The 230,686-nt window shown below is 37.8% G+C and carries 228 protein-coding genes, 2 tRNA genes and 1 pseudogene (1 of these 231 cut by a window edge); 167 read left to right on the forward strand and 64 right to left on the reverse strand.

Annotated features, from left to right (window positions below):
• Positions 1-140: 140 nt before the first annotated feature.
• From ND811_RS10255 to ND811_RS10280, 6 genes are all read right to left on the reverse strand, one after another.
• Positions 141-875, reverse strand: coding sequence for a hypothetical protein (locus ND811_RS10255; protein ID WP_265352206.1), 735 nt, complete (start codon positions 873-875; stop codon positions 141-143).
• Between the two features lie 202 nt (positions 876-1,077).
• Positions 1,078-2,046, reverse strand: coding sequence for a PDDEXK family nuclease (locus ND811_RS10260; RefSeq protein WP_135781556.1), 969 nt, complete (start codon positions 2,044-2,046; stop codon positions 1,078-1,080).
• A 510-nt stretch (positions 2,047-2,556) separates the two neighbouring features.
• Positions 2,557-4,851 carry a DNA polymerase domain-containing protein gene (locus ND811_RS10265; protein ID WP_265352205.1) on the reverse strand — a complete coding sequence of 765 codons (2,295 nt, stop codon included), beginning with the start codon at positions 4,849-4,851 and terminating at the stop codon, positions 2,557-2,559.
• A gap of 23 nt (positions 4,852-4,874) precedes the next feature.
• Positions 4,875-5,132, reverse strand: coding sequence for a DUF8156 family protein (locus ND811_RS10270; protein ID WP_265352204.1), 258 nt, complete (start codon positions 5,130-5,132; stop codon positions 4,875-4,877).
• 1 nt (position 5,133) lies between these two features.
• Positions 5,134-5,739, reverse strand: a complete 606-nt coding sequence (locus ND811_RS10275) for a P-loop NTPase family protein (protein ID WP_265352214.1) — start codon at positions 5,737-5,739, stop codon at positions 5,134-5,136.
• 270 nt (positions 5,740-6,009) lie between these two features.
• Entirely contained in the window at positions 6,010-6,387 is a 378-nt protein-coding gene (locus ND811_RS10280) for a hypothetical protein (protein ID WP_265352203.1), read from the reverse strand.
• A 419-nt stretch (positions 6,388-6,806) separates the two neighbouring features.
• Between ND811_RS10280 and ND811_RS10285 the strand changes: the two genes are divergently transcribed.
• Positions 6,807-7,370 carry a penicillin-binding protein activator LpoB gene (locus ND811_RS10285; protein ID WP_265352202.1) on the forward strand — a complete coding sequence of 188 codons (564 nt, stop codon included), beginning with the start codon at positions 6,807-6,809 and terminating at the stop codon, positions 7,368-7,370.
• On the opposite strand, the gene ND811_RS10290 is transcribed toward ND811_RS10285, so the two are convergent.
• From ND811_RS10290 to ND811_RS10300, 3 genes are read right to left on the reverse strand one after another with little or no spacing between them, the layout of a single operon-like run.
• The gene (locus ND811_RS10290) at positions 7,358-8,644 is read right to left on the reverse strand and encodes a hypothetical protein (protein WP_265352201.1); all 1,287 of its coding nucleotides are present in this window, start codon (positions 8,642-8,644) and stop codon (positions 7,358-7,360) included. The two genes, ND811_RS10285 and ND811_RS10290, sit on opposite strands and share 13 nt — an antisense overlap.
• 32 nt (positions 8,645-8,676) lie before the next feature.
• Positions 8,677-10,923, reverse strand: coding sequence for a phosphoribosylformylglycinamidine synthase subunit PurL (gene purL, locus ND811_RS10295; protein ID WP_265352200.1), 2,247 nt, complete (start codon positions 10,921-10,923; stop codon positions 8,677-8,679).
• Positions 10,924-10,932: 9 nt separating this feature from the next.
• Positions 10,933-11,412 carry a flavin reductase family protein gene (locus ND811_RS10300; RefSeq protein ID WP_265352199.1) on the reverse strand — a complete coding sequence of 160 codons (480 nt, stop codon included), beginning with the start codon at positions 11,410-11,412 and terminating at the stop codon, positions 10,933-10,935.
• A 104-nt stretch (positions 11,413-11,516) separates the two neighbouring features.
• Between ND811_RS10300 and ND811_RS10305 the strand changes: the two genes are divergently transcribed.
• The 4 genes from ND811_RS10305 (at position 11,517) to ND811_RS10320 (ending at position 14,976) form a co-directional block, all read left to right on the forward strand.
• Positions 11,517-11,891 carry a Fur family transcriptional regulator gene (locus ND811_RS10305; protein ID WP_265352198.1) on the forward strand — a complete coding sequence of 125 codons (375 nt, stop codon included), beginning with the start codon at positions 11,517-11,519 and terminating at the stop codon, positions 11,889-11,891.
• A gap of 41 nt (positions 11,892-11,932) precedes the next feature.
• Positions 11,933-13,750 (forward strand): DNA mismatch repair endonuclease MutL, encoded by a 1,818-nt coding sequence (gene mutL / locus ND811_RS10310; RefSeq protein ID WP_265352197.1) that lies wholly within the window; start codon positions 11,933-11,935, stop codon positions 13,748-13,750.
• 61 nt (positions 13,751-13,811) lie between these two features.
• Positions 13,812-14,417 (forward strand): RNA polymerase sigma factor, encoded by a 606-nt coding sequence (locus ND811_RS10315; protein ID WP_004784002.1) that lies wholly within the window; start codon positions 13,812-13,814, stop codon positions 14,415-14,417.
• A gap of 4 nt (positions 14,418-14,421) precedes the next feature.
• The gene (locus tag ND811_RS10320; protein WP_265352213.1) at positions 14,422-14,976 is read left to right on the forward strand and encodes an LIMLP_12425 family protein; all 555 of its coding nucleotides are present in this window, start codon (positions 14,422-14,424) and stop codon (positions 14,974-14,976) included.
• 3 nt (positions 14,977-14,979) lie between these two features.
• On the opposite strand, the gene ND811_RS10325 is transcribed toward ND811_RS10320, so the two are convergent.
• Positions 14,980-15,852: a hypothetical protein gene (locus ND811_RS10325; RefSeq protein WP_265352196.1), complete on the reverse strand. Its 873-nt coding sequence runs from the start codon at positions 15,850-15,852 to the stop codon at positions 14,980-14,982.
• A gap of 7 nt (positions 15,853-15,859) precedes the next feature.
• Positions 15,860-16,147, reverse strand: coding sequence for a ribosome hibernation-promoting factor, HPF/YfiA family (hpf, locus tag ND811_RS10330; RefSeq protein ID WP_135568664.1), 288 nt, complete (start codon positions 16,145-16,147; stop codon positions 15,860-15,862).
• Positions 16,148-16,250: 103 nt separating this feature from the next.
• Between hpf and ND811_RS10335 the strand changes: the two genes are divergently transcribed.
• From ND811_RS10335 to ND811_RS10345, 3 genes are all read left to right on the forward strand, one after another.
• Complete coding sequence (locus ND811_RS10335) at positions 16,251-17,006, forward strand: hypothetical protein (RefSeq protein ID WP_265352195.1); 756 nt, start codon at positions 16,251-16,253, stop codon at positions 17,004-17,006.
• Complete coding sequence (locus tag ND811_RS10340; protein WP_265352194.1) at positions 17,006-18,592, forward strand: glycoside hydrolase family 57 protein; 1,587 nt, start codon at positions 17,006-17,008, stop codon at positions 18,590-18,592. Before ND811_RS10335 ends, ND811_RS10340 begins: the two co-directional genes overlap by 1 nt.
• Before the next feature lie 68 nt (positions 18,593-18,660).
• On the forward strand, positions 18,661-18,867 hold the full coding sequence (locus ND811_RS10345; protein WP_265352193.1) for a hypothetical protein: 207 nt from the start codon (positions 18,661-18,663) through the stop codon (positions 18,865-18,867).
• A 64-nt stretch (positions 18,868-18,931) separates the two neighbouring features.
• Here the strand turns inward: ND811_RS10345 and ND811_RS10350 are convergent, their stop codons facing one another.
• Entirely contained in the window at positions 18,932-19,369 is a 438-nt protein-coding gene (locus ND811_RS10350) for an SET domain-containing protein (RefSeq protein ID WP_265352192.1), read from the reverse strand.
• A 106-nt stretch (positions 19,370-19,475) separates the two neighbouring features.
• Here ND811_RS10350 and ND811_RS10355 point away from each other — a divergent pair, with 106 nt between their 5' ends.
• From ND811_RS10355 to ND811_RS10405, 11 genes are all read left to right on the forward strand, one after another.
• Positions 19,476-19,628 (forward strand): hypothetical protein, encoded by a 153-nt coding sequence (locus tag ND811_RS10355; protein WP_265352191.1) that lies wholly within the window; start codon positions 19,476-19,478, stop codon positions 19,626-19,628.
• A gap of 23 nt (positions 19,629-19,651) precedes the next feature.
• Positions 19,652-20,119: a 6,7-dimethyl-8-ribityllumazine synthase gene (gene ribH / locus ND811_RS10360; protein ID WP_004783584.1), complete on the forward strand. Its 468-nt coding sequence runs from the start codon at positions 19,652-19,654 to the stop codon at positions 20,117-20,119.
• Positions 20,116-20,538 carry a transcription antitermination factor NusB gene (gene nusB, locus ND811_RS10365; protein WP_265352190.1) on the forward strand — a complete coding sequence of 141 codons (423 nt, stop codon included), beginning with the start codon at positions 20,116-20,118 and terminating at the stop codon, positions 20,536-20,538. The genes ribH and nusB overlap by 4 nt, the downstream gene beginning before the upstream one ends.
• Before the next feature lie 7 nt (positions 20,539-20,545).
• Positions 20,546-22,648, forward strand: coding sequence for a tetratricopeptide repeat protein (locus ND811_RS10370; protein ID WP_265352189.1), 2,103 nt, complete (start codon positions 20,546-20,548; stop codon positions 22,646-22,648).
• Positions 22,645-23,448, forward strand: coding sequence for a class I SAM-dependent methyltransferase (locus ND811_RS10375; protein WP_265352188.1), 804 nt, complete (start codon positions 22,645-22,647; stop codon positions 23,446-23,448). Before ND811_RS10370 ends, ND811_RS10375 begins: the two co-directional genes overlap by 4 nt.
• 8 nt (positions 23,449-23,456) lie before the next feature.
• Positions 23,457-25,067, forward strand: coding sequence for a DEAD/DEAH box helicase (locus ND811_RS10380; RefSeq protein WP_265352187.1), 1,611 nt, complete (start codon positions 23,457-23,459; stop codon positions 25,065-25,067).
• Between the two features lie 80 nt (positions 25,068-25,147).
• Positions 25,148-26,143 (forward strand): N-acetylmuramoyl-L-alanine amidase family protein, encoded by a 996-nt coding sequence (locus ND811_RS10385; protein WP_265352186.1) that lies wholly within the window; start codon positions 25,148-25,150, stop codon positions 26,141-26,143.
• Entirely contained in the window at positions 26,118-26,945 is an 828-nt protein-coding gene (locus ND811_RS10390; protein WP_265352185.1) for an LIC_10740 family protein, read from the forward strand. Before ND811_RS10385 ends, ND811_RS10390 begins: the two co-directional genes overlap by 26 nt.
• A gap of 382 nt (positions 26,946-27,327) precedes the next feature.
• Complete coding sequence (locus tag ND811_RS10395; protein ID WP_265352184.1) at positions 27,328-28,173, forward strand: flagellin N-terminal helical domain-containing protein; 846 nt, start codon at positions 27,328-27,330, stop codon at positions 28,171-28,173.
• A gap of 175 nt (positions 28,174-28,348) precedes the next feature.
• Positions 28,349-29,197: a flagellin N-terminal helical domain-containing protein gene (locus ND811_RS10400; RefSeq protein ID WP_015678044.1), complete on the forward strand. Its 849-nt coding sequence runs from the start codon at positions 28,349-28,351 to the stop codon at positions 29,195-29,197.
• A 200-nt stretch (positions 29,198-29,397) separates the two neighbouring features.
• On the forward strand, positions 29,398-30,252 hold the full coding sequence (locus ND811_RS10405; protein ID WP_265352183.1) for a small lipoprotein: 855 nt from the start codon (positions 29,398-29,400) through the stop codon (positions 30,250-30,252).
• 108 nt (positions 30,253-30,360) lie between these two features.
• On the opposite strand, the gene ND811_RS10410 is transcribed toward ND811_RS10405, so the two are convergent.
• From ND811_RS10410 to ND811_RS10430, 5 genes are all read right to left on the reverse strand, one after another.
• The gene (locus tag ND811_RS10410) at positions 30,361-31,371 is read right to left on the reverse strand and encodes a hypothetical protein (protein WP_265352182.1); all 1,011 of its coding nucleotides are present in this window, start codon (positions 31,369-31,371) and stop codon (positions 30,361-30,363) included.
• A 2-nt stretch (positions 31,372-31,373) separates the two neighbouring features.
• Positions 31,374-32,231 carry an LA_0442/LA_0875 N-terminal domain-containing protein gene (locus tag ND811_RS10415; RefSeq protein WP_265352181.1) on the reverse strand — a complete coding sequence of 286 codons (858 nt, stop codon included), beginning with the start codon at positions 32,229-32,231 and terminating at the stop codon, positions 31,374-31,376.
• Positions 32,232-32,444: 213 nt separating this feature from the next.
• On the reverse strand, positions 32,445-33,458 hold the full coding sequence (locus ND811_RS10420) for a hypothetical protein (protein WP_265352180.1): 1,014 nt from the start codon (positions 33,456-33,458) through the stop codon (positions 32,445-32,447).
• 1 nt (position 33,459) lies between these two features.
• Positions 33,460-34,398 (reverse strand): LA_0442/LA_0875 N-terminal domain-containing protein, encoded by a 939-nt coding sequence (locus ND811_RS10425; RefSeq protein ID WP_238753026.1) that lies wholly within the window; start codon positions 34,396-34,398, stop codon positions 33,460-33,462.
• Positions 34,395-35,090 carry a hypothetical protein gene (locus ND811_RS10430; protein WP_265352179.1) on the reverse strand — a complete coding sequence of 232 codons (696 nt, stop codon included), beginning with the start codon at positions 35,088-35,090 and terminating at the stop codon, positions 34,395-34,397. Before ND811_RS10430 ends, ND811_RS10425 begins: the two co-directional genes overlap by 4 nt.
• 473 nt (positions 35,091-35,563) lie before the next feature.
• On the opposite strand from ND811_RS10430, the gene ND811_RS10435 reads away from it, so the two are divergent.
• Both ND811_RS10435 and ND811_RS10440 read left to right on the forward strand, forming a co-directional pair.
• On the forward strand, positions 35,564-36,130 hold the full coding sequence (locus ND811_RS10435) for an NAD(P)H-dependent oxidoreductase (RefSeq protein WP_265352178.1): 567 nt from the start codon (positions 35,564-35,566) through the stop codon (positions 36,128-36,130).
• Entirely contained in the window at positions 36,123-37,976 is a 1,854-nt protein-coding gene (locus ND811_RS10440) for a monovalent cation:proton antiporter-2 (CPA2) family protein (protein ID WP_265352177.1), read from the forward strand. Before ND811_RS10435 ends, ND811_RS10440 begins: the two co-directional genes overlap by 8 nt.
• A 216-nt stretch (positions 37,977-38,192) precedes the next feature.
• Here the strand turns inward: ND811_RS10440 and ND811_RS10445 are convergent, their stop codons facing one another.
• Positions 38,193-38,705 carry a peptidylprolyl isomerase gene (locus ND811_RS10445; protein WP_265352176.1) on the reverse strand — a complete coding sequence of 171 codons (513 nt, stop codon included), beginning with the start codon at positions 38,703-38,705 and terminating at the stop codon, positions 38,193-38,195.
• Between the two features lie 103 nt (positions 38,706-38,808).
• Here ND811_RS10445 and ND811_RS10450 point away from each other — a divergent pair, with 103 nt between their 5' ends.
• The 3 genes from ND811_RS10450 to ND811_RS10460 are packed head-to-tail and all read left to right on the forward strand — an operon-like array spanning position 38,809 to position 41,037.
• Positions 38,809-39,342: a rhodanese-like domain-containing protein gene (locus tag ND811_RS10450; protein WP_265352175.1), complete on the forward strand. Its 534-nt coding sequence runs from the start codon at positions 38,809-38,811 to the stop codon at positions 39,340-39,342.
• Between the two features lie 46 nt (positions 39,343-39,388).
• The gene (locus ND811_RS10455) at positions 39,389-40,657 is read left to right on the forward strand and encodes a sensor histidine kinase (protein ID WP_265352174.1); all 1,269 of its coding nucleotides are present in this window, start codon (positions 39,389-39,391) and stop codon (positions 40,655-40,657) included.
• Positions 40,609-41,037 (forward strand): response regulator, encoded by a 429-nt coding sequence (locus ND811_RS10460; protein ID WP_265361171.1) that lies wholly within the window; start codon positions 40,609-40,611, stop codon positions 41,035-41,037. The genes ND811_RS10455 and ND811_RS10460 overlap by 49 nt, the downstream gene beginning before the upstream one ends.
• An 8-nt stretch (positions 41,038-41,045) precedes the next feature.
• On the opposite strand, the gene ND811_RS10465 is transcribed toward ND811_RS10460, so the two are convergent.
• Entirely contained in the window at positions 41,046-42,272 is a 1,227-nt protein-coding gene (locus tag ND811_RS10465; protein ID WP_265361173.1) for a lipoprotein LipL46, read from the reverse strand.
• Positions 42,273-42,323: 51 nt separating this feature from the next.
• Between ND811_RS10465 and ND811_RS10470 the strand changes: the two genes are divergently transcribed.
• From ND811_RS10470 to ychF, 6 genes are read left to right on the forward strand one after another with little or no spacing between them, the layout of a single operon-like run.
• On the forward strand, positions 42,324-43,568 hold the full coding sequence (locus ND811_RS10470) for an exo-beta-N-acetylmuramidase NamZ family protein (protein WP_322113468.1): 1,245 nt from the start codon (positions 42,324-42,326) through the stop codon (positions 43,566-43,568).
• A 7-nt stretch (positions 43,569-43,575) separates the two neighbouring features.
• On the forward strand, positions 43,576-44,169 hold the full coding sequence (locus tag ND811_RS10475) for an LIC_11883 family protein (protein WP_265368930.1): 594 nt from the start codon (positions 43,576-43,578) through the stop codon (positions 44,167-44,169).
• A gap of 3 nt (positions 44,170-44,172) precedes the next feature.
• On the forward strand, positions 44,173-45,048 hold the full coding sequence (locus ND811_RS10480) for a DUF2797 domain-containing protein (protein WP_265352169.1): 876 nt from the start codon (positions 44,173-44,175) through the stop codon (positions 45,046-45,048).
• Positions 45,032-45,721: an RluA family pseudouridine synthase gene (locus ND811_RS10485; RefSeq protein WP_265352168.1), complete on the forward strand. Its 690-nt coding sequence runs from the start codon at positions 45,032-45,034 to the stop codon at positions 45,719-45,721. Before ND811_RS10480 ends, ND811_RS10485 begins: the two co-directional genes overlap by 17 nt.
• 11 nt (positions 45,722-45,732) lie before the next feature.
• A complete protein-coding gene (locus ND811_RS10490) occupies positions 45,733-46,224 on the forward strand; it encodes a hypothetical protein (RefSeq protein WP_265352167.1) in 492 nt (163 codons plus the stop codon).
• A gap of 48 nt (positions 46,225-46,272) precedes the next feature.
• Positions 46,273-47,370, forward strand: coding sequence for a redox-regulated ATPase YchF (ychF, locus tag ND811_RS10495; protein WP_265352166.1), 1,098 nt, complete (start codon positions 46,273-46,275; stop codon positions 47,368-47,370).
• Positions 47,371-47,505: 135 nt separating this feature from the next.
• On the opposite strand, the gene ND811_RS10500 is transcribed toward ychF, so the two are convergent.
• The 6 genes from ND811_RS10500 to ND811_RS10525 are packed head-to-tail and all read right to left on the reverse strand — an operon-like array spanning position 47,506 to position 53,370.
• Positions 47,506-48,042 (reverse strand): hypothetical protein, encoded by a 537-nt coding sequence (locus ND811_RS10500; protein ID WP_265352165.1) that lies wholly within the window; start codon positions 48,040-48,042, stop codon positions 47,506-47,508.
• A gap of 18 nt (positions 48,043-48,060) precedes the next feature.
• Entirely contained in the window at positions 48,061-48,630 is a 570-nt protein-coding gene (locus tag ND811_RS10505) for an RNA polymerase sigma factor (RefSeq protein ID WP_265352164.1), read from the reverse strand.
• On the reverse strand, positions 48,627-49,655 hold the full coding sequence (locus tag ND811_RS10510; protein WP_265352163.1) for a hypothetical protein: 1,029 nt from the start codon (positions 49,653-49,655) through the stop codon (positions 48,627-48,629). The genes ND811_RS10505 and ND811_RS10510 overlap by 4 nt, the downstream gene beginning before the upstream one ends.
• Entirely contained in the window at positions 49,652-50,995 is a 1,344-nt protein-coding gene (locus ND811_RS10515; protein WP_265352162.1) for a CHAT domain-containing protein, read from the reverse strand. The genes ND811_RS10510 and ND811_RS10515 overlap by 4 nt, the downstream gene beginning before the upstream one ends.
• A gap of 10 nt (positions 50,996-51,005) precedes the next feature.
• Positions 51,006-52,136 carry a cysteine desulfurase family protein gene (locus tag ND811_RS10520; protein WP_265352161.1) on the reverse strand — a complete coding sequence of 377 codons (1,131 nt, stop codon included), beginning with the start codon at positions 52,134-52,136 and terminating at the stop codon, positions 51,006-51,008.
• Entirely contained in the window at positions 52,114-53,370 is a 1,257-nt protein-coding gene (locus ND811_RS10525; RefSeq protein ID WP_265352160.1) for a hypothetical protein, read from the reverse strand. Before ND811_RS10525 ends, ND811_RS10520 begins: the two co-directional genes overlap by 23 nt.
• A gap of 38 nt (positions 53,371-53,408) precedes the next feature.
• On the opposite strand from ND811_RS10525, the gene ND811_RS10530 reads away from it, so the two are divergent.
• From ND811_RS10530 to ND811_RS10540, 3 genes are read left to right on the forward strand one after another with little or no spacing between them, the layout of a single operon-like run.
• Positions 53,409-55,409: a tetratricopeptide repeat protein gene (locus tag ND811_RS10530; protein ID WP_265352159.1), complete on the forward strand. Its 2,001-nt coding sequence runs from the start codon at positions 53,409-53,411 to the stop codon at positions 55,407-55,409.
• Complete coding sequence (locus tag ND811_RS10535) at positions 55,406-56,194, forward strand: hypothetical protein (protein ID WP_265352158.1); 789 nt, start codon at positions 55,406-55,408, stop codon at positions 56,192-56,194. The genes ND811_RS10530 and ND811_RS10535 overlap by 4 nt, the downstream gene beginning before the upstream one ends.
• 21 nt (positions 56,195-56,215) lie before the next feature.
• The gene (locus ND811_RS10540; protein WP_265352157.1) at positions 56,216-57,358 is read left to right on the forward strand and encodes a CapA family protein; all 1,143 of its coding nucleotides are present in this window, start codon (positions 56,216-56,218) and stop codon (positions 57,356-57,358) included.
• Here the strand turns inward: ND811_RS10540 and ND811_RS10545 are convergent.
• Entirely contained in the window at positions 57,313-58,095 is a 783-nt protein-coding gene (locus tag ND811_RS10545; RefSeq protein ID WP_265352156.1) for a hypothetical protein, read from the reverse strand. The genes ND811_RS10540 and ND811_RS10545 overlap by 46 nt on opposite strands.
• A gap of 92 nt (positions 58,096-58,187) precedes the next feature.
• Between ND811_RS10545 and rpsF the strand changes: the two genes are divergently transcribed.
• The 14 genes from rpsF to ND811_RS10615 all read left to right on the forward strand — a co-directional run bounded on the left by rpsF (position 58,188) and on the right by ND811_RS10615 (position 71,840).
• A complete protein-coding gene (gene rpsF / locus ND811_RS10550; RefSeq protein WP_265352155.1) occupies positions 58,188-58,463 on the forward strand; it encodes a 30S ribosomal protein S6 in 276 nt (91 codons plus the stop codon).
• The gene (locus ND811_RS10555; protein WP_265352154.1) at positions 58,456-58,893 is read left to right on the forward strand and encodes a single-stranded DNA-binding protein; all 438 of its coding nucleotides are present in this window, start codon (positions 58,456-58,458) and stop codon (positions 58,891-58,893) included. The genes rpsF and ND811_RS10555 overlap by 8 nt, the downstream gene beginning before the upstream one ends.
• Positions 58,894-58,965: 72 nt before the next feature.
• Positions 58,966-59,250 (forward strand): 30S ribosomal protein S18, encoded by a 285-nt coding sequence (gene rpsR, locus ND811_RS10560; protein ID WP_012389070.1) that lies wholly within the window; start codon positions 58,966-58,968, stop codon positions 59,248-59,250.
• Positions 59,251-59,259: 9 nt separating this feature from the next.
• Entirely contained in the window at positions 59,260-59,706 is a 447-nt protein-coding gene (gene rplI, locus ND811_RS10565) for a 50S ribosomal protein L9 (RefSeq protein ID WP_265352153.1), read from the forward strand.
• 21 nt (positions 59,707-59,727) lie between these two features.
• Positions 59,728-61,071 (forward strand): replicative DNA helicase, encoded by a 1,344-nt coding sequence (gene dnaB / locus ND811_RS10570; protein WP_265352152.1) that lies wholly within the window; start codon positions 59,728-59,730, stop codon positions 61,069-61,071.
• Between the two features lie 12 nt (positions 61,072-61,083).
• The gene (gene aspS, locus ND811_RS10575; RefSeq protein WP_265352151.1) at positions 61,084-62,889 is read left to right on the forward strand and encodes an aspartate--tRNA ligase; all 1,806 of its coding nucleotides are present in this window, start codon (positions 61,084-61,086) and stop codon (positions 62,887-62,889) included.
• 1 nt (position 62,890) lies between these two features.
• Positions 62,891-63,898 carry a PhoH family protein gene (locus ND811_RS10580; protein ID WP_265352150.1) on the forward strand — a complete coding sequence of 336 codons (1,008 nt, stop codon included), beginning with the start codon at positions 62,891-62,893 and terminating at the stop codon, positions 63,896-63,898.
• On the forward strand, positions 63,895-66,261 hold the full coding sequence (locus ND811_RS10585; RefSeq protein WP_265352149.1) for an HD family phosphohydrolase: 2,367 nt from the start codon (positions 63,895-63,897) through the stop codon (positions 66,259-66,261). The genes ND811_RS10580 and ND811_RS10585 overlap by 4 nt, the downstream gene beginning before the upstream one ends.
• Positions 66,258-66,725 (forward strand): rRNA maturation RNase YbeY, encoded by a 468-nt coding sequence (gene ybeY / locus ND811_RS10590; protein WP_265352148.1) that lies wholly within the window; start codon positions 66,258-66,260, stop codon positions 66,723-66,725. The genes ND811_RS10585 and ybeY overlap by 4 nt, the downstream gene beginning before the upstream one ends.
• Complete coding sequence (gene recO / locus ND811_RS10595; protein WP_265352147.1) at positions 66,726-67,475, forward strand: DNA repair protein RecO; 750 nt, start codon at positions 66,726-66,728, stop codon at positions 67,473-67,475. It abuts the gene before it with no gap.
• A complete protein-coding gene (locus tag ND811_RS10600; RefSeq protein ID WP_265352146.1) occupies positions 67,472-67,726 on the forward strand; it encodes a hypothetical protein in 255 nt (84 codons plus the stop codon). The genes recO and ND811_RS10600 overlap by 4 nt, the downstream gene beginning before the upstream one ends.
• A gap of 2 nt (positions 67,727-67,728) precedes the next feature.
• On the forward strand, positions 67,729-69,507 hold the full coding sequence (gene argS / locus ND811_RS10605; RefSeq protein WP_265352145.1) for an arginine--tRNA ligase: 1,779 nt from the start codon (positions 67,729-67,731) through the stop codon (positions 69,505-69,507).
• A gap of 7 nt (positions 69,508-69,514) precedes the next feature.
• Positions 69,515-70,771, forward strand: a complete 1,257-nt coding sequence (locus ND811_RS10610) for a nicotinamide-nucleotide amidohydrolase family protein (RefSeq protein ID WP_265352144.1) — start codon at positions 69,515-69,517, stop codon at positions 70,769-70,771.
• 1 nt (position 70,772) lies between these two features.
• The gene (locus ND811_RS10615; protein ID WP_265352143.1) at positions 70,773-71,840 is read left to right on the forward strand and encodes a hypothetical protein; all 1,068 of its coding nucleotides are present in this window, start codon (positions 70,773-70,775) and stop codon (positions 71,838-71,840) included.
• Positions 71,841-71,920: 80 nt separating this feature from the next.
• Here the strand turns inward: ND811_RS10615 and ND811_RS10620 are convergent, their stop codons facing one another.
• From ND811_RS10620 to ND811_RS10670, 11 genes are all read right to left on the reverse strand, one after another.
• The gene (locus ND811_RS10620; RefSeq protein ID WP_265352142.1) at positions 71,921-72,943 is read right to left on the reverse strand and encodes a response regulator transcription factor; all 1,023 of its coding nucleotides are present in this window, start codon (positions 72,941-72,943) and stop codon (positions 71,921-71,923) included.
• Positions 72,940-74,091: an LIC_12097 family sensor histidine kinase gene (locus ND811_RS10625; protein ID WP_265352141.1), complete on the reverse strand. Its 1,152-nt coding sequence runs from the start codon at positions 74,089-74,091 to the stop codon at positions 72,940-72,942. Before ND811_RS10625 ends, ND811_RS10620 begins: the two co-directional genes overlap by 4 nt.
• Before the next feature lie 7 nt (positions 74,092-74,098).
• Complete coding sequence (locus ND811_RS10630; RefSeq protein ID WP_407658893.1) at positions 74,099-74,767, reverse strand: LIC_12096 family protein; 669 nt, start codon at positions 74,765-74,767, stop codon at positions 74,099-74,101.
• Positions 74,727-75,059, reverse strand: a complete 333-nt coding sequence (gene secG / locus ND811_RS10635) for a preprotein translocase subunit SecG (RefSeq protein WP_265352139.1) — start codon at positions 75,057-75,059, stop codon at positions 74,727-74,729. Before secG ends, ND811_RS10630 begins: the two co-directional genes overlap by 41 nt.
• 9 nt (positions 75,060-75,068) lie before the next feature.
• Positions 75,069-75,818 (reverse strand): triose-phosphate isomerase, encoded by a 750-nt coding sequence (tpiA, locus tag ND811_RS10640; protein WP_265352138.1) that lies wholly within the window; start codon positions 75,816-75,818, stop codon positions 75,069-75,071.
• Between the two features lies 1 nt (position 75,819).
• Complete coding sequence (locus ND811_RS10645) at positions 75,820-77,010, reverse strand: phosphoglycerate kinase (RefSeq protein WP_265352137.1); 1,191 nt, start codon at positions 77,008-77,010, stop codon at positions 75,820-75,822.
• 1 nt (position 77,011) lies between these two features.
• Positions 77,012-78,019, reverse strand: a complete 1,008-nt coding sequence (gene gap, locus ND811_RS10650) for a type I glyceraldehyde-3-phosphate dehydrogenase (protein ID WP_265352136.1) — start codon at positions 78,017-78,019, stop codon at positions 77,012-77,014.
• A 222-nt stretch (positions 78,020-78,241) separates the two neighbouring features.
• A complete protein-coding gene (locus tag ND811_RS10655) occupies positions 78,242-79,177 on the reverse strand; it encodes a DUF4401 domain-containing protein (protein WP_265352135.1) in 936 nt (311 codons plus the stop codon).
• Positions 79,174-80,100: a DUF2157 domain-containing protein gene (locus ND811_RS10660; protein ID WP_265352134.1), complete on the reverse strand. Its 927-nt coding sequence runs from the start codon at positions 80,098-80,100 to the stop codon at positions 79,174-79,176. The genes ND811_RS10655 and ND811_RS10660 overlap by 4 nt, the downstream gene beginning before the upstream one ends.
• Complete coding sequence (gene lepB, locus ND811_RS10665) at positions 80,078-80,608, reverse strand: signal peptidase I (RefSeq protein WP_265352133.1); 531 nt, start codon at positions 80,606-80,608, stop codon at positions 80,078-80,080. The genes ND811_RS10660 and lepB overlap by 23 nt, the downstream gene beginning before the upstream one ends.
• Positions 80,601-83,105, reverse strand: a complete 2,505-nt coding sequence (locus ND811_RS10670) for a methyl-accepting chemotaxis protein (RefSeq protein ID WP_265352132.1) — start codon at positions 83,103-83,105, stop codon at positions 80,601-80,603. The genes lepB and ND811_RS10670 overlap by 8 nt, the downstream gene beginning before the upstream one ends.
• Before the next feature lie 65 nt (positions 83,106-83,170).
• Between ND811_RS10670 and uvrC the strand changes: the two genes are divergently transcribed.
• The 4 genes from uvrC to ND811_RS10690 are packed head-to-tail and all read left to right on the forward strand — an operon-like array spanning position 83,171 to position 90,920.
• Positions 83,171-85,012 (forward strand): excinuclease ABC subunit UvrC, encoded by a 1,842-nt coding sequence (gene uvrC, locus ND811_RS10675; RefSeq protein ID WP_265352131.1) that lies wholly within the window; start codon positions 83,171-83,173, stop codon positions 85,010-85,012.
• A gap of 36 nt (positions 85,013-85,048) precedes the next feature.
• Positions 85,049-87,880 (forward strand): LIC11755 family lipoprotein, encoded by a 2,832-nt coding sequence (locus ND811_RS10680; RefSeq protein WP_265352130.1) that lies wholly within the window; start codon positions 85,049-85,051, stop codon positions 87,878-87,880.
• On the forward strand, positions 87,877-89,304 hold the full coding sequence (locus ND811_RS10685; protein WP_407658894.1) for an LA_2168 family protein: 1,428 nt from the start codon (positions 87,877-87,879) through the stop codon (positions 89,302-89,304). Before ND811_RS10680 ends, ND811_RS10685 begins: the two co-directional genes overlap by 4 nt.
• Entirely contained in the window at positions 89,301-90,920 is a 1,620-nt protein-coding gene (locus tag ND811_RS10690; protein ID WP_265352128.1) for a phospholipase D-like domain-containing protein, read from the forward strand. The genes ND811_RS10685 and ND811_RS10690 overlap by 4 nt, the downstream gene beginning before the upstream one ends.
• Before the next feature lie 4 nt (positions 90,921-90,924).
• Here ND811_RS10690 and ND811_RS10695 read toward each other — a convergent pair whose 3' ends face one another.
• The 5 genes from ND811_RS10695 to ND811_RS10715 form a co-directional block, all read right to left on the reverse strand.
• Positions 90,925-91,110 carry a hypothetical protein gene (locus tag ND811_RS10695; RefSeq protein ID WP_004783670.1) on the reverse strand — a complete coding sequence of 62 codons (186 nt, stop codon included), beginning with the start codon at positions 91,108-91,110 and terminating at the stop codon, positions 90,925-90,927.
• A 43-nt stretch (positions 91,111-91,153) separates the two neighbouring features.
• Positions 91,154-92,395: an MFS transporter gene (locus ND811_RS10700; RefSeq protein ID WP_265352127.1), complete on the reverse strand. Its 1,242-nt coding sequence runs from the start codon at positions 92,393-92,395 to the stop codon at positions 91,154-91,156.
• Positions 92,396-92,453: 58 nt separating this feature from the next.
• Positions 92,454-93,437: an LBF_2017 N-terminal domain-containing protein gene (locus ND811_RS10705; protein ID WP_265352126.1), complete on the reverse strand. Its 984-nt coding sequence runs from the start codon at positions 93,435-93,437 to the stop codon at positions 92,454-92,456.
• A gap of 7 nt (positions 93,438-93,444) precedes the next feature.
• The gene (locus ND811_RS10710) at positions 93,445-94,233 is read right to left on the reverse strand and encodes a FecR family protein (protein WP_265352125.1); all 789 of its coding nucleotides are present in this window, start codon (positions 94,231-94,233) and stop codon (positions 93,445-93,447) included.
• A gap of 158 nt (positions 94,234-94,391) precedes the next feature.
• Positions 94,392-94,934, reverse strand: a complete 543-nt coding sequence (locus ND811_RS10715) for an NUDIX hydrolase (protein ID WP_265352124.1) — start codon at positions 94,932-94,934, stop codon at positions 94,392-94,394.
• Between the two features lie 121 nt (positions 94,935-95,055).
• Here ND811_RS10715 and ND811_RS10720 point away from each other — a divergent pair, with 121 nt between their 5' ends.
• The 5 genes from ND811_RS10720 (at position 95,056) to ND811_RS10740 (ending at position 100,971) form a co-directional block, all read left to right on the forward strand.
• A complete protein-coding gene (locus ND811_RS10720; protein ID WP_265352123.1) occupies positions 95,056-95,652 on the forward strand; it encodes a glutathione S-transferase family protein in 597 nt (198 codons plus the stop codon).
• 68 nt (positions 95,653-95,720) lie between these two features.
• Positions 95,721-97,736 carry an ATP-dependent helicase gene (locus tag ND811_RS10725; RefSeq protein ID WP_265352212.1) on the forward strand — a complete coding sequence of 672 codons (2,016 nt, stop codon included), beginning with the start codon at positions 95,721-95,723 and terminating at the stop codon, positions 97,734-97,736.
• On the forward strand, positions 97,736-98,428 hold the full coding sequence (locus ND811_RS10730) for an LIC12587 family lipoprotein (RefSeq protein WP_265352122.1): 693 nt from the start codon (positions 97,736-97,738) through the stop codon (positions 98,426-98,428). The genes ND811_RS10725 and ND811_RS10730 overlap by 1 nt, the downstream gene beginning before the upstream one ends.
• A gap of 66 nt (positions 98,429-98,494) precedes the next feature.
• Positions 98,495-100,618, forward strand: coding sequence for an LIC_12586 family protein (locus tag ND811_RS10735; protein WP_322113470.1), 2,124 nt, complete (start codon positions 98,495-98,497; stop codon positions 100,616-100,618).
• Positions 100,603-100,971 carry a hypothetical protein gene (locus ND811_RS10740; protein ID WP_265352120.1) on the forward strand — a complete coding sequence of 123 codons (369 nt, stop codon included), beginning with the start codon at positions 100,603-100,605 and terminating at the stop codon, positions 100,969-100,971. Before ND811_RS10735 ends, ND811_RS10740 begins: the two co-directional genes overlap by 16 nt.
• Here ND811_RS10740 and lpxB read toward each other — a convergent pair.
• The 11 genes and pseudogenes from lpxB to ND811_RS10795 form a co-directional block, all read right to left on the reverse strand.
• Entirely contained in the window at positions 100,945-102,156 is a 1,212-nt protein-coding gene (lpxB, locus tag ND811_RS10745) for a lipid-A-disaccharide synthase (RefSeq protein WP_265352119.1), read from the reverse strand. The genes ND811_RS10740 and lpxB overlap by 27 nt on opposite strands.
• Positions 102,125-102,991, reverse strand: a complete 867-nt coding sequence (locus ND811_RS10750; RefSeq protein ID WP_265352118.1) for an LpxI family protein — start codon at positions 102,989-102,991, stop codon at positions 102,125-102,127. Before ND811_RS10750 ends, lpxB begins: the two co-directional genes overlap by 32 nt.
• Positions 102,992-103,000: 9 nt before the next feature.
• Entirely contained in the window at positions 103,001-103,231 is a 231-nt protein-coding gene (locus ND811_RS10755) for an FmdB family zinc ribbon protein (RefSeq protein WP_265352117.1), read from the reverse strand.
• Positions 103,232-103,242: 11 nt separating this feature from the next.
• Positions 103,243-104,697: an SH3 domain-containing protein gene (locus ND811_RS10760; protein WP_265352116.1), complete on the reverse strand. Its 1,455-nt coding sequence runs from the start codon at positions 104,695-104,697 to the stop codon at positions 103,243-103,245.
• Between the two features lie 21 nt (positions 104,698-104,718).
• Positions 104,719-106,260, reverse strand: coding sequence for a TolC family protein (locus tag ND811_RS10765; RefSeq protein ID WP_265352115.1), 1,542 nt, complete (start codon positions 106,258-106,260; stop codon positions 104,719-104,721).
• A gap of 56 nt (positions 106,261-106,316) precedes the next feature.
• Entirely contained in the window at positions 106,317-107,207 is an 891-nt protein-coding gene (sucD, locus tag ND811_RS10770; protein ID WP_265352114.1) for a succinate--CoA ligase subunit alpha, read from the reverse strand.
• Positions 107,208-107,219: 12 nt separating this feature from the next.
• Positions 107,220-108,389 carry an ADP-forming succinate--CoA ligase subunit beta gene (gene sucC / locus ND811_RS10775; RefSeq protein ID WP_265352113.1) on the reverse strand — a complete coding sequence of 390 codons (1,170 nt, stop codon included), beginning with the start codon at positions 108,387-108,389 and terminating at the stop codon, positions 107,220-107,222.
• Positions 108,390-108,555: 166 nt separating this feature from the next.
• Positions 108,556-110,469 (reverse strand): PAS domain-containing sensor histidine kinase, encoded by a 1,914-nt coding sequence (locus tag ND811_RS10780; RefSeq protein ID WP_265352112.1) that lies wholly within the window; start codon positions 110,467-110,469, stop codon positions 108,556-108,558.
• A gap of 77 nt (positions 110,470-110,546) precedes the next feature.
• Positions 110,547-111,812, reverse strand: a complete 1,266-nt coding sequence (locus ND811_RS10785) for a hypothetical protein (RefSeq protein ID WP_265352111.1) — start codon at positions 111,810-111,812, stop codon at positions 110,547-110,549.
• A gap of 146 nt (positions 111,813-111,958) precedes the next feature.
• Positions 111,959-112,660 carry a hypothetical protein gene (locus ND811_RS10790; RefSeq protein ID WP_265352110.1) on the reverse strand — a complete coding sequence of 234 codons (702 nt, stop codon included), beginning with the start codon at positions 112,658-112,660 and terminating at the stop codon, positions 111,959-111,961.
• A gap of 191 nt (positions 112,661-112,851) precedes the next feature.
• A pseudogene (locus ND811_RS10795) lies at positions 112,852-115,152 on the reverse strand (SpoIIE family protein phosphatase).
• Positions 115,153-115,287: 135 nt separating this feature from the next.
• On the opposite strand from ND811_RS10795, the gene ND811_RS10805 reads away from it, so the two are divergent.
• Entirely contained in the window at positions 115,288-116,046 is a 759-nt protein-coding gene (locus tag ND811_RS10805; protein WP_265352107.1) for an SDR family NAD(P)-dependent oxidoreductase, read from the forward strand.
• 123 nt (positions 116,047-116,169) lie between these two features.
• Positions 116,170-118,749 (forward strand): PAS domain S-box protein, encoded by a 2,580-nt coding sequence (locus ND811_RS10810; RefSeq protein ID WP_407658897.1) that lies wholly within the window; start codon positions 116,170-116,172, stop codon positions 118,747-118,749.
• On the opposite strand, the gene ND811_RS10815 is transcribed toward ND811_RS10810, so the two are convergent.
• On the reverse strand, positions 118,746-119,162 hold the full coding sequence (locus ND811_RS10815; protein ID WP_265352211.1) for a response regulator: 417 nt from the start codon (positions 119,160-119,162) through the stop codon (positions 118,746-118,748). The genes ND811_RS10810 and ND811_RS10815 overlap by 4 nt on opposite strands.
• 78 nt (positions 119,163-119,240) lie before the next feature.
• Between ND811_RS10815 and ND811_RS10820 the strand changes: the two genes are divergently transcribed.
• Both ND811_RS10820 and ND811_RS10825 read left to right on the forward strand, forming a co-directional pair.
• Positions 119,241-121,256 (forward strand): oxidoreductase, encoded by a 2,016-nt coding sequence (locus ND811_RS10820; RefSeq protein ID WP_265352105.1) that lies wholly within the window; start codon positions 119,241-119,243, stop codon positions 121,254-121,256.
• Between the two features lie 8 nt (positions 121,257-121,264).
• The gene (locus tag ND811_RS10825) at positions 121,265-122,098 is read left to right on the forward strand and encodes a TrmH family RNA methyltransferase (RefSeq protein ID WP_265352104.1); all 834 of its coding nucleotides are present in this window, start codon (positions 121,265-121,267) and stop codon (positions 122,096-122,098) included.
• 24 nt (positions 122,099-122,122) lie between these two features.
• Here ND811_RS10825 and ND811_RS10830 read toward each other — a convergent pair whose 3' ends face one another.
• Together ND811_RS10830 and ND811_RS10835 are read right to left on the reverse strand one after the other, a co-directional pair.
• Positions 122,123-122,317 carry a hypothetical protein gene (locus ND811_RS10830; RefSeq protein WP_265352103.1) on the reverse strand — a complete coding sequence of 65 codons (195 nt, stop codon included), beginning with the start codon at positions 122,315-122,317 and terminating at the stop codon, positions 122,123-122,125.
• A 10-nt stretch (positions 122,318-122,327) separates the two neighbouring features.
• Positions 122,328-123,428 carry a lysophospholipid acyltransferase family protein gene (locus ND811_RS10835; RefSeq protein ID WP_265352102.1) on the reverse strand — a complete coding sequence of 367 codons (1,101 nt, stop codon included), beginning with the start codon at positions 123,426-123,428 and terminating at the stop codon, positions 122,328-122,330.
• Positions 123,429-123,961: 533 nt separating this feature from the next.
• Between ND811_RS10835 and ND811_RS10840 the strand changes: the two genes are divergently transcribed.
• From ND811_RS10840 to ND811_RS11120, 57 genes are all read left to right on the forward strand, one after another.
• On the forward strand, positions 123,962-124,303 hold the full coding sequence (locus tag ND811_RS10840; protein WP_265352101.1) for a MarR family EPS-associated transcriptional regulator: 342 nt from the start codon (positions 123,962-123,964) through the stop codon (positions 124,301-124,303).
• 40 nt (positions 124,304-124,343) lie between these two features.
• Positions 124,344-125,291, forward strand: coding sequence for a GDP-L-fucose synthase (gene fcl, locus ND811_RS10845; RefSeq protein ID WP_265352100.1), 948 nt, complete (start codon positions 124,344-124,346; stop codon positions 125,289-125,291).
• Positions 125,292-125,295: 4 nt separating this feature from the next.
• Positions 125,296-126,303 (forward strand): phosphoglycerate dehydrogenase, encoded by a 1,008-nt coding sequence (locus tag ND811_RS10850; RefSeq protein WP_265352099.1) that lies wholly within the window; start codon positions 125,296-125,298, stop codon positions 126,301-126,303.
• A gap of 34 nt (positions 126,304-126,337) precedes the next feature.
• Positions 126,338-128,062 carry an ABC transporter ATP-binding protein gene (locus ND811_RS10855; RefSeq protein ID WP_265352098.1) on the forward strand — a complete coding sequence of 575 codons (1,725 nt, stop codon included), beginning with the start codon at positions 126,338-126,340 and terminating at the stop codon, positions 128,060-128,062.
• A complete protein-coding gene (locus tag ND811_RS10860) occupies positions 128,062-128,961 on the forward strand; it encodes a hypothetical protein (RefSeq protein ID WP_265352097.1) in 900 nt (299 codons plus the stop codon). Before ND811_RS10855 ends, ND811_RS10860 begins: the two co-directional genes overlap by 1 nt.
• A 90-nt stretch (positions 128,962-129,051) precedes the next feature.
• Positions 129,052-130,233: a UDP-4-amino-4,6-dideoxy-N-acetyl-beta-L-altrosamine transaminase gene (pseC, locus tag ND811_RS10865; RefSeq protein ID WP_265352096.1), complete on the forward strand. Its 1,182-nt coding sequence runs from the start codon at positions 129,052-129,054 to the stop codon at positions 130,231-130,233.
• On the forward strand, positions 130,230-130,925 hold the full coding sequence (gene pseF / locus ND811_RS10870) for a pseudaminic acid cytidylyltransferase (RefSeq protein WP_265352095.1): 696 nt from the start codon (positions 130,230-130,232) through the stop codon (positions 130,923-130,925). The genes pseC and pseF overlap by 4 nt, the downstream gene beginning before the upstream one ends.
• 12 nt (positions 130,926-130,937) lie before the next feature.
• Positions 130,938-131,960, forward strand: a complete 1,023-nt coding sequence (locus tag ND811_RS10875) for an MDR/zinc-dependent alcohol dehydrogenase-like family protein (RefSeq protein ID WP_265352094.1) — start codon at positions 130,938-130,940, stop codon at positions 131,958-131,960.
• On the forward strand, positions 131,957-133,009 hold the full coding sequence (locus ND811_RS10880) for a Gfo/Idh/MocA family protein (RefSeq protein ID WP_265352093.1): 1,053 nt from the start codon (positions 131,957-131,959) through the stop codon (positions 133,007-133,009). The genes ND811_RS10875 and ND811_RS10880 overlap by 4 nt, the downstream gene beginning before the upstream one ends.
• A 365-nt stretch (positions 133,010-133,374) precedes the next feature.
• Positions 133,375-134,388, forward strand: coding sequence for a methyltransferase domain-containing protein (locus ND811_RS10885; RefSeq protein WP_265352092.1), 1,014 nt, complete (start codon positions 133,375-133,377; stop codon positions 134,386-134,388).
• A 14-nt stretch (positions 134,389-134,402) separates the two neighbouring features.
• Positions 134,403-135,533: an N-acetyl sugar amidotransferase gene (locus ND811_RS10890; RefSeq protein WP_265352091.1), complete on the forward strand. Its 1,131-nt coding sequence runs from the start codon at positions 134,403-134,405 to the stop codon at positions 135,531-135,533.
• A 20-nt stretch (positions 135,534-135,553) separates the two neighbouring features.
• Positions 135,554-136,156, forward strand: coding sequence for an imidazole glycerol phosphate synthase subunit HisH (hisH, locus tag ND811_RS10895; RefSeq protein ID WP_265352210.1), 603 nt, complete (start codon positions 135,554-135,556; stop codon positions 136,154-136,156).
• Between the two features lie 3 nt (positions 136,157-136,159).
• Positions 136,160-137,026: an imidazole glycerol phosphate synthase subunit HisF gene (gene hisF, locus ND811_RS10900; protein WP_265352090.1), complete on the forward strand. Its 867-nt coding sequence runs from the start codon at positions 136,160-136,162 to the stop codon at positions 137,024-137,026.
• Entirely contained in the window at positions 137,023-138,288 is a 1,266-nt protein-coding gene (locus ND811_RS10905) for an N-acetyl sugar amidotransferase (protein WP_265352089.1), read from the forward strand. Before hisF (ND811_RS10900) ends, ND811_RS10905 begins: the two co-directional genes overlap by 4 nt.
• 64 nt (positions 138,289-138,352) lie before the next feature.
• On the forward strand, positions 138,353-139,501 hold the full coding sequence (locus ND811_RS10910) for an N-acetyl sugar amidotransferase (protein ID WP_015679918.1): 1,149 nt from the start codon (positions 138,353-138,355) through the stop codon (positions 139,499-139,501).
• Entirely contained in the window at positions 139,498-140,127 is a 630-nt protein-coding gene (gene hisH / locus ND811_RS10915; protein WP_015679984.1) for an imidazole glycerol phosphate synthase subunit HisH, read from the forward strand. Before ND811_RS10910 ends, hisH (ND811_RS10915) begins: the two co-directional genes overlap by 4 nt.
• The gene (gene hisF, locus ND811_RS10920) at positions 140,115-140,891 is read left to right on the forward strand and encodes an imidazole glycerol phosphate synthase subunit HisF (RefSeq protein WP_265352088.1); all 777 of its coding nucleotides are present in this window, start codon (positions 140,115-140,117) and stop codon (positions 140,889-140,891) included. The genes hisH (ND811_RS10915) and hisF (ND811_RS10920) overlap by 13 nt, the downstream gene beginning before the upstream one ends.
• Before the next feature lie 2 nt (positions 140,892-140,893).
• Positions 140,894-141,772 carry a glycosyl transferase gene (locus ND811_RS10925; RefSeq protein WP_265352087.1) on the forward strand — a complete coding sequence of 293 codons (879 nt, stop codon included), beginning with the start codon at positions 140,894-140,896 and terminating at the stop codon, positions 141,770-141,772.
• Entirely contained in the window at positions 141,769-142,230 is a 462-nt protein-coding gene (locus tag ND811_RS10930) for a GNAT family N-acetyltransferase (RefSeq protein WP_265352086.1), read from the forward strand. Before ND811_RS10925 ends, ND811_RS10930 begins: the two co-directional genes overlap by 4 nt.
• Positions 142,231-142,269: 39 nt before the next feature.
• Positions 142,270-143,319 carry a pseudaminic acid synthase gene (pseI, locus tag ND811_RS10935; RefSeq protein WP_265352085.1) on the forward strand — a complete coding sequence of 350 codons (1,050 nt, stop codon included), beginning with the start codon at positions 142,270-142,272 and terminating at the stop codon, positions 143,317-143,319.
• Between the two features lie 16 nt (positions 143,320-143,335).
• A complete protein-coding gene (locus ND811_RS10940; protein WP_265352084.1) occupies positions 143,336-145,090 on the forward strand; it encodes an LIC12162 family transferase in 1,755 nt (584 codons plus the stop codon).
• 8 nt (positions 145,091-145,098) lie between these two features.
• Positions 145,099-145,758 carry a 6-phosphogluconolactonase gene (gene pgl / locus ND811_RS10945; RefSeq protein ID WP_265352083.1) on the forward strand — a complete coding sequence of 220 codons (660 nt, stop codon included), beginning with the start codon at positions 145,099-145,101 and terminating at the stop codon, positions 145,756-145,758.
• Positions 145,755-146,633 (forward strand): NAD-dependent epimerase/dehydratase family protein, encoded by an 879-nt coding sequence (locus ND811_RS10950; protein WP_265352082.1) that lies wholly within the window; start codon positions 145,755-145,757, stop codon positions 146,631-146,633. The genes pgl and ND811_RS10950 overlap by 4 nt, the downstream gene beginning before the upstream one ends.
• Before the next feature lie 47 nt (positions 146,634-146,680).
• Positions 146,681-147,322 (forward strand): HAD family hydrolase, encoded by a 642-nt coding sequence (locus ND811_RS10955; RefSeq protein WP_265352081.1) that lies wholly within the window; start codon positions 146,681-146,683, stop codon positions 147,320-147,322.
• Entirely contained in the window at positions 147,319-148,053 is a 735-nt protein-coding gene (locus ND811_RS10960) for an acylneuraminate cytidylyltransferase family protein (protein ID WP_265352080.1), read from the forward strand. Before ND811_RS10955 ends, ND811_RS10960 begins: the two co-directional genes overlap by 4 nt.
• 5 nt (positions 148,054-148,058) lie before the next feature.
• Positions 148,059-149,234, forward strand: a complete 1,176-nt coding sequence (locus tag ND811_RS10965) for a radical SAM/SPASM domain-containing protein (RefSeq protein ID WP_265352079.1) — start codon at positions 148,059-148,061, stop codon at positions 149,232-149,234.
• Positions 149,235-149,290: 56 nt separating this feature from the next.
• Positions 149,291-150,301 carry a pyridoxal phosphate-dependent aminotransferase gene (locus ND811_RS10970; RefSeq protein ID WP_265352078.1) on the forward strand — a complete coding sequence of 337 codons (1,011 nt, stop codon included), beginning with the start codon at positions 149,291-149,293 and terminating at the stop codon, positions 150,299-150,301.
• A 3-nt stretch (positions 150,302-150,304) separates the two neighbouring features.
• A complete protein-coding gene (locus tag ND811_RS10975) occupies positions 150,305-151,054 on the forward strand; it encodes a class I SAM-dependent methyltransferase (RefSeq protein WP_265352077.1) in 750 nt (249 codons plus the stop codon).
• A gap of 9 nt (positions 151,055-151,063) precedes the next feature.
• Positions 151,064-152,887: a hypothetical protein gene (locus ND811_RS10980; protein WP_265352076.1), complete on the forward strand. Its 1,824-nt coding sequence runs from the start codon at positions 151,064-151,066 to the stop codon at positions 152,885-152,887.
• 23 nt (positions 152,888-152,910) lie between these two features.
• On the forward strand, positions 152,911-154,011 hold the full coding sequence (gene rfbG, locus ND811_RS10985; protein WP_265352209.1) for a CDP-glucose 4,6-dehydratase: 1,101 nt from the start codon (positions 152,911-152,913) through the stop codon (positions 154,009-154,011).
• A complete protein-coding gene (locus ND811_RS10990) occupies positions 154,008-154,469 on the forward strand; it encodes a dTDP-4-dehydrorhamnose 3,5-epimerase family protein (RefSeq protein WP_265352075.1) in 462 nt (153 codons plus the stop codon). The genes rfbG and ND811_RS10990 overlap by 4 nt, the downstream gene beginning before the upstream one ends.
• Complete coding sequence (rfbF, locus tag ND811_RS10995) at positions 154,466-155,233, forward strand: glucose-1-phosphate cytidylyltransferase (RefSeq protein ID WP_265352074.1); 768 nt, start codon at positions 154,466-154,468, stop codon at positions 155,231-155,233. Before ND811_RS10990 ends, rfbF begins: the two co-directional genes overlap by 4 nt.
• The gene (locus tag ND811_RS11000) at positions 155,218-156,111 is read left to right on the forward strand and encodes a glycosyltransferase family 2 protein (RefSeq protein WP_265352073.1); all 894 of its coding nucleotides are present in this window, start codon (positions 155,218-155,220) and stop codon (positions 156,109-156,111) included. The genes rfbF and ND811_RS11000 overlap by 16 nt, the downstream gene beginning before the upstream one ends.
• A 27-nt stretch (positions 156,112-156,138) precedes the next feature.
• Positions 156,139-157,275: a glycosyltransferase gene (locus tag ND811_RS11005; RefSeq protein WP_265352072.1), complete on the forward strand. Its 1,137-nt coding sequence runs from the start codon at positions 156,139-156,141 to the stop codon at positions 157,273-157,275.
• A gap of 16 nt (positions 157,276-157,291) precedes the next feature.
• Entirely contained in the window at positions 157,292-158,326 is a 1,035-nt protein-coding gene (locus ND811_RS11010) for a polysaccharide biosynthesis protein (RefSeq protein ID WP_265352071.1), read from the forward strand.
• 63 nt (positions 158,327-158,389) lie between these two features.
• On the forward strand, positions 158,390-159,499 hold the full coding sequence (wbjC, locus tag ND811_RS11015; RefSeq protein WP_265352070.1) for a UDP-2-acetamido-2,6-beta-L-arabino-hexul-4-ose reductase: 1,110 nt from the start codon (positions 158,390-158,392) through the stop codon (positions 159,497-159,499).
• Entirely contained in the window at positions 159,496-160,626 is a 1,131-nt protein-coding gene (wecB, locus tag ND811_RS11020; protein ID WP_265352069.1) for a non-hydrolyzing UDP-N-acetylglucosamine 2-epimerase, read from the forward strand. The genes wbjC and wecB overlap by 4 nt, the downstream gene beginning before the upstream one ends.
• Before the next feature lie 20 nt (positions 160,627-160,646).
• Positions 160,647-161,867, forward strand: coding sequence for a glycosyltransferase family 4 protein (locus tag ND811_RS11025; RefSeq protein WP_265352068.1), 1,221 nt, complete (start codon positions 160,647-160,649; stop codon positions 161,865-161,867).
• Entirely contained in the window at positions 161,864-163,135 is a 1,272-nt protein-coding gene (locus tag ND811_RS11030; protein WP_265352067.1) for a sugar transferase, read from the forward strand. The genes ND811_RS11025 and ND811_RS11030 overlap by 4 nt, the downstream gene beginning before the upstream one ends.
• 331 nt (positions 163,136-163,466) lie before the next feature.
• On the forward strand, positions 163,467-164,333 hold the full coding sequence (locus ND811_RS11035; RefSeq protein WP_265352066.1) for a DUF1229 domain-containing protein: 867 nt from the start codon (positions 163,467-163,469) through the stop codon (positions 164,331-164,333).
• 29 nt (positions 164,334-164,362) lie between these two features.
• Entirely contained in the window at positions 164,363-165,676 is a 1,314-nt protein-coding gene (locus tag ND811_RS11040; protein WP_265352065.1) for a flippase, read from the forward strand.
• A 2-nt stretch (positions 165,677-165,678) separates the two neighbouring features.
• Complete coding sequence (locus ND811_RS11045; RefSeq protein ID WP_265352064.1) at positions 165,679-166,839, forward strand: glycosyltransferase family 4 protein; 1,161 nt, start codon at positions 165,679-165,681, stop codon at positions 166,837-166,839.
• Positions 166,839-167,762 carry a glycosyltransferase family protein gene (locus tag ND811_RS11050; protein ID WP_265352063.1) on the forward strand — a complete coding sequence of 308 codons (924 nt, stop codon included), beginning with the start codon at positions 166,839-166,841 and terminating at the stop codon, positions 167,760-167,762. The genes ND811_RS11045 and ND811_RS11050 overlap by 1 nt, the downstream gene beginning before the upstream one ends.
• A 2-nt stretch (positions 167,763-167,764) precedes the next feature.
• Complete coding sequence (locus ND811_RS11055; protein ID WP_265352062.1) at positions 167,765-168,691, forward strand: glycosyltransferase family 2 protein; 927 nt, start codon at positions 167,765-167,767, stop codon at positions 168,689-168,691.
• Positions 168,692-168,948: 257 nt separating this feature from the next.
• On the forward strand, positions 168,949-170,328 hold the full coding sequence (locus tag ND811_RS11060) for a hypothetical protein (protein WP_265361174.1): 1,380 nt from the start codon (positions 168,949-168,951) through the stop codon (positions 170,326-170,328).
• A gap of 158 nt (positions 170,329-170,486) precedes the next feature.
• Positions 170,487-171,398, forward strand: coding sequence for a glycosyltransferase family 2 protein (locus ND811_RS11065; protein ID WP_265352060.1), 912 nt, complete (start codon positions 170,487-170,489; stop codon positions 171,396-171,398).
• Positions 171,398-171,631, forward strand: coding sequence for a hypothetical protein (locus ND811_RS11070; protein WP_265352059.1), 234 nt, complete (start codon positions 171,398-171,400; stop codon positions 171,629-171,631). Before ND811_RS11065 ends, ND811_RS11070 begins: the two co-directional genes overlap by 1 nt.
• Positions 171,615-172,910, forward strand: a complete 1,296-nt coding sequence (locus ND811_RS11075; protein ID WP_265352058.1) for a glycosyltransferase family 4 protein — start codon at positions 171,615-171,617, stop codon at positions 172,908-172,910. The genes ND811_RS11070 and ND811_RS11075 overlap by 17 nt, the downstream gene beginning before the upstream one ends.
• Positions 172,907-174,112 carry a glycosyltransferase family 4 protein gene (locus ND811_RS11080; protein ID WP_265352057.1) on the forward strand — a complete coding sequence of 402 codons (1,206 nt, stop codon included), beginning with the start codon at positions 172,907-172,909 and terminating at the stop codon, positions 174,110-174,112. Before ND811_RS11075 ends, ND811_RS11080 begins: the two co-directional genes overlap by 4 nt.
• Positions 174,113-175,039 carry a glycosyltransferase family 2 protein gene (locus ND811_RS11085; RefSeq protein WP_265352056.1) on the forward strand — a complete coding sequence of 309 codons (927 nt, stop codon included), beginning with the start codon at positions 174,113-174,115 and terminating at the stop codon, positions 175,037-175,039.
• Entirely contained in the window at positions 175,036-176,160 is a 1,125-nt protein-coding gene (gene glf / locus ND811_RS11090; protein WP_265352055.1) for a UDP-galactopyranose mutase, read from the forward strand. The genes ND811_RS11085 and glf overlap by 4 nt, the downstream gene beginning before the upstream one ends.
• An 80-nt stretch (positions 176,161-176,240) precedes the next feature.
• Positions 176,241-177,002 (forward strand): glycosyltransferase family 2 protein, encoded by a 762-nt coding sequence (locus tag ND811_RS11095; RefSeq protein ID WP_265352054.1) that lies wholly within the window; start codon positions 176,241-176,243, stop codon positions 177,000-177,002.
• A gap of 72 nt (positions 177,003-177,074) precedes the next feature.
• The gene (locus tag ND811_RS11100; RefSeq protein WP_265352053.1) at positions 177,075-177,869 is read left to right on the forward strand and encodes a glycosyltransferase family 2 protein; all 795 of its coding nucleotides are present in this window, start codon (positions 177,075-177,077) and stop codon (positions 177,867-177,869) included.
• 36 nt (positions 177,870-177,905) lie between these two features.
• Entirely contained in the window at positions 177,906-179,810 is a 1,905-nt protein-coding gene (locus tag ND811_RS11105; RefSeq protein WP_265352052.1) for an O-antigen ligase family protein, read from the forward strand.
• A complete protein-coding gene (locus ND811_RS11110) occupies positions 179,807-180,946 on the forward strand; it encodes a glycosyltransferase family 2 protein (RefSeq protein WP_265352051.1) in 1,140 nt (379 codons plus the stop codon). The genes ND811_RS11105 and ND811_RS11110 overlap by 4 nt, the downstream gene beginning before the upstream one ends.
• A gap of 2 nt (positions 180,947-180,948) precedes the next feature.
• Positions 180,949-182,481: an LA_3751/LA_3752 family putative glycosyltransferase gene (locus ND811_RS11115; protein ID WP_265352050.1), complete on the forward strand. Its 1,533-nt coding sequence runs from the start codon at positions 180,949-180,951 to the stop codon at positions 182,479-182,481.
• A complete protein-coding gene (locus ND811_RS11120; RefSeq protein ID WP_265352049.1) occupies positions 182,478-184,091 on the forward strand; it encodes an LA_3751/LA_3752 family putative glycosyltransferase in 1,614 nt (537 codons plus the stop codon). The genes ND811_RS11115 and ND811_RS11120 overlap by 4 nt, the downstream gene beginning before the upstream one ends.
• Before the next feature lie 22 nt (positions 184,092-184,113).
• On the opposite strand, the gene ND811_RS11125 is transcribed toward ND811_RS11120, so the two are convergent.
• The gene (locus tag ND811_RS11125) at positions 184,114-185,406 is read right to left on the reverse strand and encodes a hypothetical protein (protein WP_265352048.1); all 1,293 of its coding nucleotides are present in this window, start codon (positions 185,404-185,406) and stop codon (positions 184,114-184,116) included.
• Positions 185,403-185,852: a hypothetical protein gene (locus ND811_RS11130; RefSeq protein WP_265352047.1), complete on the reverse strand. Its 450-nt coding sequence runs from the start codon at positions 185,850-185,852 to the stop codon at positions 185,403-185,405. Before ND811_RS11130 ends, ND811_RS11125 begins: the two co-directional genes overlap by 4 nt.
• 197 nt (positions 185,853-186,049) lie before the next feature.
• Here ND811_RS11130 and ND811_RS11135 point away from each other — a divergent pair, with 197 nt between their 5' ends.
• The gene (locus ND811_RS11135; RefSeq protein WP_265352046.1) at positions 186,050-187,564 is read left to right on the forward strand and encodes an ArnT family glycosyltransferase; all 1,515 of its coding nucleotides are present in this window, start codon (positions 186,050-186,052) and stop codon (positions 187,562-187,564) included.
• On the opposite strand, the gene ND811_RS11140 is transcribed toward ND811_RS11135, so the two are convergent.
• On the reverse strand, positions 187,506-188,498 hold the full coding sequence (locus tag ND811_RS11140; RefSeq protein WP_265352045.1) for a glycosyltransferase family 2 protein: 993 nt from the start codon (positions 188,496-188,498) through the stop codon (positions 187,506-187,508). The genes ND811_RS11135 and ND811_RS11140 overlap by 59 nt on opposite strands.
• Before the next feature lie 120 nt (positions 188,499-188,618).
• Here ND811_RS11140 and ND811_RS11145 point away from each other — a divergent pair, with 120 nt between their 5' ends.
• The gene (locus ND811_RS11145) at positions 188,619-189,623 is read left to right on the forward strand and encodes a glycosyltransferase family 2 protein (RefSeq protein WP_265352044.1); all 1,005 of its coding nucleotides are present in this window, start codon (positions 188,619-188,621) and stop codon (positions 189,621-189,623) included.
• Positions 189,623-191,119, forward strand: a complete 1,497-nt coding sequence (locus tag ND811_RS11150) for an LA_3751/LA_3752 family putative glycosyltransferase (protein ID WP_265352043.1) — start codon at positions 189,623-189,625, stop codon at positions 191,117-191,119. Before ND811_RS11145 ends, ND811_RS11150 begins: the two co-directional genes overlap by 1 nt.
• A gap of 8 nt (positions 191,120-191,127) precedes the next feature.
• Here ND811_RS11150 and ND811_RS11155 read toward each other — a convergent pair whose 3' ends face one another.
• Positions 191,128-192,669, reverse strand: coding sequence for a phosphatase domain-containing protein (locus ND811_RS11155; RefSeq protein WP_265352042.1), 1,542 nt, complete (start codon positions 192,667-192,669; stop codon positions 191,128-191,130).
• Between the two features lie 53 nt (positions 192,670-192,722).
• On the opposite strand from ND811_RS11155, the gene ND811_RS11160 reads away from it, so the two are divergent.
• Both ND811_RS11160 and rfaD read left to right on the forward strand, forming a co-directional pair.
• Entirely contained in the window at positions 192,723-194,501 is a 1,779-nt protein-coding gene (locus tag ND811_RS11160; protein ID WP_265352041.1) for a UbiD family decarboxylase, read from the forward strand.
• A gap of 75 nt (positions 194,502-194,576) precedes the next feature.
• Positions 194,577-195,548, forward strand: coding sequence for an ADP-glyceromanno-heptose 6-epimerase (gene rfaD / locus ND811_RS11165; RefSeq protein WP_265352040.1), 972 nt, complete (start codon positions 194,577-194,579; stop codon positions 195,546-195,548).
• 3 nt (positions 195,549-195,551) lie between these two features.
• Here rfaD and ND811_RS11170 read toward each other — a convergent pair whose 3' ends face one another.
• From ND811_RS11170 to ND811_RS11180, 3 genes are all read right to left on the reverse strand, one after another.
• Entirely contained in the window at positions 195,552-195,851 is a 300-nt protein-coding gene (locus ND811_RS11170) for an ArsR/SmtB family transcription factor (protein WP_135569095.1), read from the reverse strand.
• A gap of 152 nt (positions 195,852-196,003) precedes the next feature.
• Positions 196,004-196,771: an SDR family NAD(P)-dependent oxidoreductase gene (locus ND811_RS11175; protein ID WP_265352039.1), complete on the reverse strand. Its 768-nt coding sequence runs from the start codon at positions 196,769-196,771 to the stop codon at positions 196,004-196,006.
• A gap of 60 nt (positions 196,772-196,831) precedes the next feature.
• On the reverse strand, positions 196,832-197,524 hold the full coding sequence (locus ND811_RS11180) for a histidine kinase (RefSeq protein ID WP_135746408.1): 693 nt from the start codon (positions 197,522-197,524) through the stop codon (positions 196,832-196,834).
• A 214-nt stretch (positions 197,525-197,738) separates the two neighbouring features.
• Between ND811_RS11180 and ND811_RS11185 the strand changes: the two genes are divergently transcribed.
• The 45 genes from ND811_RS11185 to ND811_RS11405 all read left to right on the forward strand — a co-directional run bounded on the left by ND811_RS11185 (position 197,739) and on the right by ND811_RS11405 (position 229,611).
• Positions 197,739-197,810 (forward strand) — tRNA-Thr (locus ND811_RS11185).
• Between the two features lie 5 nt (positions 197,811-197,815).
• Positions 197,816-197,889: transfer RNA gene (locus ND811_RS11190), tRNA-Trp, on the forward strand.
• A 41-nt stretch (positions 197,890-197,930) separates the two neighbouring features.
• The gene (secE, locus tag ND811_RS11195; protein WP_265352038.1) at positions 197,931-198,119 is read left to right on the forward strand and encodes a preprotein translocase subunit SecE; all 189 of its coding nucleotides are present in this window, start codon (positions 197,931-197,933) and stop codon (positions 198,117-198,119) included.
• Positions 198,120-198,128: 9 nt separating this feature from the next.
• Entirely contained in the window at positions 198,129-198,683 is a 555-nt protein-coding gene (gene nusG / locus ND811_RS11200) for a transcription termination/antitermination protein NusG (protein WP_135746407.1), read from the forward strand.
• Between the two features lie 39 nt (positions 198,684-198,722).
• On the forward strand, positions 198,723-199,148 hold the full coding sequence (gene rplK, locus ND811_RS11205; protein ID WP_238838957.1) for a 50S ribosomal protein L11: 426 nt from the start codon (positions 198,723-198,725) through the stop codon (positions 199,146-199,148).
• A gap of 25 nt (positions 199,149-199,173) precedes the next feature.
• Entirely contained in the window at positions 199,174-199,866 is a 693-nt protein-coding gene (rplA, locus tag ND811_RS11210) for a 50S ribosomal protein L1 (RefSeq protein ID WP_004783789.1), read from the forward strand.
• Between the two features lie 12 nt (positions 199,867-199,878).
• Entirely contained in the window at positions 199,879-200,412 is a 534-nt protein-coding gene (gene rplJ / locus ND811_RS11215; protein WP_265352037.1) for a 50S ribosomal protein L10, read from the forward strand.
• A 36-nt stretch (positions 200,413-200,448) separates the two neighbouring features.
• The gene (rplL, locus tag ND811_RS11220) at positions 200,449-200,832 is read left to right on the forward strand and encodes a 50S ribosomal protein L7/L12 (RefSeq protein ID WP_004783509.1); all 384 of its coding nucleotides are present in this window, start codon (positions 200,449-200,451) and stop codon (positions 200,830-200,832) included.
• 125 nt (positions 200,833-200,957) lie between these two features.
• Positions 200,958-204,644, forward strand: coding sequence for a DNA-directed RNA polymerase subunit beta (gene rpoB / locus ND811_RS11225; RefSeq protein ID WP_265352036.1), 3,687 nt, complete (start codon positions 200,958-200,960; stop codon positions 204,642-204,644).
• Positions 204,645-204,658: 14 nt separating this feature from the next.
• A complete protein-coding gene (rpoC, locus tag ND811_RS11230; RefSeq protein ID WP_265352035.1) occupies positions 204,659-208,960 on the forward strand; it encodes a DNA-directed RNA polymerase subunit beta' in 4,302 nt (1,433 codons plus the stop codon).
• A 140-nt stretch (positions 208,961-209,100) separates the two neighbouring features.
• On the forward strand, positions 209,101-209,475 hold the full coding sequence (gene rpsL / locus ND811_RS11235) for a 30S ribosomal protein S12 (RefSeq protein ID WP_265352034.1): 375 nt from the start codon (positions 209,101-209,103) through the stop codon (positions 209,473-209,475).
• Between the two features lie 14 nt (positions 209,476-209,489).
• Entirely contained in the window at positions 209,490-209,963 is a 474-nt protein-coding gene (gene rpsG / locus ND811_RS11240) for a 30S ribosomal protein S7 (protein WP_015678186.1), read from the forward strand.
• 73 nt (positions 209,964-210,036) lie between these two features.
• Positions 210,037-211,983: an elongation factor G-like protein gene (locus ND811_RS11245; protein WP_265352033.1), complete on the forward strand. Its 1,947-nt coding sequence runs from the start codon at positions 210,037-210,039 to the stop codon at positions 211,981-211,983.
• 49 nt (positions 211,984-212,032) lie between these two features.
• Positions 212,033-213,238 carry an elongation factor Tu gene (gene tuf / locus ND811_RS11250; RefSeq protein ID WP_265352032.1) on the forward strand — a complete coding sequence of 402 codons (1,206 nt, stop codon included), beginning with the start codon at positions 212,033-212,035 and terminating at the stop codon, positions 213,236-213,238.
• 5 nt (positions 213,239-213,243) lie between these two features.
• The gene (gene rpsJ, locus ND811_RS11255) at positions 213,244-213,552 is read left to right on the forward strand and encodes a 30S ribosomal protein S10 (RefSeq protein WP_002974412.1); all 309 of its coding nucleotides are present in this window, start codon (positions 213,244-213,246) and stop codon (positions 213,550-213,552) included.
• 11 nt (positions 213,553-213,563) lie between these two features.
• On the forward strand, positions 213,564-214,187 hold the full coding sequence (rplC, locus tag ND811_RS11260; protein WP_265352031.1) for a 50S ribosomal protein L3: 624 nt from the start codon (positions 213,564-213,566) through the stop codon (positions 214,185-214,187).
• Between the two features lie 15 nt (positions 214,188-214,202).
• Positions 214,203-214,838: a 50S ribosomal protein L4 gene (rplD, locus tag ND811_RS11265; RefSeq protein ID WP_002973655.1), complete on the forward strand. Its 636-nt coding sequence runs from the start codon at positions 214,203-214,205 to the stop codon at positions 214,836-214,838.
• Positions 214,839-214,842: 4 nt separating this feature from the next.
• Positions 214,843-215,148, forward strand: coding sequence for a 50S ribosomal protein L23 (locus ND811_RS11270; protein WP_100790764.1), 306 nt, complete (start codon positions 214,843-214,845; stop codon positions 215,146-215,148).
• A gap of 2 nt (positions 215,149-215,150) precedes the next feature.
• Positions 215,151-215,987 carry a 50S ribosomal protein L2 gene (rplB, locus tag ND811_RS11275; RefSeq protein WP_265352030.1) on the forward strand — a complete coding sequence of 279 codons (837 nt, stop codon included), beginning with the start codon at positions 215,151-215,153 and terminating at the stop codon, positions 215,985-215,987.
• A gap of 13 nt (positions 215,988-216,000) precedes the next feature.
• On the forward strand, positions 216,001-216,279 hold the full coding sequence (gene rpsS / locus ND811_RS11280) for a 30S ribosomal protein S19 (protein ID WP_002974021.1): 279 nt from the start codon (positions 216,001-216,003) through the stop codon (positions 216,277-216,279).
• Between the two features lie 8 nt (positions 216,280-216,287).
• Positions 216,288-216,638 (forward strand): 50S ribosomal protein L22, encoded by a 351-nt coding sequence (gene rplV / locus ND811_RS11285; RefSeq protein ID WP_004783773.1) that lies wholly within the window; start codon positions 216,288-216,290, stop codon positions 216,636-216,638.
• Between the two features lie 3 nt (positions 216,639-216,641).
• Positions 216,642-217,322 carry a 30S ribosomal protein S3 gene (gene rpsC, locus ND811_RS11290; protein WP_100729138.1) on the forward strand — a complete coding sequence of 227 codons (681 nt, stop codon included), beginning with the start codon at positions 216,642-216,644 and terminating at the stop codon, positions 217,320-217,322.
• 22 nt (positions 217,323-217,344) lie between these two features.
• On the forward strand, positions 217,345-217,758 hold the full coding sequence (rplP, locus tag ND811_RS11295) for a 50S ribosomal protein L16 (protein ID WP_002974545.1): 414 nt from the start codon (positions 217,345-217,347) through the stop codon (positions 217,756-217,758).
• The gene (gene rpmC, locus ND811_RS11300) at positions 217,755-218,027 is read left to right on the forward strand and encodes a 50S ribosomal protein L29 (protein ID WP_265352029.1); all 273 of its coding nucleotides are present in this window, start codon (positions 217,755-217,757) and stop codon (positions 218,025-218,027) included. Before rplP ends, rpmC begins: the two co-directional genes overlap by 4 nt.
• A gap of 3 nt (positions 218,028-218,030) precedes the next feature.
• On the forward strand, positions 218,031-218,300 hold the full coding sequence (gene rpsQ, locus ND811_RS11305; protein ID WP_004783792.1) for a 30S ribosomal protein S17: 270 nt from the start codon (positions 218,031-218,033) through the stop codon (positions 218,298-218,300).
• Positions 218,297-218,689, forward strand: a complete 393-nt coding sequence (gene rplN, locus ND811_RS11310) for a 50S ribosomal protein L14 (protein ID WP_002974152.1) — start codon at positions 218,297-218,299, stop codon at positions 218,687-218,689. The genes rpsQ and rplN overlap by 4 nt, the downstream gene beginning before the upstream one ends.
• Before the next feature lies 1 nt (position 218,690).
• Positions 218,691-219,074: a 50S ribosomal protein L24 gene (gene rplX / locus ND811_RS11315; RefSeq protein WP_265352028.1), complete on the forward strand. Its 384-nt coding sequence runs from the start codon at positions 218,691-218,693 to the stop codon at positions 219,072-219,074.
• Between the two features lie 2 nt (positions 219,075-219,076).
• Positions 219,077-219,628 carry a 50S ribosomal protein L5 gene (rplE, locus tag ND811_RS11320; RefSeq protein WP_135693648.1) on the forward strand — a complete coding sequence of 184 codons (552 nt, stop codon included), beginning with the start codon at positions 219,077-219,079 and terminating at the stop codon, positions 219,626-219,628.
• 10 nt (positions 219,629-219,638) lie between these two features.
• Entirely contained in the window at positions 219,639-219,824 is a 186-nt protein-coding gene (locus tag ND811_RS11325; protein ID WP_012476296.1) for a type Z 30S ribosomal protein S14, read from the forward strand.
• Between the two features lie 16 nt (positions 219,825-219,840).
• Complete coding sequence (rpsH, locus tag ND811_RS11330) at positions 219,841-220,239, forward strand: 30S ribosomal protein S8 (protein ID WP_002973604.1); 399 nt, start codon at positions 219,841-219,843, stop codon at positions 220,237-220,239.
• A gap of 14 nt (positions 220,240-220,253) precedes the next feature.
• Entirely contained in the window at positions 220,254-220,793 is a 540-nt protein-coding gene (gene rplF, locus ND811_RS11335) for a 50S ribosomal protein L6 (RefSeq protein ID WP_265352027.1), read from the forward strand.
• A gap of 6 nt (positions 220,794-220,799) precedes the next feature.
• Positions 220,800-221,168 carry a 50S ribosomal protein L18 gene (rplR, locus tag ND811_RS11340; RefSeq protein WP_135655886.1) on the forward strand — a complete coding sequence of 123 codons (369 nt, stop codon included), beginning with the start codon at positions 220,800-220,802 and terminating at the stop codon, positions 221,166-221,168.
• Between the two features lie 3 nt (positions 221,169-221,171).
• Positions 221,172-221,675: a 30S ribosomal protein S5 gene (gene rpsE / locus ND811_RS11345; RefSeq protein WP_002973816.1), complete on the forward strand. Its 504-nt coding sequence runs from the start codon at positions 221,172-221,174 to the stop codon at positions 221,673-221,675.
• A gap of 14 nt (positions 221,676-221,689) precedes the next feature.
• On the forward strand, positions 221,690-221,869 hold the full coding sequence (rpmD, locus tag ND811_RS11350; protein WP_100743117.1) for a 50S ribosomal protein L30: 180 nt from the start codon (positions 221,690-221,692) through the stop codon (positions 221,867-221,869).
• Between the two features lie 4 nt (positions 221,870-221,873).
• Positions 221,874-222,407, forward strand: coding sequence for a 50S ribosomal protein L15 (gene rplO / locus ND811_RS11355; protein WP_265352026.1), 534 nt, complete (start codon positions 221,874-221,876; stop codon positions 222,405-222,407).
• Between the two features lie 7 nt (positions 222,408-222,414).
• Positions 222,415-223,794 (forward strand): preprotein translocase subunit SecY, encoded by a 1,380-nt coding sequence (secY, locus tag ND811_RS11360; RefSeq protein ID WP_135746397.1) that lies wholly within the window; start codon positions 222,415-222,417, stop codon positions 223,792-223,794.
• 3 nt (positions 223,795-223,797) lie between these two features.
• Positions 223,798-224,358 carry an adenylate kinase gene (locus ND811_RS11365; protein ID WP_265352025.1) on the forward strand — a complete coding sequence of 187 codons (561 nt, stop codon included), beginning with the start codon at positions 223,798-223,800 and terminating at the stop codon, positions 224,356-224,358.
• Between the two features lie 13 nt (positions 224,359-224,371).
• Positions 224,372-224,590 (forward strand): translation initiation factor IF-1, encoded by a 219-nt coding sequence (gene infA / locus ND811_RS11370; RefSeq protein WP_012476295.1) that lies wholly within the window; start codon positions 224,372-224,374, stop codon positions 224,588-224,590.
• Between the two features lie 9 nt (positions 224,591-224,599).
• Complete coding sequence (rpmJ, locus tag ND811_RS11375) at positions 224,600-224,713, forward strand: 50S ribosomal protein L36 (protein WP_002974084.1); 114 nt, start codon at positions 224,600-224,602, stop codon at positions 224,711-224,713.
• Between the two features lie 6 nt (positions 224,714-224,719).
• Complete coding sequence (gene rpsM, locus ND811_RS11380) at positions 224,720-225,097, forward strand: 30S ribosomal protein S13 (RefSeq protein ID WP_035983662.1); 378 nt, start codon at positions 224,720-224,722, stop codon at positions 225,095-225,097.
• 11 nt (positions 225,098-225,108) lie between these two features.
• Positions 225,109-225,522, forward strand: coding sequence for a 30S ribosomal protein S11 (gene rpsK / locus ND811_RS11385; RefSeq protein ID WP_004783964.1), 414 nt, complete (start codon positions 225,109-225,111; stop codon positions 225,520-225,522).
• A 9-nt stretch (positions 225,523-225,531) separates the two neighbouring features.
• Positions 225,532-226,164, forward strand: a complete 633-nt coding sequence (rpsD, locus tag ND811_RS11390; RefSeq protein ID WP_004783893.1) for a 30S ribosomal protein S4 — start codon at positions 225,532-225,534, stop codon at positions 226,162-226,164.
• A 25-nt stretch (positions 226,165-226,189) separates the two neighbouring features.
• Positions 226,190-227,167, forward strand: coding sequence for a DNA-directed RNA polymerase subunit alpha (locus ND811_RS11395; RefSeq protein ID WP_002974165.1), 978 nt, complete (start codon positions 226,190-226,192; stop codon positions 227,165-227,167).
• Position 227,168: 1 nt separating this feature from the next.
• Positions 227,169-227,684 (forward strand): 50S ribosomal protein L17, encoded by a 516-nt coding sequence (gene rplQ / locus ND811_RS11400; protein WP_265352024.1) that lies wholly within the window; start codon positions 227,169-227,171, stop codon positions 227,682-227,684.
• Positions 227,685-227,790: 106 nt separating this feature from the next.
• A complete protein-coding gene (locus tag ND811_RS11405) occupies positions 227,791-229,611 on the forward strand; it encodes a PAS domain-containing sensor histidine kinase (RefSeq protein ID WP_265352023.1) in 1,821 nt (606 codons plus the stop codon).
• Here ND811_RS11405 and ND811_RS11410 read toward each other — a convergent pair.
• Positions 229,601-230,686: the 3' portion of a 1-acyl-sn-glycerol-3-phosphate acyltransferase gene (locus ND811_RS11410; RefSeq protein ID WP_265352022.1), read on the reverse strand. 933 nt of this gene lie beyond the right edge of the window; only the last 1,086 of its 2,019 coding nucleotides appear in the window; its start codon lies off the right edge, out of view — the gene reads right to left on this strand; the stop codon is at positions 229,601-229,603. The two genes, ND811_RS11405 and ND811_RS11410, sit on opposite strands and share 11 nt — an antisense overlap.

Raw genomic sequence — 230,686 nt, forward strand, 5'->3', positions numbered from 1 at the left:
AATGGGACGTTAGGGATTGGCACGACGCTTGCGCAAGCAAGAGGAGTGACAAAAGCCTATGTGTCGTAGACCGAACGAGGGCGTAAGTCCCGAAGTGAAGCGGTTAGTCGCTGTTATACGACGTTTTTGGTTGACTGTTTTTATTTTAAAAGATCTATTATGTCATTATTTCCTTTTTCGAATTTTACACCTTTTTGCGTTACCCTATAAGAATAAATATTGAGAATACTTAATAGTTCAATAAAACAAAGAAAGAATCCCATTCCTGTAGTAAGTTTATGGTCTTCGGTTAACTCATTATCTTCGACAAGATTTACCATTTGTTCTTGTAGTTTTTCGAAAGTTGTTTCTGTCGTAGTTGATAAAATTTCTATTTCCATGAGCATCTTTTTTACATTGAATTTACTGTTAAATTGTATAAACCTTTCAATAATATTTTTGTAATCTTTTGAGTTGATGCTTATATCTTCATTGTTATATTTTATTATATCTTTGAATGAATCGCTAATAGCTTTTCTCGTTACGTCATCGATGTCTTTTTTGACACCTGAAAATTTATTTTCTAATTCAGTGTTTAAATTTTCTGACGCATTTTGAACGAATTTCATTGTTTCGTTGATTTTAATGGATATATCTGCTAAATTTTTTGATGAGTTATTTATCTCCTCAATTGCTGAGCTTGAATGAAAATTTTGGAAGAATGTGTATATGATAGCGAGAATTGATAAAACTATCGATATGACTGAAGATAGAAATCCAATTGCTTCGAATATTTTTGGATTCTGATAAAAGTCTTTTGTGAATAGTATAAGGTTTAATAGTAGCATTAGTAAGGTTACATATACTAGGTCTTTTCTTTCGATTATTTGTTTCATTAGTTTATATTATCCTGCAAAAATGTCGTATAACGAACTAGACTAACCGACGTAGGCTGGCCCTGAGTCCCGGACGGGACGTTAGGGACTGGAACGACGCTTGCGTAAGCAAGAGGAGTGCCAGAAGCCTATGTGTCGGAGACCGAACGAGGGCGCAAGTCCCGAAGTGAAGCGGTTAGTCGCTGTTATACGCCGTTTCTTTCTATTCTAATTTCAACCATTCAACAAGTTTATTGAAATCATTTTTTTCTGAAATAGAAAAGCTTATTCCATCTCTCCATTCGGAAATGAGTATATGTGATCCAAAAATTTCATTAATTTTATCTGAAGAAATTTGCTTATCGTCACAGCCTGTGTAAATGTTTATATACTTCTCCCTGAAGTTCAAGCTAATCCAATTAAATCCTTCATAATTTTTCCTAATATCTCCAAATCTTCTTCTTTTCGGATCTCCTTGTTTTATCTTCTTACATAACTCTATACCTTTTTTTGCAAATTCGTAATTTAATTTAGGAATAATTTCCTCCCAGGTTATTTCTGAGGTTCCATCTTCTATTTTTTTCTTTCTACGAGTTTCATATGCTTCGGATAATTCAGGTAGAGGATATTTTTGATCCACTTCTAGTAATAATTCAGTTCCAATTTTGTGTAATCCGACTGAGAAAGCTGTTATATTTAGGCCATATTGAGTTGATAGCCAATTTGACGTTATAATGACTTCGGGGTCGTAATTTTCTGCAATTAGAATGACTCGAATGTCACCACTTAATTCATTTTCTTTTATTAATTCTAATGCCTCTGCTGATAATATTGTTTTATTTTTTTCTAGAATATTAACAAGTTTTTCAGAATCCCAAGAAGCTACCATCGCAGCATAATTGAGAGATTGTAGTAGCTGATATTTATTTTTATCTCTTTTTAATTCGATAACTATGAGTGATGAGTCATTTTGATCGATTGCAAGTAAGTCAATTGAATCTTGTATTGTATCATGTGGTTTTATTTCTTGTCCTATAAGAATACATGTTGGTAATCCGATATCATTTTTGAAAGTTTCCCAAGAATTAAAAATAAATTGTTGCAAATCGTTTCTCTCTAAAAGGTTTTCATCTCTTAAAATTGTAGATTCTATTTTGTTCAATTCTTTCTTTTTTAAATCTATTTTATACATATTTACTCCAAATTTTAAGAAATGGCGTATAACGAAAAATAATTGTTTTTCTGATATTTGCTAACATTGCTTGGTTATGGTTTTTCGGTTTATAACCTTTGGTGACTGATCTTTGTATAGCATTTAATTTCTTTATTCTGAATTTTATCGCAGTGTATTTATTTCGCTTCTTGGTTTGCTATATGTTATTCGTTTATTTTCACATGTTGTCAGTATCCGGTATTTGGGCATTATTGGCTTTTTATGTGACATAATCTTGCTGCCTTCTAGCTATGATTTGGGCGGAAATTTCACCTAATATCGCGGGTTAGGGCATAGCTTCGCCCCCTGAGTCCCATGTTTGGAAAAACGAATCTGAGTCTTTTTTGTAACAGGGTTAGTGCAAACGTTTTTTAAATAGGCCTTGGAAATTCTCATCTAACAGGTATTTTTTTGTTTGCAATTTATGTTTTTTTTTACGAATTATGCAATAAAAGTAAATTTGCATATTGTAATGAATTTTATTTTTTTCTAAAATTTGAATGGTAATAGCTGTTCGTCGCTAATCAATTCGTCAAAATCTTTGAAACTGGAAATCCCTGTCCAGATTTCTTTGAATGAGGCGAGTAGTCGTTTTCTGTAATAGGTTTTGTCGTAGATGAATGGATTTTGCGGGTTTTTAGTTTCGATCCTTTCTTCTGTTTTGTACCTTTCTCCCTTTCTTTCGGATTTTTTGTTTACTACTAAATAACGAATTTTTTCTCCTGCTTGGACGTGGATTCCCATTTCTAATAAGTCTTTGACTGCCACGGCGCTAGGTGCGTCTACACTGTAATCTTCTGGATCGTGAGAAGTGGATCTTTGTATGAGGAGGTCTTTCCAGAAAACATCGCCTTTGGAGAGTGGGTTATCATATTTTTTGAATATTTCTAAAATTTCGGCTTCTCTTGATTCCATATCAGCTATCGTTTCAAACTGACACATCCAGCGAATCATTTCTTGTTGTGCCGTTTTTATGTAATGAGGATAGTCTTTTCTTCTTAAGGCGATCCCTCTTCCTTTGAAATGCCCGTCGGTAAATCTTCCCATATAACGGTTAGCAACTGGCATTTTTTCATCTTGAGTGGAAGGTGGAAAGGATAACCAGGAGAAGATACCTTCCACATCCATTGTGATTTTAGTTTTTGCTTTTATCGTTTCACATATTTCTAAAAGATGGCTTTCTGAGATTGGTGACTTATCTTTTTTTTGAATGAAGATACAATCCGTAATGGCATGCACAAGATTGTATCCATAGTCTTCTGCAATTTCTTTTGCCAGAAGTAATTTTTCTCTTCCAAAAGCTGTGACTGCTTCATGGCTTTCGAGTTTTCCAAATTTTGCATTTCGATAACCTAAATAGCCGAAAGAGGTAACCAACATCCATTTTAAACTGGATTGTTTTTGTTCTATGTTATGTTTGTTGGTTTGGCCGGGTTCTTTACATTGTTTTTTGTAATGAGCCCTGCGTTCTATGACATGTGCAAGAGCCTCGGAAACAATACCTCTTCTTTTGTTACAGATTCGATAGCCTAAAGATGGAACTATTTCTGTTTTGGATTCATTTTTACAACACAAACAATTGATTGTTTCGGGAGATATATTGTGTGTAACCATCACTTTGGGATACATTTGCGAAAAATCTAATTGAGCTACATTTTCTAGTACAAATCCATTTTGAATGTCAGCCTGAAAAACCAGTCCTCCTTTGTCTGCGTTTAAAAGATCCAACGCTGTTTTTGGTGCCTCTAATGCACTTTTTTGCCAAGGAACAAGATAGTTCATGCGTAGTGCTACATCTACCTCAATATAGGTGAGTGCTTTTCCTGTTGATGCTCTTGCCATCTTTTGGATTGGTAAACGAGAGATACGAGCAAGTTCAATAATTCCCATAAGATCTGCTTCTTTATAAACAAATCCGTTTTTTGAGTCTATATGCCATCGACCAAACAAAGGGTAGGATGGTGCTCTAAACACGATTGTCCCGTAAGTATTAAAGCTAGTTCCTTGTGTTTGTATCGAACGTTTGATTGTGCTTGTTTTGTCTCTATCAAATTCTGTTGGTATATGATTTTCTTGTGAAGCTTTAAAGAGATAAGGAAAAAGGATTTGGTCACCGTAGGAGGTGAGAACTATATCGGGATCATGTTTTTTGAATATTTCATTTAGTTTATGTATCAAATTCGTAGAATTATTTGTTGGTATTTTATACTGATTGGAATTGATTTCAACAATGAGTGTGTTGTGTTGTAAAGAGATCCTTTGGCTTTTTTCTAAGTAGAGAGAGACTGTCCTAAAGTTTGGGATTTCATAATCCAAATCATGGATATCTGATAAACACTGAATATTTCTAATTTGGTTCTGGTTGTGTTTTGTTTCGTAACTTACTTCCAAATAAGCCAGAGGGTAGATGTCTTTTTCGACCATATAACCCGTGGTGATTTCGATATCAGAATGATAGATGTCGTATTTTCCATAGAGGTTAAAAAGTTTGTTTGTGATTTTGGGTAAGAGTTGTGGTTTAGAAATCACCAATTTGAGAACGGAGATGGTTCTATTTTCATAAAAAAGGCGTTTTTCTGTGAAGGTGGGAACTTCTGCTAAGGCGTTTAACTCATAAAAACGTTTTACTAATTTTTGAAGAATGTTTTTGGGTGCGTCAATGTAGATTGTAGGTAAAAATTCATCAGAAAATAATCGAAGTTCTCCCTCGAGAGACCTTAACCAAAGGTAGATTTTTTGTTCGGAGTGGTAGATATCAAACAAGTAACCCTTGAATGTTTCCATAGTCTTTTTGCTTTAATGTGTAATCACTTATCGGGGATTTTTTGTAGGCCTTTTTTAATTTCATTCACTTCTTTTTTTAGATCAATGAGCATGGATAAGATCATGGAGTCAATGGGATAGGGTAAAGATGCCATAACACCAGCTTGTACCTGTAATTTGGCAGTTCTCATTAGCTCATCGAAAATCTCTTGGTCTTGTCTTCGGAGAGACCTTCGGAAGTCAGATAAGTTCTCTTCTATTTGTAACATCTGCCGAGAATAAGGAACAATGGTTCTTCCCATGTTAAAGTCCTGTGATTGAAGTTTTTCTTGTACGAATGCGAGAGAGACCTTTTTCGGTTTTTAATTCCCATAAGTTTTGTGTGGTCTGTAGTAGTTTTGGAAAAAAGATTTGGAAATTTTTGTGGGAATAGGTCCAGGATTCGATAATGAGGAGTGGGACATTTTCACTTGGAAATTTTTCTATAAATGCTAACATCCTGTTTAATAAAAATAGGCCTTCGTCTTCTTTGACATCTCCATCCAGAAATTGTTTACAAGGAGCTAACAGAAAGTAAATGGTATTTTCTTCCTTTGTTTTTAGTATAGTTTGGATTGCATCTAAGATTTGGTAGGGGGTAAAGGCCCTTTGAACTCTGATCTGTTCTAAAAATGGTTCTGGTTGTAAATTTTGTTTTCTGGTTTCTTCGGCAATGGTGAAAGGATTGAATCTGATGGCACAGTCTAGATTGAAAACTTGAAACCCAGAACAAACTAGCGCATATTGCCAAAAATGTGCCAGCCGGTACATCCCTCTTTCTCCGGTCAGTACTCCGAGATCTTTTTGGTTCCAGTTTTTGATGGGTTCATAGACATCGTTTGAAACTTGGGAGTGTTCCGTTAGATTCATGTAGACTATATATGTGTATAGTAAAAATATGTAAAGTGAAATTTGTCTATCATTTTCTTTTTGGATCGGTGGGAAAAACTCAATCATTTCTCTTTTTCATCTAAACTTTCTTTTGTTTGGGTATAAAATAGGGAAACAATTTTAGGATCGAGTGGTCTTCCGGAAAATACAGGAGGAGAGAGGTGTAAAAACGGTAATAAAGTGACAGGCGAAAGGGATTGTTTCTCTAGAGATTTTTTTTACCTCTAGAGAAAACCAAAATACAGGGACTTAAAGAGGTGGAACTTCTTGGACCGTTTTGATTCCAGTTACAAAATAACTGGTTTCGGCAAAACAACTAAAGGGAACTCCAACATGTTCTTCGTATTCTAAAACTACCCGTTTGCCAATGGATCGATTTAATTCTTCCGCAATGACTTCATCCCGGACGCTGAAAAAAAACTTTTCTGTCATGGTTCCGGGCATTGTGACAAGGGCCATTTCCCCTTCCCAAGTTTTGCAAATCCAACCTTTTTTGGAAAGTTTTTGGATGTATCCCGCACGGTCTCCTTCCGAATAACTCCATTGGAGGGTGAGCCAAGTGTAACCTGCAAACAGAATGGCAAGCAGGATTAAAAAGAAGCTAAGACGAATTAAAAATTTACTCATAGGTTCATCCAGAAGTTTGGACAGAGTAACGAAAGTTTCAAGACAATATTTGAGCTGAGGGATGAGAATTTTGCAAATACGATTGGGTTTTTTGCGCCAGGGACCGGAGGGCTTGGTCTGCCTTTGGCAGACGGGAGCGAATGCGGACCCCGGAGTGGCCCGGTCCGTCTTTAAAGGGAATTCGGATCTACTAACAGAGTGGAGGCGCCCCAAAACATAAAATGATTAGTGAGACAAAGTATGAACTTTTTTAGAAAATAATTTTTTAAGTGTCGATTACGGTGGAAAGTTTTGGCCTATCGTGGTAGAGGAGAACCATTGGGTGGCGGGTCTAGTTCCCCACCCAGAGATCGGGCGGGGATACTATATTCGCACATTCTTTCTTGCCAAACTACCGAATCCCTACCAAACTCTCCCCAATGCGTATTTTATTTCTTTCGATCTTAGTTCCATTTTTATTTGTTAGTTGCTCTTCTGTTTCTTACCAAAAAATAGATAAAGCCAGGGCCACCAAACAGTGGGGAGTTTTGGAGGTCAAAGAAACGGCTCGCAGTATGAGCCATTCTTTATCGACATACTACAAATCAGATTTGAAGACCGGTTACTTAGAGTGGAAGGCAATTCAGAATTCTACCTCAGAACATATTGATACCAAACTCATTAGTAATGAAATTTTAAACCAACTCACAAAGGATAAGATTCCTTTTGTGGACACTTCTATCCGTGAGGAGGCAAGTGTGGAGATGGCTTTTGGGAAAACAGGAATGGTTTCGCCTGATTCTCGTTTGGCTGTGGGAAAATTTAAATCCCCTTCACATAAAATCAAAGGTGAAATCAATGAAGTGGTTAATTTCGAATCAGGATCTCGCATCCAATACATCACAGTGACACTTTTTCTTGTCAGTTTGGAAACCAACCAAATTGTTTGGTCGGAACAAACAAACTTTTTAAAAACAAGTCGAGTAGAAGGTTATGGCCTTTGATTGTCTGGGAAAAAACCAAATCGAACTTTGACTTTACCCATAGCAGGGCTTAAAGTATAAGGTAAGTTATCTGGATTCATCTGAAGTTTGGGAGAGACGAGGTTTGACCTGGATTTTCCCATCCAAACATATTCTGGAAAAAACCTGACATAACGGTATTCGTCAGAGATATCCAAATCTTTTCTCATATTTCTCCTTGCATCATCGTAAGAAGTTTCAATCCAATCGGCACCGAGTTTGAAACCATAGCCAATAATGACAAATCCCATTCCTATAGCTTGGCCCGAATTTGCTTCAGCTCCTAAATAAACGACACCTGCACCAAAGGCGACAATCGTGGCACTGGCAAGGATGGCACCGGTGACTTTGACTGTTCCTTTGGTTCCTTCTTTTAAGGCACTGGCAGATACTAGTTGAAAGTATTTTGAATCTTCGATAAGTTCGGAAATTGCATTATCTCGAGTTAGGTGACGTTCATACCATATTAAAGTATCTTTTTCTAATACAAGTGGAGTTTTAGTTCCGCCATCCACGAGAGAGAGTTGACTTTGTTTTCCTGATAAGCGGAATTTTAGATTTCGAAGTCCCCGAATGAAGTTTAGATTTACAGATGGATCCATTTCTGGTTCCGCACCTGGGCCTCCAAATATCAAAATGAATTCTTCATTTCCCGAAAATCTTTCATTTGCCAATGACCGAAGGGCGGCCGATTGGGGTTTTTGTTGGCTGGCTCTTCGAAAATCTACTTTTGCCTCTTCTATCGAACCAGTTGAGAGCCAAAGGGAAGCAAGTAATAGACGTAAGGTGGGGTCGTCAAATTGACCTTCTGCGCTCCATTCCCCACTGAGTAGGTTTCCCGCATACCGTGCTTGGATTTTTCCTTTTTCATATTCTCCTGCCCGCACGTAATACAAACCAAGAAGGATGTGTAGGTAGATGATTTCAGCTTCCGAGGCATAATATCCTTCTTCTGTTTCCATATAGAAAAACGATTTTAAAGATCTAGAAGCACTGAAACGAAGACGTTCTTTGCTATCATTGGCAAGTTGTTCCAGTTTTTTATAATTGGTTTCCCCTTTTAAAAATCCCAAATGGGCACGTTCGAGGATTCCAATAAAACCCTTTTTTTCTTTTGTCGGAAGGTAATCAATGGCATTTTCTAAATTGGCTTTTTTGTAAGCGCGGAGGGAGTCTTCATATTCTTGTCGTTTGGCGATACTTGTACATTGGATACAGAGAAGTAAAAAAACAAAAGAAGAGAAGGATAGGCGCATTCGGCCTATCCTTTACGAAAAATTAGATTTGTCTATTCGAAATAAGCTTTCAGGCCTGATTCAAATTCTGCTTCTAAGGATTTGGCAGTCCATTCCCATTGGAATCCATTTCCTTTGACAGAAAGAGATGATTTGGAATTGGATTTCCCAAGAGTTGTAAAACCAAGTCCGGCTTTGGTGTATTTCTCTTTGACTTTTTCTTCGTCTTGGCTTAGAAAACTGATCACAAAAGATGCTCCCGTTTCACCAAAACAAAGTTCGTCTAGACGTTTGAAACTTTTTTGAAGTTCTTCTAGGTTTACTTCCAAACCTCTGTTTCCTGAAATCACAATTTTTGCCAGTGCCACAAGAAGGCCTCCAAGTGACAGGTCTTTGGCGGAAGTAAGAAGTCCTTCTTTACGGCAAGAGATGAGTGTGTCAATGGCCGCTTTTTCCTTTGAGAGAGAAATGGTTGGAATTTTCCCTGTATCAAGGCCATGAAACTTATAAAGGTATTCGGAGGCAGAGATAGTGGGTTGGAATTCACCCACAAGGGCATACAAAACTTCTTCTTTTGTGCGAGGGTAAGTGTGAAGTCCTTTTGCTACATCATCAATTACTCCCACCATACCAATGGTAGGTGTTGGAAACACTGGTCCTTCTGGGGATTCATTGTAGAAAGAAACGTTTCCTCCCGTCACGGGAAGTCCAAGGAAACGACATGCATCCCCAAGACCTCTCACACATTCACTAAAGATATAATAGTTTTCTGGGATGTAGGGATTTCCAAAGTTCAGGTTGTTTGTGACCCCGTAAGGTTCTGCACCCGTGGAGGCAACGTTTCTTGCTGATTCACAAACGGCAATTTGTGCCCCTTCGTATGGATTTAAGTAGGTGTAACGCGAGTTACAGTCTGTGGCGACAGCAATTCCTTTTTTGGTACCAGGAATGCGTACAAGACCTCCGTCTTCCCCAGGCTCTACCACTTTCACAAGTCCCACTTCAGTATCATACTGCTCATAGAGAGGTCGTCTGGAGCTGATATTTAAAGAAGAGAGAAGGGTATTTAATGTTTGGGAAACTGTATCTTTAGACAAATCATTGATTTTGTTTGGATCAAACTTTGTCACCTCATCAAGGTAAGCTGGTCTTTTTTCTTCTCTCACATACCTTGGAGCCCCACCACCGAGTACGAGTGAGTCTGCCGGAATTTCTGCTTTGAGTTTTCCGTCTTTTCTGATTTTAAGGATTCCGTCTCCGGTGACAGTACCAATCTCTACTGCATTCAGGCCCCATTTGTGAAAGATAGAAACTAGCTCTTCTTCCTTTCCTGTTTCCGGAATGACAAGCATTCGTTCTTGGGATTCGGAAAGCATGATTTCGTAGGCGTTCATATCCGATTCCCGTAAAGGAACTTTGTCTAAGTCCACATCCATACCGGTTTTTCCTTTCGCACTCATCTCGGATGTGGCACAAGAAATTCCGGCAGCCCCCATATCTTGGATGCCCACAAGGAGATTTTTTTGGATGGCTTCGAGGGATGCTTCCATCAGAAGTTTTTCCATAAAGGGATCGCCCACTTGGACGGCAGATCTTTTTTCTTCCGATTCTTTGGTGAGGTCTTTGGAGGCAAAACTTGCGCCGTGGATTCCATCCCGACCTGTGGTGGCTCCGACAATATATACTTTATTTCCCACCTTACCTTTGGTAGAGGCAGAAGCCATTTGGTCATGGCGTGCAATTCCCACTGTCATGGCATTCACGAGTGGATTTTTGGTAAATGTAGGATGGATGAAAAGTTCTCCACCACCAACAGCAATCCCAAGAGAGTTTCCGTAATCACCGATTCCTTTGACTGCGCGTGTGAGTAAATACTTGTTACGCGCTTCTTTTGGGTCACCAAACCGAAGTGAGTTGAGGGAAGTTATGGGACGAGCTCCCATAGTGAAAATATCTCGCATGATCCCACCAACACCAGTCGCCGCACCTTGGTAAGGTTCTACGGCTGTTGGGTGGTTGTGGCTTTCAATTTTGAAGACAACGGCAAGACCATCCCCAATGTCCATAGCTCCTGCATTTTCTTCTCCCGCTTGGGCCAGAAGTTTCTCTGACTTAGTGGGAAGGGTTTTTAATTTTAAAATTGAATTTTTATAAGAGCAGTGTTCCGACCACATGGCGGAGAAGATTCCAAGCTCTGTGGAGTTAGGCATTCTTCCTAAGATCTTTTGGATCTCTACAAATTCAGTTTCCGTAAGTCCGTGTTCTTTTGCATCTTCCAGACTAACTTTCTCTTTTTCCATACTGATTCCTTAAACAAGTTCTCTATAATTGCGATTGAAATAGAGGAGGGGAGATCCTTCTTTCGTCACTACTGCTTCCACAAGACCAATGAAAATCCAGTGGTCCCCACAATCGATGGTTTGGTTCACTGTACAGTCAAGTGAGGCCAACGAATCTGGTAAAACTGGGGCTCCGGTGGAGAGGGTTACTGGTTTTAGTCCTTCCAAAACAACCGCTTTGTCCAGGGAACCAGAAGCAAAATCAGCGGAAATTTGTTTTTGTTCGGAAGAAAGAATATTCACCACGAAGTTTCCTGCTTTTTCGATGGGTTCTTTGGCGCTGGAATCTTTTGCCAAACAGAATAAAACTAACGGTGGTTCTAAGGAAACAGAAGAAAAACTAGAAACAGTGACTCCTCCCTTTTTTAAGTCAGAAGCATAAGTGATCACACACACGCCACTGGCCCATCGGGAAAGTGAAGATTTAAATTGGTCTATCGATGCCGGCATAAAGCCTCCGTATTGACAAATATCAATTTCTGGAAGGATTCTAAAAACTAAATTCCATTTGACCCATTGATTATTTACGAGTGATTTAGGGTTAAGGCAATGGTATGAAAGCACTCACAAAACATAGAGAACTTATTTTTAATGACCTAAGAGAAAGAAAAGACCACCCGACAGCAAAGATGGTTTTTGAATCGGTAAGGGGAAAGGCTGACAAAATTAGTTTCGCCACTGTTTACAATTCTTTGGAATACTTGGTAGAACACAAAATGGTAAACAAACTGAATATCGAGTCGGATTCCGTTCGTTATGATGCCTTTTTGGATGACCATTCGCATTTACTCTGCACAGAATGTGGGAAGGTTTTGGATGTGGCTCCCTTAAAGTTAAGCACAGACACAGATTTGCAGAGCCTAGGTTTCCAAGTCAAACACGTGGACATCGTAGTGACAGGGACCTGTTCTTCTTGTAATTCTCTGTAATTTTTTATGGATAGGGAGGTTCCCTATCCCATGATTGTCCTATGGGCATCATTCATTCACTTTCGGCGGATCTTATCAACCAAATTGCCGCCGGAGAGGTGATTGAGTCCACACATTCCATTCTCAAAGAACTCATCGAAAATTCCATCGATGCCGGTGCCACAAAAATCGAAATTGCTACCGATTCTGCAGGCTTTGGTCGTATCCTTGTTTCCGACAATGGACATGGAATCCAAAAAGAGGATTTGCCTCTTGCCATCAAACGTTATGCCACTTCTAAAATCCAAGACTTTCATGACTTAGAACATCTATTTACCTTTGGGTTTCGGGGAGAGGCTTTGGCATCCATTGCTTCTGTTTCTCGGATGGTTTTGGAATCCGGGACAGAGGGAAATCGCACCGCCTACCGCGTGATAGTCGAAGAAGGAAAAATTGTAAAAGAAGAAGAGATTCCTTTTTTCCTAGGAACCAAAATTGAAATCAAAGATTTATTTTATAATACACCTGTTAGGCGTAAATTCTTAAAAACTGAAACGGGAGAAGAGAAAAAAAATAGGGCACGAGTCCAAACTATGGCAGTCTCCGAACCAAAGATCGGGTTTCGGTATTTACAGAATGGAAAGGAAGTTTTGAATGTAGTTCCCGAAGAGGGCTTCGAACGTGTGTTATCTGTTTATGGCGAAAATTTACGGGATCATCTTTTGCCAGTGAATTCCAGCCGCAATGGAATGACCCTTCGTGGTTGGATTTCCCATCCGGATTTTTATAAATCGTCCCGCACTGGCCAATTTTTCTTTGTGAACAACCGTTCTGTGGAACTGAAATTCTCCGCACAAATTCTCAAACGTTGTTATGGGGAACTTCTGCCAAGTGGCGCCTTTCCTTATGCGTATCTTTTTTTCGACCTTCCTCGTGAGTTTGTGGATGTGAATGTCCATCCACAAAAAAAAGAGGTTCGGTTTTTATCAGAAGAAACCATTACAGGAATTTTATTCCAAGGGATCACAGAAGTGTTACGAACCTCCACCCCTGTGGAATTTTTAGAAATGCGTCGAAGACTTTCTATGCCGATTCCATATGAAAATCGTGGGGGCGAGGGAGGAGGTTCTGGTTTTGCTGGCCCAGGATTTGGATTTGGACAAGGGATGTTTCAAAACCTCCAAACCGATGGAGACACACTGATTGGACCAAGTTCCATTGAAAGTAGGCCAGGATTTTCCCTGGAAGGAATGGGTGCGGGAACCAATTTGCATTTGTTAGGGGATCATCTTGTAAAACACAATTTGTTTGTTCCTAAAAAACATTATGGGGTTTTGTTTGAAACCTTTATCCTGGCAGAAGCCGAGGACGGACTCTATATCATCGACCAACATACCGCTCACGAAAGGATTCGTTACGAAGAAGTATTAAGGGATCTAAAGTCCAAAGCGTATAAGTCGCAAAGTCTACTCACACCCATTCGCCTGGAACTGACAAAAGAAGAAGCCGAAGAGATGTTAGAAGAACGAACTTCATTTTTGGAACTAGGCATCACACTCGAACCATTTTCAGGAGGGACCATTCTCATCCGAGAAGTTCCATCCTACATAGATCCGGGGAAAGAAACAGAAACCATTTTGGATTTATGGGAAAGGTTCAAACAAAAAGATCCGGAAGACAAAGAACTCTATGATGAAATGGCAAAATGTGTGGCCTGTCGTTCTGCCATCAAAAAGGGAGACCAAGTCTCTGATGCCATCATCGGAGAACTTTTACAAAGATTGTCCTATTGTGAAAACCCGTCTCTTTGTCCCCACGGCCGACCGACTCTCATCAAACTCACAAGAAAAGATCTAGAAACCATGTTTCATAGGATCTAGAACCTAGAGGAAAGAACCGAAAAACATTGATAGAATTCTCGGATTCGAAATTCTAGGCCTCATGCCACGCCCCCTAGAAGGCAAAAATATGACCCTGCGGGAGAAGGAAAAAATCCTTCTCCAAAAGATCAAAGCAGGGGATCCGACTGCCTATATGACCTTAGTGTCCCCTTTCCGAGAACGATTGTTCCGCAAAGCCGTTTCCATGGTAAAAGATGGAGATGATGCGGAGGATATTGTCCAAGACGCCCTGATTTCTGGTTATAAATCCATCCAAAACTTCCGTGCGGAAGCTGGGGTCTATACTTGGCTCTACCGTATTGTGGTGAATAAATCCAAAGATTTGCTTGCAAAGAAGAAACGAGGTCGGGAAAAACCTATGGATGACTCGGGAGATAACCAATTTGTGGATTCTCGTGTCGGATATGAAAAAAAATTGGAACTTTCTGAGGAGTCTCGTTATCTAATGGATAAGATTGCACTCTTAGAAGATTCCTACAAACAGGTTTTGGAACTTCGTTATTTCGAAAATCTTTCGTATAACGAGATTGCTGAGATCATGGAATGTAACGTAGGTACTGTTAAGAGTCGTCTCTTCAAGGCGAAGGAGTTTTTAAAGCACCTCATCCAGAAAGACGAAAAGGGAGAAGGGTTCTTTGAAAAATAAGTTTATGAGTTTAAAAGATTGGTTTCGTTCACAATATCCAGGTCTCTTTCCAGAAGAGACAGACAGTGTGGTTTTGGAAAATAAGATTTGTTCTCTTTTCCAAAGGGTAAAGGAAAAGGAAGATACCATCCTTCCCCGGATGTCTGAAGACTTCGACATTCGCTTACTGAACCTCCTTGAATCCGTTACCTTTGACAAACCAAACCAAAAGATCTCCTTCACATTCCGCGATTTAATTGAAAACCGAACGGTTCAATATTCCTTCTCTGCCGTAATGGCTTTAAGTCTTGTCTTTGTTCTTGCCACTAGGAACTCCCAAGAAACCACAATTTCTGGAAATGATACGGCAGGTGTTGTGATTGAACAAAACAATTACCAATACGAACCTACAAGCCTTGATCTGAATGAATCCTACCAGAAACGTATGTTACTGGATCATTTGCGTTCGGCTCCAGGTTCTGTTTATGGACTTCGTGAGTTAGAATTGTATTATGAAAAAACAGGAAGAGAGTCTGCTGCAGACGAACTTCGCCTTCTCATTGAATCTGTCGAAAGATAGATTTTAAACAAACCCCTTGGCAAATTGGACGGCATCCCTAGAGCGGATGTCGTCAGCAGAATGGAGGATGGCCAAAGCAAATTGTTCCATCCTTGCTTCTAGACGAAAACTACCTCCACTTCTTTCTTTGCTGTCCGCAAGTCTCTTTAGTTCTGAAAACCAAATTTGAATGGTGGTTTCGTCTTTTTTGATTGTAGGTCGAAAGATCCCTTCTCTCCAAGCAAGGACAGGAACGAGTTCTTTCATTTCGTCTTCCTTTTTCGTCATTTCAATGGCTTTTTGGATGAGGGTGAGAAGGGGTGGCCAACGAACGATTGTATGGGGAAAAAGTTGAGGATCATTTAAAAAAGCGGTGCGGTAGGTTTCGATTCCTTCCCTTTCATTTCCTGTCATCACTTGTGTTTCTGCTAAATAATACTGAAGTACGGGTGATTGTTTGTTTCCCCCATAGAGTAAAACTTCCAATGCCATTCCATAGTCTTTGATTTTGATGAGGCAAACGGCAAGGTCACGTAACAGGTCTTTGTCGAGAGCATTGGCACCTTCCCATTGGTAAGCCAATTTTAGGTGGTCGCGTGCTTCTTTTAAGATGCAGTCTTGGGTGACAAAAAAACTATCGGTGGTATGATATCCACGTTTTCTGATTTCCGATTCAAAATCAGCAAAGAATCCAAGGAGTAGTTTGCCCCTTTCTTTTCCTTCTCTGGTTTTTAGAATTAAATCAAGCCTATGATCCCAAAAACTGGCTATATAATATCCGCTGATGGTAGCAAGGTCTTCTGGATCTCGATCCAGAAGTACGGAATAAAGAGATTTTGCAGTTTCAAACTCACCATTGGAAAGATAAGTGAGTGCTTCTTCCGACTTCTGAATCATAAGAGACTTAGTGTTGGCTTTTTTTATCGTGGTGTTTGCTTACTTGAGAAAGGATTTTGTCTTCCAATCCATCGATACAAACATAAACATCTTTGTCTTGGTTGTGTGCATTAAAATTGGTGCCATCAGCGTGTAACTTTAAGTTAGAGCTAATTTCTCCATGAATGGCTTCAAATGATACTTCGCAGGATACGATTTTTTGAACGTATTTTGTAACTCTTTCTAGTTTTTCGTCCGCATATTTTTCAGCGGCTTCGGAGCGGTCTAAGTGTTTCCAGGTATAATTGATTTTCATAGTTTGTCCCAATTTGGTATGGATTGATTGTATTTTAGAAAAAAAGCAAACGTCAAATAAAAAAGAATTGAAGGTGTATGTTTCTCATCTTTAAGCTTGGAACATGGCAAATGAAGAAAAAAAAGTTGGCGCCAAAAAAAAGTCCGCCCCTAAGAAGAAACAGTCAGTTGTCAGCTCAGAAGATAAACCAGTAAAAACTGGTGCAAAGAAAGCCGCAAAAAAAACGGTAAAAAAAACAGAGCCTCTTTCTCATTCCAACTCTCCTGTTCTTATTTACAACGATTCCAAATTTACAAAACATCCGGAAATACCTGGGGATGATCTCATGAGAGTCCTTATTCGGACTCCCAGGGAAGCTTTTGTGTTTTGGAAGTTCTCAGAGAAAACAATAACAAATGTTTTAAACGAATTAGAATCACCTTCGACAAATGAGTTGAAATTTCGATTGAAGGTAGAATACAAAAATATCTTCGGAAGCGAACGGATCGAGTTTTATGATTTAGCTCCGTTTACAGAATCTTATTATTTGAAATTTATGTTTCCGGTCCGGGAGATCCAAACTTCCATCATTGTTTCTTATCAGAAAAAAGAAGTTTCTGCCCTTCATACGAGTGGAAAGGATTTACCGGTCGGATCCGAATCCTTTCGTTTGGATAAGGAATGGATTCACCCACAGTGGATAGAGATGGGGCTTGTGGCAAAGTCTGCAGATAGTGATGAGTATTATTTTAAAGATGGAGATCCTTCCGGGTTTTATGTTTTCCCCAGAAACACTGGTGGTAGAGAAGGACATCAGAATTTAAACCAAGCACCTTCCTCTTTGGGGAATGGATCGGGGTCAGGAAAAGGACTTTTGTAATGAATCATTTTGTAAAAGGGCATTTGGTTTTTGTTTTACATGCCCACCTACCGTTTGTTAGACATCCTGGATATGATACACCTTTTATCGAAGAAAACTGGTTAAACGAAGCAATTCTCGAAACTTATATTCCACTGATTAGAGTGTTTCGTAATTTAAAAAAGGAGTCGGTTCCTTTTCGGATCACCATGTCTTTTACGCCTACGTTATCATTAATGTTAACAGATCCGTATTTGCAAAATGGATTTCGAAAGTATATTAAAAATCTAATCAGTCTTGCTAATCACGAAACCAAACGGACAACATACGATCCTCATCTCAACTATCTTTCCAAACGTTACTTGGAACATTTTTTAGATACCGAATCTATTTTTGAAGAAACGAAAGGGGATTTAACAAAGAGTTTTCTTCCCTTTATCGAATCAGGTGAGTTAGAGGCCATGACAAGCCCTGCCACCCATGCCTTCCTTCCTTTTTATGATTCGGAAAGTTCTATTTTTCGTTCCCAACTAAAGAATGGAAGGAGGACCTTTCGTCGTATTTGGGGGCGTGATCCTAAAGGTATCTGGCTTTCGGAATGCGGATACACACAAAAACTAGAAGAGGAATTAGACCGGGAAGGATTTCGGTATTTCTTTGTGGACACTCATGGAATCACACATGCAAGCCCCAGACCAAAGTTTGGTGTGTATGCTCCTGTGGAAGTGGGGTATGGGGTTTTTGCTTTTGGACGGGATCCTGAAAGTAGCAAACAAGTTTGGAGTTCTATCGATGGATATCCTGGAGATTACCGGTACAGAGAATACTACCGTGACATAGGCCATGACCTCCCTTGGGAAGATATCTCACCTTATCTCCACTCCAACGGAGTGAGGATCAATACCAGCATCAAATACTTTCGGATCACAGGGAAAACCCAGGATAAAGGATACTACCATCCAGACTGGGCAATGGAAGCAGCAGGAAACCATGCCGAAGATTTTTTACGAAACCGCATCCGCCAAGCAGAGTATTTATTTGAAACGAACAAACAGCCGGCAGTGATCGTATCACCGTATGACGCGGAGTTATATGGTCACTGGTGGTATGAGGGTCCACAGTTTATCGAATTTCTTTTCAAAAAAATCCATTTTAATCAAAACACCATCCAACTTTCTCACCCAATGGAGGCGGCACGTGGTATTCCCCGAGTCCAATCCGTGGAAATGAAAATGTCCAGTTGGGGGGAAAATGGATATGGAGAAGTATGGCTCAATTCCACGAATGATTGGATTTATCCTCTCATCCATTCCTTAAGCATCCGAATGCACAAGAGGGCTCATGAATTCGGATCCGGAACCGATTTGCAAAAAAGAATTTTAAAACAAATGGGAAGAGAGCTCCTTCTTTTACAAAGTAGTGATTGGGCTTTTATCATGAAAACAGGGACGATGGTGGATTATGCGGTTCGCCGAACCAATGTACACACCAATCTCTTTTTGACTCTGGAAGGGATGTTAAACGGGCCCGTGGACGAAGGAATCCTTTCGGCCGCAGAAGGAGAAAACAATGCCTTTCCTGATATCCGAATTGAAGATTTCTATTAGAATTCTTCTAAAAATTTCTTGCCTGGGAAGAGGCGGGTAGGAGGCTTAGTCTTAAGTCGGAGGGTTTTATGTCGAATGCAGTTCGTTTTCCCTTGGTTCTGATACTGGTTTTCTTTGCTGCCAATCTTTTGGTTTGCCGTCTTGGCCACAAAGAAACAACGGAAGGAGTGTTTCGGATGGACGATTCTGTGATCCGTTACGTGGAAGCTTTAGAAGCTGCCGATGCTCATAAATCTTCCTCTAAACCGTCTTTTGGAAATAACGGTCTCCTTTAAGGGGTCGTCTCATTTGTTTTTTAAGCATTTGGGCCAAGATAGTTTTGGCCCAAACAGTTTCGTCTTACTTCGGTTTGAAGTCCACGTTGTCCCAATAGTCTTTTCCATAGTCAAAGAAAATCTCGGCTCCCGCGGGGATCGTTTTTAATACTTTAAACCTTGCCGTTTTCCATCTGACAGAAGTGATGAGTTCCGCGTTGGGTTTTGAAGAGTGGTTGATGTAACGGGTGTAATTCGACTCGCGGCCTTCCCCGTAAATCCACCAATCCTTACAGATCCAAAGTAGGTATTTTGAGTCTACGTATTTGTTTGATTCCGCTTGTTCATCGGTAATGATTTTACCCATATAATAACCTACGGTATCTCCCTTATATAATGTTTGTTTGGTGAATAGTCCCATTCCGATATTGGGAACAGAGGAAGGTTTTACAATAAAGTCACTTTCGGTATACACTACCGGTTTTCTTTTTTTGACCTTCTTTATCGATTTCTTTTTCTTCATTTTCTTCCTATATGACATAAGAGGAAAACAATTCTACCTTGTAAAGCGATTGGTATTTAAGATTGGATGGTTGGCTTACCGAACTTTAAAGGACGAGGGGGATTCTATGATCCGAGAACCACAAAAACCAACGGAAGAGAAAACCAATGTTGTGAATCTGGCGATCTACCGAGCCAAAAAAGCTCTCGAACGAGACGGGTTTGAAGTGGTAGAAAATCCAGACGGAAAGATTACCCTTGTCATTCGTCTTGCGAAATAACCACCCCCTAGGATTTTGGATACATGACAGCTACTCTGGAAGGCACCCGCATCGGAAACGGACAAAAACATTGTGTCATCGTTTCAAAGTTTAATGAATTCATTACCGAGTCTCTACTCAAAGGAGCAAAAGATGCATACAGACAACATGGGATCGCTGATTCCGATGTCACTGTGATCTATGTTCCCGGTGCCTTCGAACTCCCACAAACTGTAAAACGTGTTCTTGGGTCAAAAAAATACCAATTCTCTGCCATCGTTTGCCTTGGGGCCGTGATTCGCGGAGCTACTTCTCATTATGATTTGGTTTCTGGGGAAGCCGCTAAAGTAGGATCCGTGGCTGATGGATCGGTACCTGTGATTTTTGGAGTCATTACGACGGAATCGATCGAACAAGCCATCGAAAGAGCTGGCACCAAAGCAGGTAACAAAGGATACGAGGCAGCCACCACAGCTATTGAGATGGCAAATCTTTTCAAAGAGATCGGATGAGTTCTAGACACCGCGGGCGAAGTCTCGCCCTAATGTGCCTCTACCAAATTGACCTTGTCGGAACCGATCCAGAACGGGCGATGAAATTCGATTGGTATGATAAAAAAATCACTAGAGAAGAAAAGGATTATGCCGTCTTTCTTGTGAAAGGAGTGGTCGAAAATCGAAAAGCGATCGATACTCTAATCAAGAAGTATTCGGAGAATTGGGAACTTTCGCGTATTTCCGTGGTCAACCGCTGTATTTTGCGTTTGTCGATTCTTAGTTTGCAAAAGGAACCTTTCCTTGCGGCCCCCGTTGTCATCAATGAGGCGGTGGAACTCACTAAAGAATTTGAAACAGACGAATCGGCTCAGTTTATCAACGGACTACTGGATGCCTTCTATAAGAAGGAGATCGTAGCGAAAAATCCCAAATAAATAAAGAATGGATCCCATCCAAAAAAACCGGTTTCGCATTGAAGAGCAGTCTTCACAGCCAAGTTATTACCAGGAAGATCCATACTTACGGAACCTGGGTAGAGAAAAAGAAACCACTTACGAATCAGAAACCAGGGCAGGTCGTCCAGTTTTATCTTTTTTGTTTTGGACATTCCTTGTTCTACTTGTCCTTGGGTTTTTAATTGCTGGATACTGGTGGTATCTACAAAAAAAACAAAACCCAGAAGAGATTGCCAAAGCTTTAAAGAACTTACCCACAGATAAAAAAGCTTTAAACCTTCTTGTCGATAAACCTTACCTTCCAGATGATTCCGTAAATCCTAAACTAGCCGCTTGTCTTAGTGCCTATCACAACCGTTATGTGAACCGAGTGGGAAATGTTTGTGAGGAGTTTTTAAATTCGCCGGGAAGCGATGAAGATAAGTCCATTGCACTCACTGTCCTTGGTGTGATGTATGATGAAGCAGGTCGTTATATCAATGCCATCGAACGATTGGAAAAAGCCATCCAATACGATTCCAAAAACTACTTTGCTTTTTATAATCTTTCTCTTGCACTCAAACATGCAGGGAAATTTGAAGAGGCAAGGCGAGCTGCCGAAAGAGCCAAAGAAATTGCACCCAATGATTACCGTGTGGCACTCCTGCAAGGAAATTTATTCCAAGAGATTGGAGATCCTGCCAGTGCCATCGAAGCTTACAAAGAAGGGCAGTCACTAGCACCCACAGATGTCACTCTGACTTATAACCTTGCCATCAGTTATTTGAAACAAGGTAATATCGCAGAATCTATTTCTGAATTCCAAAAGGTCGTACAAACAGCGCCCAATTCCCAAACCGCTGTTTTGTCTTATGGCCATTTGGGAACGATCTTTTATCAAAGAGAAGATTATGATAGAGCCGAGTTTTATTTCCGCGAAGTGATTCGCTTGAAAACAAATGATGCCAAGTCCTACTATAACTTAGGTTTGGTGTATTTGAAAAAGAAAGTGCCAGAAGAAGCCGCTAAATACTTTCAGAAAGCCCTTGATTCCAATGCCAATGAACCAGAAGTGTATCGTTATATTGCAGACGCATTTCTATCGATGGGCCAAACCAATATGGCCATCACTGCCTTAAAAAAAGCTTTGTTACTAAAGCCTAGTGATGTGGATTCCCTTTTTGCATTGTCTGAGCTCTATTATAAAAAAGGGGAACTGGTAGAGGCAGAAAGCCTCTTTCGCCGGATCATCCGTCTGACCCCTGGAGATACGTATTCGGAAACGGCTTACGTAAACCTCGGAATCATTTTAGATGAGATGGAGCGCTATTCAGAAAGTATCACTGCTTTTGAAGGGGCACTTGCACTCAATCCAAAAAACCAATCTGCCTATTACAACTTGGGCCTAACCTATTTACATGCTGGAAAACCTACGATGGCCATTGAGTCCCTTCGTAAATCGCAAGCCCTGGATCCGAACCACACCCAGTCACGGCTTGCCATTGCTGATTACTATTTAGAAAACCGATTTTATTCAGAAGCGATTGCTGAGTATGAAGAAGCCATTGCTTGGAAACCGGAACTGTATGAAGCAAGATTGAAACTGGCGGATGTATACATCCAAACCAAAAACTATCCTGCCGCCGAAAAGGTGCTCGTATATGTTTTGGAAAACGCTAAGGATCCAAAGGAAATCAAACTTGCTCATAGAAAACTGGCGCTTAGTTATGCGAGTAGTGGAAACTCTGGTCTTTCCAGAAAAGCCAAAGAAGAAGCATTTCGCGCTACCCATATTGACCCAGAGGATATGGAATCAAAGTTAGTCCTTTCCAAAATTTTAATCGATTCCGGTTCCCTTGTTGATCGTGAAAAAGCGATTGAGGAGCTAACTGTTATTACTCGCTCTGATGTCACTCCTACCATTTCTTCCAAAGCTCACAATTATTTGGGAGTTTGTTATTTTAAAAATGGGGAATTTAAACGGGCACTTTCCAGCTTTCAAACAGCGATTGATTTAAACCCAAGCCTTACGGAAGCCTATGAAAACAAAAGAGCAGCAAGAGCTCAGTATGAAAAATCCCTGGAATCTAAAAAGAGAACTTATTTTTGAGTTTGTTCCAATTTTTACCCCATAAAAAATTCCCAGAGTTTTATGAAGAATGTCGGCTTACCGGTGTTCTTCGGTACCTTCCTGCAAAACAGAGAGAGTATGGGGATAGTTACTTTATGGAAGAATACAAGTCCCAATACAAAAAATCCTATTACGAAGATGAACCGAACTTACGTTTGATGGCAAAACGTAGGCTCCAACATCTGGAAACAGTGGGGGCAAAACCAAAAGAGAGTTCTCTTTTGGAAATTGGATCGGCCGCTGGTTTTTTTTTAGATGAGGCAAGAACCTGTGGTTACCAAACCAAAGGCCTAGAACTTTCTCCGAAAGAAGTGGAATTTGCAAAATCCTCTCTTGGCCTCGATGTAGACCAAACTTCTGTTCTGTCGGTGGCAGAAGGGGATTGGAAAGATTCGTTTGATCTGATCGCCGCTTTTTTTGTCATCGAACATATAGAAGACATCGAAGGGATTTGGAAACGAATGAAGGCCTGGACTCGGCCTGGTGGGTATCTTTATTTAGCGGTTCCTTCTAGTTTTGGCCCCAGTTTCCGAACAAACCCCAAGGAATGGTTTTCTACCCATCCCTCCGACCACTTTTTTGACTACTCTGTTCACTCTTTGAAAAAACTCTTGTCAATCCTTGGCTTTGAAGTGAACTATGTTAGACCTATGTCGTATCACTCCTACCGGGATTTAGGCCTTCGTGGCAAACTCCCCGAATGGCTGTATCGACTGTATGCAAACCAATTTGCCTATGGTGATACCATCGAACTGATTGCCAGAAAAAGAAAACACTGAAATCCAATATGAAATTTAACGAATTACCCTTTCACGAGTCATTAACCAAAGCTTTAGAAAAAATCGGTTACACAGACCTCACTCCTATCCAAGCCAAGTCCATTCCATTTGCAATGGAAGGAAACGACCTCACGGGGCTTGCTCAAACCGGAACCGGAAAGACTATGGCTTTCTTACTTCCCACCCTCCATAGACTTTTGTCGGCAACGGAAGAAGAACCTTTGCCTTATGCCCTTGTCCTTGCCCCCACAAGAGAACTCACGATCCAAATTGCTGAAGAAGCAAAAAAACTTTTAGAATTCACCGACTTTGGTGTGGCTACGATCATTGGGGGAACGGATTACCGCTCCCAAGAACAGGCGTTAGGTAATAAAGCTTGTCTCATTGTCGCAACGCCAGGTCGTCTCATTGACTTTGTCAAAAACCACGGCCTCTCTTTGGAAAACATCAAAGTAGTGATTCTCGACGAAGCGGACAGAATGTTCGACATGGGATTTGTCCAAGATCTTAAATACATCTTTCACAAATGTAAAAATAGAAAACAGTCTCTTCTTTTTAGTGCTACCTTAAGTTACGAAGTGGTAAGACTTGCCAGTAAGTATTTGAATGATCCGATTGAAGTCCATATCAATCCAGAAAAAGTCATCACTGAAAGAATTGACCAAACCTTACTCCACCTAGGACGTGAAGAAAAACTTCCTTACCTTGTGAATTCTCTTTTAAATAACCAGATAGAAGGTCTTGGCATTATATTTACCAATTACAAGATGAATATTCCTAAGATTGTTTCTGTATTGCGAAAATTTGGAATCACTGCGACTGGACTTTCTTCCGAACTCGACCAAAAGAAACGAATCCGTCTTCTACGAGATTTTAAAGCAGGAAAGTATAAGTATCTGATTGCGACAGATGTTGCTTCCCGTGGGATCGATATCGAAAATATCGATGTGGTTTATAATTATGATCTACCACAAGATGCAGAAAACTATGTGCATAGGATTGGTCGGACAGCGCGTGCGGGAAGAAAAGGTATGTCGATTGGATTTTGTTCCGAGACAGATTATACCGAACTCGAACGAATTGAACGTTACCTGAATTCCAAAATTCCGATCGGAGAAATTCGTGAAGAGTATTTAGAATTTCCTAAAGGTGAGTTCACTCCTGTATTTGCAGACGAAGCCATCCCTGGTGAAAAAAAATACCAAGACAGGGAGAGGGGAGACCTCGGAGGTCGTGGCGGGAAACCAAGACGTAGAGGGGACAACCGAGGCGGCGAACACAGGTCAGGTGATCGAAATGAGAACCGATCAGGAGACCGTGGACGTGGGAAAGGACGGGGGGAAAAACACCATCCGCCAGCAAAGATGTCACACCCACACCATCATGAGGGAGATGGAGACCATAAACACCCGGCCAAAATGACTCACCATGAATTCAAACATGGCCATCAACCCAAGGATGGGAAAGGTAAAGGCCAACATAAGAAAAACCAATCGGGAAAACCTTATCAGAAGAACGACCCAAGAAGAAATCTCTTCGATATCAACGAAGTGAAAAAATCTAAAAAACAGAAACAATCGATTTGGCAGCGAATTCTTTCTCTTTTCAAAAAAGATTAATCCTTTTTTGCTTTTGTCTTTTTCCAAGTTTCGTAGGAGCTGAAGTTGCCAAACTTCCGCTCTACGGGAAAGGAAACTATGTGGCATTTTCCGATCTAAAAACGGTAATGCCAGAACTTACAACAAAACTAAAAAAATACACAAGAGTTGGTTCCATTTACACACCCCAAGGGAACTTACAATTTCGTTTAGGATCTAGTTTTTATACCCTGGATGGTAAAATTTATAAAATCCCCAAAGCCATTTTAAAAAAGGAGGAAGATGTATATCTTCCTTTGGATTTAGTGGAGTCGATTTTACTAAACCTAATTTCCTATGACGTTCGTTACCAATTCAAAGAAACGGAACTTTGGATTCTCGTTCCTAAAGAACCATCTCCTAAACGAAATCTCAATGTGAAAGCCATTGTCATTGATGCGGGGCATGGAGGAAAGGACCCAGGCACTTCCGATCCAACTGGATATTTTGAAAAGGATGTAAGTCTCGGTGTGGCTCGTTATACCTATTTATACTTAAGAAAATACTACCCAGAAATTCGGGTGCAGATGATTCGAAAAAATGATACCTTTGTGGAGTTAGAAGACCGTTCCAAAATGGCAAATCAGATGTTGCAGGACACACGGGATGTGGTTTTTATTAGTTTCCATTGTAATGCATCCCTTTCGGATAAGGCAGCCGGTTTTGAAGTCTATTATCTTTCCCAAAGTCCAAGCACAGAAGCCGCCAGAGAGACTGCCATTTTGGAAAATCGTTATGTGGGAAAACATAAGAACCCGGTTGTTTCTCAAATCCAGTCGCAGATGTTATCCAGTGTCACCCAAAGGCGGTCGCGGAAATTGGCGAGCGCCGTGGCAGAACAGTTTGAAAAGGGTTTGAGTCCTGAGATCCCATCTAGGGGAGTGAAAAAGGCAGATTTTTCCGTCTTGCGAGGAAGCCTTATGCCTGCTGTACTTGTGGAAATGGGGTATCTGACAAACCCAGAAGAGAGTAGGAAATTACGGGATAAAACCTACCAAAAAAAAATTGCACGTAGTGTCATCAAAGGAATTCATGAATACGCATCTTCAAAAGATTAAGGATTATCTTCTTTCGCTAAGCCAAACAATAAAATTACTCATCATTCGATTTTATAAAATCGGAACAGGGGAAACCAAACTCACAAGAGACTTTATCTTTTTATTTGCCTCTTGGTTTTCTCTCCTAATCTTTTTTAGTTTTTTTATTTTAGCCGAACAAAATCCATTTCGATTGCTTGTTCCGTTTCAATTGTATTCCTATCCTTCATTTGATCACAGAGAACCAATTGTGATTTATATTTCGAACGGAGAAGGGGAACAAATCCCTATCCACAGAAAGGTACTAAAAAGAGAAGAACCGGGCGATTTTATTTATCAAATCGTTGGTGAAGTGGGATCACCACCTTACTTTGATTCCGTGGAAGCTTTGGCAAAAGATGGAAAACTTTTTTCACCTAAAAAACTTTTGGACATTCGTTTTGCTTTAAAGCAGTCCTGGTTTTTAGAAAAAGAATCAAAACTTGTCATCGATTGGAATGTTCAAATTTTACAAGATGTGATGGAAAAATATAGACTACCTCGTACCAAATCCGAGGAAACAAACGATTCCGAAGAGGAAAATCCCAATGCTCCTGTAGACACAATAACCTATTATACTGCTGGATCAGACAGTGGTCCTAAGGAATCAGAAGAGGTGGTGAACAAACGTAGGATCCTTGCAATGGATTCCACAATACGTGCGTTAAATGCAAGCCTTTTTGAAAACTTTATAAACCTCAAATCGATCGAACATCAGTTTTCTGGAGAAGTAAGCCCTGTTTACCACTGGGAGTCCTTGTCCGCAAAAGTCACCCGCCCATAATTTTCGAATTAGAGCTATTCTCTATTCAGTGACGGTCCCCTGAGCCATAAATCAGGGAAATTCCCCTAGATATTCCTATTTTTCAAAATTTGCTTATGGAAAATAGGGATTTGCCGATCATCGTATGGGGGGAATTAGAACTTTTTTTAAAAAAAAATAAAACGCTAAAGTTAGCGAAAAACGCCAAAAATCGTCAAAAATCTTCAATAAAATCTAAAAATACCTCAAAATCTTCAAATTAATTTATCCTATCCGATCACCGACATACAAAGGGAACAAATAGAGATTTTAGGCACCATAGGGGCCTGAAAGCCAGACACAAAAAAACCAAAGAGAGAAGGGATTCTCTCTTTTGCCAGATCAAGTTTCAAGGAGGAAACCAATGATCATAAACCACAATTTAGCCGCGATCAACTCACATCGCGTTCTCAAGTTCCAAAACGAGGAAGTATCCAAAAATATGGAGAAACTATCCTCTGGTATGCGAATCAACCGAGCAGGTGATGATGCATCTGGCCTTGCCGTTTCGGAAAAAATGAGAACGCAGGTGAATGGTCTTAGACAAGCAGAAAGAAATACCGAAGACGGTATGAGCCTGATCCAAACTACGGAAGGGTTTTTGCAAGAATCGAATGATATCATTCAAAGAATTCGAACTCTTGCAATTCAATCGTCTAACGGTATTTATACTGAAGAAGACAGACAAATGATCCAAGTCGAAGTGTCACAACTTATCGACGAAGTGGATAGAATTGCTTCCCAAGCTGAATTCAATAAAATGAATTTGCTTCTAGGTGATTTTGCACGTGGATCAAGAGCAACCTCTATGTGGTTTCATTTGGGACCAAACATGCACCAAAGAGAAAGAGTGTTCATTGCAACAATGACTGCACGTTCACTGAATCTAAAAGGTCAAAGTGGAGAACTCTTGTCTTTATCTACTGCTGACAAGTCAAATGATGCGATCGGAACTTTGGATGCTGCGTTAACTCGCATTAGCAAACAAAGAGCAAACTTAGGTGCTTACTTTAACCGTCTTGAGCATGCTGCGAAAGGGCTCATGAACGCTTATGAGAATACCCAAGCCTCCGAGTCTAGGATCCGTGATGCGGATATGGCAGAAGAAACTGTGGCTTTCACAAAGAACCAGATTTTAGTTCAATCTGGAACTGCTATGTTAGCTCAGGCGAATGTTCGTCCACAAGGAGTTCTTTCTCTCCTTCGTTAACAAACGTTAATGAAGTGAGTGGTTAGTGTAACTGAAGAGTTGTCATTAGATAATCAGCCGGCTTTCCCCTGCCAGGTGGCAAAATGAAAGCTCATCCTTGACACCGGACAGGGATTGTCCGGCTAAGAACGAAACATATACCGTTCTTGGTTATAACACAAAGGAGTGTAGGCCAATGATTATCAATCACAACATGAGTGCGATTCAATCACATCGTGCTCTCAAGTTTACACAATGGGATGTAGATAAGACCATGAGGAACCTCTCCACTGGGCAAAGGATTAACCTTGCCGGTGATGATGCTTCTGGTCTTGCTGTTTCGGAAAAACTACGAACACAAATTCGTGGTTTACGTCAGGCGGAAAGGAATACGGAAGATGGACTTAGTTTCATCCAGACTGCAGAGGGTTTCCTCGACCAGTCGGCGGAAATCATCCAACGAATCCGGACCTTAGCGATCCAGACTTCGAACGGAATCTACACACCGGAGGACAGGCAACTCGTGCAGGTAGAAGTATCTGCGCTGGTGGATGAGATCGATCGAATTGCTTCGCAAGCAGAGTTCAATAAAATGAAACTGTTTGAAGGAGACTTCGCTCGAAAGTCAACGAAAGCATCGATGTGGTTTCACATGGGAGCAAACGCAAGGCAAAGAGAGCGTTTCTACATTGGAACTATGACTTCGAAAGCACTTAAGATGTCTGAAGGAGCGATTAAAATTGCACTCTCGACACCTGGAAAAGCTGACGAAGCGATTGCCAAAGCGGACTTCGCCTTGAACAAGATCATGAAGCAGAGGGCAGATATGGGAGCTTACCAAAATAGGCTCGAAAGTACTGCTAAAGGCCTCATGGGTGCATACGAAAATATGCAAGCATCCGAATCAAGGATTAGGGACGCAGATATGGCTGAGGAAATGGTAGCGCTCACGACGAAACAAATTCTCGTGCAAAGCGGTACGGCTATGTTAGCGCAAGCCAGTCTTCGGCCAAATTCTGTATTACGACTTTTGAATAACACTTAAGTTGTAGAAGGCAAGAGTTGCCTCAAAGACGGTTGCCTCTTTTCGAAGGATACTTCGGGAAGGGGCTTTTTTCTTTTCCCTCTCATTGAAAACTTTAATATTCCATTCTGATGTAGGTTTGAATTATAATTTAACAAGAATTACTTGACAAAAATGTATTTGCAAATCCATTGTTCGTGTTATCAATAAGCAAAGGTTATATGAAAAAAATACTATTTTTAATAATAATTCTATTTTCCGTCCATTGTTCCAATATTTATTCTCCTACAGGAGTCAAAGGAAAAGATGCAAAAAAACAAATTAAGGATTTAAATAGCAATTTAGGATTATTATCCTTTCCTCTCCTTCTTTCCACGGCAAGCTCATCCAGTTCCAACACAAATTATACATGCCCTACCGAATCAAATGCCAATTTAGGTTCTGCAAGTGATTCAACTGCAGCAAATTTTACTTTGCCTGCAGCAAATAATTATGTTGATTTAGATGCCAAAGCGGGTGGTACATTATATTTTAGATCGAATGCCTCTGCATCAAGTACTGCTTATACAGTTAAAGTGTTACAGACTGCAAATACGAGTTCTACTGCCTCTTGTACTTATTTGTCAAGTGCGGGTGCTTGCGCGGGTGCGATCTCTGCAGTTCTGACGTTAACGACTGCTACTACGACAATTTCTGCATCCAATTGTCTTGCGATCAAATGTACTACTGCAGCTTATATCAGAATCCAACCGTCAGCAACTGCCACTAGTGTTCCCTCATCTAGCACTAATTCATTTCTGTCTTTAGCACTAGCACCAAAAATATTAGATTCAGTTTCTGGTATTGAAGATGATAAATATTATACAAAGGAATCTTTAGATAAATGTAAAGAAGGTCTAACCAATATTTCTTTGCTTCAAACTGCCACATTAAGTTCTACTTTTGGTAATTTGAAAGAAGTTTCGTTTTGCAATAAACCTATGTCTGTTATTTCTTCTGGAATTGATGGTAACAGTATCGCTGCCCTTCAAGGAAATGAGTGTAAATTAGAGGAAGTAAATCCTATCGGTTTTTAGTTTTATTATATTAGATCTCTCTTGACTGTAACAAAAGTAGAAGAGGTCTTCCGCTATAGAAAGTGATTCACCTGCAAATCCAAGTGAATTACTTTGTATCTTTAAATTTCATTCTAAATCTGTATAAACATTGTCTGTCTGTCCGTATACAAAAAGTCTTTTTCCAATCAAAACAGCTCGGTTGGCAATGGAGTTGAATCCATAGTTAAAAGTGAGGTTTGGATTGGTACAGGTCCATGTTTTCCCATCATTACTTTGCAAAAGGGCCAAATTATTAAAGACAACGTGAAATTTGTACGCAGTCACATCAGAGTAAACCATACCAAGGACACTGGTATCGTTTGTATTCTGGATGGCGTTACAAGGACGATTGATCCCACCACCTGATGTTTGTTTGATTCTTTCTGTGATGAGAGCCCAAATAATTCCATCGGTTGACTCCCAAAAATCAAAGAGATTCGAAGATCCATTTTTTCCACCGAGTATATAGGTTTTTCCATTTGCATATACACAGCTCCCGGAAGTGCGAGACGGATAGGCGGGGGAAGAGGTGATTCGATTAAAGGAACCTCCAGAATCAGTGGTTCTGTCGACAAAACCATCTCCCGGTAAATACGCACTTGTACCATTGTATTTCACCAGACAAAAACCTGGGTCAAAGATACTTGTAGTCCAACCAGTTCCGCTTACGTTTGGCGAATGGTAATTCGACAATTGGAATCGACCCGTAAAGGCTGCAAAAATATTTGCATTGTTAAAATTGTTGAGGGGATCACCAAACTGAGTGTAAGTGGTTCCGTCCGTACTAGAATAGATTCTTGTTAGAGGGATTGAATTTCTGATATAAATGGCATAGGTTGTGATTCCAATTTGGTCAAATACCAAGGAATCTGTTGGATCCGGAGTCCCAAACGGAGAAGGGAAGGATGTCCAATCTCGAGTAGGCCCATTGTTTAATAGCGCAAACAACAAAATCGAATTAAAAAGTCCATCTGGCGTTTTTGGATTTAACATACTGCCTTTTGGATTTGGATTCACTCGACAATGGAAAAGGAGGAGTAGAGAGAAAAATACTATGATACGATTAAAGACTTTTGTTGTTATTTTGATGTGGCCCATTTTTAGAATACCCAAGTGTAGCCAATTTTATAATCTACACTCCCTGATGTGATTCTTTGTTCTCTGGAATATAAATGAAACTGGTCTGAATTTATCATTTCAGCTTTGATATTGAGTCCTGCTTTTTTAACGAATGAAGTATATGGCTTAGAATTTTTTTCGGTACGAAATAACATAGAATCTATGAAATTAATTAAGAAAACACTAATGAGGATGTCAGAGGCGGTGTTGAGAGAATTGGCAGTGGATCTATATTCTGATACCAAATTGATTTTATCCATATAATACAAGGAAAATCCTGCATTCCCTGAACCTAAAATTACCAAGGAACGAAAGTCGTTTTGAAACTCAGACTTAGCCTTTTCGTGTTCATTCCAAGCATTATGGTAGTTAATGGCGGCACCTAAAAATGTTAATAAGTAAACAGATCCCCAAACTGGTTCGTCCCAATGGAATTGTCCTAAGCCTGGAAGAATTGTTGACCTAACAACTACATCCCAGCGAATTTTTTTGGGATTTTCCGTTGGATTTATTTTTTTGTTTTGATTGGTCGACTCAAAACTTATGTTTTCATCTAATTCAATTTCATTCTTTGTTTGTGGTTGGTTTTTTTTGTTTTCAACTTCAATGATTTTTTTTACTTCTTTTGCATTTAGGTCTTTGTAAGTTACTTTTAAAATATCGATTTTTGGGAATTGGAGGATAATCCCATTTTTTTCTTTCAGTTTTAAAAACTCTCTATTTTGATCGATGACACTACCATAAAAAGTTTTTCCTGATTTAAGAATTACCGTTTCTGGAAAGAGGGAATGAGTGAGTGAAATAGAAATGAGAAGGGTTAGGTAGAATCTAATGTTCATTTTCAATTTTTAATCCAATCATTGATAATCACGAAGTGGTTGGTCCGTAATCCATTTTTTGGATAGTCACATGTGAATCCACTAAAGTTAGTGAACTATCATTTATGGCAAGCAAAACAAAAATATCCAGAGTTAATGGATGCTAGAAACAATATTATGGAAAGTTAGTAAGTTTCTAATCATCAACAGCTTTCAATTTTCGCAGTTGGAATTTTATTCTAAATCAGTATACGCATTTTGAGAATTATAACTAGATGTTCCATATAAAAACAATCTTTTACCTACAAGGACAGCTCTATTGGAAATTGTAGAGGTTCCCGAATAATAAACATTATTACTTGGGTTAGTACACTGCCAACTTTTTCCATCTTTACTTTGTATTAGTGCTAAGTTATTTCCTATAACGTGGTATTTGTATTCTGTTTCTTCTGAATAGGCAAATCCCATGATTCTTGAGTTACTAAAATAATCACAGGGACGATAAAAACCACTGTTTCCCTCCGGTTTTACCGAAGATGAAATTTGAGTCCAATTGTTACCGTCAGTAGATTCCCAAAGATCAAAGAAATTCGAATCGGAACTTTGGCCACCGAGTAAAAAGATCTTTCCATTTTTATAAGTACAGAGTCCAGAGGACCTAGAAGGAAAACCGGGGCTACCTGTAACTAAGGTAAAATTTGCACCCTCATCGACTGTTTTGTTTACGAACCCATTTCCTAAAACATAGGCACTTGTATCTGAATCTTTCACCATACAAAATCCACTGATTGTGGTATTAGGATTCCATATACCACCAGAATTGTTGGAGTAGTTGTCAGACAATTGTATTCTTGTGTTAAATACGGAAAAAACATTAGTGTTTGCTGTATTTACTGTTACACCTAACTTTGAGAAATTGGTTCCATCGTTGCTTGAATAAACAATCGAAGTATTATTTGAGGAATTAACATAGAGTGCATAGGTTGTTTGGTTTTTTCGATCAAGTGAAAGTAAATCCGACGAATTGGTGCTTGTAAAGGGTGTGGAAAAACTGGTCCAATTTCTTGTTGGACCTTTTCTTATTATTTCAAATAAGGCACTAGTGATAAAAAAACCTGCTGGAGTCCCTTGGTCGAGTAAACTTCCATTTGGTTTTTCATCAACTCTGCAGTTCTGCGAAAAAAGAATACAAACTAAATAAAAACTGAATGTAAGTTTATGTTTGAAAATAGAGTTAAGAAATTTCATTTTAAAATACCCATGTATAGCCGATTTTATATTCCACATTTCCAGATGAGAAGTTTTGTGGTTTAGAAGACAATGCAAATGGATCCATTTGGTAAACTTCCGCTTTCAAATTTAATCCAGTTTTTTTACCATCTGAGGTAAGAACCGGATCTTTATCTGCCCGGTATAACAAGGAATCAATTAAATTAATCAGAAATACTCCGACTAAAACATCAGCTGCTGTGTTAAGTGATTTTGCAGTTTTTTTGTATTCCGATGATAAATTGTTTTTATCAAAAAAATTAAAAACAATGCCGGCATTTCCAGTGTTTAAAATGATTAGTGAACGGAAATCATTTTGATAATCTGATTTTGCTTTTTGGAAGTCATTTAAGGAGTTATTATAATGTACTAATGCACCTAAAAAAGTTGTTAAGTAGACAGACCCCCAAATAGGTTCATCCCAATGGTATTGCCCTAATCCTGGTAAAATGGCAGACCGCGCCACAACTCCCCAACGGATTCTCTTGGGAGCCACTTTGAAAGTTTTTTCAATCGTTTCAATTCTTTGATTTTGTTTTTCGAGTTCACGACTCAAACTTACCACTTCGTTTGAAAGAGCAATAATTTGTTTATTTTGTTCCATCAATCCGGTGATTAAATCATCATTTAATTCATCACTTGCATTAGCCGAGGATTCTGATTTTTGGTTTGCGACATCAACAATTTTATTAACTTCTTTTTCGTCCAAATCTCTATAGGTTACTTTGAGGATATCATTCCTTTGAAATTGTAAAACATTTCCTTCCTTATCCTTAAGTTTTAAATAATCTATATTTTGATCGATGACACTACCTTTGAATGATTTTCCTGATTTTAAAATTACAGTTTCAGGAAAGATAGAGAGAGTTATGATCAAAAATAATAGTAAAGAGAAGTAAAGTTTGATATTTAAGTTCAATTTTTTTTCCTAGAAGAAAGATAGTTTTGAAAGGTGGTTAGTTTTTCAATTCCAGGTAAAATTCGATTTTCGGTCATTTGACTATTCGAATATTCCGGAATTAGGTTGTCCGAACCTTTCTCATTTATATTTTTTGATATAAGTTTTTGGGATTTATATTCTTTGGAATTATCCATCGATTGTTTGGAATTGTTTCCATCCAAAGAAGGAATTTTTTCTGTCGTATTGTCATTTTCTAAATTTGCAAATTCGGTAGAATCTGAGGATTTTAAATAATTCAAAAGGTTGGTTAGCTCTCCACTGAATTCCCCCAAGTCTTTGACGGTAGAACTTAAATCGGAAAGTAAATGGGGAAGACGTATAGCTTTGGGACCAACAAAATCGTCTTTTGCTTCCATCGATAATTTTTTACCTTGTTCCACCAATATATCGATTTCGGTTTTTAGTTTCGGAAGGTCCGTTGCGAATTCCTTATAAAGATTTAGTCGATCCACCGAACTCAGCTCTAGTTTTTCATGGTCAGTTTTTAAATACTTGGAAACAAGGCGTAACTTCACGATAATTCTTTTCGAATTTTCCAAATATTCGTCATATTTAGGCAATTGACTTGATGGTTTCCCTATTGGTTTTTCTGTTAGTGGGTCTAATTTTTTCCCTTCATATTTTGAATAAGCAGGCAAAATTTCTGACAATTTGTAGTTTTCTGTCGTTATGCATTGATTGAAACTAAATAAAAAAAAGAGAATTGCAATATATTTTCGAATGGCATTTGACATACAAATGAACTAAATGCAACGAACCTTTGTTTATTGCAAGTCAAACAATCGTTTTGTTGTATTATTTAATGCAAAAGTTTTTTAAAGGTTAGTTACTAATTTGTCGCATTTTGTGTTTTTTGTATGATTGTGTGTAGGAGGATGGTCGGCTACATTTATGGTTATCTGTAATTGGAATATTAAGTTTTCGTAAGTAAAATAATACAGAATCCACTTTTAATAAAGAAAATTTACCGAATTAAAAACCAAAATTTTTGCTGTTTGTGTCCGAATCCTAAGCAGATCGCCTATAGACACTAGAAAAATCACAAGGAATGTGATTTTGGAAAATAGAGAGAAATTGACTATATTTGTGAAGGGAAAACATTTATTAAAAGGTATTCCTTCCTATGAATTTTGTGAATTTGTCCCGTATGCCCAAAATTTTGATTTTGTTAGTTCACCCAGCGCTTGAAAAGTCGAAAGCCAACCAAATGCTCCTGGATTCTCTTCCTCTTTCTGATAATATCACCTTGCGTGACTTATACGAAGAGTATCCCAATTTTTTTATCAATGTAAAAGCAGAACAGGAATTGATTTCAAGCCACCAAATCATTTTATTCCAACATCCTTTGTATTGGTACAGTTGCCCACCCCTTATGAAATTGTGGATTGATATGGTATTGGAGGATGGTTGGGCTTATGGCCCCGGTGGTGACAAATTATTAGGAAAAAAGTGGATTCAGGTCATCACTACTGGTGGGTCAAAAGATGCTTATTCCAAGGGAGGGTTTCATGGATATGAAACCGAGGAGTTTTTACTTCCATTTCGAAGAACAGCAGAACTTTGCGGTATGCATTATTTGAATCCATTTTTGGTTCAGGGAACTTTTCAGTTGAATGAACAGGGATTACAAAAAGAATCTAAACGTTATTCAGATTTTATTGATCAATTGTTAGGTGGAATATATGAATGAACTTGGTTTTTTCATTCAAGCATTAATTTATCTCACGAGTGCTATTATCATTGTCCCAGTTGCAAACAGATTGGGTCTTGGGTCTGTTCTTGGTTATTTAATCGCAGGTATCGTGATTGGTCCTTTTGTGTTTGGCTTTGTGGGAACTGAAGGAAAGGATATGCTTCACTTCGCTGAATTCGGTGTTGTGATGATGTTATTTGCCATTGGTTTAGAGCTTGAATTGGATCTACTCTGGCGTTTGAAGATTTGGTTACTTGGTCTTGGTGGGTTACAAATTATTTTAACGACGGCCATTACCGCAAGTTTTGCCTTTGGTTTCGGATTTCAATGGAAATCTGCTCTGGCACTTGGACTCATTCTTTCTTTATCGTCCACAGCAATTGTTTTACAAACTTTGAAAGAAAAAGGACTTATGAAGTCTGTATCTGGTCAGGCTGCATTTTCTGTACTATTGTTCCAAGATATGGCTGTAATTCCTATTCTTGCCATCTTCCCGATGTTAAGTGACTCTGAGGTAACCGCATCGACCCAAGGACATTCTCTCATCGAACATTTGCCAGGTTATGCAAAAACAATAGTAGTTTTCTCTGTAGTTGTTGGAATTATACTAGTTGGAAAATACTTACTAAGCCCATTTTTTCGGTTACTTGCCAAGTCCGGAAATCGAGAAATTTTTACAGGGGCTAGTTTGTTACTGGTAATTGCCATATCTGTACTTATGGGTGCAGTGGGAGTATCGGCGGCACTTGGTACTTTTTTAGGAGGAGTTGTTCTTGCGAGTAGTGAATATCGGCATGAATTAGAAAGTAATATTGAACCATTTAAGGGACTTCTACTTGGATTATTTTTCCTAAGTGTTGGTGCTTCGATGGATCTTCCTATTGTAATGAATAGTCCTACCAAAATTTTAGGAATTGTTTTTGGTATTATTTTTATCAAAGCATTAGTTTTGTTTTTACTCGGATTAGTATTTCGACTTCCTTTAGACCAAAACCTTTATTTTTCCATTGCACTTTCTCAAGTGGGAGAATTCTCTTTTGTATTATTCGGATATTCAGAAGGATTAGGGTTATTTAAAGAAGAGTCGATCCTTATTTTGGTAGCCTGTGTTGCTGTCAGTATGGCATTTACTCCCGTACTACTTTTGTTATATGAAAAAACTTTTTTTGGATTATTAGAATCCAAGGTCCCCAAAAAACAAACAGAACAAAATATCCATAAACAAGAAAATCCAGTAATCATTTGTGGATTTGGTCGATTTGGGAATATGCTTGGTCGTTTTCTTCGTTCCAATGGAATCGCCATTACCATTTTAGATTTTGATGCAGACCGTGTCGAGATGCTCGGTCGGTTTGGATTCAAAGTGTATTTTGGCGATCCTACTAGGCTCGAGTTATTAGAGTCTGCAGGTCTTGAACATGCGAGAGTGTTAGTTGCTGCTTTAGACAATCCTGAAAAACAAAAGGAGCTTATTCGAAATGTAAGCCAACATTATCCCGAAATCAAAATTGTAGCAAGATCTGGGGACAGGGAGGAAGCTTATGATCTAAAGGAAATGGGAGTGACCTATATATACAGAGAGACTCGGGAAACTGCAGTGCAAATGGGAAAGGATGTATTAAAACTATTAGGAACGAGGGCCTACACTGCTGAGAAAGCAAAAAATCTATTCCTAAAACATGATGATGAAACCTTCCATGAACTTTTTGCACTCAGGGCTGACAGGGTACAATATATGAGTCTTGCTAAACAGAGAAACGCTGAGTTAGAAAGGTTGATGCTTGTGGACTTAGGTAAAGAAGATGAATTAGAAAGGGATTCTTGGAGTGAAATGGAAAGGTGAGTGGTTCAAAGACTAGAAATAAAGAGAAAGAAGAAACTCTATTCCCGAATGGTCTTCTTTTTTCTTTCGAGAATAGAGTTTTTTTGATGGTTTTACTTTGGTCGGTTTCATAGAAAAAATCATTCTTGAAGCCGCTTTGATTTGGGAAATTTGTTTTGGTTTTCCTTTTGTCTTCATAGTGGTTAGACTGATGAAGACAAAGACAAGAATCAAATCTTATTTTTTAGAATCGAGAATTTGATTCCACTCATCCAAATATGGTTTGGCCACAGCCAATACCGAGGAAGGATCCCCTTCGATTGTGATCGATTCGATCACATCGCCTTGTTGAATTGCATTGACTACTTTTTGGTCTGTGTCATCTACAACCGCACCAAAAACAGAATGTTTTCCATCGAGCCAAGGAGTAGGGACATGGGTAATAAAAAATTGACTCCCGTTGGTTCCGGGACCTGCGTTGGCCATCGAAAGGATTCCTGGTTTGTTGTGTTTTAAACTAGAATCAAACTCATCTCTGAATTTATATCCAGGTCCACCTGTTCCCGTTCCTTGAGGGCAGCCGCCTTGGATCATAAAATCCGCAATCACCCGGTGGAATTTTAGTCCATTGTAAAAATTCCTTTGGGCTAGGTTAACGAAGTTGGCTACAGTATTTGGTGTTTTGTCTGGATACAAATCAATGCGAATTTCGCCTTTGTTTGTTTTGAGAATTGCTCTAAGTACGCTCATTCATGCATCACATTCCCTTTAATTCCCCTGGCAAGTCGAAAAAAGGTTTGAGTTCCACAGGCATCCCGATACAATTTTTGTTTTCTTGTGGAGGATATTTATTATGAAAAAATTCCTATTTCTTTTACTAATGATTTTTACGATTCCCTTATTATCAGAATCATCCAAAAAGAAAAAAGCAAAACCGGCTCCAATAGAAAATAAACTCATCAATTATGGAGAATTTAAAAGGATCGTCAATCGATCGGAAGGAGAGAGGGAAACTCATCGTCTAACGGAAGATCAATTTTTGAAATTAATGGAGGAAGATGGTGTTATCTTGTTAGATGCAAGAAGTGAAAATCGTTTTCATATTTTGCATATAAAGGGTGCAAAAAATCTCCCCTTTACGGAATTCACAAAAGAGTCGCTTTCTGAAATTATTCCAGAGAAAAAAACAAAAATTCTCATTTATTGTAATAACAATTTTGAAGGAAACCAGGAAGCCTTTGCTGCAAAAAGCCCTGCAGCTTCTCTGAATCTTTCTACCTACAATTCTCTAAAGGCCTATGGTTATGAATCAATCTATGAACTAGGGCCACTCCTTGATGTCAAAAAAACTGTCCTGCCTCTTGTTTCGGATTCTCCTGAACCGTGATTTCGATTGACCATGAATTTGATTTTGAACTACTAGAATTAAATTTATGATTCAGGGCGAGCTTCTTTCCGATATCATTGAAGCCGTTTCCAATACCTATGGGAACGAGTTTTTAGATAGGCTCACACTCAAATTAGCTTCGATCATTCGGGCCGATTATACATTTATTGCCATTTTTGATAAAGAAAGATATGAATCCAAAACAATCTCCCTTGTCGCTAAAGGTGCGGTCGCTGAGAATATGGCTTATTCTTTAAAAGATACTCCATGTGCGCAGGTATTTGATAATTCTATTTGTTATTATCCCAATGATGTTCAAAAGTTTTTTCCCTTCGATCAACTTTTGATTGAAATGAATATTGAAGGATACATTGGATCTCCATTACTTAATTCCAAAAAAGAGGTAATGGGCCTCATCGTTGGGTTATTTGAAAAGGAGATACAACACAAAGATCAAATCCTTACTTTATTCCAAATCTTTTCAGGTAGGATTGCTGCCGAATTAGAAAGATCTGAATATGAAGCTCGATTAGAAAAAAATAATCATGAATTAGAAACTCTTGTTGCATTGAGAACAAGCGAACTAACAAAAACCTTAGAAGAACTTCGAGAAAGACAAAACCAACTGGTCGAATCGGAAAAGATGGCAAGCCTTGGATTACTTTCAGCAGGGATCGCCCATGAAATCAATAATCCGTTAAACTTTATTTTAGGTGGATATTTTGGAGTTCGAAGAGTTTTGGAAGGATCGGCACTCGAATCGGAAAAAACAAAAATGTTTTTAGAAGCAATCAAAGAAGGGGTAGATCGTACTTCAAAGATTGTAAAAGGTTTAAACCAGTTTACCCGCAGCGGAGATTCTACCGAAGAAAGGTTTGATTTACACGAAATTTTAGAGAATTGTTTGGTGATCCTCACTCATTCTCTACGCGATCTTGTCCAGGTCAAAAAAGATATGTTCTCACAACCCTTGGTGGTCAAAGGGAATTCCGGAAAGATCCATCAAGTTTTTTTAAATATTCTCACCAATGCCATCCAAGCAATGGAAGGTAAGAATGGGATTTTAGGAATACAATCAAATCGTGATTCTAAATTTGGTACCATTGTGATTTCTGATACAGGTGTTGGGATAAAAAAAGAATACCAAAACCAAATTCGAAATCCCTTTTTTACAACGAAAGATCCGGGGAAAGGCGTTGGACTTGGATTGTCGATTGCTTATAAGATCGTTCAAGATCATAATGGTTCTATTGAAATGGAATCGGAATGGGGAAAGGGTACGACCTTTCGGATCATACTTCCTATACAAGAATGAATGAACTAAATAACAAACAAAGCCTACTGTATGTAGACGATGAAATTTTAAATTTATATTTGTTTCGTGACTATTTTAAAGATCATTTTGAAGTAATTGTTGCTCAATCAGGAAAAGAAGCGATTGATAAATTATCCGAAAATAGCGAAGTCAAATTTGTAATCAGTGATATGCGAATGCCGCAAATGAATGGTTTGGAGTTTATTACAAAAGCTCAGGAAATTCGTCCCAATATCACTTATTGTATACTGACCGGATATGATCTGACGCCGGAAATTGAAAAGGCAATTGGTGATAAAAAAGTAGCACGTTATTTTTCTAAACCACTGGATCCCACAGAGATTCTTTTATTTCTCTCTGCAGGTCCAAATAATGAATAAACGAATGTTTATTTGTTTCTAAATTCTGCTTCTACCACACCACGTTTTGAACTATTGATGTTTAAGGTTTTGCTACTAAGAAAACGGAAACTAGAATCTTTTTTATACATCAACTCTTCTGCAAACATAGATTCCTTTCCTGGATAAGTCAGTTCCCATTCTGAACCATTCATTTCAGTTTTACGGTCATTGATTTGTTTCACAGAAGTGTATTCCATTAAATCATTTTTGAAATTGATCGCATCTTCAAGACCTAAACCTTTGAATTTTAAGATGACTGTGTTTTGTTCTGTGAGTTTGAACCATTCATCTTTGATTTGTTTTCCCACTTTTCCGGAAACAAGGTTTGCCCAATCTTTGACCGCTTGTTCTCTAGAAACTTCTTGGGTGATGTCAGCACCACGTCCTTCTAAACTTCCTGATCCAAAAATTTTTCCATCACCCCAAAGTTGGATGATGCGGTAGGGACCTGTGGCTGCGGAACTTAAAAAATCGGTTTTTTTCCCACCAGGCAAAACTACAGGTTTTTGGTCGGTTGTTGAAACTTTAGCCACAATCAAAACTTCTGCACCAGAATCTTGCGCGAGTGAGAGTAGGGGGCTTCCTTCTTCTACCGAAGTGAGGTCAAGTTTGGCAAGGCTTGGATTTTTTTTGAGAAGGGAAGTGAGTTGGGAACTATCTACAACTTTGTTTCCTTTAGTGCGGAGTTTTTCAATGAGTTCTGCTTCTGCGATATTAGTGGCTGATCCAATAGGATAAGATTTACCGTTCACAACGGTTTGGACAAGAACAGCAATTCTTGGATTTCCTACATCATCGAGGAGGGCATCCACTGCGGTTGAAAGTTTGGTTGCCTCTACTTCACAGCGGACATTCAAACGAATCATGTCTTGGGTATCCAGTTTCCATTGTTCTTCACTGATGATATCGTATTTTTTCACAAAACTATCGGTTTTCCCATAAAGTTTGGAGCCTAGGGACTGGCCATCGGAAACTCCCGATTTTTCTGTGATTTGTTCCCCCACAAGTTTACGGATGGCATTGAGTTTGGCATCTTTCAGAGCTTTGTTTCTTGCGAGTGCCAAGTCTCCTTGGTAAATAGGTGCCTCTCCCATAGCTGTCACCACATTGTCTGGCAGCGTAGGTTGTTTCTGGGCTGAATTGGATCCGGCACATGCCAAAATGGTTAGGATGAGAACTCCGGTTAAGGGAGCCAAACGAAGTCGGTTGAACATGAAGGACATTTCTCCTTGAAGATTTGCTATATTATAGAAACATATACTTACATGACCAATTACTTTTTTAGGTTTTCTCTCTGCTTTCTAGTCCTTGCATGTCAGGGGAATACAGTTCCCCAATTTCGTGTCCATCCGAATGATTCCAAGTTGCGGATATCCCAGGACATTTTTTATGAAAAAATTCTTCCGACTATGGCCGGAAAAAAACTGATGCTTGCGACAAACCCTTCTGGCATTGGCACAAGTCCGAAAAAAATCATTTCTTCTTTGGAAAAATATAAAATCACTCTAGAACACTTGATTGGACTTGAACATGGATTCCTAGGTTTAGAAGAAGAGTTTAGTCAAACACCTGTTACTATGGATTCCACCTTCAATCGACCTTTGTATCATATTTATCGTATTAAAGATTCTGAATTAAGGGATCTAGTCAGGGAAGTGGATTACGTTGTTTTTGATGTGCAAGATGTTGGAATGCGTTGTTATACTTATTTAAGTGTACTAAAGCGACTGATGGATGCCATGAAGAATACAAAAACAAAACTCGTCGTTCTAGATCATATCCATGTGGCAATGCACTTATCCCCGATGGGAGAAAAAATGAATCCAAGGAATCTAAATTTTGCTGGTGAGTTCCCATCGCTTCTGATCACAGGGATGACCGTTGGTGAGGCCACCAGGTTTTATAATAAGGAATATTTAAAAGAAAGTGTCGATGTTTTGGTAGTTCCAGTAGAAGGTTATAAAAGAGGAATGTATTTTGAAGATACAGGGATTCCTTGGACCACTCCTTCACCAAACCTACCTATGGTGGACTCCGCAAGAAATTATTTATCTTTGGTACTACTCGAGGGAGTGAATGTGTCCGTGGGGCGGGGAACCCAAGCTCCTTTTGTTTATTTTGGGGCGCCTTGGATGACTAATCCAGAGGAACTGGCTTCTAAACTGGAAAAATTAGGAAATAAATCATATTATTTTTCCCCGGTGTATTTTAAACCAACCTTTGGCCCGCATAAAGGAAAGATTTGTTCAGGCCTTAGAATGAATTTAGTTCGTCCTGATTATGATCCTATCCAATTGGCTTATGATTTAATAAAGCACATGAAAGAAACCTATCCTAATGATTTTAAATGGAGTAAAGGTTCTACCAATCATTGGGTAGACCAACTTTGGGGAAATGAACATTTCCGCACTTCAATTAATGAAGGAAAAAGTTTTACAGACTTTCACAAAACATATTTAGCAGAAGAAGAAATGGAGCGTAAAAAAATCGCTCCGTATTTGTTATACTGAGGTTATGATGAAACGGATTTTATTTACAATTTTCAATTTTCTATTAGCATTCACCCTATTTGCATCTGAAAAAGAATTCAAAACTGTTCCCAAAAACAAAACGGCCAAGGTATTGAAATCTGTGGCCTTTGCTACCATTCGTTCCACACTACTTGTGACTTACGGAGAGGGAGACGAAAGACAATCTGCCTATACCCCTTGTTCAGAAAATTTTCCAAGTATGCCTGGTGACTTTCCTTGTAACTATTTAGATTACGAAGGGACAACAATGGAAGTAGCCACGCAGTCGACTGTTAACGGAGGCGAAGCAACAGAAGGTTCAGATCCTGAAGATGTATTTCCTGGTGGAAAGATTTTTATCAAACTCAGCAAACAAAAATCTCCAAACTTAAACGGGAAGGTGGTTTTACTTGGTGAGGGAGAAGACCAGTTAAAACTTTTTTACGCACCAAAAGGCCAAATCTCCCATTACCTTTACCGGCGAACCCTTGTTATCTTTAAATGGAATGGAAATCAGTCGGAACCAAGTCTTACTGGTTTACTTTTTGTAAATGTCAATAACGACTATTTTCCTTTAGAAGTAAAAGAATACACTTTTTAATCTATGTCTACCATCCAAGGTTTTGTAAGAAAAATGTCGCACAAAGGGATTTCGCCTGTTTCTTATTTTTGGGAGACAGCAAACTACAGTGAGGTGGACAAAAAAGATTTAACCCCCATAGAATCCACTTCTGAAAACCCGGTAGAATCTTGGATTGGAAAAAAAATCACTCTCTCCACAAATGATGAAATTCGCTGTTTGCACTGCGGAAAAAAAACAAAGAAGTCATTTAGTCAAGGTTATTGTTTTACTTGTTTTACTACCTTAGCAGAAAACGATCTTTGTATCTTAAGACCGGAATCTTGTCATTTTCATAAAGGCACTTGTCGGGAACCCGAATGGGGAAAAACCAATTGTTTTAAAAAACATACAGTATATTTTGCAAATTCCAGTGGCTTAAAAGTTGGAATCACAAAAGAAAATCCTGTCTCCAACCGTTGGGTGGACCAAGGGGCAAAGTATGGGATTCCGATTTTGGAAGTGGAGTCAAGAAGAGATGCGGGAATACTAGAGCATTTTTTAAGTCAGTTTTTGCCAGATAAAACCACTTGGCAAAAAATGGTCGCAGGTGATCCGCCTGACATAGATTTGGTACGCGAGGCAAATAAATTTCTAAATCATTTAGAAAAGAATGATTTTTTTACCCCGCAAGATAGTAAAACCAAATTGGTTTGGAATCGTTTGGACTTAAAAATCGGAGTCACAAAAATAGAATATCCGATAGAATCCTATCCAGAAAAAATAAAATCACTGAAACTTACAAAAGAAACTCCCATCACAGATACCCTTGTCGGAATTAAGGGGCAGTATCTATTATTTCGGTCAGGTGTAATCAATATTCGTAGTCTCAGTGGTCTTTGGATTGAAGTCTCCACTTAGGCAGATTCGACTCAAAGGTGGTTATACCACAAACATCCTCTTTGAATGCGACGAATTTTTACTCGCAAACAAACCGGCCGGTCTCCCTGTACACGAAACCAAAGATCCCAATCGGAAAGATTTTACTAGGTTACTTGCTAGTTACTTACATATACCGGATTTACGGACTGTAAACCGATTGGATTTGGGAACCAGTGGAATCGTAATTCTTGGAAAAACTCAAGATAAAAACAAAGAAATAGATTCTCTATTAAAAGAAGCAGAGAAGGAATATATTTTTTTATGTCTTGGCATTCCCGATTGGAAAGAAAAACGTTTTGAATGTTTTATTCGGGATGGAAAAAAGGAAGTCAAAATCGTAAGGAGTGGGGGCAAAAAAGCCATTACCGAATTTCAAATCCTCTCCACTTTTCCAGAAAAAAAACTTTCGTTTGGAATGGCAAAAATACTCACAGGAAGGCGCCACCAAATCCGCGTTATGCTTCGTGAGTTAGGTTTTGCTGTTCTTGGTGATCCTGTATACTCCGAGTCTGAATCTGCATCAAAGGAACAACGGATGTATTTGCATTCCTTTCGATTGTGCTTTACCGACTTTCAGGGAAAAAAACAGTGGGTGGAAACGGAGATCCCTTCTGAATTTTCAGATCGAGTTGGAAAAATACTCTCCGTATAAAATCAGACAAAATGAAAAATGAAATATTTCACAGTTTTATCAAAGAACAAAAACAATATAAAATTTTTTCTCGGCTCGCAAAGTATGTATCCATCTCTTTTCTTACCATTTATCTATATTTATTGTTTAGCTCTAGTTATACGGCAAGCCCACTTATTGTTGTAATTAATTATTTAGCAATTCTTACAAGTTTTTCTGGAATTATCACCTTTAAATACTTTGAAATTCCAAGTATTCTTTTGGATGTTTTTACGGAAGGTCAGTTGTCCCCTTTTTTTCAATTAAATTCGCAGGAAAAACAATTGGTGTGGAGAAAGGCAGGCCGCGAAGACGTATTGCCTCCAGAGCCAACACCAGATTATATTTCTGACCACCTGCATTTGTATGATCGTTACCCTTGGAAACGCATTGGCAAAATTTACTTTGTCGTTTACTTAGTTTTCATCCTTACATCCGTTTTCTATTTAACTTCTGTATATATCGAGACAGGATTTCAAAACTAAGTAGGCAATTTTTCTTGTCTTACTGTCTCCGGTTAAAATCCTATCCTTATGGCTTTGAATTGTGGAATTGTAGGTCTCCCGAACGTCGGTAAGTCGACTATTTTTAATGCACTCACGAAGGCAGGAGCACAAGCTGCCAACTATCCGTTTTGTACCATAGAGCCCAATACGGGTGTGGTGGAAGTTCCGGATGAAAGGTTAAGTCGCTTAGCCGAAGTCTACAAACCAAAGCGAACGGTCCCAACCATGATCGAGTTTGTTGACATTGCCGGCCTTGTTAAAGGCGCAAGCCAAGGGGAGGGACTTGGAAACCAGTTTTTATCTCATATTCGCGAAGTGGATGCCATCTGTCATGTGGTACGTGCCTTTCAGGATGAAAACATAACGCATGTTCATGGAAAAGTAGATCCCATCGAAGATATCACCGTTATCAATTACGAATTGATTCTTGCTGATTTAGATAGTTTAGAAAAACAACAACAACGTGTTGCAAAAACTGCTAAAACAGGAAATAAAGAAGCCGCTGAGATTCTGTCAGTGATGGATAAAATCCTAGATGCATTAAAAAAAGGAAACAGGGCATCTACGGTGGAACTTAGTGAAGAAGAAACTAAAATTGCAAAAAAGTTTAACTTAATTACCATTAAGCCAGTGTTATATGTCGCAAATATTTTAGATACCGATGTAAAAACTACCGAAAACCCATTGGTTAAAACCATCATTGATTATGCTTCGAAAGAATCTGCCCCAGTGGTTGTATTATGTGGTCGTTTTGAAGAAGAAATTTCTGGATTAGAAAAAGAAGACCAAATCGCTTTTTTAGAGGAGATTGGTGAAAAGGAATCGGGGCTTTCTCGAATGATTCGTGCTTCTTATAAACTCCTTGGTCTTATCACTTTTTTTACCGCAGGAGTGGAAGAGGTTCGTGCCTGGACGACTCGTCAAGGAAGCACAGGACCTGTGGCCGCTAGTGTCATCCATTCGGATTTTGAGAAGGGTTATATCCGCGCGGAAGTCATGCGGTATGAAGACATCGATAGAACCGGAGATGCGACCAAAGTCAAAGATGAGGGCAAACTCCGCGTGGAAGGGAAAGAATACATTGTCCAAGATGGGGATGTCATTTACTTCCGAGTGAATGCATAAAAAAAATCCCGACTTTCGCCGGGATTTTGAAGTGTGAACTAGTTTGGAAAAGAAAGTAGGTTCCTAAAAGTAGGAACATTTCCTAATTAATGAATGGCTTCAAACTTCCATTTTATTGCATCATTCGAAAAAAAATTACGATTGTAACATAAAATGATATCGTCCGATTTCCTTACCGGATTCGAAAATCGCAAGTTCGGGGCTCGAATCTAAGGTAATCGGAGAATCAAACATGGACTGAGTTCCCAGTTTGGGTAGGGTTTCCACAGGGGCCCCATCCAGAAATAACTTAGCCGAGAGACGGTCGCAATTGGATGCCTCTACCGAAAGATAAACTTGGTTTTTTTCTTTACTCGGTTGGAAGACAAAGTCCAAATCCCTTCCGCCGACCTGACGATGCACGCGAAAAGCGCCACCGCTTGCATTTCCGTCGCCACGGAAAGCAAGTTCAGGAGAAAGCAGTCTCATTTCCAGAAGTTCGCTTGAAATGAACTTAAGTTTGTCATTTACGAATTGTAGACAAATTTGTATGGTAGGGCTATGTTTAGGAAGAACCGTTTTTAAGATCCGGTCAACTGTCGGTGAGTCTGCCTCTTCGCCCTGAGACATGAGGTAGAGAGCTTCTTTTAATTTGATTCGGTTCATAAATTCATTTGGATCTTTCGGTTCCATAGTATCTATTACCCCCCGCTAAGGCTTTATTTCCTTTGTAAGGATTTTTTTTATCTTTTCTTTGGCTCGGTTGGCCCGAGCGAGCACTGTTCCTAGGGGAACATCGAGGATTTCTGCGATTTCTTTGAATTTATATCCCTTCAGCCGTAAAATGAGAATTTCTTTATGAATCTCATCCAAAGCCTCGATGAGATCGTAAAACTCTCGTTTTTCTTCAAAGGCAAAAAAGACATCTTCCTGGCTCTGTCTTTCATCTAAAATATCGATACTCATATCCAAAGAAATTCCTTCTCGATACTCATACCGACGAATGGATCTTGTCTGAGACATACTTATATTTTTAGAAATTTCGCTTAGATAGATAATAAATGCAGGAAGACTATCTCCCTTAAATTTTCTAAGCAGTTGGTAGTCATTTTCAGTGAGTTTTAAATAAACTTGCTGTGAGGTATCGGTGACCTCTTCTCTAGGAACATAGTGCGCACAAGTACCAATAATGAGTCTATGAAATTTTTGGATCAACTCTTGCCAAGCTGTACGATTCCCAAGGAGGCAATTGTCGATTAACTTCCGAATGTCTTCACTCATAGATCTTTTAGGGATTGTACGGAATTTTTACAAGAAGCTAGAACATTTTCCAGTCTTTTTTGGAAATGATGGGACCGAAATAAAGTTTGGCGGATGAACCGAACGCGAGTTTGATTGGCTTGAGAGAAGTCTGTTTGGTCTTTTGTCGTAAAACGTCCATAATCACTAAAAAAACCAAAAAAACCAAGCAGGCGAATTTTTTGATGGTTCACTGGAATTTCTTCCAAACAAACTTGAAATTCTTTTAACATCGATTTGTTTTCTTGTGAAAATTCAGGGTCTAACTGCCATTCTTCGATTAATGATAAATAGAATTTTTTTGATTCTGAATTTTCTTCCTTTAAACTGGATACTGTCCAGGGGTTTTGTTTTGAATAATAAAATAATTGGTAAGAACTTTTGTTCTGTTGTTTCATGTCTTGCAAAAGTCGAAGAATTAAGGTTTTTCTTCTCGTTTCCGGCATATCGGAATACAAAACTCGATTGATTGCGAGGGTGTATTCTCTCTCCTTTCCCAGCAATAATACTTCTTGGGCTTTGTATAAATTGGAGAATACGTAGACTGTTTTTTCCCATTCCTTCTGTAGGTCTGCAACAAGTGGAATTAGGTCCGGGCTTGTGATTTCCGATTCCAAAATTTCAAGTTTAGGAAGTACGATGAGATCAAATATCTTTTTTTTGGTTTGTTTTTCAAGTAGTAATAACTCTTCCTTATTGAATTCAGAACAGTACTTTACAGTAAGCATTGCGTCGTAAAAAGAAACATAACGCAAAATTTCAGTTAAATCTTTTATTTCTGTTTGAGAGCAAAGTTTCCAATAATATAAAAAATCTTCTTCTTCTTGGGCAGTTTCTGTTCGAATTAGATCTCTTGTTTGGATTCCATAGGCCTGGCTTATTAGGTTTTGGTGCAAATCAAATGCATTCCACACTTCATCAAAGGATTTTGATTTGGGAAACCATTCTGCGAGTAAGGGGAAGGAAATAACCAAAAGCAGAATTAAGGATCTTTTGAATCGTTTCAATATCCGCTCCTAGTTTTGAATTCGTAATACATTTTTTCTTCTGAGATATCTTTCGATAGGATAGAATCGATTATTTCTCTTTTTTGTGAATCATCTAAAAATTCATGATCTGTTTTTAAAAAATGTTGAACCATCTTACGGAATTCTGGATTCTTTATTTGAGAGATTTGAACAGAAACACTGTCTTTAGGGAAGTTTGTTTCTTTTTTCGGCTTTTTTGATTCCACCCTTTGGAAAGGTGAAATCTCTAGGCCCTCTACCCTGATATTATCTTTCTTTTCGCCTAAGAATACAATGAAAAAAAATAATAACACAAGAACAAAGATTACTCCCAGTATTTGTCTAAACTTGAGTTTAGGCGTATTCGTTGAAAAATGGACTAAACTAATTGCTGTGATAATTTCATTTGAAGAACCATTATATAATGATTTTCTAATTTTTGCTAAAGATTTACGGGAATTTTTTGTTTTTAAATAAGTATCCCAAAATTTGATTCCAATTTCTTTTGCTAAGTTTGTTTCGACTGGAAATAAAAATCCGATGACTTCTTTTGCTCCTGCTTTTAAAAACCCAGTTGTAAGTCCGGAATGATCTATGGAGTCAAAAGAAGAGTGGCAGCTATTGAAAAACACAAGGTCTAAGTTGGTAAAAGAGTGCTCTGCAATTTCTTGGGAATATAAAAAGTCGTTTGCGCCTATGGGGATTCCATTTTTTTCAGTATGTCCTGCATAATGTAGATATTTTGCAGAACCAATTTCTTCAATCAGTCTTACCCTCGTTAAGTGATTTTCTTTTAGGATTCTTAGATTCAGTTTTTTTTCAAAAATGGGGAATAAATTCGCACATTCTTCCTTCACTGTTGCAATCAAATTTGGTTTTACTGGATTACAAATAAGGATTGCTGTATTGGTTTTTTGTTTGTGGTCTTTTTGAATTGTTTCGATTCTGATCCCTCTACTGTATTCTATATCTTGGAATAAAAATCCTTTATGGGTCCGAAGGATTTCCCACGGAATTGGGGAGAATTCAGGATCTATCAAAAGTTGAATGGAATTTGTAAATCCAGGTTTACGCCAAAACGGAAGAGCTTTCCCAAATACTATTTGTTCTAGGTTATCTGATTTTTTTCCCAGTTTTTCCAGGAACTCTTCTTTGTTCGGTTTTTGGGATAAAACTCTTTCTACGAAAAGCGCCCAATCTTTAAGGAATTCATTGAGAATTTTCCCGGAGAATTTTGTTGTCCTTTCGACATTACCAAAGTTCTCTTGTTTTTCTTCCCAGATACATTCTCCATCAGTGAAATTGTCTCTTGAAAATTTTGCTATGATTCGAAGTTTCATTGATCTTTGTTTATTGGAACTTGAGGATTAAATTTTCCATGTTAGAAAGTAATGTTTTTACATCATCTTCTGTTGTGAAATAACCTGTAGAGATACGAATGCATCTTAAAGCTTCTTCTTCCGAATACCCCATATACAAGAGTGACTTAGAGGCTTCTCTTGCTCGGGACTTACAAGAACTGCCAGTGGATACTAAAATTCCTTTTTCTTCCATACCAAGTAAAAAAAAGTCTACTGCCTGAATCGGTAGAATGAGAAAGGTTGTGTTCGGAAGTCTTTTGGATAATTTTGCAATGATTTCACAGCCTAAAGTCTCTAACTTCTCTTCGATCAGAGATTGAAATTCGCTAAGTCTTTTGTTCTTTTTTTCCAAATCTCTCATTTGGATTTCTGCAACTTGTTTGAAACATTCAATGGCAAATGTATTTTCTGTACCTGCCCTATGATTGTTTTCTTGGTTTCCTCCACCAAACAGATGGAAGTTGGGGTTCGGTTTGGGAAGATAAGTGAGAGCCGCTCCCATTCCTCCGCCGATTTTGTGACCCGAAAATGTATATCCGTCGAAAATGGAAAAGGGAACATCTGTTTTACAGAAACCTTGCATTAAATCACTATAATAGAGTTGGTCGTATTTTTTGGTTAGTTTTGAAATGGCTTCTGCTGGTTGAATCACTCCAGTTTCATTACCTGCATAAATGCAAACTACGGGTCTTGGGTTTTCCTTTAGTTTCTTTTCTAAATCGAATAGGTTGATTACTCCCGATAAATCCGTTTGGATGAGCTCTGCCGAAAAACCGTAGGATTCCAACGCGGCATACATACTGGAATGTTCCAAGGGAGAAACTATCACAGAATCTAAGTTTGGAAATAGAACACGTAAACTTTGGATAAGTAAGTAGTTGGCTTCTGTTCCTGTGGCAGAAAAAACAAATTGTTTTTCTTGTCCTTGGGTTAGATTTGCAAAATACTTTCTTGTTTGTTCGATTTTTCCTTGGTTTTTTAAGGAAAACCGAGTGATACCAGAAGGATTATAATATCCAGATAGATAGTCTGCCAAACAAGTTTCCAAAATTTCTGCAAAAGGAGGGTGTGTGGCATTATAATCAAAATACTTTATATCATTCGTTAAAGGGGATTTCATCTGCTTCTTCGTAGCGACCCAGTTTGCGAAGGACGGATCTAGTTAAATTATGATAAGATTTTAAAATATCGTCTTTTTTTCCACCTACGCTACGTTCATCGACGTTACGTAACTTTGGTTTTAAGGAATCTATGATCTTTAAACTTTGGGAGTTTTCTCTAAGTTTGTAATAAGATTCAGCTTCTTTCATTTTCGATTCAAATTCATGAACAAGAAGTGCCGGTAAATTAATATCTTCGATTTCAGATGCCAGTTGGATGTTGGAGGCTTCCTTAAATTCAGTGGCCGCTCGTTTGTAATAAGTATCTTCTTCCTGTCCTAACTGGAAAAACAATTCTCCTCTTCTGAATTTGAACTTTAGATACTCTCTTTCATCAGCTCCCACAAAATAAAGAATCCTTTCATAAATATCATCCATTTCCCTGGGAGAAAAGTTCTTCATCCCCGTGAGTAAAATTTGTCTAAGAAGTGATTCCTGATAGTCGTTTGCGGAGACCTCTGAAAAGTCGCTTCGTTTGATGGATGATAAAACTACACTGCGTTTTTGAACGGCACTAAGGCCACTCGGTAATTTTTCTAATTCTGTTAGTTTTTTAAGAACAAAGTTTTCTGTTTCCAACATATGGGTTTTGTAACCGAGTAGGATTTCACTGGGCCTACAACTTGCCCAAGCAACAGATTCAATTTTTTTGGGAGCGATAAGTTCTGGACCAGAGAAACGTAACGCACGTTTGTAGTAGTCAAGAGCTGTCAAAACGGCTTCAATATGCGAATTCCAATAGTCTTTTGGGTTTGGGCCGAGAGTGAGTTCCCCTTGGGGAGCCATACGTAAAAAAAGAGGGGATCCCCATTCTTTGGCTTTTTCTCGCCAAGTCAGTTCTAAAAAATGATCCTCTACATGTTCCTTACTGCGAAAGTACAAACATGATTTTTCCATTAGAGCTAAATCTAAAGGAAGGATCGTACCTTTGGTATTCTCCTCGGAACTAAAGAATTGGTTTATGGTTTGAAGGAAATCGGTTCCACCGTCTTTTCGCCCTTCGAGGATCGCATCCCCTTTGGCTATGAGTTGGTGCGCAATCCGGGGATTGGGATAACCAAAAAACGAATTGTAGGCGAGGGTGAATTTGGCAAGGATTGTGTCCTTGTTTCTCAGAATCCACGGGAAAGTGATTGCCCATACGATGAGAACAGCCAGGATGTATTTTAAATTTTCTCGGAAGATTTGGTTCAAGGATTGTCCCTGTTCCCGATCTTTGCCGGAATCTACTGATGTTTCAAGCAATTAAAACTCCAAACCGTCCCTTCCTCTTTGTTTTCTTTTGTTTTCTTTCGCTTTCTCTCTTTGCAGTAGAGCCTGGGACACGATCGAAAGTTTGTTCTTTGTTAGAACCCGGTGTTCCTGCTGATTATTTCCTTTCTCGTGCGTTTCGGGAGCAAGTCGACGGATTTCAATTGGCCCAAAGGCGAAAAGCTGAGGAGTCCAAACTCTCTTTTGAGCGTTCTGTGGGGTTTTTGGATTCTTACCACCAATGCCTAAAAGAAATGGGAAAAGAGCCAAGTGCTTTGAGTGCAGAAACCCAAAGTTTAAACTACTTAGAACTGGGAAATTTGGATCAGGCTTGGGAATGGTCGGAACTGGCAACGGGTAAATCTCCTGACATTACCAAAGATTTGGTTCTTTTACAAACAAGGATTCGGATCCGCCAGGGAGAGTTGGCAAAGGCTTCTGAGGTCTTAGAATCTTCTCTTCATCTCTTCCCCAATGATCCTGACTTTTTATATCTACTTGGTAATATCAATTTCGAAAGGAAAAATTGGAATAGGTCTATTCTATATTATACGGCTCTTTCTTTTGTGATTGAGAGAAGAGATACACATTCCAAATACAAATATCTTACGGCCAAAGCCCTTGGTGAGCTCAATTATAAGTTGGATTATCCAAAAATTTCCATCAAACGGTATACCGAATATACGAACGCATATAAAAATGATATGGAAGTATTGTTTCGGTTGGCGCAAATTTATTTCGTGTTAGGTGATTTTAAAAATTGTCGAATGTATTTGGAACAAATTCGTGAAAAAAATCCACGTGACATTGATGCATCGCATATGCTTGCCGAAATTTATTTTATGGATTCTCGCCAAACTGCTCCTATTTATTTTGCAATGCTACGAAAAGAGAAAAAAATTCCTAAAGATGGGATTATCTTTTTCCTTGATAAGTTAATTTCTGGCTCTACAGATGGCTTAGAAACCAAACTAAAAACCTATATACAAGAAAATCCAGGAAGACTTTCTCCTCGTATCGCACTATTAGAACTTGCAGAAAAAGAAAAATTTTCAGATTACCAAACGCTCAATGCGGAAACAGCTCAGTATGCTTATGAATATAGGCAATACTATGCGGCCGAAAAAATTCTACGTAAGGGATTATCGGAGGTGATTGCAAAAGGAAATTCGGACGAGGAAAAGTCTTTATTTTTTGAAAAGATATCTTCCTGCCAAGAAATGTTAGGACAATGGAACCATGCAGTGATCTCGACAAAAGAGGCAATTCGTCTCACAAAGGAAACGGAAAAAAAATTTCGTCTGCGTTTTCGTTTGGCCTATTTATATCTCCAAGGGAATTTAAAAAAAGAATCTCTTTCAGTTTCGGTATTATCTGAAACTTTAAAAGAAAATCCAACACCTACTCATTATTATCTGAGGGGACTTGCTTATTACCAACTTTCAAAATACAAAGAAAGTGTTAAAGATTTTTCAGAAGCAATCAAACTAGACCCTAAAAATTATAATTACTATTTTTACCGCGCGACAGCTTTTGATAAATTAAAACAATTTGGTGATACAGAGTCTGATCTAAAAACCACAATAACTCTGAATCCTAATGCATCCAATGCGATGAATTATTTGGGATATTTGTATGCAGAAAATGACATCAATCCAGAAGAAGCAAACCAACTACTAAACCAAGCAGTGTCTTTAGAGCCGGATAACCCTGCTTACCAAGACAGTTTGGGTTGGGTAATGTATAGAAAAAAAGACTACAATCGAGCCTTACTCCATTTAAACTTTGCCACTTCTTTAGCTTTAGAAAGGGGATTTGAAGATCCTGTGATCTATGAACATTTAGGGGATGTGTATTTGGCCAAAAAAGATCCAGTGAATGCTTTGCAATTTTTTAAATTATCTGAATCAAAAATAAAATCAGAACCAAATAAAGACTTAATAGCAAAAATTAAAAAAGTCCAAAAGGAAATTTCAGAATGAAAGGAAATATCATCCTTATTAGTGTTTTATTTTTTATCTTTTCTTGTCAGTCGGCAGAAGTGGAAGATCCAAGTTTTATTGGCCGAGACAAAGAAAAATATATTTCCGCAAAAGAAAAGGAATCCAAAACTCTACTCAAAGAAATTTTGGAGAAACAAACTGATTTTTCTGGATTCAAATCTGATTTTAGTATGCAAATCCAAACGTTTGTTCCTAAAAAAGACAATGTCTATTTAGATGGAAAAGTGTTTTTTTCGAAAGACACGAAACAAGTGAAAATCCAATTAATGGATAGTTTTTTTGGTATGATTTTTACGGAACTCATTGCAGATCCAAATCAAATTCAAATCAAACCCACTAGCACAAAAGAAATCCAAACCTTGCCAATGGGTGATATTTTCATCCAGGATCCTAATACTGGTAAAAAGTTTGCAGTCCCATTTCCTGTAATTTATGAATACCTTACAGGAACTTACATTACCGAAATCCAAAACCCAAAAGCAAAATTCAATACAAAAGACTCTCGTATTATTCTATCAAAATCAGATGGTGAATATGAGTATTTTTTTAAAGAAGGGAATTTGGATCGTTTAGAGCTTTCTAGCACCAAGCGCGGGTTAAAAGCCATTGCAATTGTAAAAACCAAACCAGAACAAATTCATCCTCCAAAAGAAATTACAACCAAGGTCATTAGTTTGGATACAGAAAAGGAAAATGTTCTAATCCTAATTAAACTTAAAAAATCACAAATGACGGAGCCTCAGGCAAATACGTTTCGGTTTTAGGTGTCAAAATTTAGTCTTTAAATGAATCTTTTTCGAATTTGTTTATCAATTATTGTTATTTTTCCCTTATTTTCTGCGGACCTTCCAGAGTCGGTTGAATCAAAACTTGATTTACCCGTTCAGGATTTATATCACTTCAAAACAGAGACAGGGGAAACGATTCAATATAAAAAATCCACTAAACTATGGTTTGGTGGGGATGTAATGTTCAATTGGGGTGTTCGTGATTCTATGCGCACCGAAGATCCTTATTTCCCTTTTCGTAGTTTTTCTAGTTATTTAACAAACTTTGATTTTAGGTTCATTAATTTAGAAACTCCTATCCTACATAAAACTCCCACTGCAGACCAAAGAAAATCATATGTATTTTTCGGTGAAAGAAGGGACTTAACGGTTTTGCGTATGTTAGGGATTGATGGGGTTTTTCTTGGTAATAATCACACAATGGACTTTGGGGAAAATGGACTTTACGATACCTTAGAATTGTTAGATGAGTTTGGAATTCTTCACACAGGAGCTGGTAAAAATACCGACGAAGCTTTGGTGCCCATTTCTGTTTCCAAACAAAATACAGAATATCGGATTTTTTCATTTTCTGACACAGGAGAAACTCGGTTATTTTCGGGAATCAAATCTCCGGGGGCAGCTTACTTTCGTGTGGGAACAGCAGAAAGGTTAATCAAAAAAAACAAACCTAATCAAGTGAACCTTCTCTCGGTGCATTGGGGGGTAGAATATAGTCCCTTACCAATGGAAACAGAAAGAAATGCTGCAAAATATTTGGTGAATGCAGGTTATCAAGTCATCATCGGACATCATCCGCATGTTCCACAAGGCATTGAAGTATTTCCGAAAGGTGTTGTGATTTATTCACTCGGAAACTTTTTTTTTGGATCTAAAAACCAATATTTAAAACATAATATATCGGTAGTTTTACATTTTGACGGCGACAAACTTTTGTTTGTGGAAGTGGTCCCTGTTTTTGGAAAACACCAATCACTTCCAGGTGACCATTATTTTTTCCCAATGGGACCGAAAGATGCGGAAGTTTTTTTAAAAGAATATGCAATCCTTTGTAAACAACTTGGAACAGATCTTGTGATCTCCGGGGGAAGGGGTTATGTTTTTTTTGATAAGGAACTGAAAGCCAAACTAAAACCGTAGTGAAACCAACTGCAGGTAAGTCCCACAGCAAAAAAAGGGAAACTAAGTTCTAACAAATTGGTTTTATATATCGAAAACAATTGCAGAAAAAAACCAGTAAAAAACAGAATCGAAGCTGTTCGTAAAATCCAACCTTTTTCGTATAACCAAAAATAAACGGACACTATGGCAACATAACCAAATAAACAAAACCATTTGAGTTGTGACGTGGGTTTTAAGTATTCGAGAGAAGGGACCATTTCTTCTGGCGTTTTTGCATCTAGAACATTGAGGATTAGTATGTTTTCAATTAAATCAGCAAACCCTGCTATCACGAGTAGAAGGATCATACCCATAAATATCTTTAAAAAGATCGGACGAACCTTCCGTCCTGCATAATGACCGGTATAGGTAAGAAAAGCCAAATAACAGAAGATAAATCCAAAGTCAAAATAATGTACTTTTTTATACTCTGCGGATAAATGAAAAAAATCAATTGTATCAGGGATTCCCACTAGGTCTTGGACCTGTTTTGGGGTTTCTGCCATTTCTAGGCCAAGTAGGGTGGATTCAAATCCGGAGTGGTTGTCGAGTGCCGGTTCTTTTGGGGTGATATGGTTTAAAAACCCAGCATAGAGCGCTAAAAATAAGCCAAGGCCAAGGCCCCAGACTTCTGGAAAATTTGATTTTTCACCCATAAAAACGTTTGAAATTCCATAGAAATGGAAGGGTTTGGGAACTCCAAGAAGAAATTCCATTGACCCAAGGCCCCATTGGCAAAACCCTAGTGGAAACTAACAAATTCTTCTACCTACAAGTGTTTCTATGTAGGTATACCCATAGGAGAAATATGAGAAACTACGAAATCACGAATATTCTTCGTGAAGGAAATGTAGAAGAGACGAAGTCTGCAGTCAAAGACTTACTTTCTAAATACAACTTCACGATCCAAGGCGAAGAGGATTGGGGTTCTAAAAGACTCTGGCACCCGGTTGGACAAGACGAACAAGGTCACTTCACACTTATCAAGTGTTCCGGATCCCCTACAGAAGTAGCAAAGATTGAACATGAGTTTAAACTCAATGGGAATATCTTAAAAACCCTCGTAATTAGGGCAAATGGCTAACGATCTAAACAAAGTACTACTCATCGGTCGTATGACTCGTGATCCGGAATTTAAGTCGGTGAACGGGAGTTCTGTTGTCAATTTTTCAATTGCAAATAACAGAGTTTATGTGACGAACGGCGAAAAAAAAGAGGAAACTCACTATTTCGACTGCGTTGCATGGGGCCGACTTGCTGATATTTTAAAACAATATGCAGGCAAGGGTAAACAAGTAGCAATCGAAGGTAGACTCCAACAACAGTCCTGGGAAACTCCTGAAGGCAAAAAAGCCTCTAAAATCCGCGTTTATGTTGAGACCGCACAACTGTTAGGTGGTCAAGGACAAGGTGCGGGATCTGGAGACCGTTCTGACAGTTCCAATTCTTATGATTCCGGCATAAGTAGTGGTTATGATGATTATCCAGCCGGCGATGACGACATTCCTTTTTGATAGGTTATGACAATGAGCGAAACAGCAAATATTGATGATACAAGAATAGATTCCCGCGAGAGTATGGACGGGATGGAAGACGACGAAAAAGGCGGTTTCCGTGGTAAAGACGGAGAAGGCAAATTCGGTCGTAAAAATGCAAAATACAAAAAGAAAGTATGTAAGTTCTGTGCTGACAAAGCCTTACTTGCAGGACTTGATTACAAACGAGTCGATATTCTAGAAAGATTTGTGACCAACCGTGGTAAAATCATTCCAAGAAGGATCACTGGAACTTGCGGCAAACACCAAAGAGCCCTTGCTCGTGAAATCAGAAAATCCAGATCTATCGGTTTACTACCGTTTAAAGTTCTGTAGGAGAATCGGATGAAAGTTGTATTACAAAAAGACGTATTAAATCTTGGTGATGCTGGTGATGTGAAAGAAGTTGCTGACGGTTATGCACGTAACTTCCTCATTCCAAGAAGATTTGCAGTTCGAGCAAACGATGGAAACACAAAAGCGGCTCTCCACCAAAAGAGACTTGCTGAACTGAAACGTGATAAACGTGTAAAAGTGATGAAAGAACTTTCTTCTTCAATCGATGGTAAAACTTACGAAGTGAAGGTGAAAGTTGGCGAAAACGACAAACTTTTTGGTTCTGTTACAGCGAATGACATTGCACTTGCAATCAAAAACACTGGAGTGGAACTCGACAAACGTAAACTAGAGTTAGGTGAGCCTATTAAGTCTTTAGGCGAATTTAAAATCAAAGTTCGTTTGGCTGAAGGTGTTGTGCCTCAAATCGTAGTTAAAGTCGTCGGCCAAGCATAGTCTTAAACTAAAGCTTTTTCGATGAATTCTAACCCCCTTCAGGAGATAGAGTCTGAGAAGAACTTAATCGGTTACCTACTCATGAGAGGGGTAGCCGGGCAAGAAGACTTAGGTCTAAGCCCGGATGACTTCTATATGGACACACATAGACGTGTCTTTGAGGCTGTTACCGATCTCATCAATGAAGGGATCAATATCGACCTAGTTACGGTCACAAACCAAATGCGGGAAAAACGTCTTTTTAAAGATGAATCCCGTGACTTGGAATACATCACATCTCTATACAAAGACACAGTACCCTTCCAGCCGTTAGACTATTACGTACGTCGTGTCAAACGTGTTTCTGATAGACGTAAGTATGTAGAAGCGTTAAACCAAGCCATAGATAAAGTAAAGATAGAGCCTGGGGAAAACGATTCTGTATTCAGTCTTGTCGAACAATCGCTCATGGATATCTCTCGCCAAGAGAGATCCAAAGGTTTGCGAAAAGTAAAAGATGATGCCAATGCACTGATAGATTATATCAAAAACGTTGTGGCGGCAAGCCAAAATGGAACGGGTGGAATTAATGGATTAAAAACCCATTTCACAGGTCTTGATATGGCAACCACAGGACTAAAATCTCACGAACTTATGATCCTTGCTGCTCGTCCAGGGAATGGTAAAACAACTTTTGCTCTAAACATTGCAGCCAATGCAGCTTTGAAAGAGCGTAAGACGGTTGTTATCTTTTCTTTAGAGATGAGCCGGATCGAACTCCTTCTTAAACTCATTAGTGCCGATGCAAGGATTGATTCTTATGCCTTAAAAGCAGGGACATTGACATCAGCGCAGATGACTCAACTCAAAGACAGTATCGGAAATATCACCTCTGCAAGTTTGTACATTGATGATTCTGGATATTTGACCATCCAAGAATTTTCTGCGAGATTACGCCAACTTCGCACCACAGAAGAAGTAGGGCTTGTGATTGTGGATTATTTACAGCTAATGAGTGATCCCAAAGCTGCAATGGGTGGGCGTCAACAAGAGGTTGCCAATATTTCAAGGGGACTCAAACAAATGGCAAGGGAAGTGGGTTGCCCAATCATTGCCTTGTCACAGATGAACCGTTCCATTGAGAACCGCTCCAAAGACCAACGGCCTCAACTTTCCGACTTACGGGAGTCAGGTGCTATTGAGCAGGATGCGGATATTGTATGTTTTATTTATCGAGAGGAAATGGTGAAACCTCCCGAGGAGCTTGACCCGAATAAAAGGGGAATGGCTGAGATCATTATCGCCAAAAACAGAGCGGGTGCTACGGCCGATTTTCCATTGATGTTCAATCCGAAGATCAGCCGTTTCGACAACGTTCCATTATAAAGAGGTTTTCAATTGAATCAGTGGGTCAGTTCCGAATATAAAAATAGAATTAGTGCAACGAGTGTTTCGGATGCATATGTCGGTAAAACGTTATTCCTTTCCGGTTGGGCTTTCCGTTACCGTGACCAAGGGGGAGTGATCTTTATCGATCTTCGTGATCGTTCTGGTATTTTGCAAATTGTTGCTCGTAAAGAAATTTTGGGAGATGACTTTTCCAAAGTAGAAAAAATTCGTTCTGAGTTTGTAATTGCTGTGAAAGGAAAACTTTCCCTTCGTGATGCCGAATCAGTGAATCCAAAAATGGAAACCGGCAAATATGAGTTAATTGCAGAATCTGTAGAAATTTTAAATACATCCAAAACACCTCCTTTTACGTTAGATGAATTTGATCCATCCGGCGAAGAAATTCGTTTGAAATATCGTTATTTGGACATGCGCCGAGAAGAACTTAGGGATCGGTTGGTCCTTCGCCATAAACTAACATTTGCTCTTCGTGAATATTTAGATAGTAAATCCTTTTTGGAAATTGAAACTCCTATTTTAAATAAATCCACTCCGGAAGGGGCAAGGGACTTTCTTGTTCCATCTCGTTTGAATGCTGGTGAGTTTTATGCTCTCCCACAATCTCCACAACTTTTCAAACAAATTCTGATGATAGGGGGAATGGAAAGATATTTTCAAATCGTAAAATGTTTTCGCGATGAAGATTTACGTGCGGACCGCCAACCAGAATTCACTCAGCTTGATATGGAGTTTTCTTTTGTAACAGAAGAAGATATCCGCAGTGAAATTGAATCTATGTGGGCCTTTGCTTTAAAGAAAGTGTTTCATTTAGAGGTGAACGCACCCTTTATGACCATGCCATATCATGTGGCTATGGAAGAATACGGATCAGACAAACCAGACATTCGTTTTGGAATGAAACTTGTAAATGTGTCAGACATTGTAAAAAATGCTGATTTCCAAGTATTCAGTGCGGCTGTTTCAAGTGGTGGAGTGGTGAAGGCAATTTGTGTACCTGGAGGTTCTGTGATTTCTAGAAAAGAAATTGAAGACTTAACTTCTTGGTTGTCACGGGACTTCCGTGCAAAAGGCCTTGCCTATATGAAACATGGGGCAAATGGACTCGAGTCTACTATCACCAAACGTTTCACACCCGAAGCACTCGCGGCAATTGCGAAAGCTGTTGGATCCAAAGAAGGAGATATGGTTTTCTTTGGAGCCGATTCTTCTAAGATTGTGAATGCTTCCCTTGGTGCTTTACGATTGAAATTATCTGAAAAATATGATCCACCTAAGGTTCCTTATAGTTTCCATTGGGTCGTGGACTTTCCTATGTTTGAATTGGATGAAACCACAAAAACTTGGACCTTCCTCCACCATCCTTTCACTTCCCCAAAAGAAGAAGACTTCCAAAAACTAAGGGATTGGAAAGCAGGGAAAGAAGTTGACCTTTCTTCGATAGGAGCTAAAGCTTATGATCTAGTTCTGAATGGCACAGAAATTGGTGGTGGTTCCATCCGGATCCACAACCCAGAAATCCAAAGTCTAGTTTTGGAAGCCATTGGTATTGGAGAAGAAGATGCAAAATCCAAATTCGGATTTTTACTCGATGCGCTTTCTTTTGGAGCGCCACCTCATGGGGGGATTGCATTTGGAGTGGATCGTATCATGATGTTACTCACGGGAGGAACTTCCATTCGTGATGTGATTGCCTTCCCAAAAACTCAAAAAGGAACTTGTATGATGAGCGAAGCTCCAGGTCCCGTTGAGGCGAAACAATTAGAAGAATTAAAACTCAGGGTAGTCACTATCTAATATGGATGAAAGTTTTACATTTCAGGAAGAATCCCTCTACCAAACTGTATGTGGGATTGGAGACAGCAAACTACCGTTATGGGAAAGTCGCCTCAATGTAAAACTCATCCCTCGTGGAAAATCTCTCATCATCCAGGGAAGTGAAGACCAAGTTCAGGTAGCCTTGGATACTTTTCATAAGGTGGAAGAAAATTTTAAAAGAAGACCCGATAAAGCCGAATACTCATTTTTTGATATCGATTATTTGGTGAATAAAGTAAAAGATTCTAGTGGCGGTTGGCCGACTCCAGGTTCTTCTGATTTTCAAAAGGATGGAGAAACTTGGACTCCAAAAGATAAGATCTTTGTTACGTTTAAAGGAAAACCTATCTTTCCTCGGACTAAAAACCAGGAAAGTTTTGTGGATAGCCTTCATAAAAACTATATCACCATTGCTATGGGTCCTGCCGGGACCGGTAAAACTTTTTTGTCCATTGCCACAGCTTGCCGTATGATGCAAACAGGGGAAGTGGACAGACTCATCCTTACGAGGCCTGCTGTGGAAGCGGGAGAAAATTTAGGTTATCTTCCGGGAGACCTGACACAAAAAGTAAATCCCTACCTACGTCCCATCTATGACGCGTTACACGAATGTATTGGGTTTGAAAAAACTAGTGAATACTTACAAGTGGGAAAAATTGAAATTGCTCCCATTGCTTTTATGAGAGGCCGGACTTTATCTCATTCCTTTATTATTTTGGATGAAGCACAAAACTGTACTTTGCCGCAATTAAAAATGTTTCTCACTCGTTTTGGAAAAAATTCCAAAATGGCAATCTCTGGTGACGCCACCCAAATTGATTTAGCCCACGGACGTTCTGGTCTCGAAAAAACTGTTTATACCTTAAGAAATCTAAATGGAATTGAAACAATTTTCTTTGGTAGGGAAGATATCACTCGTCATCCGATCGTCGAATCTATTGTAAGGCGATTCGAGGAAAACGAAAGCCTCTTTTCGAAAAAAACATGAAAGCTATTTTAGATTCCTCTATGACCAGGCTTACAGATTTTCTTACGAGAGTAAGGCCTGTTTCTGTGGTTCGAAACATCCAAATTATTTTAGTTTCGCTTACGCTTCTGTTTGTGACTTATGTGCTTTCGATTCCCTTTTTTGGGCAATCAAGAGTGAATACAGACCCAGATGGTTTGTTTTCAGAAGGAAAAATTGCCCCAGAAACCATTCAATCTGTAAAAGAATTTTCTTATGAAGATACAGAAAAAACAAACGGGGAAAAACAAAAAGCGCAGGCAAACGTTCCGTTTGCGTTTGATAAGGATTTTGGAATCTTAGTTGCTGGAATTGATACTAGTCTTTCAGAAGATGTGGAACTACTTCGTAACATTTTAGCTGAGGGGAAAGTCACACCTAACGTAGTAAAAGATAGGATACCGAGGTGGAGAAATAGAACCAATGAAGAAATCCAAGCCATTTTGGATTATCCAAGAAAGGAAAAATTAAAGAACTTTATCCAACAATATACGAATTTGATTTTTTCGAAGTATTGTATCGTTAAAGAAGACCTTCCTTTTTCAAAGGAATTGGACAAATCCGGGGCGAAAATTCGTAACATTGGAACACAAGACCAAACTTCCATTATCGATGGGAATTTAGTAATACCAAGATCTCAGATTTATAAAGATGGTCCAGTTGCATCCGTATTATCAAAATTAGCTGCTGAAAAGTTACCAAACGTTTCTGATTCTTTACTTAAGGCTGTATCTAGAATTGGACTTTATTATATTTATTCTTATCCTGCTTGTAATTATAACCCAGAGGAAACAGAAAACGCGCGGATGCGAGCGACAAATTCGGTTCCGATTCAGAAGAGTCGAATCCAGGCAAATGAAGTCATTGTTCGCGCTGGTGATGTGATCACTCCAGAAGTAAAACTAAAATTAGAAATGATGAATCGTTATGCCACTCGTGCAAACTTGGCATCAATTGTTTCAATTTTTCTTACTCAATGTGTATTAATTGTCATTGTTGGTTTTTACCTCATTCGTTATCGCCCAAATCGTTTGAATGATCTTTCGAGTAACCTCATCATCTTTTTTACACTTTGGATTGTGATTGCCTCCATATATCTGCTTTCAAAAGTTTTTTATGCAACTGATAGTGATTTATCTGGTGTGTACTATTTTGGAATGTTTGTTCCTGTGGGGATGCTTTGTTTACTTCTTGGTTTTGTTTATGATGAACAACTTTCGATTGCGATTGGATTCTTTTTAGCATTTGCCGTATTTTTTGCCTCTAGATACAATCCAACATCGTTTATGTTGGCATTTACTGTCGCTGTTATGAGTTCCATTTACGGAAGGCGACTTCTTAAACGTATCGATTTTTTAAAGGCAGGATTTTTACTAACATTTGTTCAAATCCTCATCACCACTGCCGGGTATTTGTTTGATGGAAGAGAATTCTATGTTTCTACTGGATCTGGTTTTTTTCGGGATTTAACCAATTCGAATCTTTTTCGCATCACAGTTATGTGTTTTGTTAATGGTTTTGCCAGTGCGACAGCTGTCCAATTTTTGCTTCCGATGTATGAGTATATATTTAATATCCCAACACGTTTTAAGCTGATTGAACTTGCTGATACGGGTCATCCTTTGCTGCAACAGTTGTTAACGAAAGCACCTTCGACGTATACGCATACCTTTATGGTGGCTGCTTTGTCTGAGAGAGCTGCTCAAAATTTGAATTTAGATAGGCTTCTTGTGCGTGTGGGAGTGTACTTTCATGATATCGGTAAGATTCCTAATGCTGGATTTTTTGTCGAAAACCAACATTTGATTCCGAAACCGGAACATATCGATAAAAATAATCCTGCACTGGCGGCAAAAACAGTCATTGATCATGTGTTAGACGGGATTGAAATGGCCAAAAAGGCAAGATTGCCGAGAGAGATCATTAGTTTTATCCCCGAACACCACGGAACTTCCACGATGGCCTTCTTTTATCATAAAGCATTACAGGAAATTTCACCTTCGGCCAGAAAAAATATCAATAAGAAAGATTTTCAATATCCTGGTCCAAAACCACAAAGTAAAGAAACAGGAATCGTAATGATTGCTGATTCTTTAGAGGCAGCCTCTCGTTCTCTAGAGGAAGTGTCCCCGGAAAGTCTGGATGAACTCATTAGAAAAATTATTAACTCAAAATTGGCTGAAAACCAATTAGATGAAAGTGGACTTACCATCGGGGATTTAGAGATTATCAAATCTAGTTTTAAAGAAGTGTTACTCTCAAGTCTACACCAAAGACCTAAGTATCCAAAACCAGAAGATACAAAGGCTTTAGAAACTGCTGGAACCAAGAAAAATAAAAAATGAATCCTTCTCTTAGTGTGCTAACTCACCTGAATGATCAGTTAGGTGGGAAGTCAGAAGTTAACCCTGATTTAGTGATTAAAAATGCTGAAATTATTTTAAAATATTTGAGTCCTAGTTTTTTGCAATCTCTCGAACTCTCGATCCTTCTTGTAGATGATAGATTGATGAAAGAGATTAATTTAGAGAGAAGAGGGCTAAATAAAACAACAGATGTTCTTTCTTTTCCTCTTTATTCAGAATTTCCACCCATTCCCATTCAGATATTAGGTGAAGTGGTGATTTCTATGGATACATGCCAAAAACAAGCAAAAGAAATTGGCCATTCACTTATAGACGAATTCTATCGTCTTTTGGTTCATGGAATTTTGCATTTGTTTGGTTATGATCATGAAACGAACGAAGAAGATGCAATTTGTATGCGGAAAAAAGAAGATGAATGTTTGGAATTGGTTTTCGAAAGATAAATGGCCATTCGTAAAGAAAGAGGAATTGTCATACAAAGTCGGGATATTGGAGATAGTGATCGAGTCATAAGTTTAGCGGGAGAGTCACAAGTTAGGATGAACTTTCTAAGTAAAGGGATTCGTAAGTCTAAAAGACGTGCCATCATTACCACAGAAATTGGATCACTTGTGGAACTTGATTATTATGACCAAGCAGAGAAAGATTGGAAATCCATAAAGGAAGTTCATCTTGTAAAACGATATGATGAATTAAAGTCAGATTATCTTGGGACTTTGTTTGTTTTATATATAACCGAACTAACATCTATGATTTATCCAGAAGGAGAAATGCATCCCTTTTTGTTCCAACTTCTTTCTGGTAGTTTGGAAACCTCTAATGAAAAAGGATTCCAAAAACAAATTCTTCCATTTTTTAAACTAAGATCCCTATCTCATATGGGCCATTTCCCAACCGAATTTTATTGCCATACATGTGGCGAAGAGGTTCTTTCCAAACCTGCTGCCTATTTTGCGGTTGTAGAGCGTGAATTTTTATGTTCTGACTGCCATCCAATTCCCAAAGATCATTTGCCTGTTTTGAAACTATTTCATACTATGTTATCAAAGAAATTTTCGAACGTATTGACTATCTTTCCCAGGGAAACAGAGTATCGAGATGGCGATTTGATACTAAACCAATTTCTTAGGTCTCTTTTTGGAAAAGAATTAAAATCATACTTCGAATTTTATAAGTCGATAGGGTATTTATGAATTTGATTACAAAGACAGTTTTACTTTGTATGACTCTTTCTGTTTTTTTTGCTCTGTTCCAACTCCTATTAAAAGGAGAGAACTTTCGTAAAGACAGGAAAAATGTTTTGGTTAAAGAACAACCAGGTACCTTCCAGGCGACTCTGCGGGAAGAAAAAGAGAGTATTCCTCACTTTGTGTCAAGGTTCAAAGAGAAGAGTTTTGAACTTTGGCAGAACTCAGACAAATTAAATATGGAAATTAAATTTTAGAAATGAATGTTAATCAATTATTGAAGCAACTGGTGCTTTCCGAATTAGAGAAAGCAGTCGATACCTATTTACAAAAAAATAATCTAACTTCCGTTAGAGAGAATTTAAAAATTCGTATTGAGTATTCTCGAGATGAAAAGTTTGGAGATTATTCATCTCCGTTTGCCCTAGAAAACAAAAATCTTCTAAGTAAAAACCCAAAAGAAATAGCAGAAGCAGTTTTGAGAGAGATCAAAAATGATTCATTTTTTGAGTTAGTTAGTTTTTCGCCACCTGGCTTTATCAATTTCAGAATTCAAACTCGGTTTTTAAACGAATATGTAAAATCTGTAATGTTTCCAAATGTGATTTTTGCTGAAACCATCAAAAAAGAAAAGATACTTCTCGAATTTGTTTCTGCCAATCCGACAGGTCCAATGAATATTGTATCTGCAAGATCAGCTGCGTATGGCGATGCATTAGCTAATTTGCTAATAAGTCTCGGCCATACGGTGAAACGAGAATTTTACGTAAACGATTATGGCAATCAAGTTTATTTATTGGGTGTTGCTGTTCTTTTACGAATTTTTGAATTAAGAGGTGAAACGATACGTTTCCAAGAAGAAGAATCTGATGAATCTGTAATTGATTTAATTAAAAAAAGGACTCTTCCAAAAGAAAGTTATCGTGGCGATTATATAAAAGACATAGCCATTCATTGTTTAGACGACGAAAATAGAACCAAATATGTGTTAGATTCTATCACCGAAGAAAAGTGGGATGCGGTTATCGATTTTCTTTCTCGTTATGCAGTTGATTACAATTTGAGCCGACAAAAAGAAGATTTGGCATTATTTGGAGTTAACTTTGATTTGTTTTTTAGTGAACGTAGCCTCCACGAAGCCGGGGATGTTGAAAAAGTTCCTACCATCTTAAAACAAGAAGACGTTACAACAATCGATGGAAAACTCCATTTCCTATCCACACTCTACGGAGATGATAAAGATCGTGTGATCCGAAGAGAAGACGGAAGGCCAACCTATTTGATGGCTGACATTGCATATCATTATAACAAATTTAGTCGAGGATTTGATACGTTAATCGACATTTGGGGCCCTGACCATTATGGTTATATAGCTCGATTGAAAGGAGCGGTGAAATCCTTTGGAAAAGCTGATGATAGTTTTCGAGTACTCATTGCCCAACAGGTAAATTTGATCGAAAACAAAGAAAAGGTAAAAATGAGCAAACGATTGGGAATTTTTCAAACGATGCGTGATCTTTTGTCTTATTTGGGAAAACAGGGTAGAGATGTAGGACGTTATTTCTTTTTAATGAGAAGTTCCGATGCACCACTTGATTTTGATTTGGATTTAGCTAAAGACGAATCAGATAAAAACCCGGTGTTTTATATTCAATACGCTCATGCGAGAATCTGTTCCATTTTTCGCGAATTGCAAGTGCCAATGGATCTGAATATACTGCAGGCTGGAATTTCTGATGAATTTTTAAAACAAGAGGAACGAACTCGTCTTCTTTTCTGGGTTGCAAGACTCCAAGAAGAAGTATATGACACCGCAACAAGTTTTGAACCTCATAGGCTTACTAATTATTTGCAATCTTTGAGTAAGTCATTTACAAAGTTTTATTCACAAAAAGACAACCGCATCAAAGATAAAACGGGAAAGGAAAGAGATACCCTTCTCACACTTATACTTTATACGAAGTTTGCTTTAGAAAGTGGATTAAAACTTCTTGGCATTTCTGCACCTGAGAAGATGTCAAAAGAAACCACTGAATAGTAAAACGATGGAAGCACCATACATAGTCATTATCGCAACTGGTTCTGAGATTACTGCAGGCCGTAGTTTAGATACGAACTCGGGTTGGATGGCAAATCAATTGTTTGAATTAGGGTGGAAGGTAAAAAAGTTTATCGCACTACCTGACGATCCGGAACTCATTTTATCGGAACTCCAAACGTTAAAAAAACTTGCAGAATCTCGTCCGGTACTTGCGCTCATGACCGGGGGACTTGGACCTACAGAGGATGATTATACACTTGAGACAGTGTTAAAACTCAATGGAAAAAAATCATTTTCAGTGGAAAAGGCTAAAATTCGTTTAACGCGTGTATATGAGTCTAGAGGAAAACAATATAGCGATATTTTGCCGACAGTACTTCGCCAAACATTTGTCCCGGAAGATTGTAAAATTTTAGACAATAACGTTGGAATTGCAGTTGGCTTTGTAGAACCCATAGGTGTAGATTCTTACTTAGTATGTATGCCGGGTGTTCCGTCGGAAATGAAGGAAATGTTCACAAGGAGACTCACTCCTGAGTTAAAAAGAATCTATCCTCGAGAGAACTTAGTCCAAAAAACAAAATGGTTATGGAACATCGGTGAATCCCTCTATCAAAAAGATTTTATTGAAAAATATCGAGAAGACCTCTTTTCAGATGTGGAATGGGGTGTCACAGCAAATCGAGGTTATATTAAATGTATTTTTCAATCAACCGAACCTAAGAGCCTTGAAAAAATAATCTTTGCGTTGGAAAGTCAATATCCAAAAATTATTTCCGACGATGTCTTCTCTTATGTTCATGAAGAATTGATTTTAAGGAAACATACTATTGCCGTTGGAGAAAGTTGCACAGGCGGTCTTCTTGGAAAAAAATTAACAGATTCTCCTGGTTCCAGCGCCTATTTTTTAGGTGGATTTTTAACTTATTCGAATGCTCTCAAAGTGTCGTTGTTAGGTGTTCCGGCGAATGTTATAGATGAATTTGGAGCTGTCAGTAGAGAAACGGCCGAAGTTATGGCAAAAGGAATTTTTGAAAAAACGGAAGCCGATTATTGTATCTCCATTACTGGGATTGCAGGTCCAGAAGGTGGAACAGATATAAAACCAGTAGGAACTGTATGGATTGGTATAAAAACACCTGATGGTATGATTCAAACTCATTCCTATATCTTTCCCGGTAATAGAGAAGGGATTCGAGAAAATGCAAGTAATACCGCCTTATTTTTATTATACCAGTCTCTAAAACAAAGGAACGTTTAGTATGTGGCAAACGATTATTTATTCCGTAGTCTTTTTTCTCTTATTCTATTTTGGTTGGGATGTGGACTTAAATTTAGTTCCGAACATTAGGGAGACTTGGGTTTGGAACAGCGAAGGCCGATTTGGAACCTCTTCACCAAAAATAGGAGAAGATCCTTTGAAAACAATTAATGGTTACAAAGTTGGCGGTAGATATTATTCGTTTCGAACTGGAAAATTCTTAGATACTGATCCTAAATATTTAATTGATTTCCCGTTATTAACCAATGGGTATCTTCTTTATGAAAAAATTGGGGATGAAGTGAACTTTTTCTCTGATGCAGGAGAGTTATTTTGGAAAAAGCCTATCAATTCTTATCCAAGAAGCGGATATTACGCATCGCCTGTTCTATATTTATCAGGTGATAATAATACTGTTTTTCTTATGGATGAAAGCGGAAACCGAGTTGGTAAGTCAGAGTTAAATGGGAGATTTTTAACCGACTATCAATTTGATTCTAAGAATAAAGGTGTGATCGTATTATTTTCCGGCGGAGAAATTTATCGTTTAGATGAAAAAGGAAATATCCTGTTTGAAAAAGAGCTTTCAAAAGATAAAAATGAATCTTTTTTTAAATCTGTCGCTTTATCATCTAATGGCAAATTCACAGCAATTCATTATTCATTGTTAGATAAAGATTTTATTTTAGTATTAGATGAGTTAGGTAAAAGAGTGGAGCAGTTCTCACTTCCTAAGTTCTATCCACACAAACTCTATTTTGTCATAGGCAATGACGGATCGATCTTATTTAATCTACCGGATAGTTTATCTTTTTATCAGGATGGTGAATTGATTTGGGAAAAAACAAAATCCAAACAAGGGGGAGTGTACCAAACCGTTTTTGTTTCAGATTCTATTTACGTAGCTTTGTTTGAATCAGAAATCCAGTTTTACAATACGAATGGCGGTTTGATTCGAACCAAACGCATTCCTCCATCAGAGTTGCCGGTGCGTTTTTTCCCTGGAAAAGCAGATTCCGTTTTTTATTTGCAATCCAAATCAGATTTAATGCAATTTCAGATTTTCTAAACCATTGTTTAGGCGGTTGTAAGTTCAATTCGTATACCAAAAAATTGTTTTTAATAAACATACTTAGTTTTATTTAAAGATTAAGTACTGGGATTTGATTTGGATTTAGGATCTACTTCATAAACGGAAAGAGATTTGAAACCAGTTCTACCTTCTCGGTTGATCATAGCGATCGTTTCTGTGCAAACACCGCGTTCGATATTAAATATGAGTTGGTCTGAAATTTCTCGGCAAATATAAAGTCCACGACCGTGGCTGTCTTCTAAACCTTTGGGAAAACCAGTGGATTCATCAATGCTAATATGACGGTCAAGTCTATGTAAAATTTCTTCTTTGCGAAGTGATCCAAATTGATCACGGACTACGATAAAAATAGTACTTTCTGTCGCACCGTAGCCAATTAAAAAATAATCATCTGGCATTAGTTGGATATTGTCTAGTGGAACCACCATATCGTGGCTTGGAATTTCAAACTGATATTTGTAATCGCCTTCCTGGGTGCGAGGGGCCCTGATCATGGCATTGGAAGTGAGTTCTTCCAATACTTGTTGTATGGCTTTCGGAGCTCCCAATTGAATTAAGTTTTTTGAAATTTTTCCACAAAGGATCGATCGGTCTTGGTCCGATTTAATTTGTTTGTAAATGATTCCATTGTTCGGCGCTTCTTCAAATTCACTGTTAATATTCTGATTATAAACTTTAAATTCACTATTGAAGTATTTTTCGATTCCAAAAATGTCATTGGAAAGAAGTTTATCTACCATAACTTCAATTAAGTGAATGTCTAAGAAACTATATTTTGGAATGATATTCCAAATATGAAGATCTTTTGCATATTTAATGTATTCGTTGATGTTGTATGCAGTCATAAGAGCATATAAAACATGGGGAAATTCTTTTTGAATTAGTTTGACTAAGTCAATCCCTGACTTTCCGGGAAGGCGAATGTCGGTAATTGTTAAGTCAATTTTTTCGTTGGTTAAATACCAAACTGCCTCTTCGAAGTGCTCTGCTCCAAAAACATTAAACTTGGTGCTGAGTAAGTCCATAATCGCTTCGCGAATAGAATGGATATCTTCCACAATTAAAATGGATTTTTTCATGGACTTTGCTCCGTGATATCATTGGTGAGTGGGAAAGATATGGTAAAACGAGTTTTTTGCTCACTTGACTTCACCGATATATTTCCATCATGTTCTTTTACTATGGAATGGCAAATGGAAAGGCCAAGACCTGTTCCAGTTCCTGACTTATTGCTTGTGAAAAACGGATCAAAAATCTTTTGAATGATAGAATCTGGAATTCCGCCAGCATTATCTTCTACGATGATATGGATCCAATTTTTAGTTTTTCTTAGTTCGATCGAAATTTCACCTGGCCTATAGTCAAAAGCTTGCAAAGAATTTCGAAATAAATTCATAAACAAACGTTCCATCTTTCCTGGATGAAAAGGGAATTGATAATCATGATCACTGGATATGCGCCAAACGATATTTTTACTAAGGTGAGGATAAAGACGAATCACCGTATCTTTTGCACGATTAATCGTTTCAACAATATCTCCCAATGTTACTTTAACTTTATCAGTTTTTGCAAAAGATATAATATCGGAAACAATGATGGCTGCCCTAGAAACATCGTTTTTTATCATGTCTAAGCGTTTTTCGATTTGTTCGGGAGGTTGGTTTTGCCAATTGGCCTTGAGATTTTGAAGCGTTAAACTAATCCCAGTTAGAGGGTTATTTAGCTCGTGAGCAATTCCTGAAATTAAAATTCCAAGAGAGGCTAGGTTACGCATCCGAAAAGACTCTTCTTCTTTATCTCTTTGTTTTGTAACATCGGAGATTTTTTCTACCATCCAGAAAAGATCTTCTTGTTTTGGGTAAGGATAAAATTCTAAAAATAGAGTTTGTTTTTTATCCTCCGATCGGAAAAAAATCTCTCTTGTGATCGGAGTGGAGTAGGTCTGGTTTTTATCCTTAGGTTTAACATTGATTTTTGGGCAATAGGGACAAATGTCAGTGCGTTGGTATAAAACTTCGTAACATTTACGGTCTAACAGTTCATCGTATTTATTGTTTTTTGCAAATAGAATTGTGGCTAGGTTTGCTCTTTGGATATTAAAATCAGAGTCGATGAGAACTAGGGGGTCTTGGACCACATCATAAATGGCTTCAAGTTCGCGGGCTTTTTCAGCAACTTTTTCGACGGAAAAGGAATCACCATTGCTACTTCCACTTGCAGAGTTCATATGCAAACTAATACCCCAATGACTGGTTCAATTGTTTAAACATAGACTTCTGATTTTTGTTTCCACCTGTTTTTTGTAAGGCGGTTATGGAAGCCAATTGACTATGAAAATCCAAAAGGAATTTAATATAAAAATCTTTTTTAAAATCGTTTCTTTCCCCTTTAATTTCATCATTTCGAAGGGAAGAAAGGGGAAAACTATCAGAGCTATCGATTCCAGAAAAACTAATCACCATATCATTTAAAGAAGTATCGAGCGGGGAAGAATCGGTTATTTTTATTTTTGTCTTTTGTTCAATCTCCGTATCTTCCGTAACTATGAGAACTTCTACTTTAGAGAGAACCGATCCATTGAATTCCAGTAAAATTGATTTTTCTTCCGAATGTTTGATTCGGTTTTTGTTTTGTGGGTCTGGATCTACTTTGTATTTTCGAATTCGAATTCCTGTTCTATTCGGATAAGTTCCGACAAAACTAATGGTAGTATTGGCTGGGAGAGAGGAAAGTGTTTCGTAGGACATAAGCTCCCTAGCTTTAGCGATCTCTCGATAAAGGCTAAGGATTTCCTTATCTAATCTACTTTCTTTTTCGGAAATCTCGGACTCTGGATAAAGACCGAGATTTAGCGAGAAAAAACTAAGGAGTAGTAGGAGCCGGTACTTCGGAAGGTGTTCCATCAGTTTCTACCGGAGCTTCTAAACTTGGTTCGACATCGGGAACCAACACTTCGTCTTTTTTTGCAAAAACAAAAGAAAGTGCAAGAGACAATACGATAAAAAGTATCGCCGCAATTCTCGTTGTTTTTGTCATTACATCAGCTGTGGATGCACCAAATACCGATTGGCTAGCGGTAGATCCGCCGAGCATACCTGCGCTTCCGCCCTTTCCTGTTTGGATCATGACAAGAAGGATGAGAAAAAGTGAGAGTAGAATAAAAAGTGTGAGGATGGTTCCTGCAAAAAATCCCATAATGTTTCCTTATTTTAAAAGTCCTAAAAATGAATCTAATTTTTGACTGGCTCCCCCTACGAGGCCCCCGTCTATATTTGGTTTGGCGAGTAATTCTTTGATATTGTCTGGTTTTACGGAACCACCATAAAGAATTTGAATGTTCTCCGCGATTGTATTTGCACCTACAAATAAATTTCCAATTTCTTTGCGGATAAAGGCATGTGCTTCTTCTGCTTCTACGGGTGTTGCCACCTTTCCAGTTCCAATGGCCCAAACTGGTTCATAAGCAATCACTAGTTTAGAGAAGAGGTCACTGGTAATGTCTTTTAGACCTTTTTTAATTTGGTCTTCTAACACAGAAAAGGTGTTTCCTTTTTCTCGTTCTGCCCAGGTTTCTCCTACACAATATACAACGCGGAGACCTGCTTTCAAAAAGTATAAAATCTTCTGGTTGTCAAACTCGGAAGTTTCTCCGAGGAACTGGCGTCTTTCGGAATGGCCCACAAGAACGGTGGAGATCCCAAATTCTGCCAGTTGGACAGGGGAAATTTCCCCAGTCATTGCCGTAAGACCTGATTGGTAAGCATTCTGTGCACCTACAATCAGTTTAGATCCCTTCGCAAGGGAAGATACAGTTTCCAGATGCAAAGCACTTGGAAACACCATCACTTCGTAGGAAGAGGAGTTAGTTGCAGAAACCAAACCTTTGGTGATGGCAGAAGCTTCCGCCAAGGTTAAATTCATTTTCCAGTTTCCCGCAATGATCTTTTTTCTCATCTTATTTTCCTTCCTTAGGGAGTAAACATTCCACACCTGGGAGTGTTCGTCCTTCTAAAAATTCAAGGGAAGCCCCGCCACCGGTGGAAATATGAGTGATTTTGTCTGCCACACCCGCTTTGTTCACGGCAGCGATAGAATCCCCCCCGCCCACAACGGTTTTGGCTTTGGATTTACTAATGGCTTTGGCAATCTCAATGGTTCCTTTAGAGAACTTGTCCATCTCAAATACACCCATCGGTCCATTCCAAAGGATGGTTTTGGCTTCTTTGATTGCTTTAACGTAACTATCGATGGTTTTGGGACCAATGTCCATACCCATCCAACCATCCAAAATTCCCATTTTATCTACAGACTTTGTTTTGGCATTGGGATCAAAAGCATCGGCAATAATATGGTCCACAGGAATTTGGAGGTCAACTCCTTGCACCCCCGCCCGGTCAATGAGTTGGAAGGCTTGGGATTCAAACTCTGGTTCCACAAGGGACTTACCCACAGGAACCGCTCTGGATTTCAGGAAGGTATAAGCCATTCCCCCACCAATGAGGAGGTGGTCTACTTTCTCGAGAAGGTTCTTTAAAATAGCAAATTTGGAACTGACTTTGGAACCACCGACAATTGCTACGAACGGACGTTCCGGCTTGGCGAGAAGTCCGCTGAGTACTTCAATTTCTTTACGCATAAGAAGTCCCGCAAACGCAGGAAGTAGGTGGGCCACACCTTCTGTGGAAGCGTGGGCACGGTGTGCGGTTCCAAAGGCATCGTTGACATAGACATCAGCAAGCTTAGCCAGTTCCTTACAGAAACCGGCTTCGTTTTCCTCTTCTTCTTTATGGAATCGAAGGTTTTCTAAAAGTAAAATCTCTCCTTCCCCAAGTTCATTCGACATTTTAACTACAGCTGCACCAATCACTGAGTCAGAAAAACTGACTTTGGTTTTGACGAGTGTAGAAAGAACATCAAACACTGGTTTCATTGAGTATTTTGCCTCAGGGCCGCCTTTAGGGCGACCTAAGTGACTTCCCAAAATGATCTTTGCTCCTTTGGAAATGAGTAATTCCAAAGTGGGGAGGGTTTTTTCGATTCGAGTTTGGTCCGTGGCTTTTCCGTTTTTCACTGGGACATTGAAGTCCACACGAACAAAGACTCGTTTTCCTTTTAGATTTTGTTCTTCGAGAAGAGGTAATTTCATCTTAGCCTTTTTTTGCCATGTAACGTACGAGATCTAACACTCGATTTGAGTATCCCATTTCATTGTCATACCAAGATACAAGTTTGAAAAAAGTTGGGCTTAGTTCAATACAAGCATCCGCATCAAAGATAGAGGAACGAATGTCTCCAAGAAAGTCGTTAGAAACCACCATATCTTCTGTATAACCAAGGATTCCTTTCATAGAACCTTCACTTGCTTCTTTCATTTTCTTTTTGATTTCAGCTAAGTTAGTTGGTTTCTCTGTGCGAACGGTTAAGTCCACAACCGATACGTCTGGAGTGGGAACACGGAAACTCATTCCGGTGAGTTTTCCATTCACTTCAGGAATACAAAGTCCTACGGCTTTTGCTGCCCCAGTGGAAGCTGGGATGATGTTTTGAGCAGCCCCACGACCACCGCGGAAGTCTTTTTTAGAAGGTCCGTCTACAGTTGGTTGGGTAGCCGTCATCGCATGGATGGTTGTCATAAGACCTTCTACGATTCCAAAGTTGTCAAGAACCACTTTTGTGATCGGAGCAAGGCAGTTTGTTGTACAAGATGCATTTGATACTACATTGTCTTTTGCAGAATCATATTTTTCATGGTTCACACCCATTACAAAAGTAGGGATGTCTTTGTCTTTTGCAGGAGCAGAGATCACTACTTTTTTGGCACCGGCTTTGATATGTTTTTCGGCACCCGCTCGGTCAGTAAAAAGACCTGTGGATTCAATCACAAAGTCCACTCCGAGTTCTTTCCACGGGAGTTTTTCTGGGTCTCTTTCCGAGAAGGTTTTTACTTTTTTGCCATCGATAATGATTTCGTTGTCTGTGTGAGAAACTTCACCGTCGAAACGGCCGTGAGTAGAGTCATATTTAAAAAGATAAGAAAGATTGTCTGGTGTGACGAGGTCGTTGATTGCAACAAATTCTAAGTTGGGATCTTTGATTCCAGATCGAAGTACAAGTCGTCCAATGCGACCAAAACCATTGATTGCGATTTTTACCATGAGGTTCTCCTAAAAGGCTCGTATCGAGAGATGAAACGATTTTTTAATTACAGAATTTCGGGTTCAGGGTCTCTGTCACTCATTTTAAGGCCCGAAGTTGGGGAATAAGCCTTAAGAAATTCCCGTTTTCCGATTTTTTTCTTTTTCCCAAATGGATTTAGGTGAGAAATCCAGTGAAAATTAGCCAATAAATTAAGTGAAAAACAAACCAGATTGCTCTTATCATTTTTCTCTCACAGGTGAAAATCTTAAAAATAAATAAGCTGCAAAAAACAACAAAGAAGAGCCGATCATCATTTTTGCTTTATCTAAGAGATTAGTCTCTAAGTCGTAATAGTATCCGAAATAGAATAGAAAAAAAGAAATCCAAGCAAGATAAAATAAAAAGGAATCCCCCCGCGCAAATCCTAAAAGGATAATAAAGAAGGAGGCGATAATTCCTGGAGTTTGAACCGTTGGGAGAAAAATAAAAGTAAAGAAAACGAGAAAAAGTAAAAAGGAAAAAATACTAATTTTAGGTAATAGCTCTTTGTATAATAGGTAACTTCCACCTAACAAAAAAATAATGGATTGGGATTCCCTTTTCCAAGGAATCTCTTTTAGTTCTGGGAAAAAAGAAAAATTAACCAAGATGAGAAGAGAAATACTGAGTGAGTAAGGAAGGTGGTGGTATGGTTCCGGAGCATTTCTCGGAAAACTAAAACAGAAAAGTAAACTCAAACAAATCGCTGTGAGAAATGGTAAAAAATAGAGTAAGTTATATTCTAAAAGCAAAAAACCAAAAAATAGAAAAAACAGAATTGGTGAGAGAAATCTTTGGATGGGATTCGATACAAAGAAAAAGAAAATCAGCTGAAAACAGAGGATAAGCCAAAGGAAAGAAGTTTCTTCTGGTTTATACGTTTCATGGAATCCAAAGAGAAATAAACAAAATCCTTGGTTTAAAAACGAAAATAGGATAGGTCCAAAACTTTCTTTTTTCCTTCTCGTTTGCAGAAAAGAAAAGACCGAAACCAAAATCATTACAACGAGTCCCAAAAAAAGATTGAGATCTTTGTTGTTTAAAAGTCCGAGAACCACAAGACAAAGTAGGAAAAAACCACCTGCAAGAAGGGATCCTAGAAAACTTAATATTTCTATGTACCAAGGAGTTTTCACGGGTTAAGTTCCACCGTGTTTTTTATCCTTCGCAACCTGTTCAAATGAAACACCGCCCAAACCGAATAGAGAGTAATGGAAAGGGCAAAGAGTAGATAATTAACCGCTGAACTATAAGCCCAAATGGCAAAAAGATCTGCAGTTTTTATAAGGATTTGGCCTAACCCAAAGAATAAGATCAAACTTAAGTTTAAATGTCGAAATCGAAACCACCTGTAGTATAGATAAAGGAATCCATATAAAAGAAGAGGAAGTATCATCTGAAAAAATCCATAAGTCCATGTGGAACTGAACTCGGAATGAATTCGAAATAAGGTCACATGGACTAAATTTAAGAAACCGAGTGCAAAAAAGATTCCTAAGGCTGATAAAAAGGATTTTGTTTTTTCTGAATAAAACTCAGTTTTTTGCCAATCAAGAATGGTTCCAATGAAAATAAATAAGAGCGAAGCGGCTGCGAAAAGAAGGTGGTTTTCATTTCCAGTTGCTTCTTGAACCGAATATAGATAGACCGTGGAAGCAATTAAGACCATCCATAATCCGGCTACCACACCTGACCGCGATATGGGAACCAAAACTAAGGTAAAAATGGCCCAAGCCAAAAAAAAATCATAAACATCAGCACCGGTTTGATTAATTTGATCAAACACCAGTAAGGCGAAACCTGTTAAGAAAAAAAGAATCGTGAGGCCAATTTCAAAGAGGAGTCTTTTTTTTCGAAAGAAAAAGGTGAAAAGATAAAATAGAACGTTTAGGAAAAAAACGATGCCTAGTTTTGTGAACCGATCGAATAAGTTCCAATGGAATGCAACAAGGAAAAATATTCCTGATAGTAGAAGGGCAGATCCTATGACGAGCAAAGAGGATTCAAAAAAATGAATCCAATCTTCTAATTTTTTATTACCATAGGGTGGCAATGACATGACTTTCTTGCACGACACCTAAAGTTCTAGAATCCACACCAAGTTCGCGGTTGTCAGCAAGTAAGAAAAAAGATTTATCGGGAACAGTCACTTTTGCCATATCATCTGATTCTGTTTTTCCGGGAGGGATCATTGGGATATCGTTTGATGAGGATTCGGGAAAACTAGTAGGATCGAGAAGGGTTCCGTTGCGAAATACCATTCGTTTCTCTACATAGATAGTATCACCAGGTTTACCCACGATCCTTGCAATGAGAAGAGATTTTGGATCTAAGGGAGAACGAACCAAAACAATATCGCCAATCCCCAAATGTTTAAAGCGAAACAAACGATTGAAGTAAGCAGTGGATCCATTCTTTAAAGTAGGTTCCATAAACTGGTTCGGAATGTGGACAGGAGTGATTACGAAGTATTTAAAAACAACGGCAGCCAAGAGACCAACAACAAGTGGAATGGCAAATGCGACGAGTCTTGTTTTGAATGGAATTTTATTTTTTGATTTAGACATGGAAGTAGTTGATCTCTCTTCTGAGGCTTTCGGATAGTTGGTTCATATTTTGCGAACTGGATTTGGTTCCTTCGCTAGACATGGCTGTTGTTTGCGCATGGTTATTGATCTCTGCCATAGATCTGGAAATTTCAAGCATCGCCATTTTTTGTTCGTCAGTGGCTTCTTTGATCATTTCAGATAGTTCACGAATTTGAGTGACACCTTCGTTGACCTCTTCGTTGGTTTCAATTTGTTTTCTGACGACAGAGCGAATTTCTTTGGTCATTTGGTTGATCGAGTTTACCCCAGAAATGGTTTCACTTAAAATCACAATGGACTTATCAATTTTTTCTTGACCCTGTTTAATCTCGCCTTCGTTCTGTTTGATGAGTTCTTCAATATCGTAAATGGATTTAGCTGTTTTATCGGCTAGTTTGGAAATTTCGTCTGCAACCACAGCAAAACCTCTTCCACTGGCACCTGCCCTCGCCGCTTCAATGGCAGCATTCAAAGCAAGTAAATTGATTTGTTCTGAAATATTATGAATGATTTCTACCACACTAATCATTTCAGAAGAAGACTGAAAGATTTTATCCATAGAGAGTTTCATTTCGCCTAGGGACTTTTCGCCTAACTTAGCATCATTTGTGATTTCTTCAACTCGCACATCGGCAATTTGGAACTTTTTGTCAATTTCGGATACTGCATGATTGAGCTCCGTCATTTTTTTCATAAGCGATGCCAAAGTAAATGATTGGGTTTCCGTCCTTTGTGCCACACTTTCTATACCTGCTGTGATTTCTTCCACAGAGGCAGAAATTTCTTCACTACTTGCAGCTTGGTTTTGGGCCGCGTCAGAGAGAGATAACATGGATTCGTAAATATCGGAACTTGTATTTGTGAGTTCATTGGAAACGGATTGGGTTTGGTTTACGATTTGTCTTAACTTAGTTTGAAATTCAAACATAGCATTTGCCATACTACCAATCTCATCTCTGCTAGAATCATAAAAATCAGATTTTAAATTCCCTTTCACCATTTCTGCAATTCTCACTCGAATTCTTTCTAACGGTTTTAGTTTAGATTCGATGACAAGTACTGTGATGATTCCAATGAGTAGAACAACAATAATTGATATACCTAGTGTTGTGAATAGACTAGTCATCGTTTTTTCATACAATTCAGCATTTTCAAAAATACAGAAGATAATGTAATTAAACTCAGGGTTTTTTACATAAAAAATTCTTTTTAAAGTTCCGTCCTCTGTGGAGTCTGCAAAACCAAGTGCGTCATCTTTTTGGAAGGGAATATCAAAAACTAACCTTGCTTTGGCGTTGGTTCCAATTTCATTTTTATTAGTATAATAAACTATGGTTCCGTCGCCATCAAAGAATCCAACTTTCCCTGAGGTTCCAATTTTAATATTTCCTAATATAAAACTGGAAAGTTTTCCTATATTTAAGAAACCACCTACGTAACCTAAAAATTGGTCATTTTGGTAAACTGGAAGGGTATACGGTGAAACAATGTCACCGGAAACCCTTGAGCGAATGCTCGTATGGCGAACAGGCCCTTGTTTTGCGAGTGCAACATCTTCGATAAAAAATATCGATCCAGTTTTAGAACGATCATAATCATTTGTAGAAACAAAAATTCCTTCTTCAGGTTTATAAAAGAAGAGAGCTTCCACCGCATGGTTTGTGCTTTTTAATTGGATTTCATTCAGTACAGCCCGAATCCCTTGTTGGTCTTTTCTAATGATTTGGTCTTTTAGTTTGTTTTCTGCAAATATTGAAAGGGTAAGTCGATCTCGAAAATCAACTAAGGTGATTCTCATCAAAGTTTCGGAATCCATTACCGATTGTTCCATACTGGAATGCACTAGATCCAACTCTTGTTTGAAATTCAATCGGTAGTTGATGATAAACAATACAAGGATGGCAGCAAGAAAAGAAAGAACTGTTTGAAAACCTAAATTTCTAGAAAGTTTTCTGGTATTAATTCTTTTGTTGTGGTCAAGACGTATGGAAAGTAGGATTCCTTTGATATTGAATTTGTTTTCCACATAATCGATGAAAATTGACTGAAAGATAACTGTAAAAGCCAGGGTTAAGCAGAGACCAATAGCCATTTCGCTCATTAGAACAAAATTTTGCGAGTGAAGATAAAAATACAAAGATCCAAGAACAAAGAAAAAGCCGATTGCGTAACGGATGATCACGTCTATCATCGCTACTTTTGCTAAATGATCTAACCAGAAATAGGCTTTGATTTGGTCCCGTTTGGTGCACTCTGGTTTTCCGATCCGACTGATAGAGGCAAACCGAATCCAATAGAAAGAAATAGCGTAGATTACGATAAAAAAAACAGAGATAAATGCTGAAATTAGAATAGTTTGAAATTCTTCTCCCGACCATTCTGTGAAAAAGTAAATGTAAAAAAGCAGAGTGGGGAAGCCGATTCCGTAGTTAAAACCCTCTAGACCAAAAATTATAAATTTGATCAATTTACGCATATCCATACCCTAGGGATACAAATCGTCTAAGAATTGTAAACGTAAAATTCCCGCTAAAAACCAATATGAAAGACTCACTAGTTCTAAAAACAATCCAGGAAAAGATTAAAAACTTAGGGAGTCTTCCCGGATGTTATCTTTGGAAAAATATAAGTGGGGAAGTGATTTATGTAGGAAAGGCACTAAAACTCCAATCGCGAGTCAGGTCCTATCTAAACCCCAACCAAAAGGATCGAAAAACGCGAGCCCTTTATGTGGAACTTTTCGATTTGGATTGGATTGCCACAAGTACAGAAAAAGAGGCATTACTTCTCGAAGCCACCCTCATAAAAAAATACAATCCAAAGTTTAATGTTAGGCTAAAGGACGATAAAAAATATCCCTTCCTTTGTGTTTCTACAAGTGAAGAATTTCCTATGGTATTTTTGACAAGAAAGGTAAAGGATAATGGGGATCGTTATTTTGGCCCATTTACCGATGTCAAAGCCGCAAGAGATAGTTTAGAGTTGATTCATCGAATATTTCCAATCCGTAAGACAAAATTAAAACTTCCATTGGCAAAACCACAAAGGCCATGTCTAAACTTTCATATGGGGCGTTGCCTTGGTCCTTGCCAAGGGAATGTATCCAAGGAAACCTATACTGAGTTAGTTGATGAGATTCTCAGCTTTTTAGAAGGAAAAAAAGAAAGATTGGTTTCCGGTTTAAAAACCGCAATGATCCAGGCTTCTGAAAAAATGGAATATGAACGGGCTGGGTTTTTGAAAACTCGCATTGAAAAAATAATTCAAATTCGTGAAAAACAAACCGTCGTTAGTATGGATGGAGGAGATGAAGATATCCTGGGAATTAGTAAAAGGGATGATGAAGGACAAATGATCATCCTTGAGGTGCGAGGGGGACGGTTAGAAGGTAAAAAATCTTTTCCTTTAACAGGACTTTCTTTTTCAGATGATGAGGAAGTGTTCGCCTCTTTTTTACGTGATTACTATTTAAATGCGACTCTTCTTCCCAATACTGTTTTTTTACCTCCTTCTGCCAAAGGAAACTACGATGTATTTTTAGAAGCCATCACGGAAAAATTTGGAACTTCAATCAAACTAAAATTTCCTGAAATGGGTCCTAAAAAATCACTCCTTCGTTTGGCAGAAAAAAATGCGGACCTTAGTTTAACCGAACGCATCCTTGCAACCAAACTGCGAGACCAAACGGTTGCTATGAAAGAGCTCCAAGAAAATTTAAAATTACCCGTTTTACCAAGAACGATCGAATGTTACGATATTTCGCATTTTCAAGGTTCTTCTCCTGTTGCCAGTGGAGTCATGTTTGTGGATGGAAAACCGTATAAGGCCGGTTACAGGCATTATAAAATGCGCGGATATGAAGGGATCAATGATCCAGGGATGATCCATGAAGTAATTGCTAGAAGACTCAGTCACTTGATCAACGAAGAAGAACCACTACCCGATTTAATTGTGATTGATGGAGGATTGACTCAATTATCACGCGCAGCGGAAGCGGCCAATGCATTGGAGCTTGGTCATATTCCAATGGTAGGTCTTGCTAAAAAAAGAGAAGAAATTTATTTTCCTGGAGAAAAACATCCCTATAGTTTTGACATTCATTCACCAATGATGCGGCTTCTTCGCAATTTAAGAGATGAGGCGCACCGATTTGGAGTTACCTTCCAACGTGTTCAAAGAAAGAAAAAAGCATTAAAAACTATTTTAGATGATTTGCCAGAGATTGGTGCGAGCAGAAGAAAAAACATTTTGTCTTATTTTCAATCCAAAAAAAAGGTAACCGATGCAACCATAGAGGAATTAAGAGAGGTTCCAGGCATTGGTCCTATACTAGCTGAGAAAATTCATTCTGGTATACAAAATTTAAAAAAAATAGAACCGTAAATTTTATATTCCCACCTAAAACCTTTGAGGTGGGAGATGCAAAAACTGGGCATTATCTTTCTATTTTTTTTTCTTGGTTCTTGTCAAAATAAAGATAAGTCTCCCTTTTTATTCTTTGGTGATGGTTTCAGTGAATCACCTATTTTTCAGTTTCAATATGGAAATGCGGAAGAGGAGGGAAACCTAGTTGAGAACACAAGTTCGATCAGTTTCGAATCTGGAGTTCTTTGCCTTCATTCTCTACCTATTTCTTTGTATGTGCGGGAGTTAGGTGCCAAATTTCGAATTTGTTGGAAAACGAGTATTGATGTCGCAAACCAATGGAAAGAAGGTTTTTTACATTTAACGGAAGATTCAAACGAATATCCTACTTGGAATTGGAAAGGTAAAGGGGCAGAGGCAGTACTCACTGAATATGGAAAGTGGAAAAAGGATTCAGATAAAGAAGGATTTCTTTTAGAGTGGAACTCACAAATTTGGTCAAGTGGCCTTACCACCTATCAAACTTTTGCCATACATCACCCGTTATTTTTACAGAGAACAAAGGACGAATGTGAAGTTATATTTTCTACACAAACAATTACTGGATCTCCTAATAAACGGCCGATTCTTTCCTTAGTTTTTCCTTGTCCTGATCTAAATGAAATTTCAGAACTAATTCAAACACAAAATGACAAATGGTTCTCAGAGTGTGTGCCAGGTGAACCTAATGTATCTGAACTTTTTCGACATTCTGAGTCATCTTATCAAAGATTTTTGGAGTGGGAAAATCCAAAGGAAACTGTGATCTGTCCGAGATCGGATTCATTGGATTGGGTTAAGGACGGCATTCGTAAGTCATTTCGTTCCGAACTATTTTCCAAACGAACCAAATTAATTTTGCCTCATGGAATGGTTCTCTTTTCGGATGATCCTGGACTTTTCAGCATTCCGATTCCAAAAGAATTCCTCACAGATTTAGGAACACAAACGTCTGTTCTCTGGGGAAATACAGATTACCACGATTCAGAATTTATATTTCGTCAAGGAACTGAGTTTTTTTCCAACCAAACAAATTCCATCTCTTGTCGAAACCAATACAATTTTTGGAATTCAAAAGACCTATTTTGTGGGAATCCAGGACTCCCCAACCAATTAGAAAAAAAAATTAAGGAGGATCGTCCTCCGAGTTGCCAAGCCAAACAAATTCAAATTACTGAATTTTATCCGGGAAACCATTTTGAATCCCAATTTCCAATCCCAGCCTTTTTTGAATTTCAAAATACGGGAGAAACCTGTGATGGTTCTTCCCTGCAATGGGTTTTTGAAAATACCATTTATCCTCTGTCAGCTGAAGAGTTGATTTTACCGAAAGGAGCCATATTCCTTATCACAAGAAAATTATGGTCAGGTTGGAATCTTTTAGAAAAAGAAAAACCATTTTCGATCCCGAAAGTGGTATATCAAATTCCCAACTTTCATTGGGAGAATAGAAACGATAAAGAGAGGGTATCTTATACAAACAATCCCACTTTTTACCATTTACTTCGGCTTAATACACAAAATCGATATTCTATTGTTGTCGATTCATTCGGGGAGCACCCACATACGAGAACCTTAGCATCTTCGGCTCTTTTGGCATACGGATTTCAAATGAGTCCAGGTTCATTCAATGTCGGTTTGGTGGACCATTTATTTACTGAATTATTAGAATATAACCCAAACCAATCGCCTTTTTTAGATTTTGGATTTACTGGTTTTGAGGAAGGAGTTGTATCGTTTCAAAGAGAAAACGGAAATACGTATCTATTTTGGAAACCAAGTGAAGTTAGATTTCAAACTTTGGCAACCTCTCCTTCTCCCTGTAATGGAGATGGTTTTTATCAATTGCCTGATGGTTTTTTTTCTGAGAATTTTTATTCTCTTCGCTACCTAAGTAAGGAGAAGGGTCAGTCGGTTGTCCTTTCTTGGGATCCAAAGTCTATAAAAGAAAGAACTTTGGGAGGCACACATTCCTTACATCCGGAACCAAGCCCTATTTTCTTTTCTAGATCCATTCTTGCATCCGACCATTGTATTTCTGACTTTCGAAGCCCAGGAAAAGAGAAACACCGAAGTTTAGAAATAAGTAGGTGGGATGGTGAATTCACTTACCTTACCAACTTTCCACTTGGTACTCAAACGGAAGTTAGATTAGGAAATAACAGTAATACCATCCCGCTTTCCTTACAAACCTCTGGGACAAATATCTATTTAGTAAATTCGGGAGGACCATTCCCATTTTCCATAGAAGAACAACTTTATTCTTATTTTAGCGATCCTTCTTTGATCCAACCAAGAAGTTTTTTAGAACGTAAGGGCCCTGTCCAAATAGAAGCAATTTTTCCCAATCCGAAAGATTCGCAAAATGAATGGATCTATCTTTGTAATCGTTCAGAAAATCCAGAGGATATGAGTTCTTATCTCGTCGAAGACGAAGCGAGCACAGATGAACTTACCTCATATCAATCTCGGTTTCCAAATCTTTATCCTTTCGTGAATGGAGGCAAAACTTTTGAATTGAATTCGACCATTTTGTACCCAGGGCATTGTGCTTGGGTTGTGGATCCAGACGGTAAAGATTGGGTTTTTCCTATTTTCCAAAAAGATTCTGACTTACTCCTCACGATCAAAACTACGCAAACGATTGGAAACGGAATTTCATCGGGGGAATCCATTCAACTTCGTAAAAAAATAGGACAAATTTCTAAGTTGATTTCTTCTTTCGGACATAAAGAAAGTTTTTCTCCCTTTCGAATTCCTGTGACTACCGGTGAGTTTCTTTGGCTAAAAACAGGATCTGATGGAATGTCCCCTGAGGACTTCGAAATTTACCGTGAGGAATTTTGATTCGGTCGTCGGCGCATTTTCTTTTCGTGATATCTTTGTTAGTGGTTAGTTCTCCTAGATTCGGTGTGGGTGTTGAAGTGGGAATTTTGGGATATGAATTGTTTTTAAAAGAAACTGTTGGTAATAAAAAAAATCAAACTCCTGGTTGGGATTTACAATCATCTCCAGTTGGTTTGGATTTTCAGAATCTATCTTATCTAAACCGGATTTCTGGACAATCCATGTTTGTTGGTCTTAAGGACAAAAATAAAAGAGACCAATTCGTTTGGGACTTAGAGATCCAACTCACAACAGGAAAGGAAACGGGATTAAGGCCTTTTTACTTGGGTAAAAACAATTATATAGGTTATGAAACTTCCAAATTTCTTTTCGGGGTAGGACGGAGAGAACATAAGTTTCGACCTAGGAGTTTTCAAACCAGTTTTGATGGAGGTGAGGGAGTTTTTTTAGAATTCCAACCGCAAACCAATTTGATCCTACAGTTTTTTCTCTGGGACCAATATTCTGGATCTTTGTTACTCGATAAAGATAGATTTCATTCCATACTTCCCCAGTCACAAAAGCAAAAGCCGGATCGTTTAGAAGAAGTAGATTCCGGTGAAAACAAAAGAAGCCATCACCGGCGACATTCTTTTGGATTGGTTTATGGAGATTATCTAAATCTTCGTTTGGGAATACAATACATGGAGTTAGGAAGTTGGGGGCGACATGTAAAGGATAGTCCAAGAGAAACCAAAGTTTTAGGTGCAGATGGCGATTCATTGTTAAATGGAAATTTGGGTTTCGGTTGGGATTTATATTTTTTAGAAGTACAATTTGATTTTCTGTGGGCCAAGGGTAATGACAGAACGAGTTCTAAAATTACAAATTCTCCTGGATCTATCCCAATTTCAGGAGAAGCAATCCAATGGGCAGCAGAACTTCAGTTTGGTGGTTTTTTGGTCAGAAGTTCTCATTTTCTATCGGATCGGGAAGAAAGAAATTCAAAAAACCAAATCATTCGTGATGGTTATGTGTCCTTCGGATCTCATCCAGGACAAACCCCTTACATTTCACAAATTTTTCGAGTTTTTCCTTCTTCTGCCGTAACGGATTCAGGATATGATAAAAACTTTGCTTTAATCGATGGAAAGTGTTTTGGATATTTGAGTGAACTTATTTTGCAATTCGCCTACAGGCAGTTTGTTGGTAAAATTGTCGGTAACTACTTTTTGCCTTACAAGGTAGGAGGGGCTTCTGATGGAAGGATTAGTTTTCAAAAAAGAGAATTTGAAGCGTTCTTTATCGCTGAAGGACTTTTGGAACTGTCCTTAAAAGAAGAATCATCTTTTGAACTTGGAATTGGGTTTTCTCAGATATTTTTGCCTGAATCCATTGGTATCAAATCAAATTTTGGATATGTGTTTGGTAAGTTGGAACTATGACAAAAATTAAATGGATTTTATTTCTATTAATCTCAATGTTTTTTCTATTTTGTCAAAAACCAAAATCTAAAGTGGACCTCTCTTGGCTTCTTCTTCCAACCTCTCCTATTTCGGAATTATATTTCTCCTACCCAGGCCGAAATGTTGCAGAAGATAAAAAACGGATAGTAAAAGATGCTTTGATTTCTGAGATTCGAAAGGCAAAGGTTTCGATTCACGCATATTTATATTCCATAGATGATTATGAAATCCTTTCTGAGCTATATTTGAAAAAAAGGATGGGTTTAGACATTCAACTATATGGTGATAAAGAGGAAGAATATTCTGAACTCCAGTCTCTAGGTCTCGAAATTCGAAGATGGTCTGGATCAGGGATTCACCATACTAAAATCTGGATTATTGACGGGTGTCGTTTTTTTGCAGGAACGGGAAATTATACCACCCACGGATTGTATACCGATCATAATGTTTTTTGGGCTCAGAATATTTCGAAAGACGAAATTGAGTCGATTCATTCCACGCTTCTTGGAACCAATCCGAGAGGTTTTTTCCGAATAGGCTCCTTACAATACTGGGTTTCGCCTGAAGCAGGTTTAGAAATCCAACAAGAATTAATTGAAGCAGTGATGACAGCAAAACAATCAATTAAATACTTAATCTATTCTCATTATGATCCTATCCTTAGTTTAAAGTTAATAGAAGCTAGTCAAAGAGGTGTGAGGGTCGAAGGAATTTATAATGCACCTATAATGAGTTCCAATCCAGAAGGTGTTTTTCTTAGTCAAAATTTAGAATATCCTTCACAAATTTATGAAGATGGAAATGTTGATTTTATATATAAAAATGATCGTTACTTAGGTGGGCTTTTACACCACAAAACATTGATCGTTGATGACAGATATGTGTTTACTGGTTCATATAACTATTCGGTGTCAGCGAGGGATAAAAATAAAGAGGTCTTTGTCAAAATGGACCATCCCTCTATCACAGAAGAATTTTTAGCTGAATGGAAGAGAGTGTTAATGCTGGCAAATCCAATTTCTAAATCCTTTGATGGTTCTTATGAAGAAGAGATGGAAAATACTTTGCGTATGTTTTCTCTTAGACAATATCAAAATTCTCTATTTCAAACTAACATACTGTTTAATACAGAAGGTGTTTTTGATTCCAATTCCAATGCTCTTTCCAGTGCCTATAAACAGACATTAGGACTTACTGGACCTCTGCGAACAAAATTAGGGAATCGATTTGATTATACATTTCGTGGGGCAGATCCAATCTGGGAGGAGAGTGAAGGAGAAAACCTTCACCTCTCTTTCCAAAATTATTTTATGGGAACTAAGGTAAGCCTTTCTAGTGGGGAAAGGGTAATATCTCTTTCTCTCTGGGACGGCTCTCATCCTAAAGAGAATTTTGTATTAGATTCGAATTCAACAGTGATCGGAAATACTGACTTTTGGAAGGGAAAAAATTTATGGATTTGGGTTCAGACAGAAAATCGCAGAATTTCGTTTTGTCAGTATAAAGTAAAAACAAACCCTCCGGAGTGGATGGTCTTTTTGCAAAATCGACTAGAAACTTTAGGAAAACTTTCGCCTATTTGTTTTAGTGGTTAGGTAGTCATTCCATTTTGTCTTCAATGACTGGGACAAGAATCTTTGCGATTTCATCTTGGAGTTTCATGTAATTATTGATACCTAAATGAGTGATTTGTTTATTCACATCGTTTAACATCGTTTGTATGAGAAGGATAAGTGTGTGTTTCTTATCTGCTGGAATTTTTGAATCATGGATCAGGTCTGACATGGCATGTCCAGTATTCTTTAGAAAAGAGATTTTCCAAGCATTTTTAGACCCAGTTTTTTAGTTCTAAGTCTTTTAACTTAGGAGAGAACCGAAAGGTAAAAAATACAATGAGTAGGGTCATGGTAGCACCGAAAACGACAGAACCCACTGGCCCTAGGATTTTTGCGGAAAGCCCTGATTCAAAGGCTCCAATTTCGTTTGAGGATCCAATAAATACCTTATTAATTGCACTCACCCTTCCTCGCATTTCTTCTGGAGTCATTGTTTGCATAATGGTTGACCGAACCACAACAGAAACACTATCAAAAACTCCTGATAGAAATAATGCAAATAGAGATAATAAAGAAGATTCAGAAAGTCCAAATACGAGCATACACAAGCCAAAACCAAATACACAAAGTAACAAAACCCGTCCCGATTTTTCTAAAGGAGGTTTGTATGTTAAATAGTATGCCATAAGAAGTGCCCCAAGGGACGGAGCCGCTCGCAAGTATCCAAGTCCTTCCGAGCCAACAAAAAGAATGTCTTTTGCATATACAGGTAAAAGAGCGACTGCTCCTCCGAAAAGAACCGCAAACATATCGAGTGCCATTGCACCTAACATAATTTCATTTTTTAAAACAAAACGAAGTCCTTTGAGAAGGCTATCTTTTAAGGCTTCTTTCTCTTTTCTTTCGGGAAGGCTTCGTTTTGCGATCCAGAAGAATAGTAAAAAGGGTAGTCCGATACAAAAAGAATCAAGCGCATACGCTGCTTGCATTCCGAAACTTCCATAAACAATTCCGCCGAGTGCAGGCCCAATGACTGCCCCTGCTTGGAAGGAAGTTCCCATCCATGCAGCTGAATGTGGGTAATGCTCTCTTGGAACAAGTTGCGTTACAAAACTAAAAATAGCTGGTGAAATAAAACCTCTGGCAATTCCAGAAACTAAAATGACTAAAAAGATGGGAAAAGCTTTGTATTTAAGAAGTAAAAAGCCAAGTGGGCCGGTGAAAGCATATAAAGTCAATGAACAGAGGAATAAAAAGAATAAACAAATAACAATGATATTGCGCCGATCTCTAAGATCTGCTAAGTGTCCAGCATAGAGAGATACCACAATTGAAGGAACGGCTTCAAAAAGACCTACGAGTCCTAAGTCTAAAACACTTCCTGTAAGTTCATAGACCTGCCAACCAACGATGGTAGCTTGTATATTGATGGCAAGGACCATAAAAAACCTTGCTACGATAAAAAAACGAAAATCGCGGTGTTTGAAAATGGCCAAAGAAAGGTTTTTCTTCATCTCTTCGGCCAGTGTTTCTATGTCTTAATTTTGGGGCAATTCACAATCGAAGAATCTTTTAATTCGATTCGCTACCTAACTGGAAATTTAAAGTTTTGACTGCTTCTTCATTTCCCACTTGGTCGACAGCATAGTAGAAAAGTTGAAATGAACCTTTACATACTGATTTTAAATCGATTATGGATATTTCTGCGTTGTAGGGTTTAAATTCGGTTTGCGTACCCGACTGACAAGTGTAAGCCACAAGTATATCCTTGGTTCCACTCAGACGATCCTTTGCTGTTAACCTGATTTTTGTTTCTGGAGATATATACTGCATTCGACCTTTTCCGATGGAACTTGGGCCTACCCATTCCATTTTGGTTTCAGGTGGTGTAATATCTTTAATAAAATCCAAAACCTGCATTGTTTCTTTATTTCCAACTTGGTCTAGAGAAAAATAGCGTAATTGATAACTACCTTCCTCCTTCACAGGAATTGATGTGAGAGTTTTAGCTGAATTCCAATGGTCATTTCCTAGTTTGTATCGCACTTCAGATACACCGGAGGCATCATCCGAAGGATTCAGTGTCAACTGGTTCTTGGTTAAGTATCGAACGGACTCTTCCTTTTCTTTTACGATAATAAAACTATCTGTACTAATAACGGAAACCGCTTTTTTGGGTTCCTGTTTTGGGACAAAGACCTTTTTGGCTACGAATTCTTTGGGAACAGAAAGTGGAGATCCAGGTTCAACATTTGTAGAATAAACTTGGGTCCAAAAACCCTTAGCTCCATATTCACCTAACCTGCGAACACGAAAGTATTCAAAGTTGTCTTTTGGTGTTACGGTGATTCGATTCCCTTTAAATTGAATGGATTCTGGTGGTTTCGGGGCAATGGAATCCCCTGACTCATTTGGTTTTTCTTGCCAAAGTTCTAGCTCAAAATTGGCATCTGCTTCTGCATCAATGACAATACGAAGTTCTCTTGTTGGTTTGGAAACAAGAGAACCAAATGTTAGAAAAAAGATTCCGAGGATCAGTAATAAATATCGATTCATATTCCTTCTATTCTTCTTTTAGGCGAGGTGCTTCTGGAATTTTATAAGGTTGTACGGGAGACTTCCCTTTTTCCACAAAAGTTGCCATCCCTTGTTTCAACTCGACTGTTTTACCTTCTGCAGCCACATCAACCACTCCTTCAAAACAAGAAATGGTAGAACTTAGTTTATCATCTAACTCCACACGAAATTCAGTACCTCTAACTCCCGCAGTAGAAGAGGGGCTTACGATATTGAACTTATGTTCGGTGGTAGGAGGGTTGGATTTATTGACTTTTGCGTCCAAACTTCCTTTAAACAAAGCAACAGTGACCGGACCACCTTTTTTTTCTTCACCCTTCACTTCAAAGTGGCTATTGTTTAAAATTCTAACCATACCCACATTATTAATATGAACATCGGTTTTTCCTTTGCCAGCAGTTTTGATTTGGTCATTGGGATGAAGTTCTTGTCCCAGTTTCAAAGGAACCCAAGGACCTTTTCCACCAGTTCCATTCCATTCCACTTGTCCCATCACAAATTCAGTGACACCAACCACTGCCTTACGAAGAAAAACCGGAACCACTAGAGAAAGACCTGGTTTGATCAAATCAGGATTAGGAATTTTATTGTGTTTTAAAAGTTCTGGCCAACGTTTTGGATCAGAAAGATGTCTTTCTGAGATCAAAGAGAGTGTTTCGCCCTTTTGAACCGTAATGGTGATCGGCTCTAAAGTTTCACCACCTTCCGCAAAAAGGGAAAACGAACCGAATGTTATGATAAGTACTAAGGTTGAATGTAAGATGGACTTTCTCATATACGTACTCTTCCAAACTAATCTTAAAATTTCCAGCGATTTCGAAAAACTTGGGGATTTTTCTAAGGATAGTTTTTTCCATTTTTTTAGAATTCGCTAAAGAAGGAATGTGATTCTCCGAGGGTCTGCTAGCAAAAAACTCTACAATCGTTAGGTTGTTACTGATTTTGCAAAAAATAAATTCCAAGAGCGGCAGCCATCTGCGGATGGTGGATTGTTCCGTCGAGTAACATTCGTTTTACTTCATTTGGTTTTTTTAAAACAATTTCAATATCTTCTCCCTCATCAAATTCAACTTCATGGGTTGGTTCTACATCGTAAGCAACATACGAATATGACCAGTTAGTGAACATAGCCGGATTACCAGAAAACTTAGAAAGTAATTTATATTTTGTAGGATCTGTTGCATAACCCGTTTCTTCCCTTAGTTCTCGTATGGCTGAAATCAGTTCGGAGCCAGGTTCTTCCTCGTCTACAATGCCACCAGGAATTTCTAGGCTATCTTCGCCGATCCCGTGCCTATATTGATTGATGAGTAAAATTTCTCCTGTTTTGGTGACAGGTACCACATTGACCCAGTTTTTAGATTTGATTACATAATAGGTTTTTTCTTCCAGAGAACGGGGGAGTTGAATGTCAAAACTTGCAAGAGTATAGATCGGTGTGGGGTAGAGGTCTTTCCAGTTTTTTCTTTCTTTCACTTTTATACCTAGGGTCAAAGGAATTTTTGTTCCTAGATACTGTATAGAGATTTTCCTTCTTTTTTGAAATTATAAAAAACTTAATCTTGAAGGATGAAAGCACAAAGAAAATTATCTACTTATGAAATTATATGGCAGTATTACTTCTCCTTTCGTAAGAAGAATTCGTTTCATTTGTTCGGAAATGGGAATTCCTTTCACCTTAGTCGACACGATGGCGGAAGCCGGCCAAAAAGAACTGCGGGATAAAAACCCACTCTGGAAGGTTCCTTATGTGGAAATCGATGATGTAAAAATTTGGGACAGCCACACCATCATTGATTATCTTTTTGAAAAAAAAGGGTCTGGAAATTTTAGGCCAAAATCAGGTCCTCACCACTACCGTGAAGCCAATTTGCAGACAGCAATTGATCAAGCTTTGGACAATGCCATCCTGATTTTTTATTTGAATAAAGAAGGAATTAAACCAGATGCCGCACCTTATTTAACAAAAAATGCACTTAGAATCAGCTCTATTTTGAATTATATCAAACAAGAGTTAAATGGTAATTTTTTCTTTACCGATGGTAAAGTAGGACTTTCTGAAATTGCTCTGTATACAACCCTCGATTGGATTCGGTTCCGTTCCGTATTGCCAGTAGAGGAGGATCCCATTTTTGCTGGGTTTTTAAACTTTCATGGTCAAAACAAATCTTGGAAGGAAACTGCCCCTAAGTAATAAAGAACAGCCGTTTTTCACTCGACCGGATCGGATTTCTTTGGATTATGTCCCTTACCGGTCTCCCTATGAAATTAAATGCGGCACAAATGGAAGCAGTTTCTACCATCCAAGGTCCTCTTTTGGTCTTTGCTGGGGCCGGATCGGGTAAAACCAGGGTCATCACCAACCGCATTGCCCATATGGTAGAAGGCGTAAAAATCCCTGCAGGCAAAATTGTTGCCCTTTCTTTTACGAATAAAAGTGCCAAAGAGATGGCAGAACGCCTTCGGAAGATGGTTCCGAGGGAAAAATTAAAAGGAATCACACTTTCCACCTTCCATTCGTTAGGTTTAAAGATTTTAAAAGAACACATTACCAAACTGGGTTATAACGAAACCTTTTTGTTATTCAATGGAACAGACCAAGAGGCATTTGTATCTGACCTTTTAAAGTCGAAACGATTGGATCCTAAAAAAGTTCCTCCGAAAGAAATCCTCCGCCGCATTTCCTATGCTAAGAATACTCAAGTCCATCCTAGAGACAATGGCCAAACAGGTGAGTTTGATTTAATCGCAACAGAAGTTTTTTCTATGTATGAAGATGGACTCAAAGAAAAAAATGCTATCGATTTTGATGATTTAATTTTACTTCCCAAACGTCTGTTAGCTGAATTTCCGGAAATCGCAGCGTATTACCAAAGAAAACATGAATACTTTCTTGTGGATGAATTCCAAGACACAAACCAACTCCAATATGAGTTTTTATCCTTATTTCGGGGTAAAAGTGACAATCTTTGTGTGGTAGGAGATGACGACCAAAGTATCTACGCTTTCCGTGGTTCGAATGTCCAACTCATCCTCAATTTTGAAAGGGAATTCCCTCATGCAAAAGTGGTAAGGCTTCTTGAAAACTATCGATCCACATCTCTTATCATCCAAGCGGCAAACTCACTCATCCAAAATAACAAAGGTCGTAAGGAAAAAACTTTATACAGCCGTATTCCGTCTGCAGAACGAGTAGAATACTATGAAACCGCAGATGAAAGGGAGGAAGCAATTTTTGTGGCAGGAAGGATTCAATCCTTAATCATCAAAAATGAATTTAAGGGAAAAGAAATTGCCATTCTCTTTCGTACCAATTTCCAATCTCGGCCTTTTGAAGAAGAACTTCGAAACCGAAGTATTCCTTACAAAGTGGTAGGTGGTTATAATTTCTTTGACCGAAAGGAGATACGCGATTGTATTTCTTACCTGCGATACGTGGCAAATCCCAAGGATGATTATTCCTTACTTCGGATCATCAATTACCCCAAACGGGGGATTGGTCCTGGCACTATGCAAAAACTCCAAGAGGAAGCCTTCACTCACAAACTTTCCCTCTATGAGATCTTTCATAAAATGATTGAGAGTCCTGACTATTTGCCCGAAATAAAAGCTAAGGTCAGACAAGAAATCTATCAGTTTGTGGAACTTGTGGATGCATTCAAAAAGAAGTTTGCGATGTCACCGAAATTGGCCCCGGTGCTTCGGGAAATGATCACTCAAATCGGATTTGAGAGGGAAATCTCTCTAGAAGAGACCGAGGAGAAGGTGGTCAAAGCCCGGATCTATAACTTGAGTGAACTTGTGAATATGTTGTCCTTTTTTGAAGAAGAAGAGGGCCGTGAGGGCAAGGCTACAATTTTCGACTTTTTACAGAGGCTTGTTCTCCTGATGGAGGATGAACCCAAAGAGGATGAGGAAGACAGGAGGGTCCAACTTCTGACCATGCACCAGTCAAAAGGTCTGGAATACGATTTAGTTTTTTTAGTTGGTCTGGAAGAGGGAATTTTACCGAACTCACGTGTTATAGAAGAAGAAGGAGAAGTGGTCGATGAAGAAAGAAGACTTCTCTACGTGGGTATGACTCGCCCAAGGCGAAAATTGTACTTGACTTCGGCTCGTACAAGACGCAAATTTGGGGAGCAAATCGAGAGTGCCCCCTCTCGGTTTTTAAATGAGCTGTCTCAGGACGCTGTTCTTTTTTTCCCTATGGAAACGAAGGATAGAGACACGGAAACTAAGAATTTCTTAGAGGAATTAGACAAACTAAAGGTAGGCTAATGAAATCGATTCTCCCACTAACCCTCATTTTGGCGTTGGTAGTGGCATTTGAAAATTGTGCATCAAATCAAGGAAACCAAAAATCAGGAGTTTCCAAAGTAAATACCGGGTCTCATTTGGCCCAAATCGAATCTATCGATGCTGATCTCAAATCCCTCTCTCTATCTGACGAATCCCGAGACAAATTAATCATCCGAAAAGGAAAACTATTGCTAGATCTTGGAAAATATGATGAGACCATTGCTACTCTCAACTTAGTCAACCAAGCAAAATCAAATCCGGTCCAACTCTCTGAGTGGAATCTCACTATGGGGAAGGCCTATGTGGGAAAAAACGAGTATTCTAAAGCCATCCAATTCTTAAACCAATCCGAACGTTTGGATAAAAACACAAATTTGATGGAACGGAAAAAGCTAGTGGTGCAGTCCCTGGTGGCAGAACGGGAATATTATCCAGCCCTTGCTACCCTTACGAAAACTTATACCAAAGGGAACCAAAAGAAGGATGAATTCTATTACGAAACTGCTGCGAAAACTTATTTAAAGATGGGCTTCGAATATAAGAATACTGGATTCTACCAAAAAGGTTTGCAAGTTGCCAATTTAGGATTGGAAGAATTCCCAAACAATGAAACTCTGAAGTCCATTCAGAAAGAATGTTTGGAAGTGTTGCAGCCGGAGGGCAAACTCTAAGTTCTTTTGGAACGGATCTTTTCTTTACAACGCCTATTGGTTTATAGGCAATCTTTACTGAACCAAATCAATAGAATCCGCGAAAACAAGCGGGTTCTATTTTCGTTTTTGGCCCTAGGTTTCATTTTTTTTGTTTTCCTTCTCGGCTATTACGGTTTGGAATATTATCTCCGAAACTTTCGCATTCCCCTTGTACAACTCAGGAAAGTAGTTTCCTATACCATAAACAAAGAACTTGGCAAAGCTGTTGACATTGGGGTCTTTGATTTTTCTCTTCGTGAAGGGCTTATCATCGAAGACCTTGTTGTTTCCAATGAAGAAGATTTTTCCTTTAACGACCATATGTTGAAGGTAAAAAAAGTTACCTTTAGACTATCCAGTTATTTCAAAGAGTCTCCCACAGTGGAACAAATTGATTTTTATAGCCCTCATCTTGTATTAAATGAAAATGTTAGTTTAAGAAATCAATTGATCGAATATGCGCAAAAAAACAAACTAAAAGACATTCGATTCCATGATGCAAGACTTACGGTAAAACAAAACGATTCCACTTTGGTCGACTGGAAAGAAGGTTGGGACATTGTTCTAAAACGGAAAAACAAAAAATTATATCTCTCCTATAACAATGGTTGGTTTTGGATTCCCAATACTACGCGAATCAAAGGGGAAGGTGAGTTTTCTGAATCAAGTTTGGATGAATTTCAATTTGAGTTTAAATGGAAAAATTATCCGTCTGAAGAAGCTATAATTCTCACTAATTATCTATTTGGTTCCAATGTCCATTCTGCTGTTCTTTCGGGAGAAGGAAAAATTTTTCGCGATCCGGTCTCTGGATTTACAGCGAGTGGAGATGTTGAATTTGAAAATTCCTTTATCCCAATTCCTTTTTTTGAAGATTACATTCTTGATGGATTCCGATTTCGTGAAGTTTTTTTATTCACTCCTAACAAAGAAGAACGGGAATTTTTGGGGACAGACTTCAGAATCAAAACTTCTGTAAAAACGCTAAATGCCAAGGAACCGTTGTTAGACCGTCATTTTGAATTCCAAATTGAATCACTTGAAAATATCGCAGAAAGGATTTCCGATTTATCTGGTAATTTTTCTCTTCCCTTGTCTGGTGTTTTCAATGGGAATTTGGATCTTTTAGAATCCGGTGACAAAAATAAATGGTTTTCGCTTCGAGCGGATATTCGTGGATCAGAAATTGAGTGGGATTCCAAACTTTTACAGTTAGAAAAAGGAAATTTATCTTTGAAATTTACAGAAGGTAACGAATGGAGTTTTAACTTTGATTCGTTGCTGTTTGGGAAACCATCGCATCTTTCAGGACAAGGTATGAGTTCTTGGAGTCGTTCCAAAAAAGCGGACGGATCTTACTATTATCCAATGAATTCCAAAACAAAACTAATTTTCCAAACACCTGATCTAACAGGAAGTGAATGGAAACCTTTATACGAGGATTGGAAAAAGGAAACCTTAGAAGAAATTAGGGAAAGACAAGAGAAGTTGATTCCCGAAGAGTATTTTTACCAAAAGAAAATTTATAAATACTTTTTGGAGTCGATGAACTTAGATTTTGGAATTCAGATCTCTAATTTTTTTCCATTTGACGGATCGAATTCTCTCGGTGAATCAAAAGGAATCCTTGTTGTTAAAGATGGAAGGATGAATCTAAATTTGAACCTTGGAACTTCCGGTTCCAAGGTGTCTTTGGTTTCCTATTTTGCGAGTAAAACTCCAAATTTCGGTTTTAGTTTAGTTTTAAATGAATACCCGTGGTCAGATCCTTGGATGAATTTTTGTGGTATGGAAATTAAGCCTACACATGTTAATTTGGATTATAGTTTTAACAGCATTGGAAGTGATTATTATAGCTTACATAAAGATGCTCGTACATCGTATTCTTTGAAACTGTTTGGAGTCAGTTTAAAAGAAGCCGATTTAGTTTCCAAATTAGAAATGAACTTGGATCCACTAAAAAAACCATTCCAAGTGGAATTTGATTTAAGTCGTTATTCGGATATGGATTATATTTCCAATTTAGTTGTATCTAGTGATTCCATTGACTTGAAAGGTTATGGGAATAACAAAAATGGTAACTATTCGTTTACTACCTATGGGGTTGTAGGGGAATCTAGAGGAAGTTTTAGTTTTACTGAAGAGGAAAATAAATGCGTTATCAAGTAATTTGTTTTAGCTTTCTTGTTATTTTAATTTTTTTGATTCAATGTAAGGAATCTAAAAATCCTGCAGATATTGCCCCTGAGACATCCAAATTACCTGCGTTTGGTGGTGAATGGAGCCTTGAATGGGAAAACCAAATCCACTCCTTAAATATTTTACCTGAAGAAAACAAAGTTCTGTGGAATGGGGAAAACGTATTGAGTTTGGAATTGGATTCCGTGGGAATTCGTTTACGACCGAATGATGAGGAGAGTATCAAAGGTTATTTTTTGTATTCTGACTTAAAACCCAAGTCTTGGATTGGAACTTGGGAAAATCGTGTGGTCCGATTAATTCGGAAAGGATCTAAGGAGTGACTGGATTTCCTTAGCTGCCTTTTTAGAAGCATTTGTCGTTCCTAGTTCTCTTTCTTTTGCATCCCTTAAAATTCCTTTTATTTTATTCTTCAGTTTCGAATTAGAAAGAATCTTCCATGCCTCCTGAAATATATATTTCGGTTGGCATTCGTTTTGAGTGATTTCTCGGCACACTTCTTCACCCGATAAAATATTGGCAAGACCAATGAATTTGGATTTCATCAGTAATGATCCCAAAAAGTAAGTAAATAAACTTACTTTATAAAGAATCACCATTGGCGTTTCAAAATATAGTCCCTCTAATGTTGCTGTTCCCGAGGCAATGAGGAGGAGGTCACTAGTTTCCATCACACGAAGAGAGGCATTCCAAAGATAATGGATTTGGATGTCGGGATGGATTTGTTTTATGGCATCGATTTTTTCTAAAAGAAAGGATTCTTCTTTTGCATTGATATTCGGAAGGAGAAAAACTATTTTCTTTTTCTCGAGTTTACACTGTTCGTGTAGGAGTGCAGCCGTTCCAAGGATTGGATCAATGAGTCTATGGATTTCACCCTTTCTGGAACCAGGTAGAAGTCCCACTGTATAACCGTGGTGGGAATCCGGAAGTTTCTCTGTGATGACAGGTTCTTTTTTTAGTTTTTCTGGAATTCGTTTGGTGATGGGATGGCCCACAAATTTCGCATTCACACCATATTCGGTATAAATTTCTTCTTCAAATCGGAAGAGGGTAAGCATTAACGCAATCTGCTCTTTGATAAAATAGATCCGATTGAATTTCCATGCCCAGATTTGCGGAGAAACATAAAATACAGTAGGGATCCCACGTTCTTTTAATTCTTTCGCCAAACGTAGATTAAACCCTGGATAATCAATTAAAATGGCAAGTTTTGTTGGTCTATGGGTTGTCTCTTCTAAAACCCGATAAAAAACTTTCTTTAAGAAACTATATTTTTTTATCGCTTCCGAAAATCCGATGACACTCAAATTCTCCAATTCTTCAAGAGAATCAAGTCCTTGGTCTATCATGCCTTCACCACCAATTCCGTAGAATTTGTAATCAGGTTCTAATACTGACAACTCATGTAAAAGATCTGCACCTAGTAAATCGCCGGAGTGTTCGCCTGCAATGACCAATATATTTTTGTCAGACTCATGTAGATGGGATTTTTTTTTGGTTACCATTGAGACCCTTACTTCCGCTTTTTCCGACTACACAAAAGTTTAATTTATGTTTTGTTGCAAATTCAATGACTGATTTGGGATCCACCACTAAGGTCTCCCCCTCGCGAATGCAGAGAGTTTTACATCCACTCTCAAGCATTACCTGAAAGGTGTGTATTCCTATGGTAGGAAGGTCAAAACGATTGTCTTGTTTGGCTTTGGGGCTTTTACAAACAATAGCATCGCCTTTTTTTTTGGTATATGCTCCTCCACGTTTGATGGTCTCATCTGTTCCTTCCACTGCTTCTACAGCAATCACTGACTCGTCACAAACTACTACCATTTGTCCAATATCCAAATCTGCCATTTTTTCGGCATAAAACATTCCAAAGTCGATGTCTTTTAATTCTTGGTTACTGAATTTTTTAGGAGTGTATCTGCCTTCTGGTAGAAGGAGGGATTGTAAATAGATCTTTTGAGAGATAACCTTTACCCCCATTGCTTCGAATTCATCGGCAATGGCCAAAAAAATAGGATAGTCATTTCTATTGATGGTTCGCGCAAGGATGGCAAGAGCTTTTAAATCAAATTTGAGTTTTTGGAAGAGGAGATCTTTACGGACTTTTCCAAGCATTAAAATTCTTGTGATCTTTTCCTTTTGAATTGTTTTTAGAATTTTTCCCACTTGGGTGATGTGGACTGGAATCGTACGTGCGCTATGTTCTCTGGGTGAAAAATCTGATTCAATTAATCCTAGAAATAGGGGATCCTCACCGGCAGCCAGTGCTTCTGACATTCCAATATGAGGTAACTCCCCACCTCCCGCAATAATGGCTAATCGGCCTTTGGGTGCCAAAGAAAAACCTTAAGTTGTTCCTGAATCCGTACTTCCAGAAGACGGAGCAGAACTATCTTTTTTATAATCGGTTACATAGAATCCAGATCCTTTAAAGATGATTCCAGCACTGGCAGAAATTCGTCTTTCGACAGATCCATTTTTACCACATAGGCAATGGGTGAGTGCATCATCTTTCATTGACTGAACGTGTTCAAAGTCTTTTCCACATGTATTACAATGGTAGTCATAGGTAGCCATAGTTTCCTCCTCTAATGGATTCCTGTTCTAATTTCAAAGAGTATAACATTTTCCCTGTTTGGTTCTTTTGCTAAAGGTAAACAAATCTCCCAGGAATATCTTCGCGAGTTCAGCGCCGATTCATCCAAAGCAAAGGAGCGAATCGATTGAATGAGTCCTGTGTTTCGCCTCCAAAGGCTCGCGTTCCATTTGTCTCCTTCTCGGGATTCAATGTGTAAGGACAGGTTTTCTCTCCTTTTTTCGCCGTCGAGGACATATCGATTTTTATTTACCCAAATGGATTCTTTATCTATGGATAATGAATAGGCAAGATGTTCTTTGTTATCGTAGTTTAAATGTAATTCCAAAAATGGTATTGGGGTTTCTGAGTCTGTCGGTTGAAAAGAAAACTCGAAATAGTTTTTGTCACCGGAAAGTTTTTTGCAAATTCTCTCGACTGCCTTTGTTTTTTTTGAGAATCCATAAATGGGAAATCCTGTTTCTCCTGAAATGCGGATAGGATCGCGGGATATATAGTTTCCAAAAAAAGTAGTTGGAATTTGGTTTCCATTCCAACCTTCGAAATCGATTCGAATCTCATTGTCTACAGACTTAAATCGTTTTTCAAACTCCGCAATCAGATCGAAATCGGGTGGAACTTCGGTCAAAAAACCGGAAAAGATCCAAGCTGACTTTTGAAGGTTGGGAAAGTAACAGCGTTTCCAATGCCCTGAGTTTCCGGCAATGTTTTCAGGTGTCGGATCTTCCTCCAAACAAAATGCTCTGTCTGGTTCACTGATTTTACCGACTTCTGCGTTTTCGCGGCCAGGCCCACTACGTAGATTTACATTTTTTCCTCGTAGTATTGCTGTTTGGTGAAAGAGGTTGGTGTTAGAATTATTTGATAAAAAATTTAAAGTCTGGTTTAGAAAATCTGATTCAATTTCACCTATGGATTCAAAAGGGAAACTGAGTAAATTCGATAAGGCTCGACTATACTTTTCCTCCATTCCCCTTGGATCTTCCAGAATGAGTTTGAGGAGTAGGTTTTTGACTTCAGACTTAGGAATAGGTTTGGATATGGTGATAATTTTTGTGATTAAAGCCCTTTTGTAACCATCCCCGTGTTTTTTCAAATTAGGAAGGTAGGGATCTTCAATATGGTAATAGGTTCCTCTCGTCGTTTCCCATTCCACAAGTTTTGTTCCCGAACGTTTTTGGAAATAAACAAGAAGGTCTTTGGTTGTTTCCTTTTCGTTTAATTTTTTTTCTAACTGAGAAATGGATTGGGAGAGGAGGGTTAGTTCTAATTCGCCTGTAGGAATTTCTTTTTCCTGATAGAGGTTAAGGACTTTGAAATAAGACTCAGATTGGTAAAAATCATACGCTTTGTCCTCTCTATCTCGAAAGTCGACAAAGGCATAAGTGATAAGAACAATAAAGAGAAAAAGAAGACTAACTACGAGAAATACACGGGAGCGTATCAAAAGGTATCTCCCGTTTTTTTTTTAAAGATTTTCTGGTAGGAGTTTGGATCGTTCCACTCCGTATTCTTCAAACAAAGCATTTTTAGCAACATAGTATCTGTGTAAGTTAATGTTGAAATCTACCTTTGCACGAACAAGAGACAACTGGTCTTGCACATGCGTATCCAATGCATTTTTTACTGCAAGTGCGTTGAACCGTCCTTGTTGGAAAGAGCGCAAAACCCCATTGTAGTACTTTTTAGATTCTTCTTCTGTGCGTTTTGCATTTTCCATCACTTGGAAAGATGCTTTTAATATATCAATTCTTGTTTTCACATCGTCCGCAACAGCTTTAACAAGATCCGCTTCTTCCAATGAAACTTGGCGTTTTTGAATCTCTGCATCGCGAATTCCCGCTTTCACACCTTTGTCCATGATCGGATAAGAAAGATCTAAGGAACCTTGCATCACTGGGTATTGGTAAGAAAATACACCAGCTCTATTATCTGAATAGTTGTTTTGAGGACTGATGGTATTTTGCGCTTGGTATCCGTAAGTTCCGGCAGCTTTCAAAGAAGGAAGGGCTTCGTTCTTTGCTGTTTTCATAGAGAGTTCTGCATTTTCTTTTTTTCGCGCAATAGCTTTAAAATCAGCTCTATGTTTGTAAGCATAATCAATGTCAGCTTGGTAATCCAATTTGTTCGGAAGAGTTTCTGAAAGAGGAGTTGTCTTTTGGAAGATGGTATCTTCTGGCAAATTCAAGGAACGAATGAGTTTACGACGAGCTTCTTCTTTTTCGGCACTAGCCTGTGCCATTTGTCCTTCTACTTGAGAAAGGAGGGCGTTCCATTGGTTGACTTCAAAACTTTCAGAAAGTCCAAGTCCTTGTTTGCGAATGGTTAAGTCGCGAACATTCTTTGTATTTTTTAAAAGTTGTTCGAATGTTTGGTATCCCGATTCTTTAACAGAGTAATTCCAATAGTCAACTAAGGTGGCCACAACTTTGTTTGCCACTTGGTCTTCCATTTGTTCACGCATAATCTCTGTTTGATTCTCGAGGATTTTTTCCATATTCCTTTCGTTGGCACCGAAAGCATTTTTCAATAGATCCTGAGCAATTGTAACGGAAAGAGTATCCGTATATAAGGGAGGAAGTCCAAGAGCTGTAAATCCAGCCGGAGTTTTGTTCGGATCTTCAAAAGCGTTTGAGTCAAAACGTTGTGACTTTGCTTCTAGTTTGAAGTAGGTTCCCGTTGTAAAAAGTTTTTCGAGTCCTGCACTGTAAGTGTTGGTTTGGGTTTTTGTTCCCGTAAAAATATTGTTTTGGTTGAAAGGGAATTTTTTTTCATCCAATTCCGCTTTGGATAGAGCACGCCAAGAATATTTACTCTCAAACTTCATTAAGTTTGTATCTGCTTTGACTAACTCTAAACGGGCCTGCATGACCTCGCGATTGTTATCAATGGCATATTTGACTGCGTCTTGTAAACTAAGAGTAAAACCCTTATCTCCAGATTCCGCAGCCAAAAGGCCTACGGAAACGAGGAGGATCAATGTACTTGAAACCCATGAACGTTGTTCCATACTGTTAATTCAGACTCCCCATTTCCTTTGAATAGCCGTTTTTTTTGAAAGTTTCCTTATTTTTTAAGGGCCACTTTCATTTTTTCACCTACTTCACCAATATGTGCGCAGATACTGACTCCAGCATCTTTCATTGCAGCAATTTTAGAAGTGGCAGTTCCCATTCCACCGGAAATGATCGCACCGGCATGGCCCATACGTTTTCCTGGAGGAGCTGTTTGACCTGCGATAAATCCAACCACTGGTTTTTTGACATGAGCTTTGATGTAAGCAGCAGCTTCTTCTTCTGAAGTTCCACCGATTTCACCAATCATTACGATACCTTCTGTATCAGGATCTTCATTCAAAAGACGAACTGCTTCTGTATGGTTCATTCCTGGAACTGGGTCTCCCCCGATTCCGATACAAGTCGATTGTCCAAGACCCGCTGCTGTGAGAGCCGCCACGGATTCGTAAGTCAAAGTACCAGAACGGGAAACGATTCCGATATTACCAGGAGTGTGGATAAAACCAGGCATAATTCCCATCTTTACATTGTAACGAGGGTTGATCACGCCAGGACAGTTTGGTCCTACCAGTTTCGTTTTGGAGTTACGAAGTACACTGTATACTTTTAGCATATCGTGAGTAGGGATTCCTTCCGTGATACAAACCACAAGTGGGATCTCAGCAAAAATTCCTTCCAAAATCGCATCCGCAGCAAACGGAGGGGGTACAAAGATTACGGCAGCATTGGCACCGTCTTCTTTCATTGCATCTTTGATGGTGTTACGAACCGGAGCTGTTTTTCCTGTTTCGGAAGTCCAGATCTGGCCACCTTTGCCAGGAGTGACTCCGGCTACTACTTTTGTACCATATTCCAACATTTGAGTCGCATGAAAGGATCCTTCCTTACCGGTGATCCCTTGGACGACTACTCTTGTGTTTTCATCAACTAATACAGCCATGTTTTATAGTTCCTATTTTTTGATTAGGGAGACAATTTTGTCTGCCGCGTCACGGAGTCCTTCTACTCCAACAATGTTCATACCGGATTCGTTTAGGATTTTTTTCCCTTCTTCGGCATTGGTTCCTTTCAATCGAACTACAACTGGTACCGATACGTTTACCTTTTTCGTAGCTTCGATAATACCAACAGCCACACGGTCACAACGAACGATTCCACCAAATACGTTTACAAAAATTCCTTTTACGTTTGGATCAGAAAGGATGAGACGAAAGCCGTTTTCTACTGTAGTAGGGTTTGCTCCACCTCCGACGTCCAAAAAGTTAGCAGGTTCTGCTCCAGCAAGTTTTACGATGTCCATAGTTGCCATTGCAAGACCGGCACCATTTACCATACAACCGATGTTACCATCTAACTTAACATAGTTTAGGTTGTATTCTTTCGCTTTTACTTCATAAGGATCTTCTTCGGAAATATCACGAAGAGCTTCGTTTTCAGGATGACGGTAAAGTGCGTTTTCATCCAGGTCCATCTTGCAGTCACCTGCAACGATTTCGTTTTGTTTAGTAAGGATAAGAGGGTTAATTTCAAGAAGAGCTGCATCTTCTTTGATGTATGCGTTGTACACTGAGTTTACAAGAGCTGTAAAAGACTTTTGTGCTTCCGCAGGGATACCTAATGCAAATGCGAGTTCACGCACTTGAGAACCTTGGATTCCAATACCAGGATCAATCTGAATTTTGATGATTTTTTCTGGATGGGTTTCTGCTACTTCTTCGATTTCCATTCCCCCTTCCGTAGATGCCATAATGATGGTTTTACGGAAAGCACGATCAAGTAGGATGGAGAGGTAATATTCTTTTGCAATTTCAAGACCTTGTTCCAAATAAACTTTCAGAACTTTTTTACCTTCTGGACCGGTCTGAGGAGTGATGAGTTGCATACCGAGAATTTTTTCTGCTGCAGCTTTAGCGTCATCTTTCGTCTTTGCGACTTTGACCCCGCCACCTTTTCCTCGTCCACCAGCGTGGATTTGGGCTTTTACCACCACAACGGGTGATTTTTGGACAACTTCGCTATATGCCTTTTCGAATTCACCGACTGTGTCGATGACCTTTCCGAAGGGAACGTTGGCATTGTGTCTACGTAGGATTTCTTTGGCCTGGTATTCGTGGACTTTCATGGATTTCCTTATGTCATTGGTACGTCTGTAGGCAAGGCCCACAGATCACTAGGATAAGGCTCGCGTGGCAGGGGAGATTGTCAAGACCGAATGGTACGTTCTGTAGTTGGGAACTTCAAGCTTAGGTATGGTCCAAAAATGCCTTAGTTTTCAGCAAAAGATAGAGTTAGAAGGGAATCACCTGGTTGGGATTTTCCGGAAGGAATACAGTGAACGTGGAGCCTATCCCTTCTGTACTCTCCACCGTGATGGTTCCCCCAAGAACTTCCACTTGTGATTTGGTAATAAAAAGCCCAATGCCGCGAGCATCTTCGTTTTTGTGAAATGTTTTAAACATTCCAAAAATTTTTGTTCCATGTTTTTCTAAATTGATACCAAGACCATTGTCTTCGACGGTCAATTGCACTTGGTAGTTTTTCTTTTTGGCGCTGATTCGAATAAACGCTCCATTTTTTAAACGAACATACTTGATTGCGTTGGAAACCAAGTTTAAAAGAATACTTTCCAAATAAGCGGGAATGATTTTTAGCTCTAACTTTTCTTCTAAATCCAAATACACTTTGATATTTCGCGATTCGATAGAACCTTTTAGAATGTATAAAGTTTTTTGAATTTCTTCTTCTATAGAACAAGTTTCCATAGGTTTGTTTAACATCTGGTTGATCGAAATAATATCGTTAAGATGAGTAATCGTTTCATTTAGTTTGTCTGAGGAGGCATGTAACATGTTTAGGATGTTTTTTCTTTCTTCCTCAGACGGACTTTCTTCTAATAAATCAATAAGAGAGGTAAAGTTGGAGGAATGTTGCCGGATGTTATGAGAAACAATGTAAGCAAAGTTTTGAAGTTTACTATTTTGGATGCCAGTAAAGTGAAGCATGCGGTTTGTGTTTTCTAATGCATCTACTTCTTCTGTAATATTAAATCGTATCGATAAAAAAGACTCAATAGAGTCGTTAGAATCGTATAAAGGATGGATGAAGGTTTGTAACCAGAAAAAATTTCCCAGTTTGGATTGGTTGCGGATGACTCCCTCCCAAGGATGTCCCGAAAGAATATCTTTCCACATCTTTTCCCAAAACTCTTTAGGATGAAATTTGGAATTGAGTTTTTTATGATCGGAACCTACCAGTTCCTTTTCTGTATAACCAGAAATTTGAATAAACTTTTGGTTTACTCTTTTGATAATTCCTTTTTTGTCTGTGACACTCACTATGGCAGACCTCTCGATTGCATCGAGAATAGCCTTTAATTTTCTGTTTTGGGACTTAATTGTGTGTTCCGTGTTTTTTAATTCTGTAATATCAAGAAAACTGGCGGTAGCACCTTCCAGTTTTCCTGTTTCGTCAAAAAGGGGAGCTGCGTTGATACTTAACCATTTGACCTTTTCACCTTCGGAGACTATTCCATGTTCGAAGTTATAGACTGTTTTTTGTTTTTCCAGAGCTATTGCTAATGGAAGTTCATCAACAGGAAGAGGCGAGCCGTCTTCTCGAATCTGACGCCAATCTTTACCTGAAAAATATTTGTTCTGAATTTTATCAATGCTTAAGGAAAGAATATTAGCAGCACTTTCATTTGCATAAATAATTTGTCCTTCCAAATTTGTTACTACAACCCCATTGATCATAGTTTTTAAAACATGGTCTAACTTGAATTCGTTTTCGCGGAAGTTTTTTTCAGCAAACGATGGTTCTGTGACCTCTTCGATTAAAAAATAAAATTGTGTTTCGTTAAGTTCCTTGGTTAAAAGCGAGTAAATTCTATTTTTGTCACATTGGGAGTTCAATAAAAGTTCGGCATTCAAATCAAATTGGGAACTTATTTTATCAGATAAGTCAGTGAAAATCTGGGAAAGTATTCCCTCCTTTTCTAAGTTCGGGAAAAGATCTCTTACCTTTATTGGAGTTCTCAATTGGTGCGGATTTGGGATCAAATCTTTTGCCAAAGGGTTCGCATAAATTAATTCACAGTCTAGATTGTATTGGGATGTGGGAGAAGAGAAAACGAATACTCCAAAAGGGAGTTTTTCGGCAAATGAGACAAAGGATATCGGGATGTTTTGTTTGTACGATTCCATCAGTTACTTTGTCCGGCGTAGAAAAACTACAATTCATCGGACGAAAGGAATCTGAAAATTATGGGACAAAATTTGGTTTAGAGTTTGTTCCAATAAGGGGAGAGCCTAAGGGAAGGGCAAAACCTTCCAAGAGAACCTGTCTGGATGAGATCAAATCGATCGGCTGTATGAGGTGCTAAATAAATTTCTCCCTCGGGGCCGAGGGCTCCACTTCGATAGGAACCTGCGGGTCTAGGAAATAGGGTCTTGATTGTATGGTCTTTTGTATCAAAGGAAATAAAATTTCCATAACCTTCAGGGATGGGGTAAATTTTTCCGTTGGGAGCAAGAACAGCACCGTTAAACATACCTGTGCTTGGTGAGGGAATACTGGCAGCAGTTTCAATTGCATTCGTTGTTATGTCTAGATATAGAATTTCCGGAACGGAATGGGGTATCATATAAATACGCCCGTTAGGTGTAAGTATCCCTGAAATGTATGAATTTCCTCCAGGGAATGGATAAGGATGGATGGTGATAGAATCATCCTTTGTATCTAAAATATACATCTGGGTACTCACGAACGGAATGAAATATATTTTCCCTTGTGGAGTGAGAACCCCTGTTGAAAATCCTCCACTTGTGGGGGTAGCCACCTGACCTATGGTTTTGCTATAGGTATCATAGTAACGAATGATCGTTTCAGAGCTCGGAACAAAATAAATTTTACCATTGGGGGCATAGATGGCTCCGTTATACGCTGCCGATGCCAAAGTCTCGTTTCCAACAATCGATAAGGCACTTTTGTTGGTATCAAATGCGTAAAAATTTGAAACAAGGTGGGGGGCAAAATAAAGTACCCCGGCAGGACCTAGGGCACCACCGATTAGTTCCACAGAACCGGAGAAGGTTCCGAAAGATGAATATGTTTTGGAGTATGTGTTTACTTCTAAAATTTTGGGAGAATAGTATGGTGGAAAGTATATACTTCCATTGGGAGCGTTTAAGGCTCCTTGAAATGCAGGATAAGAAGGACTAATGCCAAGTACAGTGGATACTAACTCAGGTCTATATTGGACCAAGGATTCTGTGGGACCAGAACCCAAAGCAAACTGAGATTCCATTTCTTTTTGGATGGAAGGCCAATTGGCATCATAATGAGTTTCTTCATAGCTTAGATCGCACGCAGGAGGATTGGAGTTTATTTTGTATCCACACTGGTAACTATTGTCTTTTGCCAGAAATCGAATTAACAAATTCGGAATAAATCTAGAGTTTTCTGCATCGCAAAGATTATCGGATTTTGGAGCCGCGCAGGAAAAGAATAAAGCCAATACCAATAATGAAATAAAAAAATGATTCATAATTCTTTCTTTATGGATGTTACAAAAAACGGGAGGACAAAAGCAAGTCGAATCTGGTTTTTAGATGATGCGTATGTGTCCGTAGCAAAAAATAGGGTGGGTATCGTTACCAAAAAAAAATTGATACCAGTTTTCTGAATTAGAATTTATTCACTGTTAGGGTAAGTCAAATACTCTGGCCTTGTCAGGATTTTTTTCCCACTTGTGGTGATGACTGGAAAAAACTGGGGATCTCTGCTCGGATCAGTGAGAAGGAGTTTTACATCCCTGATTCTTTCATAACAGTCTTTCATAAAAAGTTGATGGCCACATCCAAGAAGATGGTAACCTTCATGGATGAGAGTCGAATTGGGACTAGTGAATAACATTTGTATGGTGGAAATATACTTAGCTTTGATATATCCTCTGGTGTTTGTATACCCTTCCACTGCACCTTGAACTTCTAATTTCACACCCACTCCAACAAAAAGGCCTAGAGTCAAAACTTCAAAGGTTATATCACCCCAAGTTCTTCCTTTTAAATAAAGTAACCGGTCACAATCTTTTGTTAATTGACGGTCCATTAAATAACCAAGAATGTCAGTACCCCAAAATCCAGGTCTTTCCATCACCTCTAATAAAATCGGTTCTGCTTTTAGGTTGTAATATTTGAGTTCATGATTCCACGCAGTAAATAAATCGGAGATTTCTTCTTTTGTGATATCTGGTTCGGTAATCAGGCAAACTCTAAACCGGCTTTCGTCTCCAAACTCCATTCCTTCTCTGATTTTTTTTTCATGGAATCCAATGGTGGTACATTGTAAAACAAAGGTCAGAAGAAAACAAATATAGTAAATTCGAGTGATCATTTATGGCGTATGAAATCTATATTTTATTTTTAGGATTTTTTCGCCAAACCTTAAAAATAAGAAACACAACGTAGGGTGTGCCAAACTGTGTAATGGGCCACTCCCATTTAGGATTCAATGATCGCTGCATCGTTACTTTTGGATTGTAATCTTGAGCAATTTATAAATCTGGGAGGTGTGACTTTTTTTATTTAATCAATAACTTTCCGTCGCATATCATCAATTTCCGATTTTAAACTCGTTAGGCGTTTGGGATCGGCCGTCAGTAGGGATGCGAGGTTTAAAGTTTTTTCCGCTTTGGGTAAGTTTCCGACACTGAGGTAAAGTTGTACAAGACGTAATAAATTCGCTAGATGACCTGGGTTTCGTAATCGAATCCTTTCTCCCATATCAATGGCCTTCCCATATTCTTTGGTTTGTTTGTAGGTAAATGATGCTAAATAAATAAGATCTGTATCTCCCGGAAATTCTTCTATATAAGTATTAAATTTATCTGAAGCTAATTTGTAATCTTTCATTCTCACTAAAAGACGTAGAAGGGCTCTGAGTATTTCTTGGTTTTCGGGATTGATTTTATTTGCTTCTAATAAGTAATCCTTGGCATTTTCTAAAAGATTTTCTTTAATACTAGACCTTGCCTTTCTCATTAGTTCATAAGATTCTTTCCGGATGGACCTGGGAGGAAGTGTAAAGTGTTCCTTAAAGGAAATCCGCATTAAACTCAAATCGTCGGTTAGTTCTCCCATATCTAAGATGGATTGGTAAATTTTTTCTAAGTTTCCCTTTCCATTTTCCACATGGTGTAAAAATAATTCTTCATCATGATTGATTTTTCTTGAATCGGCTTGCCAAACAAATTCAATATCGTCTCTTCCGTCTGAGCCAAGAATGAGGATATCACCAGGTTGCAATTGTAAGGTGGAAATCTCTAAAGCATTTTCTTTAAAGGGAGTTCCAAGTTTTCTTAATTCGGAATTTGTTTTGATAAATTCAGATTTTCCATTTCGGTATAAAACTGACCAAGGATGTTCTGCATTTATATAATAAACTAAGCCGGTTTCGTCGTCGATTAGACCCATTACCATAGAAACTAACATCGAACAATCGAAACTTTCAAAAATATGGTGAAGTTCTTGGAATGAGTTTTTTATCCATCTTTCCGCATACAATTGTTTTATGGATTCTACGGCTAATGATCTTTCTAAAATGGATTGAACGGCAGCGCCAAGGACAAGAACACCTCCCGCACCTTGTAATGACTTACCCATTGCATCCGCATTCAGAAAAAATGTATAATCCTTTCCACGAAGAGAAACGGTTCGTGCGATACAAATGTCTCCGCCAATTTCATTTTCTCTTCCATGAAAGGTGAAAGTTTTCTTTTGTTTGATGAAAAAATCTGTTTTTACATTGGTGCCAAGTGTTTTGTTTAAACTTAAAGGTTTTATTAATAGAGAAGTTAAAAAATAGTCTCCATCTTGTTGTTTCTTTAGAAACTCAACTGTTTCCAAACTGTTTCTTAATTCGGAGGTTTTTGCTTCCACTAATTCCTGTAGGTTTTCGCGAATTCTTCCTACTTCTCTCGTTGCTTTTTCAAAATTCTCTGCAAATTGAATGAATTCTTTATCAATCGATAAAATAGGTAGAGAACCACTTCCTCCGCTAGCTAAACTATTCGCTGATTCATTGATTTGTTCGAGTGTCATATTGATAGATTGAAAAAACATAAAGATGAGGATGACAGCTTCTAAAAATGTCATGGTTATGAAGGCAGAAATTTTAATAAGGCTTGCGTTTCCAAAGGAAATAAACACAGCAAGAACACTTAAGGAAAGTAATATAAGAATTAGTAAGAATACAAATTTTCCTTATAAACTCATAATTCCGTGATTTTTATGAATGGTTACATCACGAAAGGATAGAATTTTTTTAATCTCAACGCGTTTGGAGCCTGTAAAATAATCTGAGATGATATACGAAAATCCTCCATAAACGAAAGCCGCCGTAAGCCATCCAACAAAAATGAATGCCAATTCATATAATGGATGTTTGTAGATTATATGTGTGACCGATACAGAAATAAAGATAAAGACTGCATAACGAAAGGCCGCATACATATTTTCTTTCGGAAAATTAATGATAGTGTTTAATAAACTTTCTAATACAAAAATATCTTTATGCCGAATCGTTTCATTTGGTTTTAAGATGGCATTGAGTTTTTTTATATCAGAACGAAATCCGGTAAACCCGAAAGGACTAAGAATACCGAATTCAATACTATGTCCTAGAGCTGCTAATGCAGTCGTAACCAAAAATACCCGAACTACTTGGGGGTGGTTTTCTGTCGTAAAGTCGGGAATGAGGGCAGATCCAAAAAAATAGGCGTAAAATGCTCCAAAAAAGGCACCCAGGAGAGAAAAGGAAATGATCGCAAAACTATAGGAGATATACTTATAGAAGAATTTAAAAATACGATCAAAAATAATGGCCATATGGATTCCTCGGGGAAACAAACACTACTTACCAAAAAAGCCCAGTAAAGATATTTTATGGAATGATTCCAAAAAAAGTTAGATGTCTTATTAAAAAGAACTTTATTCAATATCTATTTGTTTTAGGTTTCGCCAATGGAACTAAAAAACAAAAGAATCGTGGTCACTGGCGCTGGGTCTGGAATTGGGAAAGAAACCGTTTTGCAGATGTTAAAGTATGAAGGCGTGAAGATTCTTGCTTGTGATTTGAACGAAAAAAATATACCAGTTCATCCCAATGTAATACCTTACCAATGTGATGTTTCCAAAAAAGAAAATTTGGATCTATTGTTAAAAGATGCTGATAAAAAAATTGGCGGGATTGATATTTTTTATGCGAATGCTGGTTTTGCATACTATGAGGTGATTAAAACTGCCGATTGGGATCGAATTGATAGAATCTATCGAACCAATGTTTATTCACCACTTTATACATTAGCCACTTTAAACTTAACTAGAAAAGAACCCTTTTTCTTTATTGTGACAGCTTCTGCTATGAGTCATTTGGCATTGCCTGGTTATGCTCAGTATTCCTCAACCAAAGCTGCTGTTCGTTCTTTTATTGATGCTTACCGTTATGAATTAAAACCAGGAAACAAAGTGATGGTGGTGTATCCGATTGCCACTAGAACGAAGTTCTTTGATGCGGCTGGTAAAAAAGTTCCCGTACCTTTTCCTAGCCAATCGGCAGAAACTGTAGCCAAAAAAGTAGTTAAGGGAATAAAATGCAATGCCAAAGAAGTGTATCCCTCCTTTTTATTTCGTTTCATTCAGATCTTAGATCGCTTTTTGTTTCTGATACTACCAATTTACCAAAAAATAGAAGCTTATAAATTGAATTCCTTAAAAAAATAAGTCTACTTTCTTAACGTGGAATCTAAGTTTACAGAGGGAGATGCAAAAGAAATCGGAAAACCGGTAGAACGTAATTTGTCCGAAGAAGAGACTTTTTTTGAGGTAGAACTTCTGACAACCATCATGAACGTCAGCTCCACTGCCATGATGGTCCTCAATCCCTTGGGACAGATACGGTATGCCAATCCAGCTTCAGAAACGGTCCTTGGCATCAAATTAAATGATATTTTATCCAGGACTTATGATGCGCCAGAATGGAAAAATTCTTCTTTGGATGGCGGGCCTTGGCGGGAAGAAGACCAGCCTTTTAACATTCTTTTAAAAACAAAAAAACCTGTAACCGACATCCGTCATGCGATAGAAGATTCCTCAGGAAACAAAAAATACCTCTCCATCAATGGTTCTCCTGTATTTGATAAATCGGGAGAAATCACCTTTCTTGTGTTTTTGGTAACTGACATTACTGAAAATGTACTCAAACAAAAAAAAATAGAAAACGACGAAATCAAATATCGAACCATCACCGAACTTTCGTTAAGTATGGTATATGATTTGGATGTTCATACGGGTGAAAATCATTGGGGTGGGGCCATCCAAGAAATCACAGGTTATACAGCAGAGGAATACCAAAAATTTGGATATAAAGAATGGTTGGATTCGATTCATCCAGAGGATAGGGAAGAAACACTACAAGCTTATGAGGAATCTCTTTCTAACCGCAAAAAATTTACAGTTGAATATCGTTATAGGACCAAAACGGGAAAATATATTTATATAGAAGATAATGGGATTTTTCTCTATAATGAAACAGGAGTGGCCTATCGCATGTTTGGTGCCATGATTGATAGAACCAAACAAAAAGACGCAAATATAGCCTTAAAGGAATCAGAGTCTCGACTCGTCATGGCACTCGATGCTGCCAAAATGGGAATTTGGAGTTGGGATATGGAGGCAAAAACAATCTATTGGTCACCGCAAACCTATAGTATTTATGGGTATCCCGGAGAGAACTTTGCGGTAACAGAGAAAAAATTTTTAGAACTCACTTACAAAGATGATTTGGAATTGTTGGCGAACGAAACGACACTTCTAATGGAAGATTTAAGTCGTACTGCTTATCGTTTCCGAAATAGAATCAACCATCCGGATGGTAAGATTCATTGGGTGGAAGCCCTTGGAAAAATTACCAGATCGAAAGAAGGTAAACCTATTAATATGAGGGGAACCGTTCTCGACATTACAGATATAAAGTTAAGCGAAGAAGCCCTTCGAGTCTCTGATGAAAGGTTTGAAGCTTTTTATCAGTTTTCGACTGAAGCATTTTTGATTTTTGATGAAAATGGACTAACAGCCAAAGATTCCAATTTTGCTTTTCAAAAGTTATTTGGATACGAGTTTGAAGATACTTCTAAATTAAAAATTCGTAATCTTTTATCTACTTCCTCTCTTCGTAAAATTCGCGAAATGATCGACGCCGATCGAACCGGTTCCCTTGAAATTGTTTGTCGAAAGAAAAATGGTGATTTTTTTCCGGCACTCGTTTCTATAAAACGATTTGTTTATAAAAACACAAATTCTATCGCCTATAGTATTTTTGATTTAAGCCCACTCAAAGAAGTGGAGGAACTACGCGCAATCAATTCAGAAATACGAGACAAAAACAATCTAATCGAAAAACAGAAATTAGAATTAGAATCAGCATTTGAAAATTTGAAACGAACCCAAGAGCAACTCATCCAATCGGAGAAACTAGCAGCACTTGGCCAGCTCATTGCAGGCATAGCCCATGAGATCAACAATCCCATCGGTGCCGTAAAAGCCTCGAATCAAAATATGTTGGATTGGCAAAAACGTTATGGCCTCGCTTCTCAACTATTTAGAGAAGCAATTTTATCTGTTCCTGTGTCAGAACAAAAGATTGTAAAATCAATCCTTGCAAATTTAGACCAACCCATTGAGTTTTATACCGGTAGGGAAGAACGTTTACGCAAAAAACGAAATAAAGAGATATTTTTGACAGATGGTTTTGATTTGGTGTCCTCAGAAGAATTTGCGGAAATCTGGGTGGACCTAGGAATCGGGGAAATTGATCCAAGTTATCTTCCACTATTTCGCTCTCATTATATAAAAGTATTTTTAGATTATTTATCCTTAGAAATTCAGTTTAGAAGAAATACAAGATCCATCCAATTGGCAGTGGATCGAATTTCTAAAATTATGTATGCTTTGAAAAATTTTTCTCATTTTGATACGACGGGAAAAAAGAATTTAGCTTCCATTCCAGATACAATTGAGACAGTACTTACGATTTACCAAAACCAATTAAAACGAGGTATCAACTTGGTGAAAGATTTTGATCCAGTGGAACCTATCAATTGTTATCCTGATGATTTGTTACATGTATGGACAAATTTAATTTATAATTCCTTACAGGCGATGTCATTTGCTGGTAATTTAGAAATAGCGGTGAAAGATCGTGGTTCGGAAATTCTTGTATCTCTCAAGGATTCAGGGCCTGGAATTCCAAGAGAACTCCAATCAAAAATATTTGAACCCTTTTTCACAACCAAAGCACCTGGGGAAGGGAGTGGGCTTGGACTCGATATTGTGAATAAAATTGTAAAACGTCATGGTGGTAGGATTGAATTAACATCCGTTCCAGGAGAAACAATATTTTTTATTTATCTTCCTAAACAGAGTTAGTCAGGCATGGCATGGGAGATTGTCGAAATCAACTCATCTTCGTCCCAGGGTTTTTTCAAACACGAAATAGGGCCAATTTCTAAGTTTAAATCTTCGATCGATTTTTGGTCTGCAAATCCAGTGATGATTACTTTTTCGATTTGGGGATAGGTTTTATGAACTTTTCTTAAAAACTCATCGCCATTCATGCCGGGCATGGACCAGTCGGAGATGATGATCGAAACTGTATTTCCTTCCCTTTCTAATTCCTGAAGTAAATCCCAAGCTTCCTTTGCATTGTCGGCCGTAAGATATTTATATCTTTCACCGAAGTGTTGTTTTACCTGCGACTTCATACTTAGTAATATTATGGATTCATCATCTACAAAAAGAATCGCATTTTTCTTATTTTTAGCTTCAGTCTCAACTACCACAGAGGAATGTTTTACCTGTTCTTCTTTGAATTGCAAGTAAATCTTGCCAAATTCTTTCATTTTCTATTCTTGTAGGATATGACATCTTATCCGAATCTTTTGTCCCCTTTATCTCTTGGATTTACGACGTTACGAAATAGAACCATTATGGGCTCTATGCACACGGGTCTTGAGGAAGCTCCCAATGGTTATGAACGAATGGCTGCCTTTTATGGTGAAAGGGCCAAGGGAGGCGTTGCTCTTATTGTGACTGGAGGAATTGCTCCTAATGAGGCTGGCCGAGTTTCCCGTGGTGGAGGGGTGATGGATACGGAGGAGGAAGCAAAACATCACAAAGTTGTGACAGATGCGGTTCACAAAGAAGGTGGCAAAATTGCCATGCAGATCCTCCACACTGGCCGTTATGGTTATCACGATAAGATTGTAGGTGCCTCTAATCTAAGGGCACCAATCAATATGTTCAAACCACATCCTTTGACCGAAGAGGAAATTATTCAAACGATAGAAGATTTTGCCCGATGTTCCGAATTGGCTAAGTTAGCTGGTTACGATGGAGTAGAGATTATGGGTAGCGAGGGTTATCTCATCAATCAATTCATTGCAAAACGAACCAACAACCGAACTGATTCTTGGGGTGGGAGTTTTGAAAATAGGATTAAGTTCCCCATTGAAATTATAAAAGCCGTTCGCAAACGAGTTGGTACTGACTTTATTATTATATATCGATTGTCTATGTTAGATCTTGTCGAAGAGGGTGGAAATATCGATGAAGTTCTTCATTTAGCGAAAGAAATTGAAAAAGCAGGAGCAACGATAATCAATACAGGAATTGGTTGGCACGAAGCTAGGATTCCTACAATTGCGATGATGGTTCCTCGGGCTGCTTTTACATGGGTGACAGCTAAAGTCAAAGGTCATGTAAACATTCCTTTAGTAACTTCAAATCGAATTAATACGCCTGAAATTGCTGAGTCAGTTCTATCTCGCGGGGACGCAGATTTGGTTTCAATGGCAAGGCCATTCCTTGCGGATTCCTTTTTTGTAAATAAAGCTGCCGCAGGAAAGGCAGCGGAAATTAATACTTGTATTGCTTGTAATCAGGCATGTCTCGATCATATTTTTCAAGGAAAAATATGCAGTTGTTTGGTGAATCCAAGAGCTTGTCATGAGACAGAGCTTGTCATAACAAAAACCAATCAACCTAAAAAAATCGCGGTAGTGGGAGCAGGTCCCGGCGGAATGGCTTGTTCTACAACACTTGCGGAACGTGGACATTTTGTAACTTTGTTTGATGCTGGCGCAGAACTAGGCGGTCAATTGAATATCGCTCGTCGTATCCCCGGCAAAGAAGAGTTTAAAGAAACCATCCGTTACTTTGGTGAAATGGTTAAAAAACATGGAGTGCAACTGAAACTAAATACTTACGTTTCTGCTGAGGATCTCATAAAACAAGGGTTTGATGAAGTAGTCCTTGCTACTGGTGTTGTTCCTAGAACTCCTGAAATTCCAGGTATTAAGGGAGAAAATGTTTTAAGTTATGTAGATGTTGTTCTTAAAGGAAAACCGGTGGGAAAACGAGTTGTAGTTATGGGTGCTGGTGGAATCGGTTATGACGTAAGTTTATTACTTACAGACGCTGGCCATCCATTCACTAAGGAAAATTATTTAAAAGAATGGGGAATCAACCAAGAGATTTCAAAGGATGGTGGACTCGGTAATAAGGAAACTCCACGTTCCGATAGGGAAGTGACTATGCTGAAAAGATCCAATAGTAAATTTGGATCCACCCTCGGTAAAACAACTGGTTGGATTCATAAAACCACATTAGAAGATCGTAAAGTTACTCAAATTTCCGGTGTTACATACAAATCGATTGAAAGGGATGGAATTGTAATCGAAGTGAAGGGCGAAACCAAAAAAATTCCATGTGATACGGTTGTGGTTTGTGCAGGACAAGATCCAAACAGGTCCCTTTTGGAACCATTACAAAAGGCTAATATCCCTGTACATTTAATTGGAGGTGCGGATTTAGCATCGGAACTTGATGCGAAGCGTGCTATCGACCAAGGAACTCGGCTTGCTGTCACCATTTAATCAATGTTATGAATGGAAAACGGCCTTTCAAAATCAGCGTCAGAAATTCTGAATTTCAGATTCTATCAGCTTTACGTACTAATCGCTCCAAACGAAGTCAAGAAAAAGAAGTTTTTGTCGAAGGAACGGAAGGCATCAAACAGCTGATAGAGGCCGGTTGGGAGATCACTCGAATTTTATTTAGAGATGGTGTAAAATTATCCCATTGGGGAGAATCAATTTTAAAGAAATACTCTTCTGCCAAACAATTCGAAGTATCTTCGGATTTGTTTGGAGAACTTTCGGAAAAAGAAAATCCATCTGAGCTTATGGTGACGGCAAAAATCCGTCATTATGATTTTTCAGATTTAAAAGTGGAAAAAAAAGAAAAACCGTTTTATCTACTTTTTGATAGGCCTAGTGACTTGGGTAACTTTGGATCCATTTTACGTTCGGCAGATGCCTTCCAAGTAGATTTTGTATTTGTTTTAGGTCATTCCATTGATGTCTATGATCCAAAAGTGGTTCGCTCAAGTTTAGGGAGTTTGTTTCATACAAAATTGATTTTTGTGGAATCAATTTCACAATGGGAATCATTTCTCAAATCGGAAAAAGAAAGGTGTGGTCTTCAAATTGTCGGAACTGATTCTTTGGGATCTTCATCTTTACGAAATCAAAATTTGAAACCACCGATTCTTATCATCTTAGGAAATGAGGCCAAAGGGATGAGTGTCCATTTAAAATCTTTGTGTGATTTTATTGTCAATATACCCATGTTTGGTGTTGTTAATTCGCTCAATGTCTCTTGCGCCGGTTCTATTTTACTTTGGGAAGTAACCAAAAACGCAAAAGAACTTGAATAAATAAAAAGAAAGCAATTTGACCTTTTATCGACAAGTAGCTACAGTCCCATTGGGATTATATTTTACACTGGCACCTGATGTGAATTGGATGTATTTCACACCATCCACACAAACTTCATCATAACCAAAGTATTTGGCACAACCTCGTGAGATGGTTCCACATCCAACGAAAAACAAGCTGACAAATAAAATGAGACGTATGGGTTTAAGTGGTTTCATTGTTTACTCCTTAGTTTGTAAAAAGACCATTCCAAACTTGTTCTAAATGGTTTAGATGAGCAGTGAGCTGATTTCTATGATACATGACAATATTTGTCTTTTTCAAATTGTGATTTGATTTCGGAAAATGATAAAGGGTATCTTTTGTATGAACCGTATCATCATCCCAATCGACAAGTTTGAACTCTTTTAGTTTGGTAAATAAAAATTCCAGTTGGGTATGAAAACTTTCTTTTTTTAATTCCGAAGCTATTGTCATATCAGGAAATTTGGATTCGATCTGTTTTTTTAGTTTAATCAATAGATCGACTAATTGATGTTTTTTGATTTTGGTTTCTTTGCCAAACTTCAGAAGTATAAAGGAAGTAAGATTTCCCAATGTGACTGTGTAGTTTTTTCCTAGTTTTTCACCCACTAGACGGATTACTTGGTCTGGTGTTTGGTCCGAACCAATATGAAATGGTTTTCCATACTTAATATATAATTTTGTTTTTTGATAAGAGAGGTGGTCATAGGTCAGTGTGAAGCTATTGAAATGTAGGTTATTTATTTTCGATTTGATATGGTAGGCACCACGTTTGATTTGGTTTAAAAAACCATCATGACTATAGGTTCCTTCAGGAAACATAAACAAATTACGCCCCCTTTTGATATTTGCTACAAGCTCTGTCCATTCGCTATCTACTTTATCTCGCAGTTCTCCTGATTTTATCAGTGCTCTGGTATTATCTCGGAAAGGACGTTTGATAGGAACAGCTCCAATGTATCTCAATAAAAAGGGAATGATTTTGGAAGCATCAATCATTCGGAATATCCATTTTAATATTCCTTTGGATCGGAATTCTTTTTGCAAAAAACCGGATTGTAATATGTCTTCTCTTGCCGGGATGATCATTTTGATTTTTGGATGTAGTCTGCGATAAACCATCGAAAGTGAGACAACATCCGCTTCTGAAACATGATTGCAAAGTAAAGCGGAAGGGTAGGGGGTTTCAAAATGTTCCCCATTGTCTGAAAAATTTTCTTCCACGGAATGGAAAACCACTCCTTTTCCCAAACTTACTAATCTGATCAGGAAATCATAGAGAACAGTATGTTTTTTTGGTTTCATTGCGAATGGTATCTCTTTTGCCTATCCAAAAGTCAATTGTAATTGAGAAAAGAAAATCGGTCACCTGCGGAAGTGGATCTTTCTTTTGATAGGTATGGGTTTGTTTTGATCTATGCTTTGTTTAAAAAACTAATAAAATCCTAAATTTAATCTTTACCAAAAAGAAAACTAATGTAAGAGAAAGTTTAACACGCGTTTTCTGGATTAAACACTTACGTGGTATATTTTCTATCTTAAATTCATTCGATTGTCTGAATCAAAAGAGGAATTGCTATGGAATTAAGATTCCTTGAGTTCAGTTTCTCTTTGCGTTAACCCTTAGTTTTTAGATTGTTTTTTGTCTATTTTTCCTTTTACAGAGAATTCTCCCGTTTTCAGTTCAAAATCTGAACAAAAAAATTTCTTTACTTTGTTCAAATACTGAACACATTTTGTAAAAGTAATGGGACTCAGGGGGCGAAGCTATGCCTGGGGTTCCTTTTTCGTGAGTGCCATTCCCGTTTCGGGAATCGAAGAGGGCACAAATTACCTCCATGAAAGAAAATTACGAATACAGCGACCACCACCTCAAGTTACTCCAATTACTTGAGGAGAATCCACATTTGTCCCAAAGAGACGCATCGGATGTCTTGGGTCTTAGTTTGGGTAAGGTGAACTATATTTTGAAAGCCTTTTTAGATAAGGGCCTAATCAAAATGAATAATTTTCGTAATAATAAAAATAAACTTTCTTATACCTATTTACTAACTCCTCGTGGAATCGAGGAGAAGGCTCGTATGACTCTCCATTTTTATGAAATTAAAAAAAGAGAATATGAAGCACTTCGAAGCGAAGTAGAAAAGTTAGGTGATAATTTAGAAAGTTTAGAAGCTTAAGTTGGGCATTAAAGCTATTGTTTTTTAAGGTAGGAGTCAATTGAATCAGGATTCAAAGATTTATATAGCAGGACATAAAGGTTTGGTCGGATCTGCATTGGTGCGACTACTCAAACAACAGGGATTTAAGAACATCATCGGAAGAACTCATGCAGAGATGGACCTTGCAGATCAAACACAAGTGTATGATTTTTTTGCAAAAGAAAAACCGGAATATGTTTTTTTAGCGGCGGCAAAAGTGGGTGGAATTCATGCCAATAATACTTATCCTGCAGAGTTTATATTTTCAAACCTACAAATCCAAAATAATATCATCGATGCCGCTTATAGAAACGGTGTAAAAAAATTATGTTTTTTGGGTTCCTCTTGTATTTATCCTAAATTTGCCAAGCAACCTATGGACGAAGGGCAATTATTGGATGGGAAATTAGAACCAACGAATGAACCGTATGCGGTGGCAAAAATTGCAGGTATAGTTATGTGCCAATCCTATAATCGTCAGTATGGCACAAATTATATATCTGTTATGCCCACAAATTTATATGGTCCTGGTGATAACTACCATCCTGAAAATTCTCATGTATTGCCAGCTCTCATAAGGCGTTTCCACGAAGCAAAGGTTCAAAATTTGCCTGAAGTTGTAATTTGGGGAACAGGTAAACCGTTACGCGAGTTTTTGTATTCCGATGATATGGCCAGGGCTTGTATCTTTCTTATGCAAACTTACGATGTTACCACTGATCCGAAAGGTGGGGAACATGTAAATGTTGGTTCTGGAATTGAAGTTAGTATTAAAGAATTAGCCGAAACTATTAAGAGTGTCGTAGGATACGAAGGAAATTTAACTTTTGATCTAACGAAACCGGATGGTACTCCGAGAAAACTTTTGGATGTTTCTAAACTTCACAAAATGGGTTGGAAACATGAAGTGGAATTAAAAGACGGAGTACGCGCCGCATACAATGATTTTCTAGAGAACGGGAAATAGAACATTGGCTAAAGTTTTTGTATCCACTTTTCCTTTTTGCCGAACTAGTAAAATTGCCTTTGATGTATTACAGTCAAATGGGCATGAGGTCGTGATCAACCCTCTTGGTCGGAAAATGAAACCGAGCGAAGTTTTGGATCATGCACGTGACTTTGATGCTTTGATTGCGGGAACAGAAGACCTTACTGATCTTGTAACTAATTCGAAATCTCTGAAATTGATCTCTCGGGTCGGTGTGGGTCTTGATAGTGTTCCCTTGGAACTCTGCAGAGAAAAGGAAGTGGCTGTAGCCTATACACCAGATGCAGTTTCTCCTGCTGTATCCGAATTAGCTTTGAGTTTGATTGTTGATGCAATGCGTAAGGTTACCTATGCGGATCGAGAAATTCGAAAGGGCGAGTGGACAAGGCCTTATGGAGAAAGAATCGGTGGAGCTACCATTGGAATTTTAGGGTTTGGCAGGATTGGCAAGAGAGTGGCCTCCCATCTTTTAGGTTATTTACCAAAGGAAATTCTTGTTTGTGATTTGCTCGATCAAAAAGATTCGATTCTTTTGTTAAATGAGTTGGCATCTAACCTTAGTCAGGTCAATCGTGGGTTGGGAAAAAATTGGGGTACCACGACAATCAAACAAGTTAGTTTAGAAAGTTTGTTAAAAAAATCTGATGCGATTACGATTCATGTACCTTTAACAGCGGAGACGAAAAACCTTATCAATTATAAGAATATGGCACTCATGAAGCCTAATGCAGTTTTAATCAATACTGCAAGAGGTGGAATCGTGAATGAAAACGATTTATTTAATATCTTAAAAGAGAACTTAATTTCTGCAGCAGCTATGGATGTATTTGAAGAGGAACCTTACAAGGGACCTCTCTGCGAATTGGAAAATGTGATTTTGACCCAGCATATGGGTTCCTGTTCGAATGATTGTAGGGAAGATATGGAGAGGGAAGCGGCAGAGAATGTGGTTGGATTTTTTAGTGGTGGGCGTTGGGAGAGAGTAGTTTAGGTGCTGGTTTTAGACTCTGGGCTTCGATTGTAATATGTTTTCTACTTTTATAAAAATACTAAACTACCTTCATCCAAGAAGGAAAATTCAATTTATCGGTTTAGGTATATTGATTTTGGTTTCATCCATTTCGGAAATTTTAAGTATTGGAGCTATCGTCCCATTTTTGGGTGTTGTGACAAATCCAGAATCGGCAATCGAATATTTGAACGACCTGAGTTTTTTTTCCAATTTGCTACAATCGCTTCCACGCAATGATTTGGTCTTATTTTTTACAATCGCGTTTGGTGCGGCTGCTTTAATATCTGGTGTGATTCGGTTGGTTCTTCTTTATGCGACCATTCGATTATCAAATGCAACGGGCGCCGAACTCAGCGTTGATTTGTATAAAAAAACTTTATACCAACCTTACAGAATCCATATTTCACGAAACACTAGTGAAATTATTTCAGGAATTACTCAAAAAGTAACTTCTGCTAGCGGAGTTTTGGTTTCTCTTGTGACTGTTGCTTCCTCATTTTTTATATTTATATCAATCATAGTTTCCTTAGTATATATTGATCCGGTTTTGACTCTTATGTCAGGCTTTGTATTTTCTGTCTTTTATTTAGTGATCGCAAAAATTACAAGAACCAAGGTCTCGTTAAACGGTCAGGTAATAGCCAAAGAACAAACTGGCATTGTTAGGTCCCTTCAAGAAGGTTTGGGCGGAATTCGAGACATCATCCTGGACAACAGTCATGAACTTTATTGTCATATCTACCGAGATTCTTTGTATCGATTGACTAAGTCCAACTCTGAAAATACTTTTTTGAATCAGTCCCCGCGATTTGCGTTGGAGGCAATTGGTTTGGTTTTGATTTCTTTTTTAGCTTATTGGGCTACTTTAGAAAATGGAAATTTACAATCGGCAATACCAGCCCTAGGTGCGCTAGGAATGGGAGCTCAGAGGCTTCTTCCATTATTACAGCAGTGGTATGGAAATTGGAGTAACTATATTTCTCTCAAACCGGCTTTATCCGAAGTTTTTTCTCTTTTAGATCAGAAGATTCCAGCGGAATATGTATCAACAATTCCCGTAGAGCCCCTCAGATTTGAGAAGGAAATTAAGATAGTTGATCTTAGTTTTTCTTATCCAGGAACTAATAAGAAGGTATTAAATTCAGTAAATTTATCAATCCCAGTTGGCGCAAGAATAGGGATCATTGGAGAAACCGGAAGTGGTAAAAGTACCATGATGGATCTTCTTATGGGACTTATCGAACCGACTTCTGGGAAAATACTGATAGATGATATTGAATTGAATCATAACAATTATTTACAATGGCGAAAAACGATCGCACATGTTCCGCAGTCTATCTTTCTTGCAGATACTACGATTGCTGAGAACATAGCATTCGGCGAAAATCAAGGTAATATTGATTTTAGACAGTTAGAAAAAGCGATAGAAGTATCTCAGCTAACTTCGTTTATTCAGTCTTTACCTGATGGAATCAATACTGGAGTCGGAGAAAGGGGAGTTCGTTTGTCTGGTGGTCAGAGGCAACGAATTGGTATCGCTAGGGCTATCTATAAAAATGCTAAGGTAATTTTTTTTGATGAAGCCACGAGTGCTCTCGATGGAGAAACAGAGCAGTCAGTTATAACATCGATTGAATCATTGGATCGAAACCTGACGGTTGTTATGATTGCACACAGGCTCTCTACATTAAGAAATTGTGATAGGATATTTGAATTTGTCGGTGGAAAAATTACATAATGAAATTGTTGCATTTATTGAAACGTAAATTATTTACTCTTCTGTATAACTTTGTTAGAAAGGGCTTGGTGTTATTCTGGAGTTCTCATCGTGGCCTCCTGAAGAGAAATATACAATTTAAAGATAAGTATTTAGGTGATACTTGTATTATACTTGGTAATGGTGGTTCATTAAAATACTACGATATATCAAAATTACCAAAGGATATTCCTATTATTACATGCGCATGTGCACTAATCGATAAAAGGTTAGAGGGACTGAAGGTGGAGTTTTGTGTTTTAACTGATTCTTATTTGTTGTATAAGATATTATTTAACACTTACGCTCATATTAGAAATTTCCAAATCAATAAAATTCGCACTATATATGAGCGTATGATTTCAAGAAATCCACAAGTTAATTTTTTGGTAAGTATTACTAATTTTTATTCTAAGTTGGCTAGATCGAGGAATGTTAGTTTTTCCTATCACTTTGGAGAAAAGGGAACGTTTAAACATGATTTAGCTGGTGTCTTCTCAAATAGTGCTGGTGCTGCAGATGTAATGATGGCAACAGCAAAATATTTAGGCTTTAAAAAAGCCATTATCATTGGTTGTGATTATTTCGGTGTTCCACCTATGCTCGGTCATTTTTATGCCAACTATAAACCTTTCGAGTATAATGAGGCTAATCTTGCTGAATACAGGGAGAGAGTTTTGAAAGCATCTGCTGGTTTGGATGTATTGGTTATTTTGCCAAAGGGAATCAAATCTCCAGATTTTAATTATAATTCGTATGAAGAATTCTTTGGTATTGAGAGAGTTTACCAAGAGAATTACGAATTTATAAATAGTGAAGATATTGAAAGTTTAAATGAAGCTGCAGAGTCATACCAGGCTGTAATGAACTTAGATCAGTAGATATTTGGTTCGCTATGTTTTTTTTTAATAAACAATCTAGAATCATCAAAAGCCAAAATTAGGCTACTTATTTATTAGGAACGTATAAAAATGAAACAGATCCCTTATGGAAGACACTTTATCAATCAATCTGATATCGATAGCGTTTTAGATGTTTTAAATTCTGATTTCCTGACCCAAGGCCCTCAAGTGGCAGCTTTCGAGAAAGCAGTCTGTGAATATGTATCTTGTAAATATGCAGTCGCTGTGAATAGTGCAACGTCTGCTTTACATTTAGCATGTCTTGCCCTTGGTGTAAAAGAAGGTGACTTTGTTTGGACAAGTCCTATTTCATTTGTTGCTAGTTCCAATTGCGCTTTATATTGTGGGGCGGATGTTGATTTTGTAGATATTGACCCGATCTCATATAATATGAGCGTAGAAAGTTTAAGAGAGAAGCTGATAAGGGCAGAGAAAGAGGGTAAACTTCCAAAAGTTGTCATTCCAGTTCATTTAGCTGGCCTTAGTTGCGATATGCAAAAAATTGCTGATTTGGGAAAGGAATTTGGATTTAGAATCATTGAGGATGCCTCACATGCGATTGGTGGAGAATATCAAGGTAGGAAAGTAGGATCTTGTCAATTCAGTGACATTACTGTTTTTAGCTTTCATCCGGTGAAAATCATCACAACTGGAGAGGGTGGTATGTGTATGACGAACAATCCTGACCTGGAACATTCTATGTTTCGGTTAAGAAGCCACGGAATCACTCGAAGTCCTAAAGAGATGACAGAAGCTCCGGATGGACCTTGGTTTTACCAGCAGTTAGAGCTTGGATATAATTATAGAATGAATGATATTCAAGCAGCACTTGGTGTTTCTCAAATGAAACGATTGGATCAAATTGTGAAGAGAAGGCATGAGATTAAAGATTATTATAATCAAATTCTTGCTGATTTGCCGTTAAAACTGCCGCAGGAATCACTTGATTCAAAGTCATCATTTCACCTTTATATCATTCAAGTTTTAGAAAAGGATCTAAATGCTAATCGAAAAGAAATATTCGAGAGGTTGAGAGTATCAGGAATTTTAGTTAACGTTCATTATATTCCAATTTACCATCAGCCGTATTATCAAAAAAGATATAACTATTCTTATAGTAGTTTCCCCGAAGCAGAAAATTATTATAAGAATGTGATAAGTTTGCCTATTTTTCCAGAGTTGAGTATGGAAGATCAGGATAGAGTGAAAGAAGCTATCATAAAACCAATTGGTCATCAGGTATTATTTTGAGTCAGATTTGTGTGATTCCGGCAAGGGGTGGTAGTAAAAGGATACCAAGAAAAAATATAAAAACTTTTTCTGGTAAGCCAATGATTGCGCATTCCATTCATGCGGCAAAAGAAAGTCAGTTGTTTGAGCGCGTCATTGTATCCACGGATGACGAAGAAATTGCCCATATTTCGCGATCCTTGGGAGCAGAGGTTCCTTTTTTACGTTCAGAGGAATTATCTAATGACTATGCGACTACAACCCAAGTGATCTCACATGCCATTGAATGGTTGATACAGATTGGCGAAAAACCAAGTTCAGTGTGTTGTATTTACGCAACCGCTCCCTTGATACAGGTTAGCGATTTACTAAAAGCCTATGAAAAATTTTCCACAGGCAATTGGGAATTTGTCTTTGCAGCGACCTCTTTTGGTTTCCCAATATTTAGATCATTTCGTAAAGACAAAGACGATGGTGTTGAGATGTTTTTTCCTGAACATTTCAACACACGTTCGCAAGATTTGCCAGAGGCATACCATGATGCAGGACAGTTTTATTGGGGTAGTTCCGATGCCTGGCTTAAAGGAAAGCAAATTTTCGATAAATGGTCTACTATTGTTCAACTACCTAGTTGGAGAGTTCAAGATATTGATACAATGGAAGATTGGCAACGTGCTGAGAAGTTGTATAAATTATTAAAGGAAAACCAATAGGCATTTCCTAATATGAAAGAAAAAATTCTATCGAAGGTTTACACATTAAATAATCCTAAAGAATTGGTTTTAAAAGAAGAATTCATCGAAGTAGATGATTTATCAGATAGACAAATTGTATGTGAAACAGTTTATTCTGCTATTTCACCCGGCACAGAAGTTGCGGCCTATAAGGGATTGCCTCCATTAAAAGACAGTGTTATATATCCGAGAATTCTCGGATATTGCAATCTGGCGATGGTAATTTCAGTCGGTAAAAATATTGATTGTATGCAAACTGGTGACTACATTTTAACATTTCAATCTCATCGGTCCCACTTTGTAATCAAAGATTCTGATTTTTTTATAAAGATTGAAAAAGATAACGATTTAAAGAAGTTGACTTCTACTTATTTGTTTCATTTGGGTTATCATTCTCTTTTAACCGCAGATGTTCGGTTAGGATATAATATTGGAATTATAGGAGCAGGTACGCTTGGTTATTCGACTTGTGTCATGAGCAATATTGCAGGATTCCAAACTTTTTTGTTTACAAATCAATTACAAGCTAAGAAAAAAATTGAAGATACAGGTTCATACTTTCTTCAAAAAAAATCTACTTACAAAGAATTTATTAATTCGCAAACGAATGGTGTTGGTCTTGACGTAATTATCAATACATCGAATCGCTGGGAAGATTGGTTTCTTGCATTGGACGCTATCCAGGCTGGAGGTACAATTGTGAATTTAGGATTTCCTGGACGAGGTGAACCAAATTCCCGAAATAACCCGCTTGATCCTCAGTTTGTGTATCAAAAATCCTTAAAGATCAAAGCACTCAGTTATCTTTCTGATAAAGAACTTTTGCCTCAGGAGAATAGATTTACTCTAAAGAATAATTTAAATTATCTTATAGGTTTAATTAATCGTGGAAAATTAAATTCTAAGGAAATATATACAGAAGAAGTCCATTTTACTGAGTTACAACACCAGTATACGAAATATGCGAGTAAAAATACATTTATGCTTTCAACGCTATTACGATGGAAAAATTGAGATCGGCTGTTATTGGTCTAGGTAGAATGGGGGCTGAGCCTTCCAGCAGACTTGAAGGTAAAGTCCCTGCGGGTTGGCTGCCAATAAGCCACTTAGAAGCAATTCAATCTATCTGTGATTTAACGCTAGAGGCTATTTGCGATTTGAATGAAAGTCGAATGGGTGAGATTGCAGAAATTTATGAAGTTGATAAAAAATTTACTAATTATAAAGAATTATTGGATCAGGAAAAAATAGATTTTCTTTGTATTGCAACTCGAACAGGGGAGCGAAGTGAAATTATAAGCTATGCAATTTCAAAGGGTACTAAGTATATATATTTTGAAAAGCCTGTATCAAGAAGTATTAGTGAATGCGACTCAATTATTGAATTGGCGCGACAAAATAATGTAGTCCTTGGTTATGGAGTAAATCGGAGGTACAATGATGTATATAGATTTGCTAAAGATTTTATTAAATCGGGTGAGTTAGGAAAGTTGATGCAAATTACTATTGAAGCCGGGAGAAGTAATTTGTTATGGTCTCATCCTCATTCTACTGATTTGATTCTATTTTTTGCTGATTCAGTAGATTTAGAGTATATTCAGGGAACTTGTAGCTTTCAAGATGGATACTTGCCTGAAAATAATTCTTATATTGATGATGATCCTATTATTGAAAATGCTTATTATCTATTTAAAAATGGAATTCAGGCTGGAATTAATCTCACAGGTGGTTTTAATGTTCGTTTAGGATGTAGCAAAGGAATTCTTACTATCTATGGAGATGGCAGTTATATCGAAATAAAATCTGGGAGTGGGTATTTTACAAACCATAAAATTATCGATTTTATTCCTAGGTCAAGTGCCACAATTAATGCATTTCGAGATATGGTTTATTCAAAAAATGATACGGCTCGGTTGCCTATTACGCCAGAAGAAATTAGAATCGGCTTACTTATGTTGATTGGAACTTTGCAATCTTCGTTGTATGGCGGTAAAAGAATAAGCGTGGATCAGGTGAATCATGAATTAATCGTTACTGGTCGAAGTGGTAATTCATATGCATAATTTGAATAAAGGTATTTTCTGTGAGTCTAATCATTAGAAAAAAATGTAGGTTGCTTACTATGCACTTCTAAATATTGCATCAATCCTTTATATTGCACTAGAAGACCTATGGAATCGACTCATTAAGCTTGGTCAAGTCGGTAAACCTAGAGAAGAGGAAGATAACGCTGGTTTATTTCTTTGATGTTACTAAACGCTATACAGAAAAAGAAAATTAAAGTATTCGAGAGATAAGGACTGGTTTTAGCTTGGCTCCTGAACACAAGGCCGATTCGATAGGCAAAATACCGGTAAGGAATATTGAAAGGGATAAGCATATGAGTTGGGAGATGGCTGAGTTTGGAAGTTAAAAGAGGTAAAGTTAGATGACAAATAATAGAAAGCTCAATGAAAATGAGATAAGACCGTCTTCGCTTATGGCAGATCAAAAAATTGCCGTTTTGAAAGATGTGGCAATGCTTCTTGGTGATAGAGACAAGTTCGTTTCGGTCAATTGCCCCGCTTGCGATTCATCTGATTATCGAAAGAAATTTATTAAGTATGGTTTAGATTACTTGGAATGTATCCATTGTGATACGTTTTACATTTCTCCTCGGCCAACTGACGAAACTTTAGGAAAGTTTTATGCGAATTCAGTAAACTATGAGTATTGGAATAAATATATTTTCCCTGCATCTGAAGAGAGTCGCAGGCAGAAGATATTTGTGCCAAGGGTTGATGCAGTCATAGAGTATTGTAAAAAATATAATGTCGAACCTAATTCCATTTTGGAAGTTGGTGCAGCTTTTGGTACGTTCTGTTCAGAAATGCTGTCACGAAATTATTTTAAAAAAGTAGTTGGGATTGAGCCCACCCCAAATTTAGCACAAACTTGTCGGGATAAAGGAATAACCGTAATAGAGAAGCCCATTGAACAAGTCACTTTTAATGAGGACGAAAAGTTCGATGTAGTCGTAAATTTTGAAGTCATTGAACATTTATTTTCTCCGATGGATTTTATAACTAAATGTAAAAAACTTCTTAGAAAAGGTGGTTTATTTATTGTTACATGTCCTAATGGAAAGGGTTTTGATATCTCTGTGCTAGGGAATGTATCTGATACAGTTGATCATGAGCATTTAAATTATTTTAACCCTGAATCACTCGGTAATTTGTTAAAGAATTGTGGTTTTGAGATTCTTGATGTAAAGACACCAGGAAAACTTGACGCTGAACTGGTTAGGAATAAATGTTTAAGTGGTGATTTCTCTTTAGAAAATCAGCATTTTTTAAAAGAAGTGTTGATTGATGAGTGGGATAGAGTGGGAGAAATGTTCCAAAATTTTATTCGGGAATCTGGAATGTCTTCCAATATGTGGATTATCGCAAAAAATCAGTAAAACAGTGAAATACTTTGAAATACTGTAAGACTTGCCTCCAACCTGATACGCGACCAAATTCTGTCTTTCACAATGATGGAATATGTCCTGCATGTAAATACCATGCATCTCTCAAAGAAGTTAATTGGGATGAAAGAAAGAAAGAATTACTAAAGATAGTTGAGTTTGGGAGAGCTAACAATCGTTCGGGCTACGATTGTATTATCGGAGTGAGCGGTGGTAAAGATAGTTTACGCCAAGCGCTATTTGTAAAAGAGATTTTGAAGATGAGACCGCTCCTCGTATCACTTGGTTATCCCCCGGAGCAAGTGACAGAACGTGGTGTTCAAAATATATCAAATATGATCTCACATGGTTTTGATTGTATCACTATTAATCCTGCGCCTGGAATCTGGAAAGATCTAAAACGAAAAGGATTCAAACAATATACCAATAGTTTTCGATCTACAGAGCTTGCCCTGTTCAGTAGTGTTCCCAAATTGGCAATTGCCTATCAAATCCCACTTATTTGGTGGGGAGAAAATTCTGCCCTTCAGGTTGGCGAAACAGCGATAATGGGTAAATCTGGCAGTGATGGAAATAATCTTAGGAAAATGAATACTCTCAATGGTGGAGACATTACTTGGCTGCTTAGCGATGAAATAAAGAAAAATCAGATTTTACAATACTGCTACCCATCACCTGAGGAAATGGAGCAAGCAAATCTTCGAATCACATTTTTGGGTTATTTTTGGAAAGACTGGTCTTTGTTAAACAATGGAATATATTCGATTTTACGAGGTTTGGACATTCGTGATGAAAAACCTTGGGAGATAGGCGATCCATACGGCATTACTTCTTTGGATGAAGATTTTGTTACCTTTAATCAAATGATAAAATATTTGAAATATGGATTCGGTAGAATTACGGATTACGTAAACGAAGATATTCGAAATGGTATTATGACTAGAGAGGCTGGGGTTCAGTTAGTTAAAAAATATGATGGAACTTGTTCACCGAAATACATTGAAAAATTTGCTAATTATATAGGTATTACTGTAGAAGAATTTTGGGAACAGGTGGATCAGTCTGTAAACTCTGAACTATTTGAAAAAATTGGGTTAGGAAAATATAAACCAAAATTTGTTGTAGGAGTTGGTCTCTGAACGATACACAAAGAATTGGCATTGTTGACTATGGGGTGGGTAATACATTTTCGATACAAAATGCACTCACATACTTAGGTTATTCTAAAGTTTATATAACTTCGGACGAGACGGAAATAAAATCAATGGATGCATTGATATTCCCTGGCGTTGGGGCGTTTGATGAGGCTTGTAAACAACTTGCAGCTCGAAATTTGGACAAAATTCTCACGGAAGAAGTCATCGGACGAAAAAAACCAATACTCGGTATTTGTTTAGGTATGCAGCTTTTTGCTTCTAGCTCAGAGGAAAATGGATTGCACCAAGGTCTTAACTGGATACCAGGAAAGGTTGTAAAAATAGTAACTTCTTCTCATTTGCCGGTTCCTCATGTTGGCTGGAATGATATAACAATTCAAAAAACCGATCCTTTGTTTAATAGAAATTCAAATCACGTTAACTTTTATTTTGATCATAGTTTCCATTTTGAATGTGAACCTGCGTTTGTATCATCATGGTGCGAATATGGAATTCGCCTCACAGCGTCAGTACAAAAAGAAAATGTTTTTGGGGTTCAGTTTCATCCAGAAAAAAGCCATATCAGTGGACTTAAATTATTTAGAAGTTTTTTGACTTCTGTGTAGTGTATGTTAAAGAAAAGAATTATTGCAGTTATACTGGTTAAAGATGGAGTCGTTGTCCAAAGTATTGGTTTTAGAAAGTTTTTACCGATTGGAAGACCTGAAATCGCATTGGAATTTTTAACATCTTGGGGAATTGATGAGATTATTTATTTAGATATATCAGCATCTAAAGAGAATTTATCACCTAATTATGATTTGATTCGAAAATCGGCTAGAAAATGTTATGTGCCATTAACCGTTGGCGGAGGAATCCGGAACACAAGTCAAGTAAGTGAATTAATGAATGCGGGTGCAGACAAGGTTTCGGTCAACCAAGCCTCATTAAATGATATCAAATTGATTTCAAAAATAGCTTCCTTGTATGGAAATCAATGTGTCGTGGCATCAGTTGATGTTGTCAAAACTGAAAATGGATACAAAGTCTACGATTATATCAATAAAAAATCAACTACAGAATCGCCAATAGACTTCGCAAAAAAATTATCAGATAGTGGCGCAGGTGAAATTTTTCTGAATTCAGTGGACAGAGATGGATCTTACAAAGGATATGATATTGAACTCATCTGCAGCATTAGTGATGCAGTGAATATTCCTGTGATATGCTGCGGCGGCGCAAAAAATGGAAAAGATATTGAAACGGTTTTTGAGAAATCAAATGTTTCGGCAGCCGCAGCAGGTAATTTTTTCCATTTTACTGAACATAGTGTAAACATAACAAAATCAGTAGTATCAAAAAAAGAAAATATACGTTTGGAAACTTACGCAGATTATATTGACTCGAAATTTGATTCAGATCTTAGGTTGGCAAAAAAAGCTGATCGCGATTTGGAAGAAATGCTGTTTCTACGTATCGAGAAAGAAGTTATATGAAAATATGCAATCGTTGTCTCTATTCTGATTTGCATCCATTAAATATTACCTTTGATGAGGAAGGGGTTTGTAGTGGATGTCGAGTTCATGAGGAAAAGGATACAATTAATTGGAAATCAAGATTTGAAAAGCTAAAAGTAATAACGGACGCTTATCGAAACCAGTCTGGGAATAACTATGACTGCATAGTTCCTGTTAGTGGGGCTAGAGATTCTTATTTTATAGTTCATACCGTTAAAAACGTTCTTGGGTTAAATCCTCTGCTTGTAACTTATAATAAGCAGTATAATACGGATCGCGGTATTCGGAACCTAGCAAATTTAAGAGTTCAGTTTAATTGTGATATAATGACGCTTACTGTAAATCCAGATACAGTTAAAAAGATTACAAGAGCAACTTTAAGAAAGTTAGGTAGTATCTATTGGCATTGTATTGCAGGACAAACCGTTTATCCTGTACAGGTAGCTGTAAAATTTAAAATTCCATTAATCATTTGGGGTGCTCATCAAGGTATCGATCAAGTAGGTATGTATTCCCATTTCGATGAGGTGGAAATGACCCGCAAATATAGAAAAGAACATGATTTGATGGGATATGAAGCTGAAGATCTAGTAGATGATTTTGATAGTATTGAAGAGGCAGATATCGTTCAATATGCATATCCTCATGATAAGGAAATTGAGCGGATTGGAGTTAGGGGAATATATTTAAATAATTATATTCGATGGGATAGTAAGGCTCAACATGAAAAAATGATTGGTTTGTATTGTTATGAAAGTGCAGAGCAAACGCGGACGTTTGATACATACAATGATGTCGATTGTTTTAATTATTCAGATGTTCATGACTATATTAAATTCCTGAAACATGGTTATGGGAAGATAACGGATCATGTTTGTCGAGAAATCCGATTAAGAAGATTGAGCAGGGAAGAAGGAATCGTTTTAATAAAGAAATATGCTAAAGAATCACCTAAACAACTTAAACTTTTTTTAGATTGGATTGGTATGACGGAGACAGGATTTAACTTTATTCTTGATCAACATAGAAATCCGAAAATTTGGTTCCGCAACGACAATTGGGAGTGGGAATTAAAAAACCCAGATCCATTTTTTAGTGAATCATTAAGTGAACGATTAATCGATAAAGTCAAATTGGAACGTGTCGAGGATCGTTGTGAGTTTAGAATATCAAAAAATAAAAGACCGGATTACAAAGACGATCATTACATTCTTATAGGTAAAGGTTGGCCTGGTAATTAATCTATCAGCTTTGATCCATTTATCAAAAGTTATATAATTGTAAGTGTATTTAGAGGACTAGGAAATGATAAAATATTGTATTCGATGCGTAATGCCCCACACAAAGCCAGACCTACATATTGACGAAGAAGGAGTCTGCAATGCGTGTAGATCCTATGAAAAACGGGTAGAAGTAGATTGGGTAGCTAGAAGGAAAGAACTTGATATCATAGTTGATAAATATCGAAGTAAAGGATCTAATTGGGATTGTATTATTCCAGTGAGTGGTGGTAAAGATAGTACTTATCAAGTTGTAAGAATGTTACAATTAGGTCTAACTCCCCTTTGTGTTACCGCAACGACCTGTGATTTATCTGATATTGGTCGGAAAAACATAGAAAATATTAAAAAATTAGGCGTCGACCTGGTTGAATTTTCTCCAAATCCAATTGTTCGTGCGCAATTGAATAAAATCGGGCTAACTGAGGTAGGCGATATCGCTTGGCCAGAGCATGTTGGTATTTTTACAATTCCCGTACGTGCTGCCGTGCAATTTAATATTCCTTTGGTAGTATGGGGTGAAAATTCACAAAATGAGTATGGTGGTCCTGCAGCAGCTGCGGAAAATAATGTTTTAACTCGGAGATGGTTGGAGGAGTTCGGAGGATTGTTAGGTTTAAGAGTATCTGACTTATCTGCTACATATGGTATTAGTGAAAGAAATTTAATTCCATATCAGTACCCAACAGATGAAGAATTAAAACGAGTTGGTGTTACTGGATTATTTTTAGGACACTATCTTCCTTGGGATGGATTAGCGAATGTTTTGATTGCGCAAGCGAATGGGTTCCATTCATATGGCGAACCTTGTGAAGGCTCTATGGTTGATTATGAAAATTTAGATAACAATTTGCACGGCATTCACGATTATTTTAAATTTTTAAAGTATGGATTTGCTAGAGCAACAGACCAAGCATCTTTACATATCCGACGAGGTAGAATTACTCGAAAAGATGGAATGGAAGTAGTTAGAAAAAGAGACGGAAAATTTCCTTGGACATATTTAGGCAAACCGTTAGAAAAAATGTTGGAAAGAATCGACGTTTCACTTCCTGAGTTTCAAAAAATATGTGATAGGTTCACAAATAAGAAAATTTTTGTTAAAGATTCTAGTGGTGAGCTTTTAAGGGACAAATACGGAAATCTAACAAAAGTTAACTACGATAACGTATGAAAGTTGGAGTAATTAACTATGGAATGGGAAATCTAGGTTCCGTAGTCAAAGCGGTCGAAGATATTGGATTCACTTGCAAAATATTAAACCATCCAAAAGATATTTGGGACTGCGCAAGAGTGATTCTTCCTGGAGTAGGTTCTTTCTTTGATGGAATGTCGAGGCTAAAAGAAGAAGGTTGGAATTCCGAACTTCATCGATATGTATTAGAAGATAAAAATGCCTTACTTGGAATTTGTCTTGGTATGCAGATGTTAGCCACTTTTGGTGAAGAAGGTGGTGGTCACGAGGGGTTAGGTTTGATTCCAGGTCGAGTAGAGCGATTTGACAAACTAGGATGTTCTGAGCGGATTCCCCATGTTGGATGGAATGAGATTGAAGAAAAGCATTCTGATCCTTTGTTTGCTAAAATTCCCGATCAAACTGATTTTTACTTTGTACATAGCTTTGTATTTAATTGTGAAAAACCAGAAAATATAACCTCAACATGTTTGTATGGAATTCATTTTCCTTCTTCAGTTCGAAATGGAAATGTTATGGGAGTTCAATTTCATCCAGAGAAAAGTTCCAAAGCGGGAAGACAGTTGTTACTTAATTTTTTAGAGCAAAAAGAATGGTCAAAGTAAGAATTATTCCAACGTTACTTTGGAAAGATTTGGGTCTGGTGAAGGGAGTTGGCTTTAATAGTTGGAGAAGAATTGGATCATTACTTCCTGCTATTAAAGTTTTTAATGCAAGAGATGTGGATGAGTTAATTCTAAATGATATCTCGGCAAGTGTCTCTGGCCAATCGCCCGACTTCGATACTTTAGAAGGTGTTTCTAATGAGTCTTATGTTCCGTTCACTGTAGGTGGCGGAATTCAATCTGTTGAAGATATAACGAAAGTTTTGCGTTATGGTGCAGATAAAGTTAGTATAAATTCTTCTGCATACACTAACCCTCGTATCATTGAAGAATCAGCTAAAAAATTTGGTTCTCAGTGTGTAGTCGCCTCGGTCGATGTAAAACATAGTCCTGATGGATATTTGTGTTATAGTCATTCTGGAACCAAAAATACTGGTCGAAAAGTTATCGATTGGGTTAAGGAATTAGAATCCAGGGGTGCTGGTGAGATCCTATTAACGTCTATTGACCGCGATGGTTCAATGGAAGGTTACGATTTAGAGTTAATCAGTTTAGTTACATCTAATGTAAAGATTCCTGTCATTGCTTCTGGCGGTGCGGGTAATTATCAAGATATGGTGGATGCTATCCTAATTGGGAAAGCTTCTGCCGTTGCTGCCGCAAGTATATTTCAATTCACGGACCAAACACCAGCAGAGGCAAAGAAATATTTGTACAAAGCAGGTGTTTCCGTACGTAAAAACTTCGAAATCGGAATTTCCTAATATTGATACTTATATTTACGGAAGCACTGGTCTCTACTGGGCTTGGACACTTAGGTCGCTGTACTGCTCTTGCAGAAAAATTAATAGAGAATGGAAAAAATGTTCGGTTGGTCGTCCATACTGATGAAAGTTTTCCGAATTGGGATTTTCCATGTAAAATTTTAAAGAAGGTTTGGACTAGTGAAACAGATCTGAATGGTTTCCTTGAAAACCTTCCTGATAAAGGCCAGATTTTCTATGTAGATTCCTATTTAGCTCCTTTGAATATATATAATATTCTTAAGTCTTATTGTTTAGAGCTAATTTGTATAGATGATGACAATCGTCTCAACTATCCGGCTGGATCGACAATCTTGAATCCAGGTTACCCTGGCCTCTTTTTAGGATATGATAAAGAAAAATATAAGATAGTTACCGGTAAGGACCAAGTCCTTTTGCGAAAACCATTCCGGACAGTTTTATCCATTCAACAGAAAAAGAAACCGCCTGAAAAAATTCTAATCACTCTCGGTGGTTCGGATCCAAATAAACTCTCTACGAAAATTTTAGAAATATTGGTTAATAAATTTCCAAAAATAGAAAAACATTTAGTGATTGGCCCTGGTTTTATAAATGCGCTTGAGCTGAAAAATTTGTCAGATCAGAAAACTTATTTCTATAAAAACTTAAATGCAGAGAAGATGTGTGAGCTAATGTTAAATGTCGATTTTGCTATCACTGCTGGCGGACAAACCACTTACGAATTAGATCGCTGCGGTGTTCCTATGATAGTGATTGAAACAGCTGAAAACCAAAAAAATAATATTAAAGGATTTGTTGAATTCCAGGGTGTGCGAGAAATTAAAAAAGACCAATTGGAAAGGATTGGAGAATTCCTTTGAATCTAGTTGTTAGGCCAGCCACAGAAGATGACTGTAAACTTGTATTTGATTGGGCCAATGAACCAGAAGTAAGAAATGCTTCCTTTCATAGCGAAAAAATCGAATGGCCGGAACATACAAGTTGGTTTTTACAAAAATTAAAAAACCCTAATTCATTGATTTTAATCTTCGAGGTTGATGGATCAAGTGCAGGTCAGATTCGGTTTGATAAAAATATAGATGAAGATTTTTTTTTAATCAGCTTTTTGATAGATAAAAAATTTCGTGGAAATTCGTTAGGCAAAGATTTAATTGCAAAGGGAATTGATTACTTAGTAACGAAAATGCCGACACCTTTACTTTGTGTTGGTTTTGTAAAGAAAGACAATATAGCGTCACAGAGAGCATTTTTAAAAAACGAATTTCAGTTAGTTTCAGAATCAGATGTTAGCCTGAAATTTGAAAAAACTATATTATAGACGCTTATTAGTCTCACAAAATTTACCAAGGTAAAATATATGAATACCATCATTATCGATAAACGTGAAATAGGAATGAATCAACCACCGTATATCATTGCTGAACTATCTGCAAACCATAACGGTAAAATAGAACGTGCTTTAGAAACCATTCGTTTTGCAAAAGAAGCAGGTGCTGACGCGATTAAAATTCAAACGTACACTGCTGACACAATGACTATTGATTGCGATAAGGATGATTTTCAAATTCATGGCGGACTTTGGGATGGATATAAGTTATACGATCTCTATAAGTGGGCGGAGACTCCATTTGAGTGGCATAAGGAGATCTTCGACTATGCAAAAAAAATAGGGATTACTTTGTTTTCGACGCCTTTTGATGAGACTGCCGTTGATTTACTTGAAGATTTAAATGCACCTGCTTATAAGGTTGCCTCATTCGAAGCAACTGACATACCTCTCATTCGTTACATCGCCTCTACCAAAAAGCCAATGATCATGTCCACTGGTATGGCCAACTTGAATGAAATTGAAGAAATGGTAGATGCTGCCAAAACGGCCGGATGTAAGGATTTGATATTGTTACATTGTATCAGTAGTTATCCTGCTCCTGTGGATCAATCGAATCTTCTTACGATTCCAGATATGCGAAAGAAATTTGGAGTGCAGATAGGTTTGTCTGACCATACACTCACAAATACAGCCTCTATCGCCTCCGTAGTCTTAGGTGCCACTGTCATTGAGAAACATTTTATTTTGGATAGGGCAGAAAAAGGGCCAGATTCTGAGTTTTCCATTACACCTGAGGAGTTGAAATTACTTTGCCGTGATACAAAGGATGCATGGCTTTCTTTAGGTCAAGCAGGGTATGAAAGAAAACCAGCCGAAGAGGCCAATGCCAAATTTAGACGATCTTTGTATTTTGTAGAAGATCTAAAAGCTGGTCAAGTAATAGAGCAAAAACATATCAGAAGGATTCGGCCCGGATTTGGCCTACCTCCTAAATTTGAAATGGATGTCATTGGGAAAAAAGTCAACGTTGATATTGCCAGAGGAACGCCTGTTAGTTGGGATTTGCTGAGGATTTGATTATTTTGCAATTTTAATGAGTAAAAAAGTATTAATAACAACAGCCTTGGAGAGTACTTGGTTTGGTGATTCTTCTGTGGTCTTTCTCGGAGAGTGGTGTAAATTATATCATCGAAAGCGTGAGTGGGAAAAATTAAATTTTGAGGTTATTCCTTATCATTGGAGAGATAGGTCTAAGCTAAGAATAGATCACGATTATTTAAAAGAGTTCTATGAGAGAATCTTAATTGCTTTGGTTCAAAAATTAAACATTTGGCACGGACTAGAAGAAGAAGAAAAATTTTGGCGTATTCTGATTGGTCCTTGGCTATTGACATATGTTTCTGCCATTTGGGACCGTTGGGAAAATTTGCGTATAGCTTTTCAAAAAGAAGATAGCTATCATACTGCTGTGAGTTTAAATTCTTTGAATTTTGCTGAGCCGAGCAACTATTCAGAGTTTATGCAGTTTATCGGAAGCGATCTTTGGAATTTCCGTAAATATCAAGAAATACTTTTGTTTCAATATAAAGAAAAAATTAATCCTTTGTCGATAGTAGAATTATTTGTATTTCAAGAGCAATCATATCGAGAATTAAAGAAAGTCGGATTAAAGCAGAAGCTAGTAAACCTGGTTGATAAAATAGGATCCTTATTTGATTCGAAAACTAAGAAAGTCCTGTTTTTTCATTCTTATTTTAACAGAAAAAATTTTTACCTTTTGAATTTTTTTCTCAACCAATTGCCACGTTCTTATGCCAGCGAATTTGAATTTGAGATTGGCGCTCATGAGAAGTCTTTGTTTAGGTTAGAGAGTATTCCTTTTGATCCGAAGAATTCATTTGAAGTTTTCGTTTTGAATGATATTCTTAAAGAAATTCCTCAATCTTATTTGGAATCATTTTCGGATTTGTATTATGCAGTGAGGAAAATCAAGTACCAGCCTAAATTTATTTTTACTGCCAATGCTCATTTTTGGCATGAACCTTTCAAACTGTGGATGGCACAGACTAGCAAAGAAAATACGAAGTTGGTAATTTCTTCGCATGGAGGATCAATCCCACCGAAAATGTCTATGTTTAATCACGAGGAAGACATTTCGGATTGTATGGTTACTTGGTTTAAAGCAGCAAACCTGAAACAAAGACAATTGCCGCCGAATAAGATTATCGAAAAAAGAATTTCGAGACGTGGACGATACTGCACTATGATAGGGATGGAGTTGCTTCGTTATTCTTACCGAGCAGAAGCGGCTCCGATGTCAAGCCTTGTGATAGATCATTTTGATACTACTGTGACTTTTTGTAACTCGTTAAGTGATACCGTGAGTAAGGATTTACAGATTTGGCCTTACCCAAATCAGGGTTGGGATACGAAAAGTCGTTATACCGATATATTTGGCAGGGAAAAAATTTCTTTAAGTAAATCATATCAACATATCTATTCGGATTCTCGATTTATCGTTTGCACTTACCCGCAAACAACTTTTTCAGAGGCGATGGCATCGGGCAGGCCAACAATACTTCTCTTAATGGATTTTTTCGAAATTGATCCGGTTGCTGATGAATTGCTAGAAATTTTGAAATTGAATAAAATCATTTTTACTGATCCAATTTTGGCTGCCAATCATGTATCCTCCGTTTGGGACGATCTTGATAGCTGGTGGGAAAGCGATTCAGTTAAAATAGCGCGCGAGAAATTTAATGAAGTTGCGTTGGGTGGTCTCTCAAATAATTGGTTATTCCGTTGGAGTAAGTTTTTTAATCAGCTAATTATAGAAAGTAAAAGTTAGTATTGCCAGTGGGAAATCCAACATTATTTAAGTTTAGTTTAAAATCTATTTTAGAGAAAATTGAATCTTATTTGATTCAATACGATAAGGAAGAGAAAATTCACATTCTGCTTTCCGGTGGAAATACGCCGCTTCCCATTTACAGAAAATTTGCAGATTTGAATGTTCCTTGGACAAAAGTTAATTTTTGGTTAGCTGATGAGCGATCTTATCCCAAGGGCCATTCGGATCGAAATGAAACGATGGTCAAAGAAGCTTTGGGATCTAGTATATTAAAGTTGTCAAAATTTCATTCTTTCTCTTCGGACAATCCAGGAGAAATGTTCAAAGAATATGAAACACACATAATGGATGTTTCTGTGTTTCATTTAGCAATTCTAGGTATTGGTGAAGATGGGCATACTGCAAGTTTATTTCCTGGAAATGATTTAGGAGAATCTGAATCGGCTCCAAATGCAATACCTGTTTTTAATTCAACGAAACCACCTTCTAGTAGAGTATCTCTTTCCATTAAAAGAATCAATCAATCCGATCATATTTTGTTTCTAGTTTCAGGGGACTCAAAACAAAGAATTGTAGATAGAGTTCTAAAGGGAGATGATCTTCCTGCAACAAAAGTGAAAGGATTGAAAACCACAGAAATATTATATTTAACGGAAAATCAATGAAGGTATTAGTTTTTGGTGGGTCAGGTTTTCTTGGATCTCATGTAGCAGACGCATTGAGCGATGCAGGTCATGAGGTAACTATTTTTGATTTGGTAAAATCTCCTTGGTTGCGTTCGGATCAGAAGTTTGTTTCTGGCGATCTATTGGATGAAAAGATTGTTTCCGAAATAGTATCTGGATTTGATATCGTTTACAATTTTGCAGCACTTGCAGATTTGAACCAAGCTTTAGATAAGCCAGTGGATACAATTCGTATCAATGTACTTGGAAATACTTATATTTTAGAAGCTTGTAGAAAACATAAGATCAAACGCTTCCTATACGCAAGTACTGTGTATGTATATAGCCGTGAAGGTGGATTCTACAGGTGCAGTAAACAAGCATCAGAAAGTTATATCGAGGAATACCAAAAGTCTTTTGGTTTGGATTTTACGATTCTAAGGTATGGGTCCTTGTATGGACCAAGATCTGATGATTCAAATGGTCTTTATCGTATTGTAAAATCTGCTTTAGAAACAGGTCGGATTACATATGAGGGGAGTGCTGACAGTTTAAGAGAATACATCCATGTGGAGGACGCAGCTCGGGCAAGTGTTGTTGCAATGGGAGATGAGTTTAAAAACCAAAGTGTTGTTTTAACAGGGCAAGAACCTATGAGAGTTATCGATCTACTTAAGATGCTCGCAGAAATCCTAGGAAGGCCCGATTCCGTAGAATTTTTAGAAGGTGATCAAGTAGGGCATTATGTGAGAACTCCTTATGCTTACCAACCAAAGTTAGGAAGAAAATACATTCCTCCCATGCATGTGGATCTTGGTCAGGGGTTACTGCAATTGATTGATGAAATCAAGAATTCGTCAAAATTAGGAAACTAAATTTGTTTTATTTCTTTTGGATCTAGATGATCGTAAATGATTAAACCTTGGCTATAATTAGTTTAAAAGAATTCAAACTCATCTTTTGGGATTTTGATGGAGTCATTAAAGATTCGGTCGATGTAAAAACAGATGCTTATCTTGCCTTGTTTCCAAAGGCACCTAAAAATATTTTAGAGCAAATTAAATCACACCATTTAGAATATGGAGGGATCTCTCGATTGGAGAAAATTCCGCTCTATTTGGATTGGGTTGGTATATATCCGACGGACCAGGTGATCAGTCAGTATTTAGATCAGTTTGCGAATTTAGTGGTTCAAAAAGTAATTTCTTCTCCTTGGGTTCCTGGGGTAGAACAATTGTTAAAGCAAAAGCTAGATCATCAAAAGTTTGTTATTGTTACCGGAACACCACAAAAAGAAATCGAAGAAATTTTACTTCAATTGGAAATTGTCTCACTCTTTGATCATATTTTCGGGGCACCCACGAAAAAACCGAATGCAATCCAGTGGACATTACAAAACCACTATATCCAAAAGGAAGACTCTATTTTAATCGGGGATAGTAAAACAGATTGGTTGGCTGCTAACGAAACGGGTATCCAGTTTCTCCTTCGGGAAACAAATAATAGTGATTTTTCAGTTCAATACTCAGGAAATAAATTAAAGGATTTTGTAGGTTTTATATGATCGTAGCATTGCTTCTCGGAAGAAAAGGTAGTATTGGTTTCCCAGGTAAAAATACATTTCCCATTATGGGAAAACCATTGGCCTGGTACCCAATGAATATTGCGAAACGGACCAAAGAGATCGATAAGGTCTATTTGTCTACTGACGATCCAGACCTAAAAAATTTGGCAATCGCAGAGGGGGTTGAGGTAATTGATCGGCCACCTCACCTTGCAACCAAAGAAGCATTAGGTGAACATGCTTATCAACATGGATTCTCGGTGATTCAGGAAAGGAATCCTGGGCAGACGATTGAATTAGTTGTATTACTCTTTTGTAATGCAGCCACAGTTACTTCTGATACTATATCTGAAGGCATTAAACAATTACGGGAAAATAAAGACGCAGATTCTGCGGTTACCGTATCAAAATACAATATGTGGTCACCACTGCGTGCTCGTAAAAAGGATACGAATGGTTTTCTTCAGCCATTCGTTCCCTTTGAAACTTTTGGAGACCCTAAAACTTTAAATTGTGATCGGGATTCGCAAGGAGATGTTTTATTTGCAGATATGGGAGTTTCCATTGTTCGTCCCAAAAATTTACTTCAATTGGAAGATGGAATGCTTCCGCAAAAGTGGATGGGACAGAAAATTTTACCTCTTTATCAAGAGGCCGGCTGCGATGTTGACTATGAATGGCAAATCCCAGTGGTCGAGTGGTGGTTAAAAAAATACGGTGAGTTTAGGTAACTTGTATGAAAGAAATTGATCCAAAAGTTTATAAGAAACATCACAGTTTCCAGGATTTTAAAAGTCATAAAATAGGAATCATAGATTACCAAAAGGGTAGAGCCGTTCGTGTCTTAAACGAATGGTCACAGGGAACTCTTGTAACTAACCATCCCGTTCAAGATAAGGAAAATTTTAAGGATACTTTAAATCGGGTTTTATCTGATTTAACCTCTACATCTGAGGAAGTTTTATTTAAAATTACTCCTTTTATCGCGGAGGAGATGTATACTTATAGTGATGAAGAACTTCTTCGTTTCTTCTATCATAGATACAGATATGATGTATTTCCGCAATTAGAGATGTTAGATCATTATCCTCCTTATTTGCAAATTGAACCATCTTCTATTTGCAATTATCGTTGTGTGTTCTGTTACCAAACAGATACCAATTTCTTTAAAAAAACAACCCCCGGTATGGGCCAAATGAGTTTGGAACTTTTTAAAGAGATTGTCGATCAAGCTTCAAATAATATAGAATTTCTTTCACTCGCTTCCCGAGGGGAACCTTTACTGGCAAAAGAAATAGAAGGGATGCTTATATATGCGAAAGGTAAATTTTTAAATCTGAAAGTAAATACCAATGCCTCTTTGTTAACAGAGTCAAAAGTTCATGCTCTACTTGCGGGTGGAGTAAAAACGGTAGTATTTTCCGCCGATGCTGCAGAGGAACCATTGTACAGTCAGCTACGAGTGAATGGTAAACTTGATAAGGTTCTGAAAAATATAGAAATGTTTCAAAATATAAGGCAGAAAGAATATTCTTCAGTTCCGATCATCACAAGAGTGTCAGGTGTAAAAGTAACTGAAAAACAGGATATGGATTCTATGGAGAAAGTTTGGGGGAATCTTGTAGACCAAGTAGCGTTTGTTAATTACAATCCTTGGGAAAATATCTACGAAGCAAAACCCAATGGACAAACAAAAGCTTGTTCGGATCTATTTCGTAGAATGTTTATCTGGCAAGACGGATTAACGAATCCATGTGATAGTGATTACCGATCGACTTTACAAATGGGGAAATTTCCGGAAAAATCCATATCGGAATTATGGCGAATGGAAAGATACGAGGGACTCCGTGCTGCTCATAAATCTGGAAATCGGCAAATTGTGAATCCTTGTAAAGGGTGTGCGGTAGTATAAAAATGCTAACGAAATATCGAAAACACATTGATGCCGTATATCGATTACGAGGTGAGTTGATTACTCGTCTAGGAAAGTTAAGATTAGATAAAAATGAACGGATAAATCGTTTTCCAGCGGATGTGTTAGAATTTTTAAAAAATAAAATCGATTCAGATTTAATAACTGCATATCCGGAAACAGAGCCTCTTTATTTGAAACTAAGTAAATATCATAATGCGAAACCAGAGAATTTTTTAATCACAACTGGTGCAGATGGTGGAATTCGGTATTGTTTTGATACATTTGTAAATGAGGGAGATGAAATTGTTTTTTTATCACCTACTTTTGCAATGGTAGATATATATGCAACTTTATGGAAAACGAATAAAAAGATAATTACCTATGCTAATGATCTATCTATCCAAGTTTATGATATTACTAGTTCAATTTCTGATAAAACTTCATTGGTAATCATCGCAAATCCTAATAGCCCTACCGGGAATTCACTCCCTTCCAATTCGATTCAACAAATTATAAGCAGAGCAAAGCAATTTAATGTTCCGATATTAATTGATGAAGCTTATTTTGGGTTTTCTGATACAACGGCCGAACCTTTTTTGAAAGAATATGATAATTTGATTATTGCCAGAACCTTTTCTAAGGCTTTTGGACTAGCGGGCTTAAGGATAGGCTATTTGTATTCTAATGAATCATTAATCTCAAAAATGTATAAATTTAGGCCAATGTATGAAGTGACATCTGTTTCGTTACTATTTGCCGATTATTTATTAGAAAATCCTGGCATAGTTACCGAATATATAAAGTCAACCAGGGATGGATTATCTTATCTGACTGGTGTTTTGGATCGATTAGGACTGTCTTATATACCAACTGATACAAATTTTATCCATGTAAATTTTGGCGGTAAAAAAGATTCTGCCGTAAAAATATTCGAAAAGAATTCTCTCTTAGTTAGGGGAGGTTTGCCCTTTAAGGGATATGAAAATTTCCTTAGATTAACTATTGGTCCCAAAGAGCAGATGATGATCCTTGAGAATAGTTTAAATGAAATTGTAGGCTCTTAACTGATGAGTGAAAGCATTAAATATACTTCAAAAAATATCGCAGAGTTCTATTCCAAGAATCGAATTAAATGGGATGATTTCTATAATTCGGAAAAGGCTATTTTTGAAAATTCTATAGTCGATAATAATATTTCTGTTTTAGACCTTGGGTGTGGTTGCGGAGGACTTGGGATAGCCCTTAAGGAAAGGTTTGGTGTGGAAGATTACACGGGAATCGATATTCAAAATGAAGCGATTGAACTTGGTAAGTCATTGCAACCTCATGCAAATCTTTATGTTGATGATATCTTCAATTTACAAAATGAAAGTATCAAATCTCGCAAATTTGATTTAGTCGTTTCATTGAGTTGTATCGATTGGAATTTAAATTTTGATCAAACTTTGGGATCCGCTTGGAATTTAGTTAAGGATGGTGGGGTTTTTATTTCTACATTTCGCCTAACGAATGCTTCTACAGTTGATGATATAAAGAAGTCATATCAGTATATTAATTTTGAAGGAAAATTTGAGGGAGAAATTGCGCCTTACGTAGTTTTAAATGTAAATGATTTGTTAGGCAAGTTAGCTTCTCTTGACCCCATTGAGTTAAAGGCAAACGGTTATTGGGGTCAACCTTCAAAATCTGCTAAAACTGTATATGAATCTTTATGTTTTTCGGCATTTGCTATTAGAAAGAAAAGGTTTAATGAGGGTTCAGACTTTGAGATGTCATTAAAGCTCCCTCTTGATTTATTTCGCTCCAATTGTACTTAGAATCAGGTTTTGAAAGTAAAAATTCTTCTATATCCTAAGTTTGGTTCAACAAATATCCAAGCACCCTGGCTTTATTTTGGATCTAACATCCAATTTTTCCAAATAGTTCAGTCGCAAACGAACTGGGTGGCACTTTCTCTAGCTGAGAGCATTCAATTTCAAAAAGAATATTTAATTCCGAAAGTTTTAAAGTTTGTTAAAGAACTTGGATTGCTAAATAAAAATTCGTTGTCCTGGGAAATGACCCAACTTGCGGGCAGGAATAACTTAGAGAGTCCTTTTTTTCTATCTGTTGTACAATTATCCGCAATCATTCAATTTATATTAAAGTATAACGTTGAATCTACTAATGAACTCGTCGTTGTTTGTGAGGATTGTTTTTTAGCAAAATCACTTAGCCAGTCACTTAAAACAAAGAAAGTAAAAGTTGGTTTTCCTTTCTTTGCTTACTTCTTGGATCAGTTGTTTGAAGTTGTATATTCGATTGCCTATTTTTTATTTCAATTAGGTAGACAAGTCAGAAATCAATTCAAGTATTCTTGGCAGGCCAAGTTAACTAGAAATCAAAAGAGAGATTTTTCGAATGATAAAGAAGTATTGTTATTTCACCTTTGTTTAACGGAAAAGAATATACTTTCTGATGGCAAACTTACATGTAATTACTTTACGAGTCTTCTTGATTATTTAGAAAGCAAAGGAAAAAACATTGTAAGGATTCCGTGGCTTTTTTCAGTAAAAAGAATTCCTCTTCAAGTGACATTTGCGAAACTTCGTGAAAGTGGTTCCTGGATTCCAGAAGATTATTTAGGCTTATTTGATTATCTTTCTTCGTTTATGCGTAGTATCTTTTCAAGTTTTAGTTTGTTAAAAAGAACAAAATTTGATGGTTTGAATGTTACTGCTTTACTTGATCGAGAGTTTTGGTTACATTTTCGCTCTTCGCCAAATTTAAATTCTTTTTATAAATATTACTTTGCACTTAAAGAGTCGTTTCCTAGCGCAAAACTTATACGTTCGTACGATCATTTTGAGAATATGCCTTTTGAGAAGGTGATACCCTTTTATTTCAGATCGCAAAAAGGTTTGGATTTTTTGCAAATAGGATACCATCATAGTTTAGTATCAAATGATTTTTGGGGTTACCATCTATTTGAGGGAGAAGAATATTATAAACATTTCCCCGATTTTATCATAACAAATGGATCAATTGAAACTTCTAGATACCTACAAAAGCCAATTGATAAGAAACGAATTATTAGTGGTCCATCGTTACGTCAGAAATTTGCCTCACAGGAAGGATTGTTACATAAGAGAAAGGAACAACTTGCGATTCTTCTGTCTATGGATATTGGAGCAAGTGTTGAAATCCTAACTTATTTTTCCAAATTAGACTCCTACTTTGTAGAGAAAGGAATTCAGGTTATCTTAAGAACACATCCTTTATTGCCAATGGAAGTTTTGGAAAAAAAGATTGCGAATTTGAAGATTCCTGAACATTGGAAAGTTTCAAAACGAGACTTATATGATGATCTATTCGAGAGTAAGTTTGCTGCAGTAATGGCTTCCGCTAGTATCATTGATGCTGTTCTTGCTGGCTGTATTCCCATTCCTGTGCGTCGATTATTGGATTTTGATTGGAATGGACTCGATTTTCTTTCAGAAAAACATAGAATACTACATTCAGTAAGCGGTGAAAAATTAAAGGATCATTTTTTATATTTAGATTCTATGAATCCTGTTGATCTAGAGAAAGAAATTAAGGCTGTATTGAATAGTTTGTATACAGGGATTAATACCGACGAAAAAAAATTAAAGGATATGTTTCTTATATAATTTTATTTTAAGAAAGTTTTATGATAACAAAATCAACATTCAAAGATAAGAAAGTCATTGTTACTGGGCATACAGGTTTTAAAGGATCTTGGTTAAGCTTGTGGTTGCTTAGTCTCGGTGCAAAGGTTGTTGGCGTTTCCAATGGGATACCAACTAACCCATCTAATTTTGAAGCATTAAATTTAACAAAAGATATATTGGATATTCGAATTGACATCAGGGATTCAGTTGCATTAAAAAATGTAATTTTGCAGGAAAAACCTGATTTTTTGTTTCACCTGGCAGCTCAGCCTTTAGTTAGATTATCTTACAGTGATCCGCTATTAACCTATTCCTCGAATGTTATGGGTACCGCGAATGTACTCGAAGCTTTGAGAGAGTATGATAAACCTTGTAATGTAGTAATGATCACAAGTGACAAAGCATATGACAACGTGGAATGGATTTGGGGATATCGTGAAAACGATGCTTTGGGCGGTGCTGATCCTTATAGCGCTTCTAAGGGCGCCGCAGAATTAGTAATTAAGTCTTACATTAAATCTTTTTTTTCAGGTAAGGATTCGAATATTAAAATAGGTATCGCTAGGGCAGGAAATGTAATAGGTGGTGGTGATTGGGCTCTCGATCGAATTGTTCCTGATGTCGTGACTGCGTGGTCGAAAGGTGAGGTTGTTCAACTTAGAAATCCTAATGCAACTAGACCCTGGCAACATGTTTTAGAACCATTAAGTGGTTATTTAAATTTAGCAATTGCTTTAGCATCTGATGAAAAGGTTCATGGTGAGGCTTTTAATTTTGGTCCTCCAGCAGAGAATAATCATTCGGTAATCGAACTAGTAAGGGAGATGAGTCAATATTGGGAGCAAGTTGAATTTCAGGATATATCGACTGTTTATCGTGGACCATATGAATCCGGGTTGTTGAAGTTAAACTGTGATAAAGCTCTCTTTTATTTCGGATGGAAGGCTACTTGGGATTTTACTACAACGATAAAAATGACGTCCCAAGGATATAAAAGTTTTATCGAGGACAAAGGTAATGTAAGCGATTTTTTCTTAAGGCAAATTAGAGAGTATTGTGATAATGCTATGAGTAAAAGTATTCCTTGGGTTACTTCTCTATGATTTTTAAAGATTTTGAAGAAATGCAGGATATTACTGTAACTTCCTTAAGTATAATTAAAGGCTTAAAGGGAGACGTAAGACATGCGATGAAAAAAAGTGATTCAAGTTTCACTGGTTTTGGTGAGGCATATTTCTCTACTATAAAAAATGGAGAAATTAAAGGATGGAAGAGGCACAATCAGGCAACATTAAATTTAGTATTGGCTTTTGGAGAAGTGGTTCTTTTTGCTTATGATGATAGACCTACATCTAAGTCATATGGATTTCTAGCAAAGATTGTTATTTCATTAGGAAATTATAAAAGGCTTACGATTGGACCTGGACTTTGGGTAGCTTTCTCTGGATCAGAGGAATTGAGTGCGATTCTTAATATATGCGATTTAGAACATGATCCTTCGGAAGCGGATAACAGAGAAATTGGCGATGAACTATTGCCTGATTTAAGGAGATTTATTTGAAAACTATCATTCTTGCTGGCGGATTTGGAACTCGACTTGCTGAATATACCGATGTAATTCCGAAACCAATGGTTACTATCGGAAATAAGCCGATGTTATGGCACATTATGAAGTCATATTCCTTTCACGGGTATAAGGACTTTGTTCTTGCCTTAGGATATAAGGCTGAATTAGTAAAGGATTATTTTTTAAATTATTATAAGTTAAGTTCTGATTTTACAGTAAATTTGAAGAATGGAGAAATCGATTTTTTAAATATTTCTGAAGCTTTAGATTGGAAGGTAACATTAGTTGATACAGGTCTTAAGACACTGACAGGCGGAAGGGTCAAAAGGTTAAAGGAATATATTGGAAATCAAACATTTATGTTAACTTATGGAGATGGGTTATCAAATGTTAATATTGCAGAACTTGTTAAATTTCATAAAAGCCACGGTAAAATGGTAACAGTAACGGCTGTCCATCCCAGCGCTCGGTTTGGTGAACTGGAGATTCACGATTCGCTTGTTAAGAGTTTTCAGGAAAAACCACAAACAAATCAAGGATGGATCAATGGTGGATATTTTGTAATAAATCCGGATTTTTTTGATTTAATTGAAGGAGATCAAACTCTTTTAGAAAAAGATCCACTTGAATTGGCAGCAAAAAAAGGCGAATTAATGGCCTTCCAGCATGACGGATTTTGGCAATGTATGGACACAAAACGCGATCGCGATTACCTAGAAGAACTATGGAAAGCAGGGGCACCATGGATAAAAACATAGGTGTTCCTTTTGTATCGGTAGTTATACCAACGTATAACAGAGCTTTTGAAATAAAGAAAGCTATCCAATCGGTAATTGCGCAAGATTATAACAACTGGGAGCTTGTCATTGTAGATAATAATTCAACTGATCAAACGGATTCTGTTATTAAAGAATTTGATGAAAAAAGAATCAGAATTCTAAAAATTAACAATAACGGGTCAATTGGTAAATCCAGAAATTTAGGTATTAAAAATTCTAAAGGTGATTGGATAGCTTTTCTGGATTCTGATGATTGGTGGTATCCTACAAAATTGTCCGATTCTTTAAAAGAGATAAGTGATGCTACGGATATCATATATCATGATTTAGATATTGTTGAAAGTAGAGACTCGGACAAAAAAGCTCCAAGTGTAATTAAAGGTAAAGTGTTGAATTCACCAATTTTAAGAAATTTGTTGGTTGGTGGAAATGTAATCGCGAATTCATCAGTAATGGTGAGAAAAAGTATCCTTGAAAAGATAGGATATATAAGCGAGGATATGAATATTAATCCATCGGTAGATTACAACACTTGGCTAAAAGTTGCCAGCGTTACCGAAAAATTTAAATATTTACCAAAAAGTTTAGGTGCCTATTTGATTCATCCTGGCGGCGAATCACAGAGGGATATGTCTGTTTCGATACGATATGCTATGGATCAGTTCTTAGAAACTCTTAGTGATAAAGATCGGAAAATTGTAGAGCGAAATATACGTTATGTTCACGCAAGATACTTGTTTAAAAAAGAAAAATATGCTGATTCCATCATTGCTTTAAAAAAATGTTTTTCGCTCGGTAACTTTGCGATGACTTTAAAGGTAACCATTATGTTGTTACTTGCTACATTAAGAAAGTAACTAAAACAATTTACTTTATTGAAATTCATGAATCTTGCAATTGAAGCTTCGAATATAGTCGATGGAGGTGGCCTCAATCATCTTCGTGAACTTTTGAATCAACCTGAGATTGCCACGAAAGAAATTTCAAAAATCGTTATATGGTCAAGCGAAAATACCTTAAAACTCATTCCTGACTCTACTATAGTAATCAAAAAAACAAATCCATTTTTAAATTCAGGTAAACTAAAAAGATTTATCTGGCAGCTCCTTTATTCTAAGGATGAATTTAAAGAGAATGCAATTGACCTTGTTTTTGTTCCAGGTGGAATTTTTTTAGGAAGTTATTCTGTTCCTGTCATATCAATGAGTCAAAATATGCTGTTATATGAATGGCGAGAAATGGCTAGGTATGGTTTTTCTTCAGGTTTTTTAAGGTTATTTTTTCTTTTTTTCCTCCAATCTTATAGCTTTATCAGATCTAAATCGATTTTGTTTCTGACCGAATATGCAAAGAACACAATCACCAAAAAGTTACGGCTAAACCCGGATAAATCTGTTGTGATACCCCACGGAATCAATGATAGGTTTTCAGAATCTGCGCATAAACCAAAAACATTGGCTAAAAAGGATAGTTTTGATTTGTTGTATGTTTCCTTTATTGGAATGTACAAACACCAATGGAAAGTCGTAGAAGCTATTTCCTCTCTTCGCGATATGGGTTATGATCTAAAACTGACTCTCGTGGGAAATGTGGTGGATACAATGGCTGGGAATCTACTCAAGGCATCTTTAGAAAAGTATGATCCAAAAAGAGAATTTGTAAATCATAAGTTAAACATTGGCTATGAAGAGATTCATAAGGAATACAAAGATGCCGATCTATTTATTTATGCATCTTCTTGTGAAAACATGCCAATGATTCTCATGGAAGCCATGAGGTCGTCTCTTCCGATTTTGAGTTCAAAGATGGGCCCCATGCCAGAAATTTTAGGGGAAGCTGGGGAATATTTTGACCCGACAAATGCTACGGATTTAGTAAAAAAAATAGATTTAGTTTTGAAGAGCAAGGAAAGACTGGGCGAGATGGCAGAAATAGCATACCAGAAATCACTTGCTTTTACTTGGAAAAACACACAAAAACTTACGTTCTCATATTTTATGAAAGTATATAGAGAATTTTAACAAAGAGGATTCCCGCTTGTTTAATAATAAAACACTACTCATTACAGGTGGAACTGGTTCTTTCGGGAAAGCAGTTCTCAATCGATTTTTAAGTTCAGAGATTAAAGAGATCCGGATTTTTAGTCGCGATGAAAAAAAACAGGATGATCTACGAAAGAAATACAATAATCCCAAGATTAAGTTTTTTTTAGGAGACGTGCGAGATGCATCTTCTTTGACAGGTGCTTTTTCAGGGGTAGATTATATTTTTCATGCAGCTGCTTTGAAGCAGGTTCCATCCTGTGAATTTTTCCCTATGGAAGCATTTAAAACAAATGTGATGGGAACAGAAAATGTTTTGCAGGTAGCCTATGATCTTGGTGTCAAAAAGGTAATTTGTTTAAGCACAGATAAGGCAGTTTACCCCATTAATGCTATGGGAATTTCGAAGGCCATGATGGAAAAAGTAATGGTGGCTAAAACAAGAAATTTCGATGAAGCTCGTATGATTGTTTGTGGAACCAGGTATGGAAATGTGATGGCATCTCGTGGTTCTGTGATCCCGCTTTTTATCGACCAACTTTTAAAGAAACAGGCATTTACGATAACCGATCCGAATATGACTCGCTTTATGATGACTTTGGATGACGCTGTCGAACTTGTCTTATATGCATTTGAAAACGGAAACAATGGAGATATCTTTGTTCAAAAATCTCCGGCAGCGACAATAGAAATTTTAGCAAAAGCAATCCTTGATCTTTTTAACAAAAAAGATCATCCCATAAAAACAATTGGCACAAGACATGGTGAAAAATTGTATGAAACACTTCTTAGTCGGGAAGAAATCACTTCTGCAGAAGACATGGGCGATTATTTCAGAGTTCCTCCTGATCTACGGGATTTGAACTACGATAAATTCGTAGAGAAGGGGGAAGGAAAAATTTCCATCACGGAAGATTATAATTCTCATAACACAAACAGACTCAATTTGGAAGAAATGAAAGCTCTATTACTAAAACTTTCGTTTATACGAGACATTCTGGATGGGAAAGAGGCGGAAACTTGGGATTAAGCTTTTTTTCGTTATGATTTCGAAACTAAATTTTGCTAAATGTCCCTAGGATTAACTATTTAAATGAAAATACTCATTACAGGAGCGGATGGATTTGTTGCATCAAACCTTCGTATCCATATATCTCAAAATAAGAATCATGAGATACTGTTGCACAATAAAAAAACAACAGAAAGTGAGTTATATGATTTTTTAGGAAGGGCAGATTTTATTTTTCATTTAGCGGGCGTGAATCGACCTTTATCAGAGAATGAATTTAACATCGGCAACGCTGATTTAACAAAACAAATTGTTAGTCACTTGGAGGACTTGAACAAAAGAACCCCCATAGTTTTTTCCTCTTCGATTCAAGCATTACTTACAAATCCGTATGGAATTTCAAAGAAACAAGGTGAAGACTTTATTTTAGAGTATAGTAAAAGGACATGCGCATCGGTTTACATCTACCGGTTACCCAATTTGTTTGGGAAATTTTCAAAACCAAATTATAACTCTGTTGTAGCAACCTTCTGTTATAATGTTTCAAGGTCCTTACCAATTGTTGTCAATGACAGAGATAAAGAGTTGAATCTTTGTTTTGTTGATGATTTGGTTGCTAGTTTTCTAGATGTTTTGGAAAATAAGTTAGTTACTGGGTTTGTTGAAGTGACACCAATTTATAACGTCACACTTGGGACATTGGCAGATTTAATAACAAGCTTTCGAGACAATAGGGAAAAATTATTGATCGAAAACGTAGGCCAAGGATTCATTAGGGCTTTATATTCGACCTATGTTAGCTTTTTACCGATATCCTCCTGTAGTTATTCTATACCTAAATATGAAGATCCAAGAGGTTCATTTGTTGAGATGTTGAAAACAAAAGAATCTGGCCAGTTTTCTTTTTTTTCAGCATTACCAGGTGTTACACGGGGAAGACATTATCATCATACCAAAACTGAAAAGTTTTTAATTATTAGAGGTAAGGCGCTGTTTCGTTTCCAGCATCTGATTACAAAGGAATATTATGAGTTAGTGGTAACTGACAAGGAGCCAACAATAGTTGATACGATTCCAGGTTGGACCCATGATATAACGAATATAGGTGAAAATGAATTGATCGTTATGCTTTGGGCAAACGAAGTTTTTAATCGGGAACTACCAGATACCATTTCGGCTGAAATAACAAAATGAAAAAGTTAAAAGTTTTTACTGTCATTGGCACAAGGCCTGAAATCATTCGACTTTCGAGAGTAATGATTGCCCTCGATGAAGTATGTGATCACAAAATCATTCATACTGGACAAAATTATGATTTTGAGCTGAATGAAATTTTTTTCCAAGACTTGGGAATCCGAAAACCTGATTATTTTTTGGATGCAGCGGGTGGCACTGGAGCAGAAACTATTGGAAAGATCATTATTCGTTTTGACGAATTATTGTCTAAAGAGACTCCTGATGCTCTACTTGTTCTCGGTGATACCAATAGTTGTCTTTCTGTAATTCCTGCGAAACGACGTAAAATACCCATTTTCCATATGGAAGCAGGAAATCGTTGTTTTGACTTACGCGTTCCGGAAGAAATCAATCGTCGCATTGTTGATCATACATCGGACATCAACTTAACATATAGTTCCATCGCCCGGGAATATTTATTACGCGAAGGTTTACCACCAGACCAGGTAATCAAAACCGGAAGTCCGATGTATGAAGTTTTGAACCATTATAAGAATGAAATTCATTCTTCAAAAATTTTGGAACAGTTGAATTTAAAAAGTAATGAGTATTTTCTGGTCTCTGCACACAGAGAGGAAAATATTGATTCCGAACCAAACTTTCGTTCGTTAGTTGATACCTTAAATACCATTGCAGAGAGTTATTCTCTACCTGTGATTGTATCAACTCATCCACGAACGCAGAAAAAAATAGATCATTTCGGGATTCAATTTCACAAAAATATTTTGTTATTAAAACCATTAGGTTTTATGGACTATAATAAACTTCAAATTGAATCAAAAGTAGTTCTCTCTGATAGTGGAACCATTACCGAAGAATCATCCATATTGAAATTTTCTGCTTTAAATATTCGAGAAGCTCATGAAAGGCCAGAAGGAATGGAAGAGGCTGCTGTTATGATGGTGGGCCTAAATAAAGAACGGATCCTTCAGGCGCTGTCATTGTTAGAAATGCAAGGTAAAGACTTCTTAAATCAGTCAAGACTTGTGGAAGATTATTCCATGCCCAATGTTTCCGCAAAGGTCATTCGTATTATATTAAGTTATACTGATTATGTGAACCGAATTGTTTGGAAACGATACTAATTACCTCGCTTATTAATTAAATGAAAATCTTAATCATCGTAGACGACTATTTACCGAAGAGTATTAAGGTAGCTGGTAAAATGATGCATGAACTTGCTTTAGAGTTCTTGCATTCAGGTCATGTTGTTACGGTTGTGACACCAGATCCAGAAGAGAAAGAATCTTATTTGCTAAGTGATTTAGATGGAATCAAAGTGCTTCGGTTTCGGTCGGGAAGAATTAAGAACGTCCCAAAACCGATTCGATTAATCAATGAAATATTATTATCTTTCCGTGCCATAAAGGCCTTATCTTCTTGGTTACAAAAAAATCCTCACGATTTAATTATTTTTTACTCTCCGACTATTTTTTGGTCTGGATTAGTCAGATATTTAAAAGAAATTTGGAAATCACCTTCCTACCTAATTCTTCGCGATTTTTTTCCTCAATGGGTCATTGACAATGGTATGATTGGAAAACACTCAATACTCGCATATTTATTTCGTTTCTACGAACGAAGGCTTTATCAAATTGCAGATGTAATTGGAATTCAATCACCTGCCAATTTAAAATGGTTTTCCAAATTCTATCCCAAACTAAAAAATACTCAGCTTTTGTACAATTGGGCCTCTCCGCTAACTAATGAAAACAATGCAAAACTAGTAGATATAAGAAAGGAATACGATTTAGGTGATCGTATTATCTTTTTTTATGGTGGTAATATTGGCCATGCGCAGGATATGAAAAATCTTTTAGTCCTCGCAGAGAGAATGTTAACTTTTTCCAATGTGCAATTTATATTCCTTGGAGCAGGAGATGAGTTTTTACTGGTGAAGGAAACGATTACGCAAAAGAACTTATCAAATTGTCTTTTGCTTGGATCTGTTTCTCAAGATGTATTTACATCAATACTAACACAAATAGATGTCGGATTATTTACCTTACATCCAGATCACAAAACACATAACTTTCCAGGGAAAATTCTTGGATACATGCAAGTCGGAATTCCGATTCTTGGGGCAGTGAACCAGGGAAATGATTTAAAAACTGTGATTGAAGAGGGAAAGGCAGGGTTAGTTTCTTTAGCTGGAGATCACGAAACATTTTATCAAAATGCAGTAACTTTACTTGATAGTAACCATCGCAAATCTATGGGAAAAAATGCGAAGAAGCTTTTAGATACCACTTTCTCTGTTGCCACAACAGTAGAAAAAATAGTTAGCTCTGCAAAAAAGTATGATGGAAAAACGATTCAAAGATGAGCGAATATACTAGAAGACACTCACGTTGGTTTGAACAAATTCTTTTGAGTTATTTGTTTCAATTTTTAACTGGCGGAATTTTACTCATCGTATCTACTGCTATACCCATTTGGGGAATTCAATTTTGGAATTCGGATGATCCAAATTTATTCACTTCACTTTTGACTACATTAACGGCTTTTTTTATTTCTACTTTTTCTTTACGTAAAATCTTTCGTCTTCCAGGTTCTGAGACTGTATCCTATGTAATTCCGGTAGCCACTCTTTGTTTTTTAATTCCTATTTTATATATCCTTTTAACTCGTAAAACCTATTCAATCCAGGTAATGTTAGTTGGTTATTTTGTTACATTATCTTGGTGTTATTTGGGTTTTTTCCTTGGTCGAAGATATAGAATGGTTCGCTATGCTTTATTACCTTTTGGGGAAGCTCGTAATTTTGGGATTGCTCACGGGGCACTTTTTGTAGTTTTAAAACAACCTAATTTAGAAGGGCAGCGTTTTAATGCGATCGTAGCCGATTTTTCCTCAAGCGAAATGCCTGCAGAGTGGGAGAAGTTTCTTGCGAGATGCACCTTGGCGCGTATTCCCGTTTACTCAACAAAAAAAATTAGAGAAGCACTTACGGGTAGAGTTCAAATTAAGCATTTGTCCGAGAACGAATTTGGAAGCTTATTACCGTCTAGCTTTTATGAATTCGTAAAGAGAATGATTGATTTGTTGGCATCTATTATTTCTATTCCGTTTATTTTTCCATTTCTAATATTGATTGCTATCTTGATTAAAATAGAATCAAAAGGACCTTTTTTATTTATCCAAACAAGGATGGGCTTTCAAGGTAAAACATTTAGAATGCTTAAATTTCGTACCATGTTTCATGATAAAAAAGGCAAAGGATTTACTGGATCTGGTGACGATCCCCGAATTACGAAGATCGGAAAATTCTTAAGAAAATACCGCATTGATGAATTGCCGCAGATTATTAATGTTTTTTGGGGCCAAATGAGTTTTATTGGACCACGACCTGAATCTTTTGAATTGTCTCAGTGGTATGAAAATGACGTGCCTTTCTTTGCTTACAGACATGTTGTTCGGCCAGGCATTAGCGGATGGGCGCAAGTGAATCAAGGTTATGCTGCCGAAGTTGATGGTATGAAGATAAAGTTAGAATTTGATTTTTATTATATAAAGAATTTCTCCTTTTGGTTAGATTTTCTAATCACCATTAAAACTGTGAAAACAATCTTCACTGGGTTTGGGGCGAGGTAACTGAAAGTTAATGAGTAAATTTATTGAAATTGCGCAAAATTTCAACAGAATATATCTGAAAGGTTTTTTGTTCAAAAACACAACTTGTCCAATACCGAGGTTATGTTTTTATTTATTGGGTATCGGAATTTATAGCATTCGTCTGACATTACTTATTTCTTTTATATGTTTGATTCATTATCTTTTTAACCTTAAATTTAATAAAATAAGCTTTTTTAGGCTTATCCTAATTATATTCTGGACCTGTTTTGTTTTTCTCTATTTTTTACACTTTCGACTTCCATTTTTTCCTCCTGAGTATGATGGAAGTTTAAGCTTAGTAACTTATGGTGTGAGAGCAATTCCTCTTTTGTTGTTTTTAATCTTAGGGGTACTTCAGAAAAACGATCACATTTACTTTAGTTTGGTATTATTGTTTTCTTTAGGGATGTTAACACATTCAATCTTAAATACCGTGTCAACTTTAATCACTGCAGATCCTCCTTATTATGGACGTGCATATGAATTTTTCACTGGTTCCCGTGTTAATTCTCCAGGAACAACATTACTTGCGAGCTTTTCTTCTCTGCTGTTGCTCGGCTTTTTAGGAGATAAAAATGTAAAGGAAAAGCGATTATTATATTTTCTTTTAGGAATATCAATTCTAATTTCATTGTCTATTTCCTATATATTCATTGCTAGAACATATTTTTTTGTATTAGCTATTGGAACCGTGTTTGTCGTGATTCGGTATGCGAGTGAAACGAAGAACCTCTCTTTTCTGTTTTACTTTGTATTTGTTGTTATTTCAATTTTGATCTCAGTATTTGAATTTTTATTACCGGAAGACTTGAGTGATCGCATAGTTAATGGAGTATATTCCCGTAAAATTCAACATAGTATAGATTACTTTTCCCAAATTGGTCAGAACTTTTTTATTTATCCGAAGTCCCACCTTATTTTAGATGAGTTTTGGTTTCATAATTTCTTTTCTGATGTACATAGATCTTCTGGCCCTTATGCTGCTATCTTTGCTTATGGCGCAGTTTTTTTAACTTTCCTTAGTATTTTTGTAAATTGGAGAAAGAGATACATTAAATCACTCCTAATCATTACTCTACTTTTTATACCTTATTTACTTACATCTATTCCTTGGGAATCATCTGAATACCAGATATTAGTACTTTTTGCTGGGTTTACTTTGTTAACCACAACTTAACAAATAATCCTAGTTTCCATTTTTAGTTTATGAAGAAAATTATTCAAAATTCCCTTTGGTTAGTATTTGATAAGATAATAAAATCTCTTGTTGGTTTGTTTGTAGGTGTTTGGATTGCTCGGTATTTTGGACCAGAAAATTTTGGAAAGTTTAGTTATGCGAATTCATTAATCATTTTATTTTCAACCATCGTGCCTCTCGGAACGGAAGGAATTCTTGTTCGCGAAATAGTAAAAAATAGCGAAAGAACTAACAATCTTCTATATGCATCCTTTTTCCTTCATTTATTTTCGGGTATTTTTCTTTTTAGCATTGCATGCACCATTCTTTATATTCTGAAGTATGAGGATGATTTAACGTTCCATATTGGATTGATACTTGCTGTGCCAATGCTGTTTCGTTTTCTTTCTGTCCCAAGATATTTTTATGAAGCAAATACTGAAATTAAATACGTGGTTTATATTGAGAACTTTTCATTTTTGGTATTTTCTTGTATTCGAGTTTATCTTCTTATTATCAAAGCGAACCTACTTTACTTCATGTTTAGTTTTCTGTTTGAATCAATTGTTTCCTATTTTTCCATTTTTCTTTTTTATATTAAAGGCCAGATAGGGATTGGTCGGATTTCGGTCGATTTAGATCTTATCAAGGAAACGTTAAAGGAATCGTTCCCGATATTGATAGCTTCATTATCAATTATTATATATATGAAAATTGACCAGCTTATGATTGGCTCCATGCTTGGAGATACTCCAATTGGAATTTACAGTGTAGCTGTTCGCTTAAGTGAGTTTTGGTATTTTATTCCGATGGGACTTGCATCCTCTTTTTTCCCAACTTTGATTACAAAAAAAAATCAGTCACAATTTGATTATTTAGAATTGTTGAAAGTGCTTCATATTGTTTTGATTTCCATTTCTTTTGGAATGGCAATTGTAATCCAGTTTATTGGGGAAGACGTTATCTATTGGCTTTACGGTACCCCATATTTAGGTGCTTCCAATGTGCTAAAGGTTTATATTTGGTCAGGTATATTTGTTTTTATCGGTGTAGCAGGTGGAAATTACTATCTCATCGAAGGAAAGCATTCATATGTTCTTATGAAAAGTTTAGCAGGTTTGATTGTTAATGTAGTTCTAAACTATATTTGGATTCCAATTTATGGAGTTTGGGGAGCTGCTTTTGCTACCCTAGTTTCACAATTAGTAGCTTCAATGTTCATTCCATTTTTTTTTCGTGACGTTAGAGAATTGTTTTTTATTCAGCTTTCTGCTTTATCTTTTTGGAAATGGCCTTCCGTTTTGGTGTCGTTTGTTAGACGCTGGCAAACTGGAACACTATAAGTTTGAAAATTTTTTTTGATCATCAAATCTTTTCGCTCCAGACTTATGGAGGTATATCTAGATATTTCTTTGAGCTAATGTCTCATCTAAGGAAGATAAGTGATGTATCAATTCGAAACTCTATTCTGTATTCAAGAAACGTTTATTTAGATCAAAGTTTTCCACACGAGGAATATTTAAATTATGAAAATTGGTTAATTCCAAAATATTTTAAAGGAAAAAATAGATTATTAAAGTTATTTCAAATTCTATCACTTGCTCCTAATCATGATTTAGAGATGGAGAAATTTGTTTTTCAGGAGTTTGGAAAAGGAAATTGCGATATCTTTCATCCGACGTATTATAATCCTTATTTTTTGGATTTTGCGAAAAAATATAAAATTCCGTATGTAATTACTGTTCATGATTTAATTCATGAGAGATATCCATACTTTTTTGAAAACTCAGCAGAAACAATACGGGAAAAAACTGAAACTGTATTGAATGCGAAAAGAGTCATAGCTATTTCGCAAAGTACGAAGAATGATTTGATTTCCTATTATAATATTCCTGAAAACAAAATTGATGTTGTTTATCATGGAAGATCATTTAAATTACAAGGCGCTTCTACAGATATAAAAAAAGAAGAGCGCTATATTTTGTTTGTTGGAAATCGCTCTCATTATAAGAATTTTATCTTCTTTGTTGAAAGCATACTTCCCCTATTAAGAGAGTTCCATGATTTGAAAATATTTGCTGCGGGTGGAGGAGTATTTTCTTTAGAGGAATTGAAGTTATTTAAAAAATTTAAGATTGAGGATCAAGTGGTTCACAAAACATTTTTAAGCGATATAGCGCTAGCACATCTATATCAAAATGCCACTTTATTTGTTTTCCCTTCTTTATATGAGGGATTTGGCATACCTTTACTTGAAGCTATGGATGCCGGATGTCCTGTAGTTTGTAGCAATACTTCTTCCTTTCCGGAAATTGCGGAAAAATCGGCCTATTATTTTGATCCAACTAATTCTGAATCAATAGAAAAGGCCGTGAGAGAAGTTTTAACTAAAAGAGAGTTGCAAGTTCATCTAAGGGAATTAGGTTTCCAAAATATTTCTCGTTTTTCTTGGGATAAAACTGCAATTGAAACATACAAGGTATATGAGAAAGGCATAAGATACTAATGAATTTATCTGTTTTAATCATCGCTTTTAACCGACCTGATCTTTTTTCAAAATTGTTGGCTAAAGTTGTTTCTGTGAATCCTACTCAAATCTATATCTCTATAGATGGTCCTAGAGAAGATAGGGAAGGCGAGAGAAAAAGAGTTGAAGAGGTGATTGCAATTGCAAAGCAAAACTCCCTGTCTTCTAAGATTATTTTAAAGATTAATGAAAAAAACTTGGGGTGCGCTGAAGGAGTTTCTTCTGCCATAAGTTGGTTCTTTCAGAATGAGGAGAAAGGAATTATCTTAGAGGATGATTGTTATCCTAATGAATCGTTTTTTGCTTATTGCGAATTATTGCTAAATATGTATGAAAACGACAATCGAATAGGGATGATATCTGGTAATAATTTTTTCTTTTCTCAGTATTCCATCAAGGAATCATATTATTTTTCCAAGTATTTTCATATTTGGGGATGGGCAAGTTGGCGCAGAGCTTGGGAAGGTTATGAATTAAGAACGTTTGATAAAGTCGAAATTGAAAATACTGTGAATTCTATTTTTAAAAGTAAGAAGGAAAGGGCATTTTGGGTTAAGCAAATAACAAATGCTTTTATGGGAACTATCGATACATGGGATTATCAATGGGTTTATATGAATTTTAGAAAAAAAAGACTCTCAATAATGCCTAAGATAAATCTAATTTCCAATCAGGGTTTCGGAGAATTTGCGACTCATACTGTGGAAAGTGAATCAATATTGAGTAGCATGGCAATTGGAGAACTTAGTTTTCCACTCATTCATCCGAAAAAGGTAGTTGCAGAAGAATTTACAGAATATTTTAGTCGAAGATTAATGTTTCGGCTTCCATTCTTTGAGAGGCTTTTCTATTATTCACTTCGACATATCTTTAATTTTTTTTCCAGACTTGGGATAAGATAAACATGAAATCAATAGATATTGTAATACCTTCATTTAACGAAGAAGGCAACATAAAGTCTCTATATGATCGAGTCCTTAAATTAAATCTTAAAAAATATAAACTGCGTTTGCTGTATGTTGATGATGGAAGTAGGGATAATACTCTTTTTGAAATCAAAAAACTATCTAAGAATAAAAAAGGTATAAAGGTGTCTTATATCTCTTTCTCTAGAAATTTTGGTCATCAAGTTGCATTGAAGGCTGGACTTGATCATTCGAATGCAGATGCTGTAATTTCTATGGATGCGGATTTACAACACCCTCCAGAATTAATTCCGGCACTCATTCAAAAATGGGAGGAGGGTGCTGAGATCGTTTATACAATAAGAAAAGACAATGAAAATGTTTCTTGGTTTAAACGCAATACCGCCTCAATGTTTTATAATATTCTGAATTATTTATCAGGTTTGGAAATTTCACACGGAGCAGCTGATTTCCGTCTTCTTGATAAAAAGGTGATTTTCGCCCTAAGGTTATTTAATGAAAAGAATCTTTTTATTAGAGGGCTTGTTACGGCCATCGGATTTAAAAAAGAATCCGTCGAATATATTCCTGAATTAAGAGTTTGGGGCGTTAGTAAGTATAGTATTAAACGAATGTTTTTATTTGCCCTAGATGGAATTACTTCATTTTCTGTAAAACCTTTGCATTTTGCTACTTACTTCGGTATGGTACTTTCGTTTTTCTCTGGTGTCTATACTATATATGCTATAGTTATATATTTTTCTTCAGATAGCGTAGTCAGTGGTTGGGCCTCTGTACTTACTAGTGTATTATTTATCGGTGGTATGCAATTAATCATTTTAGGAATTATTGGCGAATATCTGGGAAAATTATTCATTCAATCTAAGGGGCGCCCTAATTATCTGATCAGCGAAAAGGATCTCTAATTTAAGTTCTAATGTATTCTAGTATATTTAAAACGGATCAACTTCTTTTTCTTTTGTTTTTTACATTCTTAATTCTGATATGGAAGCGAATTAAGTATGAAAAAACTATTGTATTATTTTTTAGTATTTTGTTCTCATACTATATTTTCGGTCCAAATTTTAAGGCAAAATTTTGGTTAATCGATGATCATGAAATCTTTCAATTCTTAGGTTCTGAATCGAATCCAAGTGGTTGGCCTGATTTTTTTAGTGTATTAATGGATCAGACAGAAGTGGGATTATTTGGTATTAGTACACGTTATAGACCTGCTTATTATATTCTAAGGTTAATTGAAGTTTTCCTCTGGAAGGATAATTCTTTTCTTTGGTATATGTTTCGGTTTATAATAATAGTATCTTTTACCTATTCCTTAATCTTATTGTTTCGGATTTTTTTAACAACACCTGTTGCGTTGGCATGGACTTTCGCTTGTTTTAGTTTTACTTATTGGGCAGATATATATTCTCGTTTAGGACCTGGTGAAACATATGTAACTCTGGGAGTAGCTATCTATATTTTAACTACCTTCAATTGGGATAAGAAAATTCGGCAAAATCTAGGTTCCGTAATTTTACAAGTATTGGCTCTCATGATTATAATTGGTTCAAAGGAAAATATGTTTTTAATGGCGTTTTTACCATTTTTCTTTTTTTCGAATCAATTAAACGAAAAATGGAAGTTCAGATACTATCATGCTCTATATATCATTCCAATATTATTTGGCTTTCTAATTGTATTTGCTGTAATAAAAGCAATTTCTATAAATCCTGTAGATGTGAATGGTAATAGCGCGCAGATTCCAGAGAGGTTGAGGAAATTATTCGCTTTGATTGACAATTCCCTAATCTCACAGCCATTGATTTTGTTTGTTTTACTTGGAATCGTAATTGCAGTTAAAAAGAGTTTCATTAGATTTCTAATGAAATTTTGGTCAGCTATAGCTATTTTATTATTTTTAATCATTAATATACTACTGAATATCGTTTTTTATAGTGGGGAATTGCCTCAAAATAATCGATATGATTTCCCTGTTGCAGTCTTCTATAACCTTTACTTTGTAATTTGTTTAGGATTGATTATTCGAATTATTTTTCCCAAAAAAATAATGAAAAACAGGCTGTTCTTTTCTTTCGTATTTTTAGTTTTTGCCTCTTTCGGTTTTTCTGCTTTCGCTATAAATGAAATCCAGAACTTCTCAAGGAAAAATTCCAAGAGGACATTGGCTTTGCATCAGACGATTGAAACATTGAAGTTTGAATCAAAAGATAATTTAGGCATTATTTTTGTTCGGAACTTCACTGAGTTTGAACCTGCTGATTCGCTCTTACAGTATGCAAAGTATTATAATTTACAATTTCCATTTATTATGGATGTCGATGATGTTAAGTATTATTCTCAATTTCAGGATGGACTCATGTCCTACTTAAGAAATTTAAGTCTCCAGGGAGATATAACGAAAAATTTGAAGCCTCTTGGGAATTTAAAAAAGGAAAATATTGACCATTGCATACTTTTTCATTTTGGGGAATTTTCTTTTAATCCCAATGAAAAATATCCGTTTTGTAAAGAGATAAATCAACGGTTGATTGTTTATTAGCAAATAGTTTAACAAGATACTTGAATTTTTTTCATCACAATAGTATTTTATTTTTTAGAGAGATGTCGTTCTAAAAGTTATGTTTTCCTATTTCTGATTTGTGTGTCGAAAAGTGTTTTAATGATAATTACTTATTACTGTTAAAGAGATATTGATTAATGAGTTCAACAGAAAATATTAATATTATATCAATTGTGACTCCCTCTTTCAATCAGGGAGAGTTTATTGAGAGAACTTTGAAATCCGTTATTTCTCAGGAAGGCGATTTCTTTATCGATTATATTGTTATGGATGGAAAATCCAATGACAACACTGTCGATATTTTGGATTATTTTAAAAAAAAATATGATGTAGGTGAATTAGTACAGGAATTTAAAGGTCGAAAATTTAAAAAATTTCAAATAGATTCGAATTGCAAGGTAAATTGTCTTGGAGTTAGCTATCGGTTTTATTCCGAAAAAGACAAGGGGCAAACGAATGCGATCAATAATGGCTGGAAAATTGCAGAAGGCAATATTATTGCTTGGTTGAATTCTGACGATGTTTATCTTCCTGGTGCCTTAAGCAAAGTTGTTAGTCTGTTTTTAAATAAAGATGTCTATGCTCTTTATGCAATAGGACTCCATATAGATAAGAGTGACAATTTAATAGAATTTTATCCAATTGAAACATATTCTTTTTCAAGGCTGTTTGAATATTGCATTATATGCCAACCGACGGTCTTTTTGAGACGCGATATATTGGATATTATCGGCTATCTAAATGAATCTCTTGGTTATTGTATGGATTACGAGTATTGGCTGAGAGTAGCAAAGAGTTTCGAATTTACATTCCTTCCTAAAACAATTGCTTGTACGAGAATACATGAAAATACAAAAACAAGTCAAAATTTCAACGTACATAACGAAATTCTTGCAATGCAAAAAAATTTGATCGGTAAGGTCTCTGCGCATTGGCTTTTCTTTTATGCAAAATATTTTCTGTTAAAAATGGGAATATTTGGAAATGGAATTTTATTGAAAATCGCAGTTAGGTTATATGCTTATTTCTTAAGGTTAAAATACCAATAATGGATTCAAATCGCTTGGTTTATATTAAAAAGTTTGTTTGGTTGCCATATGGGCAAAAAATGATTCAAGTATTCTGTCTTGAGCAGGGAGCAATAAGAAAAGCAATTTGTTATAATGAATTTTTGAACAAAAGTTTTGAGATTCTTGACTTAGCAGATATTCGGATATCGGATTCTAGCGAAAACTTTCCCTCAAATAGTGAAGAGTTTTTAAGATTTGAAAATTATCTTTGATATTTCTATACTTGCATGGTCCGTTCGTAGTAATAAAGCGAAAACGGGAATTTTCCGAGTGATAGAAAATTTGTTAAATGAGTCTATACACCAAAAGGATTTTGAACTTTATCTGTCTTCTGTTCAGGGCAATATTTGCAGTTTTTATGAATATTTAGAGAATCATAATATACGTATACAATCTGATCGTTTACTGGTGCCTAGGAAATATTCAAAATCTAAAGATAAGGTTTTTCTTCTTTATCTTTGGGTTTTGAATTTAGTGGATTTCAAGAGAAAGGTATTGTATAAGTTTTTCATTCCTAAAATCATTCAATCTATTTTGGATCCTCTTCTTATGATCTTGGGAATGAGGGAATATTTATATCCAATTAGAAGTGAGTTTTTAAATGAAGAGTTTATTTTCCATTCGCCTTACTTGCCTTTTCCTGCTTTTATCAAAAATTCAAAGATTCGGAAGGTAATTTTTATTCATGACTTAATCCCCATTTTGTATCCGGAATTTTTTGTTTCGAATCGTGATAATGTAGTCTGGAAAATTATCCGAGATTTAGACTCTGAAACCAATATCATTACTAATTCTGAGTTTAGTAAGTTGGATATTATTAAATCGATTCCTAATATTAATAAGGATAGGATAAATGTAGTTTTATTGGGATGTGATAAGGTTTTCCATGAAGTAGAATCTGATTTTGAATTAGATAAAGAAATTTTGAAGTATGGTTTAAAAAACAAAAAATATATTCTTACTGTTTCAACTCTTGAGCCAAGGAAAAACTTGAAATCATCAATTCGTGCATTTGTTCGGTTAGTGGAAGAAGGTTTAGATCCCGAGATAAAATTTGTCATCTTAGGTGGGAGAGGATGGGGAGTTGAGTTTGGCACTTTAGAATCCGAATATCCTGATGTTTTCAAGAATCGAATCATTTTTTTGGGTTTTATATCAGATGAAGAAATGGCGTTAATATATTCTGGAGCATTGTTTTTTGTTTATCTTTCTTTATATGAAGGTTTTGGGTTGCCACCTCTAGAAGCTATGAAATCTGGTCTTCCAGTGATTGTTTCAAATACTTCATCATTACCTGAAGTGGTTGGTGAGGCCGGTGTCCTTGTTGATCCTAGGGATGAAGATGAAATTTTTCTAAGAATGAAGGATCTTGTTACTAGTAGAGGTTTACGTAGGAAACTTTCTCTAAAATCCAGGAAACAAGCGTCACTTTTCAGCTGGGAAAAATCCGTGCTTCAACTTAAAAAGATTTATCAAAATATTTTAAAATGAAAGTTTTATTCGATCATCAAATTTTTTTTCAAAATAAATACGGCGGAATCACAAAGATTTTTTTTGAAATTTTCAAAAAACTTGATCAAGAAAGGATTAATTACTCAATTCCCCTTGATTTATCTAGCTATGAAGATGGAAAAATTTTCAGTCAGTTTGGAGCTAGACAAATAAACCAAGTTAAACCTTTTTCATTATATGGCCTTTATAAAGTAACTTTATCAATATTTCGCAAATTAGGATTGCAAATTCCAGATTTTCTTTTGAATAAAGAAAGCGGTATCCAAAGATTTAGCCTTTCTAGGGAAATTAAATTTGTTAACGAAGAAGTAGTTTCTGCCCTTACAAATAATGAATATACTGTATTTCATCCAACCTATTATCATCGCTATTATCTTAATTCGATTGAACAAAGTAAAACTAAACTAGTTTTAACAATTCATGACTGCGTACATGAATTGTTCCCTGAATATTACGGTTCAAACAATTTTTTACTAAGAAATCGCGAAATACTTTCGAAAGCCGCAGATCGAATCGTATGCGTCTCCAACTCAACCAAAGATGATTTTCTTAGTATTTATAATCATATTCCAAAAGAAAAAGTTTTTGTAATTCATAATGCAGGTGATCTTTCGAAGGAACCGGTAGAAGGGACTCAGGACTTTGGTGCAGATTATATTTTGTTCGTAGGTAATAGGGGAGAATATAAAAATTTTGAATTTCTCTTAAAAGTTTTTAGTTCATTATCCAGAGAAAAAAAACTTATTCTTGTCTGTGCTGGCGGAAAGTCGTTTAGTCCGAAAGAATTAAAGAATATAAATGGATTAGGATTGTCTGACAAAGTGAAGCATGTCTCATTTTCTTCAGATACTGTATTAGCGAATCTTTATCGAAATGCAAAGTTATTTGTTTATCCCTCGTTATATGAGGGTTTTGGCATTCCATTATTGGAAGCTATGTCAGTTGGTTGTCCTGTTTTCTGTAGTGACATTAAAGTGTTTAAGGAAGTTGCAGGTGATGCTGCCGAATATTTTGACCCCAAGAATGCGACTGCCTTTTGTGAATTGTTACTGGAAAACTTAAATTCAACGCACAAGTTAGAATCACTTCGAATGAAAGGCTATGAACGGGTTAAGGCTTTTTCCTGGGATAAATGCACTAATTCATATTTAGAAATCTACAAAGAACTGAGTAAAGTTTAATTGAAATCAATACCTCTGGTTACTGTCATTACCGTTGTCCGCAATGCCGAGAAAACAATTCAAAGAACTTTGGTCTCTGCATTAGAACAGAAAAATGTAAGTTTAGAAATTATCGTTTGGGATGGCCTTAGCACAGACGGAACGCTTAAACAAATAGAAAAATACCGTAGGCAGTTAACGATTGTTTCGCAGAGAGATTTTGGTGTTTATGATGCTATGAATCAGGCATTAAAAATAGCAAATGGGAAATGGATTCTTTTTTTAAATGCTGACGATTATTTTTTATCTAGTGATTCATTGAGTTTGCTATTGAGTGAAGTTGGAAATACTGAATTTGACTATGTATGTGGTTGTGCCACTTTGTTTTTTGGATTAAAAAAATGGCCTCCTAAAACTTTGACTGACATAGATTATTTTTTAGGAAATCCTTCCAATCATCAAACCTATTTATGTAAAAAGAAAGTTTACGATCATTTAGGAGGATTTAACACCCAGTATAAATATGCTGCAGATGTAGATTTTATGTATAGAGTGATTCAAGCTGGGTACAAGGGACTTCCAGTTTTTAAGTCGATTGTAAATTATTCACTTGGTGGATTATCATCAAAAAATATTTCCGCAGGTGTTGATGAGTTGGATAAAATTAGATCTAATTTTTTGAATTCAGATTTGGTTTTTGCAAGGGAATCGCGATTAGTCTTTCAAGATGGTTTAGAATTTTCCGAACAGTTTAAAAGCGAAGTTTTTTCCCGAAAATTGTCAAAAACGCAAAAAAGATTTTTGGATGATTTTTTTAAATTTAACAAATCGATTGAATCAACATCATTTATTGAATTAAATCGAAAACGGTTTGTCCGTTTTATGAAAAATATAGCGAAGAAGTTTGTGTTTTTTATTCTTAAATTTATTCCTTCAAGATATATATGAAAAAAATTTTAATCATTGGTGCAGGTTTCTCTGGAGCAGTTGTTGCGAATTCATTGGCTAAGACAGGTCGTTATTCTATCGATGTAATTGATGAACGAAACCATATCGGTGGCAACTGTCATACTGAAAGGGATAAGGAAACTGGTATTATGGTTCATAAATACGGACCACATATTTTCCACACAAGTAACAAGCTTGTCTGGGACTATGTGAACCAATTTGACCGTTTTCATCCTTTTGTAAATAGAGTGAAGTCAATATACAATGGACAAGTCTATTCTCTCCCAATTAATTTGCATACTATCAATCAATTTTATGGTAAGGCCCTTTCTCCGGGAGAGGCAATCGATTGGATTCAATCAAAAGGTGACAAGTCTATACAGGAACCAAAAACATTTGAAGAACAGGCTAAAAAGTTTGTTGGAGAAGAGTTGTATAAAGCATTCTTTTATGGATATACAAAGAAACAATGGGGGTGCGAACCATCGGAATTACCGGCATCAATCTTGAAAAGACTACCAGTTCGCTTTTCTTATGATGATAATTATTATAATGATCGATATCAAGGGATACCTGAAAACGGGTATTCTTATGTTATTGAAAGGATATTAGCACACGATTTAATTAGAGTAAAATTAAATCAAAAATTTTCAGGCGAAAGTGATATTGATTTGGATTACCATCATATTTTTTATACAGGTCCTATTGATGCATTTTTTTCCTTTCGTCATGGGCGACTTGGTTATCGCACTGTATATTTTAAAGACTTTCGAGAAGAGGGCGATCATCAAGGGAATCCTGTCATTAATTATGCAGATGAGTCAGTCCCATATACTAGAATACACGAACATAAACATTTTACGCCTTGGGAATCTTTTGATAAAACCATCTATTTTGAAGAATACAGTAAAGAAACTACTGAAACAGATATTCCATATTATCCTAAGAGGCTAGAGAGTGATTTGAAAAAACTTAAGTTATACGAAGAAGAAGTCAGGCTTATACAAAAAGTTAGTTTTTTAGGACGTTTAGCTACGTATCGATATTTGGATATGCATCATATTATTGAAGAGGCGCTTGATTGTGCGGCAAAATTTTTGGAATCGGACAAATCCGTTTAGAATTCGAATTTATAGGCTGATCAAATAACTTCATTTTTACTTTTAAAAATAAATCATTTCCACATCCTGTCCATATTCCCATGCCTAAAGTTTCTGTAATAATGCCTGCATATAATGCGGTTTCCTATCTGGAAGAGTCTGTCAATTCATTGAAAAACCAAGGATTTCAAGACTGGGAACTTCTACTGATAGATGATTGCTCTAAGGATGAAACGGTCTCTCTTGCCAAAAAAATTGCAAAAACTGACCCCCGAATCCAAGTCGTTCAAAAGGAAAAAAATTCGGGATCGGCAGATACTCGTAATACAGGAATTAAACTAGCTAAGGGTGAATATATTGCTTTCTTAGATGCTGATGATTTGTGGGAACCAGAATTCTTAGAAAAAATGATTCCATTTATGCAGAAATACCAATCTCCATTTTCCTTTTCTTCTTATCGTATAGTTGATGAAAATGGAACCGAATTTTGTGAACCATTTATGGTAAAGGCAAAAGAGTATACATATCGTGATTTGCTTTTTTATAATCGTGTTGGCCTACTTACTGCGATTTATCATGTTCCTAGCGTAGGTAAAAAATTTTTTGATCCTAGTTTAAAAAGTCTTCGTGACGATTATGCTTTATGGTTGGATATACTTCGGGAAGGCAAAAAAGCATTTGGAAATTCTGAAATTTTGGCTAGATACCGTGTTCGCAGGGGGGCAGCGACATCTAACAAGAAAAAAGTGATGTTTGCCCATTTTCGGATGTTAAAAAATCGAGAAAAACTTAGCTTTTTCTCCGCTTTGGTTCTCACTTTCATTCACGGGATTCGCGGGCTAAGGAAATATAAAAATAAATAGGCGCCATCAACACCACATAGTCTTTTTTACAGCTTGACTTCCCTTAATCTAAAGAATTCCTAGAAGGTAAATATGGTCGCTAGACGTAACCTCGGAAGTTCCGGGAAAATCAATAAAACTTCCCTTATTATCCCTATTTATAATGAATCCTCTCACCTTGAGGAATTTTTAGATAAGGTCGATTCTTTAAAATTACCTACCCCCAAGGAGCTCGTTTTTATTGACGATGCCTCCAGAGATAACTCCCTTTCTATTTTACAAAAATATCGGTTCCGTTCGGAACATAAAATCTTAATGCAAGAAAAGAACCAAGGCAAAGGGGCAGCTCTGCATAGAGGTATTTCCGAAGCTACTGGCAATATTATCATTGTTCAGGATGCTGACTTCGAGTATGACATGGACGAAATTCCTATGTTGATTACACCGATTGCTGAAGGAAAGGCGGACGTGGTTTTTGGGTCTCGATTTAAGAAAGATGGACGTCAAGTACATCGCACCTTTCACTATCTGATCAATCGCATTTTAACGATCTTGTCCAATATCCTAAGTGGGTTGTATCTAACAGATATGGAAACTTGTTATAAAGCTTTCCGCGCTGAAATTATTCAAAATATTTCGCTTGAATCAAAACGTTTTGGTTTTGAACCAGAGGTTACAGCAAAAGTTGCCAGATTGAAAGTCAAAGTTCAAGAGTTTCCTATATCTTATTATCCAAGAAATTATTTAGAAGGTAAAAAGATCACGTGGAAAGATGGGATTGCTGCATTACGTCATATAATTTTTTTCAATTTATTCGCAAACAAAAGGGAATTCTTTCACAAGTCTCTCCCGGAAAAATATATACCTAAGACTGCAAATTGGCTTTAAACCTATATGGTTAGGTTTTTACCTTTTTTTGGGGAAATGTTTCTTTTATTGGGGTTGGTATTTGTTTTTCAATCTCATACAAACCAAAAGAACTTTCGCATTGACCTCCTTGGACTTGGTTTATTCCTCTTTATCATCTATACTTCTTTCCATTGGCGCTCCTTCCTTTTGGAAAAAAGAAAATACTGGGATCTCTTTCTTACTATCTTTCTAACCTGTTTTGTCTTTTTAAAAATCGCCGAATATGATCCAGTCCAAGTTCTCCCGCAAAAAATGGGAATCAAGGTGATTTCTTTTATTTGGATTTTGTTTCTTTTATTTACATTTAAAAAGTTATCTGAGAATAATTTTTCTTTAATAGGTCCATTTCTAGCAATTATTCCCGCAATTTCCTTTGGCGATTTTATGGCATATCCCTCTGTGCCTATTGCCTTTGCGATTGTTATGGGAGGCAAAAATTTAAAATTTTATCGCACAGCAAAGTTATCTACATTTTATTTCCCATTACTTTTGATTTTGCTTTTAATCTTCAAGGATTGGTGGGATGATTTTGCCTTACAACGAGCGATCCTAGTTCTTGAAGGATTTATATTCTTTCGTCTTTTTACCATTTGGGAAAGACAGAAAACTCTATTCTTTTTAAAATCTTGCGTTTTGTATTTTATATTAAATTCTTGTTTTTTGATTTGGAAAATCTTTCAAGATCCGAATTTTCAGATTACTTCATACCATGAAGATATCTTCCTCATTCCAGTTAGTTTACTCGCTTCTAATGCCCTCTTAATCTCAGGAGTTTCAGTAATCATTTGGCTTGAGCCAAAACAATCACAGCTCCAGAAATATCTTAATGTTCTCGCTGTTTCCATATCTATCGCATTTCTTGGCGTAACCATTTCAAGGAATTCTATTCTATCTTTTGCTGTTTTTGTTACTATCTACTTTCTATTTTTAGGCTCCCCTAAACGTAAGTTATATGGCTCTATTTTTGTATTGTCCCTTTTGGTATTAGGCATTTTTATTTTTCTTAAAACAGAAAAATCAGTTTTCAGTTTGGGAACGACAACTATACGGCTCTCGATATGGAGTTTTTATATACTAGCTACACTCAAGTCGAATCCATTTTTTGGATTTGGTTTGTTTCCTGAAAATAAAATACCGTTCAGCATAACCGATGTCTCAGATACTAATAGTGCTTTTTTTATTCGTGATTATATTTTAAATTTTAATAGTTTTCCGTTAGCACACAATCTTTATGTACAAGTTTTCGGTTCCTTCGGGATTGTTGGCTTTCTATTAGTTCTTATTTGGTTCGTTTATATAGCATATACTAAAAGACATTTTTTTCGAACGTTATGGATGCATAACTCCGCTATTTGGTGTTTACTGTTGGTTTGGGCTTTGCATGAATTATATGATTTTAATACTTTGGAAATCTCGAATATTTTTTTGTTAGTTGGGGTTTTTGCATTAATTGAATTTCCTTTTGATAAGGAAAGTGTAGAGAAAAGGCCGAATCCCTCTAAATACGCTATTATCGTAATTGTTGTAATCTTAACTGCAAGTAGCTTTAGGTTTTCTTTAGTTGAACATTTTACTCTAAAATATAGTAAATATGTAATACCACATAATTTTGAATTCTTTTTGCCTAAAGAAACGGATGCCACTCGAACAAATTTAGAAATTCCAGTTCGGTCTTCTTCGACGTATCAATTTTTAGGTAATAAGTTTTTCTTTTTAAATCTTGCTTTAACTCAATCAGAAAGCAGCCAAGCGAATTTAATCGAAAAGTGTTTTCAATACCAGTTATTGCCTGCGATTTGTTATTCGAAACTATTGGGTTACCAAAAGCAGAATGAAGTATCTACTGGTTTAGTGGGCTTGACGGAATATTTGTTATCATTAAATGATCCATTTGAAATATATAAACGAGAGTCTCAATGAAAAAAACAAGCGTTAGTTTTGTGATCCCATGTTTGAATGAAGAGAAAACACTTCCTTATGTATTGGAAAAATTGGTAAGAATAAAGGAAGATTATTCAAAAAAAATGGATATAGAAATTTTGGTTTCAGACAATGGAAGTACTGATAAATCTATATCTATAGCAAAGAAATTTGGTGTAAGGGTTGCACCTGCTAAGGAACGCGGGTACGGTGCCGCACTAGATTCTGGGATTAGAAATGCAAAAGGTGATATCATTGTTTTTGCCGATGCTGATGATACGTATGACTTTTTAGAAGCACCAGCTTTAATTCTTAAACTTGTTGAAGGCGATTATGATATGGTAATCGGCTCACGACTTGATGGAGAAATTCATAAAGGTGCGATGCCTTTTTTGCATAGATACTTAGGTACGCCGGTTATTAATTGGATTATTAATTTATTATATTCTAAGAAATTTAAAATTCGCGATAGCAATTCCGGGTTTAGATGTTTTAAAAAAGATAAATACCTTTCTTGGGATATAAAAAGTAAGGGAATGGAGTTTGCTTCTGAATTGCTAATCAAAGCATTGTTGCACGAGTCGAAAATGGAACATGTGCCGGTTTCGCTCTACCCGGATAAAGAGGGTAGAATCCCTCATTTAAAAACATGGCGTGATGGAATGCGTCATCTTTTGCGGATTTTGTTTTATGCTCCGCATTTATTTGAACGATGCGGCCTTGTGTTATTTTCTTTCTTCTGGTTGCAGTTGTTGGTCGGCTTTTTTGTTGGAAAAGTCATTTCCATTGCTGGGATGAATTTATATGGAATTCATTCAATGGTATTCTTTGCCTTTTTATCCATTTTGGGACTCAGTCTTTGGGGAACAGGTTTGTTAATAGCAACGAAACAACCCAGAATAAGCAAAATGTACCAAAATATTTTGTCGATGGAAGAGGATCGCCTCTTTTTTGTTTTGCTAAGTGGTCTTGGTATTATCGCTCTGGCCATCGTATTGGTATTTTTGCAATGGCAAAAGAGCGGATTTGTTTTTATCAACTTGGAACGTGAGTTTATTGTTGCTACAAATTTGAGTTTAACATTATTCATTTTTGCACTCCAAGCGGTAACGGCTCACATAATCAAACGAGATTAGGAATGAAGTTTTCCAAGAGACTTGGTATATATCTCCTAATTGGATTAATCCCATTCTTCTATCGTTGGAAGTGGAATGAGAGTTCTGTATTCATATCTAGTGATCCTGAGATAAAATACTATCAATTGATTCATAGTCAAAATGGTGGTAAGGCCGAAGAGTGTTTTTTTCCTGCAAAGGATTTGGGTTTTACTCAGTCGATGCTTCCCTTTGGTTATCCTTGGGCATTTGAGTTGAAGGATGGACGCTGTGTTTTTCAATATCCTGTTCTTTTCACATGGCTTCAAAAGATTCTTTTGATTGGGATTTCTTTAAAATGGATCTCTTTTTTCCCCATTCTTTTTTTCTTTTTAAATTTTCTCCTATTGGATCATATCATTTCTCGAATTGATCCTGAAGGAATTAGAGTTTTATTGTCTGTAGTTATGATTCAGTGTTTAACTCCGATTTTTTTATCCTCACTTGACTATTCTGAGCTTACCATCACGAACTTCTTTTTTTTAGCTTCGATTCTTTCTTATCATTTGTTTATTGAGAAAAAACAATTTAGATTTGGGCTTTTATTAGCCGTATCAATCGTATTCAATTTTCAGCTTAGGCCAGAATCAACAATCGCTCTAATACTCTATTTAAGTATTTCTTTTCTGTATGAAAAAGACAAAGTCGGTCTCCTTAAAAGTTTTTCTCCTTATGTTTTCTTAAGTGTATTACTTATGGCTATTTTTTCCATTTGGAATCAATCCGTTTATGGCCACTATTTAGGAATGCGTGGTTTGAATACGATGATGGATATGGAAAATGGGCAATTTTCACGCAATCTACTTGGGGAATGGATAGCAGATCTTTGGGGAAACCAATTTAAGATTGGAATATTTAGAGGTTACCCCATTTTGTTTTTAGGATTCATTTGTTTTGGATTAAAAAAAGATAAAAGAATGTTCGCCTTTTTAACCGCAGGTTTAGTTTTTCTTTTAATGCTTCCCATTATTTCTCCTTATCGTGCTGGGGTGGATATATTTGGAATGCGTTACTTTGAAAGTGGAATATATCTACTTATGATTGGTGTTTTTCTAACTTTTGGAAATCAGAATTCAAAATTGAAGTATTATCTTTTGGTTTTACCTTTTCTTTATTTTTGTTATAAGTCTGATTCTCGAGCAATCAAACAATGGACTTCTTCTGCAAAATTATACCATCAAGTGATGAATACATTTGATGAGTTAAGTCCGGATTTAATTGTCCATAGAGGCCTTTCACTTTCTTATCTTGTTGGTATTAGTTATGTGAAGTATCCGCAGATAGCCATTTATTCCAATGAAGATTGGTTAAAAGTCGAAACCATATTGCGAGACCAGAAAAAAAAGATATTATATTTGGAGTGGGAGGGTAACCAGCTCGTAAATAATGAGTTTCCTGAAAAAATCTGGAAACAGAAGTTCGATATAAACTTTAAACTAAATCCTAATGCCTATGTTATTCAATCGGAACACAAGATTGCACATTTCAAAGGATATTTGCTGGAAAGGCCAAAGTGAAACAATTAAAAGTTTGGTTATTTCAATTTTTAAATTTTTTAACTCGAAAACAAATTCTTGTTATTCTGTTACTTGCATTAGTATCTTTTTTTGTCTATAAAAGAATTACTTGGGACTCTGGAATTAGTCCACTGATTCAATCTGATTCACAGATCAAACTTTACCAAACGATTCAATATAAGGAAAATGGGCTTAAACAACACGAGTGTTATTCGAAAAATAATGAAATAGACCCTGAATATCGATTTTATCCCTTCCGATACCCTTGGGTTTATTTCATTGGTCAGGATGGTGACACAAAAGAATGTGTTTTCCAATATCCAACATTTTTTGCACAGTTTTTTTCCATTCTCCCATTGCCTTACCGACTCTTCAATGGAGTAGTTTTACTTTTATATTTTTTACTTACGGTAGGTATCGTTTTTTTTATTCGTTCTGTTTTTCATGTTCGTAAAGTTGAAAATCTATATTTGGCATCCATTTTATTTTTAGTTGGTTATTGTGTTTCCAGCGCTATTGAGTTCTCGGAAAGTATTCCTTCTCATATTTTTTTATTAACTTTTTTTTATGGAGTGTTGTCCTTAGAAAGTTCAAAAAAAAGAGCAGGTGTTGTCGAATTTTTGGCCGGGTTCGCCGGAGCTGTATCGATTTTTCTTCGTTCCGAATCTGCTATTTATATCGGAATATTGGGTCTTATGGTTTTGATACTGAACCGCTTTAGGTTATTATTTCTAGTTAAAAAATATTCTTTGCTTTTGTTTGGTCTTACTATCGCTATAATTTTGTTAGGTGCGTATAACTTAATTGAGTTTGGTGAAATATTAGGTGTAAGAAGCAAGGTAAGTCTCAATGACTTTCATCGATTGCAAATAAGTGATAGATTGTATTTTTTTAAAGAGTTTATGTTCGGCAATACTTTTCGGACTGGATTTGTATCCTACTGTTTTCCATTGATTATTTTTATTGGTTTTGTGGTTTATCGCGGAAGCTTATCAAATTCGCAGAAACTAGTGCTTTGGGTTGGACTTTTATCTCTGCTTTTGGTTGTAATCCTGAGTCCTTATTCTCAAGGCGGATTGTATCTTGGATTACGATATACAGAGTTTTCTTATGTGCTGCTTACCATATTTGTGATTTCAGTCTTTGCTAATGAAGGAAGTGCAGATAGACGCCAGTGGTTACTTTTATTAATTGTATTACAAATTGCTTTGGGCTTTTACCATGTTAAGCGAAATTTTAAAACAATCGACTTTGTAAAAAAATACCATGAAATTTTGCAGTCGGAATGGCTTAAATATTCAGATGCCCCTGTTATTCATTTAAGTACCTTCGATTTGCTACTTATTTCTGATTCCTTTCTAAAAAAACCTCATTTGATAGCAAATAAACAAAGTGAGTTCAGTATTTTGGAAAGTCGATTGTTTAAGCTGGGAATTCCCAAATTTCAGGTTTTCGTTTATGATTTTAAACCACCTAAAGATGATAATATTTCCGATGAGTTTTATGACGAATGGGTAAATTCTAAATACGAAATTGAATCAAAATATTATAAAAAAACATCGGACTCAAACACTGCGGGTTACCGGTATATGTTGTGGGAAAAAAAATAAAACAATGAAGTTATTTTTTTGATCATTTAGATTGTTCCCTTAATTTGTTTGCGTAATTCAAAATAAGGCGAAGCTTTTCTGAAATTTTTTCTTCATTATCTTTTGTAAATTTCCAAAAGATGACAAGCGGTATTAAATATAGTTGGAAATGAATTCGATCAAAAGCTTGTTCTAAGTGTACTTGCGGGTCAAGTGAGGTTAGAAGAAAAATCCCTGTGTAAATAGAAATAGAGATTAGGTAGAGTAATACAGTGATCCTTAAATTCAAACTTCCCCAAAATAGAACAAGAAGGAGTAGGGTCAAAAGAAAGCCTTTTGTGAGTGAAAGATAAAATTTAAGAAAAAAATCTATTACTAACAACCATAGACTTCCATTTAGCAATCGTTCTAGGATAAAATTTGTTCCGGGAGAAGATTGGTTGATTGCTTTAAAGTCTGAAGATAAAAAGCTACCTTTTGCTAGTAAATACCAAGTGGGAGCACCAAATGCAACCAATAGAAAAAGACCTAGGATTAGAAATTGTTTTGTAATTCGTCTTTCTATATAGCTTAAGAAAAAGAAAAAAACTAAAATGACGATTGTGATTAACAAGGCTTCACTTTTTAAATTAGTAAGTAATGAAAGAGATAAAAATAACAAAACTTGCGATTTTTTTTTATCTCTTTCTATTAAATAATAGGTAGCAATCGCAAATGTCACGGAGACTGGAAAGTCTGCACATAAATCAGATACCACAAGTAAATAGTTGGGGTGGAATAAAAAAGTTCCAGTAAGAATGATAAAACCCCATCTTATAGATGGATTCTTTATCTCTAGTAACCTATCTGTGAAAAATAAATACAATAGAGCCAGATATAGATAGTTAGGAATTTTGGCTGTAATCAGGAAACTGTTTACACTGGAAAAAACAAGGGATAAGTCTGCATGGAGTAGAGGTATTCCCAGTGGATAATTTGGCATTCTCCAATATTGGTTCCAGAGAGGTATGGGATTTCCATCCAAAATGGAGAGGGCTAACATTCGACCTTTTCCAATCCACATAGCATATGCATCCAACATTCCGAAGGGATTTAAACTTAAGCGAATTTCTGTTATATAGCCAATCAACATAAAAAGTAAAAAATTGGCAAAGATCGAAACAAAATCTTGTTTTTTGAATTTATACTTTTTTGATTGGTGAAGGATATGTAAAACCCCAAAAATAAATATGATTACAAGAAAGTATAATAGTCCTGTGTAATATTCAGGAAAAAACCCAAGCATGATAAAAGATGCCAAGTTCGTTAAAAGTACTAGGATCAATAAATTAGTCATTGTTTCTCCCAAAAGCAGATAGAGTAGAATTCACCGGTTATGTTTGGTTTACAATTTTGGAAAAGTTGAGCATTTTTATTTTCAATTTTTGAATCGGGATTTGCGATGACTATGTGTCCAGACTTGGGTAGTTTCATCTCAAATGAATTTAGGCTAGTGGGCGCTGCTGCCATTTGTAAAACATCAAATTGAAAAACTTGATTATCAATGTAATATAATTCTTCATTGCCTTGTAGTTCTCTAAATTTTATTGAGAGAGTTGTGATATCTTGAAAATGATTTGGATAAAACATGTGCGGATAAGCTTGGACAAGTTGTTTCATTGAATCCAAACTTTTTTTTGTGGATCGTATTTGTTTTGTTAGATCTCCCCATATTTGAAACGATAATAATATTAAATATATACTAAGGGCAATCGTTAAAAATTTCTTCGTTTTTTCTTTCATATGGAGTCCCAATTTGAACGGGAAAGATAAACCAATCTTTCTTTTTGATTAAAAACTGAAAAGATATTTCTACTTTGATAGACAAACCTTTTGTTTTTTTTAGGGGACCTTTCGTTTGATTAGAATCGCTTGACTAAAAAGGCTAAAATTTTATTCTTTATGAGTTAACCTGCATTACTTTTAATTCGATAAATTTCATGAAAAAAATATTCCCTTCCTTTTTATTTTCCTCTGGTCCGATTGGTAGCGGGTTCGTATTCTTGCTTTTCATTTTGTTGGCCTTTTTTTTAAGATATCCATCCTTTGGTTATACCGCAATTGATTGGGATGAGATCACCTATTCTTTGATAGGAGAGGGATGGTTACAAGGGAAACTTCCCTTTCGCGATTTGTGGGATATCAAACCGATTGGCATATATTTAGTTTACGCAATCATTCACGGTCTTTTAGGATTTTCCATTTTTGCAATCCGTGTTTCTACGTTACTTGTGGTTGTTTCTTCAGCTTTTATTATTTGGCTTCTTTTAAGAAAAACAAATCGTTCTTTTGCCTTTGGAACAGGTTTTGGTTTTTTAATTCTTTTTAGTTATTTTCTCAACGGTCTTTCAGGAAACACGGAATTATTTTATCTATGTCTTGAAACGGTCGGAGTATGGTTCTTATTTTACGGAAAAAAACAATATCGATTTCTAAGTCCCTTAGCTTTTGGTTTTGCATTCATAATTAAATACAACACAGCATTTGATATTTTAGGTTTTTATTTTCTTCACCTCTACATTCATAGAAGGAAAATTTTCAAGAATCCAAAGTCTTTTTTTGGATACGGGCTTTTTTATTCCCTTGCTATATTGCCATTTTTAATCAGTACCGCTTGGATTTTTTCTGCTGGGCTTGGGGATTCTTTTTTAGAAACTCACAAAATTCTTTTTTCTAATTACGCGAAAAAAGTAACCTTTCTTGAAAAAATATTATCATTAAAAACTTATCCAATACTGGCGATTCTTGTTTGCGTTCAGGTTGGAACATTTATTTTATATCTTTGGAAAAGGAGAGTTCCAAAAATTCTATTGATAAGTTTTTTCTGGACTTTGACTGCTTTCCTTGCTGCCACCTGGACAGGATATTTTTTTGAACATTATTATCTTCCAATGATGATACCAACAGTGATTGGATCATCCTTTCTTTTACGTTTCATAAATTACAATTTTTTTCCAAAATACAAACGGGAACTAGTCGTAATCATTGTAATATTATTTTTAATTCCTGTGGCTGTAGTTGTTCGTAAAAGAGTGATTAAACTTTCTAAAGTTTATCCAGATATTGCAAAAGAAATTTATGTTGATTTAGAAAATAAGAAAGTGGATCCTCGCCCAGTATTTGTAGCAAAAGGGACTCATGGAATTTATTCTTTGTATAAACAAATACCTATAAACCGTGTTATACAACCTGGTAATTTTACAGACAAAACGAACGCTAAGGCTATGTTTATCGACAATGAAGAAATTAAACAGAAGGTAAAAGATAACAAACCTGGGTTAATTTTATTCTGTGACTTGGACGTTTTTCAAAATCAGATAGGGAATTATGATTCTTCTTGGAATGAAGATCTACTCGTTTTTTATTATGAATATATTCGAAAGGAATATCAGTATTTTAAGACTTATTTCCCGAATTGCCACGTTTATTTGAAGAACGGGAAGTTTTCTCCATAAATCCAATTGTTTCTTTTGCGATATAAATGGGGCGTCCTTTCACTTCGATAAAGATTCTAGCAATGTATTCCCCAAGGACGCCAATACCAATGAGTTGGATTCCGCCAAGGAAGAGTATAATGACAAGAGTAGAATCGTAACCTGGGACATCTACACCTTTGAAAATGACACGAATGATTCGATAGATTAAATATAGAAAAGCACTAAAGGATACAAAAAATCCAAAATAACTCCATATTTTTAGCGGCATGGTGCTAAACATTAAAATTCCATCCAAAGCGAAGTTCCAAAGTTTCCAGTAATTCCACTTTGAGGAACCTTTGAACCTAGCATGTCTTTCATATTCCACATCAATCTGTTTGAATCCTACCCAAGCGAACATTCCTTTTAGAAAACGGTTTTTTTCCTTCATCTTAGAAAGGGCTTCGACTACTTTTTTATCCATGAGCCGAAAGTCCCCTACATCGACAGGAATTTCTACTTCGCTCATGTAACGAATGACTCTGTAAAAATGTTTTGCCGTAAATTTTTTTAAAAAAGATTCTCCTTGTCGGCTAGACCTTTTGGCTGTGACTACATCGTAACCATCTTTCCATTTTTCAATGAGGGTAGGAATGAGTTCCGGTGGGTCTTGTAAATCAGAGTCAATCGGGATCACCACATCGCCGGTGGCATATTCCAAACCTGCCGAAACAGCTGCTTCCTTTCCAAAGTTTCTAGAAAAGTCTACAACCTTTATATTGGGATTTTTTTTATGATGAAAAACTAGTTTCTCGATGGTTTTGTCCCTGCTTCCATCGTTTACACAAATAATTTCGTAATTAGTTTTTAAGGATAGTAGGTGAGGAACAATTCTTTCAAAGAACTCGTCCGCTCCTGATTCTTCGTTGTAAAAAGGAGTGATAATAGAGATCTTCTTGAGTTGACGATTCATTGTTTCTTGTCAACGATCCTTCAAAATATGAGTAAGGCAACTTTTTTTACTGGTTTTTTTGTGGTCATTTCGTTTATTTCCTTTTAGTGTCCGTAAATTTATTTTGATTCAATATATCTTATGCATTACTATCTAGTTCCAAGAAAAAACCCAAAATTATTGTCTATTATTATTCCTTGTTATAATGAAGAGTCCTCACTCCCTTTTCTAAAAGAAAGATTAGATGAATTAATCAAAATTTTGCCCACAAAGGTGGAAGTCATCTTTGTCAACGATGGTAGTTCAGACAGAACAATCTTTCAGTTAGTATCTTGGGCCGAAACAGATCCGCAAATTCAGGTGATTAGCCTTTCCAGAAATTTTGGACATCAGTTAGCTGTGACAGCTGGAATGGATTATGCGAAAGGGGATGCGGTTGTTGTAATGGATGCCGATTTGCAGGATCCACCAGAAGTGATTCTAGACATGCTCGCAAAATATAGAGAAGGCTATGATGTTGTTTATGGTCAGCGTTTAGCCAGATCTGGTGAATCTTTTTTTAAGAAAACAACGGCCTGGGCATTTTATCGAATAATGAAAGTTTTAGTTCATAAAGATTTACCTTTGGATTCTGGTGATTTTCGCCTAATTTCAAGAAGGTGTTTGAATGCTCTCAATGGTTTAAGAGAAAACCATCGTTTCCTTCGAGGAATGAATGCTTGGATTGGTTTCCCGCAAACTCCTGTATTTTACAAACGTGACCCAAGGGTTGCAGGAGAAACTAAATATCCTTTGAAAAAAATGCTAAAACTCGCAATGAATGCTGCGGTATCTTTTTCACCCTTACCATTACGTTTTAGTTTAGGACTTGGAATCATCGTGGCACTGATAGGATTTGCTGTGGGTTTTTATGCTTTGTTTCGAGCATTCCAACACTTTATTTTAGAAATGCCAATTGTTTACAACCCCGGTTGGGCCACCATTGTCACTCTGATATGTTTGATCGGTGGTTCCATTCTCATTTCCATAGGAATTTTAGGGGAGTACATTGCTCGCATTTTTGAAGAGTCTAAAGGGCGTCCTCTGTATGTGGTCGAATTTGTAAAAGGTTCGTCCTTAACCGAAAAATCTAAAAAACTTTCTTGATGAATCGAATTTTCCGAATAGCTCTACCGTTTGTTTTTTTAGCGATAACGCTAACTATTACCAGTTTTACTCGGCCGAGCCATAGTTTTGTTAGTGATAGTTTAACAAAAGTTTTACAGTCCATTTTTTGGATCGACAATGGATTTGAGGAACAGGGGATCCATTATCCCGGGAAAAGTATCGACCCTGATTATAAATTCTTTTATTTTAAAGAATCCTACCAATTACAGGTAAATAAAAATGGAAGTTTAATTGCACCTTTCCCTTTTTTAAATACGGTGTTGATCACACCTCTGGTAAAGTTACATTGGTTAGATGGGATCGTGTATTTGGGTGCTATTCTTTTTTGGTTATATTCTTGTTTTATTTACCGTATAACAAAAAGTTATTGGTCCTTTGTTGTGGTTCTTTTTTTTACACCACTTTTGCAACATTTTCTTTCATTTTCTGATATTGCCTTTGCTTCTTTTTTCCTTAGTTGTTTTTTGGTAACTTCATTTAAAAAATCTAATTTTCATCTCATCACTGCGGTTTCTTTTGTTTTCGGTCTTTTAGCATTGTTTTTAAGAACTGAAATTTTGTTACTATATTTACTTTTGATATCAATACATTTGTTATCTCTCTATAAAAATGGGAGGGCATTAAAAGAAAATCATTGGCACCTGGAAAGAATTTTTGTAATTTCCACAATCGTAGTTCTTTTTGTTGTTTCTAACTATTTGGTTTATCAATCTATTCTTGGACCTAGGTTCGATAACAATAGAGTCGGAATCTTTCGCTTAGAAATGGATGTATTTTTAAAGTGGAAGAGTCTCCTTCTTGGAGGTAATGGAAGGCTTGGCTTTTTTGGTTATTCCCCTTGGCTTTTCATTCTTTCTGTTTTATATATTTTTTTAAGTCTAGAGAGAAAAAAATCAATAGGAAGAAACCTGTTTTATCTTTGGGTCCTCTTAATCATTCTAATAACTTTCTTTTCACCGAACGATTCTAATATTGATTGGGGAACTAGGTATTACTCAAGTTTTAGCATTTTTCCCATTCTACTACTCTTTCATTTTAAATGGAGGAGGTTAGTCGGATTAAAAAAATACTTTTTACTCGTTTTGCTTTTCGTTTCGTTTTCGTATTCTGTTTATATTAACTTTAAGGTTTGGAAAGAAATGAAAAAAATTTCTGTTCAAATCGAAGACTTAGTAAACAAACTTATGGAAGATCCCTCAGAATATTATATTGTTGAAGACCCAACCATTGCCAATGCATTAGGAATTATGCATGTTCGAAGTCCAATTTTTTATGGAAACCCAAGTGAAATTCTCAATGGTTTCGGTAGTGCAATGAAAGGGAAACGGGTTCGGTTTTTACTCCTTCCTTCTGCAAAATTGGCAAGCCAAGAAGATCCATTTTGGAAAAAGATTTCTGAAAATTCAGGTTGTCAATTTTCCCCAGTTTACCTGAAAAAAATATCTTTGTTTTCTGCATTATGTAGTATCAAATAACACATTTGTCAGGATTGGAAGGCTGTGATCAGACCTTCTTTTAGTTTGCTTCTGGCAACTTCTGCTGACTTAGGTAAAGTTAGGTCATCTAGTAATTTTAATAAAAATCCCTCATCTACAAGTTTTCCTTCCAACACTTTTCCGATCATTCCCGCCACAATCACTAAAATCTGCTCCAGATTTACGTATCCTTCGCTCTCTAGAATCATTGCCATTCCCAACGCGCCCTCAGTTCCGTAGAATGCTTGTTTGGTCCCGAAAACGGATTCATACATTCCCACGGGAAGTGCCTCCTTTACTTTCTCTCTCATTTCGCTTTCACTGGGGCCGTGACTGGTTCGGTTGATGAGACTGATTGTGACCTGATTTATGGTTCCGTGAATGCGATGAATTTCTTCGGAAAGTAATCGGATCTTTTTGGCGGCGTCTCTTGTGATGGCATCGCGACCAAGGAAATTTAGTTTATACAAATATTCTTCTAGTTCATCTCCGGTGAGTTTACCCATACAAATGATTTGGTAAAGAGTAAAAATCATATAATCAGATTCTGTATTGTCACCGAGTAGAATTTCTTTGGCTTCTGTGGGAAGATACACCCTGTCATAGAGTAAGATGGAGAGTTTGTAGGACATTTGGTCAAATAAACTTTGGTAAGATGCACCTAAGAATTTTTTAGTGCGTGACCAAGCTGGTTTAAAGCCATTTTGTAAAAACTCGATTGGGTTAAAGATGGTTCCGAGTACCTTATCAAAAACGCCTTTAATGGTTCCTTCCAGATATTTTAAATGTAGGGATTCAATTTGGATTCCGTCTTTAGCAATGGTGGCAAGCATGGTCCTACGAAAAAAATGAGGGCTGGCAGAGATAAAGGCAAGTGGGGCATTTGACAAAGAACTGCGAAGTTCTCTATAAAGTTCCGGCATTCCAGGTAACGCTTGTTTTTGGTTAGGTGTTTCGAATAAAGCTGTGAACTTTCCTTTACCCGAATGGATGTCTGTGGCAAGATAGGTTTGGTCAATGTCGGAAGTCACCACCATCCCTTTGTAGTCTTCGGCAAGGATTCGGAGTTTTCCTTTTCCAACAATGGTTGTTTTTCCTAAAATGGAATCTTCTGTGGCGTTTAAATGAGCCAAGTCTTTGGAATATTGACGAAAACTATCAAGACCTTCGAGTATGACCTGGAAGTCATGAAATCCAACTGGGAGTTTATCGCGGATTTCGCAGGAAAAAAAACCATCTTCGTCCGCCTTAATTTTTCCTGAGGTGTAAATTTTGTTCCCAGCCGCATCATAAACTTCTAATTTTAAAACAGGTTTTCTCACAGGAGCCAATGAAAAGTCTAAGAATGGTGTGATTTTTGTTTCTTCTCCAATAAAAAGTCCTGTCATCAAATCCCAAAGACCTTCCGCCTTCATGAGATCTGTAATCCCTACATCCACCACTTGGCCTCGCACATAAGAGCGCCTCTCTCTTCCTAAAGATCCGCCGCAGACAGCAATTCTTTTGATATCGGTAATGATTGGTTGTGTAGTATTTGGTTCTTGGGACATAGAATTTATGCCCTTAAGAGTTTAAGAAAACGAGGAGCCGTCCATTCCTTTTTATGGTTTCACTACGATCCACCAATGATTTTGTCCGACTTTTGCAAGCAGAGGGAGAACTCCATGTGATTTCTGATCCTGTGGACCCTTATCTGGAGCTGGCAGAGATCCAGAGAAGAGTGGTAGCAAAAAAAGGTCCAGCCCTTCTTTTTACCAATGTCAAAGGGACCAAGTTTCCCGTAGCCACCAATCTCTACGGATCCGAAAAACGAATCCATCTTGCCTTTGGCCCAAAACCTGTCGCCACCATCCAAAGGCTTGCCAAACTCGCCAAAGAGATATTTCCGCCTAGATTTTCCAAACTTTGGAAGGAACGTTCTCTAGGTCTATTGCCTTTCCAAGTGGGTTTAAAACAAGTGAGAAGGGCCCCAGTTCTTTCTGGAAGCGTTCTCTCTACTAATGAGTTACCCCAAGTCGTTTCATGGCCCAAGGATGGAGGTGCTTTTGTTACCCTCCCACTTGTTTATACTGAGCATCCAGAATCGGGTAATGGAAATCTAGGAATGTACCGGGTGCAACTTTTTGGGGACAAAACCGTCGGAATGCATATCCAAATCCACCGCGGCGGGGGGTTTCATTATTACGAGGCAGAAAAAAAGGGTGAGTCCTTACCGGCTCATGTGTACATTGGTGGGCCACCTGCACTGACCATTGCGGCGGTAGCTCCGCTTCCCGAAGAAATTCCCGAACTTGTTTTTGCTTCTTTTCTTATGGGAGAAAAACTCAAAATGAAAAAAGACAAAACGGTTTCTCCTTATCCTATTGTTGCCGATGCTGATTTTGCTCTCATTGGAACCATTCCGCCTTACGCAAGAAAAACGGAAGGCCCTTTCGGTGACCATTATGGATACTATTCGTTGTTACACGACTATCCTTACTTAGACCTAAAACATATTTTACATAGAAAGGATGCCATTTGGGCTGCGACAGTTGTGGGAAGACCTCCCCAAGAGGATCATTATATCGCTGAGTTTTTACAAGATTTACTTTCTCCCATGTTCCCACTCGTGATGCCACAAGTGCTAGGTGTTTGGGCTTACGAAGAATCAGGAGTGCATTCCCTTGCGGCAGCCGTTGTCAAAGAACGGTATTTCCGAGAGGCTTTTATGGGAGCCCTTCGAATTCTTGGCGAAGGACAACTGTCACTTACTAAATGTTTACTTGTGACAAATGAACGAGTGAACCTAAAAAACTTTTCCGAAACTTTTAAGGTCATTACCGAACGATCGGATCCAAAAACTGATTTTTTTATCTTTAGTCATATCAGCCAAGATACACTTGATTATACGAGTGGGACGGTAAACAAAGGTAGTAAACTTTTATGGATGGGGATCACCGAAGCCAATGCACCGATCAAGTTTCCCAATCTTCCAAGAGAGTTTACAGGAAATCTAAAAGACAAACGTTTCACAAAACCAAAAGTTTTTTTACCAGGAGTTCTAGTGGTGGAGGGTTCAGCTTTCACTGCCAATGACCAATTGGCAAATCGTTTGTTAGAAGAAGACCTCGGCCGTTTTCATTATGTATTTCTTGTGGATGATTCTGAGGATGCGGTAAAAACTGATTCTGATTTTATTTGGACTATGTTTACAAGAATGGAACCAGCATCAGATGTTTATGCAAGAACAGAGACCAAAGGGAACCATATTGCTTACGAAGTTCCGATTGTTTTTGATTGTCGGATGAAACCCTGGATTCCAGAAGTTCTTCTACCTCTCCCCGATACGGTAACACAAGTAGATAAAAAGTTTGGAAAGATCATTGATACGATAGGGAACTAAAGATTAGTTTTTCTCGTATCAAATAAAAAAGTTAATAGAAAGAAAGTTTGGATAGAAAAAACTAAAAATAAACCAATGGCAAAAAAACTTACTCTAGTCACTGGGGGCGCAGGCCTCATCGGATCACAAATCATTGAAGACCTTAATCACAATGGGAACACGAATATCTTAGTTGTGGACCATTTGGGAACAACGGAAAAATGGAAAAACTTACAGAGAAATTTTTTCCTAGATTATTATGAAAAAGATAAGTTTGAATCGATGTTAGATTCTGGTAATACCATCTTAAATGAGATTTCTGAAATTTACCATTTAGGTGCTTGTTCTGCTACAACGGAAAAAGATGCTACTTATCTAATTCAGAATAACTTTCATTATACGAAAAAATTGGCAGAGTTTGCTGTCAAAAAAAATATTCCATTCCTCTATGCTTCCAGTGCTGCTACGTACGGGGAAGGTGAGTATGGCTACAACGATCAGTCAACGATAGAAAATTTAAAACCTCTCAATATGTATGGGTATTCCAAACAACTATTTGATTTGTATGCCAAAAAAGTAGGAATCGCCGATCGACTTGTGGGACTAAAATATTTTAATGTTTTTGGTTACGGTGAAGCCCATAAGGGCGATATGCGTAGTTTAGTTCTCAAAGGTTATGAACAAATTAGAGACACTGGTAAATTAAAATTATTCAAGTCTTATAAACCGGAATACAAAGACGGGGAACAAAAACGAGATTTTTTATATGTAAAGGATGCAAGTAAAATCAGCATTTATGTACTTACTGAACGAAAGTATGGATTGTACAATGTTGGCAGGGGAATTGCGGAAACTTGGAACGATTTAGCGAATGCATTGTTCACATCCATGAACCAACCAGTGAATATTGAATATGTGGATATGCCCGATTCGCTAAAAGGAAAATACCAATATTATACCTGTGCAGAGATGGAAAAAATAACTCAAACAGGGTATCCCTTTGGTTACACAAACCTCCGGGACGCTGTTGGCGAATATGTCAGTTTCTTATTAAGAGACCAAACTTAGTGTTTACTTTTTATACACTTTGACAATCGTTTGAATCAATTCTTTAAACTTAGGATCTTTTAAGCTATAGAACACTTGGTTTGAAGACTTACGAGATTCTAAAATTCCGTTGTTTTTCATCTTACTCAAGTGTTGAGAAGCTGCCGATTGACTTGTGCCAAGGAGTTCTACAAGTTGGCCAACTGTTTTTTCTTCTTTTGCAAGGGTATATAAAATCAATAAACGAATAGGGTGTGCAATGCCTTGTATTCCTTTAATGGCTTGTTCCAATTGTTGTTTAGAAAGTTCTGTTTTTATTTTCATCACTAAGGATTCCGTTATATCCTTATGACGAATCTATACTGATTTTACCTACGAAATTTTTTTCGTTTGAAAAAAAAATGACAAAACCAGAGCGGCTTGTAAAGGTTTGATGCCCTCAGTCAAAATCTGAGGGCTTAAGTCATTAATCGAAGTTAGATTCGAACACCGCCGGAAATTTCTAATACCACTCCTGTTACTAAATCATTTGAAATGATAAACTCTGCAGTGGACGCTATTTCATCTGGTTCACCGAGTCTCCCTACGGGAATGATGGACTTCCATTTTTCTAAAGCCTCAGGGTTCATATCTTTTAGAACCATTTCAGTACCAATAAACCCTGGGGCAATGCCTGCGACTCGGATTCCGAACTTAGCAAGTTCTTTCGACCAAGTTACCGTCATTGCTGCAACGCCGGCTTTGGCAGCACTATAGTTTGTTTGTCCGGAGTTTCCATGCATTGCAATGGAGGCAATCGGAATGATCACTCCCTTCTTTTGTTCTACCATTTTTGCAGCCGCTTCCCTTGCCGTTAGGAATACGCCTGTAAGATTCACATCAATGACCGATTGCCATTGATCGATTCCCATTTTTCCTTTTACCTTTCCTGTTTCTTTGTCTACTCGGATGAGTAGGCCATCACGCAAAATTCCTGCGTTGAGAATTGCTACATCTAGACTTCCTTGGAAAGCCGCTGCTTCCTCAATCAGTCGAATGCTGTCTTCTTCTTTGGCCACATTGGCGACGACGCCAGTGGTTTTAATCCCTTCTTTTTGGAAGAGGGATACAGTTTCGTCCAACTTCTCTTTTTGAATGTCTGAGAGAATGATATTGGCTCCGGCCTTACCCAATCGGTAAGCCATTGCCTTTCCGAGTCCACCGGCAGATCCGGTTACGAGAATATTTGCACCTTTTAATTCCATGACCGCCAGTTTTGAAAATGGCGGAATGGTGGTCGATACAATTAAGGTTCCTTGTTTTAGTTAGATTTCGGCTAGTTCTGCACTACGAAAAGACACATAATTGTCGTTAAACGGAATTTCGACTCGTGCTACTGTCCTGTCGGGGTGAGTAATGATTCTAAAAAGATTGGGATCAACCCCTTCGTTTTTGAGTAAGATCATGATAAGGGCAATACCCAGTCCTGCACCTTCCGTATTGTCCATATTGTCCATATAGAACTCAGCAATGTCATTGTAGTTCATGGACTTTTTCATTTTTTCCCGCATCCTTGCTTCTTCGGTTTTGATCACGGGTGTGTTGTTTGTCACCTCCACGAGAAGTCCGTCAAGGCAGTAGTGGAATTTAATTTGGACATATACGCCACGGGCGAGGCATCGTTTCCCGTATTCATCGGCCATCTTTTCTGAAAACTTTTTGGAATACTCTTTGATTCCTTGAAGGTAATCATTTTCGTCAGTGATGTCTAGGCCTTCGTCTTCAAAAAACACACGTTTTTGATTGGCTTTGATTCCGTTGATGGTAAGTTCTTTGGAGATTGTATAAAGCATCTCCACAAAATGACTTTGGTTGACCTCGGAAAGAATATTGGTGATGAGTCCGAGAACATACTGTTCTAGTTGGCGATTCATCCTAGAGGATCGTACGACAATTTTGGATTTTGCCTTTACTAAATCGGGGATTTGTGTTTCTAATTCTACAAAAGGTTTCGCCACGAATCATTCCTTAAAGTGGGGGACTATTCCCACATGGTTCTATTATCGAACCGGGAAATCCACAACTAAAATCTCAAGGGAAATTCACTGTTTTTCCTGTTTTTTTACCATTTCCAGGAAATAAACTCATTTTCCATTGACCAAAGAGCCTCATTTAAAATAGTGTAAAAAACCTAGCCTCGCTTGGAAACCCGCGCTTGGGTGGGAAACGTTTGCCCTCTTAGCTCAGTGGTAGAGCACTTCCATGGTAAGGAAGGGGTCACCAGTTCAAGCCTGGTAGAGGGCTTGTTTAGGGCTGTAGTTTAATGGTAGAACTAGGATCTCCAAAGTCCTTGGTGGGAGTTCGATTCTCTCCAGCCCTGCCAGACTGCAGAATTTATAGAATTAGAGAACAGGACAAGGATCAATGAAAGCTACTAGTTTCATTCAGGAATGTAAAGCAGAACTTGAAAAAGTACATTGGCCTACGCGCCAAGAAATCGTAAGTTCTACCGTCGTAGTCCTAGTTACAGTATTTATCTTTTCCCTATTTTTATCAGCTTCGGATTTTGTTTTCCTGAAACTGCTAAAGTGGTTCTGGGCATTAGGAACATAGGTAAGAGTAGTGGGCGAATCTTTAGATAAAAAATGGTATGTGCTTCAGACTTATTCTGGTCATGAGAATAAGGTGAAAACTAACATTGAAAAGATGGTCCAACAACAAAAGCTGGAAGACCAGATTTTTGCGGTAAAAATTCCTTCGATGGAAGTTGCCGAAATGAAAAACGGCAAAAAGAAGGTCACAAAGAAAAAACTCATGCCGGGTTATGTTCTTGTTGAGATGAATATGACCGATGACCTTCGGTTTAAAATCCAGAACCTACCTTCTGTGTCTACATTTGTAGGCGGAAAAGGAAAAGGGCCGGAGCCACTTTCACTGGATGAGATCAAAAATCTCTTCAGCGACGTGGGAAGTGTGGAATCGGAAGAAGTTTCTAGACCACGTTTCCTCTTCAAAGTGGGCGAAACATTGAAAATTATAGATGGTCCGTTTGCAAATTTCGCAGGAGTTGTGGATGAGATTTTTCCTGATAAGGGAAGGCTCCGCGTTCGTGTAGAAATTTTTGGAAGATCCACTCCTGTGGAGTTGGATTACCTCCAAGTAAAATCGGAACAATAGAACTGATAGATTGACTTTTAGTAAGGAACTTTAAACGAGATGGCTGCAAAGAAAGTAGTAAAACAAATTAAACTCCAAGTGGAAGCAGGGAAAGCAAACCCTGCTCCTCCAGTAGGTCCCGCTCTTGGTCAAGCCGGACTCAATATCATGGAATTTTGTAAACAGTTCAATGAAAGATCAAAAAACCAAATGGGACTCAAACTTCCAGTGGTGATCACTGTTTATTCCGATAGAAGTTTTACATTCGTAACTAAATCTCCTCCAGCAGCACTTCTAGTTATGAAGGCGCTAGGACTTCAAGGTGGATCTGCTACTCCACACACTGTAAAAGTGGGAACAATCAAACGAGCTCAACTAGAAGAAATTGCAAAAACTAAGATGGAAGACCTAAACGCGAACGATATGGAGGCAGCAGTGAACATCATTGCTGGAACCTGCCGTTCGATGGGTGTAAACGTCGAGTAATCATTAAGAAACGGGAACCGAAGTCATGAAACGCGGCAAAAAATATATCCAACTCAAAGAGAAAGTCGATCGCACAAAGGCTTATACCCTTGGTGAAGCAGTCGGTTTGGCAAAAGCTACTAGTTTTTCCAAATTTGATGGAACCTTAGAGATTTCGACTAAAATCAATTATAAATCTCTCCAAAACGTAAGAGGGACTATCTCTCTTCCCCACGGAACTGGAAAAACAATCAAAGTTTTGGTTTTCTGTAAAGGAGACAAACAAAACGAAGCAAAGGAAGCTGGAGCTGACTTTGTAGGTGATATGGACTTAATCGAAAAAGTTTCTGGTGGATGGACTGATTTTGATGCTTGTGTGGCTACTCCTGATATGATGAAGGAAGTAGGTAAACTTGGTCCAGTTCTTGGTCGTAAGGGTCTTATGCCAAAACCAAAAGCAGGAACCGTTACTACTGACGTAGCAAAAGCAGTCAAAGAACTCAAAGCAGGTCGAATTGAATACCGTCCTGACAAAGGGGGAGTGGTTCACTTAGGAGTGGGAAAATGTTCCTTCTCTGATGACAAACTTTCCGACAACATCAATGCTGTTGTTGCAGCCCTTATGAAAGACAAACCTTCGGATGCGAAGGGTGATTACCTCAAGTCTTTCTCTGTTGCTGCCACTATGGGAATCGGCGTAAAGGTCGATGTAAAAGAACTAGTAAACGCGAACATATAACGAGTAAGAACAATGGCAAATCCATCTAAAATTGAAGCAGTAGCAGAACTTAAAAGTCGTTTAGAAAAACGACCAAACTTTATTTTAGCATCTTACAGCGGTTTAACTGTTGAAGATATGTCCAACCTTCGTGCGAAACTTCGCAAAGAAGGATCGGAGATGAAGGTAATCAAAAACAACCTTTTCCTCCGTGCTTTAAAAGAGTCTTCTGAACATAAAAACAACTCCATTGACTTTGGGGATGTTTACAAAGGACCTCTTGCAGCGATTTTCTCTCTGGATGCACTTCCAGCAGTAGCAAAAGTTTGTAAGGACTTTGCAAAAGATAAGAAGGAACTTGAAATTAGAACCGGCTATATGGACGGGGAAGTTTTGGGTAAATCTGGAGTAGAGGCGATTGCTGGACTTCCGTCCAAACAAGAACTTCTTGCGCAAATTGCTCGTGGGGTCAATGCTCCTGCAACGCAAATTGCTTCTGGAATCAATCAAATCATGGCATCATTGGCTCGCGCCATCAATGCTGTAGCCGAGAAAAACGGCAAATAGTAATCATAGTGATTAGTAGGATAAGGAGAATATAGGATGTCTGTTGACGCGCTATTAGAACAAATTGGAAGTCTTACACTAGTTCAGGCAGCTGATCTAGTGAAAAAGATGGAGGACAAATTCGGGATTTCTGCTGCTGCACCGGTTGCGGTAGCGGCTGTTGCGGGTGCAGGTGGTGGCGCAGCTGCTGCTGAAGAGCCTGCAACTTTCAATGTAATCTTGAAAGCACACGGTGACAAAAAGATCGACGTTATTAAACTCGTTCGCGAAATCACTGGTCTTGGATTGGCAGATGCGAAAACGCTTGTTGAAGCTGGTGGAAAATCAGTGAAAGAAGGCGTTTCTAAAGACGAAGCTGCTGATATTAAGAAAAAACTCGAAGGTGTTGGGGCTCAAGTAGAAGTTGCTGCTGCCGGTTAATCGGTTGCCAATTTTTAAACCCAGTCTTCAAAAACTTAGAGGCAGGGAGGCCGTAGGCGTCCCCACCTCTATTTTTTCGTTTATCATACCATCTATTATTTTGATGTCTCTAGGGAGAGTATTCCATGCATACCCGAATGCAAATTAGAAACCGGGTAAATTTCGGTAAAATTACCGACCTCAATTTACTTCCTAATCTTATCTACGTACAAAAAAAATCCTTTGATTGGTTTCTCCAGTCGGAAGTGAAAGATCCGACGAAACGTTTGAACCAAGGGTTGGAAGCTGTATTTCGTGAGTCCTTCCCAATTGAATCGCCAAACAACGATATGGTCATGGAATATGGCCATTATATCTTGGGAGAGCCAAAACGCGATCCCCAGGAATGTAAAGACACTGATTCTTCTTTTGCTGTTCCACTTAAGGCAGTCATTCGACTCATCATCAAAGACACCGGAGAGATCCGGGAACAAGTAGTCTACATGGGAGACATTCCTGTGATGACAGACCACGGAACTTTCATCATCAATGGTGCGGAAAGGGTAGTTGTAAGCCAGCTTCACAGATCACCTGGTATTTTCTTTTCTTACGACCAAGTGCGAGATACTTTCTCTGCAAGAGTGATTCCTTACCGAGGTTCTTGGTTGGAATTCGAGATGGACAATAAGGGTATCCTTGTTGCCAAAATCGATCGTAAGAAAAAATTCCCTGCCACTTTACTAGTTAAAGCTATGGGTATGGGAACCAACGAAGAAGTATTACGGCTCTTCTACGGGTCATCTAAAATGAAGATTGCTGGTGCCAATCCAAAAGACCTAAAACGTCTGATTGGGCGCCGAACGATCGCTGATATCATTAATATGGAAACCGGAGAGGTTATGCTCGATGCTGGTTCCAAAATCAATGAGGATAATATCTCCATCCTTCGTGAAATGAAGGTAAAAGATGTGGATGTCATTGAATTTCCGAAAGGAAAAGACAACCCAGTTCTTATTAATTGTTTAGAAAAAGACGGAGTCAACGATTACGAAGACGCTGTTAAAAAATTCCACACCATCATGAGACCGGGTGAACCTTCAACGATCGAAAACGCAGAAGCAGAACTAAAACGTCTTTTTTTCTCTCCCAAAACTTTTGATTTAGGCATTGTTGGTCGTTACAAAATCAACAGTAAGTTTGAATTCAATAATCCAAAAGAATTTGCAAAAGCGGAAGATCGAGTTTTAAGAAAACAAGACATCATCGAAACGGTTCGTTACCTTGTCATGCTTATGTCAGAAGCGGAAAACTACTATCCGGATGATATTGACCACTTAGGAAACAGAAGGATTCGTTCGGTTGGAGAGCTCATTGCCAACCAATTGAAACTGGGCTTCTCTCGAGTGGAACGTGTCATCAAAGAAAGAATGACGGTGCAGGAGCCAGAACAACAAACTCCGCAGCTTCTTATTTCCATTAAACCAATCACCGCTGTGATCAACGAATTTTTTGGTTCATCGCAACTTTCGCAGTTTATGGACCAAACAAACCCACTTGCTGAACTTACCCACAAACGTAGGTTAAACGCTCTAGGGCCTGGTGGATTATCTCGTGACCGAGCTGGTTTCGAAGTTCGTGACGTTCATTATTCTCACTATGGTCGTATGTGTCCTATTGAAACACCGGAAGGTCCAAACATTGGTCTCATTCTTTCCATGTCTAGTTTTGCACGAGTCAACGATTACGGGTTTATTGAAACTCCATACCGTCTTGTGAAAAACGGAAAAGTTCAAAAACAAGTAGAGTATCTTACTGCGGACAAAGAAGAATACCACTATATGGCTCAGTCGAATTCGACTGTAGATGAAAAAGGAGAATTCACTTCTAAACTTATCTCTACTCGCCATAGAGGGGATTTTCCTTTCCGTAGTCCATCTGAGATCCAATACATGGATCTTGCTCCCTTACAAGTAGTGTCTGTGTCAACGGCTCTCATTCCGTTCCTTGAACATGATGATGCGAACCGCGCCCTCATGGGTTCGAATATGCAACGCCAAGCAGTGCCTCTTCTTACAGAAGAAGCTCCGTTTGTAGGAACTGGTATGGAAGCTCGTGCTGCCTATGACGCGGGTGTTTGTATTGTTGCTAAAAAAGATGGAGTGGTTTCCAAAGTAGATGCAACGGGCGTTTGGATCAAAGAAGACCAGTCCAAAGAGATTGTTCACTACCCACTCATTAAATTTAAAAAAACCAACCAAGGCACTTGTTTTAACCAAAAACCAAACGTTTCCATGTTACATACCACAACTGGTGGGAAGGTGAGTAAGGTTTCTAAAGAACGTGTGGAGCTTACTTCTCCCAATGGAGAAAAAGAAATCCATGAACTATTCCACTCGGAAGAAGTTCAATATGTAGCGGTTGTGAAAGAAGGCCAAGACTTAGGAATTGGTGCTCCGGTTGCCGGACAAATCATCAAAGGTGAAAAATACGGTGACTTTGGTCAAATCCTCCAAAAAGGAACTGTCCTTGCTAATGGTCCTTCCACTGACGCTGGTTACTTGGCGCTCGGTAGAAACGTACTGGTTGCATTTATGCCTTGGGAAGGTTACAACTTTGAGGATGCGATTTTAATTTCCGAACGAATCATCAAAGACGATGTTTTCTCTTCTATCCACATTGAAGAATTCGAAATCCAAGCTCGGGAAACCAAACTAGGACAAGAACAAATCACTCGTGACATTCCTAACCTTTCGGACAAAGCGTTTCGTGATTTGGATGAGTCTGGTGTGATTCGTGTGGGTGCGGAAGTGAAACCAGGTGATATCCTCGTTGGTATGGTGACTCCAAAAGGAGAAACCGACCTCACTCCTGAATACAAACTATTACACTCCATTTTTGGGGAGAAGGCAAAAGAAGTAAGAGATTCCTCTCTTCGTATGCCAAATGGTTTTGAAGGAACTGTCATCGATATCAAACGTTATTCCCGTGAAACAGGCGACGAACTCGCTGCTGGCGTGGAAGAAATGGTAAAAGTCTATGTCGCTCGTAAACGTAAACTCCTCGTGGGTGATAAGATGGCGGGTCGTCACGGAAACAAAGGGGTCGTAGCACGTGTGATGGCACAAGAAGATATGCCATACATGGAAGATGGCACTCCTGTGGATATCGTACTCAACCCACTCGGGGTTCCATCTCGTATGAACCTCGGTCAGATTTTTGAAACACAGCTTGGGTTTGCTGCCAAAAAACTAGGAATCAATTTTGAAACGCCTGTGTTTGATGGAGCAACCGAAGGGGATGTTCATGAATTCTGCAAAAAAGCAGGATTACCGGAAAACAGCAAATTTCAGTTATACGACGGAAGAACGGGAGAAAAATTCATCAACCAAGTCTTCTGTGGATACATTTACATGTTGAAACTGGCTCACTTGGTGGATGACAAAATCCACGCAAGATCTACTGGACCTTACTCACTCGTAACACAACAACCACTCGGTGGTAAAGCACAGTTCGGGGGACAAAGGTTAGGGGAGATGGAAGTATGGGCTCTGGAAGCGTATGGTGCATCACACACCTTACAAGAGTTACTCACTATCAAGTCAGATGACATGCTTGGACGTGCAAGAATTTACGAAGCGATTGTGAAAGGAATCCACTCGATTAAACCGGGAATTCCAGAATCATTCAACGTTCTTGTTCAGGAACTTAGAGGTCTTGCACTTGATATCATCATCAAAGACTCCGAAGGATTGGAAGTGGATATCTCTGATTACGAAGATGAATTCTCGAAAAACAAAAAGAAAATCAAATTCGAGACCATCGAAAACGTTTAGGGAAGGGAAAAAGTATGAGAAATTACAATAGTTTTGAATCGATTACGATCCGTTTGGCATCACCCGAACGGATCAAAGAGTGGTCTTTCGGGGAAGTGAAAAAACCGGAAACGATCAACTACCGTACCCTAAAACCGGAACGAGATGGTCTTTTCTGTGAAAAAATCTTCGGAACCACAAAGGATTGGGAATGTTACTGCGGTAAATTCAAATCCATCCGTTATAAGGGAGTGGTTTGCGACAAATGCGGGGTTGAAGTAACTCACTCCAAAGTGCGTCGTGAGAGAATGGGCCATATAGAACTTGCGGCTCCTGTGTCGCATATTTGGTATTACCGTTCTGTTCCATCTCGTATGGGACTACTTCTTGATATGACCATCAACCAACTCAAAAGTGTCCTTTACTTTGAGAAGTATGTGATCATTGACCCTGCTGATTCCGGTAGAAGTCGCGGGGAACTCATCGATGAAGATGAATATCATAATTATTTAGATGAATACGGCGATAAGTTTATCGCTGGTATCGGTGGGGACGCCATCAAAGAACTTCTCGCACGTATCGACGTAGATGCAGAAGCTCGTGTAATCCGCCAAAAGATCCAAGATAAAAACAAAATCTCTGACAAACGTATTTTCAAACGCTTAGAAGTTTTGGAAGCCTTCCGCGATTCGGGAAACCGTCCTGAATGGATGGTGCTTGATGTAGTTCCGGTCATCCCACCAGAACTTCGTCCGATGGTCCAGTTAGAAGGCGGGCGTTTTGCAACTTCCGACCTAAACGATTTGTATCGTCGTGTGATCAACCGAAACAACCGACTCAAACGACTCCTTGCTTTGAAAGCTCCAGAGATCATAGTTCGTAACGAAAAACGTATGTTACAAGAAGCAGTGGATGCTCTTTTTGATAACAGTCGTCGCAAACGTACTGTGAAAGGAAAAGGAAATCGTCCACTTAAGTCGATCTCCGACATGCTGAAAGGAAAACAAGGCCGATTCCGCCAAAACCTACTTGGTAAACGTGTGGATTACTCTGGCCGTTCCGTGATCGTAGTGGGTCCTGAACTCAAATACCACCAAATGGGTCTTCCTAAAAAAATGGCTTTGGAACTTTTCAAACCATTCATTATGAAACGCCTTGTAGATTTGGAACTAGCACCAAACATCAAATCTGCGAAGAAAAAAATCGAAGCAGAAGACAAAGAAGTTTTTGATGTATTGGAAACAGTAGTGAAAGAACATCCAGTACTTCTCAACCGTGCTCCGACTCTTCACAGACTTGGAATCCAAGCTTTTTTACCAGTGCTAGTGGAAGGAAAGGCAATCAAACTCCACCCGCTTGTTTGTCACGCGTTTAACGCTGACTTTGACGGGGACCAAATGGCGATCCACGTTCCGCTCGCTCCAAAAGCACAGCTCGAAACTTGGATGTTAATGTTATCACCGCATAACATCTTAAACCCTGCTAACGGACAGCCGATTTGTGGACCAACACAAGATATCGTTCTTGGAATTTATTACCTAACGTCAGAAGTAAAAGATGCCAAAGGTGAAGGAAAATTTTTCACTGGTCTCGAAGAGGTGATGTATGCAATCGAAACAAAAACGGTTGAAATTCGCTCCAAAATCTCTGTTTTACACGAAGGGAAAATCATCGAAACCACACCTGGAAGACTTATCTTCAACCAAGTGATGCCAAAAGGGTATGTTTATATCAACAGAACCCTCGGTGATAAAGAAACAAACAAAATCATTGCAGACGTTTACGAGAAGTTTGGACCTGGGATCACTGTTGTGATGCTTGATGAAATCAAACGACTTGGTTACCGTTACGCGACTGTATTTGCTCCTACGATCTCGATTGATGACATCCGAGTTTCTCCGCAAAAAGAGGGACTCGTGACCGATGCCAACAAAGAAGTTGAAAAAGCAGATATGGAGTATCGTAAAGGGATCATTACGAACGAAGAACGTCGTAAAAAAGTAATCGAAATTTGGACAAAAACCAACGACCGCATTACTGAAGGTATGTTTAAGGAACTGGAAAAAGACCAAGCTGGATTCAATCCGGTTTACGTCATGGCAGCTTCGGGTGCTCGTGGTTCCAAACAGCAGATCCGTCAGCTCGCAGGAATGCGGGGTCTTATGGCGAAACCGTCTGGAGAAATCATCGAACTTGCGATTCGTTCCAACTTCCGTGAAGGTCTCGGAGTCTTAGAATTTTTTATCTCTACACATGGTGCGAGAAAGGGTCTTGCGGATACGGCGTTAAAAACTGCCGATGCCGGTTACCTCACTCGTCGTCTTGTGGATATTTCTCAGGACGTAATTGTTTCCGAAGATGACTGCGGAACAAAAGCAAACATCACTCTTGGAATCGTAAAAGAAGGGGAGAATGTCATTGTTTCTCTTGGGGACAGAGTATTTGGTCGGTATACGGCTGAAGATTTAGTGGACCCTGTTTCTGAGAAAGTGGTATTCCCGAAAGACACACTCATTACAAGAGCTATTGGCCAACAGATTGAAAACCTTGGTTACGATAAGATCAAAGTAAGATCTCCTCTCACTTGTAGATCTCGTTACGGAATTTGTACGAAATGTTACGGTATGGACATGGCTCGCCTTGTTCCTGCGGAAATTGGTGAGGCTGTTGGAACCATTGCCGCTCAGTCGATCGGACAACCGGGAACACAGCTTACGATGAGAACCTTCCACGTGGGTGGTGCGGCATCTGCTACGATCCAAGAAAAAGAACATAAAGTTCCTTACCGTTCCATTGTAAAATCTGTTAACGGTCGTCTTGTGACTAACGCAAATTCTGCAAAAGTTTTTGCTCGTCGCGGAACCATTATCGTGAACCGACTCATCCAAGAATTCAATACCGATACACTTTCCAGTGTGCGTGTGGTGGAAGGCCAAAGGTTAGAAAAAGGGGAAGTATTTGCGACCCAAGTAGGTGAATCAACAGAACAACGAATCACTTCTGACCAAGCCGGAACCGTTTCTCTTGTGGGAACCACACTCCGCATTCTCGGAGATGACTTTGTCATTCCTGTAAAAATCGGAACCATCCTTCGTGCGGAAGAAGGCCAAATCGTGGAAGAAAACAAGGCACTTGCTGAGTTTGACCCTTACAACGAAGTGGCAGTTTCGGAATCTGCAGGAACCATCCAATGGGAAGATTTAGAAATTGGTAAAAACGTTCGTCGTGATGTGGATCCGAAAACTTCTAACATTATCTTAAAAGTGGTAGAGCAAAAGAAAGATCGTCTCGTACCGAAAGTTCTTGTTGGATCGGATGAATACTCCGTTCCAGTAGATGCTCTTCTTCAATTTCAAAATGGAGACAAGGTGAGAGAAGGGGATGTGATTTTCAAAATCCCATCGGTGGCAGAAAAAACCCGAGATATTACCGGTGGTCTTCCTCGGGTAGATGAGCTTTTTGAGGCTCGTCGTCCAAAAGATGCCTGCACACTCGCAGAAATCGATGGAAAGATCGAAGACAAAGGGGAAATCGTAAAAGAAAAACGTATCCTCTACATACTTCCTGATTCACCAGAACTAGAAAAAGTGAAAGTTGCCATTCCAATTGGTAAACAAATCCGTGTGCGCCAAGGAGACTTCGTAAAACGCGGAGACCAGTTGGATGAAGGAAATTTTGATCCGCATGATATCCTTGCCATTAAGGGACCGAATGCTCTTCACGAATACCTAGTATCCGAAGTGCAAGAAGTTTACCGTTTACAAGGGGTTCATATCAATGATAAACATATCGAAGTTGTGGTTCGCCAAATGCTTCGTAAGGTGATCATCACTGATAGTGGGGACACATCTTTTGTAAACCAACAACAAGTAGATAAATTCCTCTTTGATGAAGAAAACGACCGAGTGGAAAAAGAAGGGGGATCTCCAGCACAAGGAACTCCTGTTCTTTTGGGATTAACCAAAGCATCCCTTAATACTGAATCGTATTTTTCTGCTGCATCTTTCCAAGAAACTACAAAGGTTTTAACAGATGCTGCGATCAAAGGAAAGACAGACAATTTAGTAGGTCTTAAAGAAAACGTAATCATCGGTCATATGATTCCTGCTGGAACTGGTATGAAAAAATACCGTGATATTGAGGTCTTCAAAGACCTTCCAGGAGATTTGGATTGGGATTTAGAATCGGAAGAAGAGGAAGAAGAAGTTTCTGAACTCTCCGAGTCTTCGCCTGTTTCCACAGCTACACTTTCCAGACTTGTTGCCGAAGAGGACGAGGATGAAGATGAGTTGGAAGAAGAATCAGATGACTCCGACGATGAGGATGACGACGATTAGACCCAAACTTTGTCCTTAGAGACTTTTCGTGAGTTTCTGGGGACAAAATCATGTTTTCGTTTACAAAATGTCCCTATCTGGAATTTTGGACGAAAACGTCATTATTTTTTTAAAGACAGAGAAGTAGAAGAAGGAATCGAATGCCTACAATTAACCAGCTCATCCGCAGTGGAAGAGAAGATCAAAAGAAAAGAACTAAATCTCCTGCCCTAAAAGCATGCCCACAAAGACGTGGAGTTTGCACAAGGGTAATGACCTTTACTCCTAAAAAACCGAACTCAGCTCTTCGTAAAGTAGCAAGGGTTCGCCTCACAACTGGAATTGAAGTGACTGCTTACATTCCTGGTGAAGGTCACAACCTCCAAGAACACAACGTGGTTCTTATCCGTGGTGGAAGGGTAAAAGACTTACCAGGGGTTCGTTATCATATCATTCGTGGAACACTGGATACACTCGGTGTGGACAAACGTCGCAAAGGACGTTCAAAATACGGCGCTAAGCGTCCTAAAGCGTAATCGGAGAAAGGTATATGTCTAGAAGAAGAGGAAAAGTTGAACCACGCCACATCGAAGGCGATCCTAAATACAATGACAAAGTGATTTCTAAATTTATCAACTGCCTTATGGTAGATGGTAAAAAGAGTGTTGCTGAAGCCGTTTTCTATGATGCGTTAGAAGTCATTGCTAAAAAAACAGGACAAGATCCGTTTGCAGTTTTCCAAGAAGCTTTAGAAAACGCAAAACCACAAGTAGAAGTAAAATCTCGCCGTGTGGGTGGGGTAACTTACCAAGTTCCTATTGAGGTTCGTCCAGAAAGACGACTTGCTCTTGGGATCCGATGGCTTATTAAATATAGCCGTGGTAGAAACGAAAAATCTATGAAGAACAAATTGGCTGCAGAGTTTATGGAAGCCCAAAAAGGCACCGGATCTGCGATCAAGAAAAAAGAAGACATCAGAAAGATGGCAGACGCCAACAAGGCTTTCTCCCACTACCGCTGGTAGTCTCTTTCATTCGATTCCAAACATTAATAAGCCAGGTGAAAACCTGGCTTTTTTATTTTAGCCAAACAAATTTATGAAATACCGAACTGTTGGAATTTTTGCACATATCGATTCGGGTAAAACGACTCTCACCGAAAGAATTTTGTTTGAGGCTGGAAAAATTTCGGCAGTAGGTTCCATTGAAGATGGAAATACTGAATCGGATTCTTTACAGGAAGAAATCGAACGAGGGATCTCCATTCGTACCACTTTTCATTCGATCCCTTGGAACACTCAGTTTGGGGAGTTCCAAATCGAACTCGTAGACACTCCCGGCCATATCGATTTTCGAAACCAAGTCACAGACCTTTTGCCCGCAATGGAGTCTGCCATCGTTGTCTTGGAAGCGGGCACTGTGGTCCAGTCCCAGGCGCGTCTTGTGATCGAAGAACTGCGGAAGGCAAATGTTCCGATGATTTTTTTCATCAATAAACTAGACCGCTTTGATGAAGATTATTTGGATACATTGGTCTCCCTGGAAGAAATTCTTGGAGGGGCCCCGGTATCCCTTTTTCAAAAAGATCCAGAGGGAAAAATTGAATACTACCTGAATGCCCCCGGTCATTTTCCCAGGTCGGTAAAAGAAGAGCTTATGGCTTGGAGCGATGAGATTCTTTTATCTTCTTGGAATGATCCCTCTGGCCAAACGGATTATTCGCTGATTGGGCTACGTAGTGGTCCTCGTTTTGGGAAACTTTATCCCGTTTATGGTGGTTCTGCCAAAACCGGAGAAGGGGTTCGGGAACTGCTTGATTTAGTTCTTTGGACAGAACCCAAAGAAATGGAAAATTTAAGTGATTCTTCTTTCCCACTTCTGGTTCTTTCGAGACGGTCCGATCCTGAGATCGGGCGGTTTGCTGTTGTGTGTCCGACCCAAAATATACTTCTAACAGAAATTGAGTCCGTCTGGAACCAAACTAGTAAAAGGGAAATTCTGAACCAGCAAAAGCTGTTCCAAGAAAAGGGTCCAGTAGACTTTCCTTTTCAATTCTTAGATCCAGATTCGGAAGAAAATATCTCACAGTTACAAAAAGGAAAACTGGTTTTATTAAAAAATCACAAAGACTTAATCTTATTACCCGGACAAACAGTGGCCGACTCTCTAGACGCTATTTCCGTCGAGCTTGGAAAATCTTCGGAAAGTTCCCCGAGTCCATTTTCTTTGGTCTTAGAACCGGAAGAATCTTCGGACAAAGAGTTTTGGTTATGTCGCTTAGAGGAATTGGTCTGGGAAGATCCTGGATACCAAGTCCAAAAGAAGGAAGATACCGGACAGTTGGTACTTCATGGTCGGGGCGAGCTCCATTTGGAGATCGGAATCCGAAGAGTGATGGAGAGAACAGAAAAAAAACTAAAAGTAAGTTCGATAAACATTGCCAAAATAGAGCTTCTAAAAAAAATGTCTCATAAGGTTGCCCTAGAGCATCGTGCCTTTGAAGATCAAAAATCAAGCGGCGCGCTCATCGCAGTCCTGGAAGATACTGCCGATTTTTCGAAGCATATTGCCTTCGAGGTAAGTCTTCCGGAAGAAGTAAAAAATTCGATAGAAACATCCTTTATGGAGGCCTGTTTACACGGGTTTTACGGAGAGGAAGTTGTAGGTCTCAAATTTCGTGTTCTCTCGTATGAGATACCAAAGGGAGATTTACAAATCACCTTAACGCTTTTGAAAGTAGCGATACTTGCGGGCGTAAAGGAATTATTTTCTTTAAACACATATTTGGTCGGACCCCTCACGGAAGTAGAAGTGATGGTGGACGCAGACCACTTAGGTGTAGTTCTTTCTGATCTAAGTCGCAGAAACGCTAAGGTGGTCTCCATCCTAGAGGCTGTGGCAGGGAAGAGTCACTTAAAAGCCAATGCACCGGCCCAAAACCTGCTTGGCTTTTCAGGGGCTCTTAGAAACATGACCAAAGGCATCGGCATTTCTTGGGAAAGGACTGCTTTTACCTATGAATTTCATGCAGTTTTAAAGGAGTAAAGAACCGAGGATCGGGTCTTGCACCACGATTGAGGAGTAGATTCTAACAATGGCTAAAGAAAAATTTGACCGTTCAAAACCACACTTAAACATCGGAACAATTGGTCACGTTGACCACGGTAAGACAACCCTAACAGCAGCAATTACAACAACGCTTGCGAAGTTAGTTGGTGGAAAAAACAAAGCGATTGCTTACGACCAAATCGACAACGCGCCCGAAGAAAAGGCTCGTGGGATTACTATTGCAACGTCTCACCAGGAGTATGAAACTCCAAACCGTCACTACGCACACGTAGATTGCCCGGGACACGCGGACTATGTTAAAAACATGATTACTGGTGCTGCTCAGATGGATGCTGCGATTCTCGTAGTTTCTGCAACTGACGGTGCTATGCCACAAACAAAAGAACACATCCTTCTTGCTCGCCAAGTAGGGGTTCCTTACATCGTGGTTTACCTCAACAAAGCTGACATGCTCGCTGCAGATGAAAGAGACGATATGGTTGAGATGGTTAAAGAGGAAATCAAAGACCTCCTTAACAAATACAACTTTCCAGGTGATAAAACACCTTTCATCTCTGGATCTGCATTGAAAGCACTAGAAGGTGAAGATTCTGACCTAGGAATGAAATCCATTCTTAAACTTATGGAAGCAGTGGATACTTACGTTCCAAACCCTACACGTATTACTGATAAGCCTTTCCTTATGCCAGTTGAGGACGTATTCTCAATTACTGGTCGTGGAACTGTTGCTACTGGTCGTGTGGAGCAAGGTGTTCTTAAGATCAACGACGAAATCGAAATCGTTGGTATCCGTGATACATCTAAATCAGTTGTTACTGGTATTGAGATGTTCCGTAAACTACTCGATCAAGCAGAAGCTGGAGACAACATTGGTGCTCTTCTTCGCGGAACTAAAAAAGAAGACATCGAAAGAGGTCAAGTTCTTGCGAAACCAGGAACAATCACTCCACACAGAAAATTTAAAGCGGAAGTTTACGTTCTTACTAAAGACGAAGGTGGACGTCATACTCCATTCTTTAACAACTACCGTCCTCAGTTCTACTTCAGAACTACAGACATCACTGGTGTTTGTAACCTTCCTGGTGGAATGGAGATGGTTATGCCGGGAGATAACGTTACGATGTCAATCGAGCTTATCCACCCAATTGCTATGGACCAAGGTTTGAAATTTGCTATCCGTGAGGGTGGACGAACTATCGGTTCTGGTGTTGTTGCGGAGATCGTTGAGTAATCGCAATGGCTGGACAAAGAATTCGCGTTAAGTTAAAAGCTTTCGATCATCGGTTGATTGACCAATCAACCTTTGAAATCGTTGCGACTGCGAAGAGGACCGGAGCTACTGTCTCCGGTCCAATCCCGCTTCCAACGAAAAAAGAAATCTACACGGTATTACGTTCTCCGCACGTGAATAAAAAAGCTAGAGAACAATTTGAAATGAGAACTCACAAGAGACTCATCGATATTTTAAATACGAATGAAGATACGGTAGAAGCCCTGATGAAGCTTCAACTCCCTGCAGGAGTTTCCGTAGATATTAAATCCTAAGGATAGGATCCATGGCTAAAGGTTTAATCGGCGAAAAATTGGGCATGGCCCACATATTCAATAACGAAGGTAAGATGGTTACTGTAACTGTTTTACGCGTGGGTCCTTGTTTTGTGTCCCAGGTAAAAACATCTGCAAACGATGGCTATGAGGCTGTTCAGTTAGCATTTGGTGATGCCAAGGAAAAACACATGACGAAGGCCGAAGTGGGACACATCAAAAAAGCAAACATTGCCTCTCCTAAAAAAACTCTGATTGAATTCAAGGGTTTTGAAGATGTTGCAGTAGGAGCAGAGGTAAAACTCGCTGATGTGTTTGCTTTAAACGACACGGTGAAAGTAACCGGAACTTCGAAAGGAAAAGGAACACAAGGTGTTGTGAAACGCCACGGATTTGCTGGTGGTCCTGCTGGACACGGTTCCAGATTCCAGAGACACCCTGGTTCTATTGGTTCTAATACAACTCCTGGACGCGTATTCAAGGGTTTGAAGATGGGTGGAAGAATGGGTTCTGAACAGAGCACTGTTCGAAACTTGAAAGTAGTAAAAATTGATGCAGACGCCAACTTGGTATTTGTATCCGGTCCGGTTCCTGGAAAAGAACGCGGTATCGTTACGATAGAAAAAATCGGATAAATAGATAGGTAGAACATGAAAGCGCGTAAATACAATAAAGAAGGCGTATTCGTAAGCGAAGTTGAACTTCCGGCAGAATTATTTGCTACCGGCATTTCGCTTGGAGCCATCTATGATGCGGTTAAAGCTGAAAATGCGAACAATAGACAAGGAACACATTCTACTAAGGATCGTTCCGAAGTTCGCGGTGGGGGAATCAAACCTTGGGCTCAAAAGGGAACTGGTCGTGCAAGACAAGGATCCATCAGAGCGCCTCATTTCGTTGGTGGTGGTATCATTCATGGACCAAAACCAAGAGATTATTCCTCTAACTTGTCACGCAGCGTAAAGAAAAAGGCTGTTCTCTCCATCCTTAACAAAAAGGCAGAAGAAAACAGAATCGCGATCATAGAAGACGTAGAACCTTCTTCTTACTCTACAAAGTCCATCTACAATATTTTGAAGAACATGGAAATTGCAGAGAAGGGTAACGTGGGTTTTGTGGTAGCTGGTGAAAACCAATTCCTCAAAAAATCCACTCGCAATATAGAGAACCTCAAATATGTGAACAGCAAACGAGTCGTTTGCCGAGACATCCTCTATAATAACAATTTAGTAATCTCTGAAAGCGCTTTAAAAGAGCTTCAGGCTCAGTATTCTAAGAAAGGATAAGACAGTGAACCTAGAGAATGTAATCTTATCACCAGTTGTTACAGAAAAGTCGCAAGACCTTCAAACAATTGGAGAACGTATGGGAAAAAGAACTGTCAAGTATACGTTCAAAGTCCACCCGGATGCGAACAAAACTTTGATCAAACAAGCCCTGAAACAAATGTATAACGTAGTTCCAACAAATGTAAACGTAGCCGTTTACCGTGGGAAAATGAAACGTTTTAGAAACATGCCGTCTCCAAGACCTCACTACAAAAAAGCTGTAGTGACCTTTGCTGACGGAGCAAATTTGGATTTTGCTAAGGTTTAATTATGGGAATTAGAAAACTTAAACCCACAACACAGTCCAGCCGATATTATTCGGTTTTGGATTTCAAAGAAATCACAGAAGTGGTTCCTTATAAGCCTCTCACTGCCAATTTTTCTTATAAAGCTGGACGTGACAATAAGGGACGTATTGCTGTTAGACGCAAAGGTGGACGTAACAAAAGAAAGTTCCGGATCATCGATTTCAAACGTAATAAATTTGGAATCCCTGCGACTGTAAAAACAATCGAGTATGATCCAAACCGTTCTGCTTTTATTGCTCTGGTCTGCTATGCAGATGGAGAATACCGATATATTTTAGCTCCTAACGGATTAAAAGTGGGAGACAAAATTGAATCTGGTGCTAATGCAGAAATCAAACTTGGGAACACACTTCCTTTAGATAAAATCCCTGCAGGAACAAACGTTCACAACATTGAACTACATATCGGAAAAGGCGGTCAAATCGCACGCACAGCAGGATCTTTTGCTGTGATCTCCGCAAAAGATGGTGACTATGTATCTCTAAAACTACCTTCTTCGGAAATCCGAAAAGTGCGTAAAGAGTGTCTAGCAACGATCGGAGAACTTTCCAACAAAGACCACAACTTAGTGATCATTGGAAAAGCGGGACGTAACCGTTGGTTAGGAAAAAGACCGAAAGTAAGAGGGGTCGTTATGAACCCTGTGGACCACCCACTCGGTGGTGGTGAAGGTAGAACTTCCGGAGGTCGTCACCCTGTGACTCCTTGGGGTAAACCTACGAAAGGATTTAAAACACGTAAGACTAGACCGTCTGACCGTTTTATTGTCCAAAGACGTAAGAAAAACAGGAATAGGTAGGATCTAGATACTCATGGCTAGAAGCTTAAAAAAAGGTCCGTTCATCGACGACCACCTCATGAAAAAAATTACCAAGTTAAACTCTGAAGGGAAAAAAACTCCCTTCAAGTCTTGGTCCAGAAGAAGTACCATTTATCCAGACATGATTGGTCACACAGTCATGATTCATAATGGCAAAGCGTTTGTTCCTGTATATGTAAACGAAAACATGATCGGTCACAAACTCGGTGAATTTGCTCCCACTAGAACCTTTAAAGGTCACGGTGGAGACAAAAAAGTAGCGAAGAAATAGGTAGAGTGATGGAAGCAAAAGCAGTAGGAAAACACCTCAGAATTTCTGCCAGAAAAGCTCGCCTGGTTGCTGATGAAGTTCGTGGATATGATTATAAAGAAGCAATTGATATCTTGCGTTTTACAAACAAAGCCGCAAGTTCAATGATCATTAACCTTCTTAATTCGGCTGTGGCGAACGCAGTTCAAATGAATGAAAGTTTGGATCCAAGTTCACTTTATGTAAAAAAAATCTACGTGGACGACGGACCAATCATGAAACGTTTTCGCCCAAGAGCGCGTGGTCGTGCTTCTAGGATTCGTAAACGCCTAAGCCACATCACTGTTGTCGTATCTGAAATCGAAAAGAAGGTTAGCTAATTTATGGGTCAGAAAGTAAATCCAATCGGACTACGAATCGGAATCACACGTAACTGGGATTCAGTTTGGTATTCTAAACAAGATTACATCAAAAATCTTCACGAAGATATCAAGATCCGTAGATTCCTTCAGAAGAAATTTAAAAATGCATCCGTTGTAAAAATCGTAATCGAAAGATTCCCTGAAAAAATCAACGTAAACCTCCATACTTCTAAACCAGGTATGGTGATTGGTCAAAAAGGCCAAAACATCGAAGCGGTTAAACAAGAGCTTAAAAAATATGCTGATAAACCGATTGGGATGAACATCATCGAGGTGAAAAAACCAGAAGTCATCGCACAAGCGATTGCGGAAACGGTTGCTCTTCAAATCGAACAAAGGATGCCATTTCGTCGAGTGATGAAAGCAGAACTTCGTCGTGCGATGCGCGGTGGAGTGGAAGGTGTAAAAATCCAAATCTCCGGACGACTGAACGGAGCAGATATGGCAAGGACAGAGAAGTATATGGAAGGACGAGTTCCTCTTCATACTCTTCGTGCTAAAATCGACTTTGGATTCAAAGAAGCCCTTACCACTTTTGGTCAAATCGGTGTGAAAGTTTGGACATATACAGGTGACTACTTCCCAACCAATAAGGAAGAGACCGATGAAGATAAATACGCTGTAAAACGTAGAACTAGTTAAGAAGTACTAAAGAGAAACAATCATGTTAGCACCTAAACGAGTAAAATTTAGAAAACGCCAAAGAGGGCGCTTAAAAGGTAAGGACGAAAGAGGTTCTTACGTTGCGTTCGGTGAGTATGGTTTAAAAGCCATTTCTTCCGGTCGTATCACTGCGCGCCAAATTGAAGCTGCAAGGATCACCATCAACCGCCAAGTAAAACGAGGTGGAAAATTGTGGATCAGGATCTTTCCTCATCTTCCTATCACTAAAAAACCTGCTGAAACTCGTATGGGTAAAGGTAAAGGTAACCCGGAATTTTGGATTGCTGAGATCCGTCCAGGTCGTGTTCTTTTTGAGATGGCTGGTATTGATGAAGAAACTGCAAGAAAAGCACTTCATCTTGCAGCGTTTAAACTGCCGGTAGAAACTTCATTTGTTAAGAGGAACGTTCTATGAAAGACGATTTTAAATCACTTTCTCCAGAAGATTTGAAGAAAGAAATTCTTTCCTCTTCCGAAGAAGTAAGAAAAGCAAGATTCCAATTTGGTGTCACAAGATCTCTTGAGAATCCAAAGGTTATCCGCAATCATAAAAAGAGAATTGCCCAAGCGTTAACTGTCCTTCGTGAGAAGGAATTGGCAGCAAAAGGTAAACTCAAACAAATCGCACCGAAAGCTGGTTCGGCTCCTAAAGCTGCTAAAACAAGCAAAGGTAAGAAGAAGTAGGTTATGGAAGATAAAAACTCTAAAAAGTCTTTAACCATTCAGGGTGTAGTTGTGAGTGATGCTATGGAAAAAACTGTAGTGATCGAAATCATCACAAGAAAAGTGCACCCACGGTTTAAGAAGATTATGACCAGAACTTCTCGTGTGAAAATTCACGATGAGAAGAACGAGTGTCAAGTTGGTGATCGAGTCATCGCTGTGGAAACAAGACCACTTTCTAAGCAGAAACACCATAAACTTGTAAAGGTAATTGAGAAGGCGAAATTAGTATGATCCAACAAGAAACTATTTTACAAGTAGCCGATAACTCGGGTGTGAAAAAAGTCATGTGCGTAAAAGTGCTTGGCGGTTCCAAAAAACGCTACGCAACGCTTGGTGACGAAATCATCGTCGCTGTAAAAGAAGCACAACCTGCATACGGTCTTCGTGACGGGCAAGGTAAAAAAGTGCATAACAAGGCGGTTCAAAGAGCTGTTGTTGTGAGAACGAAAAAAGAAGTCCGTCGTCCCGATGGAACTTACATTCGTTTCGATGACAATGCTGTTGCCATCATTGATGACAAAGGAAATCCAAAAGGAACCAGGATCTTCGGACCTGTTGCCCGTGAACTTCGCGATAAAAAATACATGAAAATTATATCTCTCGCTCCGGAGGTTCTCTAGAATGGCAGCTAAATTAGCATATAGAGGCTCCGAGCCCACTAAATTCAAAAAAACGAAAATCAAAAAGGACGATGAAGTTCTTGTGATTTCCGGAAAAGAAAAAGGAAAAAAAGGGAAAGTTCTAGCTATCGACAAACGCAAAGACCGCGTTTATATCGAAGGTGTGAATAAAAGAAAAAGATTTGTTCGCCCAACCCAAGAGAACCCTGGAGGCGGAGCGATCGAAATCGAATTCCCAATCCATATTTCCAATGTGATGTTTCACGACGCAAAAGCAGAGAACAAAGCGAAGCCAAAGAAGAAAATTAAGGCTGTACGTTTGGGCTTTGCCAAGAAGGATGGTAAATCCGTACGAGTGACTCGACCTGAAGGGAAAGAAGTATAGTTATGGTACCTAGGCTTAAATCAAAATACGAGAAGGAAATTCGTCCAACGCTCCAAAAGTCACTCGGCTTTCAAAGTGTGATGCGAGTTCCCAAACTAGAAAAAATCGTGATCAACGTTGGTATGGGTGAAGCCCACACAAACCCAAAAGCGATGGAAGCTTGTTTGGTAGAAATTGGCCAAATCACAGGCCAAAGACCGGTGAAAACATTCGCTAAGAAGTCCATTGCGGGCTTCAAAGTGAGAGAGGGAATGGTGCTTGGTTGCAAAGTTACCCTACGTGGTCATCATATGTATGAGTTCCTTGACAGATTCATTAACGTGGCTCTTCCACGGGTTCGTGACTTTCGTGGTGTAAATCCCAAAGGTTTCGACGGTCGAGGAAATTACAACCTGTCCGTAAAAGAACAGATCATCTTCCCTGAGATTCACTTTGATAAAATCAATACTATCTACGGGATCAATATCACTTTCGTAACGAACACGGAAGTGGACAAAGAAGCGTTCGAATTATTCCAAGCCTTCGGTATGCCTTACCGAACGGCAGGTAAGTAGGAGATTATTCATGGCGAAAAAATCAATGATGGAACGCCACGCCAAAGAGCAAAAATTCAAAGTGAGAGAGTACAATCGTTGCCCTCTTTGTGGTCGATCACGCGCTTATTTGCGCCGCTTTGATATGTGTCGTCTTTGCTTCCGGGACCTTGCTAGCAAGGCTCAGATCCCCGGTGTGAAAAAGTCCTCCTGGTAATTAGGTTAAGGTAAGTATGAGTCTTTCAGATCCAATAGCAGATATGCTAACAAGAATCAGAAACGCACAACAAGCTAAACATGAGCTTTGTGTGATTCCTGGTAGCAAAATCAAAAAGTCCATCCTAGATCTTCTTAAAGAAGAAGGTTTTGTTGATGATGTTCAAACAGTAAAAAACGGAAGTTTTGATGACTTCCAAGTGAAATTAAAATACGACACGGAAAAGAAGCCGGTAATTCGTATGATCGAGAGAGTATCTACTCCTGGTCGTCGAGTATACATCCAATCCGGAGAAATCAGACCGTTCCGAAATAACATCGGAACACTCATCCTTTCGACTTCGAAAGGTGTGATGACTGGTAAACGTGCTCGTAAACTCAGAGTAGGAGGGGAAGTTCTCTGTAAGGTATTCTAGAGAACGATAGCACCATGTCTCGAGTTGGAAAAAGTATTATCAAATTGCCTGCAAAAGTAGAAGTAAAAGCAGATGCGGAAACCCTTACGATTAAGGGACCTTTAGGGGAGTTAAAAACTCCACTTTACGAAGGTGTCAGCGCCAATGTGGAAAACGGGGAACTTGTTTTTACTCGCAAGAGTGAAGACCAAAAGACTGTGGCTTTACATGGTCTTGTTCGTTCCCTTGCGATGAACTGCGTAAAAGGTGTGACAACTGGTTGGGAGAAAAACCTAGAAATTACTGGGGTTGGTTATCGTGCACAAAAACGCGGTAAAGATCTAGTAATGGCTCTTGGATATTCCCATGAAGTTGTTTTCCCTGAACCTACTGGTATCAAAATCGATGTTGCAGATCAGCTAAAAATCAAAGTATCGGGAATTGACCGACAACTGGTTGGACAAGTTGCGGCTGACATTCGTTCTAAAAGACCTCCTGAGCCTTACAAAGGAAAAGGAATCAAATATCAGAACGAATACATCCGTAGAAAGGCCGGAAAGACCGGTAAGAAGTAGAACGTCATGATCAATAAGACAGCTAAAAATATCAAAAGATTGAGAAGAGCGGAACGAGTCAGGTACAAACTCCGTTCTACCTCGGAAAGACCTCGGTTGGTTTTTAACAAAACAAATCGTTACCTCACTGCACAGATCATTGATGATGCAAAAGGTGTAACACTTGTTTATGCAACCACTCTAGAGAAAGATTTTCCGAAACACGAAAATTCTAAGAAGAGTAAATCGGCTGCGACCGAACTCGGTAAAGTAGTCGCTGAAAAAGCGAAAAAAGCAGGGGTTTCCCAAGTGGTTCTAGACAGATCTGGAATGGTTTATCATGGAAAGATCGCTGCTTTTGCTGATTCTGCCCGCGAAGGTGGATTGGAGTTCTAAATGATGTTAGAAGAAGAAACAAAAGAATTTACTGAGAAGGTCGTAAAAATAGACCGAGTTGCCAAAGTGGTGAAGGGGGGACGTCGTTTCTCCTTCAACGCACTATCGGTTGTAGGTGACTCTAAAGGAAAAGTAGGAATCGGTTTTGGAAAAGCAAATGAAGTTCCAGACGCCATCCGAAAGTCCATTGAATCGGCAAAAAAGAATTTAAAATCCATTCACTATATCGGGCACACAGTTCCACATGATGTTGTGGGACAGTTCAAATCCGCTCGTGTGATTTTGAAGCCGGCTTCTCCGGGAACGGGAATCATCGCTGGAGCTTCTGTTCGTTCCGTATTGGAAAGAGCAGGAATTCAAGATGTTTTGACAAAGTCATGGGGATCTTCGAACCCGATGAACATTGTGAAGGCGACTATGGATGCATTACAACAGTTGGAAACACCGTCAATGGCGGTAAAACGACGTGGTGTTAGCCTCAAACACTTGTTTGGGCAAGATCTATAATAAGGAATCTGACTATGGAAGAAGTGATCGTTACGCAAGAAAGAAGTTCAATTGGTATCATTCCGATACACAAAAAAACTCTCATTGCACTCGGCCTTAAAAAGAAAGGTCAATCCAAAAAACACAAAATGACTCCCCAATTGAAAGGGATGTTACGACAAGTAGGTTACTTGTTGAAAGTGGAAAAGGTATAATTGTATGGCACAAGATAGAATCGAACAAGGTCGTGGATTTGGAGCAAAACGTCCCAAAAAATCCACATCCCTCGGCAACAAAAACTTGGTTCCCGTTCCAGAAGGTGCAAAAACTTCTCCGAAACGTGTGGGTCAAGGTCCAGGATCTGGAATGGGAAAAACTTCCACTCGTGGATCCAAAGGACAAAGAGCTCGTGCGGCTTCGATGAGACGCGGATTCGAAGGTGGTCAGCTCCCTCTACACAGACGTTTGCCAAAACGTGGTTTTACCAATATTTTCTCGGTAGAGTTCCAACCAGTGAACTTGATCTCTTTGACAAAAGCAGGTCTTTCTGGGGAAGTGACTCCTACCATTCTCAAATCTAAGTCTTTGATAAAGTCAGTAGAAGGACCAATCAAATTACTCGGAACTGGAGAAGTGACTAGTGCCATCACCATTACGGTTGATGCTTTTTCTACCTCTGCAAAAGAGAAAATTGAAAAAGCAGGTGGAAAAGTCATCATTAGAGAAAAGAAAAAAGAAGAGAAAAAAAACTAGATAACCTATGTTTCAAACCATCGCAAATATCTTTCGAATCCCGGAATTAAGATCTAAAATCCTATTTACGATAGGTATGTTGTTACTTTTCAGAATGGGAACTCACGTGACCATTCCAGGTATCAATAGTTTGATTGTAACGGGCATTACTGCCGATCCGAGTGAAGGTTTCCTCGGAATGGTAGATTTGTTTGCTGGTGGTGCTCTTCTCAAATTTTCTATTTTCGCACTAGGAATTATGCCTTATATCTCTTCTTCCATTATCATGCAGCTAGTGATGGTTCTCATTCCTAGTTTGCAAAAGATGCAAAAGGAAGGAGAAGAAGGAAGAAAAAAGATCCAACAGTACACTAAATACGGAACTCTTATTCTCTGTGCGATCCAATCACTTGCTGTGATCCAACTTGCTAACTCTTGGTCAACAGGATCAGGAACCGCGCAAGCGAAATACCCAGGTCTTATCAATCCATCTGTAGAAGGTTACTTCCTACCAATTGCGATGTTATCCATCACTACAGGTACAGTACTACTCATTTGGCTTGGAGAACAGATCACAGAACGTGGTATCGGTAACGGAATCTCCCTTATCATTTTTGCTGGTATCATTGGTCGTATGCCAGAAGCACTCATTGCTATGTTTACCTCTGATACTTCTGATGCTCTTAGCATTCTCATTCTTATCATTATCTTTATTGTTCTTATTGCATTAACTGTAATTTTGACCCAAGGGGTACGCCGGGTTCCATTAAATTATGGAAAACAAATGGTGGGAAGAAAGATGGTTCAGGCTCGTAGCCAATCCATTCCATTCAAAGTAAATAGTGCAAACGTTATGCCAATTATCTTTGCATCGTCGCTCATCCTTTTCCCGCAAACAATTGTTCAGTGGTTATCCTCAAAGGGTGGTCAGTGGGCAGGTTGGGCTGTGATTATGGACTATTTCAATCCATTTTCACAAATTTGGTACCATGCCCTTTTCTATTATGTGATTTATACATCTCTAATTATTTTCTTTGCTTATTTTTATACGGCAATTCAGTTCAACCCACAGGAACTTGCTGATAACCTAAAAAAATACGGTGGGTTTATTCCAGGTGTTCGCCCGGGTAGCCAAACCAAAGAGATGATCGAGAAAATTTTGAATCGAATCACTTTACCTGGTGCTCTTTTCCTTGCAGGTCTTGCTCTTGCTCCGTATCTTATCATCAAGTTTTTAAACCTCGGTTCCAACACCGGCGGTGGAACTTTGGTGTATACTTTTGGCGGAACTTCGCTTCTGATTATGGTGGGTGTGGCACTCGAAACTTTAAAACAAATCGAAGCCCAACTACTCATGAGAAATTACGAAGGATTCATGAAGAAGACTAAAATCAAGGGAAGAGTGTAACGAATGAAGAGACTCATTTTTATGGGGCCCCCAGGTGCTGGAAAAGGGACCCAAGCTGACATCATCAAAGAGAAATACAAAATTCCACAAATCTCTACCGGAGATATCCTCCGTGCTGCCGTAAAAAACGGAACCCCTATGGGGATAGAAGCAAAAAAATATATGGACGCAGGGGACCTAGTTCCAGATGCTGTCGTTATCGGCATAATTCGCGACCGATTGGTCGAATCTGATTGTGCGAATGGATTCATTCTGGATGGATTTCCTAGGACGGTGGAGCAAGCAAAGGCTCTCTCGGAAATCCTCAAAGAGCTTCACATGGAGCTCGACTCCGTTGTCAACCTAGACGTTCCTGACGAAGAACTCGTCAAACGGTTGCTAGGTAGAGCGATCAAAGAAGGACGCTCGGATGACAACGAAGAGACCATCAAAAACCGTCTGCATACTTACAACACCAAGACGTTGCCCCTAATAGACTTTTATAAAGGCTCTGGGATCCTTCGGCAAATTAATGGTTTGGGAAGTATGGAAGAAATCACTAACACTATTTTAAAATCGATCTAGTAGGAGATAGACCCTGGCTAAGGAAGAAGCAATCACGATTGACGGAACCGTTCTAGAACCGTTACCAAATGCTATGTTCCGTGTGGAACTTGAGAATGGTCATAAGGTTTTAGCACATATTTCAGGAAAGATGCGTATGCATTATATTCGTATTTTACCTGGAGATAAAGTCACAGTGGAACTTTCTCCTTATGACTTAACCAAGGGCCGTATTACTTACAGAAAGAAATAGGAAACTATAATGAAAGTTAGAGCATCAGTAAAAAAAATCTGTCCTGAATGCAAAGTCATTCGCAGAAAAGGTGTAATCCGAGTGATTTGCACGAACCCAAAACACAAACAAAGGCAAAGATAGAAAGATATGGCACGTATCGCGGGTGTTGATTTACCATCAAACAAAAGAATAGTGATCGGTCTTACATACGTATTTGGTATTGGTAAGACTTCCTCTCAAAATATCCTGAAAAAAGCAGGGATTGACGAATCTATCCGGGTGAAGGACCTTTCGGACGAACAAGAAGCCGCGATCCGAAGAGTTATTGAAGAATCATACCAGGTAGAAGGGGATCTTCGTTCCGAAGTCAACCTAAATATCAAACGATTGATGGATGTGGGTTGTTACCGAGGTTTCCGTCACAGACGTGGACTTCCAGTCAACGGACAAAGAACAAGAACCAACGCAAGAACCCGTAAGGGAGTCAAGAAGACTGTAGCCAATAAGAAAAAGGCTACTAAGTAGAGGACTAATCCATGGCTGAAAAAGACGCAAAGAATAAAAAAGATACCAAAAAGGTTAAGAAAAAAGAAAAGAAAAACGTTCCGCGGGGTAAGGTGTACATCCAAGCTTCGTTTAACAATACAATCGTATCCATTACAGATATGGCTGGAAACGTTCTTTCTTGGTCTTCATCTGGAATGATGGGATTTCGTGGATCCAAAAAATCCACTCCTTATGCAGCACAAGTAGCTGCAACTAATGCTGCTGAGAAAGCAATTGAAGCTGCTGGTCTTTCAGAAGTGGATGTAATGGTTTCGGGTCCTGGAATTGGACGTGAATCTGCCATTCGTTCTTTAACCACAAAAGGGATTGCAATCAAACTCATTAAAGACGTAACTCCGCTCCCGCACAATGGGTGCCGACCACGAAAAAGAAGAAGGGTGTAGGAATTAGATATGGCACGTTACCGAGGTCCAGTTGTTAAATTGATGAGAAGAGAGGGTCTTAACCTCTTTCTTAAAAATAGTCATACATTACATAAAGAAAAATCTTCACTTGAAAAGAGAAAGTATCCACCAGGTCTTCCTCCTAAGAAAAAAGGGAAGGTAACAGAATACGGTGCACAGCTCCGTGAAAAGCAAAAAGTGAAACGCGCTTATGGTGTTTTAGAAAAACAATTTCGTAGATACTTTGAAGAAGCATCTCACACTCCAGGGATTCCTGGTGAGAACCTCCTCCAATTCCTAGAAAGAAGATTGGATAACGTTCTTTATCGTATGGGTTTTGCTGTCACTAGAAGACAAGCTCGTAACTTTGTAGCTCACAGACACATTCTTGTGAATGGCCACAGAGTGGATATTTGTTCTTATCGTGTGAATGTTGGTGATAAAATCGAAATTCGTGAGAAGTTTCAAAAATCCGCGTTTATTGAAGAAAATATCAAACTTGCTCAAGCAATCAATCGAACTGCTTCTTGGGTGAGTGTGGATTATACCAAGTTCTCCGGAGAAGTGACTTCACTTCCAACAAGAGAGCATATTGATATTCCTGTGAAAGAACAGGTAATCGTAGAGTTGTACTCGAAGTAAGAATTTAGAGAAGAAGGATACGACATTGTCTCCAAAGAATTTATTAAAAGGTTTTAAAAGACCCAAAAAAATCGAATTCACTACCGATGTGAATACACCAAACTACGGTAAGTTTGTTGCAGAGCCTTTCGAAAGAGGAATTGGTACTACGATCGGTAACTCCCTTCGTCGTACGCTCATGTCTTCTATTGAGGGAGCGGCAATTTCCGCAATTCGTATTGAAGGAGTCTCTCACGAGTTCTCTTATATCGAAGGTGTAGCCGAAGACGTAACGCGTATCATTCTTAACTTAAAACAAGTTCGAATCAAATACGAGCCTGAGGACAAAGAAGCAAGTAAAGTTATCCACCTAGAATTGAAAGGTGCAGGTTATTTCCGTGCGGCTGACTTGGCAGTTGACTCTTCTATTGAAATCATGAATCCAGACCTTCATATAGCAACTCTCAATGAGGATGCCAATTTGATTATGGATTTGGAAATTCAAAGGGGACGCGGTTACGTTCCTGCAGAAGATAAAAAGAAAGACATCGAAGTATTAGGAACGATCCCGATCGATTCTATTTTTTCACCAATCCAAAAAGTATTGTTCGAGGTGTCAGAAACTCGTGTTGCACAACGTTCTGATTACGAAAAACTTACTATGGAAGTTTGGACAGACGGTTCTGTTTCTCCAGAAGATGCAGTTGCACAAGCAGCAAAAATTCTAAAAGATCACCTTACTGTTTTCATCAATTTCGAAGAAGAGATTGAAGAAGAAGAGGAAGAGTTAGATGAAGCTGACGAAAAACTAAAAGCAGCGTTATCAAAACATGTGGAAGAATTGGAACTTTCCGTTCGATCCACTAACGTTCTTCGTAGTTTGGAAATCGACTTCATTGGAGAGCTCGTAAAGAGATCTGAAGACGAAATGACTAAATCAAAACATTTCAGCGAACAAAGTTTACAAGAGTTGAAAGCAAAACTTTCTTCTATGGGACTTTCTTTCGGTATGAGAGATTTTTAAGATGAATAAACGTAATAAAGTTAAACAACTCAATAGATCCGCGGATCATAGAAAAGCTATGATTCAAAATATGGTAATCTCTTTGCTCCGCCACGAAAGAATCGAATCTTCTGTTGCGAAGCTAAAGGTAGCTCGTTCTTATGCGGAACGAATCATCACTAGAGCAAAACGTAATTTAGATGCTAACCTAGCTAATCTTGATGAACAAAAGAAAAATGCAGCGATTCTTCATAACACAAGGTATCTTTATAGCCACCTTGGTGACCAAGAAATCGTTAACAAACTTTTGAAAGATCTTGCTAATCGTTATGCAGAAAGAGTGGGTGGATACACACGAATCATTCGTTTGGTAAACCGTCCTTCTGATAACACAGCGATGGGAATTTTGGAACTTGTTGATCGCAAAACTCAAGACGAGTTGAAAGCGGAGACAAAGGCAAAACGCGAAGAGAAAAAACCTGCTAAAAAAGAAGAAAAACCGAAAAAAGCTAAGAAAGAAAAAGTAGCTGCTAAGTAATCAACTTTTCCTTTGTAATGTTTTTAAGAAAAGCCTGCTCATCCGAGTAGGCTTTTTTTTTATTGCATTCGTATGAAGTTCCGCTAAAAATCTACATTCCAAACGAATGACTCCTATCCTTCCTACAACTGATTCCATTTGGCACACCGCTTTTAGTTCTAGTCCTATTGGAATGGCACTTACGGACATGCAAACTGGATTGTATGTCGACGCGAACGAAATTTACTGTTCGTGGCTTGGCCGAAGTAGGGAGGAGGTGATAGGGAAATCAACTTTAGATTTGGGAATTTATTCGAATTCCAATGATAGAGAAGCCATTTTAGCAAGGTTAATCAGTGATGGTTTGGTCCTCAATATGGAAGTACCTCTGGTAACCAAACAAGGCTCTACGGTTACGATTCTTTTTAGTGGGCGTATCGTGGAGAATGGAAAATATCTATTATCTGCAGGTCAAAATATTACAGCCCTAAAGGAAAAAGAATACCTGGCCGCGGTTTTACAAAGTGAGTTAGTCATCAGTAAAGAACTCTTTGAGAGTGTTTTCCGTTTGAATCCAGCAGCAGTTAGTTTATCCAATGCAGAAACTGCCGTTTACGATGATGTGAATGAAGCCTATTGTCGTCTGATTGGCTATTCCAGAGAGGAAATCATTGGGCGTACATCTTATGACCTGAATATCTGGATAACCAAATTTGATCGAGAAAGATTGAAGGCAGAACTCCTAAAGAAAGGTTGGAGTACGGGAATGGAGGCAAGTATACGCACTAAATCTGGAGAAATACGCCATGTAGTTTCGGGAAATACCATTTTACAGACGAAGGGTAGATCGACTTTACTTGCTATCCTTATCGATGTTACTGAATCCAAACAGAATAAGGAGGCCCTCGAATTCGCGGTCAAGGAAAGAACGAAAGAACTCAATCGACTTTTAGAGGATTTGCAGAAAACACAAGACCAATTAATTCTTTCAGAAAAAATGGCCACCTTGGGACAGTTAGTTGCAGGAGTTGCGCATGAAATAAATAATCCACTTGCAGCGATTGCAGCCTTTAGCGAACAAATTTTCAATCGTATGGGAAATTTTGGTACAAGATTGTTTCTTATAAAAGAAATTTTCTCAAAATATTCAGATAAGGAGATAAATGAAATTATTTCTTGGGTAATTGAGTTATTTACAATTAAACCAAAGACCTATAACTTTTCTGATTCGAGAAAAGCTAAAAAGGCATTAGAAAGTATTTTTATAATTTTGCAAATTGATTCCGCTTATGATTTAGCTGATAGAATTGTTGATCTTGGAGTTTCCGATTTTGTTTTAGAAAATGAAAGTTTTTTACCTTATTTTAAGTCATCGCCGCTTTTAGATTTAGTATTATCAGAATTGAATTCCCTACGTAGTATTGAATCGATTCGATTGGCCGTTGAAAGAACTTCGAAAATTGTTTATAGCCTTAAAAACTATGGTAGGTTTGATCGCAACGAGGCAAAAGCAGACATTAACATAGTTGATACCATTGAAACTGTACTAACCCTTTATCAGAACAAAATGAAAACTGGAGTGGAATGTATTCGTTTGTACAATGCTAATCCCACTATATCGGGGTATCCAGATGAGCTGATTCAAATTTGGACCAACCTAATCTACAATTCCTTACAAGCTATGTCTTTTAAAGGAACACTCACCATTCAAATTGACGAAACCGAGAAAGAAGTGGAGGTCCGGGTAAAAGACAATGGCCCTGGAATTCCCCAAGCCATTCAAAAACGAATTTTTGAACCATTTTATACTACTAAGGAAAAAGGGGAAGGGACCGGACTTGGCCTTGGGATTGTCAAACAATCCGTCGAGGAAAGGCACCGTGGCCGGATTCAGTTCCATTCTGAACCAGGTTACACGGAGTTTTTTGTAATTCTTCCTAAATTCTAGCCAGTTGCATTTGTAGTTTTTCGGCAATCAAGTCAAAGTCTTCGTTTTGAATCACTGTTCTATAGGCCGCAGTCACGATGGGATGTCTTTTTTCATCCAGTTGGATTAAATTTGGTAACACCTTAAGACCATAAAAACCATTCGTTATTTTTTCTGGCCTTGTACCATACGCAAGATCATACCCATACTTTCTATCTCTTGTATCAGAACCGAAACAAGCCAACATAAAGTCTGTCATACCGGAGAGACCATTGAAAGTAGTAGGATCTCCGCCGAGTAATACCCCAATCGATACCATTTCATTAAAAAAGCGATTGCTTAAATGGAATAGTGTATTATCAACATTTCCGCCTAACTCACGTTTGAAATATCCTTCCACAAGTCCCATTGCCAAAGCATAAACAGTTTTTAATGCCCCACCCAACTGGACTCCTTTTGTGTCTCGCGAATTAATGGCAGTTCTCGTGAATACATAGTTATTTGTAAGGAGCTCTTTTAGTTTTGGAATGAGAGAGTCTTCGAAAGCCGAAATTTCAAAACCAGAAATTTTTCTTTCCATTATCTGATCAGGATAACATGCACCAGAAACAACTGCTAGGCGGTCTCTTTCGATAAGAAGTAATTCGTGTAGGTCCTCAAGGATAAGTCCTTTCTTAGAACCAGTAAAACCTTTGATGACATTTACCATTGGTGATTTATTTTTTTGCAGATGGGTTCTGATTTTAGAATAAATTCCATCGAATTCCCAAGGATTTGTACCTTGGATAAATAGAGTGGCCGATCCCAATATTTCTGGTTTGTCCGAAAATTCAATATTCGGTGGAAGTTTGTAAATGGGATAATGAACTACATCGCGCTTTTCTTCATTACTTTGTTTTACCATTTCTGAATCAGGACTGTAAATGGTTACTTTTACATTTTTATTTGCCATCACGCAGGCAAAGGCAACGGACATATTGGAAGATCCAATGATGACCACATGTTCGTCTGGTTTTTTCGGAATTGAAATGAGTTGGTTGGTTTCCCTGACATCACCTTTATAAAGGTTACGATAAGTTCCATGTTTATGTTTGTT

The sequence above is a fragment of the Leptospira soteropolitanensis genome, from assembly GCF_026151655.1.
GTDB classification, from domain to species: domain Bacteria; phylum Spirochaetota; class Leptospiria; order Leptospirales; family Leptospiraceae; genus Leptospira_A; species Leptospira_A soteropolitanensis.

Coding starts and splice junctions, on each gene's coding strand:
- sucC (WP_265352113.1), bottom strand. CDS start 108,389: ATGAAAGTCCACGAATACCAGGCCAAAGAAATCCTACGTAGACACAAT.
- rplR (WP_135655886.1), top strand. CDS start 220,800: ATGATCAATAAGACAGCTAAAAATATCAAAAGATTGAGAAGAGCGGAA.
- ND811_RS11405 (WP_265352023.1), top strand. CDS start 227,791: ATGACTCCTATCCTTCCTACAACTGATTCCATTTGGCACACCGCTTTT.
- ND811_RS11110 (WP_265352051.1), top strand. CDS start 179,807: ATGAAAAAAACAAGCGTTAGTTTTGTGATCCCATGTTTGAATGAAGAG.
- ND811_RS10790 (WP_265352110.1), bottom strand. CDS start 112,660: ATGATCACTCGAATTTACTATATTTGTTTTCTTCTGACCTTTGTTTTA.
- ND811_RS10555 (WP_265352154.1), top strand. CDS start 58,456: ATGGCTAACGATCTAAACAAAGTACTACTCATCGGTCGTATGACTCGT.
- ND811_RS11095 (WP_265352054.1), top strand. CDS start 176,241: ATGCCTAAAGTTTCTGTAATAATGCCTGCATATAATGCGGTTTCCTAT.
- ND811_RS10785 (WP_265352111.1), bottom strand. CDS start 111,812: ATGAATCATTTTTTTATTTCATTATTGGTATTGGCTTTATTCTTTTCC.
- ND811_RS10420 (WP_265352180.1), bottom strand. CDS start 33,458: ATGAAATTTCTTAACTCTATTTTCAAACATAAACTTACATTCAGTTTT.
- ND811_RS10395 (WP_265352184.1), top strand. CDS start 27,328: ATGATCATAAACCACAATTTAGCCGCGATCAACTCACATCGCGTTCTC.
- ND811_RS10475 (WP_265368930.1), top strand. CDS start 43,576: ATGAAACGGATTTTATTTACAATTTTCAATTTTCTATTAGCATTCACC.
- ND811_RS10725 (WP_265352212.1), top strand. CDS start 95,721: ATGAAATTAAATGCGGCACAAATGGAAGCAGTTTCTACCATCCAAGGT.
- ND811_RS11025 (WP_265352068.1), top strand. CDS start 160,647: ATGAAAATCTTAATCATCGTAGACGACTATTTACCGAAGAGTATTAAG.
- ND811_RS11080 (WP_265352057.1), top strand. CDS start 172,907: ATGAAAGTTTTATTCGATCATCAAATTTTTTTTCAAAATAAATACGGC.
- ND811_RS10325 (WP_265352196.1), bottom strand. CDS start 15,852: ATGATTCAGAAGTCGGAAGAAGCACTCACTTATCTTTCCAATGGTGAG.
- ND811_RS10975 (WP_265352077.1), top strand. CDS start 150,305: ATGAGTGAAAGCATTAAATATACTTCAAAAAATATCGCAGAGTTCTAT.
- ND811_RS11105 (WP_265352052.1), top strand. CDS start 177,906: ATGTTTCTTTTATTGGGGTTGGTATTTGTTTTTCAATCTCATACAAAC.
- ND811_RS10265 (WP_265352205.1), bottom strand. CDS start 4,851: ATGGAAACATTCAAGGGTTACTTGTTTGATATCTACCACTCCGAACAA.
- argS (WP_265352145.1), top strand. CDS start 67,729: ATGAATGTTAATCAATTATTGAAGCAACTGGTGCTTTCCGAATTAGAG.
- rplE (WP_135693648.1), top strand. CDS start 219,077: ATGGTACCTAGGCTTAAATCAAAATACGAGAAGGAAATTCGTCCAACG.
- ND811_RS10300 (WP_265352199.1), bottom strand. CDS start 11,412: ATGCCGGCATCGATAGACCAATTTAAATCTTCACTTTCCCGATGGGCC.
- rpsM (WP_035983662.1), top strand. CDS start 224,720: ATGGCACGTATCGCGGGTGTTGATTTACCATCAAACAAAAGAATAGTG.
- ND811_RS10345 (WP_265352193.1), top strand. CDS start 18,661: ATGTCGAATGCAGTTCGTTTTCCCTTGGTTCTGATACTGGTTTTCTTT.
- ND811_RS10990 (WP_265352075.1), top strand. CDS start 154,008: ATGATTTTTAAAGATTTTGAAGAAATGCAGGATATTACTGTAACTTCC.
- ND811_RS10695 (WP_004783670.1), bottom strand. CDS start 91,110: ATGTCAGACCTGATCCATGATTCAAAAATTCCAGCAGATAAGAAACAC.
- ND811_RS10415 (WP_265352181.1), bottom strand. CDS start 32,231: ATGAACATTAGATTCTACCTAACCCTTCTCATTTCTATTTCACTCACT.
- ND811_RS11055 (WP_265352062.1), top strand. CDS start 167,765: ATGAAATCAATAGATATTGTAATACCTTCATTTAACGAAGAAGGCAAC.
- ND811_RS10530 (WP_265352159.1), top strand. CDS start 53,409: ATGTTTCAAGCAATTAAAACTCCAAACCGTCCCTTCCTCTTTGTTTTC.
- ND811_RS10515 (WP_265352162.1), bottom strand. CDS start 50,995: ATGAAACTTCGAATCATAGCAAAATTTTCAAGAGACAATTTCACTGAT.
- nusB (WP_265352190.1), top strand. CDS start 20,116: ATGAGTTCTAGACACCGCGGGCGAAGTCTCGCCCTAATGTGCCTCTAC.
- rplV (WP_004783773.1), top strand. CDS start 216,288: ATGGAAGCAAAAGCAGTAGGAAAACACCTCAGAATTTCTGCCAGAAAA.
- rplA (WP_004783789.1), top strand. CDS start 199,174: ATGAAACGCGGCAAAAAATATATCCAACTCAAAGAGAAAGTCGATCGC.
- ND811_RS10610 (WP_265352144.1), top strand. CDS start 69,515: ATGGAAGCACCATACATAGTCATTATCGCAACTGGTTCTGAGATTACT.
- ND811_RS10965 (WP_265352079.1), top strand. CDS start 148,059: ATGAAAGAAATTGATCCAAAAGTTTATAAGAAACATCACAGTTTCCAG.
- rpoB (WP_265352036.1), top strand. CDS start 200,958: ATGCATACCCGAATGCAAATTAGAAACCGGGTAAATTTCGGTAAAATT.
- hpf (WP_135568664.1), bottom strand. CDS start 16,147: ATGAAAATCAATTATACCTGGAAACACTTAGACCGCTCCGAAGCCGCT.
- rpsJ (WP_002974412.1), top strand. CDS start 213,244: ATGGCTGGACAAAGAATTCGCGTTAAGTTAAAAGCTTTCGATCATCGG.
- ND811_RS10280 (WP_265352203.1), bottom strand. CDS start 6,387: ATGAGTAAATTTTTAATTCGTCTTAGCTTCTTTTTAATCCTGCTTGCC.
- rpsL (WP_265352034.1), top strand. CDS start 209,101: ATGCCTACAATTAACCAGCTCATCCGCAGTGGAAGAGAAGATCAAAAG.
- ND811_RS11245 (WP_265352033.1), top strand. CDS start 210,037: ATGAAATACCGAACTGTTGGAATTTTTGCACATATCGATTCGGGTAAA.
- ND811_RS10545 (WP_265352156.1), bottom strand. CDS start 58,095: ATGGAATTTCTTCTTGGAGTTCCCAAACCCTTCCATTTCTATGGAATT.
- ND811_RS10410 (WP_265352182.1), bottom strand. CDS start 31,371: ATGGGCCACATCAAAATAACAACAAAAGTCTTTAATCGTATCATAGTA.
- ND811_RS10585 (WP_265352149.1), top strand. CDS start 63,895: ATGAAAGCTATTTTAGATTCCTCTATGACCAGGCTTACAGATTTTCTT.
- secE (WP_265352038.1), top strand. CDS start 197,931: ATGAAAGCTACTAGTTTCATTCAGGAATGTAAAGCAGAACTTGAAAAA.
- ND811_RS11145 (WP_265352044.1), top strand. CDS start 188,619: ATGCATTACTATCTAGTTCCAAGAAAAAACCCAAAATTATTGTCTATT.
- ND811_RS10450 (WP_265352175.1), top strand. CDS start 38,809: ATGAAAAAATTCCTATTTCTTTTACTAATGATTTTTACGATTCCCTTA.
- ND811_RS10940 (WP_265352084.1), top strand. CDS start 143,336: ATGAGTAAAAAAGTATTAATAACAACAGCCTTGGAGAGTACTTGGTTT.
- rpsS (WP_002974021.1), top strand. CDS start 216,001: ATGGCTAGAAGCTTAAAAAAAGGTCCGTTCATCGACGACCACCTCATG.
- ND811_RS10740 (WP_265352120.1), top strand. CDS start 100,603: ATGCGTTATCAAGTAATTTGTTTTAGCTTTCTTGTTATTTTAATTTTT.
- ND811_RS11050 (WP_265352063.1), top strand. CDS start 166,839: ATGAATTTATCTGTTTTAATCATCGCTTTTAACCGACCTGATCTTTTT.
- ND811_RS10835 (WP_265352102.1), bottom strand. CDS start 123,428: ATGAAACCAAAAAAACATACTGTTCTCTATGATTTCCTGATCAGATTA.
- ND811_RS10445 (WP_265352176.1), bottom strand. CDS start 38,705: ATGAGCGTACTTAGAGCAATTCTCAAAACAAACAAAGGCGAAATTCGC.
- lpxB (WP_265352119.1), bottom strand. CDS start 102,156: ATGGTAACCAAAAAAAAATCCCATCTACATGAGTCTGACAAAAATATA.
- ND811_RS10855 (WP_265352098.1), top strand. CDS start 126,338: ATGTTTTCTACTTTTATAAAAATACTAAACTACCTTCATCCAAGAAGG.
- ND811_RS10335 (WP_265352195.1), top strand. CDS start 16,251: ATGGCAAATGAAGAAAAAAAAGTTGGCGCCAAAAAAAAGTCCGCCCCT.
- ND811_RS10435 (WP_265352178.1), top strand. CDS start 35,564: ATGAATTTTGTGAATTTGTCCCGTATGCCCAAAATTTTGATTTTGTTA.
- ND811_RS10950 (WP_265352082.1), top strand. CDS start 145,755: ATGAAGGTATTAGTTTTTGGTGGGTCAGGTTTTCTTGGATCTCATGTA.
- ND811_RS10645 (WP_265352137.1), bottom strand. CDS start 77,010: ATGAAATTACCTCTTCTCGAAGAACAAAATCTAAAAGGAAAACGAGTC.
- hisH (WP_015679984.1), top strand. CDS start 139,498: ATGAAAGTTGGAGTAATTAACTATGGAATGGGAAATCTAGGTTCCGTA.
- ND811_RS10680 (WP_265352130.1), top strand. CDS start 85,049: ATGCAAAAACTGGGCATTATCTTTCTATTTTTTTTTCTTGGTTCTTGT.
- ND811_RS10700 (WP_265352127.1), bottom strand. CDS start 92,395: ATGAAGAAAAACCTTTCTTTGGCCATTTTCAAACACCGCGATTTTCGT.
- uvrC (WP_265352131.1), top strand. CDS start 83,171: ATGAAAGACTCACTAGTTCTAAAAACAATCCAGGAAAAGATTAAAAAC.
- ychF (WP_265352166.1), top strand. CDS start 46,273: ATGGCTTTGAATTGTGGAATTGTAGGTCTCCCGAACGTCGGTAAGTCG.
- ND811_RS10500 (WP_265352165.1), bottom strand. CDS start 48,042: ATGGAACCGAAAGATCCAAATGAATTTATGAACCGAATCAAATTAAAA.
- ND811_RS10400 (WP_015678044.1), top strand. CDS start 28,349: ATGATTATCAATCACAACATGAGTGCGATTCAATCACATCGTGCTCTC.
- ND811_RS10905 (WP_265352089.1), top strand. CDS start 137,023: ATGAAAATATGCAATCGTTGTCTCTATTCTGATTTGCATCCATTAAAT.
- rpsE (WP_002973816.1), top strand. CDS start 221,172: ATGTTAGAAGAAGAAACAAAAGAATTTACTGAGAAGGTCGTAAAAATA.
- ND811_RS10535 (WP_265352158.1), top strand. CDS start 55,406: ATGAAAGGAAATATCATCCTTATTAGTGTTTTATTTTTTATCTTTTCT.
- wbjC (WP_265352070.1), top strand. CDS start 158,390: ATGAAAATACTCATTACAGGAGCGGATGGATTTGTTGCATCAAACCTT.
- ND811_RS10290 (WP_265352201.1), bottom strand. CDS start 8,644: ATGCGCCTATCCTTCTCTTCTTTTGTTTTTTTACTTCTCTGTATCCAA.
- ND811_RS11065 (WP_265352060.1), top strand. CDS start 170,487: ATGAGTTCAACAGAAAATATTAATATTATATCAATTGTGACTCCCTCT.
- tuf (WP_265352032.1), top strand. CDS start 212,033: ATGGCTAAAGAAAAATTTGACCGTTCAAAACCACACTTAAACATCGGA.
- ND811_RS11140 (WP_265352045.1), bottom strand. CDS start 188,498: ATGAATCGTCAACTCAAGAAGATCTCTATTATCACTCCTTTTTACAAC.
- ND811_RS10270 (WP_265352204.1), bottom strand. CDS start 5,132: ATGGGAAGAACCATTGTTCCTTATTCTCGGCAGATGTTACAAATAGAA.
- ND811_RS10260 (WP_135781556.1), bottom strand. CDS start 2,046: ATGTATAAAATAGATTTAAAAAAGAAAGAATTGAACAAAATAGAATCT.
- tpiA (WP_265352138.1), bottom strand. CDS start 75,818: ATGAGAAAAAAGATCATTGCGGGAAACTGGAAAATGAATTTAACCTTG.
- pseI (WP_265352085.1), top strand. CDS start 142,270: ATGAATACCATCATTATCGATAAACGTGAAATAGGAATGAATCAACCA.
- wecB (WP_265352069.1), top strand. CDS start 159,496: ATGAAAAAGTTAAAAGTTTTTACTGTCATTGGCACAAGGCCTGAAATC.
- ND811_RS10730 (WP_265352122.1), top strand. CDS start 97,736: ATGAAATCGATTCTCCCACTAACCCTCATTTTGGCGTTGGTAGTGGCA.
- ND811_RS10315 (WP_004784002.1), top strand. CDS start 13,812: ATGCCACGCCCCCTAGAAGGCAAAAATATGACCCTGCGGGAGAAGGAA.
- ND811_RS11030 (WP_265352067.1), top strand. CDS start 161,864: ATGAGCGAATATACTAGAAGACACTCACGTTGGTTTGAACAAATTCTT.
- rpsC (WP_100729138.1), top strand. CDS start 216,642: ATGGGTCAGAAAGTAAATCCAATCGGACTACGAATCGGAATCACACGT.
- rpsH (WP_002973604.1), top strand. CDS start 219,841: ATGAGTCTTTCAGATCCAATAGCAGATATGCTAACAAGAATCAGAAAC.
- ND811_RS11365 (WP_265352025.1), top strand. CDS start 223,798: ATGAAGAGACTCATTTTTATGGGGCCCCCAGGTGCTGGAAAAGGGACC.
- rplP (WP_002974545.1), top strand. CDS start 217,345: ATGTTAGCACCTAAACGAGTAAAATTTAGAAAACGCCAAAGAGGGCGC.
- ND811_RS11125 (WP_265352048.1), bottom strand. CDS start 185,406: ATGACTAATTTATTGATCCTAGTACTTTTAACGAACTTGGCATCTTTT.
- ND811_RS10755 (WP_265352117.1), bottom strand. CDS start 103,231: ATGGCTACCTATGACTACCATTGTAATACATGTGGAAAAGACTTTGAA.
- ND811_RS10620 (WP_265352142.1), bottom strand. CDS start 72,943: ATGAAAAAATCCATTTTAATTGTGGAAGATATCCATTCTATTCGCGAA.
- ND811_RS10440 (WP_265352177.1), top strand. CDS start 36,123: ATGAATGAACTTGGTTTTTTCATTCAAGCATTAATTTATCTCACGAGT.
- ND811_RS11170 (WP_135569095.1), bottom strand. CDS start 195,851: ATGAAAATAAAAACAGAACTTTCTAAACAACAATTGGAACAAGCCATT.
- ND811_RS11070 (WP_265352059.1), top strand. CDS start 171,398: ATGGATTCAAATCGCTTGGTTTATATTAAAAAGTTTGTTTGGTTGCCA.
- ND811_RS10705 (WP_265352126.1), bottom strand. CDS start 93,437: ATGAATCGATATTTATTACTGATCCTCGGAATCTTTTTTCTAACATTT.
- rplL (WP_004783509.1), top strand. CDS start 200,449: ATGTCTGTTGACGCGCTATTAGAACAAATTGGAAGTCTTACACTAGTT.
- ND811_RS10465 (WP_265361173.1), bottom strand. CDS start 42,272: ATGTTCAACCGACTTCGTTTGGCTCCCTTAACCGGAGTTCTCATCCTA.
- sucD (WP_265352114.1), bottom strand. CDS start 107,207: ATGGCTGTATTAGTTGATGAAAACACAAGAGTAGTCGTCCAAGGGATC.
- ND811_RS10505 (WP_265352164.1), bottom strand. CDS start 48,630: ATGAGTGAAGACATTCGGAAGTTAATCGACAATTGCCTCCTTGGGAAT.
- rplD (WP_002973655.1), top strand. CDS start 214,203: ATGAAAGCGCGTAAATACAATAAAGAAGGCGTATTCGTAAGCGAAGTT.
- ND811_RS10710 (WP_265352125.1), bottom strand. CDS start 94,233: ATGAGAAAGTCCATCTTACATTCAACCTTAGTACTTATCATAACATTC.
- ribH (WP_004783584.1), top strand. CDS start 19,652: ATGACAGCTACTCTGGAAGGCACCCGCATCGGAAACGGACAAAAACAT.
- ND811_RS10875 (WP_265352094.1), top strand. CDS start 130,938: ATGAAAGAAAAAATTCTATCGAAGGTTTACACATTAAATAATCCTAAA.
- ND811_RS11060 (WP_265361174.1), top strand. CDS start 168,949: ATGGATCAGACAGAAGTGGGATTATTTGGTATTAGTACACGTTATAGA.
- rfaD (WP_265352040.1), top strand. CDS start 194,577: ATGGCAAAAAAACTTACTCTAGTCACTGGGGGCGCAGGCCTCATCGGA.
- ND811_RS11160 (WP_265352041.1), top strand. CDS start 192,723: ATGGTTTCACTACGATCCACCAATGATTTTGTCCGACTTTTGCAAGCA.
- pseC (WP_265352096.1), top strand. CDS start 129,052: ATGAAACAGATCCCTTATGGAAGACACTTTATCAATCAATCTGATATC.
- ND811_RS10520 (WP_265352161.1), bottom strand. CDS start 52,136: ATGAAATCCCCTTTAACGAATGATATAAAGTATTTTGATTATAATGCC.
- glf (WP_265352055.1), top strand. CDS start 175,036: ATGAAAAAAATTTTAATCATTGGTGCAGGTTTCTCTGGAGCAGTTGTT.
- ND811_RS10370 (WP_265352189.1), top strand. CDS start 20,546: ATGGATCCCATCCAAAAAAACCGGTTTCGCATTGAAGAGCAGTCTTCA.
- ND811_RS10490 (WP_265352167.1), top strand. CDS start 45,733: ATGAAAAATGAAATATTTCACAGTTTTATCAAAGAACAAAAACAATAT.
- secY (WP_135746397.1), top strand. CDS start 222,415: ATGTTTCAAACCATCGCAAATATCTTTCGAATCCCGGAATTAAGATCT.
- dnaB (WP_265352152.1), top strand. CDS start 59,728: ATGAATTCTAACCCCCTTCAGGAGATAGAGTCTGAGAAGAACTTAATC.
- ND811_RS10350 (WP_265352192.1), bottom strand. CDS start 19,369: ATGAAGAAAAAGAAATCGATAAAGAAGGTCAAAAAAAGAAAACCGGTA.
- rplI (WP_265352153.1), top strand. CDS start 59,260: ATGAAAGTTGTATTACAAAAAGACGTATTAAATCTTGGTGATGCTGGT.
- rplO (WP_265352026.1), top strand. CDS start 221,874: ATGGCACAAGATAGAATCGAACAAGGTCGTGGATTTGGAGCAAAACGT.
- ND811_RS10355 (WP_265352191.1), top strand. CDS start 19,476: ATGATCCGAGAACCACAAAAACCAACGGAAGAGAAAACCAATGTTGTG.
- ND811_RS10910 (WP_015679918.1), top strand. CDS start 138,353: ATGATAAAATATTGTATTCGATGCGTAATGCCCCACACAAAGCCAGAC.
- rpmJ (WP_002974084.1), top strand. CDS start 224,600: ATGAAAGTTAGAGCATCAGTAAAAAAAATCTGTCCTGAATGCAAAGTC.
- ND811_RS10455 (WP_265352174.1), top strand. CDS start 39,389: ATGATTCAGGGCGAGCTTCTTTCCGATATCATTGAAGCCGTTTCCAAT.
- ND811_RS10380 (WP_265352187.1), top strand. CDS start 23,457: ATGAAATTTAACGAATTACCCTTTCACGAGTCATTAACCAAAGCTTTA.
- ND811_RS10805 (WP_265352107.1), top strand. CDS start 115,288: ATGGAACTAAAAAACAAAAGAATCGTGGTCACTGGCGCTGGGTCTGGA.
- ND811_RS10340 (WP_265352194.1), top strand. CDS start 17,006: ATGAATCATTTTGTAAAAGGGCATTTGGTTTTTGTTTTACATGCCCAC.
- ND811_RS10480 (WP_265352169.1), top strand. CDS start 44,173: ATGTCTACCATCCAAGGTTTTGTAAGAAAAATGTCGCACAAAGGGATT.
- ND811_RS10625 (WP_265352141.1), bottom strand. CDS start 74,091: ATGAACTCTGCAAGTGGAAGTAGCAATGGTGATTCCTTTTCCGTCGAA.
- ND811_RS11155 (WP_265352042.1), bottom strand. CDS start 192,669: ATGTCCCAAGAACCAAATACTACACAACCAATCATTACCGATATCAAA.
- rplB (WP_265352030.1), top strand. CDS start 215,151: ATGGGAATTAGAAAACTTAAACCCACAACACAGTCCAGCCGATATTAT.
- secG (WP_265352139.1), bottom strand. CDS start 75,059: ATGGGATTTTTTGCAGGAACCATCCTCACACTTTTTATTCTACTCTCA.
- ND811_RS10615 (WP_265352143.1), top strand. CDS start 70,773: ATGTGGCAAACGATTATTTATTCCGTAGTCTTTTTTCTCTTATTCTAT.
- rplF (WP_265352027.1), top strand. CDS start 220,254: ATGTCTCGAGTTGGAAAAAGTATTATCAAATTGCCTGCAAAAGTAGAA.
- rplC (WP_265352031.1), top strand. CDS start 213,564: ATGGCTAAAGGTTTAATCGGCGAAAAATTGGGCATGGCCCACATATTC.
- ND811_RS11175 (WP_265352039.1), bottom strand. CDS start 196,771: ATGGAATTAAAAGGTGCAAATATTCTCGTAACCGGATCTGCCGGTGGA.
- ND811_RS11150 (WP_265352043.1), top strand. CDS start 189,623: ATGAATCGAATTTTCCGAATAGCTCTACCGTTTGTTTTTTTAGCGATA.
- rpsF (WP_265352155.1), top strand. CDS start 58,188: ATGAGAAACTACGAAATCACGAATATTCTTCGTGAAGGAAATGTAGAA.
- ND811_RS10885 (WP_265352092.1), top strand. CDS start 133,375: ATGACAAATAATAGAAAGCTCAATGAAAATGAGATAAGACCGTCTTCG.
- ND811_RS10285 (WP_265352202.1), top strand. CDS start 6,807: ATGCGTATTTTATTTCTTTCGATCTTAGTTCCATTTTTATTTGTTAGT.
- ND811_RS10820 (WP_265352105.1), top strand. CDS start 119,241: ATGACATCTTATCCGAATCTTTTGTCCCCTTTATCTCTTGGATTTACG.
- ND811_RS10860 (WP_265352097.1), top strand. CDS start 128,062: ATGAAATTGTTGCATTTATTGAAACGTAAATTATTTACTCTTCTGTAT.
- hisF (WP_265352090.1), top strand. CDS start 136,160: ATGTTAAAGAAAAGAATTATTGCAGTTATACTGGTTAAAGATGGAGTC.
- ND811_RS11000 (WP_265352073.1), top strand. CDS start 155,218: ATGGATAAAAACATAGGTGTTCCTTTTGTATCGGTAGTTATACCAACG.
- rplX (WP_265352028.1), top strand. CDS start 218,691: ATGGCAGCTAAATTAGCATATAGAGGCTCCGAGCCCACTAAATTCAAA.
- ND811_RS10840 (WP_265352101.1), top strand. CDS start 123,962: ATGAAAGAAAATTACGAATACAGCGACCACCACCTCAAGTTACTCCAA.
- ND811_RS10470 (WP_322113468.1), top strand. CDS start 42,324: ATGACCAATTACTTTTTTAGGTTTTCTCTCTGCTTTCTAGTCCTTGCA.
- ND811_RS10960 (WP_265352080.1), top strand. CDS start 147,319: ATGATCGTAGCATTGCTTCTCGGAAGAAAAGGTAGTATTGGTTTCCCA.
- ND811_RS10690 (WP_265352128.1), top strand. CDS start 89,301: ATGACAAAAATTAAATGGATTTTATTTCTATTAATCTCAATGTTTTTT.
- rpsR (WP_012389070.1), top strand. CDS start 58,966: ATGGAAGACGACGAAAAAGGCGGTTTCCGTGGTAAAGACGGAGAAGGC.
- ND811_RS10660 (WP_265352134.1), bottom strand. CDS start 80,100: ATGTCATTGCCACCCTATGGTAATAAAAAATTAGAAGATTGGATTCAT.
- ybeY (WP_265352148.1), top strand. CDS start 66,258: ATGAATCCTTCTCTTAGTGTGCTAACTCACCTGAATGATCAGTTAGGT.
- ND811_RS10540 (WP_265352157.1), top strand. CDS start 56,216: ATGAATCTTTTTCGAATTTGTTTATCAATTATTGTTATTTTTCCCTTA.
- ND811_RS10630 (WP_407658893.1), bottom strand. CDS start 74,767: ATGGAACACCTTCCGAAGTACCGGCTCCTACTACTCCTTAGTTTTTTC.
- ND811_RS10830 (WP_265352103.1), bottom strand. CDS start 122,317: ATGAAACCACTTAAACCCATACGTCTCATTTTATTTGTCAGCTTGTTT.
- ND811_RS10390 (WP_265352185.1), top strand. CDS start 26,118: ATGAATACGCATCTTCAAAAGATTAAGGATTATCTTCTTTCGCTAAGC.
- rpsK (WP_004783964.1), top strand. CDS start 225,109: ATGGCTGAAAAAGACGCAAAGAATAAAAAAGATACCAAAAAGGTTAAG.
- mutL (WP_265352197.1), top strand. CDS start 11,933: ATGGGCATCATTCATTCACTTTCGGCGGATCTTATCAACCAAATTGCC.
- rpoC (WP_265352035.1), top strand. CDS start 204,659: ATGAGAAATTACAATAGTTTTGAATCGATTACGATCCGTTTGGCATCA.
- ND811_RS10405 (WP_265352183.1), top strand. CDS start 29,398: ATGAAAAAAATACTATTTTTAATAATAATTCTATTTTCCGTCCATTGT.
- ND811_RS11115 (WP_265352050.1), top strand. CDS start 180,949: ATGAAGTTTTCCAAGAGACTTGGTATATATCTCCTAATTGGATTAATC.
- ND811_RS10765 (WP_265352115.1), bottom strand. CDS start 106,260: ATGGAACAACGTTCATGGGTTTCAAGTACATTGATCCTCCTCGTTTCC.
- rplN (WP_002974152.1), top strand. CDS start 218,297: ATGATCCAACAAGAAACTATTTTACAAGTAGCCGATAACTCGGGTGTG.
- ND811_RS11005 (WP_265352072.1), top strand. CDS start 156,139: ATGAATCTTGCAATTGAAGCTTCGAATATAGTCGATGGAGGTGGCCTC.
- hisF (WP_265352088.1), top strand. CDS start 140,115: ATGGTCAAAGTAAGAATTATTCCAACGTTACTTTGGAAAGATTTGGGT.
- ND811_RS10255 (WP_265352206.1), bottom strand. CDS start 875: ATGAAACAAATAATCGAAAGAAAAGACCTAGTATATGTAACCTTACTA.
- ND811_RS11135 (WP_265352046.1), top strand. CDS start 186,050: ATGAAAAAAATATTCCCTTCCTTTTTATTTTCCTCTGGTCCGATTGGT.
- gap (WP_265352136.1), bottom strand. CDS start 78,019: ATGGTAAAAATCGCAATCAATGGTTTTGGTCGCATTGGACGACTTGTA.
- ND811_RS10460 (WP_265361171.1), top strand. CDS start 40,609: ATGGGGAAAGGGTACGACCTTTCGGATCATACTTCCTATACAAGAATG.
- rpsQ (WP_004783792.1), top strand. CDS start 218,031: ATGGAAGATAAAAACTCTAAAAAGTCTTTAACCATTCAGGGTGTAGTT.
- purL (WP_265352200.1), bottom strand. CDS start 10,923: ATGGAAAAAGAGAAAGTTAGTCTGGAAGATGCAAAAGAACACGGACTT.
- ND811_RS11040 (WP_265352065.1), top strand. CDS start 164,363: ATGAAGAAAATTATTCAAAATTCCCTTTGGTTAGTATTTGATAAGATA.
- rpsD (WP_004783893.1), top strand. CDS start 225,532: ATGGCACGTTACCGAGGTCCAGTTGTTAAATTGATGAGAAGAGAGGGT.
- rplJ (WP_265352037.1), top strand. CDS start 199,879: ATGGCAAATCCATCTAAAATTGAAGCAGTAGCAGAACTTAAAAGTCGT.
- ND811_RS10670 (WP_265352132.1), bottom strand. CDS start 83,105: ATGCGTAAATTGATCAAATTTATAATTTTTGGTCTAGAGGGTTTTAAC.
- rpsG (WP_015678186.1), top strand. CDS start 209,490: ATGTCTAGAAGAAGAGGAAAAGTTGAACCACGCCACATCGAAGGCGAT.
- lepB (WP_265352133.1), bottom strand. CDS start 80,608: ATGTCTAAATCAAAAAATAAAATTCCATTCAAAACAAGACTCGTCGCA.
- rplQ (WP_265352024.1), top strand. CDS start 227,169: ATGAATAAACGTAATAAAGTTAAACAACTCAATAGATCCGCGGATCAT.
- ND811_RS10305 (WP_265352198.1), top strand. CDS start 11,517: ATGAAAGCACTCACAAAACATAGAGAACTTATTTTTAATGACCTAAGA.
- rplK (WP_238838957.1), top strand. CDS start 198,723: ATGGCTGCAAAGAAAGTAGTAAAACAAATTAAACTCCAAGTGGAAGCA.
- ND811_RS10780 (WP_265352112.1), bottom strand. CDS start 110,469: ATGGAATCGTACAAACAAAACATCCCGATATCCTTTGTCTCATTTGCC.
- ND811_RS10580 (WP_265352150.1), top strand. CDS start 62,891: ATGGATGAAAGTTTTACATTTCAGGAAGAATCCCTCTACCAAACTGTA.
- ND811_RS10720 (WP_265352123.1), top strand. CDS start 95,056: ATGAAATTATATGGCAGTATTACTTCTCCTTTCGTAAGAAGAATTCGT.
- ND811_RS11100 (WP_265352053.1), top strand. CDS start 177,075: ATGGTCGCTAGACGTAACCTCGGAAGTTCCGGGAAAATCAATAAAACT.
- ND811_RS10825 (WP_265352104.1), top strand. CDS start 121,265: ATGAATGGAAAACGGCCTTTCAAAATCAGCGTCAGAAATTCTGAATTT.
- ND811_RS10810 (WP_407658897.1), top strand. CDS start 116,170: ATGAACGTCAGCTCCACTGCCATGATGGTCCTCAATCCCTTGGGACAG.
- rpmC (WP_265352029.1), top strand. CDS start 217,755: ATGAAAGACGATTTTAAATCACTTTCTCCAGAAGATTTGAAGAAAGAA.
- ND811_RS10320 (WP_265352213.1), top strand. CDS start 14,422: ATGAGTTTAAAAGATTGGTTTCGTTCACAATATCCAGGTCTCTTTCCA.
- recO (WP_265352147.1), top strand. CDS start 66,726: ATGGCCATTCGTAAAGAAAGAGGAATTGTCATACAAAGTCGGGATATT.
- ND811_RS11325 (WP_012476296.1), top strand. CDS start 219,639: ATGGCGAAAAAATCAATGATGGAACGCCACGCCAAAGAGCAAAAATTC.
- ND811_RS10275 (WP_265352214.1), bottom strand. CDS start 5,739: ATGAATCTAACGGAACACTCCCAAGTTTCAAACGATGTCTATGAACCC.
- ND811_RS11130 (WP_265352047.1), bottom strand. CDS start 185,852: ATGAAAGAAAAAACGAAGAAATTTTTAACGATTGCCCTTAGTATATAT.
- rpmD (WP_100743117.1), top strand. CDS start 221,690: ATGGAAGAAGTGATCGTTACGCAAGAAAGAAGTTCAATTGGTATCATT.
- ND811_RS10600 (WP_265352146.1), top strand. CDS start 67,472: ATGAATTTGATTACAAAGACAGTTTTACTTTGTATGACTCTTTCTGTT.